Consider the following 230,686-nt stretch of genomic DNA (forward strand, 5'->3'; position numbering starts at 1 on the left):
GTGAATACCCACCTGCCGACCGGCTTCGATCTGTTCGGGAGTTTGGGGAGTCGGATGATCGGTATGCTGCCCGGCGAGCACGGAATCGGCCGGAACGTCGGCGGAGCTGGCGGCAAAGTCGTATACCCAGATGTGAGCGGGTCGAGCGAGTTTTTCGGTCACGAGTATCTCGCGGTTCGATGTCTCGGTCGAGGCGCATCCGACTGAAACCACGAGGGACAACATACATACTACGGACCGCATGAAGAACTTCATGGCGGATCTCCTTTGGTTAGAGGGCATGTGCATCGCCTTCGGTTTCATCCCAGACATCGGGCGGACATTCCGACGGGCAAGGATTAGGACCTCGCCGCACATGAGATGTTGATGATGGTAAATCGATAAATCGACTAATCATTTTCTGCTGGTCGATTATGACCGGTTTGATTGCTCAGGCGATTTCTGTTTTGGGGTTTATGTCCCCGGATTGTACCAGATTGGTGAGGTGTACGCGCGTTCCTGGAGCACCATTCTGGTGTCCGGTGGGGGTATCACACCAAAACGTTTCGCATCGTAGGCGGTCCAACGAGGTGTCGGAATCTCAAGGACACGTGCATAGTAAAAGGCACGAACCGATGGGTCAAAATCCGGATCCGTCCAGACCGTGATTAATTCCGGATCGCCGATGGTGTTGGTCCAGGTGGCGTTTTCGAGATCCACGGTGCTACCCACAGGTGGCAGCTTGCCGTCAGACCCGGGCTGGCGTTTATCGGCATCTCCCCAAATAACATCGTAGACCTTTTCCTGAGGAGCCCCGTCCTTGCTCAACCATCCTTTGATAATTTGGATACGGTCAAGGTTCGCGCCGATAGGATCTTTCAGTGCGGCCACAAGAAACGTGGGCGATTTACCTTGGGGGGCATCGCGCAAATCACCGCCCATCGGGACACCTTTTGTGTAGCCTATATTGGCCGGCATCCGGTTGTGTGCGTCAGCCGGTTTGAAATCGAAGCCGCCGAAGAAGCGAACAAGCATGCGCGGTCCGGTCGTGGCATACGTCTCCTTTCGTTCCATCGCGTCCCAGAGTGCCTCGCGGGTATTCTCTGTTGCCCAGACCCCGGCGTATCCCGCCGCAGCGACCTCCCAGTCCATCACCTTCACCCCGGTTTTGGGATTATCAAAAAAGGCTTTGGTCATCCGTTCCGGAGTGGGTTCCTGGGGCGTGGTTTTGCCAAAAAAGTTCTCCTCTTCCAGCGCGGCTAGACCGGTGTGGGCATCGCTGCTGCCGATCAGGCCGAACTTGAATGGATTCGTGCCGAACTTCTCTTCAAGCATGAGGCCATTTTTCAGGCCTGAGCGGGCATATTCGAATTCGAGCATCTTTTTTGTTTTGGCCACGCTGCCGTCAAGATTGCCTTTATCCCATGTCTCGAAATCGGCAAACTCATCATTGGGTGAGAGGAAGGGGTGAGCCTCCCCGTCGCCTTTAGTCTGAGTCGCCTCGTAAAGGCGTTCCCACTTCGCCCGGGTCTCGACATACTCGCGATCGATCGTTTTGCCAAACGTCTCGATCGTCGGAAACATGAGGCCGTTGCTCAAATTGCCATTGTGGGCAATCGCCAGCACGCTGCCGCCGGTTTTTTGCTCATAGGCGGCCATCCATGTCCAGAGGTCCTCTGGATTATCACTACCCATCGGAGGATAAACGGTAAATGGCTCAACCTGGCTGGCCTTATCACCACTGTCGCGGAAGATGATGTTGCGGTGCAGGTTATTGCCACCGGTGTTGGATGTCCACTCATACCCGATAAAGGCGGTAAAGCGGCCAGGTTCGTTGAAATCCTCGGCGGCCTTGATCGTTTCCTGCCAGGCGTTTCGATAGGGTCGCGTACCGGGGAAATACATCAACGGCTTCGGAAAGGTTCCGTGCGAAAATGACATGATAATCTCGATGGCTGCCTCCGCTCCCTTGCCGGATTGAAGCATGTCGTACCACTTCCGTCCGGTCGGGTCGGCCAGGATCTCGGGTTTTCCGGCGAAGAGATCGGGGAAAAACCCCATGTTGTCGGAATGATCCGCAACCACAAGAAAGTCAAGCGGACGTGAGAGCTTGACCGGTTGGCCGCTCGACGCTATGACTTCCTCGCCTCTGGCGAACTGATACGCATCACGCGGTGTGAGTCGTGCGCCAAACGCTCCAGCATCCATTGAGAACGACGTGTGCAGATGGGTGTCGCCGAAGAAGGGTCTCGTAGGAAAACTGCGGCCGGCATAGGGCGAGTAGGGGGGCTTAGATGGAAACGCCTTTTCCACCGTGTCCTTCTCAGGGGCACTGAGTCCCGGCGAGGCGCCTGTGGCGGTATCGGCCAGAGGAAAACTCAGGGTAAAAACCATCATTCCGCTGAGGATCGTTTGACCAATAACTCGTGTTTTCATCGGGCAGTCTCCTTTTTAAAATGCTGAAAGGCGTTGAAAGACCCAGAACATCGCCACACTGCCGATGGTGTATGGGGGGATATATTGGGTCCATTGTGGCATTTGAATGTGAATCTGTCGAAAAGCTGCCATGACACCAATGGCGGCAGCGATGAATAGCAATTGACCGGCTTCGACTCCGATATTGAAGAAGAGCAAGGCCACTGGAATATGTCCCTCCGGTAAACCGACTTCGCTCAATGCGCCCGCAAACCCGAATCCGTGCAGCAGCCCGAACGAAAACGCCACAATCCACGGCGCACGTGCCGTGATTCCTTCAATGCCACGCCGGGTGTGAATGATTTCAGCGGCGACCATCACAATGCTCAACGCGATGAGCGCTTCGACAGGTTGCGATGGCACATGGATAAATCCCAGCGTCGCCAGTCCGAGTGTGATGCTGTGCGCCACGGTGAAGGCGGTGATAGTTTTGACCAGACGCATCGTCCCCCTGGTAATCATCAGCAACGCGAGCACGAAGAGCAGGTGGTCAATGCCGAGAAGAATGTGCTCCACGCCAAGCTTCGAATATTGGCCGGCTACTTCCCATGCGCTTTGCTCCACGGGTACCGTGGCCACGGGATTCGAGGGGGTAAGCCGTTGGACCCACGAACTGCCATCGGCAAATTCAATTCGCACCAGGACATCCGTCATCGTCCGTTCAAGCCCGCGAATCCGGACGGTTTGACCGCGTAAGGATTCGATGGTCCGGATCTTCCATGTTTGCACGACGGCGGTCTCTGTCTGGCGGTTTACGGGAGGTGTGATGTCTTTGGGTTGGCCGGAGAATTCCGGCGACAATGCCAGACGCATCTCTCCGCGCGCGGGTGTTTTCCACAGCACGCTGAATTCTCCGGTTGTGATTTCCCGAAGTTCCAAATAGGCCGGACGAACCTCGTGTGCAAAGGCTGGTGTCGGCAAGAGGAAGTGCCCGAATAGGACCGTGCCGCAAGCAAGAAGCCCCGGCCATTTTGGGCTGCGAGGGCGGGGCAAATAGGAAATCATTTTGGAGAGGGGAAGTCTCCAGGAGATAGCGGCCGTGATGCCCCGTTGGACTGATGCCAAGGGGGACGTGACCGTCCATGTCGGACGGATCGCGATCATCTTCGAGCCATCTCCATGGTTCCGAGTGGCCCCATCAGCGGTTTGATGCTCTCGTCCACGATGATGTCATATTTCTTCAGCAGTTCCGAAAAAAACTGTGCCTGGATTTTTGCCTGTTGTGCACGATGCCACTCGTTGACGACTTGGTTGCGTACCTCCTCAAAGGCACGCGGCTCTGCCGGCACTCGTTCGCTGATCCGCACCAGATGAAAGCCATACCCGGACTCAATCGGTCCCTGCCACGGACCTGATTCGAGAGTAAATACGCGTTCAGCAAATTTTGGTCCGAACAGACTGGTCACTGTCTGCAAGTCGGTCCGGATATATTCGCGTTCCAACAGGATGGGGTCACCAGCGTCACCAGTGCCGGACATCTGGAGCTCCTTCAATCCTTGACGGGCTCCTGCTTCATGTTTGAAATAGATTTGGTGAAACGAGATGTGGACGGGGGTTGTGTAGTTGTCGCGGTGGGCAGCATATACCTGACGCAGTTCGTCCTCACCCGGTTCAGCGAGGCGGGCGGTGTCCTGAACCAGGAATTCCATCTTTTGCGCCAACCGACGGCGGACAACGGTATCGTTTTCGTCCAAGCCTAATTCGCGTGCTTCCTGTGCGAGCAGTCTTTCCTTTAGATAGTCAGTCACGAGGCCACTGAGTTCCTGGTCGTCTGGTGGACGTTGCCATTGGCGGACCCAGGTTTCCTTAAGCCAATTTACTTCGGCCGAAGTGACGCGCACCATACGCGGTTCGTGAGCGGGCGCGCGATCGAGCCAAGTGTAACCAGCAAATATTAGCCCACCAACTATGAGGAAATGTACCAGGGGATCTTTAAGCCAATGTCTCATGATGCACAATCTTACACCTCCGGGAAAAAAGGGTTGGGAAATACATTGTTCATGGACTGACTGCAGTCATCTTCACTCACAATTCCGAAATACCCAGTTTCCTGAATTTATCCTTTGCTAAGTTTGTTGGCGATAGATAGGACACCTCGGAGGACGTGTTTGTATGGTTGACTGTTATACAAGAATTGTCATCGTAACTTCTGGCCATTGTGTCCCTTGTTTGGTTTGAAGCTCCCAGAACATGTTCTTGAAATACGGTGCGGTGATCGATCGTGATATAGGATGTGTGTGACTTTTTTCAGTTCGGGGGCCTCTCGATATGGCTTTTCCAGATCATCAGGTTTGGTGTTCACCGGGAAGGCCATGCCGGGGCAGATACAGATCTGATCCTTCTCCGGGCGACCAATTTACAATCTCTCTCTGCCGGTTGTCTTCCAGGGCGGTATCCGAGAGGTGCAACTCTTGAAGAATTTCATTAACTGTCGGTAGGGCTCCGGCCTTAGGGATAGGTACATTGAAAAGTAAGGTAATCCAGAGGCATACCAGAACATTGGGGTTGTGGAATGGATTCCTCTTTAACCGCATGCGGTTTCTCCCCTCTGCCAAGTTGAGCGAATAATTTCAAGACTCCCTGAACAATTCAATCGGGTCACGATTAGGCTTAAGGTATGCTCAGTACGCGTATTGTCTGATTCGTGCGGAGGTTGGCTTCAATCTGCTCCCGGGATGTCCAAATTTGAATTCGGTGATGGCAGCGGAAACCGATGAATGCAATAGAGATCCTCCCATCTATTGCCTGAAATAAGGATTGCTGGCCTTGGTGCTTTCGTGGGAGTTCTCCCATTTCTCCCCGGATGTGAGGTTCGAAAATCGTTTAGGGTGTGATTCGCCTTGATGGCGAAATTCCTTTTCCCCCGCCTCGGCGACAGGCGTGATATCTCCTCCCTAGGATGCCGCCGTGACCACGCCCCGTGAGCGATATTTTTTCAATCGGCTTCTCTTGGTACGCTTTGGACCATTCGAATCTGAATTACCGGATCCACCCCTGTTCCTTGAATTTTTGCTCAAGGTGTTCGGCGATCGCATCTGCTGTTTGTTTGCTCGCGCCCTCGATCGTATCTTTTCCGGACATTTCCCCATACACCTTTGCCCCTCCGCCGACAATCAATCCGATTGGATTGGCGGTCGCGGCCAGGACGACAATAGGTAAGGCCATTCCGGGCATTTTATTTCCCGCGGAATCCATTTTCCCGGATCCGAGTTGCCGGGGCCCATTGGCTGTCCACTGGTACCCTTCCGCAGCCGTCGTGATTTCAGCTGCCCCGGATCCGAACCCCAGGGCCATCCGTTTGAGGGTACTACCTTCTTCGAACGTGCCAAAATACCCCACAATCAACAGGTCATTGACCCGGGGAACGGTCTGTGCGTTTGCCACCAGGGATGTCAGTCCCATTTGTTGAATTTTCGAGACTAATTCTTCTGCGACCGCAGCACCCAGTTTTCGCCCTGTCTCAAGATGCTCGGGCGATGGCGGTGCGCCGGGTGGGTCATGTTGTTTGGCTGCCGAGGACCAGGGCGGGAGATCCGAATGGGTGGCAGCAAAGGGATACACATAAATGCGTTCCGGCTGGGGAAGTTTCTCTTTGCCATACATCGGGTGTGTTTCGGTGATCTTGGTGGAGGAGCATCCTGCCGCCACCGTAATGACAAAGACTCCTAGGACGATACCTGTGAGGGACCTCATGACAGACCTCCATTTGGTTGTCGGATGTTGGATGGGTTCAATTTTCCGCCCTGCGGATTTTCCCATAGGCGTCAGGAAGAAAAAATCCTCAATGAGTGATTGACTGTCAGAACGTATCGATCAATCCTGCCCTGATTATGGATTACGCATTGTAGGGTAAAACGGCATAAAAAATCGAGGAGATATCCCATGCGTTTGGTACGAGCATTTTTTGACTTCAGCGCGCCTCTTGATTGTGTCGACGGGAAACAGGAAAATTTGTAATTGCAGATGAAACGCAGCTTTTCCTCGTGTGAAAATGTTTGGTATATTGGCGCGCATCCGTTACATTTTTATTTAAACCAAGGAGGAAGAATCCATGAAGCAATTGGTGAGCGGAATCCTGACAATAACAGTTCTCATTGCGTTCACGTTGATGCCGGGCGGATATGGTCATGCGGAAGAAGGCAGTGTCAAAGCGATGTCTCCGTGGAAAGGGGTGGGCTTTGCATTTCCCGTCGGGCCTGATCAAGTATATATGGTCGCCGTCTACAGCGGCGTAATGTTAGTGGATGACGGCAATGGACCGATGCATGCGGCCTCGATCGTTTGTCCCGGCACCGTTGATGCTGATCTGAAAAAGGGAACGAAAACAGGTCATGCCAAGTGTGTCATCACGGGTGAGCAGGGCAATCGTGTCTTTGGGGAATTTAATTGCACCGGTGATGTGGAAGGGTGCCGGGGAACATTTACGATCACCGGCGGGACCGGCAGGTTTGCCGGCATTACGGGGGAAGGCGAGATGATTTCTAAAATCCAGGCGAGGGAAATTACAATGGTCAGCGGTGTGGAGTCGGCCCAACAGCTTGGAGAGGGAGTCGCGGTGTGGCCTAATTTGACCTATCATATTCCCGACAAGAAATAAGCGCGAAACAATTCATTTTCTAGTTGTGGAGGCAACGATGCGTACGTATTTGAACTTGGGACTGATGTTTGGACTGGGGTTGCTTCTCCTTGCCCCTTCCTTGCAAGCACAGACGTTTGTGTTTCCCGAAAAGGGACAGAGTCCGGAACAGCAGGAGTTAGACGACTTTACCTGTTACAAATGGGCCAAACAGCAAACGGGCTATGATCCGGAACATCCGAACCTGGCTGCCGCGCCGCCGCCGCCATCCGGTGGTGGTGGGATGCGTGGAGCAATGGGGGGTGCCGCACTCGGAGCCATTGGGGGAGCCATTGCGGGCAATGCCGGTGAAGGTGCGGCGATCGGTGCTGCTGCCGGCGGTGGGCTGGGCATGATGCGACAACGTCGGGCTGAGCGGGGGTATCAGGAAGAAGTCCAGCAAGCCTCGGCCAAAAACCAGCAGACCCGCGCCACCTTTGATCGTGCGCACAACGTTTGTATGGAAGCTAAAGGGTACAAGATCGGGTAGGGCGGCAGGTCCTTGACCGAATAGATAAAGGAGAAGATAGATGAGGGTACAACAGTCGTGTGTTATCCTGTCATGCGCGGTTATGCTGGCAGGTTGCGTGGGCGCTCAGCAGGACGGGCCAGCCTCGTCTTATCCTGTTGACTCTGCGCCTCCTCCGCAAGCGAAGACCTTTGTGTTTCCGGAAAAAGGTCAGAGTCCGGAGCAGCAGGAGCAGGACGACTTTACGTGTTACAAATGGGCCAAGCAGCAGACCGGTTACGATCCTGAACATCCGGACCTGGCCGCCGCGCCCCCTCCGCCATCGGGCGGCGGTGCGTTGTTCGGCGCGATGGGGGGCGCGGCGCTCGGAGCTATCGGTGGGGCCATTGCGGGCGATCCAGGCATGGGAGCAGCCATAGGTGCCGCTGCCGGCGGCGGGCTGGGATTGATGGGCCAGCGCGCGGCTGAGCAGGAGTATCAGAAGGACGTTCAACAGGCCGGCGCCCGGAACCAGCGCACACGGGACACGTTTGATCGTGCCCATCGTACCTGCATGGAGGCCAAAGGGTATAAAATCGGTTAAAGGAGAAGGTCTCTAGGACGAACGCCCGGGATTGTCCCGCGATAATATTCATGTCCGGTGCTTCATCAGTATTTTAAATAAGTCGGTCAGTTCAAAATTAGGGGGAAGCCAGGAATCGTGGGGCGTAGGAAACTCGCGGAGATTATCCGTTCGATCCGAACCCGATCTCCCCCGAAACGCTCGTACATTTCTACCTGTTGATGTGCCCTTGTCTTGGTTCCAGGGCCCGGAACTGAGGGCTGAATTCTTTGAGGGCTTTACTCGTCACTGACACGTTTCCCTGCTTTCCATCTGTTTGCCTTGCCCGTTGTTCTTCTCCCGAGACTCTCCGTCGAATTTTATTCTCGTCAACTGGGACCCAACTAATGGACGCGTCAAAGGCTTTGGTCGGGATAAATTTGAGGCAGAAACCGCGTATCTTATTGCCCCATGCTTGCAAATGGGGCGCAACGGTTCTCTGATGTTAGAGTGGGCATGAACGCGCTGAAAGTTTCATGATGGTGGTTGGATGTATTCAACAAAAAGACAGATGGAGTGTTGAATAATTAAGATTAACAAGGACAAATTTGCCCAGGATTAGATTACTCATCAAAGGCTCCGGGTCGGTTCAAAAAAGTCCGTCCAGCAAGGCCACAGCCGTTTTTACGCGCGGAGCGTACGCTGAGTACGTGAGCACGGAAAAATGGCGAGAACGCCGCTGGCGGCTTTTTTCAACAGACCCACAGATGGAAGAGGACTTCAGGGATGGGCCCACGAAATCTCCCGGAGAGGAAATTCTGTTCGCCGGCCCACCCCTGATGGACCATTTAGTCTGGTGATTGGCAGTCGGTGCCTTTTCGCTGTATGCACAAGCGCCAGCGAATCTTGGCTGCCCAATAGTCCATGATGTTTTCGACGTCAGTCCAGAAGCCGAACCCCTTCATGAGCGTTTTGCCGCCAGCCCGGCGGTCAATTCCGGCTCCCAGCAGTTTTCCTGTTTGCGAATCCACAAGCCTGACTTCGACGCTGGCTCCTCCCACAAAGCTTTGGGTCCCGGTTGCCAGCTTTTTGCCTTCCGACGCGATCCGCGTAATGGGGTGAATGGTGGAAATCGTATCCAACACGGGCATTCCATGTTCAACATCCGTGAGTGCCGCCGAAAGCCGCATCACGTCCGGCCCAGACTCCTGCACGAGAGTATAATCCTTGGCCAACTGTTCGGAAATTTTTTGATAAAACGTGTTGGCGAGGTCACGCACATCGTCCGGGGGCACCACTCCGGTGTCTTTAGCCTCAGCACCTTTTCCCAGCCAGACGGTCACCGGCTCCAGCATGATTTTATCGTAGGTTTTGAACCTGGCATCCGGATTCAAGTAGACAAGATTGGCTTCCCCTTCTTTGCCCGGTTTTAATAAGGGATAGGCATCCAGGAGAAATCCCGTTTTACCTACATCCCCTTTGACCTGATAAGTATCAGCACAGCCACCAACCCACATAATCATCCCAAGCACGCCTACAAATAATTTCCAGCACATTACGAATCCTCCTTCCCGCTCATTCTCTGATTTACGTCGAGCGAGGGCAAATTGTGAGTACTGAATTTCATAAACCATCATACTTCATTCGGTTACACCTGTTTCGAGTCATACTCAAGGTGGTGGAATCTTTCTGCGCCAATCCTTAACCTACAATCAGACAGCCAATTTCTTTTCTTCTGATGGAACAATATTATCATACGGCATCGGTGAAATCACAAAAATCGTGCTGTTTTCAAGTGATGGGGAGAGCCTCCCTCCAATCGCTAAACTTTGAAAAAATTGACGATGGGCATGTTCTCCTTACGGCATAGTCCGACAGCCCAAAAGGCGGATCCTTTCTGTCAAAGCCTCCGGAATCCTTATGGGAAACAGGGCAATTCAAAATTGCGCATGGCTAGGTTTGACCATGATGAAAAACTGTTCCGGCCAAATACGATATCAATATTGGGGCTGTTGAAAAAAGCCGCCAGCGGCGTTCTCGCCATTTTTCCGTGCTCACGTACTGGAAGTACGCTCTGCGCGCAAAAATGACTGCGGCCTTGCTGGACGAACCCTTCGGGAAGACTCAGGGCATGCTTTTTTGAACAGCCCCAAGGCCTCTAATATGCAACGTGCCGGTGGGTCAATATGCCCTTGGAAATTATTATTATTCAACACTCCCATATTCATCTTCGGAAAAATCATAGGGCTTTCTAACGATGTTTTCAGATTATTTTGTCATTTTAAGGCGGTAATTCTTCACAGGGACCCTTCTGAGACTGTGGTGGATCCCGATTTATTCGGAGAATATGAATGGTTCACCTCAATGCGTCAAAATGATATTTGCGTTCCGATTTAGTTTTGATTCCTCCGCTTTCCCGATCAAAAATTGAATCCCTGAAGGCATTGGGCTATAAGATCCGGGCAGGTGTGTTGATTGGAGATCCAGTTCACCGGGAGCAGGACGCTCAGGGTAATACGGTGGATAGAATCGGGTCGGCCGACAATGCGATGCTATTCATTAGAATTGATCCCTGAAAGTTAACAATGCCGTAACAAGCCATTGACCCGGCTGCAATAAGTTCGAGCTAGGCTTGGACTCTCATATGAGAAAAAATTCCCATGCAACCGGAATCAATCGCATTCTGTTTACGTCTGCAATGTCAAGACTGTTTGTTTAACACAAAGGAGGATCTTCATGAGAAAAGGGATTATCGTACTTGGCATAGTGGGACTGGTAGGCTTGCAGATAGGATGCACGGCATTACCAGGCTCCGATTTATTGTCATCCAAATCGAATGGGACAAAGACGGTGACCACCAGCTCGCAGTTCGACGAAATAGCAGACAATCCCTCAGGTTACCTGGGAGAGGAAAAGAAGCTCGCAGGAGCCGTCGTCAGTATTGATCAAACCGACGAGGGGTATTTAATCTTAGCGGAATGGCTACCCTATCCCAAAACGCAGATCGAGGAAGGACCCCAAATAGGGCAAACCGATAGGAGTAGGCATTTTCTCATTCGGTTTATCGGGAAACGCGAAAAGGAATTTTACACCACCCGGGGCAATATCTTTCTTTTAGAGGGAACAGTGGAAGGAACCAAAAAGGCACTGGTGAATGTCTTCGGGCCTCGAAAGGATCTGCTCTATGTTAATGCGAAATGTGTCCGTATCTGGGAAACCGGACAAGACGATCCCCGCTCCAGCCAGGTGGATAACCAATATCCTCCAACGAGAAAACGAACACTCTGTGCTGATTAAAACGGGAAGCTTCGTGGTTTGTAAAACGTCCCATTGCGCCATGCCAGGAACGGACGGCAATGGTTTCCCGCCCTGTAGGGGAATAATTCATTCCCTTGTCATCTTTGCATCCGGGGCCCTGTATGCAGGGCCCCACCCTGACGAGTCGGGGTAACCGAATCTTGCAATCCCCGCATGAAGATGGGGTGGCAATGAAGCAGGAAATAAACTTGAACAAGCCTGAAACCCTTGTCACTTTGTGATTGAAACCAGTTCGTTCACTCGACCCATTCCAGCGCCCAACCGTGGCCCTGCAGGCATTTCTCCCTCATCATGTCCCCTCCACCTCTGCGATAGTTTCTTGGTTGGATGGTTTCATCTTCCGGGCCAAAATGCGAGATGCCTTCCTGATTAAAATGACGGTTCTCCCGATCACATTGAGTAATCGCTGAACGTAAGTCGGCCTCTGTCGCGCCGGGCTTGACCCATTGCTGTGTAGGACCGCAGGCTGACAGCAGAGCAAAAACCACCCACCATAACCGTACGTTCATCTTTTTCCCTCCACTCCTGATTGTTAACCGTGATGTCTAATTTGCCCGCAGCATTTTTTATTTGTTCTCCAAGGTGATTCTGTATCCGGTAGATCGTTGGGTCTTTCATCATCAGGAAAGAGGCAATCAAGTACCAAATACTAGAACGTCATGTGAAGGTCCCCATCAGATAATTTGAGGATGTGCTCTAACACGGAAATTTGCCAGTTGTCCATTGCCCGGGTGTTTTGAACATTTTCTGAATTAAGCCGCATGAGTTGCGTGCGTTCCTATATTCCTTGGTGGGGGGAGAGAGTATGATACTCTACGATGAATTCGTGTGATCTGGGTCGGGGGGCATTTCGCAGCAATCTTACGGTGTGCGTCTACTATCTCCGGGTCATCCAACTATAAACCAGATTAACAACAGTAAAAACGCGCCGGGGAATGTTCCCCGAGCCAATAGGTCGATTTTTCGCGCCTGGAGATTGTGCCCATGAGCGGCAAGAAAGCCTGTCGTGATCACCGCGATCAATGCCAGCAGCACCAGGAGTGTACTCCCGACGGTGAAATAGTCGAGGTGGGTCATATAAGGAAGACGGGGAAGGAGGCTGGCCAGGACAAAGCGATGCGCGATGAGAGTCAGAATGGAACTCGTCGCCACCGCGATCCGGACGCCGATGTGTTCTCGTCCGATCCAGAAGGCCGCCCACGACATAATGACGACGACCGCCAGTGGTAACACCACCTGCCAGAGGTAATACGCGACATAGCGTTGAGCCTGGAATTGAAAAGCAAATCCTGCGGTGCGTATCTCTTGAATGGGGCTGTAGGGGGCCACGACTGCTTCGAACGACAGAATCTTCCAATCCGCCAATGACAAGGTGTTGGCCATGGATCCGCCACGAATGTTTCTGATGGACTCAGGCTCAAACGTCAATTCGTCTGCCTGATAACCGGCCGCCACAAATTGGACCGTAAACGTATGACTATCCCTGGGAAAATCGGCCAACATCAACCGTTGAGATAACTTCCCCGTGTAGCGTTGATGATAGATGACCGTTCCATCAGGGTGAACCTGCACAATTTCAGGTAATGAGTGCGGAATAACCCCTTGTTGGTTGGCAAGCAACAGTCTGGGGTTCCACACTTCCATCAGGGGAATTTGGCGTATCGCCCCTTCGGGATTGGCTAAGCGCGCATCTTTCCAGCGAAGACGCAGATACACATTGGCGGTGAAATTTTGGGCCGCATCATCAATGTCATCAATATCTACGACGAACACCATAAAATGTACGGTGGTCGGCCCTTTGAATTCTTCCGGGCGTTTGGCCGTGAGCTCGGCCTGGGCCGTTTCTTCCTGGGCGGCCTTTGCGGCTGCTTTCTGCAATGTTGTTTCAGTGGCCTTCTGAACCGCTTTTTCCATCGCTTTTTGGGCGGCCTTCTCCACGACTTTTTCGACGCTTTTTTCTGTGGCTTTTTCGACTGCTTTTTCCGCGGCTTTTTCGGCAACCTTCTCCATGGCTTTTTCAGTGACCTTTTCGACGGCTTTTTCCGCGGCTTGTGTCTTTGCCTGTTCGATCACCGTTTCGGCACTGCCTTGAGCGAACACTACGGACATCTTAAGCAGACAAGGCCAAGCCATGAGTAAAACGACCAGCACCCCGGTTCGAAAACAGACGGAATGCGCAGCCATAAATTCAGACATTCATCTTCTCCCTACTGATCTGTGTGCAACACGTCCCTCTGCCGGACGATGCAGTATATTGAATGCTCTCAATAATTTCCATTCCTCCCAGGTGGAACGGAACAGGCCCTGCCACAGATTTTAAACAAGCTCTAAAGGAGCGGATTGTTGAGAGAGGGAGTTGGAAATTGGGCGGTCGTCGTTTAGGCAGGTTTATCAGGAAACAGGATTTGAAACTGAAGTTGTAATGTCCAGTCTGGCGCTCGATCCGGTTTTTCGAGAAAATAAAATCCCTGGAGTTTGATGTTGATCGGACGTTTTTCTCCCCGAAACATGACCTTGCCGAACCCGCCTCCAATGGGTATTAACCAACGATTCCGCTTTTCTTCCGCCTCCCAGTTTGCGGTGATTGCGGGGGTGGAAGTCAGATACCAACCGTTGGCAAAGTTGTAATTCACAAATGGCTGAATGGCAAACAGGTTGACCTTCGGGCGTTGTTTCTCTCCCGCAAATGACCAGAGATTTCTAATGATGGCGCCCACCACCCATGGGTCCGGTATGCTGACAAGCGCAAGGGTGGGGCCGACGCTCCATTTCCCCAGGCCCAGATGATCATCAGTTGCGGTATTCAAAATAAAGGTCGGGCCTATACCACCAATCAGTTTAAACCGTCGTTTGGATTCGTCGCGGGCAAAGAATGCCGTGTACTCAATATCTCCTAACCCGGTCATACTTCCCGTTTTATCCTCTATGGCATTGGCCGGAATATATGGGATAGGAATGGTGAGGCGGTTGAGAAGGGCCCAGTCCCCAAATCTTCTTGTGGTAGAGGCCTCAAGATTGAGGACATTAAAGAGATGGTTATTGGCCCCGGCTCCGAAAAGCGTACCATTCACAAACCCCACCCGCACCAGATCGGATACCGGGTTCTGCACTTCTTCGGCAAGTTGTTTGATCTCCTCCGCATGGGCTGATTGACTCACGAGGAATCCCAGGATCACTCCGGCCATGACACACCGTATGCATGTTTTTATAAAAGGCAACCACATTTCTTTTGCGCAACCAAGCCCCGGTTGAGGTTTAGTACCATAACAGCAGAGGCAATCGTTTGAAGAGGAGTTTAGCAGGACTGGTGGGAAATTATCTCTCATAAAAGGGCTGACCACGATTGGAAGAGCCTCTCGCGTTCCGCTTGTGCTTTTTGCCTTGCGTGAAAACACAGAATAGCGGTCTCGCCGGTTAGCGAAAATCCCATTCGACCAACACCGAAATGCAATCATGGAAAAAGTGATGGGATGCAGAAGATAGAGAACGTTGCTGTTGCCACGGGAATCGTGAATGGCAGGCATCCTGCTAGCATGTAACTGTTGGAGATTTCTCAGGCCCTTTTTAAATCTATCGTCGACGTTACCTCAAGCATGACCGGCTCGAGTTGGTGTTTCGATTGCTATCGACTCAATAACGTATTGGATTTCATCTATCGAAAATATTCATAATGGCATTTTGGAAATTCCACATGATAGGCTCGCCGTCTATGACCATGATGATGGTAATGCGACAAAAGTCCAGGTGTCTCTCTTATCTTGTGGTGTTGACAGCTGTCCTGTTTCTCATCCCTGGTGCTGAATCAGGGGTTTCTCAAAATTTGGAGGATGACCAATTCGGCGCGAAGTTCCGTCAGGCTCTGAAGCCGTGGACGGGTGATTGGGATGGGATGGTCAATCGCAATCAAATTCGGGTGCTTGTTCCCTTTAGCAAAACCTTTTACTTTCTGGACGGCGGCAGACAGCGTGGGCTCACCTATGATCTTATGAAAGTATTCGCAAAGCAGATCAATGCAGATTTAAAGCGAAAGATCGTACAGGTTCAGTTGGTCTTCATTCCTGTAAACCGTGATGAACTCATTCCGGATTTGCTCAATGGGGTTGGTGATATTGCGGCCGGTGGCCTCACGATCACACCCGAACGAAAGGCACTCATTGATTTTTCAGAACCGCTTCTCACCAATGTTCGTGAGATTATTGTCACGGGGCCCAGTAGCCCCCCTCTCTCCAGTCTGGATGACCTTTCCGGACAGACCATCCATGTGCGGAAGTCCAGTAGTTTTTACGAACATTTAGTTCGCTTGAATGCCTCGTTTCGCATTTCGGGGAAACCGGAGATTACGCTCATTTCTGAGGAGGAGAACCTTGAAGACGAAGATCTTCTTGAAATGGTGAACGCGGGCTTATTGCCGATGCTCGTCATGGATAGACCCAAGGCGGAATTTTGGGCAAAAATTTTTGAGAATATCCGTCTGCATCCGGACATTGCCATCAATGCAGGCGGGGAGATCGCTTGGGCCTTTCGGAAAAACAGTCCGAAACTCCAAAAGGTGATCAACCGGTTTGTCAGGAACAATAAGAAGGGCACCTTAGTCGGAAATATGCTCTTCACCCGGTATTTGAAAAATACCAACTATGTCAAACATGCCCTGGCAACGCAGGAGCGCAAGAAATTTCAAAGTCTCATGCACATGTTTGAAAAGACCGCCAAGCCATATGGATTTGATTGGGTGCTCGCCATGGCCCTTGGTTACCAGGAGTCCATGTTGGACCAACGGAAAAGAAGTTCTGCGGGTGCCATCGGTGTGATGCAGCTCTTGCCGAGTACCGCTCGGGATCCAAACGTCAACATTCCCAATATTACTCAGGTTGAGCCCAATATTCATGCCGGAGTCAAATACTTGCATTTCCTGCATGACCGGTATTTTAGAGACCAGAATATGAGCCTGTTAAACCAGTGGCTCTTTGCGATCGCTTCCTATAATGCGGGCCCTGCCAAGATCGCGAAGCTCCGGACTAAGGCGCCGTCCATGGGTTTGAATCCGAATAAGTGGTTTAAAAATGTGGAGATCGTGGCCGCGAAGCATATTGGTCGCGAGACCGTGCAATACGTGAGTAATATCTACAAATATTTTATTGCCTATCGTCTGATTCTGGAAAAAGAGGCAATGAAATCAATGGTGCAAGGGTAGGCTCTGGGAGGGGCACTGATCAAAATCGGGCTTCCTAGAGTGACCCCGGGCCAGCGATGCACTCTTTCGAGTCCATGTTACGAGTATCTCAATACGCAGAGGCCCTCACAGGAATGTCGACTGGCTATGCACGGATTGGGAGAGTATTCCAGTATGCAAAATTAGTCTCATGAGCCAGGCCATGAGACGGGCTATCCTGCGCCTTCAGAGATTGCACTCCCTGAGTTTGTATTGGTCGGTGCCGGCCCATCCTCGGTGTAATGATGCCCCTTGTCCTGCGGGAAGCGTCACTTCATATCCGGCAGAATTTCCCCGATACCTTCTTGGTTTTTTCCTAAAGGGTCATAGCCCGCGGGTTGCCGATGCCTATTCCGTGGGGTGCACACAACTGTGTTCGCCGCGCCATTGGCACAGGCGATAGCGGAGAGTTTGGGCCCAGTACTGAAATGATTCTTCGACGTCATTCCATTCTGAAGTCACTCCCGACAACGACTTTGCACCCCCCCGGCGATCTACGGCAGCGGCCAACAGAGTCCCAAGTTCTGCATCGGTTATTTTGGCTTCTACGCTGGCGCTGCCCACAAACGTTCCGGTTCCCGTAGCGAGAGATTTTGTGCCGGAAATGAGATAACCCGTCGGAAGGACACTGGAAAGGGTATCTAACACGGTATGGGAGGCTTCGGCTTCTGTGAGTGCCACACTCAGACGCATGACATGAGGCCCGGCCTCACGAACAATCCGGTAATCTGCCAATAAGGCATTCTGTAATGTTCCCAAGAGAAGTGAGGCCAGTCGAGTGCGGTCTCCTTGTGGGATGTCCCGAAGAGAAGATCCTTCTCCCATCCAGAGTTGAACGGGGTCAATCATCACCTTGGTATAGTGTTTCCAATCGGCTATGGGATTGACGTATCGCAGAAGGGCTTCACGGTCTCCCGCGCCTTGTTGAAGGATTGAATAGTCATCAAGAAATCCGGATCTTCCAACAGTCTTTGCCTGTTGAGTGGTCGCACAAGCCGTCATGGCCACGAAAATAAGAGCCAGAATCCATCCCTCTACCATAGGCATGACTGGTCTCCTTTGCTTCGGCGCATGGTTTGATAAATTTGAACCCCTGTTTTGGAAGCCCTTCTCCTTACTGGCCATGTAAACCCGGAATAGCAGTTGGTGCATACGGTCAGGTGAAATTGAGTATGTTGTCTATACCGAAAAGACACTCGTCGTCAACCTCGACGCTTGGTCCGGGGGATTTGTCCGCCAATCGATCAGATTCTTTTAGCTTGTCGAGTGCAGATTGTGGGCGCTGGCCAAGCCGGTAAATTCTTTTTCTTGGCTTTTTTTCGGAAGATCATCACGGTATAGCCGGAAGGGCTGTCTCGTTATTTCCTTCTAATAGGTCGCTCTCGTATGGGCTTCTGACTCTTGAGCTTGTCTCACCGGTGTGGACATGAGCCAACCCCATGCTTCCGGAAACGGAACTCATGAATTGGGTATGGGGCCTGCTTTACCCTGCGAGTAACGAAACCTATACTGCCTTGCATGCCTATGACCCTTTCCCACCCTTTCATCCCTCTCCGGTGTTACTGGTGCCTGAGGCAGCGAGTGAAGACCGGCGCGAGGCGAGCCTCGGCCTGGCCGGTTCTTCTTTTGGCTGTCGTGACAGGTTTATTGCTGGGAGGACCCCTGGGGGTGCACGCCGCGGATGTTATTCTGCTCAAGAACGGGGACCGCGTTAGTGGAAGGGTTCTTCTCATGGAAGATACGGTCCTGACCGTCGATACGGATTACGCTGACGTCATTAAAATTGATTGGGATGATGTCGACGGACTGATTTCCGAAAAACCCTTATGGGTGGCCTTTCATGACGGGGTCATAATTCCTGATGGCGTGGGGGTTCGGGACGGGGATCGCTTGATTCTTTTTCGGCTCGACCGGGGTGGTCCGGTTCAACTGGACAAAATCAAGACGATCAATCTGTTTGAAATGTCATACTGGGGGAACATTGGACTTGGGGGGAGTGCAACGTCAGGAAACACGTCAACCGAAACCATTAATGCGTCGGGAACCTTGACCGTGAACAAAGGCTGGCATCGATTTATTCTGGATGGGCGGGCAAATCGCGGCAAAGCCGATGGAGAAATCACCGCACAAAATGCGGCATTGAATACCCGCTGGGACTACTTCCTGTCCAAACGGGCCTATATTCCGTTTATTAATTTTCTGGAGTATGACAAATTTCAAGACCTGTCCCTTCGAAGCACGAGCATCATCGGGGTTGGTTACGATCTCCTGGATCACCGGACAAATTTTTTCACGGTCGGGGTGGGTCCGACGGTGGTGTATCAAAATTTCAGGTTTGAGCCGAGCGTGGTCATCCCGGGTATTTCATGGCAACCCCGCTGGAATTTGGAATTTCTAGGTGGCGATCTGAAGCTCTGGCATGTTCATACCGGTACGCGGGATTTCGGGCGGGATAATGCGGTGCGGCTGAATGCCAATCAAGGTATGAGTATCTCCATCTATAAAGACCTCTCGATTCGGTTCGAATATAATGTCCGCTATAATTCCAAGCCAGCCGACGGCCGGAAAACCACCGATACGACCATTATCTTTGGGTTGAGTCTTGACCTATTGGGATAGGCGGGGAAAACGTCGTGAAGCGGTGTGTTTGGAGGGTTTGAAGGTCTTTGCCCGGAAACCGGTGAATGTCCGTTGTTGGAGTAATCCCATAATTCCTCTCTTCGGTTCATAATTCGATCCAATACGGATGAAGGATCGAATGGGAATGAAGCGATGCGAGGGGAATGTACCGCTGAATTAGGTCATCGAACGTTGGATGCCATATCACTTGGCGGGCGGAGAAGGGATGGGCGAAAGCGGATAAAAAGGTACATCAAGGAAGTGACCGCATACGCCGCCCCATAAGCCACGATGGCGATGGGCAGGAGCCCGACCCATAGCCAGATTTCTATCCCCAGAATCTTAAGATCGAAGAAGGCGTCCGGAAGGATGTTTTCCAGGTATGGGTCTGTTGAAAAAAGCCGCCAGCGGCGTTCTCGCCATTTTTCCGTGCTCACGTACTACGCGTACGCTCCGCGCGCAAAAACGGCTGTGGCCTTGCTGGACGAACCCTTCGGGAAGACTCAGGGCATGCTTTTTTGAACCGACCCGGAGCCTTTGATGAGTGATCTAATCCTGGGCAAATTTGCCCTTGAACATCTTTATTATTCAACACGCCCAAGAGGAAAAAAGGGAACAAAAATTTGTTGCCCCTCAAAATTGTTACTCTTCTATTGTGAGACTGTTGAAATACGATGTGAGGCAAAGGTTGGTGTCTATCAGATGACTGGATTTTCCCAGCGAATTCCACGGAAACGTGAAAAGTCATTGTCGCAGGAAACGAGAATCGCCCCGTGACTGATTGCCATAGCCGCCAGGTGGGCATCGCTGCTGAGATTTCCTGCGAGTCCGGATTCTTTGATCAACAATCGGAGAATTTCCCAATGCTCCTCTTTTTCCCGAACCACTCGCGTGTTGTCTAAAGACAGCCATAGGTCAATCTTCCCGATAGCGGTGGCGAGGTCGAGCGGATGAGGGAAAATGTTAGAGTGTGTTGAGAGACGGAGAAAGCCGAGAAGAACGAGCCAGGGTAAACCTACGGAATCATCCCCATTGATGGCGTCCTCCCACCATTGCCGAACACGTGCATGATGAACTGCCGTTTCATTAACGACATACAATAGAACATTCAGATCGACAAGTTTCATTTGCGCAAAAGGATTTTCCTCACGATTTCTTCACCTTCCAGCTTGCCGGCAAGTGCAAGCGCCTTGTCTAACCCAACAAGCGGTTCGCCCATAGGAAAAGACTTCTCCCGATAGGAGCGTTTTGGACGGGAAACTTTTTGAGAGGACTGCATTCCCTCTTTCAAAATTCGGTTAAGCAGTTTGGTGAGCGAAATTTTTTCTTGTGCGGCTTTTTCCTTGAGCCTCAACAGTAATTCGTCATTAATGCTTATTGTGGTTCTCATATTTACATCATAGCATCAAAATTTTGATGCTACTACATCAAAATAGTGTACACCATCTTTAATAACAAGATTTCAGTGTAGATGCTTAAATCATATACATTTTATTTAAAAAATAACACATTTTATTACATAAGGTAAAAAATTGACCATTAGTCAATAGTAATGTTATAAAAATTTCATGGCCACTTCAGAAAGAAAAAAAAGAGAGTATGCACAGCGGGAAACGCTGATTATCGATACCGCCAGACATCTGTTGTTGAAGGTTGGCTATATTGATCTCAACATGGACCGAATCGCGGAACTTACCGAATATTCAAAGGGAACGATTTATCAGCATTTTTCTTGTAAAGAAGAAATTTTAGTTGCGATGCTCATCCAATCCGCGAAAAAATGTGGCACGTTTCTCTTGAGGGGTTCCCAGTTTCAGGGCACTCCCAGGGAACGCGTGGCTGCGATGGCTTTGGGGTATGATTTGTTCATTCGACTGAATCCTGATCATTTTAAATCCAAATTACTACTCCTGAATGCATCCATCAGGGGAAAGGCCTCTCCAGCTTTGCAAAAAAACCTGGAAAGGGCCGAGCAGGATAATATCGGAATTGTCTTCGGGGTGTTACGGGACGCCGTTAAAGAAGGTCACCTTCATCTTCGGCAGGGCGTGACCATCGAGGAGGTCACCTTTGGTTTGTGGACAGGTGCATTTGGGGCCTTTGTGCTCATGTTCTCAGAAGTGAACCTCTTTGCCCTTGGAATTTCAGATCCGAGAAAGGCGGTATGGGAAAACATCCATGCCTTATTGGATGGGTTCGGCTGGCATCCGTTTTTTCACGAGCTGGATTGGGAGGAAATCAGGAACCGCATTCTGAAAGAAATTTTTCCACAAGAGTGTCATCAAGCCGCCATCGTCTAGGGCGGGCTGTTTTTTACAGAAAAAGTAAAAAATTGACTAATGCTTGAAGAACCTATTTCTTAGACACCGAAGGCCAGGATCTCACATTTTTCCCATGGACAACAGAATGATCCCTTGGAAGAAAAGATAGAGAAAGGGTAAAATAAAGAAAGGAGTGAGATAATGAATTGTGAAACCATAAAAGATTTTTCAAATACAATCCTTCTAACCCTTTTATTATTGTTCTTGTCAGGCATAGGAATCCCTTCGAATGGTGAAGCGATGTTGGTCGCCGGAAAGGTTGCAGGCGGAAAGGAATTCGGTCCCATGCCTGATCTCAAAGAAAAGAGCACAGCCAGATTGCGCGATTCCCGCAGATGGGAAAAACGATTGTTCGACGTCCCGCTTATTCAGGAAGCTCCTCCAAAATACGACTTTCAGTGGAAACACGGTCCGAATTTTTCTCTCAAAGATCCAGGGAAGTTACCCGGAATTCAATTAGGGGTCGAAATGCACAGTTTCCAGGCTTTGGAATCGGTTATCCCCGAAGGAACCCTTCCGAAAGAAATACACGTGAACCGTGACCGGTTGCCGCTCGTGCTTCCTCCCTCTATCAAGGGTCCTGACTATAACGGAGGGTTTCTCCGGTTTACCTGGTAACATTCGAAATTTTTTTGCATGTTCTGGCCTCATCGACCACTGGATCGATTTTATGGGTAACAATCGTCTTGCTGGACAATTTGACTCCAATGTCCCGACTAATCTGGCCAACCCACACAGGCATTCCCTGCAAATTTACCGGAGCGCGCCAAAGCCGTAGATGATTGCGTTCATCCACAGTTTCCCGAGCTTTCTGAAAGGACGCATCCTGTGACCGGCCGAACAGATACAGCGGTGACAACGGCGACGTCCGATACCGGCTGCCGAAAATTGAGGATACGGCAGTCCGCCAGGCCGTATCCGCACTAAGGGTTTCGGTCAAATCCCATCCCCGGCGGACAAGGGTCACGACGCCGTGTCGCCCTTCTCCAATAATCACCAGATTGAGGGGATCCCCTTCGGATTTCTGGTCGCCGCCCAACACGCAGCAGGGCAAGTTGGTCAGGTAGTCACGTAGCTCCTCGAGATCGAGCGCTTGAATTTGGTCCGGCGAATACAACTTGGCTATATCCCGCTTCATGAAATCCGCCTGAAAACCGGGGACGGGAAGGACGAAATCGAAATCATAGATTTTCTCATCGCCGAGTAGTTGCACCGCAAACGCCTTGCCCCCCGGATCTAGATTCGTAAACACAAAACCGGTTGTGGTAACGCCGGCCGGAATAAGTAGCGGAATGTGTTGGTCATAGAAATACCGCATCTTGTCCGTCAAGCCTCTTTCACCAAACCCCCGGCTGAGCCAGGCCGCCTCGGAAGGGGCGAAATAGTCGGGGTCGATACTCAACAGCTGAAGGACCAGTTCTTCCTCAGTCTGATTATGGATCTTCAGCCATAGGGGTTGTATATTCGTGTCCGGCAAGGAGCTTCCAAATACCTTCTCGCTTTCCGATGCACTCAGAACGACGGCAGAGACCCGCACCGGTCCTTCCTCCTGAGTTTCCACCCGTTCAAGAAATGCCTGGGAAAACGAATCCGGCGGAACATATTTCATGCAGCCAGCGATCAAAAGCAGCATGGATAGCAACCCTGTCCTTCCAATCCATGAGAACCATTGCATATACTCCTCCAACCCATGATTGAGTTTTGCCGGTCCTAGCTTCATGACCCACCAATGTACCATTGGAGTAATTTTCCATTCCAGTAGGAACCAAATCAGTAGAAGGGAATCGCTGCTAAACACTGACGAAAAACGCCTTCCGGATCTTTATTCCATTTCGGTAGACAACTATTTACAATGAATTCCTTGTGTTGCCCGAGAAAGGGCAATGGGCACTGTCTTATCAAAGAGGTAGCTTTTTCCATTTCCTCCCTTTCTCTCTGAGCAGTCTCCACTTATGATTTTTGGGCACATTCAACCGAAAGATATCGCTGCATGGTCTGTCATCACGGCTCTCGCATGGCTCCTGGCGATTGGAAGCTACTCTTTTGTTTGGGCTGTCGATGTTATTCAATTGAAAAATGGAGACCAGGTGTCCGGAGATATTATTTCGATGGAAGATACGGTTCTAGCTGTCGATACTGATTATGCGGATATCCTCAAGATCGACTGGGATGACGTCAAAGGTCTGATTTCCGACGAACCCATTTGGGTTTCTTTTCATGACGGAGCGGATATTCCTGATGGTGTCGGCGTCCGGGAAGGAGACCGCTTGATCGTGTTTCGTCTTGAGCCGGATGGTCCGGTCCCGCTGGACAGAATCAAAACCATCAATCTGTTCGCCTTGTCTTACAGAGGATCGCTCACCTTTGGAGGAAGTGTGACATCTGGAAATACCGACACCCAGGCCACAAATGGCTCGGGAACGCTCACGATCAACAAAGGCTGGCATCGGATCATTCTGGACGGCCGGACCAACCGCGGAAAGGCCGATGGGAAACTTACCGCGAAAAACGCCGTAGGCAACATTCGGTGGGATTATTTTCTTACCCAACGTAGTTATATTCCCGTCATTACTTTTTCGGAATACGACAAATTCCAAAAGCTGACCTATCGGAATACGACGATCGTCGGGGCCGGATATGATCTTCTGGATAGGCGGAGAAATTTTTTAACGGTGGCTGCAGGTCCTACGGCCATCTATGAAAACTATAGTACCCAGGCGGCCACGGTCATTACCGGTCTTTCGTGGTTGGCCCGTTGGGAGCTGGAATTTCTCAAAGGGGATCTCAAGGTTTGGCATCATCATATCGGAACTCGGGACATCGGTCGGGACAATGCCGTCCGGATCAACGCGGTGCAGGGAATCAGTGTCGACATTTACAAAGACCTCTCCTTCAGTCTCGAATATAACGTCCGGTACAATTCCGAACCGGCCGATGACCGCAAAACCACGGACAATACTATCGTCTTTGGCTTGACCCTGGACATTCAAGGGTAAGAAAGAAAATCTCATCGGCTCCCTCCGGAACCCCAAAGTCGATAAGCTTGACTAAATTGTCATATTATCATCATTATGATATGCTTTGATGCATGAGAACCACTATCAATATTAACGATCAGCTGCTCAACGAGGCGAAAAAGAGGGCTGCCGAAACGCACCGTACGCTTACGGCCCTTATTGAAGATGCACTCCGATTGGCCTTGAGAAGGACGAACACAAATGCTGCCTCGCCTACAGTCCGAATTCCCACTTCAGGAAAAGGGGGCGTCCTTCCCGGTGTCAATTTGGATGATACCTCCGCGCTCTTGGACCGCATGGATGAGATAAAGTGATCCTTTGCGATGTCAATGTTTACATTTATGCCTTTCGCCGGGATGTCGAAAACCATGCGCTGTATAAGGCATGGCTTGAGAAAACCTTTATTGCCGAGCCTGCAGTCGGTGTATCCGAGATGGTACTTTCAGCCGTCGTCCGTATCGCAACTCATCCCCGAATTTTTGCCCATCCAAGTAAATTGGAAGAAGTCCTGAGTTTTGCACAATTTCTTCTGGAACAACCCAATACTGTCCGGGTCGTACCTGGACCCCGCCATTGGCAATTCTTCACACAACTTTGCCGGAATGGAGGGACCAAGGGAAATCTCGTAGCCGATGCTTACTTCGCCGCCCTAGCAATCGAATCCGGCTGCGAATGGATTACCACCGACCGGGATTTTTCACGTTTTCCAGGTTTGCGTTGGCGCCACCCTCTTGCCAATCCTTCTGAACCCTAAGAGATGGCTACGAATCCGAAAAACCCTATAGCACCATCATTTTGGGCTTGAGCCTGGATATTCAGGGATAGGTAAAATTCCCGGTTAATCCACCCAATGTGGAACATTTCGGACAACCGACCAGCAGGGAAACTTTTTTTCGGTCCCCGGCCTAATAGTCAATCTTGATAGACCGCCTCAATCATTCCTTCCGTTTTTTAAATTCATTCAGGCATTCACCAAAACCGCAACGCTCCGGTGACTTTTTGGCATGGGAAGGTCGAGGCCGAACCGGCTTCTGCAACATAGAGAAGCGCATCGATCTGACTTGCATCGCCCTTGAAGAATTCGTGCGGCTTCTTAAGGGGCACAAGGGTGGCTTTTCGCAGCAAATCTTTGTAGATCTTCCCGTCCCTCATGATGACGACAAAATTCTTGTCTATTTCACGATCAAATCAAGGTGAGGTTCTGCAGCGGATTGCCATCCACCGAGAGGACCTCTCTCTCATTTCTGCTTCATTACCTTTGACGCGCCTGTGTCGTCGAGTTCGTGCATATCCGGCACATTGATGCTGTGCTCGCCGAGCCATTTGTTGACGGCCACCGGCTTGAAGTGGCTCGTCGCTTCCACGGGGAATCGAATGGGCTGGCCCGGCTTGACCGGCAGAACCTTGCCTTCCTTCACGACGAGAGTCCCGTTGACGATCACCTAGGGGATGCCCGCTGGCGGCAGACCATTCTCCCCTTGTTTGTAAGTCGCGCGCGGCGCAACCTTGTCGGGATCAAACAACGTCAGATCGGCAATCTTGCTCACCTGCACACGGCCGCGTTGTTTCATGGCTTCGAGCCCGGTATCACCAAGATGTTTGGCAGTCCAGTAACTGAGCTGCGACAACGTAAACATCAGCGGTACGCCATGCTCGCGGGCCAGTTGCAGTGTGGTGGAATATGACGCAGCCGTGCGTGGATGGCCGGCATACTCACTGGGGTCCGCGTCCCAGGGCAGCAACTTGCCGTCCCTCCCGAGGCCCGCCATCGCATCCGAAGCGACCACCATCTGGGGTATGGTCAGCCAATATTTCATCCATTGCTTGCGCGGCGGCAGGTGCACGACAACGGTCTTGCCCGGCGTCTCTTTCACCGTCTTCAAGTACTCGTCCTTGCTCAGGAACTTGTCGAGGGTCGGGTCGTATATCGTTTCTTCGTATTTGTATCCGCTCACACTCTCCCAAAGATCGGGACGAAGTCAGCACTGATGAGCGTCGACCCGGCGGCGAAGGGGTAATACTCACCCGACACGTTGTATCCCTGGCTACGGGCAAGCTGCAACTTTTCCTCGTTCTCCCACCAGCCGTAGTCATTATCATGTGCCAGCAATAGCGGTGCCTTCAGCAACATCGCATTGACCAGCACCTCGTCGAGGGCAATCGGTGCCTCAGTAGGCGTTTGGGTATTGAGGTGGTACCGCGTGTGGACGGAGGTCAATCTGCCATAGCGCGCGGCGGTGCGCTGGGCTTTGAACAACTCGTAACTATTCACGCCCCGCTGCATGTAGGCAATCGGCGCCCCAACCCCAAGTGCACCCTGGCGTAAGTCTTCGTCCAGCATTTTTGAGATCTGATTCATCTGATCAATGTTGCTGCGGCTGAGGGACCAGCCGACGACACCATCGGCTCCGGCCTTACCACCCCAATCAAAGAGCGTGGTGGCATCGACGGGTTCATTGATCACCAGTTCAGGATCATGCACCAGTAATCGTGCCATGGCCATTGAGGTGGTTGTCCCGTAGTTCAGCTGCCAGCCTGATTTTTTCTTGTTTGCATACCATTCACCGACGCGCGACGCACCAGCCTCGAGATCCATGCCGGTGGTAATGCCATCGGCCACCGCCAGCTTGGACGCAAAGGGGTCGACGGCGTGAAAGTGCGTGTCGATAAACCCCGGCGCCACCACCAGCCCCTTGGCGTTAATCGTCTCACGACCGGTAATCTTGTCCTTTGTGATGACCGAGATCCTTCCGTCCTTGATGCCCACATTGGCGATGTCGTCGTGCATCGTTTCCGGGTCCATGACCCGACCGTTGTTGATAACCAGATCGTAATCGGCGGCCAACACTGGTGTGGAAATGCCGAGCGCTAGCGCGATACCAAGCGCGAGTACCTGACGTTTACCCGAAGACTTCATGTTTATTTTCCCTTATCTTGACGCAAATATTAAACATGGCGACTGGGCACCTACCGACAAGATGCTTTGCAGCCGTGCTGCAGATAACCCGGCCTCCGATCGTTCCTTCTATTGAGCCGCTTCACTGGATGGTGTTCTTATAAATCTTGCCGTCCTTCATGATAATCAGGAAGTTTTTCTCTGGATTGGCGACGAGATCGAGGTTCTCGAGTGGGTTGCCGTCCACGAGCAGCATGTCAGCGTAGGCGCCTTCCTCTATAACGCCTAGCTTGCCGGGATAGGGATCACGCGGCCCGCTCAGTTTGAAGAGTTGCGCGTTGTCGTGCGTGGCCATCTTCAGCGCCTCATACGGGGTGTACCACTTCTTCAGCTTGGCGAGGAACTTGCCCTGCTTCGTCGCCAACTTGGGATCGAACAGCAGGTCCGTGCCGAAGGCCGTCTTGACCTTGTACTTCTTGGCCAGCGCAACCACCTTGTCCAGGCCGGCGACAACCTGTACATACTTGGCTGTGCTGATGGGGCTTTCGAACTTGAAGGCATCCTCGCCTTCGACGTCCATGGGCTGCATACTCCACCACACGCCCTTCTTGGCCATCAGCTTGGCGGTGTCCTCGCTGATGAAAAAGCCGTGCTCGACGGACATCGCACCCGCGTCGATCCACAACCGGATCGCGGCGTCGGTGTTGGCATGGATCGCCACGTAGGTGTTCCAGCTCTTCGCTACCTCGACAGCCGCCTTCATCTCATCGAAGGTGTACTGCGTGACGTCCAGCGGGTCATACAGCGAACTGACGCCCCCGCCTGCCATGACCTTGATCTGCGTGGCGCCCATGCGCAGCACTTCGCGGGAACGTTTGATGACTTCGGGCACACCATCGGCGATTAACGTATGCCCAACCCTTTGCGCGTAGTCCAACGGCGTTCCCGGATTCTCCGGCACGTCGTTCGGCCCCCGAAAGTCGCCATGGCCGGATGTCTGGCTAATGTAGCCGCCCGAAGGATAGATGCGCGGACCGACGCTCAGTCCAGAATTTACGGCCCTGTAGATCGGGAAGGAATTGCCCCCGACGTCGCGCACCGTGGTAAAGCCGCGCATGAGGGTTTCCCGCGCCGCCTTGCTCGCGGCAATGCTGAGCAGGCCGAAGTCCGCAGTCATGACCTTGCTGATCGGCCAGAAATTGAACATCGAGTGCCAGTGGGCGTCTGTGAGGCCCGGCATCAGCGTACGTCCGCTGCCATCGATGACACGCCCGCCCGCCCTCGTCGGGATGGAAGCCTGTGGCGGGGCTCATTACTGGGCGCGGGAGCTGACGAAGCTGGGGCACGAGGTGCGGCTGATCGCTCCGCAGTATGTCAAACCGTGGGTGCAGACCAATAAGAGTGATGCCGCCGATGCCCGAGCGATCGGTCGCGCGGTGCAAGAGCCGGGGATGCGGTTCGTCGGCCTGGCGAGCGAAACGCAGCAGGCCGTGCAAGCCCTCCATCGGGTCCGGAGTCTCTCCCTGAGCAATCGCACCGCCCTCGTGAATCAGACCCGTGGCATCTTACTGGAATACGGCGTGGCCATTCCCCAGGGAGTCGCCGCGGTTCGGAAGATGCTGCCCCTCCTGCTAGCCGACGAGCGATGGGCCCCTCTGCTCCAACAGTTTTTGATCGACCAACAGGCGGAGTGGCAATATTGGGATGCCAAGATTGAGGCGGTGACGGCTCAGATCAAACGGGAGAATGCCGCGCAGCCGATCTGTTCCCGACTCGAGCAAGCTCGCGGCATTGGCCCCTTAGGCGCCTCGGCTCTCTGGGGCAAAACGGCGGGCCAGTCCTCTCAGAACGGCCGCCATTTCGCCGCCACGTTGGGGCTGGTCCCCAAGCACACCGGCACGGGAGGGAAGGTCCGGCTCGGGGGGATCAGTAAACGGGGAGAGCGCTATCTCCGGCAGTTGCTGATTCATGGGGCCCGGGCGGTCGTGAGGCAAGTGGGGGAGAAACCCGATCGCCTCAGCTGTTGGATCCGGCGGCTCGTGGCCCGCCGGGGGATGAAGAAGGCGATCGTGGCCTTGGCGAATAAGAATGCGCGGATGGCCTTCGCGCTCATCCACGGGGAGCAGCTGTATGATGTCACAAAAATGTGCGGGGCCGCGTAACGAAGACGGAGAAGCGCTTGCCAAGGATTGCGTAGCAGGAGACACCAACTGATGGGCGAACGGGGTCACCCCCGCAGCAGCAAAACCTGAGTCTTGTCATCGGCTGAACCATCAAGCCGTCAGAATGCCTAGGAGCTGCCGCGCGACAACCATCAAGGCTCGGAACGAAAACGGTTCCCTCACGAAGCCGGATATAGGACCGCAGACCCGCTCTCACAGTTGTGAATCCCGCTTGCAAAACAGGGGGAGTCCATATATGACAAAGACGGCTGGAAGATTTAATCCAACCCCGCCAAGGGGTGTTTCTACGGGCATCCATGGCGAGAGACTGTTGGCCACCGCCCGCATGATTTCCACCAATTTCCCGACTAACACTACGATGACGGCTAAGAGGATGAGAAAACTCTCCCATTGACTGTGGCCTTGATGAAACCAACTATCTCTTGCATAGGATTTTGATCGACTCTCTGTGTTAATTCAGAGGAAGGGGAAAGCTCAACGTCAGGAAAGGCCATGTTGACCATTTTTCCTAAGGCGATCTTTTTTACTCCACCCAGTGCAGAACATCCCGGATGATCGACCACCGTGGAGTTTTCTTTTTCGCTCCCCTTCCCAGGATCCAATGTTCAAAGACGGTATCCAAAGTCCCATCCTGTTGTTTCAATTTCAGCCAGGCATTCACAACATCCGCAAAGTTCCGGTGACTTTGGGGCATAGGGTACACGAAGGGGATTTTGATGGGGTTGGGAAGAGGGACCGCCACCGTATAAGCCGGATAGATCAAGGTCCAGGCCGAACCGGCTTCGGCGACATACAGGAGAGCATCGATGTTTTTGCCGTCATCCTTGAAGAACTCACGAGGGGATTTGATGGGCATAAGGGTCGCCTTAGGCAGCAATTTTTGGGCAGCCGTTTGATAATACTGCGAATAAGCCGAGACTCCGATCTTCACATCAGGTAGCCTTTGGATTTTCTGCCACGAACTGAAGACTTCCCGATTATGATCTTTCACAAGGAAGGCTACCGTAGAATCCATGTATCCTTCAGAAAAAATCACTTGTTCGGCCATTCCCGGTCTGAGCGCCGATCCGGACATAACGATGTCGCAAATATTCGCGTTCAGATATTCCACAATCTTGCCCCGTTCCGGGAGTTGGAGAAATTCCACCTCCACTTGAAGGGTTTTGGCCAGCATGTGAGCCATTTCAATATCAAACCCGACGAGTCCGCCGGTTTCATTCCGGAATGCAAACGGCAGACTATCCCTGAAAAACCCGACTCGAAGCACCCCGCGTCTGCGGATCCCTTCCAGATCAACGCTTTCGGATGAGGTCAGGCTTTTCTCCTCTGGAGTCAATTCGCGAATCGTGTTCTTGGCAGGCTCGTACCTCAACGCCATTTCGACAAAGGCTTGATATTTGTTGTAATTGGGATCGATGGCATATGTGAAAAACAGGTGGGTTCCCCCCATGAGCACGACACCGACCAGGAAACAGACGGTCAGATAGCCCACCAATCTTCCCCAACGAACACGCAATTTTCCGGCCATGGCACAACTTCCCAGGAGTCCAAGCACCCACATGTGCATGGCGGCCGTCATGGTCCCCAACCGACCTGTGAAGACATCCACGGTCACAAACAGTTGAAACATGTCCGCAGGAATCCGGAACAGATCCAACAAAAAGGGTATCCCGATCATGGTGCCGCCGAAGAAACTCGCCAGACCCGACACCAAAAAACCCGGATATTGGACCAAGGACAAAGCCGACCCGGCAAACCATCCCGCAAAAGGGACGAAGGCCAGGCTGAGCAACAAACCGGAAGATGGAAAGGTATAGGAGGTCGGCACAATGACCTCAATGGCGGAAGTGGTTTCTTCATCGGCCAATTCCGCTTCTTCGAGCAGTTTCCGCCCCCCTTCCGTCAGCAGGGGAAGAATGATCATGGAATTCCCCGTCGCAAAGGCGGTCACGAGCGCCCCCCGAACCGACCGCAGAACTTTCATGTAGGGCAACGGAGTGAGGTTGGCCACCAGTGCCGGCAGGACCCAGAACGTGAGGAAGACCGCGGCAACCATCTGGGAAATGAGGAAGATCTGTAAACGTCCCAATTCCTCAAAATTTAAGGTTCCAGCCGCACTCGCGGCAATGGAAAATACCCCCACAGGGGCCAGTTTCATCACAAAGTCCGTCACTCTGGTCATGGCTTTCATAATGACCGACAGCACATCGAGCATGGGCTGTTTCTTTTCGATGCCGATCAACGCCACTCCCATCACGATACTAAACAGCACCACCGCCGGAACGATACTGTTGGCGAGAGAAAAAAACGGATTGGCCGGGATGTACAATTGGAGAAAATCGATCGGTTGAGTCTCTTCGATTAAGGAGGGGCTGAAAAACATCGCTGATGGCCACTGAGGGAATGTTAGGGGGAGGACGGCCACCACGGTCAGCGCTATCAGCCATAAGAGCACCAAAATTCCTCCCGCTTTCTTGCCCATTGAGATAGCCTCTTCATACGTCAGGCTCCCGAGCCCGGTCATCAGTGAGACCATCAAGAACGGCAGAATAGCCATCTGCAATAATTGGATGAAAATCTGACCGAAGACCGAGATCGGTTGAGTGGCTTCTCCGAAAAAAATTCCGGCAATAATTCCCAAGCCCATTCCCAGAAGAATTTTGGCGGAAAGGCTTAGACGTGGAGTGGTTTTAGCAGGGTTTGGCATGAGCCGAAGCGACGACCAACCGGGTGGCTAATTTCGCCTGGAATCTGTTCTTCATTTTTATCCTAGTCATACAACCAAAGTACAGTTTTGATTGGTATTCCGAACCTCCGAAGCCGTGAAGCCCCATCGAGCCACCACCGTCGGTGCGGGTCAACACTGGCGCGCCGGAGGCGAGGCCTCAACCCCGGCCTTGTCACCGGGACACAACAGCATGGATCACGAATCGAGAAGGTGCACACGGTAAACCAGGGGAGTGTTGAATAATTAAGATTAACAAGGACAAAATTGCCCAGGATTAGATTACTCATCAAAGGCTCCGGGTCGGTTCAAAAAAGCATGCCCTGAGTCTTCCCGAAGGGTTCGTCCAGCAAGGCCGCAGCCGTTTTTACGCGCGGAGCGTACGCTGAGTACGTGAGCACGGAAAAATGGCGAGAACGCCGCTGGCGACTTTTTTCAACAGACCCTTTGTCGTGAATCTGTGGCCAGCAGACTCACCTCCATTCCGGCCGGTCGCGAAACCATACCGTCTGCGCCGGACAGACCGTGTCGGTGACACTCGGGTTAGAGATTAACGGCTAAGAAGGATTTCCTCTACTTTGACCATGAGGATAGGGAAGACCATTAGACCCGGAAGCTATCAAAGGATGATTCTTGAGATTGCCGACTTTTTCCAACTCCCACAAGAATTCTATCCTGAAAATCTCTAAGACCTGTAGACGTCTCTACCGCCGATACAACCTCAAACACATGATCGTCTGTCCGATCGGAAATAGAAGCCAGATGCTGAGATCGCTTTTCCTTTTTTAATCGGTGAAGAGGGACTTGGGAAGTAACAGGGCTAATTGAATACGTAACGTCCAGTCGGCCCCCTCATCAGGACGCACCACATTGCTAAAGGCCAGGATATTTCCATTGAAGGGCAATTTGCCGATCCTAAACACTTTGCCGACCCCGCCTCCCACGGGAACTGTCCATTTATTCCCTTTGCCCTCCGCTTCCCAGTTGGCGGTAATGATGGGTGACGAGGTGAGGTACCATCCCTGTGGGAGGTTATAATTGACAAAATATTGAGCCAAAAATTGCCTGACGTGTTTGCGGTCGTCATTGCCCGCATACGACCAGATGTTATTGGCCAGGAGACCCACGACCCAAGGACCTTGCACAAAAAGTCCTACCCCGGTCGGTCCCGCAGCCCATTTCCGGGAACCCAACACTTCGTCCGTGGCGGTGGGGAATTGGAAAATAGGGCCAAGGCCCCAAATCAACCCTTCACTCTTTGCGGGTGAAAAGAATAAGGACATATTAATGTCTCCCACCCCCCACGTGTCGTCATTGGTGGTGCGAAGATCAGGTTGCTTGATGACGGGCATGATCGTCCGGGTAATGAGGTTCCACTCTCTGGTGAGATTCAAGGGAATTACCGGTTGAATATTTAACACGTTCTGAGTTCGATGGTTGGGCTCCAATCCGAAATTCATATTGTTCTGAAAAGGGATACTGATGAGATCTGCCACGGGATTTTGTGTCTGCTTGGCGAGGTTGGATTCATCATCCGCCATTGATAAAACCGGTATCACCAATAGGCTAAGTACGGTGATTCCGATGGTGATGATCGTTCTCCAGGATGGAATATTATAAAACGGCCCCATTATCCATACCCTCCCATTTACCAGAAAAACACTGTTGGTTGCGATCTTACAATCCTGAACCGCATTCCAAGCCTTTCACGGAATCACACCTTTGTTATCACTGAACTTTTGCTAAATCGCCAGGCTTGTACTTGCAGTCGAAGAATGTCTGAGTCGGCCCATAGAAACGGAACAGCGCGAACCAGCCCTTGCCCGAAACGGCCTTAAGAAAGTTCTTCGAATTTTGGTCTTGCCCTTTTCGTGGATAGGTTAAAAAAGAGTGAATTATGAGTTAGCAATAATACCTTGCAAAAAACGCGCTACAAATTGAAGGCATTTTGGAATGTCTGTTATAGATCGCTCGCGAATATTAAACTAACCCATATCTGCTACCAGCCAGAAGGCGACCTTCCTAGTTTTCTTATGTAGGTCTCAGATGCCGCAACTTCGAACTATCGTAACTCCTCGGTTCAGCGGTGGCGCGAAGCACCATCCACTGCAACCAGTTGTTAGGTACCATCCAGGGTTGGGGGAGGATCACCACTTCATCATCATGCGCTTGGCTTCGGTTTCGATGTTCACGTAGGGCTCGCCCTTGACCGATACTGCAACGCCCTGGATCTTACCGCCGGTGAATTTACCCGGAGCCCTGTACATCGCGCTCACCGCGTCTTCGCTGTCGTATCCTACGCAGAGGCCTTCACCGGAGAAGCTGAACTTGCCCGGCTGAGTGCGCATCTTGCCGGACGCCACCACCTTGTCGTCGATATAGAGTTTGGTCTCACCAAGGGACTCGCCATGTTTGCCTTGGCCTGTCTTCTCGAACTCCATACCCAGCGTGTATTTACCCGGTTTCAGTGTCTTGTTGGACTCGAACACCTGCTCCGGCTTGATGCCAAGGAAGTTGTACACGTAGTAGAGTTTCTTGTCCTTGATGAACAGCGCATGGCCGCCGAAGCGTGAGCCCATAGCAAAGATCACGCCTTCGGTTTTGTCGGTGATCTCGACGTTGGCAAGGATCTTGTAGGAACGCCCGCGCACGTTGACAGCCACGCCTTCGGGTACAGGTTCCGTATCCGGATAATATTTGTAGGTGTCGCGGGGAGGTTCCCCGGTGGGGCGCGGGGTTGTTATAATTTCTACAGCAAGGCGATCATCGAGTGGCAGCACGTTGTTCTGTTTTGCCTGTTCCATCCAGAGCTCTTTGAGCTCCTTCAGCTTGTCCGGGTATTTGTCGGCGAGGTTTTTCGACTGCGAGCGGTCCTCCTCCATGTTGTAGAGCTCCCATTTGTCCTTGTCGAAGTGGCCCTTGCCGCCCAGCGGTACGTGCACGGAGGTCGCGTGCCAGCCGTCCTTCCAGATGCCCCGTGTGCCGAACATCTCGTAGATCTGGACATGCTTATGCGTCGGGTCGTCCGGTTTGGCATCAAACGTGTAAGCCATGGAAACACCGTAGACCGGGTACTGCTTCACGCCGTGATTGAACTCCGGCATTTTGAGGCCGGTGATTTCAAGCAAGGTCGGCACGATATCCGTTGAATGGTGGTACTGGTGGCGCAGCTCGCCCCGTGCCTTGATGCCCTTGGGCCAGCTGATCACCAGCGGATCCGCGGTACCCCCCTCGTACCCCGAGTAGCGCTTGAAGAATTTGTAGGGCGCCGAGAATGCCGCGGCCCAGCCAGTGGGAAAGTGTTGGTAGGTATCAGGGCCACCCAGCTTGTCTATGTACTTCATGTTGTCTTCGAGACTGTCCGGAAAGCTATTGAAAAACTTGTTCTCGTTCACCGAACCATTGGGCGAGCCCTCTCCTGAGGTGCCGTTGTCGGCCGCATAGATGATGAGGGTGTTTTCGTACTGGCCTGATTCCTTCAGGTAGTCGATGACACGGCCGATCTGATGGTCCGTGTAGGAGGAATAGGCCGCCCAGACCTCTGCCATGCGGTTGAAGAGCTGCTTTTCCTGGTCGTTCAGGGAATCCCAGGGACGTACGTAATCCAAGGCGTTGGCCACGTCTTTCGGAAGAGGATTGACGGCGGTGTTGACGGTATTTTCGGGGATGATGCCTTTCTCCTTCATGCGCTTGGTTACCCATTCGCGATAGGCGTCGTACCCGTCGTCGAATTTGCCCTTGTATTTCGCTATCCATTCCTCGGGGGCCTGGTGGGGGGCATGGTTGGCGCCAGGATTGAACCACATGAAGAAGGGCCTGGATGGGTTGGAGGCGTTCTTGTTACGGAGCATCTCGATTGCCTGATCAGCGAGGTCCTTGGACAGGTGGTAGCCTTCCTCAGGCGTGTACGGTGGGTCGATGAAATCGTTGTCCTTGGTCAGGAACGGATACCACTGGTTGGTCTCGCCGCCGAGAAAGCCGTAGAAGCGGTCCCACCCCTTCTGCAGCGGCCACTCGCCGCGATACGCGCCCGGCGCCACGTCAACTTCCGGCACATTGTGGTTCTTGCCGAGCCACAAGGTGGCATAGCCATTGGCCTGCAACACTTCTGCAATGGTCGTGACCTCTTTGGGAAATCGGGTACTGTAGCCCGGGAATCCCTCCGCACCTTCGGCGACATTGGCATACCCGTTGATCCAATGGGTGCGGCCGGTCAGTAGCGTGGAGCGTGTCGGCGAGCACAGAGAGGTGGTATGCCAATTGGTGTAGGTCAACCCATCGGCGGCGAGTTTGTCGAGTGTCGGCATGCTGATGGCGCCGCCATAGGGTGACCAGGCCGCTTGCCCCGTGTCGTCGTACAGGATGAAGAGGATGTTCGGCGCGCCTTCAGGAGCTTTTGGGGGAAGGAAGGGCGTCCAATCCGGTTTGGAATTGCGGGTATCCAGTTCAATCTTGCCCTTGAAGCCGCGCATGAAGTCAACTTCGTCACTGGCTTTAGCAGCGGAATAAAAGCAACTCGAGCTAAATGCCGCCACAATTATATATAGAGCGAGCAAAGTGGTGAAACAGTTGTTTTTCGGCATTGATTTCATGTTTGATACTTCCTTTTCATTTTTTAATCGACCACTCGTCACCTTTCCGGGTTGCTCACGGACATATAGGAATCTCCCGGACAGCCGGATTCAGATCAACCACCCGCTGTCTCGGCGGGCGGATGCGCCTCGAGCGGCTTTTTCGAAGCCTTTGCCGGCTCTTTCGGCGCGGTGCCGGGCATCATCTCGAAAGTGGGCGTGAAGGTCGTCATTGCGGCGCGTATGGCATCGAAGCCCTTGCGGTCGCCCTCGAACTTGGCCTTTCCACCCTTGAGCAGATCATCGAATGTGGCCTCACCGATCATCACCTTCTCCAGTTCGATGCGGTCGACGGTGATGGTCAGATTGGGCTCTTTTGCCTGATGGCCCACGATGCTGGTCAGCACCGAGTTGCTCAGTTCGACGACAAACTTTTCATCGTTGTCCGGGGTGACCAGGTTGATGACATAATCCGTCCCGGCGACCTTTTGACTGTCCATGTTGATGGCCAAAGCATTCAGCCAGAGCTCGGTCGACATGCTCCTGATGGTGTCAGGACCGGTCGTCGATGGCGTTGTACCGGCGGGCAAACGGTTTCGCAGCTCATACGCCGCACCAAGAAAGCTATTGCGAACGCTCGGGCTTTCCTTCTGGTACCCGATCTGCTCAAAAACGTCGGCCAGTAAGTCCTTGCCGGCAGTATTGTCGGGTTCCGCATAGACCAGCTTGTTCAGGATCTCCATCGCCGCGAAGTATTGGCCCTTGTCGTAAAGCTCCTTGCCCTTGGCCATAATCTTTTTCGAACCGCCCATCATCTCCACATACAACGGCGCGGAATCCCTTGGCGACAAGGGCATGAGCGTGGCCGGGTTAGCGTCCCAGTATCCGAGATAGCGGTTCATTACGGCACGGCTGTTGTGTTCTTCCGAGCCGTGGTAGCTGTGTGCCGCCCATTGTTGCCTGAGACTGTCGGGGAGCTTGTAGACGTTGTGGATCTCGCTGATAGTCACACCCTGATTGGCCTGATGCAGGACCTCGTTGTTCAAATGGGCGTAAACGTCACGCTGGGTGCGCATGACTTCCTGAATACGGTCATTACCCCAGCGCGGCCAGGAGTGCGCCGAAAACATCACTTCTGCCTCCTGCCCGTAGCGATACAGAGACACATTGATCTGTTTCGACCACTCCAGCGCATCGCGCACCAGAGCGCCGCGCAGGGTATAGATGTTGTGAATGGTGCCTGTGATATTCTCCGCAGCCCAGAATGTCTTCAGATCAGGAAACCAGGTGTTCATCTCGGCGGGCGCTTCGGTGCCCGGCGTGTTCTGGAACTCCATCCGTACGCCATCGACGGTCACTTCTTCAAAGTCCTTCACGATGTACCGTGTCGGCTCGATCAGGCCGAGCGTCCCCGAGGCGGTGTTCTTCCCGATTGCTTGGTCAACATGGCCAAAGGGGCTGCGCGGCAGCAGGACGCCGTACTGGAAGAACATCCGGCGGTTCATGGCATTGCCGGCGTAGACATTCTCGGCAATAGCGTGTTCCATGAAGCCCACCGGGGCAATGACCGGCACCTTGCCGCTTTTCACGTCCGCCTCGTCCACCACGCCGCGGACCCCACCGAAGTGGTCGGCATGCGAATGTGAATAGATCACAGCCACCACCGGACGTTTTTCAACGTTCTCGTTGATAAAGTCCAAGGCCGCTTTAGCGGTTTCCTTGCAGGTTAGCGGATCGATGACGATCCAGCCGGTATCACCCTTAATAAAACTAATGTTGGACAGGTCGTAACCTCGCACCTGGTAGATCTTGTCAGGTACCACCTCGTAGAGACCGTAGGCCATGTTAATGACCGCCTGCCGTTGCAGAGAAGGGTGGATCGAGTCAAATTGCTTGTCCTGCAGCAGCCATCCGTAGCTGGCCATATCCCAGGCAATATGCCCATCCTCGGCCTTGATCTGTTCGTAATCCGGCGCGGCAATGAAGCCCTTCTTGGCCTCCTCGAGATCGCGCTTATCAGCAAAAGGCAGCGTGGCTCGCAATTCCTTCTGCAGCTCGATCGTGTACTCCGAAGGCATCTTGCCCTTCGGGTCGAAGTGTTTCGGTGGGTCCGATGTCACGATGCCGCTCCCACCATAAGAAGCGGTCCCTGTGGTCAACCACAAAATGGCAAAAATACCTGACCAAATGGTATGGGAATTTCCTTTCCGCATTTATCGCCTCCTATTCAAGTTAAAGAAGTTGGTGGTTGTTTCAACTAGCGACCCGATAGCTCCATAGAACCCGGTTGCCTCAAACAAAACCCTCTTTGAGCAAATGTGAAGATTTATCTATGTCATCCCACCTATCAAAATGCATACCCTCAGAGTGAATGCCAACTGACAACTGTGAAAATTTTACTTTTACCAGAGAAATAATAATTCCTTGTTGGTCTTTCGGAATACTTTTGGGTTGGTGGTTGTTGGGATTGCCCTAAAATTCTACAAACCAGGAAATTATTTATGAGGCGAAAAGCCACAGACCCCTTGGTCAACATCAGGTTTTGTTAGCCTGAATCAAAGTGAGTTTTTGGGGCCTTTCCTCTTTCGGAGGAGAAAGGAGAAGTTGCTATAAAACAGACACCATTTTCGGTGGACCATTTGTTAGGCACAGAACCATTTGGAGTTCCTTCGGTTTGAGGGTAAGCATGTCGCTGCCTTCGCTGAAATACTGCGAATGGGCTTTTCACCCGCAATGATCAAAGCCTCTCAAGTGTCTCCCGTTTTTGTGTCCCCGGTTCCTCATTTACTCATCAATTCTAGACCTTTGTAACCCTAGAGTTGTTCCACTTCTACATCTGCCTCAAGTTGGGCAGGACTCCGCTGGTCGATCAAGGAATGCGGCCATTGACGATTGTAAAGGATCTCGATGTATTGGAAAATATCAACGGGCACTTCCAGCCGGCTCCGATAGTGCCGCCGATGCACGCGCTCCAGTTTCAGCGTGGCAAAGAACCTTTCCGCCACGGCCTTATCAAAACCATTCCCTGTTCCACTTATGCTACAGGTGATGCCATGATCTTTGAGGGCCTTCTCAAAATCGAGGCTGGCATATTGACTGCCACGATCTGAATGGGTCTGTTGAAAAAAGCCGCCAGCGGCGTTCTCGCCATTTTCCCGTGCTCACGTACTACGCGTACGCTCCGCGCGTAAAAACGGCTGCGGCCTTGCTGGACGGACTTTTTTGAACCGACCCGGAGCCTTTGATGAGAAATCTAATCCTGGGCAAATTTGTCCTTGAACATCCTTATTATTCAACACTCCCTGAATGATGAATGAGGCCCGATGCTGGAGTCCGTCGGCCTATTGCCATATCTGTGCCTTTAACACCAGCTCCCGTTGGAGTCGCGTACTCGTCGCCCACCCCACCACTTTCCGGGAATAGAGATCGAGAATGACGGCCACATAGAGGCAGACCTCTCCTGTGGGGACATAGGTAATGTCACTTGCTCACCGTTGTTTCGGGGCAGTCCTTTTAAAATCTTGGTTCAGCCGATTTGGCGCACCGGATCCCTGTGCAAACATGCTGTCCAATGCATCAGAATGTCTCTCGAAACCGTTCTCAGTCATTCAGGCATAGATCTACTCTTGATGGCATCCGGTTTGTTGATTGTGGTTCCATAGGTATGTCAATCTTCCTGAATCCTCTGGGTAATTTATCAATGTGGCGCCGATTTTGTTAGAAGTTTCTCTAAGAGCCTGGAGAACAAACCTTTCCCTGCACGCTGACCATATGAATCAGGTAATTTTTTTTCGCCGGATAAGGTACGTTGGTTTTTTCCTGGGAGCGTTCCTGATTGTTGCCACTGGAGCTTGGGGCACCTGCGCCGTATATTTTGACGGGCCGGAAGATGACACGCTCCGGACGCTCCTGGCTTCAGGCTTTGCCGTTGCCGGCCTGGCGGCGCTGGCGGGGTATTGCATACGGCGATTTCGATGGTTGGCCACCGGGTCCTATCTCAGCCTGTTTGTCGTGCTCCTTGTCTGGTGGAGCATGATCGAGCCGTCCAATGATCGCCGGTGGCAACCGGAAGTGGCGGTGCTTCCCTATGCCACCTTCGATGGAAATTTGATCACCGTCCACAATATTCGAAACTTTGACTATCGCACCGAAACCGACTTTACCCCCTCCTATTACGACCGCACCTACGATCTCAATAAACTGGATTTCGCGGATCTGGTGGCTGCCTATTGGATGGGGCCGGAGATCGCGCATATTTTTCTTACGTTCGGGTTTGGTGATGACCACCTGGCCATTTCCATCGAGGCCCGGAAGGAAGCCACGGAAGGCTATTCGTCAATCAAAGGATTTTTTAAACAGTACGAGCTGATCTATATTGTGGGTGACGAACGGGACCTGATCCGGGTCCGGACGAATTATCGAAAAGATCCACCCGAAGACGTGTATCTGTATCCATTGGTCGGATCACCTGAAAACCTCAAGCGGGTGTTTCTAGATTACATGAACACCATCAACCAACTGCGCGAACGGCCGAAGTTCTATAATACGCTCACCGCCAACTGCACGAACGTCATTTGGATGCACACGCGTTTGAACCCCGGCCATGTGCCCTTTTCCTGGAAGATCCTGTTAAGCGGGTACACGCCTGCCTATCTCCATGAGCAGGGAAAGCTGGGCACCGGTTTTTCCTTCGAAGAATTGCAGCGTCGTTCCCACATCAATGAGTTAGCATTACACGCCGATCAGGCTCCTGATTTTTCCAGGCGCATCCGTGCCCATCTTCTCTCTCCCTGATCTCCGTACCCGGGCTTCTGACCGGTTTTCGCGCCGCGGCCATTGTGCGCTGTCGCTTTTACCCGTATGGGTCTGTTGAAAAAAGCCGCCAGCGGCGTTCTCGCCATTTTTCCGTACTCACGTATTCCGCATACGCTCCGCGTGTAAAAATGGCTGCGGCCTTGCTGGACGGACCCTTCGGGAAGACTCAGGGCATGCTTTTTTGAGCCGACCCGCAGCCTTTGATGGGTCACCTCATCCTGGGCAAAATTGTGCGTGAACATCCTCATTATTCAACACTCCCCGTATCGAAGGTCAGGATGAATGGACTTACCTTAAGCATTTACTTTAATTAATGCCTTTGCTACGCTTGTTGCCGCAAATTCAGGCGAAGATATGAGGGTGGACCGTTCTATTGCTTCGCATTCATCATCTACTTACAACCAAGGGGTGTGACTTTATGAAGCCGTTCATCATGTTTGTTGTGGCCACAGCTATCACGTGTGTGACTCCAGCATTTGCGGAGAATGCACAAATCACCAATATGCAAATTCTGATCGATAAGGTCAAAGCCGATAAAAAACTGCTCATCGCCAGCAATATGGATTTGACTGACAAAGAATCAAAGGATTTCTGGCCGCTGTATGATGGGTATCAAAAAGAACTCGAGCATTTAAACCAACATTTGGGCGGACTTATCAATGAATATGCGGATGCCTACAATAAAGGGTCCGTGCCCGATGAAGTGGCCAAAGATCTCATCAATGAATCAATCAAAACCGAAGGAGCGGAAGTTAAAATGCGGAGAGAGTATGCCGAAAAACTCAGCAAAGTGCTGCCCGCTCATAAAGTTGCGCGCTACCTGCAAATGGAGAATAAAATCCGGGCTGCGATCAAGTTTGACCTGGCTGCGAATATTCCGTTAATGGATTAGTCGAGTATTCAGCCATGTTTTTTAATCTTTCCCTCAGCAGGATAGTATAGTATGGATCCCTCGGTGTTGTGCCGACCGGACCGGCTCGCTCCTCATGGATGGATGGGGCGAGTCGATGATCCGGGTGTAGTCATGTGTAAACCAATCCCGGATAGTCCTGGACACAAAATTTGTCGAAAGCAGTCTTTACCCGATTTTCTGAAAAGAATGGCTATGGACGATGACAAGTGTGCAAGCTAACTGCCGATGGTTTTTCGTAATCCTCACCGCCGCCATTCTGGCCGGCTGTCAAACCCCCGTGGGTGTGGCCCGGGTCGATTCTGAGGCCGTTAGCCACCAATTGACCAAAAACGTGATTTCTTCAGGGGAACTCAGTCCCTATACCGAAAACGTCCTCCGTGTCACCGACCTGACCGACGCCTATTTTGATCATCCCCGTCAGGCATTGAACCAATTGCACCAGTTCTTCCTCGGCGAAGACCAACGGAAAGGCTACGTGGCGTTCGCGCTTGCTGAATTGTCTTTTTTGTATGCCCAAAAATCCAATCAACCGTCCTATTATCTGGCGGCGGCGTTGTATGCGTATCTGTATTTGTTTCCCGAAACTGCAACCCAATCTCTCAACCCGTTAGATCCCAGGGGGCGGATTGCGGCTGATGTGTATAATCGGGGCCTGACTTCAGCGTTTATTGCCAAGGATCGTTCCCTCATGAATCTGGAATCCGGGACCTATACCCTCCCGTTCGGAACCCTCCAGGTGGTGCTTCCGGAAAATCGGCTCGAGTGGGAAAACCGGAAGCTCACCAATTTCATTCCCGTCGCCGAGTTGGAAGTCCGTGGGTTACAAAACCGGTATCGGCAAGCCGGAATCGGAGTTCCCTTAGCGGCCGATCAAATTCCCTTAGGTCAAGAGGAAGGCTTGCAGATTGCCAAAGGCAAAATGCCCGTCACGGCCTTCATGCGGTTCTCCAACCTTCTTCAACAATTGAGAACCGATTCCATTCAGGGAGACTGGGAACTCTACAACGCTTATGACCAGAAGACTGTCAATATCCATGGAAGGGATGTGCCGTTGGAAATTGAGTTCACCTCGTCTCTGGCGGCCAGTCTGGCCGAATCCTCAGTCTGGGAACGGGAACTGAAGGGGTTTTTCATGGGTGATTCGGTTGCGTTGCAGTCAGGAGAATTAACGGCTCTTGAGCCCTACCGGCCGGGGCGCATTCCGGTTGTTTTTGTCCATGGGACAGCCTCCGGCCCTGGAAGGTGGGCCGACATGACCAATGATTTGATCATCGATCCCTCCATTCGCAGTCGTTTTCAATTTTGGTATTTTACGTATGACACAGGAAATCCGATTTTGTACTCTGCGGCGTTGTTTCGGGAACTCCTGCAAAAGACCGTGGACCACCTGCGACAGAAATATCAAGACCCCGCCCTCGATGCCATGGTCCTGATCGGGCACAGTCAAGGAGGATTGCTCGCGAAACTGACGGCGGTCAACACCGGAAATTCCTTTTGGGATGCCATCAGTAACTCTCCACTTGAGGACATGAAGGTCTCAAGCCAAACCCGTGATCTCCTGCAAAGAAGTTTGTTTATTGACTCCCTTCCATTTGTCAATCGCCTCGTCTTTATCGCCACGCCACAACATGGGAGTTATGTGGCCGGAAGCTGGGGGGCACATCAATTGGCCAAGTTCGTCAAGCTGCCGGGCCGGTTGATGTCAGGCATTACCGATCTCATGACTCTCAAAATGGATACGCTCAAGTTGAAAATCCAAGGGAAAAATTTGGGAAGTGTGTCTGCCATGGAACCGGGAAGCCCCCTCATGACGATCCTGCCACAGACGCCTCTGGCTCCCGGAGTTTTCGGGCACTCCATTATTGCGGTGGAGGGTGACGGCCCACTTGAGGAATTGAACGATGGGGTTGTGGCCTATCAGAGTGCACACGTGGACGGGATGGAGTCGGAATTCATCGTCCGGTCCGGCCATTCCTGTCAATCGAATACTCATACGATTCAGGAAGTCAGACGGATTTTATTGCTGCATGCCATGGAAACATGCAAGACCCATGGCCTTTGCGCCTGATGTATGGTGCCGGGAGGGATTGGGAAGATTGTCGGTATGATGGGATGTTCCGACATCCCGGCGGCTTCTTGAATCAACACTGTTTGAGTGGGTTGATGCGTGCGGAGTTTTTCAGTTGACGGTACGGGACACCATGCGAAGCCTACCTGTTTTTCCTCGTATTTTTTGAATGCTGAGAGAGCTATAATCCCGATTAAGAATGCTGTCGTTTTCAATCATCTTATCAATCTTAAGAGAGGGGAGATGTGTGATGCTTCGCTTACCATTACATGTAATGCTCATCCTGTTGGTGGGTGTATCGGGTTGTGCCAGCACCCAGCAAACTCGGAGCGTGGACAAATCAGGATTTCTCGAAGACTATTCCATGTTAAAAGAAGGGGAAAAGGACGAAAGCCTTCTGATCTATAAAAATCCTCAAGCCGATTGGAAGAAATATCAGAAAATCATTCTTGATCCCGTGACCCTCTGGGTCGGCAAGGACTCCCAATTGGAAGATGTTTCCGCCGAAGATCGTCAACGGATGGCGGATCTCTTCTGGGTCAAGTTGCATGAAGCGTTAAAAACCGATTATGAAATCGTGAATTCACCCGGTCCGGATGTCATGCGTATTCAGGCCGCCATTACGGAAGCCGAAACCTCCAATCCCGTTTTGGATACGGTTTCAAGCATCGTGCCCCAGTTAAGAGTCTTAACCGGGATAAAAGGTTTCGCAACAGGCGTTTCCGGTTTTACGGGGTCGGCCAGTGTGGAGTTGAAGGTCACAGATTCCTCGGACAAAACTCTCTTGGCCGCTTCGGTGGATCGCCGGGGAGGGACGAAAAGTCTGAGCGGAGTCACCAATTCGTGGCACGATGTCGAGGAAGCCTACCGGTATTGGGCCGAGAAAATACGCTGGCGGGCATGCCTGCTGCGAGGTGGAGAAAATTGTGTGGAGCCGGAGGCGTAAGGGACAGGCATTCCCAACACGATCCGGTCAAATAATCATTGCGTGATTCACTGACAAGGAGATGACGATGAAAGTTGTGCCCTGGTGGTCCGGTTGCGTACTCCTCATCCTGGCGTCCTGTGGCGGAGGGAATCTCCAACATATGGATGCCACACCGTATGCTCAAATGATCGAGCGTCCTAACGGGGAGTGTCCGCATTCCAAGATTGAACAAGGTCTTGTCAACAAGCATCCGGATGCGACCATCATGGTGACCGTTGCCGAGATCACAGGAGACAAGGTGGTCACGACCACTCAAATACCTGTCAAAGCCAATGAAACGGTGTATCTCGGTTGCGCCGTCCTGCCGTCCGGCAAGGAAGCGGCTCGCAAAATTCTCGACGTCCAATTTGAATAAGGGGATTCAGGGTCATGCTCGAACGGTGGCCCTGAACATTCCGGGAAGGCATCCTTCACATAAGGAAGAATTATGAATGCGTGGTTTGCGGTGAAACTCCGATGGCATATGCCGAGTCTCTTCTTGGTGGGGACATTGCTCCTGCCCGCATGGGCGCAAGCCGGAGGACTCTTTTTGACCGAGATCGGGACTCCGGACGTGGGACTTGCCGGAGCGGGATGGGCGGCCCGCGCCCAGGATGCCTCAACCTTATTTAAAAATCCCGCCGGCATGACCTTCCTGGAGGGTGCGCAATTTCAGGGTGGTGCTCAACTATTATATGGCGATATTGGATTCACCTCCGACGGCAAATCCACCCCGTCAGGCGGCGGTGGCGGGAATCCCATCGATGTGTTTCCCGGAGCCAGCGGATTTTACGTGCATCCCCTGGGAGATGACTGGAGAGTGGGCTTTGGCATATTTTCCAATTTCGGGCTTGGCTTGAAATACACGGGGGAATGGGTCGGTCGCTATTATGTGAAGGACGCGCTGCTGGCCGGAGTCAGTTTCATGCCCACTGCAAGCTATCGGGTGAATGAATACCTGTCTGTCGGCGGAGGGGTCAACGTGATGCTGGGCGCCGTCAAACAAACTGTGGGTATCAACAATCTCGGCACTACCAACGACGGGCAAATGCAAATCAAAGATCAGGCGGTCGGGGTTGGCGGCAATATCGGCGTCATGTTCACGCCGATCCGAGGGACCCGGTTCGGCCTGACGTATCAATCGCCCATTGACTTGAATTTTTCCGATAAGCCGAATTTTTCGAATCTTGGTCCCATCGGGACCACCTTGAAGAATAACGGTCTGCTGAATAAGAAGCTCGATGTGGGCATCACCGTCCCCCAATCGCTGATGTTTAGCGCCTACCACGACCTCAGCAGGCAATGGGCGATCATGGGTGACTTTGGATGGCAGGACTGGTCTGAATTCGGGAAGGTGGATATCGGCGTGGATACGGCGAATCCCACAAACCTCGTCGCCAACCTGAACTATCAGGATACCTGGCATGTGGCGTTTGGGACCCAATATCGTCTGAATCCGGCTTGGGTACTCTCAACGGGGTTTGCCTATGATAGTTCCATGGTGAAGGATAAGGATCGCACCCTCAGCGTCCCGGTTGGCGAAACCTATAAGTTCGGGTTTGGGGCGCTTTGGCAAACGACACCGACCCTTAATCTTGGTTTTTCCTATGACCTGACCTGGATAGGAGATATGCCGGTTGATCAGAATCGTGGACCCCTGTCCGGCCGGGTGTCCGGTGACTTTAAAAACACCAGCCTTCACTTTTTTGCATTGACCGTTACCTGGGGAAAAGGGGTGAAGATGGGGCCGGGAGGAGCCTAATGCCACAGTCCTTTCGATGCGCATTTGTAGTCGATGAACGTTCCATCGTTCCAAAGCCACCGTTCCCTCCGATGAAAAACAGACGAGCACTCTTTGGCTGTTGAAAAACTCACAATTCGTCTGAGAGCCTATCGGCATCAATAATTTTACGATCATTCGCGGGCCAAGCAGGATGTTCGAAAAGGCCCGTCCGGTCCTGTCCGGAGGGGTCTCGAAGAAAAGGCCGCAGCCGTTTTTACGCGCGGAGCGTACGCGTCGTACGTGAGCACGGAAAAATGGCGAGAACGCCGCTGGCGGCTTTTTTCAACAGACCCATTCAGAAAGTCCTTCTTAGGCGCCCGCTGTGCCAAACCGGAGCCGGGAAAGCTCACGCCGCGCTCACCATTCTGGGTTTATCAGTAGAAAGAAAATCTGCGTTGGACGCGGCGTGTGTCGAATGTGAGTCAACATGGCAGATTGTTCTCCAACTCACGGTTGAAAAATTTCCAGGTTTCCTGGTGAAGCCGGTTGTTTGAACAGGGGAATGGAGGATGACGAAAGTTAGCCATTTTCGCTATCCCTTGGATATAGTGGGAGAATTGAAAACGACTGTGAGGAAAAAATGGATTGTCCCCATAGAGAGCCAAGCTTAAGGAGATAAGATGTCAGGTCGACCATACGCCCCTATTGTTTTCATCCTGCTTCTCACGATTATCGTTGGGGGTTGCGCCTTCTTTGTGGGAATACAGCTGGATCAACGGTTCGGGCCTTCCTCCCCGCAAAACCGTTTGACGAAAACAACCGAGGTGACAACAGTCAGTTATGAGCAGGATGTGAAACCGATTCTGGAGGCCCGATGTATCGTGTGTCATGGGTGTTATGATGCCCCCTGTCAACTCAATCTCAGTGCCCATGAAGGGATTGAACGCGGTGCCAATAAAGAGCTGGTCTATAACCCTGGTCGATTATTGGCCATGGAACCCACCCGGCTTTTTGTCGATGCGCAAACACCATCCGGATGGCGGGAGAAACAGTTTTTCCCGGTGTTGAATGAACGGGTACAAACACAAGAGGCCAATCTCCAAGGGAGCCTGATGGCGAAAATGTTACTCCTGAAACAACAGCACCCCCTTCCCCCAGTCAGCCCGCTACCAGCCAGTTTTGATTTCGGCATCGAGCGGGCTCAATATTGCCCAACGATGCCGGAGTTTGAAGCTTTTGCGCGCAACAACCCTTTATGGGGGATGCCCTATGGACTGCCCGGTTTAAATGAACAGGAACATGCCACAGTGATGACGTGGTTGGCCGAGGGCGCAGTCGATGAAGCCTCAGCTCCGGTGAGAGCAAGTGCCCGTTCAGCCATTTCGGAATGGGAAACGTTTTTGAATGGCGAGACACCCAAAGAACAATTAATGAGCCGGTACCTTTACGAGCATCTCTTCCTGGCCCATCTTTATTTTGATGACCTTGCACCTCAACAGTTCTTTCGTCTCGTACGATCCACCACCCCTCCTGGTGAAGTCATTCATCTCATTGCGACCCGACGGCCTTACGATGACCCAAAAGTCGATCGTATCTATTATCGCTTTGAGCCGGTTCGAACCACGATTTTGGCCAAAACCCACATGCCGTATTTGCTGAATCAGGAGCGGCTGTCCCGTTATCGCACCCTCTTTTTAGAACCGGCGTACGAGGTGCAGGCCTTACCGTCTTATAATCCGGAGGCATCGGCCAACCCTTTTGAGACGTTCAAATCGATTCCGGTGAAATCCCGGTATCGTTTTTTGCTCGATGAAGCCCGGTTTACCCTGATGAACTTCATCAAGGGGCCTGTCTGTCGAGGACAGGTGGCACTCAATGTGATTAATGAGCGCTTCTGGATTGTTTTTTCAAGCCCCGAGAGCCCGACCCTTACCCATGCCGCCCAATTCCTTGAAAAAGAAGAGCAGAATCTTCGGATGCCTATCGTCGAGCAGAGCAACGCGACACCCCTCAGGACCTGGCTGAAATATTCTCAATTAGAAAAGAATTATATAGCCGGAAAAATCGACTTTATTAAACAACACCTTCCGACGCCGGAAGACATTTCCCTCGACCTGATTTGGGATGGTGACGGGCAGAATGACAATGCGGCGCTCACCGTGTTTCGACATCTGGATAATGCGACCGTCGTAAAAGGTTTTGTTGGCGAGGAGCCCAAGACGCTGGTGTTGCTTGGCTATCCGTTGCTTGAGCGCATTCATTACTTGCTGGTTGCAGGCTATGACATTTATGGCAATATCGGACACCAGTTAAATTCCCGTTTGTATATGGACTTTTTACGAATGGAGGCTGAACTTGATTTTCTCACTCTGCTCCCGGAACGTACCCGAACCCAAGAATGGCAGTACTGGTATCGGGACGCCGGGGAGAAGGTCGAAGATTTTGGGAAGATGTATTTCACCAGCGTCAATCGGCAGACAGGCATTCCGTATCGCACGGCAGACCATAAATTGGAATTGATCGGGATGTTACGCGAACGCCTCGCGCCGGTATTACATGCGCCGTATGCGATAGAGAAGTCCGGCAATAGGCACGTCCGTCAACAACTGGAAAAGTTAGCGCACCTGCAAGGCAAAGCGGTGTCCTGGTTGCCGCAAAACGCCATCTTATCCATCAGTGGGTCCCCTGATCAGGTGGTGACCCTCATCCATGATAACGGCCTGAGCAATGTGTCCCATCTGCTCTTCGAACAAGAACGGCGTTTGCCCGAAGAAGATACGTTAACGGTGGTGCGAGGGTTTTTGGGCGCCTATCCCAACGCCTTTTACCATGTCGATGAATCAAAACTGGAAGAGTTTGTCGGTGCCGTGGAACGCCTCGGGAGTGAGGAGGATTATCAATCGTTGCTCAGTCGTTTTGGTGTCAGACGAAGTGATCCTGATTTCTGGAAGCATAGTGATGTTATTCAGGCGGCCTATCAGCACGAGTCTCCTATTGAAGCAGGCCTCCTGGATTATAATCGTCTGGAAAATAGGTGATATGGGTACGAATGAAAAATAACTTCTGATTATTGAATGGCTTTCTGATACTCTCGTAGTCCGCGTTCCTCGTCTAAACGCTGTCGAAGTTTCTTGCCCCAATAGTCAAATATCTCCAGCACCGGTCCCAAGGAATCTTTATCGCGGGTCAGGAGAATCTCCGGGCTCATCCGTTTTTCCATATACGCCACCAGTCGTTCCTGGGTCTGAGTATCCAATATTTCGACCTCAATGGCCGCTTCTCCCTCCAGGGCATTCATGCCGTAAATCTTTTCGCCAGCCCGGATCAGAAGATCATTGGCCAGCGGAAGGATCTGGTCCGGCGTGGACACTGACGGGCGTTCCAACAACACGTCCGTCAGGGCCGCGCGAAGCCGCAGGACTCCTGGACCCGGATCTTTCACAATCACATAGCCCCCCGCCAGTGCCCGGGTCATGCTTTCCTGGAATCCCAGAGCCAGTTTCCAGGCCGTTAAGGCATCAAGACCGCCATACTCAGAATGTTGACTGGGCCAGATCACCAGAGGATCCAGAATAATGTGGGTGTATTCTTTGAAATTGACACCCGGCTTCCGGTAACTCCAGGCACCGCTGTCATCCGGCGAGGGACGAAGGCTGGTGTAATCGGTTAAAAACCCGGAAAAATTTAACGGCTCGTTTTTGGGAGCACATCCGGAGAGGCTGATGATCACGGACAGGAGCAGACTCAGCGCCGGTATTTGCGGAAAAGGGTGCATCACGGTATCCTCAATTTTTTGAGATCGAAAGTTGACGAGTATATCCCGTCTGCTCCATAAAGGCCATATCACGGCCGCACTTCAACGTACCTCCATTTGAAAAAGAGGGTGTCCCATGATGAGAGCATGGCTTGTGGTTTGTGTTGGAAGTCTTTTCCTGTGTGGATGCACGGAAGTGAAGTATGTCAAGGCCGGTGCCACGGATGCGGATTTTGAGGCTGATAAAGTCGATTGCCGGGGTCAAATCCTTATGTCGCCACCCGGCCCGGTCATCCCCAGCGGTCAAATGGGAAAACCGGGAGTCAGCCAAGGGTTCATCACGAAATCAGCCGATCAGGCGGCACAACAAGAGGTTGACCAGTGTTTGCGAGCAAAAGGATGGGAACCTCAACCGCAGTGAGGTGCTGAGTGGATTGACGCGCAGCCGGGCTGTTGTGGTGAAGAACAATTCTTGATGAACATTTCATTCATGATCAGTAAGGATGGAAAGAGAATATGAATTCAGCATTGCATGATCAGACGATTGCGAAGGAACTGAAGATCTCCGACAAGCAGGTGGCAGCCACGGTGAGCTTGCTGGATGATGGCGCCACGGTACCGTTTCTTTCACGGTATCGAAAAGAAGTCACGGGCGGGTTGGATGAGGTCGTGATTACCGCCATTCGGGATCGTGTCGCACAGCTTCGAGAATTGGATAAGCGGCGGGACGTCATCCTGGCCTCGCTTGAGGAGCAAGGCAAACTCACCGACGTGCTGCAAGGGCAGGTGCACGCGGCCGCGACCATGACCGAATTGGAAGACATCTATTTACCCTTCCGCCCCAAACGCCGCACGAGGGCCATGATCGCCAAAGAGCGGGGATTGGAACCGCTGGCGTTGTCCCTCTGGGCGCAAGAGGTCCAATTGCCTGTCGAAGCCGAGGCCCAAAAATATCTCAATCCGGAATGCAGTGTGGAGACGGTGGAAGACGCGTTAGCCGGCGCGCGCGATATCATGGCCGAATGGATCAGCGAAGATTTGCAGGCTCGCGCCTCCATGCGGGCGCTCTATCTGGAGCAGGGGATCTTCAAAACCACTGCCGTGCGGGGGAAAGATGTTCAAGGCAGCAAGTATCGGGATTATGTCGAATGGGAGGAACCGGTCGCCAAGGCACCCTCCCATCGGGTACTGGCCATGCGGCGTGGAGAAACAGAAGGGTTTCTGACCTTTCGGGTGATGGTGCCGGAAGCGGAAGCGCTGTCGTTACTGCATCGCCTCTTTCTCAAAGGAAAAGGGCCGGCATCGGAACAGGTCACGCTGGCCATCAAAGACAGTTTTACCAGGCTCCTGTCCCTCTCAATGGAAACCGAAGCCCGCCTGGTTACTAAAACCCGTGCCGATCAAACGGCGATAGAAGTGTTTGCGCAAAATGTGCAGCAACTGCTCATGGCCCCACCGCTGGGCCAGAAGACCGTGCTGGCCATCGATCCCGGTTTTCGCACCGGATGTAAAATGGTCTGTCTTGACCGCCAGGGCACCCTGCGTCATACGGAGACTATCTTTCCGCATCTGGGAGCAAGCGGGGCCGCCAAAGCGGGAGAATTAGTTGTGGAATTGTGTCAGCGTTTTCAGGTTGAGGCGATCGCCGTGGGCAATGGGACAGCCGGGAGGGAGACCGAAACGTTTCTCCGCACATTGAAATTGCCATCCGCTATCCCCATTGTGATGGTTAACGAAAGCGGTGCGTCCGTCTATTCCGCGTCCCCGTTGGCCCGGCAGGAATTTCCCGATCAGGATGTGACGGTGCGTGGGGCCGTCTCGATCGGGCGACGGCTCATGGATCCTTTAGCCGAACTGGTGAAGATCGATCCCAAGGCTATCGGCGTCGGGCAATATCAACATGATGTCGATCAGGGCATCCTGAAACAACGGTTGCAGGATGTGGTTATCAGTTGTGTCAATCGGGTCGGGGTGGACGTGAATATGGCGAGCCCGCAACTGCTCACGGCCGTCTCCGGTGTGGGTCCGCAACTGGCCGCGAATATTGTGGCCTATCGACAGGAACATGGTCCGTTTGCCAACCGAACCGCATTAAAGAACGTCCCGCGCCTGGGAGCCAAAGCCTTTGAGCAAGCGGCGGGATTTTTACGCATCACCGATGGCGAGCATCCGCTGGATGCCAGCGCCGTGCATCCCGAACGGTATGCTGTGGTCAACGCGATGGCCAAAGATTTAGGCTGCACCGTGAAGGACCTCATGAAGGATCCGGCCCGCCAACGCACGATCGATCTCAATCGATATATCACAGAGGACGTGGGCAAACCGACCTTAATGGATATTCTCACCGAATTGGCCAAGCCCGGCCGTGATCCGCGTCAACAGTTTGAAGCCGTCAAGTTTGATGAAGGGGTGCAATCCATCGAGCAGGTCACGCCCGGCATGATCCTGTCCGGAGTGGTGACCAATGTCACGGCCTTTGGCGCGTTCGTCGATATCGGCGTGCATCAGGATGGCCTGGTGCATATCAGTCAACTCGCCAACAAATTTGTCAGCGATCCCAACACAGTGGTGCAGGTCAATCAACAGGTCAAAGTCACCGTGCTGGAAGTCGACGTTCCCCGCAAGCGTATTTCGCTGTCCATGAAAGCGGCGGCAAACGGGAAGTCCTGAGTCCCGGTGGTCATTTCGCTCAGCCATGTGGCTGCGAGCTGGGCCCAGATTCTTCGTTGCACTCAGAATGACAACGGGATATTCAAGGTGGACATTCCCCGCAAGCGCATTTCGCGGTCGATGAAAGCGGCCTCAAACGGAAGGATCTAATGGTGCTCGGTGAGTAAGTGAACTGTTCCCTTTTGCGGGGCTTGTGGCAAGATGGCTTCAGGACGGTAAAACAGGGATTTTGGCCAACACACAGGCCTGGCGTAGCTTGGTATCAAGTGTAGCCAGCGGCATCCCACGTCTTTTGGCTAACTCAAGATATGAGGCGTCGTAGGTGGTTAATTCGTACTTCCGGGCCAAGGACATAGTTTCTTCCAATGCTTGTTCAGTAGAGGTGGCATCAATTTCCACAGGCAACGCACGAAGTTCATTGATCAGCTCACTCACATCCCGAGCGGTCAGTCGGCCCCGTTTGACTGAAATGAGTAAGGCCTTTCCAAATTCTAATGGCCAAACGGGTGACAAACGGCATCAGTATCGGTGGCCCAGATGAGCCAAATCGCGAAGCGTTTCGTTCTTTTTGAGAAGGCGTTGGGTGCTGACGCCTCGTTGACGAAGAATTTCCCGGTAAGAACGAATACCCTTGATGGTTTGGCGAACCGCTTCGGGATCCTTGCGGGTCACTGGGACGAGTTCCGCTACAGGCCGTCCATGTTTGGTGATAATAAAACGTTCTCCCTTTTGGATTCGCTCGAGTAATTTAGGTAAATGTGTTTTGGCTTCATACGCCCCAATTTCAGGCATAACGACTATCTCCTTATTTAGACCAGTTATACACTAATTTATGATGGAGGCGGGAGCCCGTCAATAAAGGACGGAATGAAGACGCAATCTTTCCTCTGTTGATTTTCCTGTCCCATATCACTACATGGTATCAATTTGGTTAACGGGCAGAAGTACACGTTTGAGTTTTACCGTTCAGACACTGTTTGCTGAATGGCGTGTCGTGATCTCCAGGGGCGTACCTGGCTTCTAGGGGATTAACAAAGAGTCAGGTTGCATCCTCGACCTTCACGACGGCTCCTTACGCTCGATGGGTCGCATGTTTTTCGGCAGGCAATCGGCAAGCTTGTCCTGGTGGAGTGTTGAATAATAAGGATGTTCAAGGGCAAATTTGCGCAGGATTAGATTACTCATCAAAGGCTCCGGGTCGGTTCAAAAAAGCATGCCCTGAGTCTTCCCGAAGGGTCCGTCCAGCAAGGCCGCAGCCGTTTTTACGCGCGGAGCGTACGCTGAGTACGTGAGCACGGGAAAATGGCGAGAACGCCGCTGGCGGCTTTTTTCAACAGACCCCCTGGTGGACCGGGGGAGAGGTACTCTTTCAGCGGCTTGCCGCGCAGATATCCCGGATGTGGCCGCGCAGCCAGCGATGCGCGGGATCGGCATCCAGCCGCGGGTGCCAGAGCAGGGAAACCGTCACTTCCGGGGTGGCGAACGGAAGGGGAAAACTCTGCATGCCGTCGCGCAGATTGCCGGTGTGTCGTTCGGGAACGCTGGCGATCAGGTCGGAACCCCGGGCGAGCGCCAGCGCCGCCGAAAAGCCGCCGACGATCGTGACGACCTCCCGTGTCAGACCCAACAGCTCCAAGGCCTCATCGATCGGTCCCTTGTCGAGATCCCTGCGCGAGACCACGACGTGCTTTCCGGCCGCATACCGGGATGGCGTGATTTTCCCCTTGCTCAGCACGTGCCCCTTTCGCACGACGCCGATAAACCGGTCCTGGAACAATGCCTGCGCGCGCACCTCCGGAGCCGTCGTGTCACCCACCACGCCGGTTTCCAGATCGACGGTCCCGTCGCGCAGTGGGGTACTGTCTTTGTTGGGCTTCTGGACGAAGCGCAACCGCACGCCCGGCGCTTCCTTGCCGATGCGGGCAATGAGATCCGGTCCGAAGTTCTCCACAAAGCCTTCGCCGGTCCGGAGCGTGAACGTCCGGACGAGTTGTGTGAGGTTGAGCTTCCCGGCCGGGCGTAGCACCGCCTCTCCCTCCTGCACGAGCTGACTGACCCGCTCGCGGAGTGCGAGCGCCCGGGGCGTGGGAACGAGCCCGCGTCCGGCCCTCACCAACAGCGGATCGCCGATTGTCTCTCGCAAGCGCGCCAGCGCGCGGCTCATCGCCGACGGACTCAGCCGCAACCGTCTGGCTGCGCGCGCCACACTCCCTTCCGCGAGCACCGCATCAAGCGTGATCAGCAGGTTGAAATCAGGGGTCGACATGCAGGGATTGTAGCATAGTTTATTTGTGATGTAGCGTCACATGCACGAATACAGTGCAAGTGGTGCGTCTTCCGCCAGGTCCCGGCAGAGAGTATATTTTCGAACATGACAGGTGGAGCGGGGCCAAACAAGCGGAGGGTATGGTGAAGACTATTATTGCAAACCAACACACGGTCGTCCATGAAAGTGCGGAGCGGAAGCCGACGGTACGATGGGCGCTGGTCAGCCTTTCGCTCTCCATGTTGCTCTCTTCGCTCGACACCAGTATCGCCAATGTGGCCTTACCGACGTTGGCCCGGGCGTTCACCGCCTCCTTCCAGGAAGTCCAATGGGTGATCCTCGCGTATCTTCTCGCCGCCACGACCCTCATCGTCAGCGTCGGACGGCTCGGTGACATCATCGGCCGCCGCCGGCTGCTGTTAGCCGGCATTTTCCTCTACACGGTGGCCTCGGTCCTGTGTGCCGTCGCGCCTGCGTTCTGGGTGCTCATTGTCGGGCGGGCGGCGCAGGGCCTCGGTGGGGCTATCATGATGGCGCTCTCCATGGCGTTTGTGGGTGAGACGGTGTCGAAGGACAGGACCGGGAGCGCCATGGGCCTGCTCGGCACGATGTCCGCAATCGGTACGGCGCTCGGTCCATCCCTCGGCGGCGTCCTGATCGCCGGATTCGGGTGGCGGGCCATCTTCCTCATCAACCTGCCCCTGGGGCTGCTGACTTTTCTTCTCGCGCATCACTATCTCCCCGTGGATCGCCGGGAGCCCGAGACGAATCGGGCCGGATTCGACCATGTGGGCACGCTCCTGCTGGCGCTGACGCTCGCGGCCTATGCCCTCGCCGTGACGCTCGGTCGCGGCAGTTTCGGAACCCTCAATCTGGCGCTGCTTCTGGTTGCGGCCATTGGCGTCGGCCTCTTTGTGCACGTGGAGGCGAGAACCGTTTCGCCGCTGATCCGATTGGGGGCGTTCCGCGATTCCATGCTGAGTGCAAGCCTCGCCATGAGCGCACTCGTCACGACCGTGGTGACGGCAACGCTGGTCGTCGGGCCGTTCTATCTCTCCCGTGCACTCGGGCTCGATGCGGCGATGGTGGGACTCGTCTTATCGGCCGGGCCGCTGGTCGCTGCGCTGACGGGGTTGCCTGCGGGCCGCATGGCGGATCATTTTGGCGCACCACGCGTGGTGGTGGTCGGGCTCATCGGCATGGGGACCGGTTGCTTTATCCTGGCCATGGTGCCGTCGACACTTGGCATTTCCGGTTACCTGGTTCCCATCGTCGTCATCACCGCCGGCTATGGGTTGTTCCAGACGGCCAACAACACCGCCGTCATGACCGGTGTCAGTCCGGACCAGCGGGGTGTCATGTCCGGCATGCTCAACCTCTCGCGCAATCTCGGGCGCATCACCGGGGCATCCGTGATGGGTGCGGTGTTCGCCTTCGCCTCGGCCACAATCGACATCACCACGGCGCCTCCAGAGGCCGTGGCCCGCGGTATGCGGATCACATTCGCCGTTGCCGCGACGCTCATCGTGATCGCGCTCGCCCTCGCCGTCGGCATGGCCCGCCGCACAGCGGGTAATCGGGGAGTGGCTCCGGAAACAGTGGGGCAGGCGAATGAGAATGTTTCGCGATGAACCCCGGGCGTTGCACCAGGAAACACATCGATACACGACTGCCGACTTCTGGCCCCTTGCAGGCTTCACGCCCGCATCGATCGGTCCGGCACGAGGTATGCCTGCCGTCCCATTCCCGATTGCGTTCCCACCCGATACCATTGACAGGACTTCCGCAACATCCCCAATATGGGGCGGTTGAAAAAAGCCGCCAGCGGCATTCTCGCCATTTTTCCGTACTCACGTACTGGAAGTACGCTCTGTGCGCAAAATGACTGCGGCCTTGCTGGACGAACCCTTCGGGAAGACTCAGGGCATGCTTTTTTGAACCACCCCGAAGCCTCTGAAATGCAAGGTGCCTGTGGATCAATAAGCCCTTGGAAATTGTTAATATTCAATACTCCTAATATTCAGGCTGTAAGAACCTTCACATGAACAATCTTAAACGTATCTTCATTTTTACGGTCAGTGTGTTTCTTCTCTCTTTTGGATACTTTCTCTCTCTCTATCCGAATCGGCCCGATGATCCCGAGCACGACACGTTGCTGCGCGAAATCGGGGAGGGCTTCGGGACGCTCGGCCTCTGGGCCCTGGGCATAATTTATGGCAGAACGTTGTTGAAGTTGGCGTGTGGCCAGGGTGGCCTCCTTCAGCGACTTGTCCCGGATGAATACGATGTGTCGGCCATTCCGCCATTCAGCACCCTTCTCAATGTGTTGAATCGCACGCACGTCTACGTGGGGATTGCCGCCATCGCGGTCATCCTGTTGCACATTGCGATGCTCGGCCTGCACGCCGACATCTTATTTTTTCCGGCCGTCCTGGCGCTGGTGCTGTGGCAGGGCATGTTTGGGTTTTTCCTGACGTGGCGATATTCTCCGCAGGATTTGAAAAGGTTTTCCTACTTTGTGCATGCGCAATTTGTAACCGGCATCATGATCGGCATCTTCTCGGTCTTCGGGCATCTGCTGCTCGATGATTAGTCATTGGGGAGATCAACAGGAATTGTTCAGGTGAGTTCCCGGTGGTCTCAAATGGGTAGCGGGGAGTTTCACTCACAGCCGGATCGGGCGGCATGGACCATGAGGAAAGGGCCTTGTATGGGGTGGACAGTCTATATGTTGGAATGCGCCGATACCAGTTTGTACACCGGGATAACCCTGGACCTGGAACGTCGTCTTGCCGAGCACGCAAAAGGGAAAGGGGCTAAATACACGAAGCACCGTGGTCCCTTTACCGTGGTGTTCACCGAACGGCAGGAGACGAGAGGCCAGGCACTAAAGAGAGAAGCGGCGATTAAATCCATGATGCGAAAAGCAAAACTGGGCTTAATCGGCACAGGATAAAACGGTCGCGGCCCCGTCATGCCTCTGTTCCTCATCCGCCATCAGCATCTTTTTCCTGCCTGTCATGCCCGACGCGAGCCATCGGAACAAAATTGTTATTCTGAGTTTCCCGCCTCTTTGTCATATATGGACTCCCCCTGTTTTGCAAGCGAGATTTACAACGATGAGGAGCGGGTCTGCGGTCCTATATCCGGCTTCGTGAGGGAACCGTTTTCGTTCCGAGCCTTGATGGTTGTCGCGCGGCAGCTCCTAGGCATTCTGACGGCTTGATGGTTCAGCCGATGACAAGACTCAGGTTTTGCTGCTGCGGGGGTGACCCCGTTCGCCCATCAGTTGGTGTCTCCTGCTACGCAATCCTTGGCAAGCGCTTCTCCGTCTTCGTTACGCGGCCCCGCACATTTTTGTGACATCATACAGCTGCTCCCCGTGGATGAGCGCGAAGGCCATCCGCGCATTCTTATTCGCCAAGGCCACGATCGCCTTCTTCATCCCCCGGCGGGCCACGAGCCGCCGGATCCAACAGCTGAGGCGATCGGGTTTCTCCCCCACTTGCCTCACGACCGCCCGGGCCCCATGAATCAGCAACTGCCGGAGATAGCGCTCTCCCCGTTTACTGATCCCCCCGAGCCGGACCTTCCCTCCCGTGCCGGTGTGCTTGGGGACCAGCCCCAACGTGGCGGCGAAATGGCGGCCGTTCTGAGAGGACTGGCCCGCCGTTTTGCCCCAGAGAGCCGAGGCGCCTAAGGGGCCAATGCCGCGAGCTTGCTCGAGTCGGGAACAGATCGGCTGCGCGGCATTCTCCCGTTTGATCTGAGCCGTCACCGCCTCAATCTTGGCATCCCAATATTGCCACTCCGCCTGTTGGTCGATCAAAAACTGTTGGAGCAGAGGGGCCCATCGCTCGTCGGCTAGCAGGAGGGGCAGCATCTTCCGAACCGCGGCGACTCCCTGGGGAATGGCCACGCCGTATTCCAGTAAGATGCCACGGGTCTGATTCACGAGGGCGGTGCGATTGCTCAGGGAGCGACTCCGGACCCGATGGAGGGCTTGCACGGCCTGCTGCGCTTCGCTCGCCAGGCCGACGAACCGCATCCCCGGCTCTTGCACCGCGCGACAGATCGCTCGGGCATCGGCGGCATCACTCTTATTGGTCTGCACCCACGGTTTGACATACTGCGGAGCGATCAGCCGCACCTCGTGCCCCAGCTTCGTCAGCTCCCGCGCCCAGTAATGAGCCCCGCCACAGGCTTCCATCCCGACGAGGGCGGGCGCCCGATTCGCCAACCACGGCAACACCTTCTTTCGAGACAGCCGGCAACGGGTGATGCCCTGTCCCCCTTCCTCTTCCACGTACACTTCAAACATATTCTTCGCAAGATCGATCCCAATGATGGTACGCTTCATGGTGACTCCTCCTTTAAGTTGAAAGCTGGTTGGTCAGTCGTCCAGCTTGGCACACTCGATGCCGTCCTTAAAGGGGGAGTCCATACCATTATCCTGAGCCGGAGGCGAAGGATCTGTGCCCAACGACCCGACACCAAACCCACTCCTCCGTCATCCCTGCAAGTTGTCAGCGGGATTCCATCTGCACCCCACTCGCCAGTCTCGGTGTAGCCCCGACCCCGACCACTCTATTCCCTCCAGATGGACTGACAAAACCTGCTGTGGTTGTCCCTTTCCAGGGGGTTGGAAGATTCTTGCTAAGTATTCGAGAAACTTATAGGATTACTGGAAGTTTTAAGCTGAGTACGTTGTGATAGGCTGATCAAGCCACAGAGTAATTATAGGTAATAGGAATCCAATGAATAGAGAAGCGGAAGGTTGCAGAGAAAGTTTATCAGTATATAGCTATGTAATAGCGGTGAGCGAAACCCCAGCAGTCTGCACTGCATATTATTCGATACCTCATCGCAGACGTTCGAGGGGGACACAGTGCCCACAGTATTACGAATAGGTCCCTACCGCTTTCATTTTTATTCGGATGAGCGAAATGAACCTCCTCACATTCATGTGCGGACTGGAGAGAGTGAATGTAAATTTTGGCTTGACCCCATCATTCTCGCAAAAAATCGCGGTGTCCCCGCACATCGTTTGAATGAGATTGCCAGCCTCGTTTTTCAAAATCAAAAATTCTTAATGGAGAAATACCATGAATACCACAACCGCTAACGTTGAGTTAGAACAAGACCCCGTAGCCTGCCGAGCGTGGACTGAACAACGCACCATTTTCATCGAACTCTACGATGGGAGGATTATCGGTTTCCCGGCGTCACGATTTCGAAAACTTCGGAAGGCAACAAATGAAGAATTAGGAGAAGTCAAAGTTGAAGTCAATGGGTATGCCTTACGCTGGGAAAACTTAGATGAGGATATTACCGTCCTTGGTATCGTGAACGGCCGTTTCGAACTGCCTCTCGAGGAAAAGACGGTTCTCAAACATGAAAATTGAAAAGGATCTGTGCCCCAAGCAAAACACGCAAGGTCAGCAAAAACCCCTTCCCCCCACCGTTATTCTCGCAGGGCGTTAGCGGGAATCTATCTTATTTAATCTCGTCATCCCCGCAAGTTGTCAGCGGGCATCCAACTTATTCCCCCCATGGTCATCCTAAGCTTAGGCGAAGAATCTGTGCCCGGCCCAACCCCGCACACTGAAATACGACGCCCCTCTGTTATTTCCGACGTTGATCATTTAGCATTTTCCCCGGAAAGCCCCCCAAGAACCCGCAGGCAAAAGTGCATTAGTCTCAACAAGCAGGAAAGTGGAAAATGGGCTGTGAGTCTGTGTGAGTAGAAAGTTCCGATCCCGAGTACTGGTAGGCGAAATTGAACGAAGGTTGAGCTAACCTCCACCTTCAGGTCGACCAACCGGGCTGACGTTCAAATCAAGAGTCGGGCCTTGTTTGAGCCATGCGAGTTGGTCCGCCCCTCCGTTGGCCTGCGTCGGCACGTATTCGTTTTGACCCGACGCCTGCCGGCTGGCCCCCAGGGAGGGACGCTCTTAGCAGCTCGCGGCCCGTGTTTGAGCAGAGCGAGTTGGGCCGCTCTTCTCCGGGTTCGCGACCCTCCCTTCCAATGAAACCAGACGGGGCGTCAATGGTTTTGGGTCCTTTTGCCGAAACAAAAGGACCTCGTCCTTCGGGGGCGAAACCCCGCAGAAAAAAGTAGGACATTCTCAATAAGCAAAAAGGTAAGTAGGGAACTGCGAGGAAATGTGAATGTAAAACCTGCCCTTAAACCGATTCAAGACCAAACGAACGGCACCGACTCAACCCGGCTTATGATAGCCATACACCCGGTTTAACACTTCTGACAAAATCTCTTCATGTAGCGCTTCCGCTTCCTCCCAGGTGGAGCAGCGGCGGCAGGTTTGATCAAGATCGCCACCAAACACCATCGTTTCAAACAGGAGGGGAGGGCCGGCGAAGAATTGATGGTCAATCCCGAGGAACACGGTCGACACCTCAATGTCTGCGACCTTTGTATGACTCACAACCCGATCAGCCGTTTCCACCCATTCGCCAAATTCCTTGGCACTCGAAACGGGAACGACGACCTGGTTGCGTAAAATATAGAATCGCATGCTCAGACCTCCCGGTTAGATTCGACGCCACCGTGGTCTCTTCCTTCATAGCATACGACATGATGCCAATCTCTGGCCTTCCACATCAACACCGGCGACGAAATTTCCTCATCTGCAAGTAACCCCCCTCTTCATGAAGAAGAAATTGGAAGCCGGGTTGCGTCTCATGAGGAATCGATGACAATATGGGCCTTCCTTTTTCAGAATGTAGGAAGATAAATTGGTCAGGCCCGGTTGTGGCTTGATGACCATCTCTATTCACGCACAAGAGGATGACACATGACTGAAGAACAGAAGCCCGTGTTTACCATAGAGAAAATCTACGTCAGGGATTTGTCCTTGGAAGTCCCTCATGCACCCGGCATTTTCCGGGAGGGTGGAGCCCCACAGGTTCATGTCGAATTAAAGACCCAACATGCCCGCGTGGAAGAGGGCATGTATGATGCGTCCGTGACGGTGACCGTGACGGCCAAGGTCAATGAAAAAATCATGTTTATCGTGGAGGTGGAACAGGCTGGCATTTTTCGGATTCGCCATGTCCCGGAAACGGAAATGGGTGCGGTGTTAGGGATCGGATGTGCGAATATTCTCTTTCCCTATGTTCGTGAGACGGTATCTGATGCGGTGACACGGGGAGGGTTCCCGACCGTCATGCTCAACCCGGTGAATTTTGAAGCCCTGTATCATCAGCAGCAACAACAACAAACGACACCCGATTCCGCGGCCACCATCCACTGAGGCAGCTTCTCGGGCGAAGTGCTTTCTTGATAGGTTTTTAGAGATTGCCGTGAGGGGATGGTTGAGATACGGTAAATTCATGCGAACCACAAATGATACCGTGCAAAAGACGATTCCGGCGAACGAAATCAAGCGGAGGGGACTTTCGGTCATTGACAAAGCTTTGAAGAAGGGGCCAGTGCATGTGCTCAAGAACAACGAACCCGTCTATGTCATCATGGCAGAAGATCAATATCGGGAACTGGCGAAGCGGTATCGTAAGTCGTACCTGAATCGAATTCGCCGCTCATTGAAGGATCTTAAGCAAGGGCGTGTCCGTCCCCATACAGCCCAAACTCTCATCGACGAACTTCACCTCGAAGCCTAATGTGTACGCTGGCCAAGACCAGCTATTTTGATCGGCGCGTGGCCAAGTTCACGCGAACTCACCCCGAACAGAAAAAACAACTCGCCAAAGGTCTCAGAGGATGAGAAGCCGATCCGTTTCAACCCTCTCTCCGCCTGCACGCTCTCAAAGGGGAATTGGAAGGACTGCATGTCGTCAGCCTGACTCATGCCTACCGTATTACTTTGACATGACGAATTACCAGAAAAGAAATTGTGTTACTCGATATCGGAACCCATGATGAGGTCTATCGATAAAATCTTCACAAGATAATGGCCACGAAGGAAAAACCCTCGCAGTTATTGTCCGCCCGTGGGTTTGCCTCGGTACGGTTGCATTTTGATCCGACGCCTGCCGGCTGGCCCCAAGGAGGGACGCTCTGAGCATCTCGCGGACCTTGTTTGAGCCCTGCGAGTTGGGCCGCTCTTCAAAGTTGGCGTCCCTCCTCTTCGATCAGGCCAGACGGGGCGTCAATGGTTTTGGGTCCTTTTGCCGAAACAAAAGGACCTCGGCTGCCGGGCCGACCCCCGGCATCTAATCTAAAAGACAAGTTATATCCATCTTCCCCTCCGTCTCCTGCCAGTAGTCATCGGGAATCCATTTTCCCATTTTCATTCAGACCTGCAGTACATATCGGGCATCCATCTTATCCCCTGCATTGTCATCATGAGCAGCAGGTGAGGATCTGTACCCGGCCCAACCAAGCGGTGCAGGCATGGGCAAGGCGTGCAAAGAGTGAATCATTAAAACAGCAATAACGTAAAGATTCACAAGGGTGTCGTACTCACGGCAGAGGAATTTGGATGAGGTCGCCGGGTTGAATCGCCCTGAGGATGTCCTGGATAACCGGGAGTAACGTCACCACCAAGGAAACCTGATTGGTGGGAAGAACGATAATGGAAAGCCGGTGATCTTTCAGGTTCTGTTGATAACGAAGGTTCTTGTCTGCGGTAATCAAAACGGTGAATTGTTGGCTGGCAGCCGCGAGCAAATCACCATTTTTCATCCCCATCCATCCCATCTCCTGGACTGTGGAAATGGAAAACTCGTGAAGACGAATTTTAACAACCCGTGGAACGGATTCGTCTAGAAGAATGGTCAAGTTCGGTGAGCAAGTTTCAGAAGGGTTGATTTGGAAAACTCAAGCACTTGGACGGCTTGATCACGGGTGACGGTAGGAAAATTCTCAAGAAATCCGTCCAAGGTCAGTCCGGCTTCCAAATTTGTGATGAGCGCGTCTACCGGAACACGGGTACCCTTAAACACGGGTGCCCCGCTCAGGATGCCTGGATCAATCGTAATAGGTAATCGTTGAAGTTCTTGTTCTTCTATGACAAGCGACGACATCGTAATCCCTTTCTTTAAGGTCTTCTAGAAAGAACTATATCCGGGAATAAGGGTGAAGTCTAATATTCAAAGGGTACCCGGTTTAAGACAAACACGAGATTGAAAATGAGTCGGGTTGAATAACGCCATCATGGACGGCTAACAAGTGCGGAAGGGAACGATGAGGCACAGAGTTATCCGACAACGCGGCCTCGCAGATAATTTCCAAATTGCGGACCACGGCATCGAAAACCAGTTCATCACGTTGGAAGGCTTCCAGTGTCAGGCCGTTGGTCTAGCGAAGCACTGTATTGGCGGCTTCCAGAATATCCTCCAGGAAAAACGTCCAATCACGCGACACGAATCAAATCCTTTTCGATCAAAGGACGCATGCGAGGCTTCACGGTATCCTCAAGGACCAAATCGACATTCGTCTGGAAAAGATCCTCCAAATAAAACTTGAGATCCATATAAGCATCGAAAGTGGGGGAGGCTTGAAACTCCACAAGAACATCGATATCGCTTCCCTCGTGCATCTCATCACGGGCTGCCGACCCAAAAATACCCAATGTCTTAATGGCAAATCGGCGAACGATTTCCTCGCGCCTGCTGCGCAATAACGAGACAAGATTCTTGTGATTCATGACATCGCCTCCACATGAACGTCTGCTTCCTGCCATCCCTAAAGATGTCAGAGCCATCCAGACAACGCAACGATGGGTGCCTTATGTCAGTTCATCGTCATTCTGCTGGCGGAACCTTACCAAAAACGATTCAGCTTAGCATTATGTCGGCTCGAAGCGAAGACTCATCCCGGTATTCCAAAGAATCATCCTTAACCGTGCTGGTTTTCCCTTTGCCAAGGCACCATGTGATATGCCCGGACAACTGTTATCGGGTATTCATCTACATGCAGACTTGAACAATGAGGAGTAAAGGTCACAGGTCAAAAGGCGGGACTTCCCTTTCATTATCGGGAGGCGCGAGGAGGTTTCTTTCGGATGGTTCCCGGACCAGAACAGCCTGGCAAAAGAAAAATGGGTTGTCATCCTGAGCAGCAGCGAAGGATCTGAGCCCACCCTAATCCGGCCTATCGAAATATTACGCCGTCCGTCCTTCCAGGTGGTCGTAAGTGGGTGGGGCAGCTGGCTAAGGAGGGACGCTCTTCAAAGGTTGGCGTCCTCCCTCTCCCACTATGGCCAGACAGGGCGTCAATGGTTTTAGCCACTTTGCCGAAACAAAAAGTGGCTCGGCTTCTGAGCCGACCCCGGCATCTAATATCTAAAATCGAGAACCCGTCTTCAATCCTCCACCCAACCGGATTAGAGAAATCAGAAAGGAGAAATTCCCTCTCACGCCAACACAGATTTTTAACAGAAACAGGGGAGAAAAGAAAGGGCGCCCTGGAGCTACAGGGGAACGAAGACGCTACAGATGTCGTATTGCAGACTTGACCCCCCAGTCAAACGCCTGCCGGCTGGCCACAGGAGGGACGCTCTTGGCAGCTAGCGGACCTTGTTTGAGCCTGCGAGTTGGGGCGCTCTTCCAAGTTGGCGTCCCTCCTCTTCCCGATCAGGCCAGGCGGGGCGTCAATGGTTTTGCCTGAGTCCTTTTTGCCGAAACAAAAGTACCTCGGCACCACCAGGCTGAAACCCAGCATGATTGTTCCCAATCAATGGTCGAAAGATTTTACCTTAGAGGCATCGCGGAGGGGGCGCTCCCAATAACGCATTGCACTCTCGTCCCCAGAATCCACAATAACGTTCGTGTTCTGAAATGGTACGGCACCCTCCTCGGCGGATACCGATTTGCCGCCACCCGTGTTGTTGAAGATAAGGAATCGACGTCGAAGTACACGGTGGCCATGCCGGCCAGTGGGAGAGGCAATTAGAGTCAACTGAGTTTCCCCACGACTGAAGGTGGCTATTGACGTTGATCGTTCCATCTCAGGACGATGCTGCAGTTGAAGGCCTTTCAAGAAGTTGCGCAAAATTTGGTCTTGGCATTTGCGATAGTGTTTATGATCAGGTCTGCGAAAAAATGCACTCAGCTCATGCTTGCTCATACGAAAATCAGCCAAAGCCAATATCGACAAGATGTCATCAGCTTGTAAATTGAAGGCGATTTTCAGTTTGACGAAAATAATATTATTGTTGAGCCGTTGTTCCGGTTCAGGCTGCGCGCCATCTTTCTTGCCACGCCTATCGTTAATCAAACCATTGAGAAACGTGGCGAACATGGTGTCAGGACATTCCGCAAAATCCGGATCATCATCTTTTTTTAACCACGCACTCACCTCTGCTCGTGTCACGGTCTGGTTGGCCTGCGCAAAGACATCAATCATTTTGGAATCACCAAAATCCAGGATGTAGCGAATTCGACGCAGGCAATAATTATTGTTCATGTCGGTGTTCCCGTGCCTTCCTGGTGCTCTGTACCACGAGTTGGTAAGAGTTGGATTTGAATGTTTTCATTAGCGAGAGCGCGACCGTATAACCGGCCATTATGGCCTTGTTGAATAAATCTCAAAAATCACCGGAATATGCACGAGAAAAATTCAGGCATCAGCAGCTGACGGGAATGTTCAAAAACGTCATCCAGCAAGGCCACAGCCATTTTGGCGTCCGGAGCGTACCCTCAGTACGTGAGTACGACAAAACGGCGAGAACGCCGCTGGTGGCTTTTTTCAACATTCCCATTATGGCCTTTCGCGTTTGCGTGTGGACTTTCCCATTGAGCAGGACCTGCCCCAGCCAGAAACAGTTTAACGTACATGCAGTCACGACCCGACCACCGGCAATAAAAGGTCAAAAGAAACTCTCCCTCGCCCTTGTAGGTTAGGAGCAAAGGTGGGAGTGATGTGAATGGAAGCTCTGCCGCTGCAGCACGAACAGTGTTTCTTCTGTAGTCCGACGCCTGCCGGCTGGCCCACAGGAGGGACGCTCTGGTATGTGGAGGCCCTTGTGTGTGAGCTCGGCAGGTTGGGCCGCTCTTCGCAGGAGTTAGCGTCCCTCCTCTGCAATGAGGCCAGACCCAGCAGAACGTCAATGGTTTTGGGCCCTTTGCCGAAACAAAAGGGCCTCGTCGTTTGAGGCGGAAACCCCGAAGGTTCTCCCTCGGCTGCCCGCACCCCGCATTTAAAGACAAAGGGCCATCCATCCTCATTCGCACCAGAGCGAGAGGTAAACCAAAAGGCTCTTCTCATTCAACTTTCCGCCTCAGTCCATAGAATCGGAGAAAAGTAGAGCGCCCTCGAAGTATCGTAAGCTTTTCTGCGACGCCATTCCCCCAATCGACAGCGACAGGGTACAGCTCTACCGACCGCACTTACCGATCACCGCGTGAAGGCTGGTTAAAGGGGGTGCGAAGGGGTGGCAGGATTGTAGACATTCGCGGGATTCAGGGGATTATCGGATTGTATTGGTTAGCGGGATTGAAGGATTATTGGGAACATATAGCGATTGGCCGGGTTGACGGGATTTCGGGATCGAACTGATTGGCAGGATTGAACGGATTGTCAGGAGCATAGAGTTTGAGCAGGTTCAGGGGTTGTCCGGAACATAGCGGTGTGATTAAAGATGTTGTAGCCGCGCTCGTACTTCTCGTCAAAGCCATCTCGGCTAGCAAGCAAAACGGAGCGGAAGAAGCACTGCAGCCAGGATGAAAACACACGCATACCGCACCTTTTGAACGACGTGAAGAGACACAGCTGTTGTTATTCACCGATATACGTTCCCCGTCATTTCCTCGGGCCATAAGAGAACTCTCCCGGTTGTTAGCCTGAGCTTCCTTCCGCATTGTCATCTTGATCCGCATTCGACTTCGCTCAGGTCAAAGGCGCAGCGAAGGATCTGAGCCTAACGAATCCACCTATCTTCGAAACGCGACTGACCTCCATCATTTCTAATCGGGCATCCATCAGCCTCGCGCACGCCAGCATGGTCATCCTGAGCAGCAGTGGGATCCGAGCCCAACCGCACCCACATATCGAAACCCGATGCTTCTCCGTCATCCCTGCAGGTCGTTCGTGGGCATCCACCTTCGTTCACCATACTCGAATGAGATTGGAGAAAATGGAAAGGAAAAATTCCCACTCGTTTCGAAACACGGTCTTGGGCATTACAAACAGGGGAAGGAAGAAGAGCCCTAGAGCTAAAAAGGAAAGCAATAAAGCCGTTGTATTGAAAGACCTGACACCAAGAACTTAATCTGGATTCTGGTCGTCGAGCCAGATCAATGCCCTCCAGACATTTTGTGAACATGAAGGGAGTTCTGTGTAATGTCCTGCCCACCAACAGGATTATCATGCGAATATACGACCTTGTGCGAGTTTGGAAGCTTGACTCCCAAGATTCCTACTATGTATAGGGCTTTCAGGAGTTCTAGCTTTACTTGTTTAAGAGTAATCGCTCCTTCTAGATACATATTCTGTAGATTTCTTAACCAGGCGCTCTTATCGCACCGACTATCTGAGAGAATCTGATCTGCATCTTCATCAGAGAAATTTTCTAGATAGAACTTGTATTTAACTTTCCTAAGGACCGGGTAGAGGGCAGCGTCCAAAGTACGTATCCTTCCATTCGTCCAATAACTGATTGCAGGCATTGTCTGAATATCAATTTCCGCCCTCCATAAGTTTGTCCATGTCGGAACTGCGGCCCATTCAGACTGCTCAAGATACCAAATTGTAAAATTGGATCAAATCTCTTGGGCGCATTAGAGTTCTTTCCATTACATACCAATCGCATCTAATTTGTTTTTCTTTGAGGTTGTTGGAAGAATCTCTTAGTGTCGGAGCAGTTTGGGTATATTCTTGCCTGAAAGCAGTTCTAATCTTTTATCGAGAGATTGAATCAAATCATCCCTTCCCCATCTTAACCGTACCGTTACATCATCCCATTTCTCTCGCTGTGGCTCATGAAGTTCCGCATGTGTTGAAAAACACTTACGGTAATAATATCTTCTCTCAGAGAACCCAATGATAACCTTTACTCCTTTTAGCCTTCGATTCAGTTCAAGAATAACCGTTAAGTAAGAGGATTTTATTAAATTCAAATAAAGGTCATCGTCAGGCATCCAATTCGTATCAAATCATCGATCAATAAGCAGTACCGCTTCTTATGATCATTAAAACCTGATACTCCAGAGTCTGAACAACCTTGTTTAAGATCTGCGATTGAATAATCAGAAACGATACGCTGTGTTTCTCACAACGTCTGCCTCAACGTGGCGTTCAAATCCCTTCCTGTTGTTGGCTGCCCTGTGGCTTTAATCCCCATGCAGTCTAGTCCGAGATGCGGCTACTCCTCATCTTCTTTAAGCTTAGTTGTTAAGTCTCATGAATCTTTATGTAAGGTATCACTCTTTGTCAATAATCCCCTCCGTAATCCTGCAAGTATTGCCGCGCAATGACTTCCCTTTCACTGTAGGATTATTGGAGCTTACTTATATCGAATATTTGCGAAGAGCGCCAGAGATGTCGTCTTCTTCATTGCCATATCGCATACGGATTAGCTCAAGTATGCACACGTGACGCCAAGATGCGCTAGAAAACATCCAGATTTGTTCCCATCCACTAATAGTTTTGAGTGGGGCTGCTATGCGGGTACTGCATTGCAGTTCTTCAGGATTTAATGCTGAAACACGCTCAACGCTTTTTAATATGCTCAATGAGGCCGTTTTCCGCTGCCCGTTCTTACTTTGCTTAAGCTAGCTTGGGCCCTATTTCCATCAATATGAGGTCGTAGCGCCATATCCAAGATCAATAAACGCTGCCGATAAAGAGTTCATCATGCTCGGCAGACAAAGCATAAACACGAATACCTTTTTAATTTAATTTTCGCCACTTTTACCTTCCCTCATGAAGTTCAGTTTATGCAAAAAAGTTTTATTTGTTAAATTAATTGGAGAAGTCAGATACCATCTGTGCTGTACCCAGCTAATTTGCTTCATTGTTGAAAGGCAATTCAGAGTTAAAACATTGGCTTTGGAGGATGACTCTCATGAGTTCTGGGTTTTCGGATTGAATTGGTAATGAGTTGGGTTTTTCAATTTGTCCACACAGGGCCATGAGTTCGCCACTTTGGCGACGATGCGGTGTTGTTCAGCGGAGGGTGGGGAGACCGATGACTAGGATGAGCAGTATAGACTGATTGATTTTGCATGGTTGCTCCGACCGCTGAGCCCCAGATATTCGCGAACAAAGGGGGCGATTAGGGTCACGAAAGTTAGGGAAGAGAAATTTTGGAAGTCGGAGGTGGAGCTCCCAGTGCCACAAAGCCAACCATGTTCCTGTTTAGTTACGAATGCGCATCGGCCCATTTCCTCGTCGTGCCATTACGATATCGCCTTACGAAGTTTGAATGTGGAAGTCTCTCTCTAATGTTTTTTGGCCCTACGGCCATTTTTCTCGACAGGAACCAATCCTTCGTTTTGATAGACGCAGGTTGATCACAGAAATTCCACCTTTCTGATATTCAGCTCTGATGCTTAGCGAACTTTAAAGGGCCTGTTTTGCAGCTCAATGAGAATCTGACTGATACGCGGCCTGCATCCCGGCTTTAGTTTAAAAGGCTTATTCGTCCGTACGAGCGGACAGCTGTTAGCTTTTCCGGTCCTAATCTTCCCCCCTTTGACAGCGTTCGCTTCTCGGCCTGAATGCGTTTGAGGAGTTCAGAGGCGGATTCGTCCGTGGGGTCTTGCTCCACCTGAACACGCGGACGGCGAGGTTGAGATGGTTTTGGCGAGTTGTTTGATGTGGTCGGGGCGGGTGGTGAGGCGCAGGAGAATTGGTTAATGCGAAGCGGGGCGGCGTGTTCTCCAGGCGCGTCGGGCTCGCGCCATTGTTCAGAAGTGATGTAAAGCCGAGGCCACCATCCGATCCTTCGGCTTTCCGCTCCTTTTTGCGCTGCGTCAACCGATCACACAGCGCCATCAGATTCATCCGCCAGCAGCGATGCGATGTTGTTGTTCGGCGAGGGAGGGAGGGGAAAAGGAAAGAAAACTCAAGATTGCCCTCTTGAAATTCGACTCGCGTTGTTCCCGCTGCCTTCGATTCGACATTCCGGGCAAAATGAGAGAGTTGATCGCACATGGACAACATAGGGAGGCTTCAAAGTCAGGACTGCCGAGACGAAGCACCACCCAACGTCAACAACAGTAACGGAAGATTTTCAGGTCGCCTGGAAATAGGCACGCTCTTCCCAGTGGATCGGGCATGCGTGCAATCAAGGATGTCGCCAGGAATTAGAATTGTGCAAAGTGCAAGTCGAAGCAGTTGCTTTATTCATGAACCGTGAAGAACGATTTCTAAACTCTCCCGAAACCTATGTCAGCGAGTTCAGATAGGCCGCACATCGCCACTTAGATTACTGGTGCTTTTGATTTAACCAGTCGCCATCCAATAAATAAGCCTGCCGGAGTAGCGAAATTCCGAGTGGGACGAAGGCCCAGCAGAAGAATCAGCCGAACTGCTTTCTTGCTCTACTTGAAATAGAAACGCACCATACTTGCAATCTTTCCCTCAACTTCATCGCCTCGCCCTCTGGTTTGAATCCGCTTGAGCAGTTCGGATGCAGGTTCGTCCCTTGGATCTTGCTCAACCAGTTTTCCCCGCACGGCTAGATCGAGGGATGAAGCGACGCAGGCAAATGGCATCAGGTGCTTCAGCGATGCGGTCGAAATGGGCGAGGAGTTGGGCCATTCATCGCAGCAGGGGCCTTTTTCCAGAATGGCTTTGAGCTGGTCGCGTAGGTTGGCGGTTTCTTTCTCTCCGCCGCCTCGAGTTTTGGGAGTTCTTCCGGGTCGCCATGGTCATCTGACCACGGTGTGGGAGTTTTTACAATCAGATTGTAGCCACGGTTTGACTTCGTCAGCAGTGACTTTTCCAGGCGACTTCGGTTTCTTGCAGCCCTTGCGTTTGGCTCACCCACCAGTCGATGCAGGGCTTTAGATGTTCAAAGCGGATCGGTCTGGTCATCGAAATCAGGCTTTTGTCCTTCAGAGGATTTGGTGCTCGCGTAAAACCCAGATGTCATGGTGGGTTCGCCTTCTCGAAAGAACAGGAGGTTGTGCCAATGGGCGTAGGGTTTTGAAGACTGTTGGGCAGGAGCGAACGATGGTGTGGAGGTTGCGCACTCTTCAAAGTGGTGTTGGTGACTGCTTTGAGGCGGGTTTGACGCCTTCGCCGAATCAGCGAGCCGTCCGGGGCAGGACGACGGCAGCACGTCCTCGGTTTCAGCAGACGCACGATGAGGCCAGGAAGAGATCAGCTGTTTCGCGCGTTTTGAAAGTGTTTTGGGGAAGTTGCTTTCGATGCCGTCTTCTTCCTTGCCGCCGAAGGGTGGATTGGTGAGAGGACAATGTCCGCGGTCTGACTGAAAGGTGTAACTGATATAGGGCGAAACCAAGGGTGTTGTCGGCGTGGCGGACGAAGAAGGGATCGTCAATACCGTGGAGCATGTTGGTGACGCAGAGCATGTGCCGGAAGCTGTTTTTCGCAGGCGCGGAGCTGCTGCATGTCTTCTCGTCCTTCGGCGTTTTGACATGTAGCGGTCCCGCATGTGACGGAGGAACAGGTAGAGAGGAACCCTCCGGTGCCGCAGGATGGGTCAGGAGAATTTCGCCAGGGTGCGGAGTCCGATTCGGTCAGCCATAAAGGCGGTAACGGCGCGTGGGGTGTAGTATTCGCCTGCGTTCCCGGCGCTTTGGAGATCGTTCAAGATCATTCGTAGATATCTCGAAGTGCTGCGTTCGGTGAGGAGTTATTGAAGTCGATACCATTGATTCTTGTTGATGACCTGGCGCAGGCTGGCCGGACTTCATATAGTTGTAGAGCGTCTTCTGAAGACATCCCGCACGACGCGACGGCGTCCGTCTTTAGCCGTGGTTAAGCTCCTTGAGTGAGGGGAAGAGTTCATCGTTGACGAGCCATGAGTTCATCGCCGTGTTATTACCGCTAAGGGTCAGCCGCCCAGGTGCGCCACTGGAATTTTTCGGAATGGGCGACCAGTAACCCTCCTGCATCATTTCCAATTCCTGATCCTGGTCGTGATAATGATTTTGAGGAAGAACATCAGCGAAGTTGCGAGATGCGCTGGGCGTCCCCCATCCACGCCGCTGTCCTGGCGCATGATGTCTTGAATGGATTTGACGGTGTACGAACGGACATGAGTTAGGTAGCCCTTCGCCTTAGGTGCATGTTGCAGTTCATGGACGGCCTTTTCAAAGCCAGGCCGTCCATAAGGTTTTGAGGAGTTCGATGGGCGTCCCCATGGTATCGAACGGCGATACCCTTCCAAAATATGCGGATCGTCGAGGCTTGTGACACCTTCGTCTGATATTTTTACGCTAAGGCTTCCCAGCACAGCGCAGGCTTGTTGCCGTACTTTGTGAAGACATCGCGTTTGCGGATATTCTCCACACGCTCGCGTCTGGTGAGCGGAGGGTTAGTCAAAGAGCCACGTGGCAGATGAGGTCGAAGGGGTCCAACTCTTTACGCACTTCCTCGGCCAATGGTTCCAGGGGTGGCCTTTCTCTTTCCAGTTCTTCGATGATGGCCTCTTTGCGGTCGGTGCTGCTGTTCCATCGCTTGAAAGGCGTCGAGGCTGGCGTAATGATTTCTTGGCAGCGTTTTCTTGGAATAGTCGCGCAGGGGTTTCGGTGACGACTTGCCGTATTCATCCAGGTATTGGATGCGTTCAACGTAATACTCACCTCTTCACCGTAGATGTAGTACTTGTGCAGTTGCTTTTCCGCCGGGCGGGATCGTGATGTCCGGCTTTTCGGGATCCACGATGATGGTTTCTTCCTCGCCGGGTTGTGGCGGGATGGGGTCTTCTTCATCAACTGGTGGGCGACATTCTCCGGCGGGGAGCCATCGGCTCATTCTCGCCCGGTTCGCCAAATTTGGACCGGTTCACCGTCGAAGGTGGGATCAGCGAAATGATTGGTGGCCTGGCGAGAATCGATGAGTGTGAAATAGAACTTTTTGGTGTCCGTATGTACGCGGGTGCCTCGCCCGACGATTTGTTTGAACTCCGTCATGGAGCCGACCTCCAGTCCAGGACAATGAGGCGGCTTGGTCACAGGCATCACTCCTGTGGTAGCCGCGTGAGGTGGTGACAATGACGGGATATTTGGCCTCCGGGTCAATGAAGTTGCCAACTGGTCACCCCCTTCGGGATCATCGCCGGTGATGCGCAATATACCGGATGTTTTGCTGGAAACGGGTCGGCGTTTTTCGTGAAGTCAGGGCTTGCTTGGCGCATGCGGCGGCATGCTCCGTCCCACCTGAAGACGATTGTCTTTTGAAGCGATCGCCGCTTTCCTTCAAGAATTCGGTGATCTTTTTGTAACGCCGCTTGGTACGCTCGTCGATGACCAGTTGCCGGTCGTAATCCTTTGATTATAGATCCGGTCCTCGATTTCATTGCCGTATTTGTCGGTCTCTCCCTTGGTGGGGCAGTAGCCTTCCGTCCACATCAGATGGACTTTGACTACCTTATAAGTGCAGGGAAAGCCCGTCACGGATGCCTTCCCTCAATGAATAGGTGTGGTGGGTTGGCCGAAGTAATGGATATTGGAGACGTATTCGGTTTCGCGCTTCGGCGGCAGTCATTCCACGATCTGTGTGGCGCTGGAAGTAGTCGAGATTTCTCGCCAGGCGGAATCCTCGCCGCGCTGCCGCGATGACATTCGTCGATGACGATGAGATCTAACGAAGAAGTCTGGCGAAAGAGTTCCGGAAGAGTTTTGGGATTCCTCAGGGGCCATTGATGGCCTGATAGAGACCGAGTAGACTACGTGGGACGTGTCGATCCGTCGTGCTTTTGTCTACAGCGGTCGTCAGATCGACAATCCTTCCATCCTCGCGCTCGGCAATGGTCTTGGACCCGAAGTGCTGAGTTTATTATGGTTTTGCCAAAGGGCGGAAGTCGTTAACCATGGTTTGGTCGATCAGAACGTGCGGTCTGCCAGATGAAGGGATGCGTTTCTTGCGCTTGGCTTTCACAAGCGCCAAATGATTTCAAAGAAGAAGGCCGTGTGGGTTTGCCTGTGCCCGTGGCCGCGAGGAGGAGCCGATCCTGGCCTTTGGCGATGGCTTCGATATGGTTTTGTTGATGGCGATACGTTGGTAGTAGCGCGGTTCTTGCCGCTCGCGTCGTCGTAATAGTTCTGGACGATTTTTTTCTGCGCAGGTGCCAGGCCTTTCCACGAAGCGGTATTTCTCCCAGAGTACTTCCGGGTGGGGAGTGTTGAGCGCGATTTCGGATTCTGGTTTTTCGTTTTGTCCCGTTCGGTCATGGAAGAGGAAGGCATCACCGTTTGATGAAAAGACGAATGGGATATCCAGGGTCTCGGCATACTCCAGGGCTTGCTGTATGCCGCCACCGACGGGGTAGGTGTTGTCCTTCGCTCGATCAGTGCAATGGGGATGTTGGGCTTGTAGTAGAGAATGTAGTCGGCGCGTTTGGCTTTCCCACGTGTGACGAGTTTGCCGCGCACGATGATGCGGCCATCCGTGAAGGAGACTTCTTCACGTAGTTGAGAATCGACATCCCACCCGCTTGCTGAAGAGCGGGTGTGATGAACTTGGTGCAGATGTCACGCTCGGAGAGGGTCTTCTTGTCGGGGGAGTTCATTGGTGTTTTGAACGTACTGAAAACCTAGGAAGTACGATTGTTTTACGGCGAAACTTGAGACCGCACCGGTTTCACCAATCTCTTGGCCATGCTACCCAACTCATTGAAAATTGTACAGAAAAATTGTTTAAAAAATTTTGTCGGTGAGTGTTGATGTGTGGGGTTGAGCTGGGCACAGATCCTTCGTCGGAACTCAGGATGACAATGCAGGGGAGAAGGAATGATGAAGAGGAAGATTGGTGCCCGAATACTGGCAACGGTATGGAAGGAACGGAGAGGAATTCCTTCTGATGAAATTCAGAGTGAGATTTTTGCACAGGTTTCTTTTGTGAAATAAAGACCTGCTTTGATTCTACTTTTTTTTCGCGAAATTTCGAGGGGGGATTGTTCTACATACCGACGACTAGAATTGGGGAAATTTCTTTTGAAGTTCTGATGATTTTATGATGGCGCTAGTTTGGACTCGCGAGGTGGCCTTGAGATTTCAAGAGGGAAAGCGGGGTTTCGTCCCCGTACGGCGAGGTCCTTTTGTTTCGGCAAAGAACCAAACTCTATAAGACGCCCGTCTGGCCTTATATGGGAGGAAGGACGCCAACGCACGAAAACGGACCAACTCGCTCTTGCTCAAACTTACGGTCACGCGACATGCGGCGTCCTCCTGGAGCCAGCCGGCGTCGGAACCCTCAGGAGGAGAACTGTTGCGAGACTTTTATACAAGAGGGATGAGCAGGTGGGCTGCGGAGCGAGGTATGGGGACGGGGTTTCGTCCCCGCACGACGAGCCACTTTTGTTTCGGCAAAAGTGGCCAAAACCATGGACGCCCCGTCTGGCTTTATTGGAGGGGAGGGACGCCAACTTTTGAAGAGCGGACCAACTCGCTCTGCTCAAACAAGGTCCGCAACGTATAAGAGCGTCCCTCCCTGGGGCCAGCCGGCAGGCGTCGGAACTAAGGTCCGGCTGGTTTTCTTGCATGGAGTAGAGGTTAAAAGGGGAGGCCGAAGCCTGCTGTGAAATTCATCCCGTCTTCCGAGAATCCGAAATCGGCGCGAAAGATGGCTGCACGCTCCAATGTGAATCGGCCGCCGATCCCGTAGCTCTGGCGCACGCGTTCCTGGAAGAATTTGAATCCGTTCTCTGCGACACTGCCGACTTCGTAGAAGAGCGCCAGCCCAAGGCGCTCGATCCGGAGATATCGCCAGATCGGGAAACCGCGTGGGAGGACCCAGACGCGATATTCTGTGGCCGCAGCCCAGGCCGCATTATCCCGCCAGCGACCGGCGATGTACCCGCGGAGCACCCGGCTGCCGCCGAGGGTGGGCCGCGCGAAAAACGGCAGGTCGCCGGAGCTTAGTTGGCTCTCGAGGTGGAGCGCGATGGTGTCAGTCGGCGGGTGCTCTTCGTCCTCGCCTCCTCCATCGTGAAAGAGTCCTGGAGTGGGAATCAGCTGGTCGCCGAAGAGTTGGTAGATCACACCCCGGTTCCAATCAGTCTGGAGGAGCGCGGCATCGACTCTCCCGCCCAGGACCGTTCCGCGGTAAGGATTGCGCTGGCTGTCACGCGTGTCCCAGCGAATGCCGCCGCCCACCCACCCGAGACCATAGGGATCCGCCTCGGCGAAGAGCCCCGGAAACTCGCTGCTGGTTTGCCCGGCGCCCCCAACGCGGCCCCGGCTGAGCCAGTGGTGTTCCCCTCGCACATCCAGTTCGAGGACGACGTCTTCCAGCGAACCTTTAAGCGACTCCGAGAGACCCAGTTCGAGAAAGGCGACCTGGTCGGTATAGCTGGTCTCCTGACTTTCCTTGGTCGATGGCCCGATCCCGAAGAAACGGCTGGTCAGCGTTTTGCGATATCCCCCGCCCGCGCTGACGAAACTGCGTTCTTCCTGGAGCACGCCACCCGTGGGCACTTCGAGATGCTTGAGCCACCGTCGCCACCGCAACACATAACTCTGTTGGCCCTCGGTCGTGTGGGAGAGAAAGGCCCCAAGGAATTCACGACGACGTTGCGCACGAAAATCGATGTCGGTGATGGCCACGCCCAATCCGGCGCCGACCGCGGAGTTGGCGAAGAAGAAGGGAAGCAAGAAGCTCGAGACCAGGAAGCGTTCGAAGAACCCGCCGGGCTTGAGTCGGCCCTCGGGGATATAGCGCCAGCGTTCGGGTTTGGTGACAAGAGCGGCTTTGTCGATACCGGGAATCCGGCCATTCTGGTCCAGTCCTCGATAGGGGTCGTAGACCACCTCCTTCTCGGCCGCGGCAGAAGCGGGGACGCTGGTTTCGGCTTCCACCGGAAGCGCGACCAGGAGGAGCATCGGCAGGACCCAGGATATGCAGGACGAGACGCAGCGGATTCGACAACCATTCATCATGTTATTTGTCGAAACGTTCGATGGATATTTTTCCCCTATTTCCTTTGCCTGTTGTGTCTTGATCAGGCGTGAATCTGATTCATCCACGACCCCGCGACCATGCTACCCAACCCCTTAAAAAAAAGTACAGAATTATTCTGCATGTATAATTGTCGGTGAGGGGAGCCGGGTTTCGGCCCGGCAGCCGAGCCACTTTTGTTTCGGCAAAAGTGGCCAAAACCATTGACGCCCCGTCTGGCCTCGTGGGAGGGGAGGGACGCCAACATTGTGAAGAGCGGACCAACTCGCCGGGCTCACACAGGGTCCGCTAAATGCTCAGAGCGTCCCTCCCTGGGGCCAGCCGGCAGGCGTCGGAGCAAGGGGCCGTCTGGTGATTTGAGGGGCAGTCCGGTTGACCGACTGGAAGGCGATGGGGAGGATGTGAGGGGAGATGGATTTCGTATGATCCTTGATGGAGGTGCTGTGTGGATTCGATTGGAACCGGGTCTCGGCCCGGCAGCCGAGCCACTTTTGTTTCGGCAAAAGTGGCCAAAACCATGGACGCCCCGTCTGGCCTTATGGGAGGGGGGGAAGCCAATTTTTTGAAGAGCGGACCAACTCGCCGGGCTCGGACCCGGTCCGCGAACTGCGAAGAGAGTCCCTCCCTGGAGCCAGCCGGCAGGCGTCGGAAGATATTTTTTAGGGACTTCCAGGACCGAGGGAGGACTGCAGGAAGGACGGTGAGGGGACGATAGATGTCGGGGTTCGTGACGGCGGCCGAGGTTTTGCCTGATGCGTCTCAAAGAGCGCGACCCTTGTTTGGCTAAAAGACCACAATCCTGGTGAGTGTTCTACTTTTAAGCTGTGTCAGGGGTTGCGGGGGGCCAGATGCCGTCTTTAACTCAACTAGCGATGGGTTTGTTATCGCTCCAAGAGCTGGTGCCAGCCGAAATAGCCACTATGGTTATTCTAACCGTTCATCCGGATTTAACTTGGCGATCAGCAACCGGGCTTCCGGTATTTCGCGGTGGACATCGTCGAGTTGCAGTCCTTCCGCTCCGACGCTTGGGTAGCGTTCCCCGATGTAGAACCCTGACACGCGTTCGCAGACTGGCCGCAAGGGGACTACATCCGGCGCAAATACAGACGCTTCATCGAGTAAACTTTGCAGCGTGTGGACTTTCTTCAGTTTCCACCCATTCCGAAGCAAAAAGGCTTTGAGATACTTCTCCAATGCTTGTTGGAGAAAGAATCCCGCTCCATCCGCATCCCCATCAGCAAGCATAACGTGAATCCGATGCCAGTCCCGACGGGCCACCACCAACCAATCGTCTGCGTAAGAGGAGTCCGATCGATTCACAAATCCACTCCACTTCGAACCATCTCCTCCACGAATTGATCCCCACGGTCCAGGCGGGTGGCCAATTCCTCGGGAGTCAGCACGATCGGCGCAAGGGGCATGCCGTGTCCGAGGTCCCTGACTAAGGCCTGCACCGAACCCATCCGTTCGAAAAACCGTTCTTTGGTTGGCGCGATGACGAGCAGATCAATATCGCTATCTTCTGTCTGCTCGCCGCGTGCTACCGAACCATAGACCAGGACCCGCTCCGCGCCATAACTCCCGCGCAATCGGTCTGCAATGGCCTTGAGTGTTGTGGGGCTCGTGAGCCCCGTCGTGATTCCCATCGTGGGTCTCCTTTCGTCTACTCCTCCATCACTCTGTCTTCGCAGTTTCATACTCTGGGGCCGCACGTATTTGGCATTTCTGACATACGACATGTGTCAAGCCAAATTCCGTGCGCTGGCTACCCTTGTTCATTCGCCAGCATGCCATTAAAGCGAACACCTGGCAAGCGCCTCCTGGTGCTTCATTCTCTTCCCCGACCAATAAGCAAAGTGTTGGCCCAAATCGTGACCGCCTTGTTCCTCTTTTGTTGAATGTTGTGTGGTCTAAGGCGAAATTCCTTACTCCGTTGAAATGACATGGAGCGGTGGTCGAAGACGGATGGCCGATTACCAATGACGGACATGGTGGAACGGAAGCAGATGGAAATCGGATGAGCAATGTCAGGTGGTAATAATCAAAGTTTGATGGAAGCCGGGTCTCGGCCCGGTAGCCGAGCCACTGTTGTTTCGGCAAAAGTGGCCAAAACCATGGACGCCCCGTCTGGCTTTATGGGAGGGGAGGGACGCCAATCTTTTGAAGAGCGGACCAACTCGCTCTGCTCAAACACGGTCCGCGACATGCGAAGAGTGTCCCTCCCTGGGGCCAGCCGGCAGGCGTCGATTGAACTGAAAGGGGCTGAGTAAGTGGGACCTTGGCCTATGTTCTATTGGCCACTGCTGTCGGTTGATAAGAAAACGCGGTGCAAGGGGGAAAGCGGATTGCTTACGCAAGAGGTGAAGGGTGACTGGGGCGCTACTGCTGGGGAATGAGATAGATGTCGAAGCGGTGTTTTTTGGTTTTGATTGAGGCCTGGGGTTTGATTCCGGCGAGATACTCGGCAGAGGCGGGGCGTTTGACGACGACACGGTTTGTGGCAATCGTGAGCGCCACCTTCAGTAATTCATCGGCATCGGGGTCCCGGCCGACGATATCCTGGACTATTCGCATGGCTTTTTTGACTAAGGCTGATTTGTCTTTTACGGGAAACATGGGATCGACATAGATGACCTCGGGTGCAAACGGGATCTGGAGCAGCGCCTGACGGCTATCGCCACAGGTGAGCGTCAGCTTGTCTTTGATGAGCGCGCCGATTTTCTCATCTGCTGCGGCGCGGCGTAAGCCGTCTTCCAGGAGTGTGGCGATCATGGCCGACCGCTCGATCATATGCACGCGGCATCCCATAGTGGCCAGCACAAAGGCATCACGTCCCAATCCGGCGGTGGCATCCACAATCGTGGGGCGTTTGCCTTTTTTGATGCCGACGGCTTTGCTGATGGCCTCACCACCGGCATGGCCATACTTTCTCCGGTACGCGGTTTTCCCGGACACAAAGTCGATGACCACCGGCGTCATGTCCGGTGCATCCTGATCGATCAATTGCCATTGGTGATTGTGGAATTGCAGGCAATACTTCATGTGTTTCTCGACGGGTTGCTTTACCCATGATCTCAGTAGGGAGGATGCGGGGGAAGGGGAGATTCCTGGAGCGTGGGGAAGCGATCCAGCCCGGTTACATGTGGATGTCCGGATTCATACTCTGGTGAATGACTCTGGCGATCACAATCCGCTTCTTTCCCATTTTGTAAAAAATTGAGTGGGGGCCACATTCAAACCGGAAATACTCGGGCAGAATTTCACTGCAATCTCTTCCTAATGTTGGACTGTCGGCTACCTGCAGCAGGCAATCCCTGAGAGAGAGGAAATATTCATCCGCCACGTGTTGCCCGAATTGCTGGATGGAAAACTCATAGGTTCGCTGGAGGTCCTGGTCTGCCTTTTTTGAGAGTTGATACTCACTCATGGTCCACACTTTGTTTTTTCACATCGTTCATAATATCCTCAACCTTCCGGCGGCTCATACCGCTGCGGTCTCCTTCGAGGAGTGCCCGTCGCAACACTTCGATCTTTTCCTGATCCCGCCGGATCAGATGACGAACGTACTCGCTGGCGTTTGCATATTTTCCCGTTGCAATCTGGCCCTGTACCCACTCTTTCATGGGATCGGGCACCGACACATTCATCGTTGCCATAGACTCGCCTCCGTTTTTCATTTTGGCACAGATGGGCAATCCGTTCCAACCAGAGATTGGGCATAGACAGGACACGTGAGGATGCATGCGTGAGGTTCCGTAGGAATGGTGGAGAAAGGGATGGGTGTCCGGACAGGGAGCGGAGAAGCTCCCTGTCCGGTGGCTGTGTTGATGATGGTGACTTATCGTGTACGTGTTTCCGGCGTCCATGCACGAAGCCGGAGGCTGTTGGTGACCACACTGACGGAGCTGAAGGCCATGGCGGCACTGGCCAGAATGGGGCTGAGCATGATGCCCCAGATGGGATAGAGGATGCCGGCCGCAACCGGAATGCCCACGACATTATAGATAAAGGCCCAGAACAAATTTTGCTTCATGATTTTCATCGTCTGCCGGGCCAACTCGATGGCGGACCCGACCGCGCGCAGATCATGGCGCATGAGGGTGATATCGCCCGCTTCGATGGCAATGTCGGACCCCGCTCCCATGGCGATGCCGATATCCGCTTGGGCAAGGGCCGGTGCGTCGTTCATCCCGTCACCCACCATGGCGACGACTTTGCCTTTTTTCTGAAGCCGTCTGATTTCCGCCACCTTTCCTTCGGGCAGGACACCCGCCACCATCCGTGTGATTCCGGCCATTTGTGCCACGGCTTCTGCGGTTTGTTGATGATCTCCCGTGAGCATCGTCACCTGATACCCCCGCCGGTGCAGGCGGTCGACCACCTCGCGGGAAGAGGCTTTCAGCGGATCGGCGATGGCCACTAAGGCTGCCACGGTTCCGTCGATGGCCACATATACCGGGGTCTTCCCTTCCCTGGCGAACCGCTCGACATCCTCCTGGATTGTGCCGGTCTGAATTTTTAATTCAGACATCAGGGCCTGGTTTCCCACGGCGATCTTGTAGCCTTCAACCATGCCCACGGCACCTCGTCCCGTCATCGCTTGAAACGCGTGCACCGGAGACAGCGGGTATTTCCGGGTTGTGGCATGCCGCACGATGGCCTGGCCGAGCGGATGTTCCGAAGAACTTTCCAATGAGGCGACGAGGCGAAGAATCTCTTGTGCGGTGTGTGTGGTGCCGGGGACAGGCAGGATTTCGGTGACGGCCGGTTGTCCTTCGGTGAGCGTGCCGGTTTTGTCCATCACAATAGTCGTGACCTGGCTTGCCCGTTGAAGCGCTTCTCCACCTTTGATGAGTAGGCCCAGTTCGGCTCCTTTGCCGGTGGCCACCATGACGGCCGTGGGCACGGCTAATCCCATTGCACAGGGGCAGGCGATGATGAGCACCGACACGGCGGCGATCAGGGCGCGTATGGCAGGCGCGGTATCCGCCAGGAGAAACCACACCATAAAGGTGGCAATCGCCAGCGAGAGGACCACGGGAACGAAGATCCCGCTGACACGGTCGGCCAGTTTTTGAATGGGTGCGCGGGAGCCCTGGGCCTCGCGCATGAGTTGCACAATGCGCGAGAGCACACTGTCTGTGCCCAAGGTGGTGGCCTGATACTGAAACGCGCCGGTGGTATTCATTGTTCCCCCGATCAGGCGATCACCGGGCTGTTTGTCGACGGGCATGGATTCTCCCGTCAGCATTGATTCGTCGACCGGGCTGGTTCCGGCCAGCACGGTGCCATCCACAGGGATGCGTTCCCCTGGACGGACCAGCACCGTGTCTCCGGTGCGCATGTCTTCGACCGGAATCTCCCGTTCCAGGCCATCCCGGATGATCCGGGCGGTACGGGGTTGGAGCGTCATGAGTTTGCGCAAGGCCGCCGATGTTTGGCGCTTGGCTCTGGATTCAAGCGCATTGCCTGTCAGGATCAACGCGATGATCATGATGACGGCCTCGTAATAGAGTTCCGGCGCCATGCCCCGGCTGAGAAAGATCTCCGGCGCGAGGGTGGCCACGAGGGAGAAGAGAAAGGCTGCGCCGGTGCCGACCGCCACCAGGGTATTCATGTCGGCGGAATGGTGGCGGAAGGCGGCCCAGGCCCGCGTATAAAAATGTCTTCCTGCCCAGGTCATCACGAAGACGGTCATGGCGAGCAGGGTGAAGGCCAGGGTGGTTGGATTTATGGCATAGAGGCCGGGGACGAATGCTGTGAGGACGGGTGTCATCCATCCCATGATCCAGTGCATGAACGGATCGGTCATCCCACCGTGAGGGTGGGTGGGGGCGGCACTCATGAGCGGCATGGAGAGCACCATGGCGACCATCCCGAGTATGCCGCTGACCGTCGCCTTGTTGCGAAATGAGCGAAATTCCTCCGCCTGCGTGTGTTCCTGTTGCGCCTGCTCATCCTGGTCCGCGCGATCCGACGATTTGATCTCCGCTTCATATCCGGTTTGTGTAATGGCCAGTCTGACCGCATCCGATGTCGTAGTGACCGGATCATAGGCCACCTCCGCGGATTTCAACATCAGATTGACTGAGGCCTGAATGACGCCGGGTGCCTTGTCCAGCGCGCGTTGCACGCGGATTTGGCAGGCGGCGCAGGTCATCCCGCCGACCGAAAGACTCACCCGTCGGGTAGGGACCGTGTCTGGGGATTTGTCCCGTTTCCTCACGGTGGGATGTGATCGTATGCTCTCTGGTTTGGCGATGACGGTGTTCATGTCTGTTTTCCTATTCTGTAAGCTCGATGCTGATGGGTAAGATTTTTAGTATTAATTTTCAGGCATGTAAAAAGTCTGCACGTCCTTGCGTGGCCTCTCGCCCCGGTGTCATCCTGAGTGAAGCGAAGGATCTAGCTCAGCCTAGATATCTGCACCGGGCCCCAGATCCTTCGCCAGGGCTCAGGATGACAAGGAAGCTAGGACGTTACGGTTTCATTGATCGTTCATCGTGGGGCTGATGTCCTGAGTTCCGCCTTCCTCTGTACCCGCTTGACTGCAACAGCCTGAGCCATGAAGAAGTACCAATTGACCCAGGCAATTGCCGTCAGCCCACCGATGATGACGATCCATTCGATGGTATTCATAAGGCCTCCATGCTGGGCCGGGCTTTGTAGCCTTCCTCCTCGATCGCCTGAATAATTTGGTCGGGTGTGATGGTCTGCGGATAAAAGCCAAGGGTGGCTTCCCCAATTTTCACCTGATCCACCTTCACGCCCTTCAACTTGGAAAGGATGTTGGTGATACCTTGCACACAATGCCCGCAGCTCATGCCTTCAATGGTGAGTGTGAGATCTTCCATGGGAACCTCCGTCTGTTGAAATTGGTTTGTGTGTGGTGCATGTCCTGTTCGGTGTCCGACATGCCCGTTTGCTTATATAGACGGAGCCCGATCCCGATTCTTACAGGGGGTGGAGTGTTGAAAAAGCCTGCCCTGAGTCTGGCCGAAGGGGCCGCCAGCGGCGTTCTCGCCCCTTGGCCGTGCTCACGTACTCTTTCGTACGCTCCGCCCGTCCAAGTGGCTGCGGCCTTTCCTTCGAGAAGCCTCAGGACAGGACCGGACGGACCTTTTTGAACACTCCTTATGTGTTTGGTACGGGTCTTCGTTACACAACGGCAGGGCAATGTTCTCGAGCGAAGGGATGAATGTGGGGAGTGGGAGATGTGGGGAGAAGGGGGTGTTGGGGCTTATTCGCAGGTGCAATTCAAGCACCCATGCTTACTGCAAATCCCGCAGGAATCTTCCAGGGACTTGCGCAAGGCCTGGCGCGCTCGATGCAAACGGACCGTGAGGTTATTGGTGGTGATGTGTAAATCCCCGGCGACGGATTGCAGCGATTCTCCGGACAAATCGATCCGGCGAATGATGTCGGCATATTCGGGTTTGAGGGTCAACACGAGGCGATCCAGGCAGGCACAAATCGTGGGTTGTAGTTCATCAAGCGAAGGGACCTGATGGGTGCCCAGTGTCTCGGTCTCAACAAGAAAGGCTTGAAACCGCTTGTTGTCCGTTTCTTTGCTTCGATAATAATCAATCAACGCATGGCGAAGGATTTGATAGAACCAGGGGACGATCCGGTCCATTTTTTTGATGGAATGGAAATGGGCCAGGGCTTTCATGAAGCATTGTTGCAGGAGGTCTTCGGCAAAGGCGGGATTACCCAGACGGCGGGTCAGGAAGGCGTGGAAAGCCTGGCGATGATCGGTTAACTGCTTCATCACCTCATCTAAGAGGGGAGGGTGTTGGGCCTTCTTCGCCATTTCAGATGTGCTTTCGGTTTTCATGTGCTGCTCAAGGTTGTCGTCAACACGTTCAGGAGGGCGAGACGATAGCATGCCCGGCCGGCATTCGGGAAGATCGAATACGTGTCACGAAAGAGTCGACCTGGAACAATAGGTTCCCGGCTACACCCGGCGTGCATGATGACTCGAAAGGGAAACTGAATGGAAAAGGATGGCCGGTCATCCAACAGGGTGTGCGGGGATGATCGTGCAATGATGAGGGGTTTTATCCGGGCCACATATGCATGATGGATACGGATGACGAACTCCCCAGGCGGGACGCTCCGGCATTGACCAATGCCACGGCAGTGATCAGGTCGCGGATGCCCCCCGCCGCCTTGATGCCCACCCGTGTCCCGACAATACTTCGCAGAAACCCCACCTCTTCAATGGTGACGTGGTGACCGGCAAATCCTGTCGACGTTTTCACGTAGTCGGCTCCGGCCTTCTCCACGAGTTGGCAGCCTATTTGTTGTTCTTCTTTATTTAAGAGCGATATTTCGAGAATGACCTTGACCAGAATTTTTGATCGGGAGGCACGACGCGCGACGTTCATGACGCTCTGGATATCGTCCAGGACAGCTCCATGGTTGCCCGCTCGAAGCAAGCCAATCTGGATGACCATATCCAATTCATGCGCTCCGGCTTCAATGGCCAGTTTGGCCTCGTAGGCTTTCACGTCCGGAAGGGTGTTGCCGTGGGGAAAGCCGATAACCGTGGAAATCCGGACGGGAGATCCCTCCAGACAACGCGTGGCAAATGGAACCCAGAGCGGGGCGACGCAGACTGCCCCGAAGCCGAACGTCACCGCCTCTTCGCAGAGCTGTCGGATCCGGTCTTTGGTGGTGTCCGGTGTTAACGCGGTATGGTCAATAATTTTTGTGAATTCGTCGCGGGTCATCCTGCAGGCTCCGATGAGAGTTGCGAGAGGTTGCGGTGTCCCCTCCGAGAATTCGTACGACCTGACCGCGTCGTGGGTACCCGGATCAGAGAAGAAAGATGCATTGACAGGGCACGGATTACAATGTCTTGCGAATGTTGTCGTAGCCTTTCTTCAGTTCGTCCAGCACCAGTCCAAGCCCGGATGAAACGGATTCGCTTGTGTGACTGGCTTCCTTTCGGACCGCTTCCATCTTGGTCTTGACGTCTTCCCACCGTGTTTCCAGTTTCGCCCATTCATCACGCGCATCCGCTTTGGCCAGGTGTAGTTTGACCTGAAGCTCTTCACGCTGGCGTTTCAGATCATCGGCAATTTTTTGAAGCTGTTCTAATGAATGGCCCATGAATGCCTCCTTTCCTTAAGACCCTGCAGCAGTGGTTGATCAATCTTGTCCTAGATTAACAGGAAACCGGACCGGGAGTGTACTCCGCCACAAAGGTGAATCCATTTACCGGTCAATCGGCGATTCCTGTGGTGCGCAGGGAGGCAGGAATCGTGTCGATTCCCGGGAGTAGGCAGGGGAGCGTGGCACCTGGTCCTGTGCAGTGAGCGGTTACCACACTCAAAAATTTTCTGTGCGCTTATCGGGATCGAATATTTTTCAATTTTCCCTGAGCGAAACAGAATGTGCCAAAAGGCGCGTCCAGGGGTGTCCTAAGGCACCTTGAAGGAAAAGCCGCAGCCGCTGAGACGGGCGGGGCGTAGAGAGAGCGTAGAGAGAGCGTAGAGAAAGGTCTGTGAGCACTGCCGGCGGCACCTTTAGCTCAGGGCATACTTTTTCAACGCCCCGCCGGTTAAAAAGGATCTTTTTGTGCCTTTGCGTCCTCCGTCTTTACTTCGTAGGGGACGATATCGCAGGTGCAGCCTTTGACCTTCCGGTCGATATACATGGTCCAATGTCCGTCCCGGTTCACATCATGCCAGTAGAATAACGGCCATTCTTTGGTTTCGACCACCGAATTCCAATGTTCATTATATTCCGAGATGAGGATTTGACGGGCGGTTTTGTAATCGACGATGCCGTCCTTGCGGAGGGAATATTCTCGAATGTAGAGGCCGGTGACAATATTGATATCTTCGTCGACCAGGTACCCCTCATCCGGTTCGGGTGGCGGGATTTCCGCTGTGACGATTTCTCCTCCCATGAGAATAAGGGCTAAAACAATGGCGAGTGCGAAAATGGGGATGGTCGTTCGCATGACATCCTCCTTGGCTTGAGGCCCCGAGCCCGACTCCACCTGGTTGTGAGTGGACGTCCTCTCTCTGCCTTAGAGCAACTGATATGCCAGAGCTGATATGGACGGTTGGCGGGGATTCAGGCGAGGACAACCTGTTGAGTCGTAAGGAATTCGAATGGTGGTGAGACCGGTGTGGGGAAAACGCACGCGTCAAAATTTTGTCGATGATTTATCTCTTTAGGCACCAGGTGCAAATATTTGACACCCGGCGCGGGCTCTCACCAGGCATAGGCTTCGGGTGCGGGGCCTCCTGGTCCGGGGAAGATGGTATCTAATTTTTTTAACACCTCTTTGGACAGTGTGATGTCGAAGCTGCGCATGCCGCCCTGTAACTGGTCCAGCGTTCGGGGACCAATGATCGGTGCCGTGACGGCCGGCTGATGAAGCAGCCATGCCATGGCGATATGTGCAGGCGCCTCGCCGACTTCCCGACATAACTTTTCGTAGGCTTCCAGCCGTGGCCGGAATTTTTCCACGTTCTTGCGCAACTCTTCATCGGCCCGTCGTCCGCCGGTTGCGGGCTCCAGCGCCCCGGCCAGCAGGCCGCGCGCGACCGGACTCCAGGGAATTAGGCCAATGCCATAGGCTTCACAGGCCGGAATGACCTCCAGCTCAATCATGCGGTCATTCAGGTTGTATAAACTCTGCTCGGCCACCAGTCCCAGGAAATTCCGGTGCCTGGCCATTTCCTGCGCTTGCGCCAGATGCCATCCCGCAAAGTTACTGCTCCCGACGTATAAGATTTTCCCCTCGCGCATGAGTTGTTCCATGGCCTGCCAGATTTCCTCCCATGGCGAATGCCGGTCGACATGGTGCATCTGATACAGGTCGATATAATCGGTTTGAAGCCGGCGCAAACTGGCTTCACAGGCCCGCTTGATATGGAGAGCGGACAAACGGGATTGGTTGGGCCAGTCTCCCATCCGGCCGAACACTTTGGTGGCCAGGACCACTTTTTCCCTGCGTTGGCCTCCTTGCGCAAACCAACGACCGATGATCTGTTCGGTAATGCCTTCCCCCACTTCCCATCCATACACGTTGGCGGTATCAAAGAAATTAATGCCGAGTTCCAGTGCGGTATCCATGATCGTTCCACTGTCGGCTTCGGTGGTTTCCGGTCCAAAATTCATCGTGCCCAGACACACCCGGCTGACTTTCAACCCGGATCGCCCAAGATGGACATAGTGCATTCAGCCACTCCTCATCAAAGATGACGCATACAGCGGACAAGCATTGTCGTACTCTAGCAGGGTGTTGAAAAAGTCCGCCAGCGGCGTTCTCGCCCCTTGGCCGTGCTCATGTACTTCTCTGTACGCTCCGCCCGTCCAAGCGGCTGCGGCCTTCCCTTCGAGAAGCCTCAGGACAGGACTGGATGGGCCTTTTTGAACACCCTGCTTCGCTCATGGAAGATCGAAAAATTTTGGATCCCGAAAAGCTCTCAGACGAATGTTGAGTTTTTCAACAGCCTGCCAGCAAGAATGAAAAAATCTCTTCCGGAAGAAGGGAACTCAAATGGCGGCATGGGTCGCCGTGTGGAGCGTCCTGAATCGCCCGGACTGATCTTGGATGATTATTTTGAACTGCTTTCCCATTTGGCGTATGATGACCCCTTCTTCACGATTGTAGTGGGAGGTCCCATCCAACCCGGAGGTCCACCATGCCCACGTCGATTCAATATAGCATCGATAAGGCCGACCGCATTCGGTTTATCAATGAGGGATGGTTACAGTTTGCCTGCCAAAATGCCGGGGGACATCTGAATCGCGCGTATGTTATTGGAAAGTCCATCTGGGATTTCATCGAAGGGGAGGACCTCCGTCAGATCTACCGCCATATTTTTAAAGCCGTAAGAATGAATCAGCAGGCAGCGGTGTTCAAGTTTCGTTGCGATTCCCCGGTCTGTCGCCGCTATTTTCAACTCATGGTGTCTCCTCTTCCGGAGGAGGAACTGATGTTCTCGACTCACCCCATTCGTGTGGTTCCACGGGACCCTGTTTTGTTCCTTGATCCCGATGTCGAGAGAGGGGAGCCTTTCCTGACGATCTGTAGTTGGTGTATGAAAGTCCGTCTCCCGAACCGGGGATGGATCGAGTTGGAGGAGGTGGTGAATGCTCTTGATCTCCTTGGCAGCCCGGTTGTGCCGTCCTTGACGCATGGAATTTGTCTGGAATGTCAGAGCCATGTCGAGAAGAAGTTGAAAATCCTGAAGTGACCAGGTAGAACATCCTATGGCCCTGTTCCCGGCAAGGGAGTTTCGTGTGCTCGAAAAAATCCGACATGGTGGTGTATAGTCGTTCAGCGTATTCGTGGACAAAAGGACGCAAATCTCTGTGACCGGTTGTTCGTTGTGAGATTTATTATTGGTCAATTGGGAGGGTAGTATGGCCGTAACAAAGAAGTCGATCCGTCAAGCAGCTAGCAAACGCACTCCTTCTTCCTCAAAAAAGCAGACGCCTTCTCGCAAAAAAGGACCAGCCTCCTCCAAGAAAGGGCCCGCCTCCAAGAAAAGGACTGCCTCTCGAAAAAAGGGGATTGCCCCCAGGAAGTCCACGCGGCCTCAACGCGTGAGTGCTTCGCGTGCACCGGGAGGCATGGCCAAAACGATTGAGTCACTCAATGAACGCCTCGATATCATGCTCCCTGAAGTGATGTTCCGGATTGCCGCGATTGAGCATCTCTTAGTGAAAAATCAACTGTGCCTGTATGACGAATTGATTAATGCGCGGCAATTTATTCAGGAACAGGAACTTACGTAATCGGCATGTCCGGGCCGGAGACCGGGATCGAATGGGAACGGAATAGGCGATATTCACTCCTTGATGAAGAAGGGAAGGTTATGAGCGTCGACTTCAAGGAAACCATCGGGCACTATATGCAGCGTGATCTTGAAGGGGTGAGCGAAGACACCTCCGTGGTGAATGCGGCCAGTCTCATGGCGGCACGACGGATTGGCAGTCTCGTGGTCTATCCGGCAGAGCAGGAATCTCACCCGTCAAAAATTATCGGGCTTATTTCAGAAACCGATCTCCTTCGCCGGGTCATCGCCAAAGACCTGACTGCGGCAGGAACGACCGTGGGGCAGATTATGGCAAGCCCGTTACTCTCCATTCCCTCCGATCGCATGATGCTGGATGCCAGCCATTTCATGGAAAAGCATGGCATTCGCCATCTTTGTGTGACGGAAGGGGACGCCATTGTTGGCCTGATTTCCGTTCGTGATCTGGTGAAACATTTTGTGTATGCGGAGAAGGGCCCGATCCGGGATCTTGATGATGTGTACCGGCCTCTCAGTGTGCTGATGCGTCGGGATATTGAATCGATCGACCGGGAAGCGACCCTCATGACCGCGGCCAAGCGTATGGCCGACAAGCGGATCGGCGCTCTCATGGTGACGCAGGCCGGTGAGGTGGTGGGAATTGTCACGGAACGTGATCTGGTCCATAAGGGTATGGCTCGGAACCAGGACCTTGCCCAGACCAGGGTGGGTTCGGTGATGACGCAAACGCTGATCGATATTGATATCAACCGGACGGTGCATGATGCCAGCGATCTCATGGCCGAAAAAAACATCCGGCATCTGCCCATTACGGAAAATCATGCGATTGTGGGAATTTTGTCTGTGAGGGATCTGATGCGAATGATTTCCGTCAGGGATCGCCCCAGATTTCTCAACCAGCAATCATAGGGTTTCTCACCCATGGCCGGATTCATTCTTCAATGTAAGGAGCGCACCGATGGGGGCAACCCAAGCCTATGCCGCGTTGCAAGCCGGGGCTGTACTCGAACCGTTCAGCTTTGACCGGCGACCGGTCGGGTCGAATGACGTTCTGATCAAAATTCTGTTTTGCGGAGTCTGCCACTCCGACATTCATCAGGCGCGAGACGAATGGGGTGGATCCATCTTTCCCATGGTCCCAGGGCATGAGGTGGTCGGGACGGTGATCAGGGTGGGGGCAGATGTAAAGAAGGTTCGTGAAGGAGAGACGGTCGGCGTCGGATGTTTTGTCGATTCATGTCGTACCTGTTCCTCCTGTACCCGAGGCGTAGAGCAATATTGCGAAACCGGTATGATTCTGACTTACAACGGTCTCGACAAAGATGGCCGGCCGACGTATGGCGGCTACTCCAGCGAAATCGTGGTGCATGAGTCCTATGTGCTCAAGATTCCTCATTCTCTTTCGCCGGCAGGTGCCGCCCCGTTGTTGTGTGCGGGAATTACCACGTACTCTCCCTTGCGACAATGGGGTGTGGGAAAAGGCCATAGGCTGGCTGTGGTGGGGCTCGGGGGGCTTGGTCACATGGCCGTCAAATTTGGTAAGGCCTTTGGGGCGGAGGTCACCGTCTTGAGCCGCACGGACATGAAGCGGGGGGATGCGGAGCGTCTTGGGGCGACAGGGTTTGCAGCGACTTCGCAGGAAGGGACCTTTACGCGTCTGGCCCGCCAGTTTGATTTTGTGATTGATACGGTCTCCGGTACCCATGATTTCAATGCCTTTCTGGGGTTGCTGAAAACGGATGGAACCTACATTGTGGTCGGCGCGCCGAGCGAACCGCTCTCCGTTGAGGCATTTTCGCTTATTATGCGGCGGCGGCGGCTGGTGGGTTCTCTGATTGGCGGAATTCGTGAGACGCAGGAAATGCTGAATTTTTGCGGGGAGCATGGAATCACTTCCGATGTGGAGGTCATTCCCATGAAACAGATTAACGAAGCCTATGAACGGGTCCTGCGGGGGGACGTCCGTTTTCGTTTTGTCATCGATATGGCCTCGTTAACGAACGCGGCCACATAACGAGAGTTTCTTAAATGGTCCGGATATGTGTATCACCGGCAACGTCGCGAAGAGTATTTTTGGCGGGCCAGCCCGGTGGCAGTAAGAGGAGGAGACGGCAGTTCCCATTGCCTTTGCGAATAATGAGTGTTTGATAAATTTCCTCTTTCCCTAAAAAAGAGGGTTGCGATTCCATTAATCTCTGGTACTCTTGCTCAAAAGGGAGATTGCCATGATGGGAATAGTGGTGCATCTCGTTATCCTTCTGGTGCTGATTTTTCCGACCGACAGTCCGGCCCGCCGCGCCTCTTTCACTCCCGAACAAAAAGCACAGCTCGCCCGCATTCAAACGATCCGGGTTTCCGCCCTGGCGCTGACCGAAAAAGGTTTTATCTCGGCCGAGCCGATCTTCCAGGTGGTTCAGCGGCGATTCGAAGAGCTGGGATTTCAGGTGGTCACGGAGGCCGCTCAACCCCATGATGTGGAATTCCACATCATCTGCGAAGAGCGTAAACACCAACAAACCGTCGCACGCTTCGGCGGCGATAATGAGTTGACTGATACGCCGGACCGGCTCTGGCATGGCCCGGCCTGCCAGTTATCGTATCTCCTTGAGGGGAAGGACCTGAGCTGGCACAAAGAAGTACACCCCTCCATGGAGCCGGATGCTCATATTCTGCGAGAGGCGCAGGAGGTAGACTCCGGCGTTGCTGTTTTTGCGCAACTCACCCGTGAACTTGAACGGTTTGATTTTCCGGTTATGCTCCTCAGTGAATGGGGGCAGACCCATCGCCTGGTGTCCGTGCTGACCAATCCCGAGACGCCCCAAACCCGTCAATTGATTATTCTTGATTTGCTCCGACAGTTCCCGGATCCCGAAGCCCTTCCGTATCTCCTGAAAGAAGTTGAACGGGGGCAGGCTCCGGAGCAGGCAATTGCGGCTATTTCCGGTCTTGGACTCGAGGTCGTTCCGTACCTGCAAGGCCTGTTTGAAGGTCAGGACAGAGCGGTCTCGATTCGAGCCGCGGCAGCCAAGGGATTGGGACGGATTTTGCGAGCCGAAGGGGATCTGGAGGTGATGACGATTCTGCTGACGTATCTGTCCAACGCGACGTCGAAAATCCGGTCTTCTTCTGATATTGAATTTCCTGTCCTCACTGAAGTTGTGTGGGGTGTTGGGTCCATCCACCATAAACCAACGGTCGCACTCATCAACAATCTCCAAGACCGACTGTGGCTGATTTACGATAACTCCCCGGAGATGAAGAAACTACGGGATGTGGTCAGTGTCGTCCACAAATTCCAGGATTTCAATCAGCTTTGAAACGTGGATGCGAGTGGAGCGACGTGACAGTCGGGATTGGTTGAAGAAAGAAGGCATGCGGAGAGACTGTTGCATCATGCTCACGTTTCCCCCGGTTTCATCCCTCACTATTTTATTGCGGAGCAATCGAGAGCAACCCGGAACGCGCGTAAAAGCCTTTTCTCCCGCTTAGGTTGGGGGAAGAAGGGGCCCAGCCCATTGCCCTTGTATGCGCTGAACATCCACCAGATTATTCGGCGGACCAAGATCGGCCATGAGTTTGGTATCAATCCGGCCATGCGTCACATGCAATAGCTGTGGTTCACTCACGCCCGGCGATTTAAACCAATACCACCCGGGACAGCCAGGGGCTGTGTGATGCCAGGTTGGCACCACATGGCGCAGGTCCTGTGCCAGTTTCGCTTGAACCTGGCTCGCGTCATGCTGTCCCAATAATGATCGAATGCCCGCATACAATGCTTCCGCATGGGCTTGCAAGGTCATTGGACTGAGAATCCTTTCGTTTGAATATTCCTGAAAGATCGCCACATACCATACGCCATTTTCTTCCGGCGATTCAACGTTCGCCCTGTATCGCAACGGATCGGAAGGGCAGCCGGAGAAGAGTATTCCATATCAATTATCTGGAGAGGCTTTTGTCCGACAAACTAACGGAGCGGTATACTGCACGATTCCAAATTGGACCAGAGTGGTTCAGTAAAAAACCCGCATGGGCTAATGAGAAACAGTATAGAGGAGGCAACATGGATTGGGTGACGGTTATGGGATATGTCGCGGGGGCATGCACGACCTCGTCGTTTCTTCCGCAGGCAATTCAAATTGTAAAAACGAAACATACTAAAGATCTTTCCCTGAGTATGTATTCGATCTTAACTTCGGGTTTGATGCTCTGGAGCATCTATGGTTTGATCAATCATGATTGGCCGCTCCTCATCGCCAATCTGGTGACGTTGTTGCTGGCCGGTTGGATTTTCGTTTTGAAGCTCCGGTACGGGTAAAGGACACATAGGGGGAAATTTCGCCTTGTTTCAGACAACCGGTTTTGTATGATGGTATGGCAGAATGAGAGGGGATGAGAGCGGGTGGTAAGAAAGTGGGCAGGAAACATCGCATTAGTCTTCATGGGATGTGGAGTTGCCTTTGTTCTCGCTGAAATCGGTCTTTGGCTTTTCGGAATTTCCTACCCCTCGTTTTTTATCGCTGACAATCTGACCGGCTATGCTCACAAACCGGGGACTGAAGGTCTGTATTCTGATGAAGGTGAAGCCTACATCCGGATCAATCGTTCCGGTCTGCGCGACCATGAGCACACTCTCGAGAAGCCCGTTGGGACCTTCCGCATTGCGCTTCTGGGCGATTCCTACACTGAAGCGCTACAGGTCCCGACCGAACAGATCTATGGGGCCAGGCTTGAACACGAGCTATCAGACTGCCCCTCCCTCGCCGGGCGTCAGATAGAAGCCATGAATTTCGGTGTGTCCGGCTTCAGTACAGCCCAGGAATTGCTGGTGCTGCGTCATAAGGCTTCTCCCTATGATCCGGATCTTGTCCTGCTGGCATTGTATACAGAGAACGATATTCGTGGGAACCTGAGAGAATTGTACGGGAAAAACAACATTCCTTATTTCATCATGAACGCCGGGCATCTCGTCCTCGATAATTCCTTCCATCACACGACGGAATTTTGGTTTCAACACTTGCCGCTGAGTGCCGAGGTCTTTGAAGTCTCCCGCGTGCTACAGGTGTTTCGCCATGCCAAATACAAACTTAAATCCTTTCTGGAACAAGGGGCTCAGCAACGGCAGATGAAGGACTGGGAAGATCCCGCTCTTCGTCTCGATCAACTGGTCTATCTCGACCAGCCGGACCCATCCTGGAAACAGGCCTGGGAGATTACCGAACGATTGATCGTGCAAATGAAACGAGAGGTAGACGATGCCGGCCGCCGGTTTCTCCTTGTGAGCCTTTCGAATCCCGACCAGGTTCATCCCGACGTGCAACATCGACAGGCATTGGCCCGTCAACTTGGCGTACCGGATCTTTTGTATCCGGATCGGCGCATTCAGTCTTTGGCGAAACGGGAAGACATCGAATTATTGAGCCTGGCAGAACCGCTTGCCACCTATGCTGAACAGCATGGTGTGTTCTTACATGGATTTCAGAACACGGCATTGGGGAAGGGCCACTGGAACGCCGCCGGTCACCGGCTTGCGGGGAAGCTCATGTCTGAGAGGATCTGCCTGATGATGGAATCGATCGTTCCGGCGAAAGACTTACAGGTGGAATGACTGCGATTATTTCCACCCTCGGGGGGGTCGGATGTGACACAGATTTTTATGCATAACCTCGCTGCACTCGCCAAGACTCTTCCCGTGGAGATGCGTGCTCCCTATTCTCGTGCCTACGGCCAGGAGGCGCTCGAGATGGCCAGGTCTTACTATTTGGGGTATGACCAGTCGTCAGATTGACCTGTCCCCTCTATGCGATTTCTGCACAAGTGGGGGTGTTGGGCCGTTTGGGAAATATCATTGAACTTGAGCCAGGGCCCGTATTGGCGAATCCCTCGAAAATGCTCTCTTCCGCCTCTTCGTCGATTTCAATCTGTGAACGGATTTCACTCCGCTATCAGGTCGGTCTGAATGCACATGCCCTTTCCCGGAAGGGTATGTGATGGCCCAAGCGTTGAAGAACATCCCTGGCAGGTCAGTAAAGGTTCCGGGTGGTAAACCTGCGGCGACTGCTGCGGCGAATCTCAAACTCGTGGTGTATTGAAAGGCTTACTAACTTAGTATTGCCGTTGCCCGGGGCCAAATTATTGAGTCGTCTGACGGCAAAGCCAGGAATGTGACTAGGCTACGATCGGCAATTTGTTGCAAGGGTCTGTTGAAAAAAGCCGCCAGCGGCGTTCTCGCCATTTTTCCGTGCTCACGTACTCAGCGTACGCTCCGCGCGTAAAAACGGCTGCGGCCTTGCTGAACGGACCCTTCGGGAAGACTCAGGGCATGCTTTTTTGAACCGACCCGGAGCCTTTGATGAGTAATCTCATCCTGGGCAAATTTGTCCTTGTTAATCTTAATTATTCAACACTCCCAGCAACGTTGCTGAGACCGGCCGGGTGATTATTCGATCCGCCGAAGGAAGGGGCGGATCCGGTATCTTCCTTGTCGAGGATAATATCGAAAGCCAGGGACAGGCATTGGAGCGTATCTCTCGAAGTCCCTTATCATCGGTCTAGCGCGTGCAAGGCATGTCTCAGGTCGGCTTCTCCTTTAATATTTCTGTCGATGTCCGGCCTGCTGGGGGGCGGTAAGCGTGGTCCGAATATCCGATCAGTGCTTGAATTTTTATCTTGCAAGAATTCAGACTGGGTCTTTTTCATAATTTCTCAATGAGTTTGACGCAGGGCTGTGTAATCCTCGCACTGGCCGGGGATGATTCCCTCTGGATTCTGCCAACAACAAATGTGCTGGAGTATGGTATTCTTGAGACCCTCAAGGCATGACGTGAAAGCCATGCCTGAGGAGTGTGTGATGCAATTATCAGGGCGATGATCTCAGCTGCGCCCCTGTCCGGATAATCAATCAAGATCTTCCCTTCTTGTGTGCAAGAGGACACTCTAAGCCCTGCTATGGTTGATCCTGTACCTTCTCTCACATCCTCTCATTCCGATCGACCCCGAATCCCGACAAGTATTTGGGCGTTGGGATTGGTGAGTTTGTGTATGGATATGTCGTCCGAGCTGATTCACAGCTTGCTCCCGGTCTATATGGTGTCGGTGCTTGGTGCCGGTCTGTTGTGGGTCGGCCTCATTGAAGGATTTGCTGAAGCCACGGCCTTATTGACCAAGATGTTTTCCGGCGTGTTGAGTGATTATTGGGGGAAACGCAAGCTGCTGACGGTGATTGGCTACGGCATGGCGGCGGCGACCAAACCGTTATTTCCCTTAGCTTCCAGCCTGACTACCGTGTTTCTCGCGCGGTTTCTGGACCGCGTCGGGAAGGGTATACGTGGAGCCCCGCGTGATGCGCTGATTGGAGAGTTGGCGCCGCCGGATTTGCGCGGGACGTGCTACGGGCTTCGCCAATCGCTCGATACCGTCGGTGCGTTCCTTGGGCCGTTGATGGCTATGGGGTTGATGGTTGTGCTGGCCGATGACATCCGAGCCGTGTTATGGGTTGCCGTCCTCCCCGCGGTACTGGCCGTGTTTCTGTTGATCGTTGGCGTTCAGGAGCCTCCCTCTATTCGTCCTGAGGGAAGGTTGCAAACGGGTATTCGGCTGAATGATCTGCGGAGGCTTGTTCCGGCCTACTGGTGGATTGTTGTGTGTGGAGCCCTGTTAACCCTGGCGAGATTTAGCGAAGCGTTCCTTGTTTTGCGGGCCGAACATCTCGGGTTATCGGTGACATTTATTCCACTGGTGATGGTCGTGATGAGTGTGACCTATGCCGCGTCGGCTTATCCGGCAGGCAGGCTTGCGGATAAGATGAGTCGTCGTCCGTTGTTGGTCGCAGGATGCCTTTTCTTATTGGTGGCTGATGTGATTCTTGCTGTTGCCGGCGATGTGGTTGTGGTGATGATTGGAGTGGCGTTCTGGGGCATTCATATGGGCCTTACGCAAGGCCTCCTGGCCACCCTCATTGCGGATGCCTCACAGCCTGAGCTTCGCGGAAGCGCCTTCGGTGTTTTCAGTTTCGTCTGCGGTGTGGCACTTCTCGGTGCGAGTGTGCTGGCTGGATTCCTCTGGGACCAGTTCGGTCCCTCCGCGACCTTTCTGAGTGGAGCGGTGTTGACGGCTGTCGCTTTGTTCGGGTTTGTTCTCCATAACCCGGATACCCTTCATCCGAACCGAGGATAATGGTGCCTTGTGGTGTCACGAAATAAGGAGAAGATATGACTACCCTGTATTGGTACGCCGGCGCTGCGCTGGCGGAAATTAGCGGGTGTTTTGCTTTTTGGGCCTGGTTCCGGCTGGGGCGATCGGCGTGGTGGACGGTGCCCGGCATGGTGAGTCTGCTTGTGTTCGCTCTGTTATTGGCACGAACCGAGACTGCATTTGCGGGTCGAGCCTATGCCGCTTACGGCGGCGTATATATTGCGGCCTCTCTCTTATGGCTCCGGGGTGTTGAACAGATCCACCCTGATCGTTGGGATTGGCTCGGGGCCGGGTTATGTCTTGTCGGAGCGGCGGTGATCCTTTGGGGCCCTCGTCCCGCGTAATACATTAGAGGGCAACGGGTTGCGCGGTGGGTGGTGTTGGTCAGGTTGGCAAATGGTGAAGGGGATCTTCTGAGCGTTGACGAGGGGGTGTTTCCTTCCGCCTCGTCAACTTGCGGGTCTTCGCCGAGTGGGCACGAATGCCCTTAGCTATTTTTTGCCTTTTTTCTCGGCCCGCTTTTCCTTCATGGTTTTCGCTGGCTTCTTTTTGGTTTCTTTGCGTGCGTCCTGGCTCTTGCCCATGGTGTGCTCCTTGTGTTGTGAATGATGCGGCTTTGTAAGGTGCCGTTCGGAGGCGGATGGTAGCGAACCCGGAAGAAAAAGTATAGATGGCGTGAGGGGAACAGTCGGAAATTACAGGTGAATGAATGTGGTGGGAGAGGTTCTTGACGAAGACTCCCAGTGGATGGGGCAATGCCCGGGGTGGCGATGGAAACGTGGGCGGGCGTCATGATAGAAAATAAGGATAGTTGAGAGGGTGTCAGATATGGCTTTCGAAAGGAGGGCACGATGGCTGATCAATGGATGCTGCGTGGGGTCGAGTTTTCCAATTGCAACTGCACCTATGGGTGTGGGTGCCAGTTTCATGCCCCCTCGACCCACGGATTTTGCGAGGCAATGGGCTCGGGGCATATTGAAGAGGGGTATTTCAATGACACGCGTTTGGATGGATTGAACTATGTCATGCTTTTGCAATGGCCCGGGGAAATTGCTCAGGGAAATGGAACCCAGCAGATTTTAATCGATGCGCAAGCGGATGCCTTGCAACGCGAAGCCCTCAGAAAAATCCTCCATGGCGAGGCGACCGTTCCGGGGGCTACCCACTTTTTTGTGTTCAATAGTACGATGACCAACGTGTTGGAACCGCAGTTTGTTCCGATTGATCTCTCCATAGATGTGGAGGCAAGACAGGCCACGGTCAAGGTCCCGGGCTTGGTGGAATCGAAGGGGACACCCATTTCCAATCCTCATACCGGAAGAGACCATCGTGCGAGAATTCATTTGCCGGAAGGATTTGAATATACCGTAGCCGAAGTGGGCAATGGGTCGACCAAAGCTCAAGCCGGGATTACGTTGAACCTGTCTGATAGCTATGGGCAATTTAATATTCTTCATATGAATCAGGATGGAGTCATTAGAGCCTGATTGTTGAGCGATGCATCTATCCTTGTGAATGACTTCTTTTTCGGCCACCATCATTTTCCGCCATCTTGAATGTGCAGAGTGTTGACGACGCTGTGTTGGGTCTCCCGGTTTGGCTCAGGATAGCCCCCATGTCGTAATCTTGACCGTCGCGCCCACCCGGACTTTGCCCTTCTGGTCAGGAAGGGAACCTTCTCTCAGACTCATCAGGCCAAGGTGTCCGCCTCCCGGTTATTCAACCTCCCTGTCAGTTGCTGATTGTTTCAGGGGTTCTTATAGTCCGTTTCCATGAGTCCCTCTCCCCTTCCGTCATTGCCTAGGTTACCCACGCGTGATCGAATCACGATTCTCTCAGCCCTGGTTGGCGTGATTGTTCTGGCTTGGGCCTATGTCCTGTATCTCCGGGCGAAAATGCCCATGATGCATGCTGATGCGCCCGTGGCGATTATACCGTTGCATCCATGGAGGCCCGTGGACTTTGTGTTTGTGTATCTGATGTGGGCAGTCATGATGGTCGGGATGATGCTGCCAAGTGCCGTCCCGATGACCTTGTTGTATGCAGGCATGGTTCGCAAGGCCGAGCGGCAGGGTTCACCCATGGCTCCGACGGGGGCGTTTGTGGCCGGGTATTTATTTTTATGGTGTGTCTTTAGTCTAGGCGCGACTGTCGTGCAGTGGGGATTGCATGAAACGGCCATGCTCTCGCCCATGATGGTGGCCAAAAGTCATGTTGTCGGTGCAGGGCTCTTGATGGTCGCGGGTCTGTATCAACTGACCCCGTGGAAGGCTGGGTGCTTAGATCATTGCCGTGCACCTGCTCATTTTTTTGCCAAGCATTGGCGACCGGGTGTTCGCGGCGCCTTTCGATTGGGACTTCATCATGGGGCGTTTTGTCTGGGTTGCTGTTGGGCCTTGATGGGGCTGTTGTTTGTGGGTGGGGTGATGAATGTCCTCTGGATTGCGGCAATAACGGCCTTTGTGTTGTTCGAAAAGGTGTTGCCGGTCGGCGCCTTGAGTGCTCGCTTGAGATGGGCGGCCGGGATCGGCCTGGTTGTGAGTGGGGTGGGGGTGTGGGTTCTGGCCTAACGGGTTGTCCGTTTTGAGGATGTGCCCCTTCCACGACGGCTCGATTACTTTGTGGGTGAATCGGGTGTCACAACGACTACGCCGTCTTCGGTGACGGGAAAGCGTTGGCGATCGTGATGGAGGTCATGGCCGATGATGGTATCGGGAGGAATGACGACACCCTTATCGATGATGGCCCGGCGGATACGGGATCGCTCCCCGATTTTGACATTTTCCATGATGACGGAATCGTGGACTTCTGCATGATGCTCTATGTGGACGTTTGGTGAGAGCACGCAATTTTGCACCAGGCTTCCGGAGATAATGCAGCCGCCTGAGACGATGGAATCCAGTGCCAGGCCTCTGCGCCCTCCCTTAAACTCATCGGCAAAGACAAATTTGGCGGGCGGGTATTGGCCCTGGTAGGTACGGATGGGCCAGGCTTCATCGTAGAGGTTGAGGTGGGGGTCAACCCCGACGAGATCCATGTTGGCTTCGTAGTAGGCGTCCAGGGTACCGATGTCCCGCCAGTACTTGACCTCTTTTTTGTTTTCATCTTCAAAATTATAGGCAAAAACTTTTTTGTTGTTTTGTATCATGTTGGGAATAATATTTTTCCCGAAGTCATGGGCCGTCGCCATTCCGGAGTCTTTGCGCAGTTCCTCATAGAGATGGTCTGTCCGGAAAAGGTAGATGCCCATGGAAATAAATGCATGGGTTGGATCGTCAGGTACGTGAAACGGGTTGGCCGGCTTTTCCTCAAACCGTGTCACCCGGTTTGAGGGATCCACCCCAAGGACCCCGAACTGCCGAGCTTCTTCAACCGGCCATTCAAGGGCGCCCACGACGGCATCCGCCTCCGTTTTTTGCATGAACCTGAGCATGTCGGCATAGTTCATTTTGTAAAGGTGATCTCCGGCCAGCACCAATAAAAACTTCGGGTGTTCCTGTTCCAGCAAAAACAGGTTTTGATGGACGGCGTCGGCTGTGCCCCGGTACCACTCGGCGTTGATGCGTTGTTGCGGTGGGATGGAGAAGATGAATTCACCCAGCTCCGGGTTGAAAATCGACCATCCTCTCCGGATGTGGCGGTCCAGCGAGTGGGATTTATATTGAATGAGCACGGCAATTTTGCGTAGCCCCGAGTTGAGGCAATTGCTCAGGGTCACGTCGATGATGCGGTATTTGCCCCCAAAGGGCACCGCAGGTTTGGCGCGGTGTTGGGTGAGCGGGAGGAGCCGTTCGCCACGCCCGCCGGCAAGGATCATGGTATAAATATCAATCATAAGGGGGAAAGTATGATATCAAATGGCCGGGATGGAAGGAATGGGTTGCGTCCCGGCCGTGGCTTGGCGCGCAAGCCCTGGGCTTGCAATGGAGTTTGGGTGAGCTGGCCCGGGTTTGCCTGATTTATGCTGGCTTCGCCTTGGCCTTGAGGAGTGCGGTGATGGCTGCCTCAAGGTCTGATGGGTCTGTTGAGGGGGCATAGCGTTCTTTGACCGCACCGGTCTGGTCCACCAGAAATTTCGTGAAGTTCCACTTGATGGCCTCCGATCCGAGTACGCCGGGTGCCTCGGCTTTGAGATGTTTGAAGAGGGGATGAGCATCGGGCCCATTCACGTCCACCTTGGCAAACATCGGAAAAGTCACACCATAGTTGGTTTGACAGAACGCGAGGATTTCTTCGTTCTCCCCCGGGTCCTGGCTCCCAAACTGATTGCAGGGAAATCCGAGGATCTCCAGTCCTTGTGCATGATATTTTTTATAGAGATCTTCCAACCCCTGAAACTGAGGGGTGAATCCGCATTTTGAGGCCGTATTGACGATGAGTAACACCTTACCCTTTTTGGTGGCGAGGGACTCTTCTTTACCCTGAATGTTCCGGCAGGTCATGTCGTAAATCGTGCTCATGGGCTTTATCCCCTTACAGTGGTTGAGTGGATCAATGGTTGTGGTGTGACATGTGAATGGACATTCAGCTGCCAATTGTAACATTCGAATACCGGGTGGGGCACGCGAGGGGAGACGGAAAATTTGACAGGATAGGGATTGTCCTGTAACCTACCCTCTGTTCATGTCGATTCGGTCCGACGACGGGAACATTCAATAAATCTTCGGGCCCCGCGATCGTATCGCGACCAGATCCTGCTCGGAGCGGACTTCCCACCTGATTCTGCTTCACTCGGTTTTCTGAACCCGCTTACATACGATCCTTGTAACAAAAGGAATAGTTTTATGTCTTCAACTGCGTTGTCACAGTTTGGTGCGCTTGGTGTGTCTGCTACTTTGGTTGGGGTGTTGAATAAGCTCGGTTTAACGGAACCGACCCCGATTCAAGTTCAGGCCATCCCTCCGGCTCTGGAAGGCCGGGATGTGCTGGGCTGTGCCCAGACCGGCACCGGAAAAACCGCCGCCTTTGTCATTCCTATCATTGAACGATTGGTAGATGGTCCTAAGGGCCACCCTCGCGCGATGATTTTAGCGCCAACCCGGGAGTTGGCATTTCAAATTCAAGAGACGGTTGATAAGTTCGGGCGTGTGCGCGGGATTTTTGCGACCACGCTGGTGGGTGGTGCTGATATGCATGCGCAAGTCCGCGGCTTACGGCAACGTCCCGATATCATCGTCGCGACGCCGGGTCGTCTCCTTGACCATATGTGGCAGGGGACGGTTTCGTTTGCCAAACTTCGGATGGTGGTCCTCGACGAAGCCGATCGGATGCTTGATATGGGGTTTGCGCCTCAGCTCAATCAAATCATTGAGGCGTTGCCGGAAACCCGGCAAACCTTACTTTTCTCGGCAACGATGCCGAATAATTTGGCTGATTTGGCTCGGATGTCTCTCAACGATCCGTTTAAGGCCCTGGTCGCGAAATCTGCCACACCGGCTGAAGGCGTCACCCATACGGTGCATCACACTGCCAATTCCGATAAAACCTCTCTGCTGCTGTCTATTTTAAAGGAGACAGAGGGGTCGGTCCTGGTCTTTACCCGGACCAAACATCGTGCCGATCGGATCGGGGAAACCCTGGAAAAGGTCGGTTGTCGCGTGGCGGTATTACATGCCGGACGACGGCTGCCTCAACGCCGTGCGGCCCTGGAAGGCTTTCGCCGGGGGCGGTTTGAAATTTTAGTTGCGACCGATATTGCCGCTCGCGGGTTGGACGTGGACAATATTCAACACGTGATTAATTATGATTTGCCTCATGTGCCGGAAGATTATATCCATCGTATTGGTCGGACGGCGCGCAAGAATACCAAAGGGTGGGCTACGAGTTTTGTGACCGGTGAGGATAATCGTTCGTTACGCATGATAGAAAAATTGCTGGGAAAAGCGGTTCCCTGCGCTCCTGGAAGCCGTCCGCCAATGCCGGCCATTGCACCCGAGAGACGCGGGCCACGGCCTAATTCCACGGGTAGAGGATTTGGTGCGCCTCGATCCGGGAGCCCTGCGAGACATGACCGACCGGCTATTCGTCGGCCGCGTCCGTCGACCCTCGCTTCCTAACGCTTCTCGCACAGACTCTTTTAATATTTGTAAAAGAGTCTTAGGAGTTTTCCTGAAGCCCGGATCATTCTGGTCCGGGCTTCATGGTTTTTGAAATGTCTCCGTCTCTCCACTTCTCGTTTTCTACCAAGTCGTGCTTCCATATCCTTCCTGGGCATTTGCCTGAACCGTAAGTGCCTGGGTCGCGCTTTCCGTTTGAAACAATACCGTGCTTGGGCCTCGCACCGCGCCGGTAGTGGTTAGGGGCCCAAATGGGAAAACTGTTGTGGCCACTGTCTGTTCCAGCTTTGGTTCTGGAAAGACTTATGGATGAGAGTAGATGGTTCCTTCCGCCCTCATCGAGAAAGGGAAGATTTTACTATGAGTTTTCCACTAGAATTTGGTGATCGGACGTCTTTTTTTACTTTTTCAAGGAGGTGCTGACGATGCGTGTCCTAACCTGGATCACTCGACTGAGTGTTAGCCTGTTGTGCCTCGGACTTGTCGCGGCTTGCGCTTCTCATTCATCCGGAAAGACCAATCCACATGTGGCGGAAGCCGTTACGCATGCACAGGAAGCCGTCGATCATGGCGGCATGGGGCATGCCGATGCGGTCGTGACCCATGCAAAAGCTTCCCTTCAACATGCGCAGGCTGCGAAAAAGGACATGACGAATCCTCACCTTGATGCGGCCATCTCCGAATTAGGGGAGGCTATTACACATGGTCAAGCCGGACATGCTGATGTGGCAACCGGTCATGCCAAGTCTGCGGTGACGCATTTAAAAGAAATTAGTGGAATGACACCCACCGCCGGAGGGTATTATTGAAGGGATTGTCAGTTTTATGTTTCTGCGAGTAGCGCAGTAATGATACCGGGGATACAAGAACCCCGCCGATTCCGGCGGGGTTCCTGTTGACAAATATGCCCAACCTCAGGGAGCAGTGGCATTTTTGATATCCAAAATTTTCACATCAAAGTAAAGCGTTTTCCCTGCTAAGGGGTGATTGAAGTCTAAGACGACCACTTGTTCTTTGACTTCCGTTACTGTCGGGTGGACGACACGGCCTTGTCCGTCCTTTCCTTGTAATTGCACCCCGACCTTCCGTGCATCAGGTGGAATTTGGTCAATGGGCACTTCCTGAATGGCCTGAGGGTCGACCTTGCCATACCCCTGTTCCGGGGCGACGGTGACTTGTTTGCGTTCTCCCGCCTTCATTCCATCCAGGGCCGTTTCCAGGCCAGGAATAATTTGGTGAGATCCCTGAGTAAATGTCAGAGGTTCTCCTCCTACGTTGGAGTCGAGCACCTCTTTGTTTTCCAAGGTCAACGTGTACTCCATTGAGATGGACTTTCCTTCAGAAACGGTCATGGGCGAGCCTCCCTCTTGAGAATCTGCCTGCGCAGACGTGGTCATCGCTGAGGCCACCAGCAAGGAGCAACATACAACCCGGGCTAATACATGCAGTGCCATAAGACTGATCCTCCGCAAAAATTATTGCTGATATAACAGTTGGCTGGAAAAGAGGGCGGTTGAAAATGAGGGGGTTAATAACCGGACGCTTCCAGGCTGTTGGTGAACGAATGATGTAATTTATCAGAAAAATAAATAGCTTGGCTATGAGATCGGAAAATATCCTGTTGCCCTATTCCATATCAGGGCTTGACTCCTCCCCGGTATCCATTGAGCATAGGAAATCATGAAAAAAAGAGGCCAGGAGGGTGAAGATTGGAGTATGGTTTGCTTTCTTTGACTGTTGCTGGGCTGCCAACCCCGATACAATCCGTCGATTGGCGCACAGCTCTGAGTGTTTGATCATGAAGAATATGTTTAGCGTTCTTAAGACATTTCTCCGTGAATGGAGGAGGAAAGGCTCAGAATGGAACCCAACGAACGGATGGTGAAAGCGAAGCAGCAGGTTGCCCAACATCGGCGAGAATTCTCCTGTCGGGAAGTGGATGAACCTCAGGATGAACGGGTTCCCCCCGGCCAGCATGTGGTGAATAATTTTCCGGTCCTGGATTTGGGCTGTAAGCCGGATATCGTCCTGGCTGAATGGGCTTTAAGTATTGATGGGTGCGTGGCCAATCCGCTGACATGGGATTGGGAGACATTTGAACGGCAGCCTCAGGTGCAGATCACGGCTGACTTTCACTGTGTCACCTCCTGGACCATGTTGGATAATGAATGGAGAGGTGTGAAATTTCAACATCTATTAAATTTGGTTCGCCCCTTGCCCGAGGCCAAGTTTGTACTCTTCGAAGCGTTTGATGAGTATACGACCAATGTCACCCTTCAGGTTTGCGACGATGATGATGTGCTGCTGGCCACTCATTGGAATGAAAGGCCATTGACCAAAGACCACGGTGGACCGGTACGTGTCATTATTCCCAAACTCTACGGTTGGAAAGGGGCAAAGTGGGTCAAAAAAATTACGTTTTCGGATCGCGATCAAAAGGGGTTTTGGGAAGTGCGTGGATATTCCAATACCGCGCGACCATGGGACAATGACCGTTATGGGTGACCCTGTAATTCAGTCTTTCCCCCTCTCTTCTGTGCATTTTCGATTTAGCTATGTCCGTTCGTGATCCTTTTTGTATTTCCAAAGTTGAAGCGTGGTCAATCGCCCTGCCGCTTCTGGCACCCTTTGTCGTGGCATCAGGAGCCATGACGGTGGCTCATAATGTATTTGTCCGTGTGACGCTTCGAAACGGCGCGTATGGTTTTGGGGAAATGGCACCGTTTCCCGAAATTTCAGGCGAAGATCAGGCGGGGAGTCTTCAAAGCTTTCCTCTTGCCGCAAAAGCCTGTCTTGGGCAACCTGTCACTCAGTACAGAAAATTGGCGCACCGGCTTCGTGAAGTCGCCTGGCAGAATCCATCTGTGCGATGTGGTATGGAAACGGCCTTTCTTGATGCGTTGTGTCGGGGCATGGGTATTCCTCTCTGGGGACTGTGGGGAGGGGCCGATGTGCGACCACGGGAAACCGATGTCACGCTGCCAATTGGACCCCTCGATCAGGTTGTTGCCACCGCCCGGTCATGGTATGCAAGGGCATTCCGGATTTTTAAAATGAAAATTGGCCTTGAGGTCGATGAGGATATCAAGCGGATTGCCGCCGTGTGTGCGGCATGTCCCCAGTCGAGGTTTATCCTTGATGCTAATGAGGGATTTTCTTTGGAGCAGGCAAGTGAATGCTTGAAGACCATGGAGCGGTTGCGTCTTCCTGTGATGTTATTCGAACAACCGGTCGCACGAGAGGATGTTGAGGGGTTCGTGACTTTGCGACGCAGAGGAAGGATTCCGCTTGCCGCTGATGAATCAGTTCGCTCCGTACAGGATGCCCGAGGATTAATTGAACGCAACGCGGTTGATGTGCTGAATCTGAAAATTACGAAATGTGGGGTAGTGGAATCCATGGATATTGCCGGGTTGGCCAGGGCCTCAGGCCTCAAACTTATGATTGGTGGCATGGTAGAAAGTCGAGTGGCCATGGGGTGTTCTTTCAGTTTGGCCTTAGGCTTCGGAGGGGTGGAATTTTTGGATCTTGACACGCCGATTCTATTGTCACAAGACCCGGTACAGGGCGGGTATGCGTATAAGGGACCGGTTTTGCAGCCATGGGAAGAGTCGGGGCTTGGGATGGAGATGCGCCAGGAGCCCTCATCGGTGGTCGTCGTTGAATAGGGGGTGTTGAGGAATGATCAGGAGTTTCACCTTTTGGTTGTCCGCAGATATCTCCATCGCACAACCGGCCGTCCGATGATCAAGGAGTTTTCTTTTATGTGTAACTTCGGGAATGGTTTCCCTACGACAAGTCTCAGGACAAGTTTTGTATCCCCGCCTAACAAGAACCGGGGTGTGAAGAATGCGGTTTCCGGATTCAATCGTCTCTTGCTTGCCAGAATTCTCATTTACTGGGTAGGATCATTTAACGGCTGGAATGAGGTTATTGGCTTAACCAGGATGGTGATGAATGGGAATAGGTAATCGAATGATGAGATGGAGCAAAAGCCTCGGACTTGTGGGGCTGGTGTGGTGCGTTTGCGCAGGGCCGGTGTTTGGTCAGGATCTGGCCTCCTTTGAGCAACGTGTGACACGGCATACGTTGAAGAACGGCTGGACCTTCATTATTGTGGAACGTCCGGTTGCCCCTGTTTTTGCCTTTATGACGCGAGTCAATGTGGGATCGGCTCAGGAAGTCATGGGGCAAACGGGACTGGCTCATATGTTTGAGCATATGGCCTTTAAAGGTACCCCTCACATCGGGACGATTGATTACGACGCAGAAAAGATTGCGTTAGCGGCATTGGAAGAAGCTTACCAGGCTTATCAAACGGAGAAATTTGCTGCCGATTCTGACCCGGAGAAGGTGGATCGTCTTTATGCGGTTTTTAAGGAGCGACAGCAAGAGGCTTCTTCGTTTGTGGTGAAAAATGAGTTCGGCGATATCATAGAACGAGAGGGTGGGGTTGCGTTAAATGCCTTTACCGGTGCTGATGTCACGGGGTATTTTTATGCTCTTCCGGCCAATAAAGTCGAACTGTTTGCGTACTTGGAATCCGAGCGTTTTTTGCACCCGGTGTTTCGGGAGTTTTACGAAGAACGGGACGTGGTCATGGAAGAGCGTCGAATGCGCACGGAAAGCCAACCCTTCGGCCGGTTACTCGAACAGTTTGTGGCGACGGCCTATATGGCTCATCCATACCATCATCCGGTGATTGGCTTTGCCAGCGACATCCAATCCTACACGATGACCGACGCGAAGAAGTTTTATGAAGCGCAGTATGTGCCTACGAATTTGGTGACAGCGATCGTTGGAGATGTGAAAGCGGAGGCGGTCATCCCGATTCTTGAAAAATATTTCAATCGAATCCCCTCTGCTCCCGCTCCTCCTCCGCTTCGAATCGTGGAGCCTCCGTCCATCGCGGAAAAAATTGTGAAGCTGCAGGATCCTTCCCAACCCTTATACGTGGAGGGTTATCATAAGCCACCTGTGACCCATGCTGATCAACCGGTGTACGATGCGATCGATGATATTTTAACCAATGGGCGGACCTCTCGATTGTATCGATCGATGATCCGGGACAAACGCATCGCCGTGTCGGTGGGAGCTTACGGGGAATATCCGGGGGACAAGTATCCCCACGTGTGGATGGCCTATGCCGTTCCCGGCCGGGGCGTGACGAATGACACCGTGCAGCAGGCATTACGGGAAGAGTTTGACCGCCTGAAAACCCAGGATGTCTCCGATGAGGAACTGGCACGATTTCGTACCCGTGCCAAAGCGGGGTTGGTTCGGGCTTTGAATAATAACCTTGGTCTGGCCATGCATCTCACCGATTATCAAATGTTGTTTGGAGATTGGCGCGAGTTATTCCGGTCCATTGATCGGTTGGATCAGGTGACCAAGGCCGATATTCGTCGGGTGGCTAACACGATGTTTCAACCAACGAACCGGATCGTGGGCATGATTGAGACGGTTTCTCCTGCCGGGGGACCCCAAGCAGTCACATCCGGGGAGGGTCAATCATGAATCACAGCATATCTTCTGAGCATACGTGGTGTGGTGGAAGTCGATGGTCAATCCTGAGCGCGGGATTGGTGGTCCTTCTCATGTTCTGTATTCCCGTTGTGGGGCAAGCGCAAGTCACAAAAGTGGAGGAGTTGGAGTTCCCGCCATTGCCGGAACTGGTTATTCCTGAACCGGACCGAGTGGTTTTGGATAATGGACTGGTGGTTTTGTTAATGGAAGACCATGAATTACCGCTGGTGGGTGTGTCAGCCATGATCAAGACGGGTTCCCGATTGGACGCTCAAGAAACCATTGGGTTGGCTTCCTTAACGGGAACCGTGCTTCGCACGGGGGGAACGAAAAGTCTAAGCGGAGATGCCCTGGATGAGTTTTTAGAGGGGAAGGCCGCCGCGATTGAAACGCACATTGGGGACTCGGCAGGGACCGCATCCATGGGTTCTCTAACTGAGGATTTTCCTGAGGTGTTGAAGGTTTTTGGAGAGGTATTGCGGTTTCCGGTGTTTGATCCTGAGAAGTTGAAAATTGCAAAAAATCAGGTGATGGCGGGGATTTCCCGTCAGAACGATGACCCGGATGAGATTACGTCACGGGAATATAAGAAATTAATTTATGGGAAGGAATCTCCCTATACATGGGAGCCGACGTATGCCTCCGTGGGGTCTATCACCCGGGAGGATGTGATTCGATGGCATGCGACGTACTTTCATCCCAATCGCATTATTTTAGGGGTAAGTGGCGATTTTGAACGTGAACAAACGCTTGCGCTCATTCAATCCATTTTTGGTGACTGGCCGAAGGGTCCGGAGGTACAGGATGCTCCTGTGTTCATTCAGTCAACGGTTCCGGCTGGGGTGTTTTATGTTGAAAAAAACGATATGACCCAAGCAAAAATTGCCATGGGGCACTTGGGAATTCGTCGGGACGATCCGGATTATTATCCCTTGGTGATCGTCAATCAAATTCTTTCGGGGTCATTTGGCGCCAGATTATTTAATAACATCCGTTCCAAACAAGGGCTGGCTTATGATGTGCATGGGGGCGTTGGATTACAATGGGATTATCCAGGCATGGCCCTCCTTTCGATGTCAACCAAAACGGAAACAACAGGGAAGGGGATTGATGCCTTAATCGCAGAGGCGCGGAACATGGTCGCTCTGCCTCCTACGGATGAAGAAGTGGCGAGTGCGAAAGCCAGTATTTTAAATTCCTTTGTCTTTTCTGTGGATTCACCCGCGAAATTGCTTGGTAAATATATGACATATGAATATTATGGGTATCCTTCGACCTGGCTAAGAGAATTTCGCCAGGGTATTGAAAAGGTCACCACGGCTGAAGTCCGAAGGGCTGCACACAAACATTTGCGTCCGGAGGAGTTTGCGATTCTTGTGGTGGGACCTCGTGCGGGCACCAAACCAGCATTGGCTCGCTACGAACAAATTCAGGAACTGGACATTCGTATTCCAGAGCCCTCTGCCGGAATGTAATGGTCGGCTGAATGTCGGTAGGACGGTCATGGGGTCCTCCTCTTGCTGCGCGACACTGACTTCTTAAGGATTTGAAATGCCAATGCGTCGGTGGCTTACCACAGATCCTCGGGCCTTTTTCTGTGTCCTGCTCCTGAACATCCTGATCGTGGGATGCCAAACCAATCCCTATACGCAACGTTCCCAGCTTTTATTGATGCCCTCCGGGCAAATGAACCAGATGGGGGCTGCCCAGTATAGTGCAGTTTTACAGGACCCCAAGGTTGTGATTTCCAAAGATCCCAAAGAGATTGAGCCGGTTAAACGTGTAGCAGCTCGTATTATTGAGGCGGCCAAGCGTTCTAAATATGGGGATGTGGCGAAAGCGTTTGATTGGGAGGTGACGGTCATTAAGGATGATAATACCAAGAATGCCTGGGCCTTGCCGGGCGGGAAAATTGCGGTCTATACCGGGATTTTCCCGATGGCAAAAAATGAGGCCGGATTGGCGGCTATCATGGGACATGAAGTTGTTCATGCGCTGGCGGAACATGGAGGAGAGCGGATGAGCCAGGGTCTGGTGGCTCAATTTGGAATGACCGCAGCGGCAATCGTGCTTTCGACGCAGAGCCTCAACCCGGCATTAAATGACTTAGCGATGCAGGCAATGGGGCTTGGTGTGCAGACGGGTGTTCTGTTACCGTTCAGCCGAAAACACGAGTCGGAAGCTGACTATATCGGTGTCTTGCTTGCCGGCGATGCAGGGTACGATCCTCGGGAAGCGATTCATATTTGGGAACGGATGGCCGCGGCTTCTGATGGCGCTCCACCGGAATTTTTATCTACCCATCCAGCGCATGAGACCCGGATTTCCGATCTTACAAAATGGATGCCTGAGGCCATGGAGCTCTATGAAAAGGCTCCAAAGGCGCCTGTGGCCAATCTGCCCCCTATTGCACCAACTCCGGTGCAACGTCCTTCGCAACCACCCAATGCGGCTCGTTTCCGTCATTAGCCATGGGGCAAAGAATCCGTATGGTTTTCAAAGCTTTCCGGCCCATGCTGCGACAGGGATTGATCGTCATTCAAGGCCAGCTATGATCGTCAGATTTCGTCTTTTTTGGCCAGCAGTGGTTGCCTGTCTGCTGTTGGCTGGTTGTGGGAAGAGTGAGGCGGTGGTGGAAATTGCCCTTCATCCCACAAACACCAAAATTCTTTACCTCGCCACCAACGATTATATTTATAAATCCCGGGACGAAGGCCTCACCTGGCAGAACATGTCGGCCGGTATGACTCATTCCCGCGTCATTGCTCTGGCCATTGATCCCCTGTTTCCGGCCAATATTCTCGCCGGAACAAAAGGGGACGCGGTGTATAAAAGTTATGATGGCGGGCAGCGATGGGTGTCACGACGGACGGGATTGGATGATGTGACGATTTCCTCGGTGGTCCACCAATTGGTGTTTGCTCCGGGATCCAGTGCCCATCTTTTTGCTGCCACGTCATTAGGGGTGTTTGAGTCAAACGATGGGGGAGAAACCTGGAGTAAGCGGATGGAGGGCATGAAAGAAGTGCTCATGGTGGTGACGCTTGACTGCGATCCCCGTCAGCCTCAAACGCTTTATGCCGGAACCAGCGGGGGCGTCTATAAATCCATTGACGGGGCTCGCACCTGGAAAATGGTCAATAATGGGTTGGTGGCCGCTGAGGTGCTGAAATCCTCGCGGGCATTGAGCGTGACTCGAATTAAGGTTGACCCTCATGAATCCGATACGGTGTATACTGCGACTCTGAGTGGACTGTACGTCACCAAGGATGGAGGGCAAGTCTGGACCCGCATTGGAAAGACACTGTCCGATCAGATGTTGAGTGACCTCATTCTCGATCACACCCACCCCCATGTCGTGTATGTGACCAATCGTGACGGCGTTTTTAGAAGTGAAGATGGAGGAATAACCTGGGAAGCTCGAAGTGCGGGCTTGACGAATGTTAATATTCGGGCTCTAGCCATGAGCGCGGTTGATTCGGATGTGCTGTATGTGGGGACGAACGGAAAAGGGCTTTTTCGGACGCATGATCGTGGAATGTCATGGGAGGCGGTGCCCCTGGTTGTGGCTGAATCCCTTTGAGGTTTATCCTGAATGGGAGATGATTTGATATCCTTCTTCTTGAAGATTAAGATCTTCTTGAAGGGGTAGGCGATAGAGTCGTTTCGACTGATTTCTGGTGACGAGTAAGAAAGGTAACTGCTGTGGCTTTTTGGGATTCGAAGCAAGGACGAAATCGTGTGGATGCGGTCTGCTCCTTTTGTGGTCGGGCAAAACCCGGAGCAACCAATTTGATCCAGGCCCCGACGAAACAGGCCTGCTCGCAATGTCAGGCTCCGGGGTCGGTCTTGATTTGTGCGGATTGCATCCAACAATGTTCAAAATTTTTGTCAGGCCATACGGAAGGCCAATCCGCCATTGAGCCGCCAGCGGGTCCCTTGCCGACCCCTCCTGAAATCAAAGAGGTCTTGGACCAGTATGTGATAGGACAAGACCGCGCCAAAAAGGTTCTGTCGGTCGCCGTCCACAATCATTATAAACGGGTCTTTAGCGGGAAAGATCTGCCTGATGTGGAATTAGAAAAAGGGAATGTGATGTTAATCGGGCCGACTGGAACCGGCAAGACCTTACTAGCTAAAACCTTAGCGAAGATTTTGCATGTGCCCTTTGCCATCGCGGATGCTACCACGGTGACGGAAGCGGGGTATGTGGGCGAAGATGTGGAAAATGTGGTCTTGAAGTTATTGCAGTCATGTGATTTTAATATGGCCAGAGCGCAGGTGGGCATCATTTATATTGATGAAATTGATAAGATCAGCCGGAAGTCTGAAAGTGCCTCTATTACGCGGGATGTGTCCGGGGAGGGTGTCCAGCAGGCGTTGTTGAAACTGGTGGAAGGGACGTTATGCAATGTGCCTCCCAAGGGGGGAAGAAAACATCCTGAGCAGGAATTTCTCAGGGTGGACACGACGAATATCCTCTTTATTTGTGGTGGTGCGTTTGTGGGGGTGGAGGATATTATTGCGCAGCGGACCAATCAGAAACGAATGGGTTTTGGCGCGGTTGCCTCCAATGGGGAGGCATTGAGCTCTGATCAATTAATGGAAAAACTTAAGCCGGAAGATCTTTTAAAGTATGGACTCATTCCTGAATTTGTCGGCCGGTTTCCTATTCTGGCCTCTTTGAATGATTTGCGCGTGGAGGATATGGTTCGGGTTCTACAGGAACCGAAAAATGCTCTTCTGAAACAATATCAAGCCTTATTCCAATTAGATGGCGTGCAGTTGGATTTCACGCCGGAGGCGGTTCAAGCCATTGCCGCCAGGGCTTCGTCTATGAAAACCGGAGCCAGGGGATTGCGTTCTATTCTGGAGGAAGTCATGCTGGATTTAATGTACGATGTGCCCGCCTTGAAAAACATTAAGCGAGTGATTATCTCCGAGGAAACGATTGACGGCAGGGGGGCTCCCCAATTAATTTCCTAAAAATAATGCTCGGAGGAGTCGTTTCCTTGCCGGGGATTGTTGCATTCTTTTCCATTCTGACTTATGCTAATCAAAAGAAATTCATCACGACATTCGGGCCACGTGGTGAATGTTTAAGTGACGGGCCCATCACTGATGTTGTTTTGCCAAGGAATCCGCAAGGAGTCTGATTGGAAGTTAGTCCTAAGTCGCCACCTGGTTTGCGTTCTCGGGCCGTTCCTTCCCTTCTCTTCTCTTCGACCCATGCAAAACAATATCGCATTTAGAAGGAGGGACCCCGATGGGTTCAAAGATCTATGTGGGTGGCCTGCCGTATTCTACGGCAGAACAAGAATTGGCTGACCTTTTTGGCCAGCACGGCGCCGTGACGTCGGCTAAAATTATTACGGACAAGTACACGGGGCAATCTCGAGGATTTGGTTTTGTCGAAATGGCCTCGGATGCTGAAGCCAAGGCGGCGATTGAGGCGCTGAATGGAACCGAAATGGGAGGGCGCACCCTGACGGTCAATGAAGCGAAGCCACAAGCACCGCGAACCGGATTTGGTGGCGGTGGCGGAAACCGCGGCGGTGGCGGAAACCGCGGCGGCGGGGGAGACCGTTGGTAATTCGCTAAGTCACAAACAGGCTACCCTTCAATAGAAGCAGGGGGTCCGATAACGGATCCCCTGCTTTTTTTATACCTTGGGTAATGGTCCGGAAACATTGTAGAATGAGGTAGTGATGGTCGGCCAGGATGCCTCGCCGGGAATGTTGGCGGGCATCGGAGCTTTCATAACCCCATTGAAATAGAATGGAAGACAATACACAATGAGCGATTCTTCAGAGTTTTCTTCCTCCAAGGATTCTTCTCGGTCTGGTGGATCTTCTTTCCAAAAATCATCTCGTCAGTCTGGAAATTCCCCGTTGGTGGTCATTGACCAATGTTTGGCGTCCTTGCCTGAAGGGGATCACCGGATTCCTCTTCTCTATCAGCTTCGGCACGGGTTTGTTGAGCAAATGACGGCTTCTCAACAACAAGAGGCCGATATGCGGAAACTTCAAGGAGTACTTGAGAAACTGACGGCCCCGGCGAATCGAATCGGAACGTTACTTGATCAGCCTGATAAGGGTGTGGCGAGAATTATGGTTGGTGGGGCGGAATATTATGCCAATATCGATCCCAGGCTTGAGGGAGATGGTTTAAAGGTTGGACATCAGATTTTAGTGAATGAGGCATATGTGGTCATTCGGTCTCTCGGGTATGATCGGAGTGGCCCGATTGTGAAAGTTCGTGAAATATTAGCTGATGGGCGTCTTCGTATTGACCAAGAGGCAGGCAGGCAAGGCATTCTTATTCAACGGGCTGATGATCTTGCCGGTACGGAATTGAAGGTCGGCGATGAGGTACGATTGGACCCGACTCACCGGATTGCCATCGAACGATTAGAAAACCCTCAGGGGCAATCGCATCTTTTAGCGGAATTGCCAACTGTCCGTTGGGAGCATATCGGTGGGCAGCAGGAGGCTATTCAAGCCATCCGCCGGTCAATAGAATATCCCCTTCTTCATGGAGGATTGTTCTCACGGTATCAATTTCAGCAACCCAAGGGATTTCTTCTCTATGGCCCGCCGGGGTGCGGAAAGACCCTGATTGGCCAAGCCACCGCGGCCAGTCTTGGGCAACTCTTCGCGAAAGAACGTGAAACGCTCACCCCTCATGTTGGAATGCAAGAGCAAGGCTCTGCCTCTCAACCACCGCCAATTGTGGGTGGCGTGTTTCTGCATGTCAAAGGTCCGGAAGTCCTGAATATGTGGGTGGGGGAATCGGAGCGAATCATCCGGGATTTATTTCTTCAAGCCCGGCAACACAGGCAGGCCGGGAGGCTGCCATTTATCTTCATCGATGAAGCCGAATCCATTTTAGGCACGAGACGGGCGGTGCGTTCCTACAATGTCTCCAACACACTGGTGCCCATGTTTTGTGCCGAACTCGACGGCATCGAAAGCCTTTCTCAGGTGGTGGTCATTCTGGCCTCAAATCGTCCGGATATGATTGATCCGGCAGTGCTACGGCCTGGAAGAATTGATCGGAAAATTAAGGTGGGCCGGCCTGGGCGAAACGATGTGGCGGAAATATTGCGTGTCTATTTGACCGCTGATCTGCCTTACGACACGAAAACGGCTGCCGGCAGTGGGCAAAAGGATAAGGATCCGATGTCGCAGATTATCGACGGACTGTTAGAGAACCTCTTTCAGCGAAGTCAGGAGAATCGAGTGTTGGCCATTCGGTTGCGTAGCGGACGGCGTGAAATTCTCTACCGTCGGGATTTATTGAGTGGTGCGGTGCTGGCAGGAATCGTCCGTCGTGCAAAAGAACGGGCTATTGAGCGGGCGATTCAATCGGGCGATCAGGAAACCTCGGGTTTGAGCCTCGATGATTTATGCATTGCCAGCAATGAGGAGTTCAAGGAGAGTGAAATTTTCCCGCCAGATGATTCAGCTGAGGAATGGTTGAAACTCCTGGATTATCATCCCGACCAGGTTGTCGGAGTGTCCTCTTTGCAGCCTGGAAAGGATGGAGAAGAGCATCGGACTTCTCAGATTGTGTAAATCTCCCTTTCCGGCACGCTTGACCCAATGAGACGTTCTCACTTCAAAGATTGGAATAAATGAATCCTATTCGCCTTTTTGGTATCGAGACCGAGTACGGGATTGCGAGGGAGGATATCGAGACCGCCGATCCTGTGGTGGAATCCATGGAATTGGTGCGGGCCTATCTTGACGGGCATTTTACCCGCCGCTGGGATTATCGCGGCGAGCATCCGCATGAAGATCAACGTGGTTTTCGGGTGACCGAATTAGCTCAGGATAAAGAGGAGAACTTGTTTGCGGAGCAGGACGCCCATCGACCTTTTTCCTTCCATGAAATGAAAAGTGACCTTGTCCTCCCCAATGGGGCACGATTTTATAATGACCACACGCATCCTGAATATTCCACGCCGGAATGCCGGTCTCTCAAGGATATGGTCGCGCATGACCGGGCCGGCGAACGAATCCTTTGGAAGGCGGCGCAACGCCGAAATCAGGCCCTTGGGGGCCCGATGGTTCAGCTGTATAAAAATAACACGGATTTTCATGGGCATAGTTATGGCTGCCATGATAATTATCTGGTCTCGCGCGAACTCAATTTTGAGAATTTGGCTCGTGGACTCATGCCTTTTCTGGTCAGCAGACAATTGGTCGCCGGCGCAGGTAAGGTCGGTCGGGAAGGGCAAGAGCGGGGGTTTCAGCCCGGGGGTTTTCAATTGTCCCAACGCGCAGATTTTATGGAGGCCGAGCTGGGTGTAGATACCATGCACAACCGCCCGATCCTCAATACGCGGGACGAACCGCATGCGAATCGTGAGCGTTATCGGCGCCTTCACCTTATTGTGGGTGATGCCAATATGTGTGAATATGCCACGGCCTTGAAGATCGGCACGACGCGGGTGGTGTTGGATATGATTGCCGGAGGGCTCTTGCCGCCCTGTGAGCTGGACTCCCCGGTGCAGGCCATTCAGGCACTCTCTCGTGATCCTGAATTGAGCACCCTTGTGAAACGGCAGTCTGGTGGCCTGATTTCCGGGGTGGATATTCAGCGGGAGTATCTGAATTCGGCCAGGAAATATTTCATTGAAATGGATGAAGAGACATCCTGGATTCTTCGCGAATGGGAGCAGGTATTGGACCTTCTCGAACGGGATCGATGGCAGCTTGTGGGTAAAATCGATTGGGTGACCAAATGGTGGTTGCTTGAAACTTTTAGTCAGGCCGAGCGTATCGGCTGGGATGATCCTTGGCTTGCCAGCCTGGATCTGGAATATCATAATCTGGATCCTGATCGCGGCCTGTTTTTCGGGTTGGAAGGCGAAGGGCGAACAACACGGATATCACAGGAGCAAGATATTCACGAAGCGATGAAGCATGGACCGCGTGATACGCGTGGAGGTCTGAGAGGGTTGTGTGTGCAACGATTTGGTCGGGACATTACGTCGATACAATGGGAAGGAGTGCATTTTCAGGCTCAAAATGGGGGATTGTATCTAGACCTGCTGGATCATCTTGAGCCCGTGGCAGTCGCTCAATGTCGGTCGGTGATTGAGCATGCCGAGACCCCCTTTGATATGATGGAATCTATGGAATCAAAGAAATAGTTCATGTGGAGGATGAGATTTATGAAAAAGGATGTTGAATATGCCAAAGCCGGTGGCGGTCTTGAAAGAAAAGAGCGGCCAATCGATCCACTTTCTAAACCATCGGGGCCTGGCGATCAGGAGTCAGGTCCTAAACGCCCGGAACCGGATTCGCCATCCCGTGATAATCTCATGAAGCGCATGCGCAAGGTGGACCCCAAGCAGGCGGAAAAATATCGCCAACGGACCGGGGAATAAGGATAATGGGACAACAGGGGGACTTCCTTCAGGTTTTGCGGGAACGGGGCTATGCGGTTGATGACCTTTGGCAACGGTTCAATGGCGGTATACCATCAGGGCATGCTGAGATTGCGTCCGGGACGACGGTCTTTGCCATCAAGTATGCTGATGGCGTCCTCGTGGCAGGTGACCGGCGTGCTACGGCCGGAAATGTCGTGATGTATGATCGCACCGATAAGGTCTTGGAATTGGATCGGTTTTCTGTTTTAGCCATTGCAGGGGTTCCGGCCACCGCCTTTGAGATGGCCCGAATATTAGAGCACTCTTTTAAGTATTACCGGAGAAGTCAATTGCAGGATTTGAGTTTTGAGGGAAAGTTGCGTGCCTTATCAACGTTGTTGAAAAATAATGCCCCTGCGGCGTTGGCGGGGACCGGAACGGTGGCGCCAATTTTTGCGGGGTATGACCAACTTGAAGGGTGCGGAAAAATATTTTTCTATGACATCTTAGGGGCTGAATTCGAGGCGGTGGAATATGCTGTCTCTGGATCCGGGTCATCCACGATTCGGGGGATTTTGTTTTACATGAATCGGTGGGGGAATGGTCCTGTTGCCGGCATGAATGAGGAGGAAGCCTTGACGTTTGTGCTTCGGCTGATGACCAGTGCCGCAGAGTTTGATTCGGCAACCGGCGGAGTGGATGCGCAGGCGCAACTTTATCCTATCGTGAAACGCATTTCCGCGGAAGGGGTGAGAGCGATTCCTGCGGAACGGTTGAAATCACTGTTTTCTGAAAAGGTGCTGAATCATGTATGAAGAGCCCTATCGATGGACTGAAGCCGTCGCCAATCGGCGGGAATATTTGGACGATCAATTCACCCAAGGCAATCCGTTGATTGCCGTTTCCTTTCCACAAGGGATTTTGTTGCTGACCTTTAATCGGGGTACGGACAAAATTTATGAAATTTACGATCGCATTGCGCTTGGAGGCATGGGCCATCCGGCCGATTTGGAAAAATTACGGTATACCCTATTGGATATGGCCCACGTTGAAGGGTTCCAGCGGTCTCCGGCGGATGTGACTGCTTCCCGACTGATGAAAAATGGTCTGGCTCCTGTTATCAAGCAAGCGTTTGAAGAAATATTCAAGGCACCGTACATTGCCAAAATTCTACTGGCAGAAGTCGGGGCTTCTCAGGAACGGGACCGCCTGTTCAGCATTAATTATGATGGCATGTTTGAAGAACAACGCGAATTCGGGTTGCTGGCGGCCTCCACCTCCATCCGTGGTCCGCTTACTCAGGAATGGAAAAGACAGAGCCTGCTGTCCTCTCTCCAGTCGGCTGTGGAGCGGAGTCTCCGTTTATGGGGGATCGCAAGCCTTCTCCAGACAGTTTCTCCCTCTTCGGATAGTGAAGAGGAAGGAACCACCTCTTCAGCAGGCAGTTCCCTCTCCACTATTCCAGATGATGAGGCCATTACTTTACGAATTCGTGAAAGGCTGTCCAAAGAAACACTGGAGTGTGTGTTTCTGGATCGGGAGAGCGGGAAGATGGAAACCTATCGTGCTCTGAGTCAGTCGGAACTGCAGTCCTTCATTCCCTCTGTGTTCCAATCTGCCATCTAAATCCTGGCAGAGCGAGGTCCCTATGCATAATCGAATCTTCGGTATTGAGACCGAATATGGCCTGCTTATCAAGGCCGATCAACCGGACGTGTCTTCTCCTTGGATTGCCCACCGGATCATTGAGCATTTGTTTGGCCGGAAAAAACACGGCGTTATTGACTGGCATTATCGTGGGCATGATGAACCGCCAGGCAATGGGGGCTTCCTGCTGAATGCAGGTCGGATGTATGTCGATATGGGACATCTTGAATATGCCTCGCCGGAATGCCATTCGCTGTGGGATTTAGTGGCTGCAGACCGGGCCGGAGATTGGCTGTTGCAGGACTGTCTGGACGAGCTTGGTCTTTCAGAATTGGTGTCGATCATTAAAAACAATATTGATCATGAGACAGACGCGACATTTGGTTGCCATGAAAACTATCTGGTCACGCGGGACTTTCCGTTTACCTATCAAGGGTTAGGGATGCTCATGCCGTTTCTGGTGACACGCCAGGTCTTTACGGGTGCCGGCCGAATCGGTAAGGCGCGTTCCGCGGACGGCTGGATTGCCCTGGACGATATTGAGGGGCCCGGAGGGTCCCGGTCACAGAAATCAACCAAAGAAGGGATAATCTACCAAATTTCGCAGCGTCCGGATTATATCGTCAACGACTTTTTTGAATGGGTTCAACATAACCGGGCTATTGTGAATACCCGGGATGAACCCCTGGCCGATCCAGAGCGATTCCGGCGGTTGCACTTGCTCATGGGCGATTCGAATATGGCAGAGGAAGCGACTCTTTTAAAAATGGGGACGACCGGCCTGGTCCTGCAATTGATTGAAGAAGGGTATGCCCCGCAAGGGTTGGATTTTGATGATCCTGTCCAGACCCTGCGAGCCATCTCCCACGATCCTGAGCAAAAATGGATGGTCACACTCTCAACCGGTCGGCATCTTTCTGCCTTGGATATTCAAGAGCAGTTTTGGGAGGCCGCCGCCAAACAGTATGCCGGGCAGGATGAGGAAACCGACTGGGTTCTGGCCCATTGGGAATCGGTCGTGCAGGATTTACGAAATGGTTATCAAGCGGTGGTCGGCCGGGTTGATTGGGCCTCCAAGCTCTGGTTGCTGGAGAACTTTCGAAAAGCGGAGAAGTTGGAATGGGATGATCCCTGGTTGAAAAGTCTGGATTTGGAATATCACAATGTTGATCCACAGGCAGGGCTCTATCATGGCATGACGGAGGAAGGCGAGGCGCCGCGCTTCACGACAAATGACCTGGTCGAATTGGCGAAAGGTCAACCCCCACGCAACACTCGTGCGTTTGGGCGGGCCGAAATCATTCGTCATGTCGTCAAGGAAGGTTGGGCGGATTTTTTAGAAAAGGCGACAGGCCATCACGATCCGCGTCGTCCGCCCTATGTCATCAATTGGTCGGTTTTGCAACTTCAGGGGAGTCCGGCTTTTGTCATGGCCGACCCCTTTCGCAGCTATGTGCAGGAAAGTCGGGATTATTGTTCAGAATGGTCTTTTCGTCCTTCCCTCGAATCCTTCTCGAATAAGGGAGATTCCTAATATTCGGTCGAGGGCAACTACCCTGTGCCTGAGCCGTTTCAATCTTTTTGCTCCTTTACTGCCCTTTTTACAGGTGGTAGTTTAAAATTCGTAGGGTAGGCTATCGAGGTGTTTGTCCAGAGCAAATATTTTTCCAACAACCCAGCGCTCGACTCATTGAACTTCCTGGATGGGAACACCAGTAGAAAAATGACCTGCCGGGAGTCTCAGATTTTCGTGGGTTCGTGGTGGTTGGCTGTGGCGAGTCGTGGGGCTCTGGCGCATTGGAATTTTTCTTTAAAGGGCGCCATGGAATTACAGGGAATTTGCTAGAGGTTTTTAAGTGGTCAAGCTGATGGGGGGTTGGCTTATCATTTGCTAAGAGGGATGGATGCATTTCTTATTTTCAATGCTGTCGCGATAAATCTGGAAATCCATGATGTCAGATGTCAACGGAGTCTTCAAAACTAGTTTAATCTTGCATAGGGCTGAATCAAATGAGTATCTATAAGGAGGTGCACCCTCTCATGCAGTTGAGAGTGACCAGCTGATACCCTAGGGTTTTGTTTTTATGTGTGGAAATTTAACGTGTAGTATTCTTTTGTCGATAAGAAAGAGTGGGCAATAATTTCCGAGTTAGGTAGCTATTCATTTGAATAAAACCTGTTTCGACCACCTTTTGGATAGCAAACGAGGTGTCATTGAATTTGGAGATACTCCGTTGTCTGTGATGGCCGAAGCGTCTTGAATCAACGTTGGGAAAAGTCATTCTCGGTGCGGAAAGAAATCCTAACGTGCGCCTTGTGGCGCCCTGAGAAAACTCGTCGTTAGGAATGTCCCTCCCTGTACTCAAATCGGTGCGGCCTTGATTTGAGGAAACTCATTGGGGGCTTGCCGGGCTTTCCGTATCAGGCTGTGTACCTAAAACATACAACGCTTGAGTGCCTTACGTTATGGGATAACGGTGCCCATTTGGCTCATACCACCTACCTGGCTTGGGTTCGGTTTCTTTCTTTGATAGGTGTTTGTCCGGGAGTAGGTTTAAAGCTTGTTACACTCAAGGCTTCATCTGATTGGGAAATCTCCATCGGATTTTGTGAAGCATGGGAACACAATTCGTTCCATTGTTCAAAATTTCACTTCGAAAAAAGTACTCAACATGAAAATTAGCTCACTCCTGTGTTTTGCTATCTGCTTACTCACGGTATCCTGCACCTATAAAAAAGAGGCAGAAAGCGTTGATACCCATAAGGTGATTTATCCCATCTTAGAAGACGTCACCTATAGTAATAAATATGTCGCCCAAATACAGTCGGTAAATTATGTAGAGATCCGAAGTAAAATTAAAGGGTATATAGGAAAAATCTATGTGGATGAAGGGCAACCGGTCAAGAAAGGGCAGTTATTGTTTGCCCTCACCCATAACGTATTTGAAAAAGAATTACAAAAAGCAAACGCGGTATTGCGAAGTGCCGTGGCAGATCTCAAGGTCGCGGAAGTTGAATTAGCAAACGTGAGAGTGCTGGTAGAAAAAAACATTGTGTCTAAATCGGAACTGTATGTTATTCAAGCCAAGGTCGACGCGTTGAAAGCGGACGTGGAAGAAGCTCTGGCAAACAAAGAACAGCAAGCCTTGAATCTTTCGTTTGCGAGAATAAAAGCTCCCTTTGACGGCTTTATTAACCGTATTCCAAATAAGGTGGGAAGTTTGATAGCCGAAGGAGATATCTTGACCTCACTGTCTGATAATCATGAGGTATTCGCCTATTTCAACCTTTCAGAAGTGGATTATCTTAACTACATTGCTTCTGGCGAACGAGGGGCCAAAGCTGTGAGCTTTGAACTCGCCAATCAAGTCCTATATGAGTATGAAGGAACTATAGAAATGATTGAAAGTGAATTCGATCGATCAACAGGGAATATTGCGTTACGAGCAAGGTTTCCAAATCCTGACGGACTGTTAAAACAAGGGGCGAATGGTAAGGTCATTGTCCATGAAACCCTTCAAGATGCATTGGTAATTCCCCAAAAATCAACCTTTGAAATTCAAGATCAATTGTATGTGTACGTCGTCAATAAGGATAATGTCCTGGAACAAAGGAATATTGTTTCAAAAATGCGGTTGCCAAAATTTTATGTTGTGGAGTCAGGTTTGTCCAAAGACGAACAGATACTTTTCGAGGGTGTGGAGAATGTCATGAATGGAGATCAAGTGCATCCTGTTCACGTAGAAATTGCCAGGGCGATGATGTGAATCCCTAACGACTGGAAAAGAATTCAATAAAAATGACAGCTATATTTATTCATCGTCCGGTCCTTTCCATTGTCATTTCTCTGTTAATTACCTTGCTGGGCCTGCTGTCTTTTACCCAGCTCCCCGTCACGCAGTTTCCAGAGATTACTCCCCCCGAAGTGAATGTGACGTCAAAATTTATCGGGGCAAACGCCGAAGCCGTGGTCAAGGCGGTTGTGACCCCGCTAGAACGAGCCATTAATGGTGTCGCCGGAATGGCCTACATGTCGTCCGTATCCGGCAATGATGGCACGAGTGTCATCCAGATTATTTTTAACGCCGGGACCGATCCGGAAATTGCCGCTGTGAATGTTCAAAACCGGGTGGCTTCAGCCTTGGACGAGTTACCCCCAGAGGCTATTAAATCGGGCGTGATTGTCGAGAAAGTGCAAAACAGTATGTTGTTGTATATCAACATACTCAGTCTGGATCCAACCATCGATGAAAAATTTCTGTACAATTTTACCGATATCAATATTTTGAAAGAGCTGAAAAGAATCGATGGCGTTGGCTTTGCTGAAATTATGGGGTCAAGGGAATATGCCATGCGTGTGTGGCTAAGGCCCAATAGATTAGTGATGTATAACATTTCAGCTCTCGAGGTTATCGAAAAATTACAAGCTCAGAATATAGAAGCTGCCCCGGGTAAAGTTGGTGAAAGCTCAGGAAGGGATAAGAACGTACAGGCGCTGCAGTACGTGTTGAAATATACCGGGAAGCACAATACCAAGGAAGCCTATGAACAACTTGTCTTAAGCAGTAACGATGATGGGGAAATTTTGCGACTCAAAGATGTCGCAGACGTTGAATTCGATTCACAAGATTATGATGTTCTTTCCAAAGAAAACGGCCAAGCCTCTGCTGCTATCCTGTTAAAACAGCGCCCTGGCAGCAATGCCAAGGAAGTGATTAAGTCGATCAAGGAAAAAATGCAGGAAATTAAATCAACGGCATTTCCCCCGGGAATGGATTACAGTCTCAGTTATGATGTTTCTGAGTTTTTGGATGCCTCCATTTACCAAGTTCTGACAACGTTAATTGAAGCGTTCCTTCTGGTATCCCTGGTGGTGTTTGTTTTTTTGCAGAATGTTCGGCTCACGATCATTCCTATTGTGGCCGTACCGGTATCCCTGGTCGGAACATTTTTCTTTATGCACATCATGGGTTTTTCCCTGAACCTCATCACACTATTTGCGTTGGTTCTTGCCATAGGTATTGTTGTCGATAACGCGATCGTAGTGATTGAAGCCGTTCATGCCAAAATGGAGAATTCAGGATTTGGAGCCCAGCTGGCTACGGAGCAAGCTATGCATGAAATTAGCGGGGCCATTATTGCCATTACCCTCGTCATGTCGGCTGTGTTTTTGCCTGTCGCGTTTATGGATGGCCCGACGGGAATTTTTTATAGGCAGTTTTCCTTGACTATGGCCTGTTCCATTATTCTTTCAGGGGTCACCGCCCTCACGCTGACCCCAGCCCTTTGTACCGTTTTTCTTAAAAATACGCACAACAGCCAAATGCCTCAAGATGCGCGGCTGCAGAAATTATTTCATGGATTTAATCATTGGTATGACAATCTGTCCGATAATTACAAAAAACTTATCAGCGCGATAGCGAACAGAAGAGTGGTGACTTTTGGGATCCTGTTAGGCTTTTCCTTGGGCACTGGTTTGGTCGGGGCGTTTGTTCCCTCAGGCTTTATTCCTAATGAGGATCAGGGGACAATTTATGCCAATGTTACTGCTCCAACAGGCGCGACTCTCGAACGAACAGAAAAAGTTGTGGATGAAGTGCAACAGATTGCATCCGGCTTAGAGGATGTGACATCCGTCTCAAGCCTTGCGGGATTCAGCATCCTGTCTGAAGGTACGGGTTCGGTCTATGGAATGAATCTCATTAGTTTGAAAAATTGGAATGAACGAACGGCCTCTGACAGGGAAATTATTGGCGTTCTTGAAGAGAAAACCAAACATATTAAAGATGCCAGTATTGAATTTTTTACCCCTCCCCCCGTACCGGGTTATGGGAATTCCAGCGGTTTTGAAATGCGGTTGTTAGACAAAACCGGGTCGGATTCCCTTGCCGAATTGCAAAAAACGGCCGACGACTTTGTCGATGACCTCAACCGACGGCCGGAAATCGCTAATGCCTTTACCACCTTCAATGCGCGTTTTCCACAATTTTTGTTACATATTGATGGCGAGAAGGCGGCTCAAAAGGGTGTCACGGCCGAGAACGCGATGAATACCCTGCAAGCATTGATTGGCAGTGTATACGCGACCAACTTCATTCGTTTCGGTCAGATGTATAAAGTGATGGTACAGGCGCTACCCGAATTTCGTGCAGAACCTGAAGACCTGATGAAGTTATATATTAAAAATGACGCGGGTGAAATGGTCCACTTTTCTTCTTTTCTTCGCGTTGAAAAAATTTATGGTCCTGAACAGGTGACCCGTTACAATATGTACCCATCAGCCATGATCAATGGGCAGCCAGCAACCGGTTATAGCAGCGGTCAGGCTATTGCTGCAATTAAAGAGGTGGCTGCCAGTAAATTACCGAAAGGGTTTGGATACGATTGGGCAGGGTCTTCGCGAGATGAAGCCCAGATGGGCAATCAGGCCATTTACATTTTTCTCATTTGTTTAATCTTTGTGTATCTACTCCTCGCCGCACAATATGAAAGTTTTCTGCTGCCCATGCCGGTGATTCTTTCGCTACCCATTGGGGTGTTTGGCGCCTTATTTTTCCTCTTGCTGATGGGTTTGGAAAATAATATCTATGCTCAAATCGCCATGATCATGTTAATTGGCATCCTTGGTAAAAATGCCATTCTGATAATCGAATTCGCCAATTTACAACAAAAGCGAGGGAAAACCCCGCTTGAAGCAGCGATTGAAGGGGCCGCCATTCGTTTGCGCCCCATATTGATGACATCATTTGCATTTATTGCCGGGCTTCTACCTCTAATGTTTGCCTCGGGCGCAGGGGAGATTGGGAACAATACCATTGGTTCGGCGGCGGCTGGAGGTATGTTTTTTGGGACCATTTTCGGCGTGATTCTTATTCCGGGTTTATTTGTGGTATTTGCAACGATGGGAACGACACAGAATCATGAGGAAGAATCAAAGACAGAAAAGGCTCCCCGATTAAGTTTCAAATCCCGATTTAAATTTGCCCGCAGGTTGGCCAAACTTCAATAGTTCCTGATTCCTCAATGGGTTCCGTCGAATTTCAACAAATATTAGAATTTCTTCGTTCATAGACCCTGAAAGGTCATATGTATTTCAATCTTATCATTCTGTTCCTGATTCTATTGTTGAATGGGTGCACAGGACTGAAAACCGATTTGGCTATTCCGGAAAACGAAATACCAACAAGCTTCAAGGATAAAACAGATCCCACCAATATTGCCGACATCCAATGGAAAGATTACTTTGCCGATCCGCTCCTTCATAATTTAATAGATACGGCCATAAAGAATAACATTGATTTACAAATGGCCTTGCAGCGAATTGAAATTGCGCGTTCAAGTGTCAGAGCTGCAACCGGAGCACTGATGCCGACGCTGGGTTTGGGGGTGGGTACGGCTATTCGCCGATACGGACGGTACACCATGGACGGGGCAGGAAACTCGACGACCGACATTACTCCCGGTCAAACCGTGCCCACCAATTTGCCTGATCTCTTTGTGGGTTTACAGTCATCGTGGGAGGTTGATATTTGGGGAAAGCTGCAAAATCAGCGCAGTTCCGCCATGGCAAAATTTTTGGGAAGTATCGAAGGCACGAGCTTTGTCGTGTCTAATCTGGTAGCCGATGTCGCAACTTTTTATAACGAGTTGCGGGCATTGGACAATGAATTGGAAATCATCAGGCAAACTCTCCATACTCAGTATGAGTCATTGGAGGTGATTGAATTGCAGAAGGAAACCGGTCGGGCAACCGAATTAGCCGTGGAACTATTTAAGGCTCAAGTGCTCAATACCAGTATTTTGGAAAAAGAGGTGCTGCAACAAATTACGGTCACCGAAAATCACATAAACTTCTTGTTGGGGCGCTTTCCACAAACCATTGAACGGACCAAAGGCGAATATTTCACAGATATTCCACAGGAGATTTCATCGGGTGTTCCCTCGCAACTATTAGCAAACCGCCCGGACGTTCGTGAGGCCGAATTTCAGATCAAAGCCAGTAAGTTTGATTTGAAAGTGGCTAAAGCCGCTTTTTTCCCAACCTTTAATATTACGGCAAGTTTTGGGTTTCAAGCCTTCAATCCCGATTTTTTATTTGTAGCGCCCGCCTCAATCGCGTATACCGCGGTGGGCACGTTGGTCGCCCCACTGATTAATAGAAATGCCTTACAGGCACAGTTCCACTACGCAGAAGCCCAACAGTTAAACGCCATGTATAATTATCAGAAAACAATTTTGAATGCCTATGTTGAAGTGGCCAATGAGCTCTCTAATATTCATAACTTGCGAAAAATCAATGCTCTGAAAAAACAACAAAACAAAGTGTTGCGACAATCTGTCGAAACGTCACACTTACTCTATAGATATGGCAGGGCAAGCTACCTGGAGGTCCTCATTGCACAGCGGAATGCTTTGCAATCCGACCTCGAATTAATTAATTTTGCCAAGCAATTACGAATAGCGGTGGTAAAAATTTACAAGGCATTAGGAGGAGGATGGAAATAAGAATTGTCACTTCCGGAATTCACATTGGATGGTATGAAGCGGTAACCAGGATTGCGATCGATGCGGCAGGATTTCTCGTAGATTGGGGTTGATTCCGTTTGATAAGGATGGAGCGTATTATTTCCTTGTGGCCGTTTAAGCTTCGATAGCCCCATTGATACCGTATGGTTGAAGGCTTCAACCGATATGCTGGGCAGGCTATTACGTTTTCCTTGCTGCACGTTTCGTACGCTTTAAACTTTGATTCGATGTGCCCTAGGTTTCTCTTGTATCATGATGCTCGTGCTTCGGTTCATGTTGAAAATTCAATTATGGGACCGCCATTTTTTAATACCTTCAATCCGGAAAATAATGCATGAGAGTTCAAGCGGGCCTATTGGGAGCTTTATATGGGGTTGTGGTTTTTACCGGATCGGCCTTGGGCGATCTTTTCGAGGTGAAGGAAGTCGTGGAAGAGGCCATGTGCAAAAAAATCGCCACGGATTATGCGAACGATCCCAATTCCCTTTCTGTACAAGCCATCGCCCATTTACAAATCTGTCTAGCTCAAACATTGAAAAAGACTGCCTCGCCTGCCACACACAGGAATTTTGATATTCAATCCCCTCGCCCTTCGACAAATCTTGGTGACACCATCCTTCCGATCCCCCCAACCCCTCCAACACCACCCAAGGCCCTGAAGATTCGGTGAGAATGGGTTTCTTGTCTTTTTCTTCACCCACCCTCCAATTACAAGATACATAAAAGAAGGTGAATGGAAATGGTAGGGGATGTTTTTTATCGTTTTGCTGTAGATGATTCCATCGGGTAGATGTTTCTTGGCTCGTTCCTTACGCAGGAATGAGTCCTCAACTGAATGGTGGCGTGACAGACGCATTGGGACGAGGGTCAGGCCGAAACCCTGAATACTTCGTAGATCTCTCTACCGGTTTTTGGATCTGTTTCAGGTTATTTTTGAATGACGGTCTCTGTGGCAGTATCTTCGGCAATTTTCTTGAATGAGCTCAGCTACCGGTTAGGGCTTTCTCTCCTTGACTTCCATATCCGATCAACAGCGATTTGATCATTTCATAAAAGCCACTCACCGCAATCAGAATCGTATCGTCGCAGAACTCATAATCCGGCTGATGGAGGCCGGGTGCATGTTCTCCAATACCAAGTCCAAAATGGAGGATGGGGCAAATATTGCCAAAATGCCCAAAGTCCTCCGACCAGCGGAACGGTTTGAGAATTTCCATGGCCTCAATTCCCGTATCCAGGCACACGCGCTCCAGGGTATCAACCAAGGCGTCATCGTTGACTGTCGCCGGAAAATCCTGCACCCATTCGACTTCCACAAAAAGCCGTTCCGCCTCGGCACAAAGGTGAACACACTGTTCCGCCTCCCGACGTAAGTTTTGAAGGCCCCCCGCAGAAGCTGCACGAAGCGTGGCACAGACAGTTGCTTCTCCGGGTGTGAGCCCGAACGACATGAGCCCCAACTGCGCATGGGTCAGGGTGAGCATACAATACGGATTGTCCGTGATCCTGCTCAGTTGGGGCAGCTCAGCCAGTAGCCGTCCTACGGCATTCGCAGGAGAGCGAGCCTGTTCCGGCTCCGCCGCATGAGAGGCTTGACCAAGGAGACGAACTCTCATCCCGACAGAGGCACTGGCAAAGGTCCCCCGTCGATACACGATATGCCCCTTGGGAAATCCTGGTAGATTATGCAGGGTGATCGCGCAGTCCGGACGGAACTGCTCGAAATTCGGATCATCGATTATTGCCCGTGCGCCTGCCCCTGTTTCCTCTGCAGGCTGAAACAAGAGCACGACTCGTCCACAGATTGGTGGCGTGCGGTGAAGCAGGGGGGCCAAGCCCGCCACGATGGCCATATGTCCGTCATGCCCGCATCGGTGAGCGATGTTCGCTCCTGGCACGAGCCATTGGCTCTTGTCTGCTTCTTCCACAGGCAACCCATCCAGTTCACAGCGGATCATCACCGTTGGCCCGGGATGTTGGCCATGGTAGACCGCCGCGATCCCATAACCACCGAGATGGGTCAACAGTTTGTCCGGTGGATAGGAATGTAAAAAATTTGTGATGAGTGTTGACGTCATGACCTCAGACCCGGCTACTTCCGGGCAAGCGGCAAGGGAGCCACGAAGGGTAATTAATATTCCTTCAAGTATGTGATCCTGTCGGATGTTCTGCATGTTTTTACTCTGTGGTTGTGAGGTGTCTCTGTCTACTCGCACAGATCTGTTGCGTTCGGAGCGTTGGCTGAAACCGGGTTTGTCGCGTCAGAGGTGTTGTATGCGAATACGATCAGGTCATGGTTTGTCATAGGTCACAGAGTGTTCGGAATCGATGAACCTCATGATCCGTGATTCATTTTGCAAGATCCAAATGAGAACGGAAATAGTCGATGGCTTTTTCAAGACCTTGTTCCAACGTAATCCGAGGTTCCCACTTGAGTAGAGTCGTGGCCTTTTCGATATTGGGCCGGCGTACTTTAGGGTCATCGATTGGGAGCGGATGTTGCGTAATCGTGCTCGATGAGTTGGTGAGTTTGATCACCGTTTTGGCAATGTCCATCACGGTGAGTTCTTGTGGATTGCCGATGTTGATAGGGTCATGTATAGAGCCGAGGTTGGCCTGAGTTTTTCCGAAGCGAACCGAATCTTGAACATCTTGATTTTTTCGAAATTCGTCTGGCGGGGCCTGGAGAAGCGAAAGGATTCCCGCGACCAGATCATCGACGTAACAGAAGCTGCGGGTCTGTGACCCATCGCCATATACCGTTAACGGATGCCCTTGTAAGGCTTGCACAATAAAGTTGGACACCACCCGGCCATCCTTTGGGCGCATCCGTGGTCCATAGGTGTTGAAGATTCTGACGATTCTTGTATCAAGGCCATGAAACCGATGGTAGGCAGTGGTCAACGCTTCGGCAAATCGTTTGGCTTCGTCGTAGACGCCTCTGGGGCTAATGGGGTTGACGTTCCCCCAATAGGATTCCGGCTGAGGGTTGACCAATGGATCCCCGTAGACTTCGGATGTGCTGGCCAGGAGAAATCGCGCCTGTTTCGCCTTGGCTAGGCCCAGCGCTTTGTGTGTGCCTAACGCACCGACTTTCATGGTGGCAATGGGAAATTCCAGATAGTCCTGCGGACTCGCCGGTGATGCAAAATGCATGACGGCATCGACTGGGCCGTCGACATGAAGATAATCGCAGACATTGTAGTGAATAAACGAGAACTTCGGATGCCCCATGAGTGCTCCGATATTCTCCGTACGTCCGGTAAGGAGATTGTCCAGGCAAATGACTGTATGTCCTTGCTGGATAAGCGTTTCACATAAATGACTGCCTAAAAAACCGGCTCCTCCCGTCAGGAATATCCGCATGCCGTTTCTCCTTCTCCTGGCATAAATTTCGTGGTAATTTCAAATATCGCGTGGATCTTGTCCAAAGTCGTAAAGGTATTAGATAATAGAGAGGATGTCCATGTCATTTTTCAATAATTCTCCTTTTTCTTTTCCACTGAGTCGCCGGGCTCTTTTCAAACTTGGGGGACTGGCTACCATCGGCATGGGATTTCCTGGATGCGATCTGGGGTCGATGTTTGCAGTTCCTCCACGGGAAACCACCTATTTTACGGCAAACGATAAATTTTACACCGTCAATTTCATGGATGCCTCTTACAATTTTACCCGTGACTTGGATGTGGAGCAATGGAAAATGGTGGTGAAGGGCGCTGTGGAACGTCCCCTGGTGATGAAATGGCGTGATCTGCTCAACCGGGAATCTTTTGATCAGGCTGTGACGCTGATGTGTATTGATACGCTTCCAGGCGGGAGTAGTTTGGGGACCGCTATGTGGAGAGGGATTTCCCTTAAAAAACTTTTGCAAGACATCGGAGCCGATGAAGACACCGCCCGGGATGTGATCTTTCGGGCAGCTGACGGGTATTCTGACAGTATTCCTTTTGCCAGGGCCATGGAAGATGATGTCATGTTGGCCTATCTGATGAATGGAGAAAAGCTTCCCAAGGATCACGGCTTTCCGGTTCGCCTGATTGTTCCAGGTCTCTACGGGATTAAAAATGTGAAATGGGTTACGGAAATCGAAGTCTATAACGGTGACTACCTGGGCTACTGGCAACAGAAAGGTTGGACGGATGACGGGACCATTCATATTTTTTCCCGCATCGATAGCCCGGGTCATTACCAGTCGTTAGAAGGGCCTCAACAGCGATTACGCGGGATTGCCTATGGTGGACCGGAGAGCATCAGTGAGGTTCAACTGAGTTTTGATCAGGAGAAAACCTGGGTGGCAGCCGAAATCGAACCACCATTATCTCCTTTAACTTGGGTGATTTGGAATTATGATTGGAGGCCACCAAAATCCGGCAAGTACATGGTGTCTGTCAGAGCTATCGATACGAAGGGGAAGATCCAAACCTCCGAAATCACGAGGCCACAGCCGGCTGGGGCAACGGGATTGCATTCCATTGTTTTGGATGTGCTAAACGCTTAAGCCGGGTTGTCAGGCTTTTTAGCCGTGGTGCGAATAGAGAGCTCCTGAAGTTGTTCTGGTGTGACGGGAGAGGGGGCTTCGGTCATCAGGCATTGAGCCTTCTGTGTTTTAGGAAACGGGATCACTTCTCGAATCGAATCCGTCTTGCCGAGTAACATCACCAACCGATCAAGCCCCAGCGCGATTCCTCCATGGGGCGGTGCCCCTGATTCCAAGGCGTCTAAGAGAAATCCAAATTTTTCACGAGCCTCCGTTTTTGAGATGTTCAGTAGGTCAAAGACTTTTGACTGAACTTGTGGCGCATGAATTCGAATACTTCCTCCTCCTAACTCAAAGCCATTCAAAACCAGGTCATAGGCTTGCGTTCGAATCTGGAGAGGATCGGTTTCCAGAAGCGGCATATCGTTCGAGTGAGGGGCCGTAAAGGGATGGTGCAGAGCGATATATCGTTTGGCGGTATCGTCAAATTCAAACATGGGAAAGTCTATGACCCATAGCGGTTCCCACCGGTTTCGATCAATCAATCCTAGCTCCTCCCCAAGCAGCAGGCGAAGGCGGCCTAAGACTTGATGGACGATCGGTGCTTGATCTGCGACAAATATGAGGAGGTCTCCGGATTTGGACGAGGGGAGCGCTTCACGGAGAGCTTGGGGATTAAAGAATTTGGCGATAGAGGAATCCAGATTGCCTTCTTCGTTAATTTTGACCCAAGCGAGCCCCTTGGCACCAAATTCTTTTGCAGTATCTATAAGATTGTCAATCCGGTTGCGAGTGAAGGCGTTGCCACCTGGGATGACAAGGGCTTTTACGATCCCGCCGCTTTCCACTGCGCTCTTAAAGACTTTAAACCCACAGGTTGCGGCGAATTGACTCAGGTCCTGTAACTGAAGATCAAAGCGAAGATCCGGTTTGTCGGTCCCATAGCGTCCCATGGCATCCTCAAAGGACAGTCGGGGCAATGGGGAGGGGAGGTCAATATTCTTCGTCTCTTTAAAGACCAGTCCGACCATATGTTCAATCAACTGCATAATATCTTCCTGATCGACGAAAGACATTTCCAGATCGATTTGCGTGAATTCTGGCTGGCGATCCAACCGGAGGTCTTCATCACGAAAGCATCGGGCAATTTGATAATAACGATCGGTTCCCCCAATCATAAGAATCTGTTTAAAGAGTTGGGGCGATTGGGGAAGAGCAAAAAATTCACCAGGGTTGACTCGACTCGGGACGAGATAATCTCGTGCGCCCTCCGGAGTACTTTTTGTTAAAATCGGCGTTTCCACTTCTATAAACTGATTGTCATGAAGGTATTGCCGTACAAGATGGGACACCTGGCTGCGGAGTTGAAGGAGTTCTTGCATCCTTGGCCGGCGAAGGTCCAGATACCGGTGTTTTAACCGAAGGGTCTCTGTGGTGGTGATAGTGTCGTCGAGTGCAAAGGGGAGGGGTTTGGCTTCATTGAGAATCACGAGGGATGTGCTTCGAATTTCTATGGCGCCAGTCGGAATAGAAGGGTTTGCTGAGCCTTCGGGACGTAACGTCACTTTACCGGTGATTGCCACGACGTATTCATTGCGCAGACGATCGGCTAATTGATGCACCGTGGGTTGCTGCTCTGAATCAAACACGATTTGTGTGAGGCCGTAGCGATCACGAAGATCAATGAACCTCACTCCGCCATGGTCTCGGCGACTGGCAACCCAGCCGGCTAAGGTCACGATTTGGCCTACATGGTCTATGGAGAGTTCACCGCAATGATGTGATCGTTTCAACGAAAAAATCCTTTCCAACGCCTAGAAGCTTTTGATGGTAGAACATAAAACCGAGTAGACGGAATGCTTAAGTTTTAAACTTGAACCGGCTTTTTGATGTGACGCCGGGTCGGCGGGGCCGGGCGTTGCCGGTTGTGCCAGGAGTTGAGATCGTCTTCTTACTCCTGATGGGTTTCGGGTTTCCCTGGCGTGGCCAAAACTGACCAGCGGGTCCCGATTTAGGAAAATTTTCCATTCTTTTGATCGGTTGATTTTTAGATGGATGCAGGCCTGCTCGATCGATCGTTCCCGCAGACGTTAAGGTGCTCTTTCTTTTGATGGAATTCGGGTTTGGGGAGCGTGGCCGCGAGGGAGCTGCAGGTCTGGATGGAGAGCCTTTTTCTGTTTTCTTGATCAGTGGACGAGCTGGTGTCCATGGCCGTGTTTGGCCGGTCTTTTCAGCAGGCGACGCGGTACTCTTGCTTCTGATGGGATTGGGGGTTCCGGTACGTGGTCGTAATTGCCCGGCAGGTCTCGATAGGGGGAGGTTTGTAGTGTTCGGCTGGCGGACAGTCGGACCTGGCGATTCAGATGCGATGAGTAAATGACGTAAGTCGTTCGCTTCCGTATCTGTTAAATATCGCGTCTGGCCTGGGGGAAGGGTTCCAAGGTTCAGAGGCCCAAACTGAACGCGTTTTAACCGGATCACGGGATGGCCGATTTGCTCAAACATTCGTTTGACCTGGTGTTTACGTCCTTCATGGATGGTGATTTCCACCCAGGAATTAGCCGCCGCTTTTCCAGCCTTTTTTATTTTGGCTGGTGCTGTGGGCCCATCTTCCAACATCAGCCCATGTCGGAGTTTTTGGATTTCGGGTTCTTCTAGGATACCCTTAATTTTCACCAAATATGTTTTATGGACATGATGGGCGGGGTGAAGACAGGCTTGCGCAATATCACCGTTATTAGTGAGCAGGAGTAAACCTTCACTGTCATAATCTAATCGTCCGACAGGAAATAGCCGTATTGAAGGTTTCGGGACCAAGGCTTTAATCGTGGGGCGACCCGCAGGATCATGCAAGGTGGAGATGTACCCCAGGGGCTTATTCAGCATGAGAAACATATCAGGAGGTCGGGACTTCAGATGGCGCCCTTCGACCTTGATGTGGTCAACGGCAGGGTCAACTTTGGTTCCTAGCGTCATGACGGTTTCCCCGTTGACGGTGACCAGCCCATGTTGGATCAGTTCCTCAGCCTTGCGCCTGGAAGCGACTCCGGAACGGGCGATGATTTTTTGTAAACGGACTGTTCTCTCTGCCTGAGCCATATCTATTCCCATTCGATCGTTGCTGGCGGTTTTGAGCTAATGTCATACACCACGCGGTTGATTCCTTGTACTTCATTGATAATCCGATTGGACATTTTGCCCAACACCTCTGGCGGAATCACCCCCCAGTCCGCAGTCATCCCGTCCGTACTAGTGACGGCACGAATGGCGATCACTGATTCGTAGGTTCGTTGGTCGCCCATGACTCCCACGGTTTGGATCGGCAGCAAGACTGCAAACGATTGCCAGATGATTCTTGAAAGTCCGGCTCGTTCAATTTCGTCTCGAACAATGGCATCCGCCTCACGAAGAATCGCTAGGCGCTCGGTGGTCACAGATCCAATGATGCGAATCGCTAACCCTGGACCGGGAAAGGGTTGTCTCCAGACAATATCCTCAGGTAGACCTAATTCCAATCCTAATTGCCGTACTTCATCTTTAAATAACTCTCGAAAGGGCTCAATCAGTTTGAATTTCATGCGCTTGGGCAAACCACCGACATTATGATGTGTTTTAATCGTTGCCGATGGTCCCTTCACGCTCAGACTCTCGATCACATCAGGATAGAGTGTCCCCTGAACCAGAAACTCGACTTTACCTAAAGATACCGCTTCCTGTTCAAAAACCTTAATGAATTGACGACCAATGATTTTTCGTTTGCGTTCCGGGTCTGTTGTACGTCCCAGTGCTGCCAGAAATGTGGCTGCATGGTCGGCAATGCGAACCTTCAGATGATAGGCGGAATCGAACGTCGTTTGTAATTGTGCCACTTCATTCTTTCGCATGAGGCCATTGTCAATGAAGAGGCAGGTCAATTGGTCTCCGATAGCCCGGTGGGCCAGAACAGCGGCCACAGTGGAATCCACTCCTCCGCTGAGTGCGCAAATGACCTTGCCGTCTCCAACAGTTTGCCGAATGTCTTGCACGGCCTGTTCAATGAATGACCCCATTGTCCAGGTTGGCTCGCAGTGGCAGATATGACGGGCAAAGTTTTGAAGAATCGTTGACCCATGAAGGGAGTGGATGACTTCAGGGTGAAACTGGATACCAAAGAGCTGTTGGGTCTCATTGGAGGATTTCATCGCGGCGATCGGGGCATGGGCCGTGTGGGCGATCACATGAAATCCAGGTGGAAGCTGTTGAACCGAATCCCCATGGGACATCCAGACAGGAAATGCAATTGTGGGATCAAGGCCAAGAAATAAATTCGTATTGTCGTCAATGGTCAGATCGGCTCGACCAAATTCACGATGCGGTGTGGGGTTGACGGTTCCGCCACATTGATGAGCGAGCAATTGCATCCCATAGCAGATCCCCAGAATGGGTATGGCAAGATCAAAGATTTGACTATCAATTTTCGGAGAATGGGCCTGAGTGACGCTGGCGGGTCCTCCCGAAAAAATAATCCCTTTGGGGTGATAGTGCAGGATATCCTGAACCGTCGCCTGCGAGGGGAGAATCACGGAAAAAATGTGGAATTCGCGTATCCGCCGTGCAATGAGTTGCGTATACTGCGATCCAAAATCCAGAATGACAATGGTATCGTGGTGCGAGTGCATGGCGTGCCGGTCAATTGATCAAAAGGGGACCTGACTAATCTGGGGACGGAATCAGATCTTAGTCAGCCCGATAATTGGGGGCCTCCTTCGTAATCACCACATCATGAACGTGGGCTTCTCGGAGGCCTGCAGAGGTAAGTTGAATGAACTGGGCATTCTGCTGAAGTTCTTCGATTGTTCGACATCCGCAATACCCCATTCCTGCCTTCAGTCCTCCAACCAATTGATAGACCATGACCGCGAGGTTTCCTTTGTAGGGAACGCGGGCTTCAATGCCTTCAGGGACTAATTTTGAAGATTCGCGGCCCTCTTGAAAGTAGCGATCCTTTCCGCCGCGTTCCATGGCTCCCAGTGATCCCATCCCTCGATATTCCTTGTAGGTCCGGCCTTGATACAACACCGTTTCCCCTGGAGATTCTTCGGTTCCCGCAAACAGGGATCCGATCATCACGCAAGAGGCTCCGGCCGCGAGGGCTTTAGTGAGATCTCCAGAATATTTAATGCCTCCATCAGCAATCAAAGGGATTTGGTGTTCTTTGGCGATGGTGGCGCAATCCGCAACGGCGGTCAATTGTGGGACTCCGGCTCCTGATACGATTCTGGTGGTGCAGATTGAGCCTGGCCCGACTCCAACTTTGATAGCATCCGCTCCAGCCTTAATAAGATCAAGGGTGGCAGCAGAGGTTGCAACATTTCCTGCCATTATTTCCAGGTCGGGATAGCGGGATTTAATATCCTTGACCTTGTCTAGGACGCTTTGGGAGTGCCCATGGGCGGTATCGACAACGATTAGATCAATCCCAGCTTTTGTGAGCCGCTCCAGGCGTTCTTCCACATCGGGTCCGACCCCGACTGCCGCGCCAACGCGTAACCGTCCGTGTGCATCTTTGCAGGCAAAGGGATATTTGATTTTTTTCTGAATGTCTTTGATGGTGATCAACCCTTTTAACTCAAATTGATCATTGACAACAGGAAGTTTTTCAATGCGATGCTCATGAAGAATTGCCTGGGCCTGGTCTAATCCCGTACCTTCAGGGGCAGTCACGAGGTTGTTTTTAGTCATAACTTGAGCAACTTTGAGATCCAATCGGTTTTCAAAACGAAGATCGCGGTTCGTTAAGATGCCGACCAATTTGCCATCTTTGGTTACAGGGATTCCAGATATGCGATAGGTCGCCATAAGATGGTGCGCATCGCGAATGGTATGATCAGGGGAGATGGTGATTGGAGAAAGGATCATCCCGCTTTCTGATTTTTTAACCTTATCGACTTCTGATGCCTGCATGTCAGGGGAGAGGGCGCGGTGAATTATTCCAATTCCCCCTTCGCGTGCTATCGCAATGGCCAATCGCCCTTCGGTTACGGTGTCCATGGCCGCGCTCAGAATTGGGATGTTAATCCGAATATTTCGCGTGAGTTGGGTTGAGGGATCAACCTCAGAGGGTATAATATTTGAGTGGCGCGGCACCAGAACCACGTCGTCAAAAGTGAGTCCCATTCGTAATTGTTTTTCCAGCATGAGTTAGGCCTTGTTTTTCGTCCCCTGCCGAATCGTGCATGCGATAAAATTTTTCATCTTAATTTTCTTTTGAAGGGCAGTCAATGTGCCTTTTATTATACGTGATGGTCTTATCAAGAGAATGTACAACACGGCTCAGGTTCAGCAGCAAAGGTATTGCTGTACCGTGGAATCCGATTCGGCCTTATGAAAAATGCCAAAGGGTAATCCCTATACCCTCTGGCATTTGTTGTTAATGTGTGTGGTTGTTTCCTGGGTTCTGCCAGAGCGATGTGGCTATTCTGCTGCCTCAGGAATAAAGGCCATCGTTTCCTCTTCCTGGAAATGATCTTCAGCTTCCTCTGCCGGCATAAATTCTTGAACTCGCATGTTTCCGCTATCAACTGAATAGACGTGTCCTCTTGAGTCAGCACCAATTCCATAGGGAAAATTGAATTGGCCATCCTGAGATCCGAAGCCGCCCCATTGGGTGATAAAGTTACCGTCTCGATCAAACTTTTGGATGCGTTGGTTGCCGGTATCACTCACAAATACGTCTCCTGATTCATCTACTGCCACACCCCAGGGCGATCGAAACTGCCCAGGTTCTTGTGCCTGAGCGCTGCTGGCATGGCCTGGCCCAATGCCTCCGCCCCATTTGGTAAGTAATTGGGGGAGGACGTTTGAGCTGGTATCAAATTTTTGAATCCGATGATTACCCATGTCGACTACATAGACGGTTCCATCTGTTTGATCCACAGCAATGCCTCGCGCAAAATAAAATTGTCCGTCCCCGTTTCCAAAGCTTCCCCACTGCATAATGAATTCTCCGGTTTCATCAAACTTTTGAACCCGGAAGTTGGCACTATCTACGACATACAGATACCCGCGGACTCGGTCGACCGCGACTCCCCATGGAGCATTAAACTGTCCTTCGCCATTCCCGCGTGATCCCAGTTTCATCATATAATGGCCTAATTTCCCATCAAACTTTTGAACCCGATGGTTATTGGTGTCAGCCACATACACATTCCCATTTCCATCGCATGCGATGCCCGTAGGATTATTGAAACCCCCATTAGCGGATCCGAAATTTCCCCATAACAGTATGAAATTTCCATTTCTGTCGAATTTCTGGATGCGGTTGTTCCCGTTATCAACGACAAACAATGACCCTTGGCGATCAATCGTTAGGCCGTATAGAGGGCTAATAAATTCTCCACCATGGAGAAGGGAAGCTCCACGGCCTGGTTTTCCCCACTTGGCGACACAAATATACCCAGAGGTGTTGAGAAGGATGCTGGTGCTGGCGGGAACAGAAACGTTGTTATTGGCGTCTTTGAACCAAACGTAGACGGTTTTTGTGCCATCGGTTGGCGAGGTGGTAAAAGGAATCGTGGCTCCAAATTTTTGTTCCGGTTCCACTTCAACCCACCCAGGCATGGTCCCGCTTGGGGTCATGGGGTTTTCAGAGATGAAATAGGCGGCCACTCCGCTATCCACGTCTTTAGCTGAGATGGTGGCGACCATATCAGGACTATTGGTCATGTAGGCCCCATGATTAATGACGATGTCAGGATTTTGAGGTGCTGAGATGTCGATTAAAACTGGAATAGCTGTCTGCTCTTCAGATAGCCGGCTTTCTGCTCCATCTTCGGTCACCGATGTCATAGCATAAAAATATGCCGTGTTATTCGTGAGGCCACTATGGATATATGGAGTGGTCACACCTTCAATCTTTGTAGAGGTGTCTGTGGAGAGGTTTGGTTCAGTACTAAAATAGAGGTTGTAACTGACAGCATTTGGAACTTCGAGCCAACTAAGGATGTTTTCTGTATCTCCGGGTTTGACGGCAAGGTTGATGGGGGCAGTAAGATCGCTGGCAATTCGTTTTTCTTGTTTGCCTCGATTGAGTTCATCCTCAGTTGGGGCAAACTTGGTTAAACGGTGGTTGCCGCTGTCTATGACGTACACATATCCTTCTTTGTCCACCGCAATCCCTGACGGGAAATTCAGTTGCCCTTCAGTTAATCCCCGATTTCCCCACGAAGTGAGATAGGTCCCGCTAGAATCAAACTTTTGGACACGGTGATTTCCGCTGTCGACGACATACACATATCCCAAAGCGTCGCAGGCGACTCCCCATGGGGCTTTAAATTGACCTGGGGCATTCCCTTCCTTCCCCCACTTCAGGAGGAAGTTACCACGTGCATCAAATTTTTGAATCCGATTGTTCCCCTCATCGGCAATATAAATATTTCCGACAAAGTCAACGGCGAGGCCGCGGGGATAAAAGAAGGCGCCGTCATATCCCCCATCACGCCCCCACTTAAGCACAGGGGAGCCGTCGGAAAGGAATTTTTGAATTCTGGCATTGCTGGTATCTGAGACAAACAGATTGCCTTGAGAATCGGTGGTAACACCCCAGGGGACATCGAATTTCCCCGCTTCCGCCCCTCGCCAGGCAAAACCGAATTTTCCCCAGGCATTAATAATATTTCCTTCGGAATCAAACTTTTGGATGCGGTTGTTCCCACTGTCGGCCACATACACATCTCCTTCTGGGGATGTGGCAATGCCCCGTGGGTAATAAAATTTTCCTTCGGTTGAATCAGGTTCGTCACCCCAACGTGCAAGAAATTTTCCCGATTGGTCAAACTTCTGAATCGAATGATTGTCTGTATCGCCGACATAGATGTTTCCGTCTTTATCTATAGCAATGCCGGTTGGTGATTTAAATTCTCCATCGTCGACGCCTTCACACCCGATTTGCATCACGGGGAGGTAGGGCGAAGGGATGGACATTACCTCTTCAGATAAGGGGCTTTCTCCTTCTTCCGTAACCACGGAAATGGCATAGTGGTAACAAAAGTTATTAGCTAGGTCGTTATGTTCGTAAGGCGAGATCGCTCCTTCAATGCAATTGGATTTTTCTTTGGTTATCCCAACTTTTGGGATAAAATCCTCTTGTCCTGCGACTGGCCTGGTAAGTTCGTTGGGCTTAATTTGAACGCCCTTGGTGGTCAGGAAATAAACGTTGTAATACAGGGCTCCCGGAACAGGATCCCAGGTCAGGGTAATTCGCGTATGATCAGGGTTAGCGCGTAGGTTCGCTGGTGCCGGTGGAATATTGGCATCCTCGTTTTGTCCTGCTCCCCAGTCTTCCGCTCCACTTTCTATGGTCAACGTTTGTTGATAGAGCGGATTTCCAAAAAATAAAACATTGAGAAGTTTTGTCATACTAATCCCCTGAAACTGATGAGTCAGTTGTGTGAAATTTGTAATTTATGCAATAAATACAATGACTTACGGCAAAGTCTACCAGGAGAAAAAGAGGGAAGTCAAGGAAAGTCGTAGCAAGCTATTTACCTCTAAGCCTTCTTTGACAACAAGTCAAAGACGAGGAATTCCAGATTATTCTATTGGAGTAAAGTTGAGATCTAAAGGTCCAAAAAATTTACCCTTCCGTTATCAGCAAATAATAGGCGAGAATGCGAGAGAGATTCACGACTACTTTAAGATGGTTGGGCAATTCCTGATTTTGTGACGTTGGCAGCCTGTGGACCCTTTGCTCCCTCTACCAAGTCAAATTCTACCGATTCCCCCTCTTTTAGAGATTTAAATCCGTCTTCTTGAAGTGCGGAATAATGCACAAAGACATCCTGTCCGCCTTCAACCTGAATGAAGCCAAAACCTTTACGATCATTAAACCATTTTACCGTTCCCTTACTTCTCATGATGGCCCTCCCCATTAGAGTACTTGTGGATATACATTACAAAAAAGTTATGCGCGCTTAAAAAGAAAAGCCGAAAAAGGAGCTAATTCCTCTCTCGGCTTCACGGCGTAATATTCTTCTCACTTCTTTACCCATTACAAAAACGGAGAGGATGTAGCACAGTTTGCAGAATCTGTCAATAAATGACAGGAGGAAATTCCTTCCCTACTATTCGCCTATAGGCTAATTATTTCAGATATTTGCTTGAAAATGAGCAGAGGGGCCATTTTAATCAAACAACATTTTTCATCACCTTCAACTTATTTGAATTGTCCAAGGCCTTGATCAGACTTCTCGATCGGTACATTTTTTTTGAGTTGCTTCCCCCGTTTTTGACCAGCCTGACCGGATTGTGTTTCATCATTTTTACCAAGGAAATGCTACGGCTGGTGGATTTAGTGGTCTCCCGAGGAATTAGCTTGGCGGCCTTGGGGTCTATTGTGCTGCATTTGCTTCCATCATTTTTAGTCCTAACCTTACCAATTGCTTGCTTGATTGCCTCAATTTCGGCCTTTAATCGCCTGTCGTTTGACAATGAGGTCATTGCCATTCGAGCTGCGGGGGTCAGTTTTTGGCGAATCAACCTTCCTGTGGTGGTTTTTTCCGGCATCGTATTTCTCTTAACGGTATATCTTTCTCAATGGGGGCAGCCGTGGGCCAATGTGTCATTGAAGACTTTGGCCCTCAGCGTCATTGAAGATGAGTTGACTCTTGCAGTTGATTCGGGGGTGTTTAATGAACCGATCCCCGGACTCATGGTGTATGTGCCACATTCGGAGAATGCTTCTGGGGATAAGGGAATCTTCATTTCGGACCAACGCAATCCGGAGCAACCATTGATAATTGTGGCGGAGAATTTTCACATGTTGAAACAGAGCGAACGTCAGCAGTTTGGCATTCGATTGTTTAAGGGTGCCATTCATCAAATCCCCAAAGATGCCAATAGTTTTCACCGGGTCATTTTTGATACCTATGATTTTTGGCTCTCTTCGCCTTTTACCTCAGTGAAAGATAAGACAAAACGGAAATCCTATCAAACCCTCACTCAGCAATTGGAGGAATCAGGTGGAACGGACGCTGGAGCTCTTCGACGATTAGTAGAGTTTCATAAAGATACCGCCTTTCCGGTTGCCACCTTTGTGCTGGGGTTATTGGGCGTCCCGGTGGGGATTGTGTCGAAGCGGTCCGGGAAAGCTGGGGGGTTTGCGATTGGGGTTGGCGTGGTGATCGGATTTTATTTATTAAATGTATTGGGAGAGTTTCTCGTGACGACTTTGGTGATCTCTCCATTTTTAGGTGCGTGGATGCCTAACCTTATCCTCGCCTGCTTCACAGGGTTCCTGCTATTTCAAGCTGGAAAACAATGATCCAGAATTTTTGCCAGTCTTTTAGATCATGAAAAAAATTTCTTGGTATGTGTTTGGGAAATTCGGTCGCGTCTTCGTAATGTGCCTTGTAACCGTGTTGACGATTTATCTTGTCGTGGATTTTTTCGAAAAATTAAGGAAGTTTTTGAAATATGACGCAGATCTAACCGTTATTTTCAGTTTTTTTGTCTATCGAATTCCCGAAATTGCTTTTTTATTAGCCCCGCTGGCGGCGTTAATGGCGTCAATCTTGACGATTTGTGGGCTTAATCGGACTCGTGAAATCACGGCGATGCGCAGTTGTGGGTTAAGCTTTTATCAAATTGCCATTCCCTTTTTTGTCTTTGGCGGGCTTGTGACTGTCGTGGGTCTGGGTCTAACGGCGGTGTTGATTCCTCTGGCCAATATTAAAGCTGAATTTGTTCAATCGGTCTTGATCCAAAACAAACCAGAACCCCTCTTACTTACTCCGGAACGTTTGTGGCTTCGGGTGGGACGAAATCACCTTATGCGGATCGATTCCGTGACAGATGATGGGTTTCGTTTGAATGGTATTCACCAGTACACACTTGATGATCGCTTCAGTATCAAAGGCATTCTGGAAGGAAGATGGGCAACATTTGTCGATGGGGAATGGATAATGAAGCATGCGATTGAGCGAACATTTCAGGATGAAGAACGCATGCAAGTAATAAATATACCAGGACAGACGTTGCCTCTCTCTCTCACGCCTGATGATTTTCAGAATTGGCTCGCTCAGTCTCCAGAGCATATGTCCTTGTATCAATTGCATGATTATATTCAACGGTTAATAGAAGACGGTCATAGTCCTCATCGTTTTTTAACTGATTATTGGTCTCGAATTGCATACTCTCTCGTTCCTCTGGTGATGATACTTTTAGGGATCTCGGTGAGTCTCCGCGGAAGTGGTGTGCGTGAGGTTGGAATAGCTAAAGGGCTTGGGCAAACCCTGGGAATCGGGTTTTTTTTCTGGGCTGCGCATTCGGTAGGCATTGTCTTAGGACGAAATGGCGCCGTATTACCAATCATTGGCAGTTGGATTGCCACGGTCATGTTTTTCATTGTCGGGATTAATCTTTTTTTAAGGTTAAAGTGAGGAATCCATGGTTTCCATGAATAAAGGAGGGAATGCGTGGTTGAGATTTTAATCATCTACTCCTGTTCACCATTCGTATTGGTTTTTAATGCTGTGCGATATATGAACTTGTCAAGTTTTCTCATAAACATATAAGGGCCTTTCTTAATTCCCCCTGACTCGGATCCGATAACATTTTCATAAGGATAGAGGTTGAAGAGTAAGTAGGGAGGATCCGAGAATCAAAGGTAGGTAGTTAATTGGAAATCTCAAAAACCCACCACTTAAAAGAGGTTGTGATTATCGAATAACGAATTCAACAGGTGACAAGGGCAAACTATCCGTGAGGGTAGGGCGCAAAGCCAAGAAACCCTGAGAAGATAATTGTTTCAGGGTTCGTCTGGTTACCGAACTGTGTTGGTAGACTCCATGCGTTCGTTCATGCGCCCATTCCCTGGAATTGGACGCTTTTTGGTCACCCTGGGAAGGCCAAAATATGGACGAAGACGCACACAATTTCCCAAAGACAGCAGTTAGTTTCAAAGAACTCGACTCGTCTCCTCTCAGTTCGGTGAGTCCTGAAAAAACAGAACAGACGGAAGCACGGGGCCAGCTCGATCAGGAGTATGTTACTCGGATTTTATTAGAGTTTCTCCCGACCATTCGTCGGATGGCTGGAATTATGGCCTTCAGGAAACCCTTTTCTCTGGATGTTGAGGATTTAACGAGCGCTGGGGCTATGGGACTGTTGTCGGCGTTGAAGCGCTATGATCCAACACGGGATATAAAATTTCGAACTTTTGCCGAATATCGTATTCGGGGCATGATGTTGGATGAGATTCGATCGATGGATTGGGTTCCTCGGTCTGTTCGATCTCGCCGAGATCAGGTACGACAAATAGTAGAAGAGCATCTTCAGAAAAATGGGGTGCCACCGACTGCACAGGAATTGGCCACCCTGTTGGGTGTCCCCATTGAGGAAATAGAAGGAGTGGGCGGGTGTGATCCTCGGTTAATTAGTCTGGATGAGCCGGTTGGACAGGGAGAAGATGAATGCACCCTCCGCGATGTATTGCCGGATGTTAGCCATCTGGACCCTTTTGTGGCCTGTGCGGATGCAGAAATGAAAGCGGCATTGTCGGCCGCGCTCCAGACATTATCGGCACGCCAGCAAGAGGTGCTTCAATCGTATTATCATGCCGGATTGACGATGAAAGAAATTGGCCGGCAAATGGGCCTGACCGAGTCTGGCGTCTGCCGGATACATTCCGGTGCCATTCGACATCTACGCATAGAGTTGAAGCGTATTGAGGAAGGGGGACCCAGTGCGCCTCGACCCAGGAATTTACGAAAAGCTCCCGTTGTCCAGGACTAATTAAATGGTGTGCTTATTAAAAAATTCGTGTCCGCCAATTTTTGCCACTTTACGGTTGAACTGAGCCCAGCGGGGAGTTTTGACCAGTTGGGGATTATAAAACAGTACGGCCCCATCCACCACTGTTCGCCCGTCTTGTACCACCCTCCAGGCTAACAGACTATCCTGCATGATTCGATTTGTTTGATCAAAATCTACTTCCTCTGGATTACGTCCCATCCATGGTTCAAATTGTTTGGCACGAAGAACGGTGCCCTTCACCGTGCCATCGCTGTGGTATTTGAGAGCCATTCGGTTCCGAATGACGGCCGCGACAGCTAGCTTCCCCGCAAAACTTTCACCACCGGCTTCCAGATAGATGGTTAAGGCGGCTAAAATGTCGTCGCTGTGGCTGGAATCCTGCCGATGGGTTATTTCTAAAGGCAATGGTGATACAGTTGAAGAAGAAAGAAGAGATGCGATATCGGCCGAATTTATTGGAGTTGGTGAAACCGGGAGTAAGCAAATGGAGAAGATTTCTAAGCCGATGATGAAGATACAAGGCAACACTCTTTGGTTTTGTTTCATTTTATCCCTTTAAGTCTTGTTGTGTGTGGAGTTTTTACCCTTTATTTTCGTTTTGATTTAGATATTAAGGAATCAGGTTCAATGAAATGCCTCTTCGACACGGTCTTCCGCAAAGTACATGCCATTGACGTTTTAGACTGTTCAATGGAAGGTATTTATGGGAGTCTTGTGTTGTAGGGAAGAGTTTGGTGTTAGAAATTTTGTGTTTTCATAAATAACAAGTGGCCTTGACCCCGCATTGTGTCGTGGTTTCGGGACATCAACGATTAGGCCACACGTTTTATTATTTAATAGTGATTGGAAACAGGGCGATTTCGAGATTCTTATACTGATCAAAAATCTGACAATTTCAACAATGGGTTTATTGAATCATCGGAAAATATGGGGAACGAACAGAGAATTTATCGAGAATGATGTCTGTTGCCCGATTTTAGTGATGGAGGAGAATATGAGCGTTTCGTCGGCGAGCGAACGAGTAAGGGAAATCATGGTATGTCTCGGAATGGGTATAATTCTTCTGGGTACGTTACTGCTTTCCAATGGTTGGGCTCAGTCAGATCAGATACCTGTCTTGCTCAATCAACCTCTTGCGCACGCTAAAGTGTATTTGATGGCCGGAGATTACCGTCGTGCAGTAGTGGCTTGTCAGGAAAATATTGACCGCAATCCTTCGGTCGAAGCATACGTGTATCTGGCCTATGTCTATGAGGCCATTGATGGCTATTTAGCATCATTAGCAAAGCAGGAGGATTATGTGAGAGTGGAGCAATTAGCGCTGAATTTGACCGCAAGGGATATTCTCGATCTCATTGATCCGCCCAATATCATGCCTCGTATGGCGCAAGAGCTCATTCATGAAGGCATTCGGCAACAATTTGATGTGACAGCAGCAATGGCCAATCGGTTGAGTCGGACGCGGACGGATGAATTGTGGGCACAACAAACCCGCTGGCGTGAATTAAAGCCTGATTCATGGTGGACGGGTGCCCCGGATGAATGGCAGTGGTGAATTCTATCCCGGCCTTGCCTGTGAGTGAGGAGGTCAAACGGATCACACAGGGTGCAATGCTACTGAGTCAGTTAATCGTATATGAGTGAGTTGACAGTCCGACAAGAGCGGTTTTAGGATGCGAGGACAGTCTGGACCTTTTGTCGTATTTATCCAAGGAGGCAGTCAGTGTCTGATTTAGTGGCCAAAGCCGATGCAACGAATTGGGATGGGGAAGTACTGAAAGCTTCAGAGGTGGTAATGGTGGATTTCTGGGCAGTTTGGTGTGGACCCTGTCAAATGGTGGCCCCAATCGTCGATGAGCTTGCACAGGAATATCAAGGCAAACTCAAAGTCATGAAGCTCAACACCGATGATGCTCCAGAAGTTGCGGGGAAATATCAAATCATGAGTATTCCAAGTATTCTCTTCTTTAAGGGTGGCCAAGTTGTCGAAAAAATTGTTGGTGCAAGACCGAAGCAACAATTCAAACAAGTCATTGACTCACTACTGGCTCAATCCACTTCCCCTGCCTGATCAGTGGGACCGATGACTCGGTGTTATGCTGACCGAGCTGCGTATCTCCAACTTTGCCCTTATCGATCAACTTCATTTGGAATTTCCCCCCGGATTTCTTGTCTTGACCGGGGAGACCGGGGCAGGAAAATCTCTTCTCATTGATGCTCTGGTGTTAATCACCGGAGGACGGGCCTCTGCCGAACATATACGGTTTGGTGCCGAGGAAGCTCTGCTGGAAGCTTGTTTTCTCATCCCACCGACCCATCCTCTTTTAAGCCGGTTGCAAGGGGAGGGATACCTCCTTCCCGACCAACAGGACATTATCGTTCGTCGGATGTTATCGCGGTCGGGAAGGAATCGCAATTTCCTCAATGGGCAACTCGCCCCTCTTCAAACGATTCAAGACATCGGACCTCAGTTGGTAGACATCCATGGCCAACATGACCAGCAATCATTGCTCTCCCCTAAGACCCAGCTCAAATTGTTGGATGCATTTGGGAATCTTGAGGATGTCGTCGGATCCTATCAGGAGATGCACCGAGAATGGATTGAGAAAAAGACGGCTTTGGAAGAATATGTGGTCAGATTACGGGATCAAACCAATAGGCAGGATATCCTTCAATTTCAATATGACGAGCTGGTCAAAATGCAGTTGCAGTCGGGTGAAGAAGAAGCCCTCAGCCAGGAATATCATCGGTTGAAACATAGCGGTCGTTTAGGAGAATTATCGAATCAAGCCTTTAGGACGTTATATGAAGGCGAACGATCCGTTCTAGATCATCTGGGTGAGGTAACTGAGTGGGTACAAGAGCTTGCCAAAATTGATGCGCAAGGTGAATCGTGGGTCCCGTTGTTGGAAACAGCAAACATGTCGTTGCGGGAAGTGACCGATAACCTTCGGGATTACCGGACTCGAATCGAATATGATCCGGAGAGAATGGATCTGATTGATAGTCGGTTGGCCGGTCTTCAGCGGCTGAAAAAGAAATATGGAAAGCCGATCGAAGATTTATTGGAACTTACCAAGATCCTGGAGCAAGATTTAGCGCAACTCCAAAATGGAGAAGAGCAGGTGCGGCATTTGCAGGCAGAGGTGACCTGTCGATATGAAAGAATGAAGGCCTTGGCGGAAGACTTGTCGGCCCGGAGGAAAACAGTTGCGAAGCATTTGGTCAAAGAGATCAAACAGGAATTAGCCGCCCTTAAAATGTCGACAATGGAGGTACAGGTTAATATTGAAATAGCCAACGGAGACAATCGATTTGGATTGACAGGAATGGATCGGGTTGAAATGCTTCTGGCTCCCAATCCGGGAGAGCCGCTGATGCCATTGGGCCGGATTGCATCGGGTGGAGAATTGTCCCGAATTATGTTGGCCTTAAAAACCGTGTTTGCCGAAAATGATCAGACGCCCGTCGTCATTTTCGATGAAATTGACAGTGGGATTGGTGGGGAAGCCGGCATAGTCATGGGCAGTCGTTTACGTCAGTTGGCTCAATTCCATCAAGTCTGTTGCATTACCCATCTTCCGCAGATTGCCTCGCAGGCTCATGCACAGTTTGTAGTTGAGAAAACAACGTTGGAGGACCGGACGCTAACGAAAGTCCACGAAGTCACAGGAGTTCATCGGGAATCCGAAATTGCTCGCATGTTGGGAGGAGGCACGCTAACTCCAACGATTAGAAAAACCGCCGGTGAAATGCTGGATCGGGGAAGCAGTTCTCATATCGGCCCCAATCACAATAAGCCAAAAAAGAAGCCTGCCAAAACCTAATCTGAATTCGAATGAGTTTGGTTCATTCAGGATAGCCATTGATGAATCAGTGGATAGCTCGATCTCTGGATTCGAGAGTTGTTAAGATCCGGCTTTCCAAAAAAACACGACAGCCATCCGTTTTGAAGCTAATGCATGGTCCCAGCCAAAATACCCTGTGGCAGAATGGATGAGATCCGATTTATAGGCAACGAGGCGGTTGAAGACATACGGGGCCTCTAGGATCTCTTTGAACATGGTAGGATCCATTTCCTGCGATACCCCAGGCACTTCGCTAAGACTTTCATAATCTTTTGGACAATAGTTGCCGTCCGGTGGTTCTCCGGGAAGATGCAATCGGTAAAAGGATGTCCCGCAATGTGATGTGGGTGGGCTTGGATGGAGGTAGAGGACGGCCGCGTAATCGCAAATTCTGGCAGAGTCGACATGCGGACGAGCAACCCCCTCAGCTCCTCCGCATATTTGAATATGATTGTGTCCGGAAAGTCCTGCTTCGTTATCGGATTGGGGAGTGAGATTGGGAATACCTAAATGGGTGGTCACGTAGCTTTCCACGATGCGCAGTTCGTCGGAAGTCAAAGCTCCAGGAGCTCGCATGCCGGGCCAGGGCTCCGACCGCCAGGGGGATCCCAGGGTCCAGGTTGGAATGGTAATACATCGTTGGGCAATCTCTAATGCGTTGGGAAGGGCCTGATCTTGAATCCAATAATCCCGGCCATGAATTAATTCGCGATAGGGGAGTCGGTTCATAAATAGAAACCAGACAGTGACGTTGATCAGAGGAGAAAATTGAGTGACGACATGTGAATTTGTGGATGAAAGTGGGCACCATAATTCTTCAGTCAGGGTGAGGTCAAGCGAATGTATTCTTTGATAGCCTGGTGAGAATGTGGTGGTTGTCATGATAAGCTAAGAATCATGAGGGCATTGAAAAAAGGATAAATTGAAAGTTTGAAGTCTGAAGGGATGAAGGAGAGTGACTATGCTTAAGCCAGCGGGGTCCGACATTGATCAACTGTTGACTGAGACCCTTCAGCTCATCAAGGTTGAGGAGATCACTCGTCTCTATTGGGAGCAGGGGGAGTTCTTGGCTTTAGAGCATTTGTTTCCCGCTCAGGTTGTTCAGGAATTTATGGGGGAAGTAGAAGGCGTGCGGCCCCAAATCAATCGAAACTTTATACCAGGGCATAAAAAGGGAGGAAGTGTCAGTTTTTATCTTCTGCAGCAATCGGCTCCGGCCATTCTTTCGTTCTATCACCACCAGGGCTGGATTGACCTCTTGAGCCGGATTGCCGGAGTTCCGTTGATGCTGTGCCCCGAAGAGGATCCTCATTCCTGTGCACTGTATTTTTACACCGAGGCTGGAGATCATATCGGGTATCATTATGATACCTCGTATTACAGGGGCGACCGATTTACGGTTTTATTAGGCTTACAGGATCAATCAAGCAGCCGATTGGTTTGCCGTTTACATACCAAAGAGCAGGGCCGAGAGGTTAAAGAGTTATCCCTCCTGACTGCCCCAGGAACATTTATTTTTTTTAACGGCGATAAATTGCATCATGCCGTTACGCCTCTGGGTGCTGGAGAAGAGCGGATTGTGCTCACGCTTCAATACGTCACCAATCCGTCCATGGGGCTGGCCCAACGTTGGTTTTCGAATATGAAAGATGCCGTAGGATATTTTGGATGGTCGGCCATATTTCGAAAACCCCACCGTTAAAAATTTCTCCACATCCCTCTTCAGTGCAACCCGATTAACACGACAGTTGTATTGTCTTCTCCACCTAATCGGTTGGCAGTATCCACAAGTGTTCGGCATATCGCCTCGGCCTGTGGAGCTTCTTGGCCGATAATTGTTTGGATCTCCTGATCAGTCAGCATTTTTGTGAGCCCGTCTGAACACATCAGAATGAGATCTGATGGCTCAAGCGGGTAGGTCCGAATGGTAGGTCGTGGCTCAGGCTCAATTCCAAGGGCTTTGGTTAAGATATGCCGGAGGGGGTGGGTGCGAACCTGTTGCTCTGTAATGAGATTCAGGGCCAACCGTTCTTCCATAAGGGTATGATCTTTTGTCCAGAGCGTAAGCGTGCCCTGCCTAAAAAGATAGGCGCGGCTGTCGCCAGCATGTGCTACGCTTGCCTGGTATCCTATAGAAGAACGCGTGATGGCGACCACGATAATAGTTGTTCCCATTCCTTTCAGGGAATCGTCCTCTGCTGCTGCTTTTCGAATGCGTTGATTGGCGGATTCAAGAGCTTGACCCAGAAGCGATTCTAATTTGTCAGGTTGGGCGTAGAGCGCAGTTTCCGTCGAGAGTTGAGTTCGAACGACATCGGGAATGGATTTGACTGCAATCTGGCTGGCTACCTCACCCCCGGCATGTCCGCCCATGCCATCTGCCAACACCCACAATTGCAGGGTATTATCGAGTGAAAAGGCATCCTGGTTCAGTTTTCTCACCAGACCCAGATCCGTCAGTCCGACGCCAGTCCATTTGTTAGAGCGTTGCGCGAAAGTCATAGGGAAGCAATGTATTCAGGGAGTCCATGACGTTGAACCAGACGGTTGTAAATAAGGTCGGCTAAAGGCTCCAGGTTTTTGCAATCTGCTTCATTATATCGTATGAGCACCTCTTTAGAGCCCGCTTGTCCGAGTTGTGATTCTTCCCACAGCCGGACTGCATCCCACCCCGTCAGTCCTTCCAGAGAAGTCGGTCGATAACACCCTACTTCCATCTCAATCGCCTTCAGTCCGCCCCTCAATCCGAGACGTCTTGCCGCAAAACAGAGGTCGATATGGGGATGGTCAAGCATCAGGTTCGGATATTTGGCTTTCAGAAATGGCAAGTCAAAGCCTGAGCCAAAGAAGGTTACGAGAAGATCGTATGATGCCAATTCCGCCTGCAAGCGTTCACCGGATAAGTTTTCTCCCTGAATCAACGTGGTCATGCGACCTTTTCCATAAATACCCACCACCGTAATCTCGCCATCGGGTAAAGGAATTCCGTTTGTCTCAATATCCAGAAACGCCGCCTGAGATCGAAAATTGGGATAAAGACGCCAGTGGTCGCGCGCTTTCAGGATGCGGGTAAAGAAACGGGAATTCTGTGCCTTCCACTGTTTTTGTGCTTCCAGAATGTCTCCATCATATTGGGCTTTTCGAAACGAGGAAATGCGGGGAGCGACAGGTTTCTCGAGGAAAGCCTCCCACGTGTCAATGCCATCCTCCCACCAGAGGCGCTCAGTGGATTCTCCAACGCCGGGTAAAAAAAGAAATGTGGATTGTAACATGAGTCTTTACGCGAAGAGAGCCTAATTCTAACCTTGATTTCACCAAGAGGACAAGCTACATTCGAAGCAATCTTGAGATCTTCTTTCATTGGTAGCATAAGCGAGAAATTATGGAATTCCGTCCACAGAAAATTAAAATGACCATCGGTGGGATCCAGGTCATTGCACAACTCAAACCGAATCGAACCGCACAGGCTGTGGTTGAAGCTCTTCCTATTGAGGTCCCCGTGAATCAGTGGGGAGAAGAATTTTATTGCAACATGCCGGGGGTCAAAGACTATCGAGAAGTTGCCACCACTCAGGTAAAAGTTGGCGATGTCGCTTTTTGGGGCATGGGGGGAATGTTGGCCGTCTTTTTTGGACGCACGCCCATGAGCCTCGGAGATGATCCGGTTCCTGCCGATCGGGTGAACGTCATTGGAAAAGTGATAGGTGATCCGAAGGTCTTGAGGGAGGCCACAGGGGCCTCCCTTATGAGAGTGGAACAGCTTCCTGAAGGAACCTGATGCGACTCAATAAAGTTCGCATACATCATATGGCCGTTTCAGTCATTGAACGATTACAGGCGAGTGGCTTGTTGCAAATTCAAGGAAAACCGGAAGTGGTGATTCAGAAATTGGAAGCAGCCATTCTGACCGAGTTACAGGTGGAAGATCGTTTGAACGCGGATGTCCGGGAGATGTTGAAACAGGTTGAACGAGAGTTTGCAGAAGGTCGAGCGGATTACCAGAAAATGTTTACCATGGTGAAACAAAAACTCATCAAAGAACGGGGAGTCATTTTATAGGGCTTATAGCAGAATAGACGTTGAAGTCCCCAGGACTGAATGGCTAATGAATACTCCCATCCTCAGCGACGAAAAACAGACTCATCTTGCGCATGTAATTCTGACCAGTGTTACAGAAATGTCCGAGGCAAAGATGATTGGCGATTCTGCTCATGCCCTTCGTGAAGTCAAGCGCGTGCTGGCCGAGCACATGAAAGCAGAAGAGGAGCTGGTGCAAAAAGTGCGGAGTCGATTGCAATCATATGCACGGCCCATTCCAGAAGGTTCCCAAGAGTGGGATGTCCTTTATCAAAAAACCTACCAGGAAGAATTACGTAAGCGGAATTTAAGCTGAAGAACTCTTCTTGGCCCCTCAGGTTTCTTCCTTTTCTGCGAGTGTGACGTCAACCATATTAATCGTGCAGCTGCTTATCCCTGGAACTCTCTTGAGGGCCAATGGTATGGTTTGTCAAGGGTACTCTCGTGAATGATCGTGAAAAGACCATGCATGCTCTTGGAGCGGCCACCCTCTCCATTTTACCGGGGATCGGTCATCTCTACTTGGGTGTCAAACGCGGGAATATTTTCCTGGTATGCGGGATTCTTTTATTGATTATTTCCAAGTTTTTCTGGCCGACAGGGTGGCTAATTTATATGCAATTTGCCATTCTGGCAGGCTTCGATGCGTTTGCATTTGGCAAGCGCGGACGAGGGTTGTTTTAACCATCTGCCAGTCATCTGGAGACCATAGCATGAAGCAAGATGATCGTCTTCTGACAAGGTTAGTGAGGCTGGATTGGGGTTTGAGAATTTTGGTGGCCGTGATTGGGCTACATGCTTCACTGGCTCAGGCGGCTAATTTGTCGGTGACTGACTTGCTAACATCTCCCGGGAAGCCAATTCAATTACAGGCACGCTTAACCAATCCCGAGGCAGAAGGGGAGATTGGTTTGCCGGACCAGCCCTTGGAATTTATTGTGCATGGCCGGACGGTGGGCCAGGCGAATACCGACGCGCAGGGATGGGCTCGGCTCGACTTTGCTCCCAGTATGCGAGGGAATTTGTCAATCATTGTGAAGTTGGTGACGCCCTCTAAAACCAAGGCCATCGAAGGGAAAGGGGTCCTTCTCTCCTGGGAGCGTCGTCGTCCCATACTGCTGATTGACCTGGCGGTGTTAGTGGAAGGGGAGCTGGCTATGGATCCGCCTCCGCCTGAGCTCTATAAGGATCCGGGACTCATTTTAGGAGATGCCCATCCAGCAGCAGCGTCAGAATTGGGCAAGCTCGCCCAATTTTATTACAACCTTGTGTATCTGGACTTGACCGGGCGAGGACATCTTGAACATATTCAGGCTTGGCTGCGTGAGCACCAATTCCCCCCAGGAATGATTAGAATCCTTCAGAAGACGCCAACGGCATTGAACGAACTCATACACACTTTGAAAGAAGAGGGTTGGGAAAAAGTGAGTGGTGGTATCGGGCGCACGGCAGATTTTGCGGAAGTACTCGTTCAAAACCGCCTGCAAACCGTGATTTTACCGCTACCACAGACAAAGGGTCGGTTTCCACGCCGGGCCATTGTCCTCGATGATTGGTCACGTATTCGACGGCATCTTTGATGGAGCCTATGAGCCAATAGCCGGTCGACGTTCGGTTCAACATCGGATGTGGATATTGCTAAATTCTATATGATTTTCTATTCAAAAAACCGATCGTAGGAAAGAAATTTTGGTGAAGGCAGCACGACCAAAAAGCCGTTTTGTGTGTCAGGAATGTGGATATCAAGGCGTTCGCTGGAGCGGCCGGTGTCCGGAGTGTGCGCAATGGAACTCCTTGCGGGAGGAGGTTGATCAAGATCTTTCATCCCTTCAACCGCGAAGTGTCGCCGGAGGAATACCGGAGGCTGTCCCAATCAGCTCTATCGTGCAGACGCAGGAGTTTCGTCTTCAGGCTGCTATTGAAGAATTGAATCGAGTGCTTGGTGGGGGAGTGGTTCCAGGATCGGTTATCTTGATTGGAGGCGATCCTGGAATTGGTAAAACGACTCTGTTGCTCCAAACCCTGGCCTCTCTGGGAACGGCCAAACAGGTCGGGTTGTATGTATCGGGAGAAGAATCACCACAGCAAATTAAGATGCGGGCGGATCGTATAGGCATTCAATCCCCCAACCTGTATGTGGCTGCTGCCACCTCCCTGGAAGATATTTTCAAAGTAGCTGAGCAGATGAATCCCGGTGTCATTGTCGTGGATTCCATTCAAACGGTTTTTACGCAGGAACTCACATCAGCGCCAGGGAGTGTCAGCCAGGTTCAGGAGGTTGGCTGCCGTTTAATGTGGTATGCCAAGCGGACGCAAGTCCCTATTTTTATTATCGGGCATGTGACGAAGGAAGGCGTGATTGCCGGGCCAAGGCTTCTGGAACATATTGTCGATACGGTGTTGTATTTTGAAGGAGACAAAGGCCAGAGCTATCGAATTCTTCGAGCCGTGAAAAACCGCTTCGGCCCAACCAATGAAATCGGGGTTTTTGAAATGAAGGATGAAGGGCTGACCGAAGTTGGGAATCCTTCCGAACTGTTTTTAACGGGACGAATCGGCCATGGTGCCGGATCTATTGTCGTGTCGAGCGTGGAAGGGTCACGGCCCTTATTGGTTGAGTTGCAGGCTTTGGTTGCGGAGACCACCTACCCCATGCCGAAACGGATGGCCAAAGGTGTGGAAGTGAACCGGGTGTCCTTACTGTTGGCCGTCCTAGAAAAACGATTGGGGTTGCACTTTGCCGGGTACGATGTATATGTGAATGTGGTGGGAGGGCTTCGAATTGATGAGCCGACGGTTGACGTGGGAATCGTATGTGCGGTGCTTTCCAGCTTTCGGGAGTTAACACTGGATCCAAGATTGGTCGTGATGGGCGAGGTCGGGTTGGGCGGAGAGGTCCGGCCGGTGCAACATGCGGACTTACGCATTCGTGAGGCGATGAAATTGGGGTTTCAACGCTGCGTGGTTCCTGAGCCGAATCTTCAACAATGGAAACCTGTGGCTGGCATGGAAGTCGTTGGGATTCGAGACATCGGTGATATTTGGGAAACGGTTGTGAGTCCTGCCTCATAAACGGCGCGGTCAATTGGATTTAATACAATGAATGCTGTTAGTCGCTGGTTCTTGTTGCCGCTGGCGTTCCTTGTGGGATGCGCCGGAATCTTTCAAGGATCATTCCAACTGCTTGAAGACGAGCAGGACCGACAGAAGGTATTCAAAGCCCTACGTGAAAAAGAGTCGACCATTCGCACCCTTCGAGGCTTATTCCAGGCGTCCGTCTCTGGTTCTGGAGTGCCGCTTTCTCACAATGTTCTTGGCACGGTTTCGTATGTGCATCCCGATGTCTTGGATCTGAAAACCTTTATCCGTTTGGGTGTATCCGTGATGAATTTTCATCGCAGGAACAACGAATATGAACTGTACTTACCCGGTGAAGACAAGGTGATCACCGGAAGAGTTGATGACCCTCAGGAGCGTTCACCCTGGGATCACACCGTGATGCTGAGTCTTCGTGCGTTGGATGCCATGTTGGGTAAAGTTTCGGGGGTAGTCGGTGAGGAGGCTCGCGTGTGGAAAAATAACGAACATTTTCGCATTGATATGGCTCCCAACCCATCCTCATCTACCTCATCTCAGGATGATTTCACCGTACGGACCTGGGTGGATGCCCGGACCATGGATTTGACGTCAATTGAATATCGACGCTCATTCGATGACATTGTCGTATTGGTAGAGTGTGAAGATTATCGAGAGGTGAAAGGCACCACGGGGGAAGAAAGCGCTCCGGTTCGATTGCCGTTTCTGGTTCGGGCGACAGACTATCGACCCAGCGGAGGATCCATTACCCTTCACTTCAAGGAGTTTATCGTCAATTCGGCCTCGTAGTTGCCCTTATGCATCAAGCACCCACTCGTTGGTAAGTCAGGATTCATTATTATGGTGTTTTTAGCTCTAGAATCTGCCACCTCCCACCAGAGTGTGGCCGTGTTTCGGGACCAACAGCCGTTAGCCGTTCTGGCCTGTGAGTCGGGGCAGCCTTTGACCCCGCAACTCATCCCCACCATCGATCGGCTGCTATCCTCGGTTGCTTTGCAGTTATCAAGCCTTGAAGGTTTGGTGGTGTCCATAGGACCGGGGACGTTCACCGGATTACGGGTGGGATTGGCGACCATGACGGCCTTCCGGCTGGCTTTACAGATACCTTTGGTGGGGGTTTCCACACTCGAAGGGCTTGCCTGGAATCATGCTGTTACCGAGCTCCCTCTGCTCAGCACTATCGGTATACGGCAGGGGATGGTGTATTGGGCTCTGTTTCGTTGGGAGAATCAGCAGATCGTGTGCGTGAAAGAGTCACAAATTGGGGACATCTTTGAGGTTTGTGGGGGTCTGACCGAGCCGACCATTGTGCTCGGAGATGGTTGGATGCAGAATCGGGTGACTCTCCTTTCAAAAGGGTTTCCCCTTGTCGAAGCTCCTCCCGAGGAGCAATGGCCATCAGCCAGAGGGATTGGAATGGCAGGACGGGCCCTACTGGAGCGAGGGGCTCTCCTTCCTTTAGGCTGCTCTCCACGTTATATTCAACCATCGTATGCAGAGTTATCGAAACCGATAGGCCTGAATCCCATCGGGTGAGACTTTGGGGTACCTGTTTGTGTGACATCAATAGAGGAGTAGAGGCATGGACACAAATGATCCTGTAGTGAGAAGTAAACTATTACATAATAAGGGCATTCGATTGGCCACCCTGGCTGATTTGGATGCATTAGTGATTCTGGAAGAAACCTGCTTTTCTGTCCCATGGTCGAAAAAAAGTTTTGAGGCCGAATTACACGGGAATGTCTTTAGCCAAATTCTCGTCATTCCAGGTCCAGAAGAACAACCGGAAATTCCCTTGCTGGCCTATAGCTGTGTGTGGGTGATCTTTGAAGAGATTCGCTTTCTTAATCTGGCGGTTCACCCTCATTTCCGTGGACAGGGATTGGCTAAGCAATTAATTCTCCAAGCTTTATGCATCGGGAATGCTCGGGGATGTTGTCGGGGGATGCTGGAGGTTCGGAACTCCAATCAAGGGGCAACACGTCTCTATAAAAGCTTTGGATTTGAGGAATATGGCAGAAGATCTTCCTACTATACGAATCCAAGTGAGGATGCTATCCTTATGACTCTGGAGCCTTTGTCCAAGCCCAAATCTGACAAAAATGATCTCCTGGGAATCCCGGCTGAATGCAAATAAGAAACGCTTACCAGCTCAACGTTCACTACTAACATAGGAGGGTACCGATGGTGACCGACGAACAAATCGCCGAAAATTTGCGGGCATCCAATGTGGAGTATCAGGAGTTGGAGGAATCCCATCACCGGTTGGATCTGGAGCTTCAACAGTTATTGAAACACCATGTGTTGACTCCTCAGGAAGAAATACTTAAAAAACATTTACAGAAGGAAAAACTTGGCAAGAAAGATCGAATGGCCGCTCTGATTCGTGAACATCGTGCCTCATGTGATAATGCCAAAACACCTGGATAATCCCAACGGCTGCTTCGCACTCTAAATCCCACTTTCTAATGGCTGCTTTTTCCCCTACCATGGCCATGAATGCGGTGGTGCATCCCCTTCAGCGCCACATTCGTGATATTAAACGCCGGTTAATGATCGTGGGGGCCACGATCATGGTGTTTTTTGTTATAGCGTTTTCTTACTCTTCCATTCTCATCGACTGGTTCAAACGGCCCTTTGAAGATGATCTGATTTTTTACGCTCCGGCAGAGGCATTATTTGCCTCCATAAAAATCTCTTTTATGGCAGCGGTGATTGCCAGTGTCCCTATCATTCTGTACCAATTTTGGAAGTTTATTGAGCCGGCGTTGCTTCAGAAGGAGCAGCGTTGGGCCGTGCCGCTTTTTTTCCTCGGGTTGGGATTCTTCCTTTTGGGTTTGGGTTTTTGCAATGTGGTGATCCTGCCGTTGGTGATCAACTTTTTTGTCACGTTTGGCATGGATCGAGCCATTACTCCAGAATTAGCTGTCGGCACCTATGTCGATTTTAACGTCAAATTTCTTCTGGCGTTTGGCTTTGCGTTTGAAATACCACTGGTGCTTTCTCTTTTAGCCCGTGTAGGGGTCATTCAAGCATCCGTGCTTATTCGGTTCCGTAAGCATGCCGCTCTGGTGGCGTTGATTCTTTCTGCGGTGATTACCCCTGATGCGACAATGTTCACTATGTTATTAATGGCTGTCCCGTTAATCATACTGTATGAAATAGGTATTTGGGGGGCAAAGGTCTTTGGCCGTGCTCCTCTGTCGGCGGGGGAGAAGTATGCAGTGGCTGAGGAGGGAAAGGCACCCGACGATGCAGCGCAAGGTTGAGCGGATTAGACCCGTTCACCAGTCGACACGAATGCCAGGACCTTTATGGAATTGTCTTGTGGGCATAGTGGCCTCCTTCTGGCTTATGGGATTTTCCGGCCTGGGAGAAAGTTATTCTCCATTATCCTCGCTGTATTCCGTCTCGAATATTCCCTCTCTACATCCAGATGACTCCCAAAATACCCAAAAAGGATTTTCCCCCAGTATTCAAACTCTTGTGGTGACCCCGGACGGAGTGGTCTATGCGGGGTCATTTGGAATGGGACTTTTTCGAAGCCAGGATAAAGGGAAATCCTGGGAGCCCTTGAATCGAGGCTTGACGGACCCTTTCTTGCTGTGTCTGGCTGTGCTTCCCGGGAAGCATATCTATGCCGGGACCATGCGTGGTGGAATATATCGTCTTGAGCTCAAGGGAACGACGTGGGAATCTATTGGAAACGGATTGCACGAGTCGGAAGTCAAATCATTTTTGGTTCACCAGGATGTCGTGTATGCGGGAACAGGAACCGGGGTGTATCAGTGGGTTGAAGCTGAGAAACAGTGGGTCACCGTTGGAGCCGGATTGGATCGGATTCTGGTTCCGGGCCTTGCGATCATGGATGACGGCAAGCTATTAGCCGCCACGTCAGGCAAAGGTCTCTTTCATCTGGAGACTCACCACTCTTCACCTTCTACATGGGTGGATTCCCAATCCATATTTGTTGATCCACGTGAGCGGTTGCCGCATCGCTATCTTCGAGTCATTGCCGTGAATGAGGCGCAACACATTTTTTTAGGGACACAGGATGGGGGGATTTTCACCAGCACGGATCGTGGCCAATCCTGGTCCTCCCTCAGTCGGAATCTTCCCAATGATTCAATCAGAAGCATTGTTCCTGATCATAAAGATGTCATTGTGGCGACCGGAAACGGAATTTTCCGATGGAAACCTGACCAGAAAAAATGGATGGGCATGAATACCGGGTTGACCAACCTGGCTATTCAAAGTTTGACGATATCGAATGCGGGGGACTTATATGCCGGAACCAGTAGCGGAGCATTTCGGAGTCAAGACGGAGGTGCGCATTGGACGAATATTAGCCAGGGGTTGGGTGTCCAGTTGGTTCCCAAGGGCCCTTATGAATAAACCGGTGTAATGGAAAGGACGGGATGATGAGCGACGCAACTCATGAATGTCAGACAATTACGATTCACATCCAGGTGAACGGCGATGCCTGGGGGGATATCCACTTAAACCTTTTTCCGGATGTCGCGCCTAATCATGTCCAGAATATGGTGAAATTGGCCAAAGAGAAGTTCTATGACGGTACGACATTTCATCGGGTGATTCCCAATTTTATGATTCAGGGAGGAGATCCCAATAGTAAGGAACACGACCGGTCACGCCATGGAATGGGTGGTCCAGGCCATCGGATCAATGCGGAATTTAGCTCCAAGCCTCATAAACGCGGGACGCTTTCGATGGCGAGATCGCAAGATCCCAATAGCGCGGGTTCCCAGTTTTTTATTTGTGTGGCGGATTCGAGTTTTTTAGATGGTCAATATACGGTGTTTGGTGAAGTGGTGAGTGGCATGGAGACCGTGGATCGAATCGTCAGCGCCAAGCGGGATGCCAATGATAATCCTCTTGACCGAATTGAAATGACCATGAGTGTCTCTGAAGCGAATGCCTAAGAGGTGCCGACGCGTCTGGCCTTGTTGCCTTCTTATTGGATGGCTCTTTGCGGGCTGTGTCGCTCCCCCATTCTATTCCTACCTGGTCTATGAAAATCCCACATCGTTTGTTCGACTTGAGGTCTCCCCCTGGGTGGACCCTGATGTTCCTCAGACATTGAACGAGCATCCGGCTACCATGTCTCGTCACCAAATGATCGAGGCTCTGAGCGGATTACGGGTGCGTGAGTATCGTTCCGGTCCCATTCGCTGGATTCGTGGCCTTGCGGATCCTGAGCCGGCATTCAATAAAGAAGAAATCGATTTGTTAGTGCCACGATTGCTGGAGGGGTTAGGGTTAGCTGTTCCACAGGAACTGGTCACGTTTTACATCAGTCAGCCGGTGAATGCGACGAAGCGGGAAGTGACCTCTGGGGGTCTGTATGTCAAAGACGGGTATCTCCACGTCATCATCAGTAATCACCGTACGAGCTATGAGATTCCCCCTGCCGGGCTGATCTATGATCGACGGTATCCACTGTTTTCTCTTGCCCCACTTGACGTCGATTTACTCTATGAAACAGAAGCGACGGTGCTGCCGAAAAAGAAAAACTTTTGGGACGCTATTTTTGGAGATGAGCATAGCGGTGAGATCGTTCTCGATCTTTCCCGATTGTCGATGATGAAAATGTAAGGATGGGTTCCCAAATTGAGCGGTCTGGGTGCCAAGGGGCAGAATGACATCTACGAAACCTTTAGCAAGGTGGTTGTTATTGAGAGAGGTAAGGATGATGAATATGTTTTCAGCAGGTTATGGAGACCAGCGGCCATCCTCCCTGATATTCCTTTAGAACGATTCGATCATGAAAAAAATGGTTTCTAAAATTCGAAAAACGTCAGGGGAGGCGAAGGTCTCGCCTCAAGAATCCGTGTGTAATCGCTTACGAGATAGACGGAAAAAACAGGGAATCTCACAGGCGGAATTAGCGGTCCTTGTTGGCCTGACGCGACAAGCCGTATATGCCATAGAAGCCAATCAATATTTGCCCAGCACTCACATTGCCTTACGGTTCGCTCGTGCGTTGAAGTGCCGGGTTGAGGATCTTTTTATCCTGGCAGATCATGAAGAAATTGTTGACGCTGAGTTTATTAGTGGGACAACGCCACTGGATCAACCGACAAGGGTGAAGCTGTCATATGTTGGATCCCGGATACTAGCCAGGCCGATGGTCGAGCTGGGCGATGTGTTGAATTTTGTCATGCCGGCTGATGGAGTCATTCAGGAACAGGCGAAGAAATCTTCCAGAGGAAAAGGACCGTATGTGCGGGTTCAATTACTCAATTCTTCGGAGGTGATCAAAAAAGGGATTCTTATTGCAGGGTGTGACCCGGCGTTATTTCTCGCCGGGGAGCATGTCCGAAAAATAAATTCCCTGGCGGGAATTACGAATTGGACCATGGGAAGCGCGAATGCGCTCCGTGCTCTTCAACGGGATGAAGTGCACATGGCGGGATTGCATCTTGTGGATGTGAAATCCGGGCAAAGTAATGTTCCTTATCTGAAACGGCATATTCCCGGTCAGGAATTTGTCGGAGTGCGCTTTGCGTCTTGGGTTCAAGGCCTGTTGGTTCAGCCGGGAAACCCCAAACACATTGTCGGGGTGGATGACTTTGGCCAGTCGGGACTTCGTCTCGTCAACCGGGAATTGGGGGCCGGAGCGAGATTTCTTTTGGATTCCCTGCTTCAGAAATCAGGATTAACGGGAGACCAGTTACTAGGGTATCAGCACGAAGTGCCGTCTCATCTCGAGGTCGCTCGCTTGATTCGTGATGGTATGGCTGACGTGGGCATTGGCGTGGAAGCCGCAGCTCGTCATTATGGTCTTGGCTTCATTCCGCTTCGTGAAGAACAGTATGACTTAATTATGCGCAGAGAATTTCTTAAGACCCACCCCGTCATGTCTCAATTTCTTGATGCGATGGTGAGTCAACCTTTCAGGCGGGAAATCGAATCACTGGGGGGATACACGGTGACGGAAATCGGAAAAATTCTTCATTGGTAAATTGTTCTTTTTCCCTGTATTTCCATGACTTTAGGCGGCATGGTCAGGAACCATCTGTGTTACTTATCTATAACTGCCAGGAACATGTCGGCTAATTTCTGGTCCGTTGAGGAGGAAACATCAGTTGAAATCGGGGAAAAATGGCGGGTAAATAATGCCGTTGAGGAAGTCTTAGGGACTGCAGGTCTTGCCATTGAATACTTTACAGGAAGAACCACTTCTGGCTAATTTCCATGATTTAACCAATGGCGGATTATTATCCGGTTGCATTTCGACGATCACGTCGATGATATCTCCAACATCCAGTGTTTTTAGTTGAATTTTTGCCGCTTCATCAACTTGAACCCATTGAATGCCAGAATCGGTTGTAATTAAAAAGACCCCTTTGTCCGATTCGATTTTCATAATGGGGCTGTTGAATTCCTGGAGCGAGGTCGAAGCTTCGGCAAACACCTGTGATCCAGGCTGAAAAAATACGATCAACCCTAGCAGAAAACCTAACAGGTGATGGGGGATCAGCATAAATTTCTCCTCATGTAGCTTTGAGAAACCCTTCTCATTATCTCAAGATTCTTGGTTGGAAGTCTATGGCCTTTCAAATAAAAATTCCAGGCATGATTGGGAGGCCTCTATTTAGGGCAAGGTATGGATGGGAACTTCTGTGGCTTTGGATTCCTGGATTTTATAGGCCCGGACTACGGGCTTATCCGTATGCTCTAAGGAAATAATCAGGTGAAACGGTTCCGGGAAGTGGAGTTTGGCCCGATAGCTTTCAAATTCCATGGCGATGGTGATATCCGTTTGGGATGGCCGAGCCGGACTAAAGGTGTGGGAATGATAAAAACCTAAAAGATCAAGATTTTTTGAACGAATGTCACGCTGAGCCATGGCCATTTCTCGAGCATCCATCTGAAAGGCGATATCTGCTCGCTCCTCCGGCGATAAGCGTTGCAGGTCAGTCAATTTGGCTCCGTCAAAGCGTGTGAGATCTTGTTCTGATAACGCAGCCAGAATATTGGTAATGCGATAGTCTTCGGTGATGGTATTTTCGGTTCCTGACAGAATGCCGCAGCATTCATGAGGGGCTAACTCCCTGGCATGGGCAATCATATTTTTGATGATGCTGGAGGGAATGGCAAGCATGGACCTAGATGCTACAGGAGACTTCCTGTTCAACAAGTTTGGTGATAGTGGGATGAGGTCCACAAAGAGGACAGTCTGGAGATTTTGGGCGACCAACCTTTCTGAATGTCATATCCAGGGCATCGTAAAGAAGGAGATGTTTGGCTAAACTTTCTCCAAGACCAAGGACTTCTTTAATGGCTTCATTGGCCTGTAAAACACCAATGGTCCCGGCTAACACGCCTAATACGCCGGCTTCTTGACAATTTGGCACAAGGCCGGCGGGTGGAGGCTCTGGATATAAACAGCGATAACAGGGAAATCCTTCATGGGGCTTGATTGTGGCTAATTGCCCTTCAAATCGAAATATGCTCCCTGAAATCAGAGTCTTTTTGGCAAAAAAACAGGCATCATTGACCAGAAACCGTGTGGAGAAATTGTCAGATCCGTCCAATACGATGTCATAGGCTTCAATTAAGGAGAGGATATTGGTGACGCTTACGTGTTCAGGGTAGAGCTTAAGTGTGGTTTCAGGATTGAGGGCTGACAATAATGTCCCGCCGGAATCAACCTTTGAAACACCAATCCGGTCGGTTGTATGCAGAATTTGCCTTTGTAGGTTGGATAAGTCCACGACATCGCCATCAGTCAGACCTAAGGTTCCGATTCCGGCCGCAGCCAGATACAGTGCGGCCGGAGAACCAAGTCCTCCTGCTCCAATCACCAGGATTTTGGCATCCTGTAACTTTTTCTGTCCTTTGCCACCCACTTCCGACAGAATGATCTGACGGCTGTACCGCTGGATTTGAGATTCAGTAAATTCCATGAGAAGCAAAATCCTTATTCAACGACGTTCAATTCAATCGGATCAACCATGCAGCCTTTTTGACGAAGACCCTGAATAGCCCGGTCAATTTCATCAGTTTCCCCCGAAAATTCCACATCCATCCACCCGGTCGTCTCACGGACATCGGCCCTTCGAATACTCGGCACGACCTGATATTCCTGCCCGATTTCATACAGGATGGGAGAAGGAATTTTATCTTCGGGATAGCGAATGTGAAAGCGTAGTTTGGCCATCATGTACCTCCTGCGATTGCGGGGATGATGGAGACTTCATCTCCGTCCTTCAGTGGGGTGTCTTTGCCCGTCAAAAACCGAATATCTTCCTCGTTGACATAGATATTGATGAATCGCCGAACCTCTCCCTGTTCATCATAGACTCGTTCCTTAATGCCGGGATGGGCAGACCCCAGATTGTCAATAATTTCCGACACCGTGTTCCCTGCTATTTCCACCTCGCTTTTTCCTCCGGTCATGGGGCGCAAGGGCGTGGGAATTCTGACCTTAATCATGCTGACTCCTCTATGGCAAAAGTCTTAATAAAGTGACTGAGACTGGGCGGGATGCGAAATGGGCGTCCAACGGAATCGACGACCGCTTCCTGAGTTTTCAGTCCGTTACCGGTGATATAGGCCACAGTCACATCATTTTTTTGAATGCGCCCTTGTTTTACCAATTTGCGAAGGACGCCGATGGTAACCCCTCCGGCGGTCTCAGCAAAAATCCCTTCCGTTTGAGCCAGAAGTTTAATGCTTTCCACAATTTCATCATCGGTCACGGCCTCCATCGCCCCCTGGCTTTCCGCGGCGGTTTTTAAGGCATAGTATCCGTCCGCCGGATTGCCTATGGCCAGGGATTTGGCAATGGTGTGTGGCTTCACCGGTTTAAAGAAATCACGATTCTCTCGAAATGCCGTGGCAATGGGGGAGCAGCCTTCTGCCTGCGCCCCGTTTACCTTGGTCTTTACAGAATCCACCAGGCCTAACTTCTCAAATTCTTTGAGGCCTTTCCAAATTTTCGTTAGTAAGGATCCCGAAGCCATGGGCACCACGACCTGGTCCGGAGCTCGCCACCCTAATTGCTCGACCGTTTCAAAGGCCAAGGTTTTCGAGCCTTCGGCGTAATAGGGGCGAATGTTGATGTTGACGAATGCCCAGTGACGTTCTCCTGCGATTTCGCTGCAGAGCCGATTGACATCATCATAGTTTCCTTCAATTTCCACGACATTGGGACGATAAATCAGATTCCCCAGGACTTTCGCGGCTTCCAAATCGCCGGGAATGAACACATAGCATTTCATCCCTGCGGAGGCTGCATGGGCCGACACCGAATTTGCCAGATTACCCGTTGAGGCACAGGCGACGGTTTCAAATCCCAGCTCTCTGGCTCGAGTTAAGGCGATGGCCACCACGCGATCTTTAAACGACAGCGTCGGATGATTGACGCAATCATTTTTAATGTACAGGTTATCCAGTCCAAGGAATGCTCCAAGGTTTTTGGCATGAACCAGCGGGGTAAATCCGGCATGAAGACCGATGAAATTCGTGCCTTCCACGGGGAGGAGATCCACATATCGCCAAAGGCTGTGAGGGCCGGATGCAATCTTTTCACGCGTCATGACCTGTTTGATGGCGGCATAATCGTATTTGACTTCCAGCGGCCCAAAGCACAATTCGCATACATGAATATCCTGAGTAGGATATTCTTTCCCGCACTCCCGACACACCAGAGCTTGCATTTTTTTCATAGCATCATCCTCCCCTCTTAACCGGTGGGGTTTATCCGTTGGTTAGCATTGTAGCCGATGGCTGAAGTTGGCACGCCTCTTGTTCATAGTCGATGAGTTCCATCAACGAGGGATTTGGGCCGCAGAGTGCACACGAAGGATTCCGTTTGACGCGAATTTCTCGAAACGCCGTGGTGCGTGCGTCAAAATCCAGGATGCGGTTCGTCAATGGTGTTCCAATCTTGAGGATGATTTTCATGGCCTCTGTGGCCTGAATGGTACCAATAATTCCCGCAACGACACCAATGATCCCGGCCTCCTGGCAGGTAGGCACCACCCCGGCCGGCGGCGGATTTTTGAAAATACAACGATAGCAGGCGGATTGATTGGGAATAATCGTGAAGGCCCGTCCTTCAAACCGCAGGATTCCCCCATGGACGAGGGGCTTATTCTCCATATAGCAGGCGTCATTGATCAGAAATTTTGCCGGGAAGTTGTCGACCCCATCAATAACGATATCGTATTGGCTGATCAGGTCTCGAGCATTGCGAGACGTCAATCGTTCTTCATGCATGTTGACCTGGACATCAGGGTTTAAGGCCAGAATTTTTTCCTTGGCCGAAAGCACCTTGGACCGTCCTACATCCGGGGTATGGTGAAGGATTTGTCGTTGAAGGTTGGAAAGATCCACCACATCGCTATCAATCAATCCAAGGGTGCCAATGCCGGCTGCGGCCAGATAATAGGCGACAGGGCATCCAAGGCCACCGGCTCCAACGATAAAGACTTTCGCTTGTGATAATTTTTTCTGTCCCTTGCCGCCCACTTCGGGTAGTAAAATGTGACGGCTATAACGGGTAATCTGATCTTCTGTGAAACTCATATGATCTCTGACCTTTTACGGTGTATGGGGTCATCCCCATATTAGAGGAGAATGAGGCGTGTTGATATTCAAAAATGATTCGTGGCCATGAGGTTTTTTCTCAGAAAGCCGATAGGCCCTAGCATATCGTAAATTTCCTTATCTGATTTTGAGGAAGGAACGTTATGTGCTCCTCCTCATCCTGACTCTTCCTTCATGGGAAAAGTTCAGTGGTAATCCCCTAAATATTGAAATATTTCTCAATGCTTAGATATCGTTCACCCGTATCGCAGAGAATCGTCACCACATTCTTATTCGGCCCTAAGGATTCCGCGACCTTTTGAGCCGCAAACACATTGGCTCCTGCAGAAATTCCAACCAGGAGCCCTTCTTTCCTGGCAAGTTGCTTTGTGGTTTGGTACGCCTCTTCATCAGTCACGGTCATAATTTCATCAATGAGTGAGCGATTCAGCACCTTGGGGACGAAGCCTGCGCCGATCCCTTGGATTCTGTGTGGCCCGGGTTCTCCTCCGGACAGGACGGGAGAGCCGGCTGGTTCCAGCGCAATCACCTTGACCGACGGGTTTTTTTCTTTAAACAGTTCTCCACAGCCGGTAATCGTTCCGCCGGTGCCCACTGCAGCCACGAATGCATCCACCCGGCCATCCAAGGCTTCCCAGATTTCCAAAGCCGTGGTCTTGCGATGCATGGCTGGATTGGCCGGATTAGAAAACTGGTTCGGCATGAAGTATTCGGGATTTTGGTCCAAAATACTCTCTGCTTCTTTAATTGATCCACGCATCCCTTCCCGAGCAGGGGTCAACACCAATTGCGCGCCATACGAGGAGAGTAAACTGGCCCGTTCCAGGCTCATCCCTTCCGGCATGACGAGAATCAGTTTATAACCCCGAACGGCAGACACCAAGGCTAATCCAATGCCGGTATTGCCACTGGTCGGTTCCACTATGGTGCCGCCCGGCTTGAGCAGTCCCTTCTGCTCTGCCTCATCAATCATATTCAGGCAGATGCGATCTTTCACGCTGCCGCCGGGATTGTAAAACTCCGCCTTTCCATAAATGGTGGCCCCGCCCGGAGGGGAAAGCCGGTTTAATCGTACTAACGGCGTATGCCCAATGCCATCGGTAATATTCCGAAGAAATCCGCCACTCACGCGCCACCGCCCATGAAAAACAAAAACTCTAGTTTATCACCATCTTTAATGGAGGTGGTTCCTAGTTGTTCCTGGTCAACCATCTGCGTATTCAGTTCTACCGCGACAAGTTGTGGGTCAATATCTTTGGTTTTCAAGACGTCCAGCACCGTCGAAACCTCCAGGGTTTCAGGTTTACCATTGATCGTCAATTGCATACCGTGCTCCAAACGTAAGTACTGAGAATCCCTAAACAAAAAAACGTAACAAACCCCATCGAAGGGAGTCAAGAAATGCCGCGATTAGGTGTCTTTGCGCAACAGCGGCACCAGGTCTTTGGCGCGGCCTTGAAAGGCCACGTCTACCACAGAGGAGTTTGGCGTCGGGTCCAAATTCAGTTCGACTACCAATGCCCCACCGTCTTTAGCAATCGAAGCAAAGGATGCAGCCGGATAGACCACGCCTGACGTTCCAATAATGAGAAGAATATCACAAGTCCGCAATGCCTGATAACTGCGGTTTAAATCTTGCTGATCCAATGATTCTCCAAACCATACAATATGAGGGCGTAATAACCCGGAACAGTCCGTGCAGATGGGTGGATAGACCAAAGGCAGGTCGCGGTTCGGCGAAATCCTGTCACATTGCGTACAACGCACTTTCCAGATGTTGCCATGGATTTCGGAAAGACGTTGCGAGCCGGCCAGGGCATGAAGTCCATCCACATTCTGCGTGATAAGCCAAAAGTGTTCAATCCGTTGTTCGAGTTCAACGAGGGTTTCATGTGCCGCATTCGGGTGTTTGGTTGCGACCAATTCACGTCGCCAGTTATACCACTCCCAAACAAGTTTCGGGTCCCGCGCAAAGGCCTCGGGCGATGCCAGTTCTTCAGGCCGGTAATTTTTCCACAAGCCTTCTGGTCCGCGAAACGTCGGCACGCCGCTATCCGCCGAAATTCCTGCGCCGGTAAGGACCGTGACCGACCGGGCTTTCGTAATACGGTCACGCACATCACGAATCGTCAGACCACTAGGCATAACATAAATTCAAATTCAGGGTAAGATAGGCAGATTCCGAATTCTATTTTTCAATCAAGTCATGATGGTTTGCCCAAGCACACGATTCAGAGTATTCCCTTACTGCCGGTGTCAGGAACCCTCTTATTCCTTATAGAGGCGGATGGTAACTTTTTGCCCTTTAATTCTTGTCCGGCCTAGAGCCTTGATAATGCCATGGACATGCTCTTCCGGCACTTTGACCAGAGAGAATTGATCGGAGACTTTAATGGGGCCAATACGATTCGAATTAATACCGGCTTCGTTGGCGATGGCACCGACAAGATCTCCTGTGCGGACCCCTGCCATTCGACCGGCGTTCACATGCAAAGTCGCCATGTTTGCGGATTGACTGTGACGTTCCCGCCTGCCGACCGGCCTATTCCCACTTCCCCTGGGAGCCCGTCCAGAGTCGGGGAAATCCGTTGGCCCTCGCCTTGGCCGTCTGGACGTCTGTAATGTGTCCGGTGTCCGGTCGCGTATTGTAGGAATATCCTCTTCAACCCGATTACCTGTCTTTGAGCCATAGGCCAATTGAAGGGCGGCTGCGGCGACATCCGCCGGATCAAACTTTTCGGCGAGAGTGTGCACCACGACTCGGAATGGCTCAAAGTCATTGGCCTTCAGAATTTCTTGAATGGAAACGCCAATCTGTTCTAGGCGCTTCGCCTGAAGGTCGGCCCCCGTCGGGAGCGTGCCCATCTCGACTTTGGATTTGGTCACGCGCTCGATGTTTTGCAGCAGCCAGCGTTCCCGTGATTCCACAAGGGTAATAGCCTCGCCCGCGCGTCCGGCGCGTCCGGTTCGACCGATACGATGGACGTAGGCTTCCGGAGAGGAGGGGACATCGTAATTCACCACGTGTGAGACGTGGGGAATATCCAGACCCCGGGCCGCCACGTCCGTTGCGACAAGCAGCTCGGTTTTCCCGGCACGGAACGATTGCATCACCCGATCGCGTTGAGCCTGGTTCATCCCGCCATGCAGGCCTTCTCCCCGGTATCCCCGGCCGTTGAGCATGGAGGTCAACTCATCGACTTCCAATCGTGTCCGGCAAAACACCAGAGCGGACTTTGGACTGGACATATCCAGGATTCTGGCCAGGGCCGCCACTTTATGTGGCCTGGCCACGAGGTAGGCAGTCTGGTGCACCCGTGGGGCCACCCCCGCCTTTACGGGCTCCTTGATGATCTGAATCTCGATGGGGTTGCGCAGATGGTGGCGTGCGATTGATGCAATGCGCGGAGGCATAGTTGCTGAAAATAGTGCCGTCTGCCTGGTCGTCGGCGTTTGCTTCAGAATGGCATCCAGATCTTCCGCAAATCCCATATTAAGCATCTCATCAGCTTCATCCAACACCACAATCTGAAGATCTTTGAGCTGAAGCGTTTTGCGTCGGATATGGTCCAGTGCCCGTCCCGGCGTCGCCACGACGATATCGACCCCGCGTTTCAATGCGATGAGCTGTGGTCGGATGGCCTGTCCTCCATAAACCGCGAGGATGGCGATGGCCTGCTGTTTCCCATAACGCTGGACAGCCTCGCAAACTTGTATGGCCAATTCGCGGGTGGGCACGAGAATTAGGGCTGAAGGGTGTGGTTGCTTGGGCGAATGGGCAAGACGCTGAAGTAAGGGAAGCGTGAAAGCAGCGGTTTTCCCAGTTCCGGTTGCGGCACGCCCCAGCAGGTCGTTTCCGGCCAAAAGCGGTGGGATGGCCTCGCGTTGGATGGGAGTTGGCTCTTCATATCCTAATGCCTCGAGCGTGGTCAGCAGCGCCGCTTCCAGGCCGAGAGCCGCAAAGCCGGGTGAAAAGCCTTTCATCGTTGGAGCCGTAGGTGAATTGGAGGCATCGTGTTTCATGACGGTTTTGCAACCTTTCTGGATGTGGTCCTGATATTGTGTGTCGGCCGGCTTGGGCCGGTCCCTGCATATGGGATGTTCGTTAAAGACGCGAAGAAGGGACGGGCTATACCGTCTTTCCCGGGCTGGTTGGCTCCATCTCTGAGAGATTGGGCCATCTTAGCGTTGTCCTACCCCGCGACCCGTTGGTCGTGTCGCGCCGGGCAGCCTATGGTCCCTGACCATAATGACGAAACCGTGTAAGGTCACGACAACTCGTGACCTCCTTTAGGGGATGCCTGCCTGTCGGTTATATGGGGTGGTCGTCTAACGAGCCTTACCTGTCTATACTCCTTTTACCAGGAAGAGGAAACCAATTCCTAGATCCCTACAGGAAAAATGGTTCCTGGCGGGATCATAATGGCGGGGGAGAGGAGAGTTTGTTTTGGCTTTTCCGCATTAAAATGACTTGTGAATCAGGCTGAATTTTGAGAAATTGACGGATCTCGGTGTTTACCACACGTCAAACTAGCAGGTTGGGCATTTATCACCCGACAGGAGGTTAATATGAGGAAGATTCTGGGGGTTGTGGGCGGGTTGGTGCTGGGTATTCAGACGACGGTCTGCGCAGGCGTGGTTTTTCATGTCGAGACTATCTTTCCCAATCGGACAGAGGTGCCTTCCAGAAATGACGCGATGACGGTTGACGGAAAGAAACTGAAAATGACGATGAATGAGGGAAGGGGCACTCAATCTACGGTTATTTATCGAGGCGACCGTGAGGAAATTCTGCTGATCAATCATGGAGATCACACCTGGCGGGCTATGGACAAGGCCACGATGGTCAGTCTTGGTCAACAGATCAACCCGGCCATGGAAAAGATGCAGGAAATGTTAAAGAATATGCCTCCGGAACGACGAGCCATGATGGAAAAAATGTTTGCCGGGCAGGGGATCAATCCTGCCATGATGGGCGGAAAGGTCGAAATGCAGGTCAAAAAAACCGGCGAAAGGCAGACCATCAATGGCTATCCCTGTGTGAAATATGAAACCTGGCGGGAAAACGAAAAAGTTGCTGAACATTGTGTGAGTGATTGGAAGCAGGTTCCTGGCAGTCAGGAAGCTCGAGGCGTGTTTCAAGATATGGCCGCCTTTTCACAGGAGGTATGGCAAGGGGCATTCAAAGGCGGGGGAGGTCCAGCGTCCTTTTTTGAATCCCTAGGGAAGATTGAAGGCTACCCGGTGTTCACGAGAATTTTCTCCAATGGAACCATTGTCACAGAAAGCCGTTTGACCGGAGTGGAGGAGAAATCGGTCGCCGCGAAGGAATTTGACCCTCCCAACGATTATGTCAAAAAAGATTTTCTGCCGAAAAATTTTCCCTCTCCCATGGGGCAGTAACAAAGAAGAACCTGGAGGTGAATAGAGACACCTTGAGAGACACAAAGAGTCTTGGTGAGCCTCAGGTTTCTCGACCTGGACTTTGATCTTTCGTATCCGGCTCAGGAAGCCAGCCGGATAAAGGTGGATGAGGTTTGCCAGAAACATCAGGGCTTCGTTCCCTGCCTGCGTGGTTCAATCGAAATATCTACACAAGAGAATCCCATCATTTTCCTCGTTGATCCTTCATGACTCTCCTCTTTATTAGATCGCCAACCGTGCGGTGGTAGGTATGATGGCGCCTGTCGGAAGGATACGCAAGATGATGCATTAGTCCCGGTGAGATAGCGGATTCCATACCATAAGAAATCGGTCTGGCATCCGGTTTCGTATCCCCGCTCTTCATGGTAGTTTCAAAGCATGAAGAAAACCCCAGTCGATACCTGGCTGACCGATCCCCTTAACAACTTTCTTGGCAGGCAGTCCACCAGTGGCATGGTGCTATTCGTTGCCGCCCTGATGGCATTGATCGTGGCCAATTCTCCTTTTGCGGATGTCTACTACCATTTATGGCACAACGAAATTTCCATCGGGTTCAACGATTTTATGATCCGGAAGACCCTGCACCATTGGATCAATGATGGGCTGATGGCCGTCTTCTTCTTCGTGATCGGGTTGGAACTGAAGCGGGAGATCATGGCGGGTGAACTGAGCAATCCCCGTGATGCGCTGCTCCCTATCGCGGCGGGAGTAGGCGGCATGGTTGTGCCGGCGTTGATCTACCTGGCGTTCAATTCGTCGGGCGACGCCAGAGACGGATGGGGCATACCCATGGCGACCGATATTGCCTTCGCGCTCGGCATAATTTCCTTGTTGGGCAACAGGGTCCCTTTATCGCTTAAAGTATTTCTGACCGCTCTTGCCATCGCGGATGACCTTGGCGCGGTGCTGGTCATTGCGGTTTTTTATACATCACACATCGACCTCATTAATCTGGTAGCCGGTGCGGGATTCATGATCCTGCTGGTGACATCCAACCTGCTGGGTGTACGCAGCATTCTGTGGTATGGACTGCTGGGAATCGGCGGCCTGTGGCTGGCCTTCCTCTTATCAGGAGTGCATGCCACCATTGCTGCGGTGCTGGCCGCCTTCACGATTCCTGCCAATGTGAAGATCTCGGACAAGGGATTCGTTTCACGCATCAAAACATTGGGAGAAAGGTTTGAGATGGCCAAAAGCAATGACCTGACCCTGGTAACTGACGAGCAACTCCATGTGCTTGAAGACATACGCACGGTGGCCAGGGAGGCACTGACTCCCCTCCAACGGCTGGAACATGGCTTGCACCCCTTCGTGGCGTTTGTGGTGATGCCGGTTTTTGCGTTGGCAAATGCCGGGATCAGCTTTCCGGTGGATTTCCTGAATCAGTTAGCCAGTCCGGTTACATTAGGAGTGGCCTCAGGGCTGCTGGGAGGAAAGGTGTTGGGCATCATGGGCATGTGCTACGTCATGATCCAATTACAGTGGGCGTCTTTTCCGGAGCAGACAGGCTGGCCCCACCTTTTTGGTGCGGCCATGCTTGCTTCGGTGGGGTTCACGATGTCGCTGTTTATTACCGGACTGGCGTTTGACGATGACGAATTGATCCTCCAAGCCAAGTTGGGCATCCTGCTGGCCTCGCTGGTCGGTGGGTGTTTGGGATACTTTCTGCTGCAGAGGGCAGGGTGATTTCTTGATAGAAGAATGAATGTGGAACATGCAGTGCGGGAAGTTGCAAAAAGAATCAAACCAGAGGCTGGAAATACTTTAGAAAGATTATTTGCGAGGGCTATAGGACTACTGGATACAGTCGAAGTTCTTGCTCAATTGCATTACCGGGATTCAATAAGTTGGATCGCATGCTCCGCAGCCGATCGGACTTCCGGATCGGTTTCTTTTTCCAATAATGTTGTAAGTGGAGAGAGAAACGTGGTGTCGCCAATCTCGCCAAGTTGAGTCATGGCCGCCCCCCGTTCGTTGGGTTGTGCTTTTTTGGCGACTGTCCATAAGACAGCCTCCGCTTCAGGGGTATGAAACACCCCCTGTCCTAGTTCCTGAATGATTTTCAACCTGGCGCGTTGTTGGACAATAGCCTGAGTGGCGCCTCGAGCTCCGGCCGCATTAACCAACTCATTCTGGGTAAAGGGCCTGACCAACACCTCCATTAACATGTCCTGGGCATTCTGGTCTCCATCAATGTATCCCCGAATGAGATCTCCTACAAAACAGTAATAGGGGTCTTCCTCCAGATTACCGATCGCATCCCAATACAGACTCCCGAGGGGAATCGCATTGGGTTCTGCTTCAAAGTGATGTGAAAAGACTTGACCCAATCGGTCATGCACCAGCTTCATGTCGTAGCGGATAGCTGTCGCTTGTTCCAACACTTGAAACTGTCCACTGGGTATTTCCTCATATTGAATGTAGAGAATGGCATCATGTGGTTGCTTGGGATCAAAGACCACCTGGAACCCCGCATCTTCCAGTTTGAGTTTCAAGGTTATCCCCACATTGTAGGGTGGACTCGGCACATTCAACCAGGTTTGGACGGTGCCGGCGACGAGGATGGTGTGAATGTTTTGTAGAATCTTTTGATCCTCCTGAGACCATGAAGGCTTGGTTAGTGGCGCTTCATTTGCCCACAGTCTATCCGTGAGAGAAATCGTCAGGGTCAGACTGATGAGGAGGACAGACGCGCTCCACGCAGTCCTCAGGTATCGGATGGCTAATCGCTGTCGTGGCCACCCGGCATTTCGTTCATGTTCGTTTCGTGGGGAAAAAAAGAAAAGAAGTCTGATCGGATTCCATCGGCTGAGACGGTGAAGCATAGGACGCTCCATTGGGTTGGACGAATCTGGTCTCTCCGGCCATCAATGACGTATTACTTGCAGCCTATCAAGAGTTGATGCGGAATTCCAAATCTTCCTGATGCCATGCTGACCTTTCTGTTCTTCTTTTGCCTCTCCACACCTTGACTAATTTCCTGAATTGACCAAAAATCTCCTCTCAGCCGATGCCCGCATCTGCGGTGGGAAATAAACCATAACAGAAGAAGGCTTGCTCACACTGACATTCGTGCAATCGTAATTCGGAGGTACCTTCATGACGACATCCGCGCAGCATCCCTACCACCCGATTATTTACGTCCGCGGCTTCGCCGCGACACAGAGCGAGATTGAGGAAACGGTGGCCGACCCGTATATGGGGTTTAACATCGGTTCGACCAAGTCGCGCACGGCATGGACCGGCGACGTGAAGCGTTTTTATTTCGAGTCGCCGCTCGTGCGGTTAATGAGCGATCACGAATATGAGGATGTCTTTGTGGATGGAGACGACCTCGTGGCGGCCGAGCGTACCGACTATCCTATCCCATACCGCTCGATTATCATCTACCGCTATTACGATGAAGCTTCGAAGGACTTTGGGGACGGCAAGACCCCGCCCATTGAGCACTTCGCCAAAGGCCTGGGCACGCTCATTCTGCGCCTGCGCGAAAAGGTCTGCGCGAATAAGGACAATAAGGTCACGTCCAAAGACTTTCGGGTATATCTCGTGGCTCACTCTATGGGAGGGTTGATCTGCCGGGCCTTTCTACAGAACACGAAACTCGGCTCAGCGGAGGCGCGCGGTGCGGTTGATAAAGTCTTTACCTATGCCACGCCTCACAATGGCATTGACATGCGGATTGTGCGCAATGTGCCGGGCTGGCTCTCGTTCGGCGATATCAATAACTTCAATCGCGAGAAGATGGCCTCCTACCTTGCGGTACCCAAGGGTGATGACGTCTCGGTTGTAAAAAACTTTCCGCCCGAGCGCATCTTTAATCTGGTCGGCACCGATTCACGCGATTACACAGTGGCCGGGGGCATCTCCGCGTGGGCGGCGGGCGATGCCAGCGACGGGCTGGTGCGTCTCGAGAATGCCACCACACATGGGGCGGGTCCCGACGGCAAGGATGTGAGTTCCCCTCGCGCCTTCGTGCACAGGAGCCATTCGGGCCATTACGGTATTGTGAACTCCGAGGAAGGCTACCAGAACCTCACGCGGTTTCTGTTCGGTAAATTGCGCGTGGATGGCATTCTGGACATCGACGACATCACCTTGCCGGTGGAGGTACAAAAGGCACTTGACGACGGTAAGACGGTGCGGGCGTCGTATCAGTTTGAAATTGCCGCCAGCGTGCGCGGCTGTCAGTGGCAGATGACGCGGCGCGAGGTGCGCGAGAATTCCGCCATCTTCCGCACCTACGATGATTTGTTCCCAGGGAAGGATCGCTCCAAGCGCAAGCCGGATCGCACGAAGAGTCCACACCTCTTCTCCATTTTTCTTGATCCGAACAAGAGCGTCAAAACATCCAAATCGGTCAGCTTCGCCTTCGACATCAAAGTCCTGGTGCCGGATTACGTCGTGGATGGCCTGCTGTTCATGAAGCGCCACTATGAGGGTGGGTTTATCTATCGTGAGTTGATTCTCGTCGAGGCCTTTCCTGATGAAACGGCCACGGCTGGTTGGCGCATCAAGTATGGTTACCAGGACATGAATCCCGGCAAACCCGGCAAAGACGTAGACACGCGCCCTCTCATCAAGGGGAAACCAAGTGCAGGCATCGCCTTTGATATCCCGATTGAGCAGAACGCTCGCCCTGGCTTGGTTGGAACTTTACGCATCGAAGCCCGGCCATGGAGCTGAGTAAGCAGGGAAGGGGTTCTGCGCTTCAGTCAGATTGTCCCTATCGCACGGTGTTGGTTCGCAAGGCTCGTTTTTCCTCAGCCTACCCTATGTAGGGTTTAAGAAGATTTGGCCTAGCCCACAACTTGACTAAATTCGGCCATTGACCAAGAATCTACTTGGTCTATTCGAGGGCCTGCAAGGGGAGCTAAACCCGAACAGCTGATTGACGAACATGCAGAATATGTGTGAGGGGAATTAAGGAGTATGTGCAACAAAAAGACATAGCAAACTCTTTTACAGAAAGAGACCGTTTGTATTTGCCCTCTTATGCAGACTATTTAATTATTGTTTGTTTTCGAAAGGAATGGCCCGGTGTCTGAACAATTAGAAGTTGCTGATCTCCGGTCGTCAGTTGAAGGTCTCGGGGTAGATGCGGATCAGTACTTCGAAAAAATGGAAATTGCCCTTTCGGAGATTTCCAGAGACCTCCGATGGGAGAAACCGCATCGCGATTATTTCTGGTCCAAGGTGCCTGGGCAGGTCCAAGATGAAGCTTCTGCGTTGGTGCGCCGCCTCCTAACGGTAGCGGGTCAGATGACAACTGCGGTAGAGAAGGCCTCATTGGTGTCCGAAGCAGACCAGAGAGATCTCATGACTGGGATCAAGGCCATGCGAGCTGCCTTGCTCCTGCGTCGTTTTCGATCCTGGACCACCGAAGTACTTTATGATGAGGACACGGTCCTAGGTATCCATCCGGCAGGGCAATCAGACGACGATGCCTGTTCCCCTGAGGATGCGCGGCGGATCTTTGCCGACTGGATAACTAAAATTGTGGGTATTCTAGAATTGGTGACAGCGTCCCATGGACTAACGAACCCAGAAGGAATGACGAGTAACTCAACTGCACCAGCACGCTACCGTCCAAACACCGCCTTTATCATGATGTGGATGGAGAGATCCCAGCGAGAACTTGAGGATGTGAGTGATACTGTGAAAGCGATATTCGCTGAGTTCGAAATTCAAGCTGTTAGGGCAGATGACATTGAACACGAGGATCTCATCACGCAACGAATTCTTAACGAGATTGCGACTGCAGAGTTCCTCTTTGCCGACCTTACTGGTGAGCGACCTAGCGTGTACTATGAAATTGGGTTTGCACATGCTCTTAGAAAACGGGTGATACTTTTTCGAAAGACAGGCACAAATCTTCACTTCGATCTTGCAGGATACAATTGTCCTGAGTACGAGAATCTCCGTGACTTAAAGGAAAAGTTAACGCGACGTCTTGAGCATCTCACAAATAAGCAACTGCGTGGAGCAACACTTAGACTACCCAAGAAAACCGAGACTGAATAATGCACAGGAAGTAGGGCCACAAGAAAATTAGAGCCTTTCCTTTTTCCTTATTTTCGGGGAATTTTCGATGTGGTGCCTGGATGAGGAGGGGACAGCAATGGCAAGTTAACGCGCAAAGTTTGAGGCGGATTTTTTATTTCTTCGCGAATACGTCTGCGCTTTTTTGATTGAGGGATAGCTAAGCGTGTGTTCGATCTCATTGATAATATGGAAATAACTGGTTGGGAAAAGTGGGTGCCAAGTTGAGTTTGTTGTGCGGCTTGCCAGGCACAACAAGGTCGGAGGTTTGGTTATGGATGAGGTCTTCCCTACTTTCCTCAATACTCTTCCCCGGCATGGGTTGAAGGTGTCATGAAGCGAGTAATGAAAATTGTCCTGTGTGTGTTGCTAGGGATTTGTTTTGTTGTGGCAGGGGGAGCCAAGCTCATGGGCAGTGAGTCTCAGTTTGAACATTTTACGCAATGGGGGTATCCGATTTGGTTTTTGTATTTGACTGGGATCATTGAAGTCGGCGGCGGACTCTGTTTGTTTATTCCGAAGACGCAATGGTATGGCATTGTGGTCTTGAGTTTGACCATGGTGGGTGCGGCGCTGACACACCTGAGGGCTGGGGAAATGGGTGGTGTGCCGGTTCCACTTGTGTTGCTTGGTCTTCTGCTTCTGTTGGCTTGGATGATCCGGGAACCGTCCCGGAAGAGTGGAGCCAATTATTGGCCTTCTGAAAAATAAATCGGTTTAAGCTTTATCCATGTTCTGGTCCGCTCAAAATCCTTCAAAAAAATCTCTTGGGTTGTTCATTCACATTTCAGTGGGGTTTCGTTTGTAAGGGGCTCTGCTGTAACGGATCTGCCTGCATCACACGTTGGGCTAGCCTAGCCTTGATGCGCTTGAAGGACAGGGCGGTGACCCATCAATAGAGGGTCTTTTTGTTTTGCCTCATTCCCAGATGCCTCTCTCTGCTTTGGGACTCGTCTGCACCTGTTCATTTCTTGACCAGACAAGTGTTCATTCCCTACCCTCAGAAAAGACATCATTTATTTTTTATTCCATGTGCAGAGGAAAGAGAATAAGGAGGTCTGATCATGATCCCCATCTTTGGACCCGCGCGATTGATCTTTTTCAGGAAATTACCGGTCGCTGTCACGGCAATCACCATGTTTATTCTGGCGTCCATGGCTGTGGGATTACCTGTCCATGCTGGACAATATCCATATTCTCAAACGCTACGTGGCACTGTAGAGGGCAATGGCCATGCGCAACGCGGATATACGATCTTGCTTTATGCGGCTGAGGCAGGCGGGCATGGGAACGGTCACGTACTTGGAACGGCCAGAACCGATGTCGACGGGAAATTCAAGATCCGCTACCGGTTGCCACATGGTCAGCAGTCCATCCTCTTCGTCATCGCCGAACACGGACCGGTTATGCTGGCCGGCGCGATCGGCACCAGCGCAAACGTTCGCCACGAGGTCGTCATTAACGAGCGCACGACGGTTGCCACGGGAACCGCCTTCGCCCAATTCGTTGACGGACGGAATATTCACGGCAATACCTACGGCATGATCAGCGCCGTGAAGATGGCGGAGAATATGGCCAATCCGGAGAACGGGAACATTGGCGAAGTGCTTTTCAATAAACCAAACGGCACCGAGACGTCGACATACCCGACATTCAATTCCCTCACCAACGTGGTTGCGGGCTGTGTGGCAGATGACGCCAACTGTCAGGCACTGTTTGTGGCGACGACGCCGGAGGGGGGACCGCCACCGACCACGGTGCTGCAAGCCGTCGCCAACATCGCCAAATACCCTTCGTATCCAGGTTATCCGACAGATACGGACGATCCGCTCTTTCAGTTGTCGCTATTGGACCCGGTCAATCAGCCGGCCTTGACGAAACGTCCGACCAGCTGGTTGTTGTTCATCAAATTCAACGGGGGGCAGCACAACATCTATGATCCATTCAATCTTATGAGCGGCCCTGGCCAAATCGCTTTTGACGAAGGCGGATTCGCCTGGATCAACGATAATTATCGTCCGACATTCTCAAATGAAATTGCCTGTGCCGGCCAGCGCCTGATTAAATTGTATCCCTGGGGTGAGACCTTCCCCGGATCGCCCTACTTCGGCGGAGGCCTCAGCGGCGCGGGGTTTGGCATCGGGCTGGACCCGCACGGCAAGGTCTGGGTGGGTAATTTCGGGTTCGAAGCGCCGGCCTGTGCGGATACGACCGTAGACCCTATGCCTGACCCGGCATTAAAGATCCCGGCCGCGCATGACAGCGTCTCCGTGTTTCATCCCGATGGCAGCCCGATCTCTGGATTTGATGGTTTTAGTCAAGGCCATATCTGGTGGCCACAGGCCACCGTTTCCGACAAAAAAGGCAACATCTGGATTGCCAATTGCGGAAATGACACGGTCACATTCATTCCAAAAGGTAAACCCCGGCACGCGAGGAATATCGCATTTCCTGGCGGACGAGGAGAAGCGGGCATCTACGCCCCCACTATCCCGGATACGGAGCCGAATTCGGACGCACCACTTCTCAAACCGTTTGCCATCGCGATTGATCCGAAGGGCCGCGCGTGGGTCACTGCCAACCAGGTCGGATATGTGGCCAATTCCGGCATGGCCGATCCAACCGAGGCGATTGGCGGGGTCTACCGCGTGTCCTCCGATGGCACCGTGGAAACGTTATCAAACCTCGACGCCAACAACGTCCCGGTGTTGTCCTGGCCCATGGGGATTTCAGGCGACAGCAAGGGGAACATGTGGGTTTCCAACTCCAATTCGGTGAAAGTTCCCTGCGTCGATCCACTCGACCCCCAAGACGGGATGGACGGGCCTTCAATCACTTTGTATCCCGCCGATGACAGGGCTCCCTCTAATCATATTGGCGGCGGTCTCACGATCCCCTGGGGCAACGCAGTGGACGGGAACGACACGCTGTGGGTATTCAATTTTGGTCAGAAGCCCACCCGCAATGTCGACGAGAATACGGTGTGGCCCGATACGCCGCTCTCGCATTTTTGTGGTGCGGATCCCAGCAAATGCCCCTCTGGTAAGAGCACGGGTGATCCCATCTCACGGGACATCGGTTACGTCAGTGACGCATTGGATCGGGTTACGGGAGGCGGCATCGACCCGTCTGGAAACGTCTGGCTCCTGAACAATTGGAAAAAGACCGGTCCTTTTGGGCCGGTCTATAACACCAACCCGGGCGGCAACTCGTTCGTGATCGTCCCGGGCGCTGCCGGACCCGTCAAGACACCGCTGATCGGGCCGCCGCAATCGTTTGAACAGCCAGGCCACCGGAGAGACCACAGGAAAGGTCACTGGGGTCACTCACCCCACCGGGGATATGACCGGGATTGATTATTTCGTAGTATGAAAGGGCTTTAAGGTAACACGAAAACCTCAGCGGTTACTTCCTGTGTCGGTGCCCTGGCCCATTTCAGGATGGGGTAGGGCCCCGCAGCGCAGTTCCGGTCCGCCAGGCTATTTTTTCTCATGCACCACAGTTGATGTCATTTCCTGGGCCCCTTGATCCCTCAGTCTTCTTTGCTCACGTACATTCTTTCTGCCCTCGCTTTTCAAGAAGCCTCCTGAATATGGCTGGTTTGAGATTTTCGTGAGATCTCCCCACTCAACGAAGAGATAGGCCCAGGTGTGTGACAACGAGCTTGTGAGTGCTCGCAGGCTGGTGAACGGGCTTTGGTCGTCGAAAGTGGTTTGTATGTATGAAGATGCCGTGAGTCCTGCTCGCATGTTTCGGAGATGCTTGATCTACAAAACTTTTTGACAAAATCTGGGGAAAATGTTAACCCAAGACGCATTTCCGGTTCTTAAGGTTGCCAGAGCCGACAATTCGAAAAGAACATTCCTCTCACTTTATCTCTCCAGGGAGGTTTTCATGCACAGGCATTTTCTTTTTGGACTCATGATCTTTGGGAGTATGTTTGGTGGGATCAGCGCACTATCACCCCAGTCGGCAAGCGCGCAAGCCACCGACACGTCACCGGCTGGCATGGTCGCGTTCTTTCCGCAAAGCCAATGTCCGACTGGATGGGAGCCGGCACCCTACGCACAGGGTCGGCTCCTGCTCGGCGCAACTGATCTTACGAACTATGATCTGGAGAAAACGGTTGGCACTCCCCTGACGAACCTTCAAGCCCCTGTGCATCAGCATGCCTTCACGGTTCCGCTCAACCTCCCCGAAAAGGAGCTCAAGAATGGGGACTGCGGGGGGAGCACGGGCAATTGCCAGCATAAGAGCGACAGTTCCCACAATTACACTGTGAAGGGAACGACACTGAACGGCGGTTCCTCCGACCTTCCGCTGTTCCAAATGCTGGCCTGTGAGAAGACGGACAGCGGACAATCCCCCCCTCCGACAGACGGGTATGGAACCTCGGCCCTGGCCTTTTTTAACCTCCAGTCCTGTCCGGCCAACTGGCAGCCGGCCGTCGGGTATCCCCAAGGGTATCAGGTCACCTGGAACGGACCCCAGAATTACAAGGTCGTGATCACCTTTGACGGGACGGATAATGACAAGGATGGTGTTCTGAGGGGACGTGGCTCCGACCCGTCGAAGATCGCAGGAGGCAAAACGAACGAACTGACTTTTTGGACCATGGTCGTTTTCCAGAATAATCAGAAAAAGGTCGCGTTCACGTGGAATACACAGAAAGCCCGCCCCGATTTCAACTTCAACTATGCCCTTGCCGGCAAAGAAGTGTACGCCTCCGTGCAGTACTCTGAAGAAAACGGTTTGAACGCGGGCGTCTCGGGTTCGGGAGCCACCAATTATAACTTTTTTTCCAATCAAGCGGCCAGCGGAATCTGGTTAGTCCCAGCCGGAAATTCAAATCAGGCCGCCAAGGGCCCGTTGGGGAACACTCAATTCACAGCGGGCACCCCCTCGTCGCCAGTGGACGGATATTTTATCATGCCCTTTGAAGCACCCCCAGATGGAACCGTTGGAACCCTGGTTGGCAATCCCTACGGGAATGGCGAGCAGCGTTCGCATAGCCATACCCTCACCTCAAACATCAGCCTGGACGCGTACCAATTTGAGAATTTCTTAGGGAGCTGCAAGGATTTGACTGCTTCCGGTACGCAGGATTTCAGCGGGTCGACCGATGCGGCTTTCAACAACATTCCCTATACACAACTCCTGCTTTGCGAGCGGGAGCCTAACTTCTCCACACCCAACCCACCCCCGGTCCCGTCCGACATCGTAACCTTTTATGCAAGCCAGAATTGTCCCTATCCCTGGAAATCGAGTGCCACGGGAACCGGTCGCTTTCTGGTCGGCCTCCCGGAGGGAGGCACCCCGAACGAGGCCTTCGGCAGCGGCACTCCGCTCACCTCTCCCGGCAATAGGATTCCGCATACACATGGTCTGAAAGGATCGGTCACGCTGAGCGACGTTCAGCATGTTGCTCTCGCCAAAGGGAGCAACTCACCCCATTTCGGCACGACAGGGGCATACGATTATAGCGGGTCGACTGATCCCGCAAATTTCGATTTGCCCTACCTGACGACGGCAAACTGTCAACCCTGTATAGGGCCCAACGATGCCAATCCGGTTTGCAACGAACAGCTGCAAAGAAAGGAATAGGGATTCCTGTCACTCAAACCCGGCTTCATCACGGAGGAGGAACGGTTATGACGGCAGCGATCACGAACATCACCATCGGCGTGAATCTCATCGACGATTACTTGTTGACGCAGGAAGCCCCGGTGTCCAATGCGCTTACGCGGAATCTGTTCACGGTCGTGCAGAATCCGGCCAGTCACGATCCCACCAGCGAACTGTTGACGCTCGACGGGGACGGGGAGCCGGTGCATTTCTATCCGGACCCCACGTCCCAATCGGGCTGGACAACGGTGAAACTCGGCGTGACACCGCCCGCCAACACCGGAATCTGTAATCGCATTTTGGGGTTCTATCACCAAGGCGTGCTCAACGCCCTCTGCTACTACCCCCTCACAACGGGGGCCGGGAGCAGCGCGGTGTGGATGCAATCGTCCGAGCCGGGCACGTGGACCCCCGCCACCCTGTCTGCCACGGCGAAGAACTGGATTGGCTTCACCTTTCAAACGGATCAGTACGTGGACGCCGACGGCCATGCTTATTTGTACGGGGTCACGGGCAACGTCAGCCCCCACGCCTTCTTCGTCCTGACCTACTCCACCAACCCGCAAACCGGCACTCCACAATGGATGCCGATCGCCGAGCGGTACCCGACACAATTCACCCCGGAAATTTCCGATCCCGACACGGCAGCTTTTCGCCTCACCGAAGGGACTGGCGGCAGCGGGGCGGTCACAGTCCTCTGGGTCGACGGCAGCAACATTTCGCATGAGGACGCGACCGTGACCTGGTCACAACAGAGCAATCAGCAGACGGCCACGTTTACCTGGAGCGAGCAATCCTCCACGTTCAATCCCAATAAGGGCGCTCTCACGGCTGAGAACCTCTATGCCATTCCCGGCCCGCTCGGCAGCGGCCATGTGCTGCTCCTTGATGCGACCAGCACACTGTGGCTCGTGTCAAATTTCTATGCCGCGGAACCGTCGATCACGCAGTTGACCGGGCTTGCGAGTCAACCGAAGAGCGCGACGGCGGTAGGGGTGGGGGTGGACAGCAGCCAGACTGTGACCATCTTTGCCATCGAACCGGGGAGCAATTATCTCTGGTATCTCCAGCAGACGGGAACTGGCTCACTCACCTTCGGCAGTTGGGTGCAGTTGGGCGGCACGCTGCTCACCCTCACCTGCCCGGCCTACATGCGGGCGGGGCCGGAGCTATTCTCGGCCGGACTCGCGACGGATCCGCAGTCAGGGGCGAGCGCTCCCGCGGTCTTTCACATGGATCAGAACCTGCCCGGCGGAAGCCAGGGCAATGGCGATTCCCCAGGCACGCAGGTCTGGTCGACCCGCAAGGTCTCCGCGCCGCCGGCGCCCTCTAATACGACGCCGACTCAAACGGCCACGTATTCCATGGAGCTGGCAGGAGTGGATGCCGGCAACAATCCCGTCGCCAACGGCACGGTCACGGTCACCGCCGATCAGGCGGTCACTGTGGTCTGGAACAGTTACGCTTATCATGTCGGCCCCACCACGCCGCTCACGGTGGAGCTGGACGGGGCCGGGCAAGCCACGGTCCTCTATGAAGCGGTGGGCCTGACGCCGCCGGTCATCACGTTCACCGCCGTGGATACCGGCAACAATCTCACGGGCTCGCGATGGTGCCGGGGCGATGTGGTCCAGTACATCGAAGCTCTGGACGGGACGCCCCTGGCGCCGCTGCCGGACTCGGTGACTCCGCAACTGCAAACGGTGACAGGCACTGACTTGATCAATCAGGGCTTGACCGGGGGCGACTATTCCCAAACTGCCTCTGCCAACACGGCGGCGCAGGCGATCAATGCCTCCGGGAACTGGATGAACCAAAACCCGACGGACTCCACGGGGCAGGGGACCATTGATCTGAGTCAGATCACGACGCCGCATTGGGAGATCGACTTTGCCCATCCGGAGGGCCCCCGGTTTCGCGTGCTCAGCGCGGAGGAAGCGCGCGATCTGTTGACCAACCGGCGGACCACCGGCCAGTTAGGCTCTTCCGGGAGCATCTTCGGGGATGTGGCGCATTTCTTTAAGCACGAGTTTGATCAGTTGACCTATTTTGCCGCCACGGTCACCGACGATGTGTTGAATATCGTCTTCAATGATTTGGAGCCATTCGTCATCTCGACCATCAAGCAAGCGGGCGCGGCGCTTGAAACCATCTTCTCGAAAATCCGGCAACTGGCCGACGAAATCTACAAGGTGCTGCAGGAGGTTATCGCCTGGTTGAAGATGCTCTTCGATTGGGACGATATTCTCAACACCCACACGGCATTCAAGTACGCTGTCAATCAAACCTTATTCACCAATCTCAAGTCGGTGGTCAGCGACGCGGAGACGGACCTGTCGAAGTGGTTCTCTTCCCTCAAGTCGGATATCACCAATGTCTTCAACAATATCGAGAGCCACTTCGACAACTCGACCAGCTTCAATACCTTTGCGAATTCCGCGCAGGCGGGATCACCGACAGCTACGAGCAACAATGTGCTTGCCGGGACGACGACTCTCAACACCCAGCAGCAGCATGCTTCTAAATGCCAGTACGTCTACAGCCGGTCGAAACCCTCCTTCGGTAGTATTGGCGCCATAGAGTTAGCGGGAGCGTCACCCAGCTTGGCCGGAAGCGATCCGACGACGGCCATTATTCAGGCCATTCAAACCAGCATCATGGATCCCACCAATGCCAATGGGCAGTCGCTCTATACGGTCTATACGGAAAGCCTCCTCAGCTTCATTACAGACACTCTGAGCGATCCCAGTGACTTCTTGGATCTCATTATTCTCCAATTCCTGGAAGCCGCGAAAGATCTTGTCCTCTTTGTTGTGGATGCGGTTGAGGCGGTTTTGGAGGCGATTTTCAACCTGCTTGAGGATGCGCTCGAGGCTTTCCAAAGCATGATCACAGATTCAATCGACATCCCGATCATTACGTGGCTGTGGAAGAATGTGATCACGAACGGCGACGAGTTCACCTTGCTCGATCTGTTCTGCCTGATTCTTGCGGTGCCCGGTACCATCCTCTATAAAATTTTGTATGGGGGCTCGAACGCGTCGCCTCCCTTCAACAGCACAACCCTCGATGAATTGCGACAAAGCCAGTTGGCCTGGCCGTCGTTGCCGTCGTTTTCGGAGAGCGGTGTCGAGTGGTCCGCCCCGGTTGGATATACGCCCCCCTCCAAGGAGGTTTTGAAGCCCCTGGGTATCCTAGCCGGACTCTCGTATATCGTCTCTGGCTGGTGCGCCATGAATATGGATCTCAAGGCGTCCCTGGGCGAGGACGATGCTTCTGCCAGAAACTACTCGATTCTTTCGGTCATTCTCACCGGCTTTCAGATCGGCTCGACCGCCCCTTATTCGGTTTTTGCCAAGGCGTCGGCCGATTGGACTCAAGCCGACAACTGGACATTAAACGCGTGGTTTACGGGGATCTTTCAAGCGTCCTGCGACACCTGCTTCGTGGCGTTTTCTACGACCCATACCGCAACCGAGTTTGTCGATGGGGCCGGGCCGGTGGGCGATACAGCCATCGGTGTGTGCCAGGAAGCTGTCGGCGTTGTGACCTGTATCTACCAGAGCCAAGCAGGATCCGGTTACACGGGATGGGATGCATCCGGTAACGTCATTGGACCGATCAACGAAAGCCTGAAGTTCATGCTCGAGTGCAGTCCCGTTATCGTGACCGTTCTCATTTGTCTTGATTTGGTTCTCCCGATCGGAGTGTGTGTGACCACCTGCATGTCCGCCGAAGACGGTTAACTCGGTCCTGATCGGAGTGCCGTAAGCTCGAGGCTTGCTTAGCATGGTTTTAAAATTGTTGGCTAATCCAGACTAGGACTATCCGAAAAGCACGACACGGGGACATTCAGCATAGGGCCAACCCCAGAGCATCCCCGTCACTCAAACCCGGCTTCATCACGGAGGAGGAACGGTTATGACGGCAGCGATCACGAACATCACCATCGGCGTGAATCTCATCGACGATTACTTGTTGACGCAGGAAGCCCCGGTGTCCAATGCGCTTACGCGGAATCTGTTCACGGTCGTGCAGAATCCGGCCAGTCACGATCCCACCAGCGAACTGTTGACGCTCGACGGGGACGGGGAGCCGGTGCATTTCTATCCGGACCCCACGTCCCAATCGGGCTGGACAACGGTGAAACTCGGCGTGACACCGCCCGCCAACACCGGAATCTGTAATCGCATTTTGGGGTTCTATCACCAAGGCGTGCTCAACGCCCTCTGCTACTACCCCCTCACAACGGGGGCCGGGAGCAGCGCGGTGTGGATGCAATCGTCCGAGCCGGGCACGTGGACCCCCGCCACCCTGTCTGCCACGGCGAAGAACTGGATTGGCTTCACCTTTCAAACGGATCAGTACGTGGACGCCGACGGCCATGCTTATTTGTACGGGGTCACGGGCAACGTCAGCCCCCACGCCTTCTTCGTCCTGACCTACTCCACCAACCCGCAAACCGGCACTCCACAATGGATGCCGATCGCCGAGCGGTACCCGACACAATTCACCCCGGAAATTTCCGATCCCGACACGGCAGCTTTTCGCCTCACCGAAGGGACTGGCGGCAGCGGGGCGGTCACAGTCCTCTGGGTCGACGGCAGCAACATTTCGCATGAGGACGCGACCGTGACCTGGTCACAACAGAGCAATCAGCAGACGGCCACGTTTACCTGGAGCGAGCAATCCTCCACGTTCAATCCCAATAAGGGCGCTCTCACGGCTGAGAACCTCTATGCCATTCCCGGCCCGCTCGGCAGCGGCCATGTGCTGCTCCTTGATGCGACCAGCACACTGTGGCTCGTGTCAAATTTCTATGCCGCGGAACCGTCGATCACGCAGTTGACCGGGCTTGCGAGTCAACCGAAGAGCGCGACGGCGGTAGGGGTGGGGGTGGACAGCAGCCAGACTGTGACCATCTTTGCCATCGAACCGGGGAGCAATTATCTCTGGTATCTCCAGCAGACGGGAACTGGCTCACTCACCTTCGGCAGTTGGGTGCAGTTGGGCGGCACGCTGCTCACCCTCACCTGCCCGGCCTACATGCGGGCGGGGCCGGAGCTATTCTCGGCCGGACTCGCGACGGATCCGCAGTCAGGGGCGAGCGCTCCCGCGGTCTTTCACATGGATCAGAACCTGCCCGGCGGAAGCCAGGGCAATGGCGATTCCCCAGGCACGCAGGTCTGGTCGACCCGCAAGGTCTCCGCGCCGCCGGCGCCCTCTAATACGACGCCGACTCAAACGGCCACGTATTCCATGGAGCTGGCAGGAGTGGATGCCGGCAACAATCCCGTCGCCAACGGCACGGTCACGGTCACCGCCGATCAGGCGGTCACTGTGGTCTGGAACAGTTACGCTTATCATGTCGGCCCCACCACGCCGCTCACGGTGGAGCTGGACGGGGCCGGGCAAGCCACGGTCCTCTATGAAGCGGTGGGCCTGACGCCGCCGGTCATCACGTTCACCGCCGTGGATACCGGCAACAATCTCACGGGCTCGCGATGGTGCCGGGGCGATGTGGTCCAGTACATCGAAGCTCTGGACGGGACGCCCCTGGCGCCGCTGCCGGACTCGGTGACTCCGCAACTGCAAACGGTGACAGGCACTGACTTGATCAATCAGGGCTTGACCGGGGGCGACTATTCCCAAACTGCCTCTGCCAACACGGCGGCGCAGGCGATCAATGCCTCCGGGAACTGGATGAACCAAAACCCGACGGACTCCACGGGGCAGGGGACCATTGATCTGAGTCAGATCACGACGCCGCATTGGGAGATCGACTTTGCCCATCCGGAGGGCCCCCGGTTTCGCGTGCTCAGCGCGGAGGAAGCGCGCGATCTGTTGACCAACCGGCGGACCACCGGCCAGTTAGGCTCTTCCGGGAGCATCTTCGGGGATGTGGCGCATTTCTTTAAGCACGAGTTTGATCAGTTGACCTATTTTGCCGCCACGGTCACCGACGATGTGTTGAATATCGTCTTCAATGATTTGGAGCCATTCGTCATCTCGACCATCAAGCAAGCGGGCGCGGCGCTTGAAACCATCTTCTCGAAAATCCGGCAACTGGCCGACGAAATCTACAAGGTGCTGCAGGAGGTTATCGCCTGGTTGAAGATGCTCTTCGATTGGGACGATATTCTCAACACGCATAACGTGATCAAAGAATGCGTCACCCAGACGTTGACCAATATGAATAACTCCATCGAGTACGCCCAAACACTCGTCGACAATGAATTCGCGACGTTGCAAGCGGAAGTGAAGACTGTCTTCCAAAATCTCGAATCAAACTTTGAATCGGTCCAGGGGCAGTCGTACAACGATTATGTCAACAGCGCGTCGGGCAGTCAGAACACCCTGGCTGGAACGAACACCCAAAACACGCAACAGCAGCATGCTTCTAAATGCCAGTACGTTTACAGCCGGTCGAAACCCTCCTTCAGTGGCGCATCCGCGTTGTCACTGCAAGGTTTTGCGGGAATGCCGGGAGGTACCGATCCGACCACAGTCATCTCGGATGCGGTCAAGCAGTACATCTATAGCGGAAATACCTCCGATCAGAATACCCAGACGTTCAATGCCACCAGTGGCAAATTGCAGGATTTCGTCACCGGAAAGATTACCGATCCCAGTAGCTTCTTCGATCTGATTATTCTTGATTTGCTGACGGCGGCGGAAGATCTCGTCCTGTTTATTATGGACGGGATTGAATACGTCATCAATGCGATCCTCTCCCTGGCTTCCTCGGCGATCGAGGCGTTTATCGCGATGCTGACCGCAAATATTGACATTCCGATCATCACCTGGCTCTGGAAGAACGTGATCACCAAGGGCGACGATTTTACCTTGCTGGACTTGATCTGTCTCATCTTTGCCGTGCCGGCCACCATTCTTTACAAGCTTATCGGCAGCAAATTGCTGCAGCCCAACGAACCTGCTCAGGCTCCGTTCTCCAGCAGCGACGCTACCACGATCAAGAATACCGGTCTCCCGTGGCCCACGATACCTTCTCAGGGCGTTCCAACGGAAGGAGCGCGGGTGACAGATGGTTCCCAGCTACCCCCTTTGTTATTGGCAAATCTCAATGTCTGCTCCGGGTATTTCTTGACTGTGAGTGGGGCGTTTACGGTTCTTGGGGACACTCTGGCTTGGCGAACCCAACAAAGTGGTACCAACGAACCCAACCCTCTCAACAAATTGGTGTCCATGATGAGTCTTATTCCGCGTTGGGAAACCTTCGGCGTCAGTGTCCCGGTTGGCATTCTGCAAAAACCGCAGAATCAGTGGAGCAAGGCTGATCAATGGACCATGTGGCTGTGGTGCACGCGGGGATCGGTCATCCTGGTGGATACCATTTTCACCGCGGTATCCGCGTTTGAGGCGAATGCCAAATACCTCAAAACCTTTGGACCGGCCTTGAAAACCACGATGGCGCTGGGTCTCGAGGCAGTAGGCACTGTCGCCGCGGTATATCAGCTAAAAGACCAGAACTATAGTGCCTGGGTGCCGGCGAATGAATGGATTCGGCCGATACCCAGTGTGTTCAAGTTTCTGATGTACTTTGATGCGGAATCGCCCGCTTGGGATCCCATACCCTGGTTGCTCGGCATCGACGTCCTCTTCGGGATCGGATCAAGCGTTACCCAAATTGGCGGCACGGTGTATAAATACCAGCATTCGAGCTAGGAGATGGGAAATCAATCAGGACTAATTCCCGTGGAGGTCCTGGCTTACCTGAGGTTGGAAATAATTTTTCTCCCTACTTTCTGGCCTTGAAATCGAAGGCCGGCTTACCGACGGGACTGGAAATGTGTTACCAATCGACGTGACACAGTGACCAGTATGCGGGGCTGTGAGTGACGGATGACTCGACATAAGGTGTAAGGGAGCTCCGCCATCTTCTTCAGTTATGAATGGCTGTTTCCAGGGAAGGCCCACATCACACGCAAGCCATGCGTTCTGTAAATGGGTAAGCGAAGGGTCTCGAATGGAGCCAGGTTTTCTTTGTCCTTCCAACGAACAACGGCTTTCTCCTAAGATGGCAGTAATTATAGGTGAAGCCTGATGGACTGACGGTCTGTCTTTTTTGAAAATATTCATGGAAGTCTCATATCCGGTTCCTTAATTCCTACGATGTTGGATGTTGTCCTCTACGAACCTGAGATTCCGCCGAACACCGGGAATATTATTCGGTTATGTGCCAACACCGGATTCGGTTTGCATCTGATTCATCCGTTGGGATTTGAATTGGATGATAAGCGGGCCCGCCGTGCCGGATTGGATTATCATGAATTGGCCCGGATGAAGGACTATCCTACGCTTCAAGATTATTTAGATGCTCAAAAGCCCTCACGTATTTTTGCGATCACCACAAAAGGACAACGACCCTATCACGACGTGGCTTTTCAGCCTGGCGATGCCTTGTACTTTGGCCCCGAAACGCGGGGCTTGCCGGCTCATATTTTAGAAGCGCTTCCTCCCACGCATCGTTTGCGCATCCCCATGCGGCCTGATTCACGAAGCCTCAATTTGAGTAATGCGGTGGCTGTGGTGGTCTATGAAGCCTGGCGGCAACTGCAATTCCTTGGTGCCAAGTAAGGCAAAGGTACGTAGGCGAGCGGGGGTAATTCTGATAGAGTGAGGGATTCTGTTTTGGCATAATTACATTGGGTCCCGAGTCTTTTGCTTGGGGCACAGCAATATTCAGGTTTCATCATGATTTGGCTTGTTGATATGTAAACCATCACGCGAAATTTTAGTAAAAATGGAAAGGTATGCAAAGATAATACGATGAAGGAGATTCTGTTTGTGGGGGCGGGGTCAGTTGGGGGATATTTGGGGGCGCACCTGGCTCGTCGCAATCCGAACGTGGGGTTGCTAATATAAGACCGGTCACCATGTTTGTCAGGGTGATTCATCAGGCTTTGAAGCCAAATATTCCTGCTGGGCCTTATGGATTTGACTCAGCCCGTCTTGAATCAATCCTAATATGACCACCCAGGCGATGAATCCTAAGGCAATTTCTTTGAGGTATAAAGGCAATTCAAACGGCATATTCCAGATCATGTGCAGTCCCATGGCAATTCCAAGCACTCGAAGGAAGCGGGGATCTTTGACCATCTGGAAAGAAAAATTGTGATCCCCACGTATTCGCCACAATCCTGCCCCGACCATGGACGTCCACAGAACATGCCCGCCGACCATACTTAAAAACCCTCGATGGGTGATGTTATCCAGCATGGCTCCTCCGCCGTAGGCCAACAACCTTTCCAGGGCATACCCTGCCGATTCGAAGGCAGCAAATCCGGCTCCGACGGCCGCACCAAAAAGCATGCCGTTCAATGTCCAACGATATTGCAACCGATTGATCACCAGTAATAATGCCCCGGCTTTCCCGATCTCCTCAATAATCCCGGCACTTGCGGCACCCAGCCAACTATCCAATCCGGTGGTACGGAATAAGAACAGAGACAGAATCAAAGACAAGATCCCCCCGAAAAAGACCAACTTGATGACTTGGTAGAGTGAGATATTTCGTGCAACGTTGACCTCAAAGAAAAAAATCAGCAACGCAAAGGGAATCATGAACGATCCCGTAATAATGAGCCCAGGAACCAGTTTGATGTTGCCAAAAATATTTAACGCAAATACAAAGCCCAGATAGACTATTAAGGAAACCATAAATACTTTAAAAAATGCCCAAGGTTTCGGCCAGGCGGTATTGATTTCCAAAAGTGTCGGGGTTGTGGCCAGAGTACCGACATGAAAATAATCTTCAACTTCCTCATCTTTTCGTTTTCGGATGACTTCTGAAAACATTTCCCAAAAGTTGAATCCCTGCACACGCTCCAACCCGGCTACTGAACTGATCTGTCCGCCGATGTGATCGAGCCAATCCGGGATTCCACCGTGAGATAGTTCTCCACCCAATTGCCACATACTTCGGCCAATACGAAGTTGTTGATTGGAGCTGATTATTCCTTCAGTCATTCGGTGACCATCCACAAAGAGGGCTGAACCATCGAGGGTGTGAAAATGGGGCTGGTTTTGTTGCAAGGTAAACGAAACGTGCCGTTCTACTACTTCACGATCGTCACTGAGCAAATGACAGTGAGACGATCGTCCAAGCACGATCTCCTCATGGCGTATGGAAAGACGCTTTCCCCTGTCCGGACCGGCAATACAGATTAGGAATATGTCTTGGTCACTCATCAGGGGAGCTCAGCTTCAGAGGAGTTTCCACAAAAAGAAAAAATCAGGACGCGGAATTTTAGCGGGAGTCTGGGGGTTTTTCAACGAAACTTGAACGGTTCGGCGGCTTCTTCTGACCCTGCGGATGAAGCCATAGTTAATCTCGTGGGTGAGATTCCTGGCGGCGCTTCCCCAATTCACCTCATTTTTGCACCTACCCTGTGAATTTCCCCACATCGATTCCGCATACCTATTACCGGCGAATGCCGGCAGCTTTGACTTGTGCTCTGTCTTGGCTGTGGTGGTCTCTAAGGCATAGCGCCATTTATAGAATTTTGGGATATCATGAGGCAACGATCCGTAGGCGATCGAAGCCAATTTTGCTAGAGTAGGGCCAATCCATTTTGTGTGTTATGCGGCATTCTGAGATGAACTATCTTAGGGCTTGTCCGCCCTGGACACAGATCCTTCGCGTGGCTCAGGATGACAGCTATCTAAAACGTCACACGAAGTTTTACCAATAAAGAAAGGTAATCGGATGAAGGAGATTTTGTTTGTGGGGGCGGGATCAGTTGGGGGATATTTTGGGGCGCACCTGGCTCGCCGCAATCCGAATGTGTCGTTCCTCCTGCGGCCGCGTACCAGGGAGGCTGTGGCTAAAAACGGGCTGACCATCCGGAGCGCGATTGGTGAGAGCTTTACCGTGCATCCCACTGTGGCTTCCAATCCCGAGGAACTGCCCCAACCGGATCTGGTTGTGCTGGGGATCAAAGCCTATGACCTGAATGAGGCCATGAACCAGATTGAGCCGGTGCTGAAGCCGGATACCATTATTCTGACCTTGCAAAACGGGGTGACGATTGAGGATACCCTGATGGTTCGATTTGGCCGGGAGCGGATTGTGGGCGGGGTGGCATTTATCTATTCCAGGATCGCCGAGCCGGGGGTGATCGACCATTATAAGAAAGGCATGCTAACTATTGGGGAACCGTTGGGAATGGACACTCCCAGACTCCACGCCATCCTGGCGTTATTGAAAGGGGCGGGGATTCCCTGTTTCATTAATCCTGATATCCGGCGGGCCAAGTGGGAGAAAATGTGTTGGAATTGTGTGTTTAACCCGCTGACAGTGTTGCTGAATGATCGGGTGGCAAAAGCCTTGGATCATCAGGAGTTTCAACCGGTCATCGCGACCATCGTGCGGGAAGTCTCGGCCGTGGCCATGGCGGTCCACCGTGTGCCGTTGGATGAGGATATGCCGGAGAAGGTCGTCAAGTGGGCTCAAGAGCTTCGAGATATTCATACATCGATGTATGATGATTGGCTGGCCGGGCGACCTACTGAAATTGATGAGCTGAATGGTTTTATCACCGAACAAGGCAAGGCCTTTGGGGTGCCCACTCCTATGAACGACATGTTGACGGCGTTCATTAAAGTTTTGACCCCATCCAGGCCTTCCTCAGAGGCCACAATTCAGGTAGGCGGGGATATTTTGCAGAGTCTTCAATTTACGCGAACGACCCTGGCACAACTTCCTTCCATGCATCAGGTGTCGGAATTGCCTACCGTGATGCCTGGGATGAATGTCCGTGGCGTCAAATTTCAAGCAATACTTGATGTTGCGACACTTAATGTGGGGACCGACCATGTGACCTTCGAGTCGCAGGATGGAAAATTCTCAGCCTGTCTGACGATCAAGCAAGCTGCCGAATTCGGCATTCTGGTATATGAACAGGATGGCACGCCCTTTCCTTCCGAACGAGGCGGGCCGTTTCGATTGGTCACGCCCGGATTGGGTGACTTGTGCGCCAATGTGAAGCAGGTTGGCAAAATCATCTTTTCAAAAGGTCTGATTTCGGATAGCCGTCCACCTCAAGCCTGCCCGGAGCCAGAGAAAGTATAGGTTTATCTTTATGCAGCCATCCCACCAGGTTCCTCTTATCTATAATCTGTTTCCTCGCCTGGCCGGCCCTTATGATCGCTGGATCTCGCACGCGGAACGGGCTGCAGGCATGGGGTTTAATTGGCTCTTTGTGAATCCCATTCATCTTCCGGGATTTTCGGGAAGTTTATATGCCATCAAAGAATATGATCTCCTGAATCCGGCATTTCTGCCGGAAGGGACTCAGGACCAGAGTCTTGATGTGTTACGCCCCACGCTTCAACGCATCGCCCAATGTGGCCTGGCCCCAATGGTGGATCTGGTCTTGAACCACACGGCCATCGATTCTTCCCTGGTGTCACAGCACCCCGACTGGTATATGCGGGATGGTCAGGGAAACGTTGAACATCCGTATGCGGTTGATCCTGATGACCCAGGCAAGAAAACGGTGTGGGGCGATTTAGCCGAAATTGATAATCGGCATTCTCCTGATCGGGAGCATCTCTGGGAGTTTTGGGGACAATTGGTTGACCGGTATCTTGAATTGGGGTTTCAGGGTTTTCGGTGTGACGCGGCCTATAAGGTTCCCGCTGAGTTGTGGCGTTTTCTTATTCACCGGGCCCAACGCCTGAATCCTGAGGCTGTCTTTTGGGCGGAAAATCTTGGTTGTACCCTGGAGCAGACGCGCGCGTTAGGAGACGCGGGATTTCACCTTTTTTGTAACAGCTCCAAATGGTGGAATTTCAAGGATGCCTGGTGCTTGAACCAACATCGCGAATTTCAAGCTATGCCGTCCATTGGGTTTCCTGAATCGCATGATACGCCGCGGCTGGCTGCGGAGTCAGGAGGAAATGAGGCGGTTCAACGCCAACGCTATGCCTTTGCCGCGCTGTTTTCCACCGGCCTTATGATCCCGATGGGGTATGAGTTTGGATTTCAGCGGTCCTTGCATGTGGTGGAGACCACTCTCGATGATTGGGAATCCCCCCGATGGGATTTACAAATTTTTATCCGTGCGGTGAATCACTGGAAGTTGAAGGTGCCGCTCTGGCAAGGGGAGGGGGATCTGGTTCAACGGTCGATGTCCAACCCCAACCTGTGCGTATTGGAGCGGCGGTCGTTGGAAAATCCCCACAGTTGGGCACTCCTCTGCCTCAATACTCATGCTCATGAGCCGGTTGATGTGGCCATCGGTGAGTTGGGCACTCTACCGTCTTCCCCCAGAATGTGGCGTGTCAGCTCGCTTGATCAGCATCCTGGTTCCCATTCCATCCCTGATCGGGTTGTGTTTCAGGCAGCCGAAGTCATTGTGATTACAGCCTTTTAAGTGTGGCCTTGAGATTGCAACTGAATAGAAGGGGCCGTAAAATGCTCTTTGCTTATTCACAGGGTTTTATTATGGGATTTTTGGGAAAGGACGAGAAGTATGTCAGAGCGGACGTTAGCGATTATTAAGCCTGATGCGGTGGCCAAACATGCGATTGGTGATATTATCCGCCGTTATGAAGAGGCCGGCTTGTTTCCGGTTGCGATGAAAATGATGCGGTTATCCAAAGGGGTAGCGGAGGGGTTTTATGCTGTGCATCGAGAGCGCCCCTTCTTTAATGACTTGACGACCTATATGAGTTCGGGGCCGGTGGTGGTTGTGGTTCTGGAAGGGAAAGACGCGGTCAAAGCGCACCGTGATCTGATGGGAGCGACCGATCCCAAAAAAGCCGATCCAGGTACCATTCGGGCTGTGCATGGGGCTTCTATTGAGGCTAATGCGGTGCATGGATCCGATTCCACGGAGAATGCTGAAATTGAGATTCGGTACTTTTTCGCAGAATCCAATCTGGGCTAGTGGAAGACCATCCTGACTGAGCCTGTATTTCTATCGTCCACTGACTCCGGTATGGTGCCCGCCGAAAACGGCGGGCATGTTTCTTTTTATAAATCTAGTGTATGGGTTTATGTTTTATGTCCTCCTAGTACCTATGGCCGTATGACAACATGGTTGAAAATGTGCAGTTTGCTGGTGTGTCTGGGGCTCATGGCCGGATGCGGTCGGACACGTCCTCCCCAGGGACCACCGGTGAGTGGGGCCATTCCTCCTCCTCCTGCGGTCGAATCTATGCCGGAGGATCGAGAGGAAGAATCCGTGTTATCCCCACCCGAAGTTCCTCCCGATATTCAACGGATTCATGCGCAACTCTTTCAGCAGTCCAAGGATCGTTTTGAGGAAAAAGCCTATCCTCAGGCCATCAGCGGACTGACGCGCTTGCTGGCGCTTCTGCCTGAAGAGCCCATTGAATTCCAAAGCCGATGGTTGCTGGCTCAAGCCTATCGTCAGGTCGGGGAATGGGAAGCTGCCAGGGATCAGTACCGCATACTCACGGTTGCTGGTAGCGCTAATCCTTACCAAGCCGGTGCTCAACTGCAGTTCAATGAACTTCAACGTTTACTTGAACAATTTACGATGCCTCCTCTCGACACTCAGGCCATCAGGCTAACCCTTGAACAATTGCCCGCCAGTGGAGGGTTTGACGAGGGAATTAAAAAGATGAAGGCCGATGGCATCACCACCCTGTTGATTGATTTGGGGTGTGAGGGAGCCGGATTCCACAGCGATCAACCGCGGACGACGAGGGCGCCTCGCCATCTGCTTGATCTCCAGACGCTCCTGCGCTCATATGTGGAACGCAGTCATCAGTTGCATCTGTTGGTGTATGTGGGAGTAAACCTCCGTTGTATTGGCAATTGGCATGATTCCCCTTTACCGGAATGGCGGGATGGCACATATAATACAACCACCCGCCAGGTTCAGAATTCCAGGTTTTTTGATATTTTTCATCCGGAGTATCAACGGTTTCTCGATCAATTTCTCACGCATCTTTCCGAGGAAAGCGTGGACGGTCTGGTGTTTCTCGACGATTATCCCATGGGGGTGTATGACGGGATGTCGCGGGAGGGATTGACCCGTTTTCAAAACGCCTTCGGAGTGAGTTTTGATCCCGTACGTACTTTTCAGCCTGGGTTTGATCCTCTCAGAGCATTGAAATTGTTGAGTCGATCAACCCAGCCTTCAGGCGCGCCTGTGGAAGATTCCGTGTTTTGGCGCTGGGCGGGGTGGAAAGCTCGTGAGCGATTGACTGTTGTTGAGCAGCTGATTGGCCAGCTTCGCAAACGCCATCTGACAGTTCAATGTGGCCTGGAGCTCCATCCCCATGGATTGACCGATCCGGTTCGGGCCCTGGTGGACTATGCCCAGGATGCGATGGAGGCCACCCGGCGCCCGTTTTCATTTTTCTTTGTGCGCCCGGAAATCGACAGGCACTCCTCGTCCGATCAACTGTCGGCGATTGAAAAGCTCCGGCGTATTTCGACGAAGGCCGTGTTAACCCGCTTGCTTCCCGTACTTGACGATCCGCGACGGGTTTGGGTGAGTATGCCGGCAGAGAGAGGAAAGCGCATTCTGCCGGGGACAGCCGGAGGCAGTGCCTCACTGCTCAATGAATTTCCTTCGGGAATCGGTGTCGTGCACGATCTTCGAGCATTTTCTTAAATGCTCCGGTAGGGTTTCCGTTGCATTGTGCTGGGAACACTTACTTCATGAGGGGCATGGGAGACATCAAAATATGAACGCTATCATCGTTTTGAACAAAAGGGGGTAGGAATGGAGCCACAGGATTTACGATTTCACAAGGAACACGAATGGATTCGAGTTGAAGGGAAAAAGGCGACCTTAGGCATTAGTCAATTTGCTCAGGATGCCCTGGGAGATGTGGTCTTTGTGGACGTTCCTAAAGTAGGAACCTCGCTGCAAGCTGAGGATCAATTGGGAGAAGTGGAGTCGACCAAAGCCACTTCGACCATTTACACGCCGGTCACCGGAAAAATTCTTCAAGTGAATACAGAACTTCAGGATCATCCCGAACTACTCAATCAGGATCCCTATGGGAAGGGGTGGATCGCGGTGCTGGAATTAGCCGATCCTGGTGAGGTGGATGGTTTGATGACGCCGGAGCAATACACGGCATTTTTAGCCTCACAGGAATCATGACCACCTCGCCCCACATTGTCATTATCGGATCAGGTCCTGGTGGGTATGTGGCGGCTATTCGCGCCGCGCAATTAGGGGCCAAGGTGACGATCCTTGAGGAACAGGTGCTTGGGGGGGTGTGCCTGAATTGGGGCTGTATTCCCAGTAAAACCCTGTTGGGCTTTATTGATCTTGGCGAACGGGTTCGGCATGCCCAGCCGTTTGGCCTCAACATTGAGGGGCCTGTGAGCTATGACCTTGCCCGCATGGTTGCACGTAAGGAGGAGGTGGTGCGTGGGCTTGTAAAGGGGATCGGCACCTTGTTGAAGCAGTGGAAAATTACCCACGTGCCGGGACGAGGAGAATTGGTGAATGACCGGCAGGTGCGGGTTACCCATCTTGATGGGTCCTCATCCACCATTGATGCCGATGCCATTATTCTTGCCACAGGTTCTTCCTGGCCTCAACTGCCTCAGTTTCCCATTGATGGCCAATGCGTGTTGACCAGTAAGGAGGCTCTGGATCTGACGGCGATTCCCAGGAGCATTGTGATTGTCGGTGGTGGGGTGGAAGGATGTGAGTTTGCCTGCTTGTTGAGCGGGCTGGGATCGGAAGTGAGTCTTGTCGAAATGATGCCTTCCGTGCTTCCTCTTGAGGATGAAGATACCATCTCCACCATGACGCGTGAGTTGAAAAAACGCAAGATTCAACTCTATCTCAAGACGCAGATTACGGATTGGGCGGCTGTTGATGGGGGAGTGCGAGCGACGCTGGCTTCGGGAGAAGAACTGGTGACAGACCACCTGCTGGTTTCGGTCGGGCGCCGTTTGAACTCCGGCCGGTTAGGGCTGGAGCAGGTTGGCGTGCAGGTGGGAACCAGGGGTGAGATTCTGGTCAATGAAAAAATGGAAACCTCCGTCCCCGGTATTTACGCGATTGGCGATGTGACGGGAAAATTCATGTTGGCGCATGTCGCCTCGGCTCAAGGAAAAGTGGCGGTCTCAAACGCGATGGGCCGGCCGCAGGCCATTAACTATGATGTCATTCCTGCAGGGATTTTTACCTTACCGGAAATCGGGCGTGTGGGACTGACTGAGGCCCAGGCCCGGGAACGCGGGTTGGCGGTTGCGGTTGGGCGATTCAAATATGCCGGTCTCGGAAAAGCACAGGCCGTTGGTGAGCCGTTTGGACATTTTAAAGTGATTTCGGATGAACAGACCAAGAAAATTCTTGGCGTCCATATTATTGGTGCGCATGCGGCGGACCTCATTCATGAAGCCGCCATGGCCATGCAGGGTGGGTTGACCGTCGAGGATCTCGCCAACATGATTCATGCGCATCCCACTTTTTCGGAAGGGTTGATGGAGGCAGCCGAGGATGTGGAGGGCATGGCCATTCACCAGGCGCGAAAGCGTTGATAATGCTCTGAAGCGTATTCATTGATTCAACATGAATGACATCGAACCGCAGAGGTCGCCCGCCAGCGTCCGGCAATTATCTGACAGGCATCCAGTCCAAATGTCCTGGGGAAGCTCTCTTTTATTGAAATTGGGCATGTTGGGGGTGGGGGTGTTTTTCGTTTACTGGGTGGGTTGGCCGCAAGCGCCTCTTTCTCCAGTTGTTCCCCTCCCAAAAACAGGTGTTCCGCCCTCACGCACCCTTCCTTCCGCTTCCGCGGGTGAACCTGAGGAGGTTGTGAGTGTGGCACCGCGTTCGGGGAGTCATGTCGTTTATCTTTCTCAGAAGGGGGAGGACGCAGAAGGTAGGCCATCCGGGGAAGTCGCGGGGGTTACCGTCGACTTGAATGACGGCACCTTAGCTGAATTAGAGCACCTTCCTGGTATTGGACCCATCCTGGCTGGACGAATCGTGGCACATCGAACGTCTCATGGAGCATTTCGACGCATTGAAGATTTGGCTCTGGTGCCGGGTATTGGGAAAAAACGGTTGGAGCAACTACGCCCCCTTGTTGGTGTCCGAGCCTCAACCATGGCGATAGGGATCGGGAGTTAATTTTTCACTTTCACATAGTGTGGCTTACAAGATGACAACTTCAGAAATCAACCGGCAGCTGGACCTTATTCTTCGAGGAACCGTGGAGGTCATTCAGCTCGACGAATTAAAAGCCAAATTAGCGGATTCGCTAAAAGAACAGCATCCTCTCAAGATTAAAGCCGGGTTTGATCCCACGGCGCCGGACCTGCATCTGGGTCATACCGTGTTAATCCAAAAACTCAAGCACTTTCAGGAGTTGGGCCATCAAGTTATTTTTCTCATCGGGGATTTTACCGGCATGATCGGTGATCCGACCGGGGTGTCGGAAACCCGGGTGGCGCTGACGAAAGAACAAGTACTGGCCAATGCGAAAACCTATGAACAACAGATTTTCAAAACCCTGGACCCCCAGAAAACCCGTATTGAATTTAATAGTCATTGGATGAGTGGCATGCGGGTGGAAAAGATGGTGGAGTTGTGTTCACATTATAGCGTGGCGCGCATGTTGGAGCGGGACGATTTCTCAAAACGATACCGGGAGCAAAAACATATTAGCGTCCATGAATTTCTGTATCCTTTGGTGCAGGGGTACGACTCGGTGGTGTTGGAAGCCGATGTGGAATTGGGTGGAACCGATCAGAAATTTAACCTTCTCGTGGGGCGTGACTTGCAGCGGGATTACGGCCAAAAACCGCAGGTGGTGCTCACCATGCCGTTGTTAGAAGGCACGGATGGGGTCCGGAAGATGAGTAAGAGCTTTGGCAATTATATCGCTCTGGAAGATCGTCCGGCAGACATGTTCGGTAAGCTGATGTCTATTAGCGATGTCCTGATGCTGCGCTATTACGAACTGTTGACGGTCCGCAATTTGGATGAGGTTAAGCGTCAACATCCGATGGAGGCCAAAATGGCCCTGGCCGAGCAGATTGTTGGACAATATCACGGAAGGGATGCCGTTGAAGAGGCCAAGGCTGATTTTCAACAGCGATTTCAAAAACGGGATTTTCCCGATGAGCCGGATGCCCATGTAAAACTTTCACCAACGGATTTCAACAATTCCCAGGATTATTCTATGCCTGTTGTTGACCTCCTGATGCGGACGGGTTTAGTGCCCAGTAAATCTGAGGCCAGGCGGCTCGTTTCCCAGGGTGGGATCCAGGTGGACGGAGAAAAGCTTGCGGACCCAAACGGAATGATGACCTTCGAGCCTGGCCGATCCTATCCGATAAAAATCGGTAAGCGAAAATTTGCGATCATTGAATTCAGGGAATAGATTCGTCCGGATATATTCAGGAGTGACTGGCTTTGGCGGCTGGGCCCCTACAGCCACTCTCAAAGTTTTTGTACCTTGACTAAGACTCAGCCCGCACCTAGAATGCGAGTCCTGATCTCGTGAGCGGGCGTAGCTCAGTGGTAGAGTCCTTGCTTCCCAAGCAAGTTGTCGGGGGTTCAAATCCCCTCGCCCGCTCCAATTCAATCCACTACTTTCCTCTTCTTCTTCGGGCTTAGGGTTCCGAACCTTCCCGGTTTGTGCCACGGTGGGGAATTCAGGAAAATGTTTGACGGATACTGGGTCCAGGAACAACCACAGGCTGTCATGGCCAATTATCTACGGTGCTCGAAATAATCCATCCTGCTTTCCCCTCTCATTGTGATAGCTGAGGCTTCCAAGGCCATCTGTCTCAGCTTTTTGTCAATCATCCTAAGATAGACTTTATATTATTGATGACCCCGACCATTGCTGCACGCTCAACCATTTGTCACCCTCAAGACAGCACTGCCTGATCAGGGGAATACCAGCGGTCCTTGCAATTGGGCCGTGGATAAGGCTGGAACCAAAAGGGCGACGCTAGTTCAAATAGGGAATTGTAGGGGTATGGCTTAAGGGGTTCACTCAATCCTGTATGGATAAGTGGCGCAACGAGAGTAGGTGCGTCAACAAGGATCATTCAGGCTTGAGGAGGATTTCCTAATGCAATGTGGACTTCAGATTTTACCGGATGCCGTTGTTATTCGCATATTGGGCTTGCCGGATCATTCTCTCGGGGAGATGTTTGAAAAGGCAGCAGCGCGAGCGATAAGTCTGGACTATCGAAAAGTCCTTGTTGATTTTTCTGATGTGGAATCCATGGGCCCCATGGGGCTGACTTTTTGTGGGTATGGGCTCTATCACCTTCAGCAATTACGTATTCCTGTCGCACTGATTCAACCTCCGGCCTCGCTCCTTCCTGTTCTTTGCCGGCATGGGATGAAAGAGTTTCCGGCAGTCCTTTCCCATGAATATGATGTCAGAACGCTGAATTAATTCGCATGCTCTCCTGCGGTGGAAACCAATCGCTCATTGCAGCCCCAAGGGTTTTGAAACAATTCGGTTTGACAGAAAGACCAGAAAAAAAAGGGACTTGGCTATGCCAAGTCCCTTTCTCAAATTACACAAAATTTACGCGTTAGAGTTGCCGTAGTGCAGTCACTCTGGCTTCAATCGGCGGGTGGGTCGCAAATATCTGCATGAAACTATGCGATTTCCCCGATATTTTCATCGTAGCCAACGCGTCTTGTGAGCTATATTCAAATTGGGTTCGTTGCACCCACCGATCAATGCCCTCAAGAGCAGAGATCATATGTTCCTTGCCTACGGTGTTGGCCGCGAAGCGGTCGGCTGCAAATTCCCGACGGCGGGACCACCAGCTAATGGGAATCATTGCCAGTACGGAGAGAACAATTTGCAAAACGATATACACTCCAAATCCTAGAGCCTCATTACGTTCCGCTACCTGCCGATAGATAAACCGGCTAATAAAGTAGACAAAGGTATTCATCAGACCTGCTAATACGGTTGTGGTAAACATATCCCCGTTATAGACATGGCCCATTTCATGAGCAAGGACGGCTCGCACTTCACCTTCATTCAGGTTGTTGAGCAGGCCCGTCGATACGGCCACCATCGAGTTGTTTCTTGTGGGCCCGGTGGCAAATGCATTGGGGTCTGGCGATTCATAAATCCAGACTTCCGGCATGGAAATGTTTAGCTTTTCAGATATTTTTTGGACTGTGTCAAACACGAGTCTTTCCGCCTGGGTTCGCGGTTCTGTGATTTGGGTACAGTCTATAAAAGCCCTGGCCATTTGCTTGGAAAAGGCCAAACTGATGAAGGCACCACCAAATCCAATGACAAATGCCCATAACAGATCCTGTTGAGCAATTGATCCTCGAAGATCGATTCCGAAGGCCGGGAGAATCATCTCCGACAACACGGTAAACGAGATTGAGAGGGTGATAAAGATGAGGATATTGGCAATCAGTAATAGACCAATTCCCTTAAGTTTTTTCATAGACAATCTCCCTTAATTGTTCCACGTCTGCTTGTGGAAGCACGCTAATGTGTTCGACTTCATGAATAATGCAATGATTCCTTTATGAGGGTCCTCAAAACGACTCTTGGGATTCAACATGTTGGAAGATAACACCTTTTCCTTGAGAGTCAAGAGAGAGAAAGACGTGACCCTCATCTGGAAAAACGTTATGATAACCCTCCTGATGAGGAGATCATTTATTCTAGACATTTTTTCTGTAAATTATTATACACGATTACTATTGGGTTTTGTGGTGGTGATGGGCTATGGGATTTTTTCCGACCCTCTATACGCTCAATCGTCGCCGTCTTCCCTGCCTCCCGTTGAGGAACCTTTCGGCCAACAGGTGATGATCAGAATGGAAAGTTATACCTTTACGCCATCGGAAGTGGTGGTGAAAGCTGGTAAACCGCTGACACTGACTCTGAGTAATCAATCCTTTTTGGTTCCTCATAATTTTTTGCTGGATGACCCCAGCGGCATCCGTCTGGTGGACATGGATATTTCCAGCGGCGATACGAAAGCTGTCACCCTCACGTTGACCGAATCCGGCATTTATCCTTTTTATTGCGATAAACAGCTTCTGTTCTTTCCCACGCATCGTGAGCAAGGGATGGAAGGCCGTCTCATCGCTCGCTAGCTTATGCACTTTTCTCCACCGGATCAACATCTTCTTGGTGAGGTGCTCAAGCGGGTTTCCCGCTCCTTTTATTTAACCCTGGCTATCCTGCCGCGCGCGGTTCGTTCGCAAATTGGTCTGGCCTATTTGTTGGCGAGAGCTGCGGACACGATCGCCGATACGGGAAAACTGGAGAATGTGATCCGGCTGGAATGTTTACGTCTGTTAAAAGGGCAGCTGTGGGGAAGTACCGCCGATTTGGCACAAATCAAAAAAATTCAGGCGCAAGTCCTCATGAACCAGAGTAATCCTGATGAGCGTCGTTTATTGGAAGAATTGGAGGGGTGTTTCCGAATTTACCAAAAATTTAGTCCAACCGACCGGTCTCAGATTGCGCAGGTTCTGGCGGTGCTGATTGGAGGAATGGAATTTGACCTCCACCACTTTCCCCAAAAATCGGAAGGGCAGGCGGTACGCGCCTTACAGGCGATCCATGATTTTGAATATTACACCTATGCGGTTGCAGGATGTGTGGGAGAGTTTTGGACGAAGATGGTGTGCAGCCACCTTCCGGGATTTCGAGTGTGGGATCAGACCTGCATGATTCCTCTTGCTATTCGCTACGGGAAGGGGTTGCAAATGGTCAATATTCTGAGGGATTTGCCACAGGATTTGAGGAATGGGCGGTGTTATATCCCGACAGTGTTGCTGAATCAGGTATCTCTTTCTCCCCAGCAACTGCTCGACGAATCCTCTGCACAGGCGTTTCGCCCCCTCTTCAGAAAATTGATTCAAGAAGCGCGAGATCATTTAGATCAGGGATGGCGCTATACAATGGCCATTCCCCGCCTGGAGATTCGCCTGCGGTTAGCCTGCATGTGGCCGATTTTGATCGGGATCCGTACCTTACAACAGTTGTCGGTGTCTCCGCTTGTGCTAAGTCCGAACTCACCCATCAAAATTGCACGGAGTGATGTCTATCAAATCGTGGCGTCAACCGGACTCACCGGTGGCTGTGGTACTGTGGGTACGGCCTATTGGGGATATTGGAGGAAACGTATTATTTAAATTACTCTTGCTTCGGTAGGAGAAGTTTTTCGCCCTTGCGGAAGACACCGTAAATGGCCTGAGACGGACAGGCATCCAGGCAGAGACGGCATGATTCCATGCACCGTGACGAATCGAATTTGTAGGGCGGAGTCGAGAGCCAGGCTCCTGTCGGACAGATTGGAATGCAGATCGCATTGTGAGTGCAACGGTCCGGATGTCGGACCAAGTGGTCTCTTCTCACCATCATAGGGCTCACTCCTTCAAAAAGGGCTCCGGAAAACATTTCAAGCATATTCATTGTGATTGCTGATTCTCCCTGTCCCATTGTTTAACCAGATCCTGAATGCGCGATTTGAGTTCAGGAATTCGATCAAGGTTGTTATCAATGGCATTCAAAATATTCTCTAACCTGGCCATGCGGCCCAATTCCTGATCCATCTGTGTCAAATGATCGTATTCCCTAAATGCGCCTGCATGAACGGATTCAAGATGTGGGCGAGCGGCTGCGAGTCCCGCGGTCACCATTCGCGGTTCGTCATGAAGGGGGGGCGTGACAACAAATCGACCTTCGGATAAGAGGAGGACGGTATGCGGAGCATGTCCGGGAATTGGAAGGACCTGTTCAATGGTGGCTCCGATTCCCTGGTCCCAGGAGGAGAGCCAGCCGGGAAAGGACTTTAAAAATGCCACTTTTCGTAAGTTGGCTTTCCATTTGTCTTCATTGCCCATAAGATGAAGGCCACGCGCCAGGTTGTGGCGACAGGTTTAGGGGACCAGTAGTTTGTGTGTGAAAGGATAAGGCATTAGGATTTGACAATGGGTAACGAACCATTTTTCCCTGGCATCAGGAGCCGTTCCACAATTTCCCCCTTACCGATATGTCGCTCCATGATTTCAGTGACATCAGCTTCCTGGCCAACCCAATACCAGACGCCTTCGGGATAGATGACGACGCTCGGTCCATACTCACATTGGTCTAAACATCCGGCTTTGTTTGCCCGGACAATACCTTTTAATCCTAAGCGCTCGACTTCTTTTTTAAAGAAAGCATGTAATCCGACGGATCCCAAGGCTGCGCAACATCCTCGTGGATCTCCCTTGGGCCGTTCATTGATGCATACGAAAATATGATGCGTGAATTTACTCATATCCGTTAAATTCTCATGAAAATAACCGAAAAAGCAAAGGGAAAATAAAAAGCCGATCTTACCTGAGGATTCAGGAACCTGTCCAGGTCACGGGACCAGGTCGGCTGGAACGTCCTCGTATTTATTGGATGAAACGCAGATACTGAGTCAATAGGATGTGGGCCGAATCAGGGCCACAAAGAGGTGAAAGGGGTTAAGAATATGGTGATTGGGGTCCCAAAAGAAATTAAGGATCATGAATTTCGTGTGGCATTGACTCCTCATGGCGTAAGGGAATTATGTGATCGGGGACATCGGGTCGTCATTCAACAGGGAGCCGGGGAGGGGAGTGGGTTCAGTGATGACCTCTATCAGCAAGCCGGTGCAGTCCTGGCCCAAACGATGGAAGCCACGTATGGAGAGGCCCAGCTTATTGTGAAGGTCAAGGAACCGCAGTCCGAAGAGTGGAGTTTTCTGAGGCAAGATCATGTGGTCTTTACTTACTTGCATCTGGCGGCTTCCAAAGCCTTGACAGAGGCTTTGCTGACGATCGGGTGCGCAGCCATTGCCTACGAAACGACCGAAGATGCAACGGGACAATTTCCGCTCTTGCGTCCCATGAGTGAAATTGCCGGACGAATGTCGGTGCAAATTGGGGCACATTATTTGGAAAAGCAACGCGGAGGTTCCGGAGTCTTGTTAGGTGGAGTGCCCGGAGTTCCGCCAGGAGAGGTCGTGGTCGTGGGTTCGGGTGTCGTGGGAACCTCTGCCGTCAAGATTGCGGTGGGGATGGGAGCTAGCGTCACGGTGTTAAGTCTGGATCTATGGCAGTTACGCATGTTGGAAGACCATTATCCCGGTCGTCTCGCCACAGTGGCTTCCACCCAGTCCATGATTCACCACTTTCTCGCCCGTGCAGATCTTGTGATTGGAGCCGTGTATCTTCCTGCGGCACGAACGCCCCGGGTGATCACGAGAGACATGATTTCTGACATGAAATCGGGATCAGTGATAGTCGATGTATCGGTTGATCAGGGTGGGTGTGCGGAGACGACACGTCCGACCACACATAGTGATCCGGTCTATGTCATTGATGAAGTCCTGCATTATGCCGTCGCAAATATTCCTGGAATTGTGCCCTATACATCGACTTTAGCCTTGACCAACGCCACGCTACCTTTTATAGTCCAGCTGGTCGAAGAAGGGTTGGAAGGTTCCCTGCGCAACCATCCTGGCTTACGAAATGGATTGAACGTGTTCCATGGTCGTGTGACATGCCAAGCCGTTGCTGATGCCCATGGATTACCGTATGAGCCTTTTCCTTCTTGATCAGTAGACTCGTAAAGATCGGGGCGTAGCGCAGACCGGTAGCGCACCGCGTTCGGGACGCGGGGGTCGGAGGTTCAAATCCTCTCGCCCCGACCAGTAACCAATATTCCACTGATTGTTTTTCTCCTACAGTGGTTTTCTGTTTTTTACATATCTATCAACAGCGAGAGTGTCTCACGCCAATTTTTTGGGGAGACATTCGTCCTGTAGGACACGAATTTTCTTCGAAGCAGCGAGACCACACAATGACCAATGAGGGTTGAATCGTGGATGGAGAGGGGGCGTTTCTAAGAAAAAGAAACGAATTAGTCAGATGGATAGCCTAGGATTCATTGGCGGGGGGATCGGTCTATGTCTCGCGAGTGTGGCGCTCTGGTCCGTTCGGCGACTCCATCAGGAGCTTATACGCCTGAAAAGTGAGCAATATAACCTGGAGCGGAAGGTTGGCACGCTTTCTGGAAAAATTGAAGCGGTCGTAGAGCCTTTACGCATCCAGACGGCACTCTTGGCTCGAGGTCAGCGCGTCTCCGATACGCTGATTAGAAATGGCCTCTTGTATCACGAGATTTCCGGCGCGGATGCAGCTCAACTGCTGGCGTCATCTTCGGGTTCATCGAAAGTCTTCGTGTTGGATGTCCGCACCAAAGCCGAATTTGCCAAACAGCGAATTCCGGGAGCGACATTAATTCCCGTTGAGGATTTAGAGACGCGGTACCAGGCGGAACTTCCGCTTGAATCTGATAAAATCCTGGTGTATTGCGCAGGTGGTGATCGGAGCCGTCTTGCCTCCGATTTTCTGAGTCGACATAATTATCCCAATATTTATCTTCTGAAAAATGGATTACAAGGGTGGACGGGCCCCCTCGAAGGGGATTCAAGTGGAGCCCTCATTCAAATATTGTCTAAATCACGGGTGTCTTCACCTTCTGTTGAATAGATCCACGTATTCATCGTGTAAGGAATGGAATTATGCAGTCTGATTTAATTGTCTTGAATGTGATGGGTCCTTATCGGGAACCACGCGAGCCGGCCTTTTCCTACGATTACTCCGTTCAGCGACCTGATTGGGCAACCGCACAGGGAGTCAGAGTGAAGGTCTCGATTGAAATGGAACTGGACTATTTGAAAAATTCGATTCTGGGCATCGTGGGCGGATCAGTCGGGCAACAGCTTCGGATTAATCAAATCCTTTCTCGAGCCATTGCAGATAAAAAGCTTGAGATTGCCGACGCGGATGGATTGCTGGCTGATCGCCTGGATGTGATGATCGGGCCTTTTACAGGTGACTCCATTTCTCTGTTTGCCGAGCTGGATCAGTGGATGAAGGCTGAACAGACTGTCCTGCGGAAAGCTATCCACGATCAGACGGGACTCTAAGAACCGGAGAAATTGTGAGACGGGAATCAGTCTCCGCCGGAGGGAGAGACCCGTCGTCCCTTCGCATATCTCAAATGTATTAGAAGACGCGCTGATAGCGCTTTGAATACACCCCTGTCTCGTCTTCACCAAACCCCAGGGACGCACGCTCTGGTGAGTTTTTATTGTACAGGTCAATCGCATAGTGGCCGCGGACATTTTCCATAGCCACTTCATAGGGAATGGAGCTGGGATAAAATTCCCCGGGGGCATGAGCCCCCCGGCCTAAGGCCTTGGCTGATTCGGGCACGCCGTATTGGGCTTCCGAAAAAATATAGATATCCGCAATGGCGAATTCACCGAGTTTGTCTCCCGGTGTGGTGGGTGGCAAAAGGGTGTCCAGCGCATTTTCCAGACGGGCTTTTTGAAAATGTTGCAACAGCGCGACCACCTGACTGTCGGTGGTGGCCGGAGGAACCAGAATGGTAATGGCTTTCATGTCGGTGACGGTTCCGGTCGCCTCATAGGAGGGAATGAGATCAGTCGATACGATGTTGTGGAGACCCACAGGGGTCTTGGGCGTGGTTCCCGGTCCCTGATTGGGTAAATTTTTGGATTTAGGAATGATGAGCGTAATAAACAGCCATAACCCAAAAATGACGCCAAACACGACGATAAGGGGGTGAATGCCTACCCGTCGACCCTCTGTCGGTTCTTCTTCCTGGCTCACGTTGTGGCTCCTTCGATGCTTTCGGTAATCTGCGGGGCTTGACGCTCCAGATGTTTAGCCGCGTCCCACCATTTGTCGAGTTGCGGAAGCGTATAGTCGCGAAGCTCCTTCCCTTCCAACGCAGCTTGTGATTCAACGAAATGAAACCTGGAGATAAATTTATTGGTGGCACGGCGTAAGGCCTCTTCAGGATTGACTCGAAGGAACCGGGAGACATTGACTAACGCAAAGAACACGTCCCCCAACTCTTCTTCAATGGTGCTTTGAACCGTCGGGTTTTCTGGTTGAAGCGTCCCTTCCGAAGACGATGAAATACTTTCCGCCGCGGCAGCATATAATTCATTCAATTCTTCTTTGAATTTCTCCAAGGCCGGCTCAATGGCCTCCCAATCAAATCCTGCGCGAGAGGCGCGTTTTTGGACCTGAAAGGCACGCTGAAGGGCTGGAGCGATTTTGGGAATCCCTTGCAAAAGCGATTGAGGTCCCGGTTGCGTGGCTTGTTCTTGTTGTTTGAGTTGATCCCATTGCCGGCTCACATCTTGGGCTGTTGTGACAGGTGAAGCATCGGAGGTTTGTTGAAAAACATGGGGGTGACGTCGAATCAATTTATCGGCTAACCCGTTGGCCACGTCATGAAATGAAAATTGATTCTGTTCTGAGGCAATTTGTGTGTGAAACATGATCTGAAGCAAAAGATCTCCCAATTCCTCCTTGAGAGCGGAAGGCTTCCCGGCATCTATGGCTTCCAGTACCTCATACGTTTCCTCAAGAAGATGAGGTTTGAGGGACTGGCTCGTTTGTTCACGGTCCCAAGGGCAGCCGTCGGGTCCACGCAATCTGGACATGATCGCCAATAAATCCGACACACATGTTGCCGGAGAAGCAGAGGGAAAAGTATCCGGAGATGATTCATTCATGAGACTGCCAAGAGTATCGAGAAGGTGCGATGGCATTATACCCGTTTTCTCTCTCAGTGTAAGGCCTTGATTCTTGATCGAGGCCATTGGTTAGTGCTAGTGTTTTCCCACTACAGGAGGTGTCCGATGAGCGAAGAAGAACCAGGGTTTGTGATTCGGGATAAACGCGGGCGATCGGAGCCACAGGCTTCTCCTCCTCCACCACCGCCAGAGTCTTCAATGGCGCAACCCCGTTCTTCGGCAGAATCATCCCATGCGCCTCATCCTCCCTTGTCATTTTCCTCGTTTGTGTTTTCCCTCGGAACCTCTTCTCTCATGCTAATGGGAGAGTCTTTGGATCCTCAACAGCCCGCACCGCCCATGAATCTCCCCCAAGCCAAGGAAATTGTAGATATTTTATCTTTGCTGGAAGAGAAGACCAAAGGAAACCTTACGTCTGAAGAAGCGTCCGTCTTAGGAGACATGCTCTATACCCTGCGGATGAAATATGTCAGCGTCACGTCAGGGAAGGGCAGTACGGTTTCTCCCTAACTCCTGGCGAACCCTCTTTCTTCCCGCAAGCTTCCAGGCGAGTGCTGCTCAATTCGCCCATAGGCAGGCAGACTAATCGATAGTGGGGATGTGGTCGCGCCTTGCGCTGTTCCTGTTCTTGATCAATAATGATCATAGTTGACTGGCCTTTGGATGATATTCTCCCGCTGACACGCCGTGAACCTTCTCTCAGAACCGCTCACTGAAGCCCGGAAATTTCCTCGAACGGGACTACCGTCCGCATCGAACGAGCCGGGTGCTCCTTCCCACAGTTCTGCATCGAAGCAGAAACGGCATCATTATAGGCCTGTCTGGATTGTATTGGTTTTGTTGCTGCCCTGCCTGGCCCTCACCCTCTATTACGCCCGGTACGGCTTATCAGGACCTCTGCAACCGGATTCGATACTTCCAAGTCCCAGCTATGCCCTGGTGCTTTTTCTGGTGTACCTGGATAGCGTGGGGTTGGTGGCGCTCACCCTTCTGTTGTCTCGAAATCTCATTCGGGCCTTTTTCGAAAAGCGTCACAAGCTGTTGGGGAAGGGGTTCCGGTCAAAGTTGGTCGCGGCCTTTATCGGCTTTGCCCTGATTCCCACGGTGCTGCTGGCCCTGGTGGCCAGCGGGGTCATCAGTGAAGTCATCGACGTGTGGTTTAATGATCAGATTATGCAGGTCTTGCGGGACTCGGAAGAAGTCGCCCACCTTTATCAAGAGGAACGAGAGTCCTTAACAGCGGATACGGCGCGCGCCATTAGCAAGGAAATTTTTCGGGAAGATATATTGAAACCGGAACACCGGGAATTATTGAGAGCCATCATGGCGCGCATGCAACAGGAATATCATTTGGCGGGCGTGGAGGTCTTTTCGCCGAAAATGGAAACCTTAGCCCGCATGATGGATCCTAAGTTGTCTGATGCGGTACTGAGCCTCCCCGTGGGGCAATTGGTGCTCCATGTCCTGGATACGGGGCAGCCCATGTCTTCGGCCCAGGAAGCTCCCGTGGGGAAACTTATTCGGGCAGCGGCGCCGATCCGTGGAAATGGACAAACTGACCGAGTGTTTGGCGTGGTCGTGGTGTCGTCCTATGTGCCGGAAGTACTGGTAATGAAAATGGATGGGATTGCCAAACAATTTGAGGAATACCGGCAGATCATCTCCATGAAAAATCCGATCAAGGGTGGAGCCTATTTGTTTGTGGCCGTCGTAACCGTGCTGATTTTATTTGGCGCCACCTGGTTTGGGTTTTATGTGGCTAGAGGAATTACGGTTCCCATTCAACGATTGGCCGAAGGAACCGAAGCGGTGGCCAAGGGTAATTTAGATGTGAATATCGACGTGAAGGCCACGGATGAAATCGGAACCTTGGTCCAGTCGTTTAATCGCATGACGGCCGATCTGCGCACCAGTAAATCCAGCTTGGAAGAAGTGAATATGTCGCTCGTACGATCCAATGTGGAAATCGATCAACGTCGGGCCTACACCGAAGCGGTGGTGGAAACCATTGCCGCCGGAGTGTTATCGATCGATATGGCCGGTCTGATTTCCACGTTTAACCCTTCGGCTGAACGGATTATTGGAGTGAAGGGGGACGACTTGCGTGGACGACCCGTTCATGACGCGTTCAAGTCCTTCAATCTGCAATTATTTCAGAAAGCCTATGACCAGATGCTCCAGGAACAGACGGAGAGTGTGTCTATGGATGGCCAGATGGAAACACCCAATGGCCGGCTCTTGACCGTAGGCCTCAATATTTCCAGAATGCAGAACGAGGCCGGTTTGGACCTGGGTTTTGTGTTTGTGTTTGAAGATCGGACGGAATTCATTAAGGCGCAAAAAACGGCCGCCTGGCAGGAGGTGGCGCAACGCATTGCTCATGAAATTAAGAATCCCCTAACCCCGATTCAATTGTCGGCCCAGCGGTTGCGAAAAAAATATGCCGAAAAGTCGACAGGATTTGATGAAATATTCGATCAAGCCACCGGCGTTATTATTAGCGAAGTCACCCGGTTGAAAGGGATGGTCGATGAGTTTTCAAAATATGCCAGAATGCCCCTTCCCCAGATGCGGAAAGCTTCCCTGCATGACATTATCGAGAAAGTGATTTCCCTCTACACGGGGGCGCATCGTGACATTGAATTCATTGTGGAATTTGATGAAGACCTTCCGGCATTGAATTGTGATCCGGAGCAGATGCACCGGGTGTTGGTTAATTTGTTTGATAACGCGATCCAGGCCATGAATGATCACGGCCGCCTCTGGGTGACGACGGTCTGCGATTGGCGGCGGCATCGGGCCGTGGTCAGGGTGGCGGATGAAGGGATGGGTATTCAGCCCGATGATCACAAAATGTTGTTCGTGCCGTATTTTTCCAAAAAGCGGACGGGAACAGGGTTGGGATTAGCCATTGTGCATCGTATAATCTCCGATCACAATGGGACAATTCATGCAGAGAATCATCATCCAAAGGGTGCGTTATTTACATTCGAATTGCCGTTGTAGGGGAGGGGAGCGTCAGTGGCTGGACGGCTTTTCTCCGGAAGGGTTGTCTCGCGTGACACACGTGAGTGACCATTCATACCATACCTGATGGAGGGAGTATTGTGGCCGAGACCATTTGCCTGATTGATGACGAACCAGCCATTCTTAATACCTTAAGTAGCATTCTTGAAGATGAAGGCTACCAGGTGTTGGTGGCCAAGAGCGGCCTTGAGGCGCTTAAGCTGGTCCGAAGTGAAGTGCCGGATTTAGTCATTTTGGATATCTGGATGCCGGAGATGGATGGGCTGGAGACATTGAAACGATTGCGCACTCAGTTTCCCAACATCCTGGTCGTGATGATGTCGGGGCATGGGTCCATTGAAACCGCCGTCAAATCCACAAAATTAGGTGCCTATGATTATTTGGAAAAGCCCCTCGATTTGGAAAAAGTCACCATCTTAGTGCGCAATGCGTTGCACCAACGCAAGCTGGAAGAGGAAAACCTGAATCTTAGAATTCAGGTGGAGCGACGATTTGAACTGGTGGGCTCTTCTCCTTCTATGGAGCGGCTTCGCGAACTGATCGCGATGGCGGCTCCAGCTAATAGTCGTGTCTTGATTTCCGGGGCAAACGGGACAGGGAAAGAACTGGTGGCGCGCGCGATCCATTTGCAAAGCCCCCGGCATAATCGCTCCTTTGTGGAAATCAATTGTGCGGCGATTCCGGAAACGTTAATCGAGAGTGAATTATTCGGTCATGAAAAAGGGGCCTTCAGTGGCGCCAGCTCTATGAAACGTGGCAAGTTCGAGCTGGCGGACGGAGGAACCCTGTTTCTAGATGAAATTGGGGACATGAGTCTGGCCACGCAGGCCAAAGTGTTGCGTGCCCTTCAGGAGCAACAATTTACACGGGTGGGTGGAACAAAACTCATCAATGTCCAGGTCCGGGTCATTGCGGCATCCAATAAAGATCTGGCGGAAGAGATTGGAAAAGGGACCTTTCGTGAAGATCTGTATTACCGGTTAAATGTATTGCCGATTGTGGTTCCGACACTCAAGGAGCGTCGGGACGATATCCCTGAACTGGCGCAGCATTTTTTGCGACTGCATTCCGAAGAGCAGGGCATGAAACCAAAAGAGTTTAGTCCACAAGGCATGGAGGCGTTGCAGCGGCATGATTGGCCGGGCAATATTCGCGAACTCCGGAATTTGATTGAACGCTTACTAATAATGGTGCCGAAGCCAATCATTGATGCGGCGGATGTAGAGATGTTCCTTCAGGGCCGGGCGCCAAGCGGAGTACCTTCCCTGGCCGTGGGCACCAACTACGATTCGCTCCGGGAAGCCCGCAATGCGTTTGAGCGGGAAGTCATTTCTCTAAAACTCAGGGAAAATAATTGGAATGTTTCCAAGACCGCCGATGAATTGAAAATCGAGCGGAGTCATTTACACAGAAAGATCAAGTTACTTCATGTTGAACTCCGGCCCGAACATTAAGCCTCGCAGGACTCCTTCTCCCACTTCTACTGAAACGTTGTCTCCCGGATCTTCCCATCCCCTCCACATTGAAAAATTGGTGGCCGGCGGATTCGGTCTCGGACGAGTGGATGGTCAGGTGGTGTTGTGTGGCGGCGGCATTCCCGGTGAAGCCCTTCAGGTGGAGATTCTCAGTCGGCGAAAAGGCGTGAGCCAGGGGAAAATTCTCCAGGTCCAAGATCCGGCTGAGAGCCGTGTTGTTCCCCTCTGCCCGGTCGTCGGGCGATGTGGAGGATGCCAGCTTCAACATATCCAGTATGAAGAACAACTTTCTCAAAAACGATTGATTCTGGAAGATACCCTTCGTCGGATTGGAAAAATTTCCGATGTGCTGATTTCTCCGGTGATCCCGTCCCCAAAGCCCTATGGCTATCGGCAAGTTCTTCGAATGGGAATTGGAGAGGGGCCCGACGGATTATTTCTGGGTTTTTTTGAATCTGGAACTCAACAACTGCTCCCGGTTGATACGTGTTTTTTGGTGGACGACAGGTTGCGATCGGTGATGGACTCTGTCCGGTCCAGCCTTCGCTCTTTGGTCATTGAGGGAATGAATTTAGAGAGTGTGGAAATCCGATGGTCCCGGCTGGAGGGGGGCGGTCTGTTGGTATTCCGCGGCCGCGCCGTGACCAAAGAACACGTCGAACGTCTGATGCATGCCTGCTCTGAGATCGACAACATCAAGGGGTTGATTTATGAGCGTGCGGATGCGCCGGAACATGATTCGAGGCGTCGCGTGCGGCATGAGCCGATTGTGAGGGGAGCGGATCATGTATGGGAAGCCTTTAGAGGGTTGCGCTTGAAAATGGGGTTTCGATCATTCATGCAGGCCAACTGGGACGTCTTTCAATTATTGGGGAAGATGGTTGAGGAATGGCTGGGAAACCTGAAAGGGCAACGGATTTTGGAGTTGTATGCTGGAACCGGCCCCCTGGGTCTCAGCCTTTCGAGTCAGGGCGCTCAGGTCACCTGTGTGGAAGGGAATCCGTTTGCCATCCATGATGCCCGTGAGTCGTTGCGCATGAATGCGATTACAGGGTGCCGTGTGCGAATCAGTTCAGTCGAATCCTATCTCATGACTGTCAAATCCGGCGCCTACGATGTTATTGTTCTGGACCCTCCACGTGCGGGGCTCAATCCAACAATTATAGACCGCTTGGGAATCTTGCAAGTCCCGAAACTGTTCTATCTTTCTTGCGATGCCCCGTCATTGGCCCGGGATATCAAATCGTTATGTGAAAAAGGCTATACCGTTCAGCGCATGCAACCATTTGATATGTTTCCCCAGACGGCACACCTTGAAACATTGGTCGAGTTGACGCTTTCAGCAACTGAACCGAACCACGGAGAGTAAGGATACGCCATGGCCACCTATCGAGAAGCGGGAGTTGATATTCAACGAGGCGATGATTTTGTCAAACGAATCGGCCCCATGGTGCGCTCCACCTTCCGTCCTGAAGTCATGGGAGACATTGGCGGGTTCGGCGGTCTCTTTCGGTTTCCTTCCGACCGCTATCGTGAGCCGATTCTGGTGTCCGGGACGGATGGCGTCGGGACCAAGGTCAAGATGGCCACCTTAATGAATCGACATGATTCGATCGGGATTGATTTGGTCGCGATGTGCGTCAACGATATTATTGTGAGCGGTGCGGAGCCGCTCTTTTTTCTGGATTATCTCGCGACGGGTCATCTTGAAGTGGAAGTCGGAGAAGCGATTATTCAGGGAATTGCCGAGGGATGCCGGCAAGCCGGGTGTGCTTTGATCGGTGGAGAAACCGCAGAAATGCCCTCATGTTACCCGCAGGGCGAATACGATCTGGCCGGTTTTGCGGTAGGGGTGGTGGAACGGTCGGAGATGTTGGGCCCGGAAAAAATTAAACACGGGGATGTGTTGATTGGGGTCGGGTCGAGCGGGCTTCATAGTAATGGATACTCCCTGGCGCGGAAAGTCGCTCTTGAGCTGAAAGAGTGGTCTCCGGAGACCAGGGTACCCGGGTTGCCGGGCACCGTCGGGGAGGCGTTACTCAAGCCGACGCTTATTTATGTGAAACTGGTCAAGACCTTGCTGTCCAGGAGCCGATTACACGGCCTGGCACACATCACCGGTGGTGGAATTACCGGGAATGTGCCACGGGTCATTCCCGAGTCCTGCCAAGCGGTCATCGATCGACGCACGTGGGTGCCACTCCCGTTGTTTACGGTTCTTCAGGAAGCAGGAGCCATTGATCAAGAGGAAATGTTTCGTGTGTTTAACATGGGAATCGGTCTGGTTGTGGTGGGGCCCCCTGAGGAAGCCAATCGGATATTGAACATTATTCAGGAAGAAGGGATGACGGGCTGTGTCATTGGAGAGGTTCGAGATCGCCCGTCTTCTGAGCCAAAGCTTTCCTATTCGCATTAGAAGGTGAAATCGTGTCGATTGCCCTTGGTGTCTTAATCTCAGGCCGCGGATCAAATCTGGTGGCCATACTGGATGCCATTGATCGTGGCTCGTTGGATGCGACACTCAAGGTCGTAGCCAGTAACAAGCCCGATGCCGCGGGCTTAGCGCGCGCGAAGGAACGTGGGTTTCCCACGGTCTATCTGGATCCAAAGCCTTTTGCCCGGGAAGCCAACCCGCGTGAAGCCTATGATCTGGCGATGGGTGCCCTTCTTCAGCAACATGGAGTGGAATATGTGGCCCTGGCCGGATATATGCGGATTGTGACCCCCGCCTTAATTCGGATGTACCCATCAAAGATCTTGAATATTCATCCCTCGCTTCTACCGGCGTTTCCAGGACTCGAGGCCCAACGTCAAGCCCTGGAGTGGGGCACGAAAGTCAGCGGTTGCACGGTGCATCTGGTGACGGAAGGAGTTGATGAAGGACCTATTATTCTTCAAGCCGCTGTGCCCATTCTTGAAGGGGATACGGTCGAATCCCTATCCGCGCGCATTTTGGAAAAAGAGCACGAATGCTATCCTCAGGCTCTTCAGTTAATGGCAGAAAAACGATTGCATGTGGAAGGGCGCACGGTTCACATTCTTTCATAGAAGAAATTATCAGACCTAAACGATTAATGGGCGCGTGAAGGAGGGCTGCGGACAGGCAAAAAAACAGATCAGCGATGGCAACTCGATTAACAGTCAGTTATAATCCTGTGATATTTTTCAATTCATAAGACTTTCTTTTTCCAAGGCTTCACATAGCACGAATCTCAAGTGTGGGGGGCTAGCTCAGTTGGGAGAGCACTACGTTCGCAACGTAGGGGTCGCGGGTTCAACTCCCGTGCCCTCCACCAATTTTTGATCCAATACATTGCAACCACCTCAAATAAGCCAGCAGAAATGCTGGCTTTTTTATTGTCGATGTGTCCAGGAATGGGAAACACAGCCTGAGTTAAACGAATGGCCTCAATTCTCCCTAAACACTGACTTGGAAGAGAGGGCAGAAACAAAGGCACAAATCATCGCAGGTACTGCTACGGACGTGCAAGGATGTGAAGGCGTTCAGGAGCGTTCAAAGATTTCAATCCGAACCGAACCATTTTAAAAGGAAAGTGACGTAATCTTGTTGTGCCCTTGTCCCCCTGCTAGAATGTGGGGAAAAGGTGAAGGATGTCCATAACCACGGCCACTACCATCCGCCGGTTCTCCCGTGACGAGTATCATGAAATGGCTCGAACGGGTGTTCTTCGTTCCGAAGAGCGTGTAGAATTAATTCACGGTGAAATTCTAGCGAAGACCCCTCAGGGTACTCCACATGCTGCCTTTATTGATTTTCTCGATACCCAGCTACAACAGGCCTTTGGTGACCGAGTAGCTGTCCGCACCCAACTCCCCCTAGCCCTTGGTGAAGCGTCAGAACCCGAGCCTGATCTGGCAGTGGTCCCCGGTGCACCCTTGGATTATGTCCATGCCCATCCCACTACCGCGCTCCTCATCGTGGAAGTGGCGGAGACCAGCTTGTCTTTCGATCGCACCATTAAAGCGATGTTGTACGCAGAACACCGAATTCCCGAGTATTGGATTGTCAATATTAGCGATCATCAGCTTGAGGTATTTCAGAATCCCTCTTCATCTGGTTATGAAACGCACAAAATCCTTCGCGCAGATGAATGTGTGACGCCGCTGCATGCGCCAAGCTTTTCACTCCCGCTCGCCAGTCTATTCTCCGCACTCCAGTAGTCGGTTCAAAGGAATCGTTTTTACAATAAGGGGTTGGTTCCAGTGTCAAGACAAAGAACAGGTCTTGTAATAGAAGAGGATCGCTACAAACGTCTGACAAACAGATTCCATTTTGCCATGCTGTCTGCCCAAGGAGGATAAGCCGATGCCGAGTATTTCAATCTGTCCGAGAAGGACACACGGGTCGCCAAAGCCCGCAGAGAGAGGGCGGTGCCGACGGTAGAGGAAATCCAACACGTTGTTGGAGGAATGCAGCCCAACTCTGATATTAAACGACGGAATCGTGCGCTGATTGCCTTCACCCTCCTGACCGGGGCACGAGATAGTGCCATCGCCTCGATGAAACTGAAGCATGTGGATGTGGTTGAGGAAAGCGTTTTCCAGTTTGCGCGAGAGGCCCGAGCCAAGTTCAGTAAGACGCTTATCACGTATTTCTTCCCGGTTAATGACGAGATTCCCCAAATTGTGGACGACTGGGTGAAGTATCTAAGGGAAGAAAAACTTTGGAGTCACGACGATCCGCTCTTTCCAGCTTCGAATGTCGTCTTAGACAAGAATACGTACCATTTTACAGTCGAAGGATTGAACCGGGAAGATTGGAGTACGGCTACTCCCATTTGAAAAATCTTTGCTGAGGCGTTTACCAACGCAGGGTTGCCCTACTTCAACCCACACAGCTTCAGAAATACCCTGGTTCGCCTCGGAGAGACAGTTTGCCAGACAACAAAAGCCTTCAAAGCCTGGAGCCAAAATCTCGGCCATGAGAAAGTCTTAACCACATTCTGTAGCTATTATGAAATCTCAACCCGAAGGCAACAGGAAATTCTTGAGGGGCTGAGGCCACCAACGCGATCAGCGGAGACAGATTTCGAGAAAATCGCCAAAGCAGTCGCACAGGAATTACGCAAATCAATAGCAGAAGTGTAAACTCAAATCAGCAGAGGAGAGTTGGCGACGGATGCCCTTACCCACATTTTGTGACGGAGATATGGTCAAGGACTATTGGAACAGGGAGAATCGTGCCACGAGGTTTTCAGTGGCTTAGCCTCGATATTGTGGACACACCTGAAATGTGCAAGAAAGAGTGTCATGCTACTGTTAAATCTTCACGAACCTGGCCACAAAATTAGGGGAAGACCAGAGGCGCACCAGCCGAAAGCAGTTCTACTAGGAGTTCAGACCCTTTCCGCCCCACAAATGTGTAAAGCGAGCACTCTTTTTGAAACCGTTTTAGCGGTTCCCCTTCATAAGGGAGTGCAACAGCAATGCCCACAATAGTTAGAATCTTCAAAGGAGAATACACCCACCAAATTAAAAGAGGCGTAAGGATTTTGCTTCTTTTTTTGTGTTGTATTTGGCCTATTGCTCAATAGCAAAAAGAGTTTTAACGAACTTTTCCGGCATTGTGAGATTTCAATACTCACCCGAAACGTCGGTGAAAATTATTCGACCAATCCCGGCATTCTTTCCAATATGAAGGGAATAGGCTCAAAGGACGTGAGAGGGAATGTTGTGGGCGGAAAGGCGACAGTTCAAAAAAAGTGGAGATCAATGATTTAACCAGAAAGGGATAGTTTTAAAAAATTATTAAGTGGGATGACAAGTAGGGGGGTAACCACTGAAAACGGAAAAATAAATCACGCTTTAAATCATATGGTTATTGATGTTTTTCGGTAGCCGTGCCCCCACCACTTCATCATCCCAAGACATACGACAACGTTTTATGAGGAAACGAAAGGCCGCTGTATAAGCGGCTATTTTGTTGTCTGTTGTTTGATGAAGATTTAGCAACTCCCTATCCCCGTATTGAATATGACGAACTATCTGCATTCGTCCTGGCCAGCCACCTTTCAAAAAGCCAAGATTCGTTCATAAGGCTCCCGGGGCATTCAATTGCCCACCCATGGGTGATAGAGCAGCGTAGGTGAGCTTCAACCAGCCCCTTGAACCGATCGACTGTCTAATTCGACAAACCGGGACATGGCGTCGTGTTGGTTCAGAGAATTGGTTCACGCTTTGAGCAAAAATCACCGGGGCTACACTTTTCCTATGCAAACAAGGAGATTACGCGGACAAGATTCGGGAAAATTTCCAATAAACCTGTACATCAGAAAACCTAATGCCTACAATCCTGTCCAGTATGATTTCGTAATGACAACCAGACGTTCAATAAGTCTCTGAGGTAAAGGGATCGACATGAAATACGGGATGCGAGCCATTGGTCTTTGTTGGTGTCTGTTTGGACTGATTGCCTGTGGAGGAACGGTCAAAAAGTCTTTTACCAATCCGGCCTATCCGCTTTCGAAGGTATCGTCAATCGCGATTCTTCCCTTTGATGGGGTGAGTGAGGCCGGTGCAGCCTCAGATCTACTGGCCATGGTCATTGCCAACAAAGAAGTGTTTGATTATGTCGTCGATCGTACACAAATTCAAGCCGTTCTTGCCGAACATAATTTAGACGCGACGCTCCTTGATGAAAAAACCCTTTTGCAAAAAGGGAATTTCATCAATGCCGATGCGCTGCTCAAGGGTCGTGTGACACGATTTGTCGAAGGCGCCCCTCATTATCCCTTAGCGACGGCGACAGAAATTTCTATGTCGTTGAAACTTGTCAGTACGGAAACCGGGCAAATAATCTGGACGCAGTTGTATTCGGAAAAGTCCGGGACACGGGGACTGCTTGCTCCCTCCGTTGATGAGTTGTTCCTTGAAATGGCTGAAGAAATAGCCAACGATTTAGTCAAAGAACGGCAGAGTTCCGGTGGAGGTTCGATGCCATAGCCTCGAACCGGAGTGGCGAGATGTCTGGAATTTTTGAATCACGGCCAACTGTGATCACTTGGACAGTAAAAAAAATCTTCTGTCTCATTGGCTCCATTATGGTACTGCTTGCCGGGGGATATGAGACGTCCGTTTGTGCCGCGTCCCGTGGAATTCTGGTATCACCGGATACGGGTGAGCGGATTGGAACCGTTTGGGGAGTTTTTATTGGGGTATCTGAATATAAAAATACGACCCTGAATCTTGCCTATGCGGACAAGGATGCCAAAGCCCTCCATCAGTTCTTTACGGAGCATTTTCAGGACAGTATTCATCCTGATCACTTTCATGTGCTGATCAATCAAGAGGCTCAACGCGGGAAGATATTGCGGGCACTTGGTGAGGTGCTTCGTCTTGCTCAGCCTGAAGATTTAGTCATCCTCTCTCTCGCCATGCACGGGTTACTCGATCCCAGCGGAGAAGACCTATTTTTTCTCACCCATGAAGCTGATCCCAATTTCCCGGAAGACAACGGGATTAGTCGGCACGACCTGCTGCGACAAATCAGCAAAAGTAAGGCCCGTAAAATAGTGCTGTTTTTAGATGCCTGTCATACGGGCGCGTTTGGCTCCTCCAGTTCACTAGTTGCCATGCGCGCCGCGAATGCGGCAGATGTGAACCGCCTCCTGACCGCCATGGGTAAGGCACAGACAGGCGTGGCCGTTTTCTCCTCTTCCAGTGCAGCTGAGCGGTCGCAAGAAGGCGAAAAATTCTGTGGAGGACATGGAGCATTTACCTGCGGATTGCTTACGGGATTACGTGGAGGGGCCGATTTCAATCGCAATGGCCTCATCGAAATTCGTGAACTCTTCGACTTTACCTATCGTACGGTGAAAACGAGTACTGAGGGTTTTCAAAATCCTTCTATCGAAGGCCGCTATGATAACGGGCTTCCTCTCGCCTTTGCTCCTGAATGGCCAGCGACGTCATTGACCCAGGAAACGTCTGATCCCAAGGATATTCCCGCTTCGGACCGGGAACTGGTTCGATTACGGGCAGAACTTCAAGCGTTGCAAGAACACATGGCGCGTGAAAAGTCGGATTGGGTTGAGGACGCTGCTGGATCAAGGCTGATTGCTAAAGCGCCCGCTTTCAGTTCACCGCAGGCCTTTGCCCCCAAAATTCTTGGGGGGGATGGGGCACCGATGGTCATTATTCCAGAAGGTCATTTCACCATGGGGAGTAAAGACTTTAGGAATGAGCGCCCGGCGCATCGGGTTTTTCTCGATAACTTTTATATCGACCAACATGAAGTTACCGTCTCCCAATATGCGGATTTCATAAAAAAATCGGGAGCCGAACCACCAGGATATTGGATGGATCTCAATTTAACTCAGGTCTCCCAACATCCTGCTGTAAGAGTGAATTGGGATGAAGCCACCGCCTATTGT

206 protein-coding genes, 3 tRNA genes, 2 pseudogenes and 1 riboswitch (2 of these 212 running past the window's edge) are annotated in these 230,686 nt (G+C 51.9%); of the genes and pseudogenes, 124 read left to right on the forward strand and 87 right to left on the reverse strand.

The window, feature by feature from the left end:
• The 6 genes from H6750_06320 to H6750_06345 all read right to left on the reverse strand — a co-directional run.
• A protein-coding gene (locus tag H6750_06320) for a DUF4410 domain-containing protein (protein ID MCB9773927.1) crosses the window boundary here: on the reverse strand, positions 1–225 show its beginning. 456 nt of this gene lie to the left of the window's left edge; only the first 225 of its 681 coding nucleotides appear in the window; its start codon is at positions 223–225; the stop codon falls past the left edge of the window.
• Between the two features lie 228 nt (positions 226–453).
• On the reverse strand, positions 454–2,415 hold the full coding sequence (locus H6750_06325) for a DUF3604 domain-containing protein (protein ID MCB9773928.1): 1,962 nt from the start codon (positions 2,413–2,415) through the stop codon (positions 454–456).
• Between the two features lie 15 nt (positions 2,416–2,430).
• Positions 2,431–3,459 carry a HupE/UreJ family protein gene (locus tag H6750_06330; protein MCB9773929.1) on the reverse strand — a complete coding sequence of 343 codons (1,029 nt, stop codon included), beginning with the start codon at positions 3,457–3,459 and terminating at the stop codon, positions 2,431–2,433.
• 95 nt (positions 3,460–3,554) lie between these two features.
• A complete protein-coding gene (locus H6750_06335) occupies positions 3,555–4,298 on the reverse strand; it encodes a peptidyl-prolyl cis-trans isomerase (GenBank protein ID MCB9773930.1) in 744 nt (247 codons plus the stop codon).
• Between the two features lie 441 nt (positions 4,299–4,739).
• Positions 4,740–4,988: a hypothetical protein gene (locus H6750_06340; GenBank protein MCB9773931.1), complete on the reverse strand. Its 249-nt coding sequence runs from the start codon at positions 4,986–4,988 to the stop codon at positions 4,740–4,742.
• Between the two features lie 445 nt (positions 4,989–5,433).
• A complete protein-coding gene (locus H6750_06345) occupies positions 5,434–6,147 on the reverse strand; it encodes a DUF4410 domain-containing protein (GenBank protein ID MCB9773932.1) in 714 nt (237 codons plus the stop codon).
• A 358-nt stretch (positions 6,148–6,505) separates the two neighbouring features.
• On the opposite strand from H6750_06345, the gene H6750_06350 reads away from it, so the two are divergent.
• From H6750_06350 to H6750_06360, 3 genes are all read left to right on the forward strand, one after another.
• Entirely contained in the window at positions 6,506–7,051 is a 546-nt protein-coding gene (locus H6750_06350; GenBank protein MCB9773933.1) for a hypothetical protein, read from the forward strand.
• Positions 7,052–7,115: 64 nt separating this feature from the next.
• Positions 7,116–7,559 carry a hypothetical protein gene (locus tag H6750_06355; GenBank protein ID MCB9773934.1) on the forward strand — a complete coding sequence of 148 codons (444 nt, stop codon included), beginning with the start codon at positions 7,116–7,118 and terminating at the stop codon, positions 7,557–7,559.
• A 97-nt stretch (positions 7,560–7,656) separates the two neighbouring features.
• The gene (locus H6750_06360; protein ID MCB9773935.1) at positions 7,657–8,121 is read left to right on the forward strand and encodes a hypothetical protein; all 465 of its coding nucleotides are present in this window, start codon (positions 7,657–7,659) and stop codon (positions 8,119–8,121) included.
• Positions 8,122–8,927: 806 nt separating this feature from the next.
• On the opposite strand, the gene H6750_06365 is transcribed toward H6750_06360, so the two are convergent.
• Positions 8,928–9,635, reverse strand: a complete 708-nt coding sequence (locus H6750_06365; GenBank protein ID MCB9773936.1) for a DUF3313 domain-containing protein — start codon at positions 9,633–9,635, stop codon at positions 8,928–8,930.
• A gap of 825 nt (positions 9,636–10,460) precedes the next feature.
• Between H6750_06365 and H6750_06370 the strand changes: the two genes are divergently transcribed.
• Positions 10,461–10,655, forward strand: coding sequence for a hypothetical protein (locus tag H6750_06370; protein ID MCB9773937.1), 195 nt, complete (start codon positions 10,461–10,463; stop codon positions 10,653–10,655).
• 160 nt (positions 10,656–10,815) lie between these two features.
• Positions 10,816–11,376, forward strand: a complete 561-nt coding sequence (locus tag H6750_06375) for a hypothetical protein (GenBank protein MCB9773938.1) — start codon at positions 10,816–10,818, stop codon at positions 11,374–11,376.
• Positions 11,377–11,633: 257 nt separating this feature from the next.
• Here the strand turns inward: H6750_06375 and H6750_06380 are convergent, their stop codons facing one another.
• The 3 genes from H6750_06380 to H6750_06390 form a co-directional block, all read right to left on the reverse strand.
• On the reverse strand, positions 11,634–11,906 hold the full coding sequence (locus H6750_06380) for a hypothetical protein (GenBank protein ID MCB9773939.1): 273 nt from the start codon (positions 11,904–11,906) through the stop codon (positions 11,634–11,636).
• Between the two features lie 379 nt (positions 11,907–12,285).
• Positions 12,286–13,593, reverse strand: coding sequence for a hypothetical protein (locus tag H6750_06385; GenBank protein MCB9773940.1), 1,308 nt, complete (start codon positions 13,591–13,593; stop codon positions 12,286–12,288).
• Positions 13,594–13,775: 182 nt separating this feature from the next.
• Positions 13,776–14,582, reverse strand: coding sequence for a neuromedin U (locus H6750_06390; GenBank protein ID MCB9773941.1), 807 nt, complete (start codon positions 14,580–14,582; stop codon positions 13,776–13,778).
• A gap of 506 nt (positions 14,583–15,088) precedes the next feature.
• On the opposite strand from H6750_06390, the gene H6750_06395 reads away from it, so the two are divergent.
• The gene (locus H6750_06395) at positions 15,089–16,588 is read left to right on the forward strand and encodes a lytic transglycosylase F (GenBank protein MCB9773942.1); all 1,500 of its coding nucleotides are present in this window, start codon (positions 15,089–15,091) and stop codon (positions 16,586–16,588) included.
• Between the two features lie 366 nt (positions 16,589–16,954).
• Here H6750_06395 and H6750_06400 read toward each other — a convergent pair whose 3' ends face one another.
• Complete coding sequence (locus H6750_06400) at positions 16,955–17,653, reverse strand: DUF3313 domain-containing protein (protein ID MCB9773943.1); 699 nt, start codon at positions 17,651–17,653, stop codon at positions 16,955–16,957.
• Between the two features lie 534 nt (positions 17,654–18,187).
• Between H6750_06400 and H6750_06405 the strand changes: the two genes are divergently transcribed.
• On the forward strand, positions 18,188–19,225 hold the full coding sequence (locus H6750_06405) for a DUF481 domain-containing protein (protein MCB9773944.1): 1,038 nt from the start codon (positions 18,188–18,190) through the stop codon (positions 19,223–19,225).
• Positions 19,226–19,407: 182 nt separating this feature from the next.
• Here the strand turns inward: H6750_06405 and H6750_06410 are convergent, their stop codons facing one another.
• The 3 genes from H6750_06410 to H6750_06420 all read right to left on the reverse strand — a co-directional run bounded on the left by H6750_06410 (position 19,408) and on the right by H6750_06420 (position 20,579).
• Positions 19,408–19,662: a hypothetical protein gene (locus H6750_06410; protein MCB9773945.1), complete on the reverse strand. Its 255-nt coding sequence runs from the start codon at positions 19,660–19,662 to the stop codon at positions 19,408–19,410.
• A 261-nt stretch (positions 19,663–19,923) separates the two neighbouring features.
• Entirely contained in the window at positions 19,924–20,352 is a 429-nt protein-coding gene (locus H6750_06415; GenBank protein MCB9773946.1) for a type II toxin-antitoxin system VapC family toxin, read from the reverse strand.
• Positions 20,349–20,579: a hypothetical protein gene (locus tag H6750_06420; protein ID MCB9773947.1), complete on the reverse strand. Its 231-nt coding sequence runs from the start codon at positions 20,577–20,579 to the stop codon at positions 20,349–20,351. The genes H6750_06415 and H6750_06420 overlap by 4 nt, the downstream gene beginning before the upstream one ends.
• A gap of 214 nt (positions 20,580–20,793) precedes the next feature.
• Here H6750_06420 and H6750_06425 point away from each other — a divergent pair, with 214 nt between their 5' ends.
• Positions 20,794–21,525: a TetR/AcrR family transcriptional regulator gene (locus H6750_06425; GenBank protein MCB9773948.1), complete on the forward strand. Its 732-nt coding sequence runs from the start codon at positions 20,794–20,796 to the stop codon at positions 21,523–21,525.
• Between the two features lie 162 nt (positions 21,526–21,687).
• On the forward strand, positions 21,688–22,164 hold the full coding sequence (locus tag H6750_06430) for a hypothetical protein (protein ID MCB9773949.1): 477 nt from the start codon (positions 21,688–21,690) through the stop codon (positions 22,162–22,164).
• Here the strand turns inward: H6750_06430 and H6750_06435 are convergent.
• Positions 22,154–23,284 carry an LssY C-terminal domain-containing protein gene (locus H6750_06435; GenBank protein ID MCB9773950.1) on the reverse strand — a complete coding sequence of 377 codons (1,131 nt, stop codon included), beginning with the start codon at positions 23,282–23,284 and terminating at the stop codon, positions 22,154–22,156. The two genes, H6750_06430 and H6750_06435, sit on opposite strands and share 11 nt — an antisense overlap.
• A 214-nt stretch (positions 23,285–23,498) precedes the next feature.
• Here H6750_06435 and H6750_06440 point away from each other — a divergent pair, with 214 nt between their 5' ends.
• The 3 genes from H6750_06440 (at position 23,499) to H6750_06450 (ending at position 25,317) form a co-directional block, all read left to right on the forward strand.
• On the forward strand, positions 23,499–24,542 hold the full coding sequence (locus H6750_06440; protein MCB9773951.1) for a DUF481 domain-containing protein: 1,044 nt from the start codon (positions 23,499–23,501) through the stop codon (positions 24,540–24,542).
• 92 nt (positions 24,543–24,634) lie between these two features.
• Positions 24,635–24,877 carry a type II toxin-antitoxin system VapB family antitoxin gene (locus H6750_06445; GenBank protein MCB9773952.1) on the forward strand — a complete coding sequence of 81 codons (243 nt, stop codon included), beginning with the start codon at positions 24,635–24,637 and terminating at the stop codon, positions 24,875–24,877.
• Positions 24,874–25,317 (forward strand): type II toxin-antitoxin system VapC family toxin, encoded by a 444-nt coding sequence (locus H6750_06450; protein ID MCB9773953.1) that lies wholly within the window; start codon positions 24,874–24,876, stop codon positions 25,315–25,317. The genes H6750_06445 and H6750_06450 overlap by 4 nt, the downstream gene beginning before the upstream one ends.
• A 215-nt stretch (positions 25,318–25,532) precedes the next feature.
• On the opposite strand, the gene H6750_06455 is transcribed toward H6750_06450, so the two are convergent.
• The 3 genes and pseudogenes from H6750_06455 to H6750_06465 form a co-directional block, all read right to left on the reverse strand.
• Positions 25,533–25,715 carry a hypothetical protein gene (locus H6750_06455; GenBank protein MCB9773954.1) on the reverse strand — a complete coding sequence of 61 codons (183 nt, stop codon included), beginning with the start codon at positions 25,713–25,715 and terminating at the stop codon, positions 25,533–25,535.
• Positions 25,716–25,801: 86 nt separating this feature from the next.
• Positions 25,802–27,480: pseudogene (locus H6750_06460) on the reverse strand (aminoacylase).
• Positions 27,481–27,601: 121 nt separating this feature from the next.
• Positions 27,602–28,699: an amidohydrolase family protein gene (locus tag H6750_06465; GenBank protein ID MCB9773955.1), complete on the reverse strand. Its 1,098-nt coding sequence runs from the start codon at positions 28,697–28,699 to the stop codon at positions 27,602–27,604.
• Positions 28,700–28,721: 22 nt separating this feature from the next.
• On the opposite strand from H6750_06465, the gene H6750_06470 reads away from it, so the two are divergent.
• Positions 28,722–29,621 carry an IS110 family transposase gene (locus tag H6750_06470; protein MCB9773956.1) on the forward strand — a complete coding sequence of 300 codons (900 nt, stop codon included), beginning with the start codon at positions 28,722–28,724 and terminating at the stop codon, positions 29,619–29,621.
• Positions 29,622–30,165: 544 nt separating this feature from the next.
• Here the strand turns inward: H6750_06470 and H6750_06475 are convergent.
• The 5 genes and pseudogenes from H6750_06475 to H6750_06495 form a co-directional block, all read right to left on the reverse strand.
• Complete coding sequence (locus H6750_06475; protein ID MCB9773957.1) at positions 30,166–32,349, reverse strand: cation:dicarboxylase symporter family transporter; 2,184 nt, start codon at positions 32,347–32,349, stop codon at positions 30,166–30,168.
• 803 nt (positions 32,350–33,152) lie between these two features.
• On the reverse strand, positions 33,153–33,998 hold the full coding sequence (locus tag H6750_06480; GenBank protein MCB9773958.1) for a neuromedin U: 846 nt from the start codon (positions 33,996–33,998) through the stop codon (positions 33,153–33,155).
• 516 nt (positions 33,999–34,514) lie between these two features.
• Positions 34,515–36,839: an arylsulfatase gene (locus H6750_06485; GenBank protein MCB9773959.1), complete on the reverse strand. Its 2,325-nt coding sequence runs from the start codon at positions 36,837–36,839 to the stop codon at positions 34,515–34,517.
• Positions 36,840–37,054: 215 nt separating this feature from the next.
• Positions 37,055–39,016: an MBL fold metallo-hydrolase gene (locus tag H6750_06490; GenBank protein ID MCB9773960.1), complete on the reverse strand. Its 1,962-nt coding sequence runs from the start codon at positions 39,014–39,016 to the stop codon at positions 37,055–37,057.
• Positions 39,017–39,751: 735 nt separating this feature from the next.
• Positions 39,752–40,060 (reverse strand): annotated as a pseudogene (locus H6750_06495) (DDE-type integrase/transposase/recombinase).
• 649 nt (positions 40,061–40,709) lie between these two features.
• On the opposite strand from H6750_06495, the gene H6750_06500 reads away from it, so the two are divergent.
• The 8 genes from H6750_06500 (at position 40,710) to H6750_06535 (ending at position 50,462) form a co-directional block, all read left to right on the forward strand.
• A complete protein-coding gene (locus H6750_06500) occupies positions 40,710–41,732 on the forward strand; it encodes a DUF4105 domain-containing protein (GenBank protein ID MCB9773961.1) in 1,023 nt (340 codons plus the stop codon).
• Between the two features lie 439 nt (positions 41,733–42,171).
• Positions 42,172–42,645 (forward strand): hypothetical protein, encoded by a 474-nt coding sequence (locus H6750_06505; GenBank protein MCB9773962.1) that lies wholly within the window; start codon positions 42,172–42,174, stop codon positions 42,643–42,645.
• Between the two features lie 220 nt (positions 42,646–42,865).
• The gene (locus tag H6750_06510) at positions 42,866–44,734 is read left to right on the forward strand and encodes an alpha/beta hydrolase (GenBank protein MCB9773963.1); all 1,869 of its coding nucleotides are present in this window, start codon (positions 42,866–42,868) and stop codon (positions 44,732–44,734) included.
• Positions 44,735–44,984: 250 nt separating this feature from the next.
• Positions 44,985–45,680: a DUF3313 domain-containing protein gene (locus H6750_06515; GenBank protein ID MCB9773964.1), complete on the forward strand. Its 696-nt coding sequence runs from the start codon at positions 44,985–44,987 to the stop codon at positions 45,678–45,680.
• A gap of 67 nt (positions 45,681–45,747) precedes the next feature.
• Positions 45,748–46,077: a hypothetical protein gene (locus H6750_06520; protein MCB9773965.1), complete on the forward strand. Its 330-nt coding sequence runs from the start codon at positions 45,748–45,750 to the stop codon at positions 46,075–46,077.
• 72 nt (positions 46,078–46,149) lie between these two features.
• Positions 46,150–47,463, forward strand: coding sequence for an outer membrane protein transport protein (locus H6750_06525; GenBank protein MCB9773966.1), 1,314 nt, complete (start codon positions 46,150–46,152; stop codon positions 47,461–47,463).
• 275 nt (positions 47,464–47,738) lie between these two features.
• On the forward strand, positions 47,739–47,978 hold the full coding sequence (locus H6750_06530) for a hypothetical protein (protein ID MCB9773967.1): 240 nt from the start codon (positions 47,739–47,741) through the stop codon (positions 47,976–47,978).
• A 126-nt stretch (positions 47,979–48,104) separates the two neighbouring features.
• Positions 48,105–50,462 (forward strand): fatty acid cis/trans isomerase, encoded by a 2,358-nt coding sequence (locus tag H6750_06535; protein ID MCB9773968.1) that lies wholly within the window; start codon positions 48,105–48,107, stop codon positions 50,460–50,462.
• A gap of 29 nt (positions 50,463–50,491) precedes the next feature.
• Here H6750_06535 and H6750_06540 read toward each other — a convergent pair whose 3' ends face one another.
• Positions 50,492–51,199, reverse strand: coding sequence for a DUF3313 domain-containing protein (locus H6750_06540; GenBank protein ID MCB9773969.1), 708 nt, complete (start codon positions 51,197–51,199; stop codon positions 50,492–50,494).
• A 115-nt stretch (positions 51,200–51,314) separates the two neighbouring features.
• Between H6750_06540 and H6750_06545 the strand changes: the two genes are divergently transcribed.
• Together H6750_06545 and H6750_06550 are read left to right on the forward strand one after the other, a co-directional pair.
• Positions 51,315–51,599 carry a hypothetical protein gene (locus H6750_06545; GenBank protein ID MCB9773970.1) on the forward strand — a complete coding sequence of 95 codons (285 nt, stop codon included), beginning with the start codon at positions 51,315–51,317 and terminating at the stop codon, positions 51,597–51,599.
• A 95-nt stretch (positions 51,600–51,694) separates the two neighbouring features.
• Positions 51,695–53,848 (forward strand): RNA-binding transcriptional accessory protein, encoded by a 2,154-nt coding sequence (locus H6750_06550; GenBank protein ID MCB9773971.1) that lies wholly within the window; start codon positions 51,695–51,697, stop codon positions 53,846–53,848.
• Between the two features lie 207 nt (positions 53,849–54,055).
• Here the strand turns inward: H6750_06550 and H6750_06555 are convergent, their stop codons facing one another.
• The 3 genes from H6750_06555 to H6750_06565 all read right to left on the reverse strand — a co-directional run bounded on the left by H6750_06555 (position 54,056) and on the right by H6750_06565 (position 56,114).
• On the reverse strand, positions 54,056–54,361 hold the full coding sequence (locus tag H6750_06555) for a type II toxin-antitoxin system VapC family toxin (GenBank protein MCB9773972.1): 306 nt from the start codon (positions 54,359–54,361) through the stop codon (positions 54,056–54,058).
• Positions 54,362–54,367: 6 nt separating this feature from the next.
• Positions 54,368–54,640, reverse strand: coding sequence for a type II toxin-antitoxin system prevent-host-death family antitoxin (locus H6750_06560; GenBank protein MCB9773973.1), 273 nt, complete (start codon positions 54,638–54,640; stop codon positions 54,368–54,370).
• A 577-nt stretch (positions 54,641–55,217) separates the two neighbouring features.
• The gene (locus tag H6750_06565; GenBank protein ID MCB9773974.1) at positions 55,218–56,114 is read right to left on the reverse strand and encodes a LysR family transcriptional regulator; all 897 of its coding nucleotides are present in this window, start codon (positions 56,112–56,114) and stop codon (positions 55,218–55,220) included.
• A 140-nt stretch (positions 56,115–56,254) separates the two neighbouring features.
• On the opposite strand from H6750_06565, the gene H6750_06570 reads away from it, so the two are divergent.
• Entirely contained in the window at positions 56,255–57,745 is a 1,491-nt protein-coding gene (locus tag H6750_06570) for an MFS transporter (GenBank protein MCB9773975.1), read from the forward strand.
• A gap of 65 nt (positions 57,746–57,810) precedes the next feature.
• Here H6750_06570 and H6750_06575 read toward each other — a convergent pair whose 3' ends face one another.
• Positions 57,811–57,954 carry a hypothetical protein gene (locus H6750_06575; GenBank protein ID MCB9773976.1) on the reverse strand — a complete coding sequence of 48 codons (144 nt, stop codon included), beginning with the start codon at positions 57,952–57,954 and terminating at the stop codon, positions 57,811–57,813.
• A 201-nt stretch (positions 57,955–58,155) separates the two neighbouring features.
• Between H6750_06575 and H6750_06580 the strand changes: the two genes are divergently transcribed.
• Both H6750_06580 and H6750_06585 read left to right on the forward strand, forming a co-directional pair.
• On the forward strand, positions 58,156–58,707 hold the full coding sequence (locus tag H6750_06580; GenBank protein MCB9773977.1) for a hypothetical protein: 552 nt from the start codon (positions 58,156–58,158) through the stop codon (positions 58,705–58,707).
• 117 nt (positions 58,708–58,824) lie between these two features.
• Entirely contained in the window at positions 58,825–59,070 is a 246-nt protein-coding gene (locus tag H6750_06585) for a GIY-YIG nuclease family protein (protein ID MCB9773978.1), read from the forward strand.
• 381 nt (positions 59,071–59,451) lie between these two features.
• Here H6750_06585 and H6750_06590 read toward each other — a convergent pair whose 3' ends face one another.
• A complete protein-coding gene (locus tag H6750_06590) occupies positions 59,452–60,474 on the reverse strand; it encodes an IS110 family transposase (GenBank protein MCB9773979.1) in 1,023 nt (340 codons plus the stop codon).
• A gap of 528 nt (positions 60,475–61,002) precedes the next feature.
• Between H6750_06590 and H6750_06595 the strand changes: the two genes are divergently transcribed.
• Positions 61,003–61,239 carry a DUF4160 domain-containing protein gene (locus H6750_06595; GenBank protein ID MCB9773980.1) on the forward strand — a complete coding sequence of 79 codons (237 nt, stop codon included), beginning with the start codon at positions 61,003–61,005 and terminating at the stop codon, positions 61,237–61,239.
• Entirely contained in the window at positions 61,220–61,519 is a 300-nt protein-coding gene (locus H6750_06600; protein MCB9773981.1) for a DUF2442 domain-containing protein, read from the forward strand. Before H6750_06595 ends, H6750_06600 begins: the two co-directional genes overlap by 20 nt.
• Positions 61,520–62,335: 816 nt before the next feature.
• Here the strand turns inward: H6750_06600 and H6750_06605 are convergent.
• Positions 62,336–62,650 carry a hypothetical protein gene (locus H6750_06605; GenBank protein ID MCB9773982.1) on the reverse strand — a complete coding sequence of 105 codons (315 nt, stop codon included), beginning with the start codon at positions 62,648–62,650 and terminating at the stop codon, positions 62,336–62,338.
• 279 nt (positions 62,651–62,929) lie between these two features.
• Here H6750_06605 and secB point away from each other — a divergent pair, with 279 nt between their 5' ends.
• Positions 62,930–63,388 (forward strand): protein-export chaperone SecB, encoded by a 459-nt coding sequence (gene secB / locus H6750_06610; protein ID MCB9773983.1) that lies wholly within the window; start codon positions 62,930–62,932, stop codon positions 63,386–63,388.
• 79 nt (positions 63,389–63,467) lie between these two features.
• Positions 63,468–63,755, forward strand: a complete 288-nt coding sequence (locus H6750_06615) for a type II toxin-antitoxin system Phd/YefM family antitoxin (GenBank protein ID MCB9773984.1) — start codon at positions 63,468–63,470, stop codon at positions 63,753–63,755.
• Between the two features lie 802 nt (positions 63,756–64,557).
• On the opposite strand, the gene H6750_06620 is transcribed toward H6750_06615, so the two are convergent.
• The 11 genes from H6750_06620 to H6750_06670 all read right to left on the reverse strand — a co-directional run bounded on the left by H6750_06620 (position 64,558) and on the right by H6750_06670 (position 80,774).
• Complete coding sequence (locus H6750_06620) at positions 64,558–64,875, reverse strand: DUF5615 family PIN-like protein (protein MCB9773985.1); 318 nt, start codon at positions 64,873–64,875, stop codon at positions 64,558–64,560.
• Entirely contained in the window at positions 64,872–65,120 is a 249-nt protein-coding gene (locus tag H6750_06625) for a DUF433 domain-containing protein (protein MCB9773986.1), read from the reverse strand. The genes H6750_06620 and H6750_06625 overlap by 4 nt, the downstream gene beginning before the upstream one ends.
• A 329-nt stretch (positions 65,121–65,449) precedes the next feature.
• Positions 65,450–65,743 carry a nucleotidyltransferase family protein gene (locus H6750_06630; protein MCB9773987.1) on the reverse strand — a complete coding sequence of 98 codons (294 nt, stop codon included), beginning with the start codon at positions 65,741–65,743 and terminating at the stop codon, positions 65,450–65,452.
• A 1,028-nt stretch (positions 65,744–66,771) separates the two neighbouring features.
• On the reverse strand, positions 66,772–67,503 hold the full coding sequence (locus tag H6750_06635) for a DUF1456 family protein (GenBank protein MCB9773988.1): 732 nt from the start codon (positions 67,501–67,503) through the stop codon (positions 66,772–66,774).
• Between the two features lie 5,551 nt (positions 67,504–73,054).
• Positions 73,055–73,645 (reverse strand): hypothetical protein, encoded by a 591-nt coding sequence (locus tag H6750_06640; protein ID MCB9773989.1) that lies wholly within the window; start codon positions 73,643–73,645, stop codon positions 73,055–73,057.
• Positions 73,646–74,549: 904 nt separating this feature from the next.
• Positions 74,550–74,942, reverse strand: a complete 393-nt coding sequence (locus tag H6750_06645) for a hypothetical protein (GenBank protein MCB9773990.1) — start codon at positions 74,940–74,942, stop codon at positions 74,550–74,552.
• 39 nt (positions 74,943–74,981) lie between these two features.
• Entirely contained in the window at positions 74,982–75,143 is a 162-nt protein-coding gene (locus H6750_06650; protein ID MCB9773991.1) for a hypothetical protein, read from the reverse strand.
• Between the two features lie 963 nt (positions 75,144–76,106).
• Positions 76,107–76,604 carry a hypothetical protein gene (locus H6750_06655; GenBank protein MCB9773992.1) on the reverse strand — a complete coding sequence of 166 codons (498 nt, stop codon included), beginning with the start codon at positions 76,602–76,604 and terminating at the stop codon, positions 76,107–76,109.
• Between the two features lie 1,119 nt (positions 76,605–77,723).
• Positions 77,724–79,196: a BamA/TamA family outer membrane protein gene (locus tag H6750_06660; GenBank protein MCB9773993.1), complete on the reverse strand. Its 1,473-nt coding sequence runs from the start codon at positions 79,194–79,196 to the stop codon at positions 77,724–77,726.
• Positions 79,197–80,052: 856 nt separating this feature from the next.
• Positions 80,053–80,448, reverse strand: a complete 396-nt coding sequence (locus H6750_06665) for a HEPN domain-containing protein (protein ID MCB9773994.1) — start codon at positions 80,446–80,448, stop codon at positions 80,053–80,055.
• Positions 80,445–80,774 carry a nucleotidyltransferase domain-containing protein gene (locus H6750_06670; GenBank protein ID MCB9773995.1) on the reverse strand — a complete coding sequence of 110 codons (330 nt, stop codon included), beginning with the start codon at positions 80,772–80,774 and terminating at the stop codon, positions 80,445–80,447. The genes H6750_06665 and H6750_06670 overlap by 4 nt, the downstream gene beginning before the upstream one ends.
• Positions 80,775–81,152: 378 nt before the next feature.
• Between H6750_06670 and H6750_06675 the strand changes: the two genes are divergently transcribed.
• On the forward strand, positions 81,153–81,398 hold the full coding sequence (locus H6750_06675) for a hypothetical protein (GenBank protein MCB9773996.1): 246 nt from the start codon (positions 81,153–81,155) through the stop codon (positions 81,396–81,398).
• A gap of 109 nt (positions 81,399–81,507) precedes the next feature.
• Here the strand turns inward: H6750_06675 and H6750_06680 are convergent, their stop codons facing one another.
• From H6750_06680 to H6750_06730, 11 genes are all read right to left on the reverse strand, one after another.
• A complete protein-coding gene (locus H6750_06680) occupies positions 81,508–82,170 on the reverse strand; it encodes a class I SAM-dependent methyltransferase (GenBank protein ID MCB9773997.1) in 663 nt (220 codons plus the stop codon).
• A gap of 94 nt (positions 82,171–82,264) precedes the next feature.
• On the reverse strand, positions 82,265–82,555 hold the full coding sequence (locus H6750_06685) for a type II toxin-antitoxin system RelE/ParE family toxin (protein ID MCB9773998.1): 291 nt from the start codon (positions 82,553–82,555) through the stop codon (positions 82,265–82,267).
• Positions 82,548–82,784 (reverse strand): type II toxin-antitoxin system ParD family antitoxin, encoded by a 237-nt coding sequence (locus H6750_06690; protein ID MCB9773999.1) that lies wholly within the window; start codon positions 82,782–82,784, stop codon positions 82,548–82,550. The genes H6750_06685 and H6750_06690 overlap by 8 nt, the downstream gene beginning before the upstream one ends.
• 182 nt (positions 82,785–82,966) lie before the next feature.
• The gene (locus tag H6750_06695; GenBank protein MCB9774000.1) at positions 82,967–85,288 is read right to left on the reverse strand and encodes a copper-translocating P-type ATPase; all 2,322 of its coding nucleotides are present in this window, start codon (positions 85,286–85,288) and stop codon (positions 82,967–82,969) included.
• A gap of 338 nt (positions 85,289–85,626) precedes the next feature.
• On the reverse strand, positions 85,627–85,767 hold the full coding sequence (locus tag H6750_06700; GenBank protein MCB9774001.1) for a hypothetical protein: 141 nt from the start codon (positions 85,765–85,767) through the stop codon (positions 85,627–85,629).
• A complete protein-coding gene (locus tag H6750_06705; GenBank protein MCB9774002.1) occupies positions 85,764–85,982 on the reverse strand; it encodes a heavy-metal-associated domain-containing protein in 219 nt (72 codons plus the stop codon). Before H6750_06705 ends, H6750_06700 begins: the two co-directional genes overlap by 4 nt.
• A gap of 386 nt (positions 85,983–86,368) precedes the next feature.
• Complete coding sequence (locus H6750_06710) at positions 86,369–86,965, reverse strand: sigma-70 family RNA polymerase sigma factor (protein ID MCB9774003.1); 597 nt, start codon at positions 86,963–86,965, stop codon at positions 86,369–86,371.
• A 223-nt stretch (positions 86,966–87,188) separates the two neighbouring features.
• Positions 87,189–87,863, reverse strand: a complete 675-nt coding sequence (gene deoC, locus H6750_06715) for a deoxyribose-phosphate aldolase (protein MCB9774004.1) — start codon at positions 87,861–87,863, stop codon at positions 87,189–87,191.
• A gap of 118 nt (positions 87,864–87,981) precedes the next feature.
• Entirely contained in the window at positions 87,982–88,245 is a 264-nt protein-coding gene (locus tag H6750_06720; protein ID MCB9774005.1) for a hypothetical protein, read from the reverse strand.
• A gap of 451 nt (positions 88,246–88,696) precedes the next feature.
• The gene (locus tag H6750_06725) at positions 88,697–89,101 is read right to left on the reverse strand and encodes a hypothetical protein (GenBank protein ID MCB9774006.1); all 405 of its coding nucleotides are present in this window, start codon (positions 89,099–89,101) and stop codon (positions 88,697–88,699) included.
• A 257-nt stretch (positions 89,102–89,358) separates the two neighbouring features.
• Positions 89,359–90,330: an aldo/keto reductase gene (locus H6750_06730; GenBank protein MCB9774007.1), complete on the reverse strand. Its 972-nt coding sequence runs from the start codon at positions 90,328–90,330 to the stop codon at positions 89,359–89,361.
• A gap of 467 nt (positions 90,331–90,797) precedes the next feature.
• Here H6750_06730 and H6750_06735 point away from each other — a divergent pair, with 467 nt between their 5' ends.
• The 4 genes from H6750_06735 (at position 90,798) to H6750_06750 (ending at position 93,930) form a co-directional block, all read left to right on the forward strand.
• Positions 90,798–91,352, forward strand: coding sequence for a hypothetical protein (locus H6750_06735; GenBank protein MCB9774008.1), 555 nt, complete (start codon positions 90,798–90,800; stop codon positions 91,350–91,352).
• Between the two features lie 379 nt (positions 91,353–91,731).
• Positions 91,732–91,896 carry a hypothetical protein gene (locus H6750_06740; protein ID MCB9774009.1) on the forward strand — a complete coding sequence of 55 codons (165 nt, stop codon included), beginning with the start codon at positions 91,732–91,734 and terminating at the stop codon, positions 91,894–91,896.
• A gap of 80 nt (positions 91,897–91,976) precedes the next feature.
• On the forward strand, positions 91,977–92,825 hold the full coding sequence (locus H6750_06745; GenBank protein ID MCB9774010.1) for a CBS domain-containing protein: 849 nt from the start codon (positions 91,977–91,979) through the stop codon (positions 92,823–92,825).
• A 49-nt stretch (positions 92,826–92,874) separates the two neighbouring features.
• Positions 92,875–93,930 carry an NAD(P)-dependent alcohol dehydrogenase gene (locus H6750_06750; protein ID MCB9774011.1) on the forward strand — a complete coding sequence of 352 codons (1,056 nt, stop codon included), beginning with the start codon at positions 92,875–92,877 and terminating at the stop codon, positions 93,928–93,930.
• A 10-nt stretch (positions 93,931–93,940) separates the two neighbouring features.
• Here H6750_06750 and H6750_06755 read toward each other — a convergent pair whose 3' ends face one another.
• Positions 93,941–94,105, reverse strand: coding sequence for a hypothetical protein (locus tag H6750_06755; GenBank protein MCB9774012.1), 165 nt, complete (start codon positions 94,103–94,105; stop codon positions 93,941–93,943).
• A 36-nt stretch (positions 94,106–94,141) separates the two neighbouring features.
• On the opposite strand from H6750_06755, the gene H6750_06760 reads away from it, so the two are divergent.
• Positions 94,142–95,233, forward strand: a complete 1,092-nt coding sequence (locus H6750_06760; GenBank protein ID MCB9774013.1) for a HEAT repeat domain-containing protein — start codon at positions 94,142–94,144, stop codon at positions 95,231–95,233.
• A 168-nt stretch (positions 95,234–95,401) separates the two neighbouring features.
• On the opposite strand, the gene H6750_06765 is transcribed toward H6750_06760, so the two are convergent.
• On the reverse strand, positions 95,402–95,716 hold the full coding sequence (locus tag H6750_06765) for a hypothetical protein (protein MCB9774014.1): 315 nt from the start codon (positions 95,714–95,716) through the stop codon (positions 95,402–95,404).
• A gap of 260 nt (positions 95,717–95,976) precedes the next feature.
• Here H6750_06765 and H6750_06770 point away from each other — a divergent pair, with 260 nt between their 5' ends.
• The 7 genes from H6750_06770 (at position 95,977) to H6750_06800 (ending at position 102,676) form a co-directional block, all read left to right on the forward strand.
• Positions 95,977–96,231: a SemiSWEET transporter gene (locus H6750_06770; protein ID MCB9774015.1), complete on the forward strand. Its 255-nt coding sequence runs from the start codon at positions 95,977–95,979 to the stop codon at positions 96,229–96,231.
• A gap of 84 nt (positions 96,232–96,315) precedes the next feature.
• On the forward strand, positions 96,316–97,521 hold the full coding sequence (locus H6750_06775; GenBank protein ID MCB9774016.1) for an SGNH/GDSL hydrolase family protein: 1,206 nt from the start codon (positions 96,316–96,318) through the stop codon (positions 97,519–97,521).
• A 33-nt stretch (positions 97,522–97,554) separates the two neighbouring features.
• The gene (locus H6750_06780) at positions 97,555–97,701 is read left to right on the forward strand and encodes a hypothetical protein (protein MCB9774017.1); all 147 of its coding nucleotides are present in this window, start codon (positions 97,555–97,557) and stop codon (positions 97,699–97,701) included.
• A 1,160-nt stretch (positions 97,702–98,861) separates the two neighbouring features.
• The gene (locus tag H6750_06785) at positions 98,862–100,088 is read left to right on the forward strand and encodes an MFS transporter (protein ID MCB9774018.1); all 1,227 of its coding nucleotides are present in this window, start codon (positions 98,862–98,864) and stop codon (positions 100,086–100,088) included.
• 35 nt (positions 100,089–100,123) lie between these two features.
• On the forward strand, positions 100,124–100,450 hold the full coding sequence (locus H6750_06790; GenBank protein MCB9774019.1) for a YnfA family protein: 327 nt from the start codon (positions 100,124–100,126) through the stop codon (positions 100,448–100,450).
• 507 nt (positions 100,451–100,957) lie between these two features.
• A complete protein-coding gene (locus H6750_06795; GenBank protein MCB9774020.1) occupies positions 100,958–101,593 on the forward strand; it encodes a DUF1326 domain-containing protein in 636 nt (211 codons plus the stop codon).
• Between the two features lie 285 nt (positions 101,594–101,878).
• On the forward strand, positions 101,879–102,676 hold the full coding sequence (locus H6750_06800) for a DUF2182 domain-containing protein (protein MCB9774021.1): 798 nt from the start codon (positions 101,879–101,881) through the stop codon (positions 102,674–102,676).
• A gap of 44 nt (positions 102,677–102,720) precedes the next feature.
• Here H6750_06800 and glgC read toward each other — a convergent pair whose 3' ends face one another.
• Positions 102,721–103,941, reverse strand: a complete 1,221-nt coding sequence (gene glgC / locus H6750_06805; protein MCB9774022.1) for a glucose-1-phosphate adenylyltransferase — start codon at positions 103,939–103,941, stop codon at positions 102,721–102,723.
• 124 nt (positions 103,942–104,065) lie between these two features.
• Complete coding sequence (locus H6750_06810; protein ID MCB9774023.1) at positions 104,066–104,566, reverse strand: glutathione peroxidase; 501 nt, start codon at positions 104,564–104,566, stop codon at positions 104,066–104,068.
• 324 nt (positions 104,567–104,890) lie between these two features.
• Here H6750_06810 and H6750_06815 point away from each other — a divergent pair, with 324 nt between their 5' ends.
• Positions 104,891–106,162 (forward strand): DEAD/DEAH box helicase, encoded by a 1,272-nt coding sequence (locus H6750_06815; protein MCB9774024.1) that lies wholly within the window; start codon positions 104,891–104,893, stop codon positions 106,160–106,162.
• Between the two features lie 425 nt (positions 106,163–106,587).
• Positions 106,588–106,971, forward strand: coding sequence for a metal-binding protein (locus H6750_06820; protein ID MCB9774025.1), 384 nt, complete (start codon positions 106,588–106,590; stop codon positions 106,969–106,971).
• Between the two features lie 105 nt (positions 106,972–107,076).
• On the opposite strand, the gene H6750_06825 is transcribed toward H6750_06820, so the two are convergent.
• Positions 107,077–107,616, reverse strand: a complete 540-nt coding sequence (locus H6750_06825; GenBank protein MCB9774026.1) for a peptidylprolyl isomerase — start codon at positions 107,614–107,616, stop codon at positions 107,077–107,079.
• A gap of 406 nt (positions 107,617–108,022) precedes the next feature.
• Between H6750_06825 and H6750_06830 the strand changes: the two genes are divergently transcribed.
• The 18 genes from H6750_06830 to H6750_06915 all read left to right on the forward strand — a co-directional run bounded on the left by H6750_06830 (position 108,023) and on the right by H6750_06915 (position 131,910).
• Positions 108,023–108,667, forward strand: coding sequence for a sulfite oxidase-like oxidoreductase (locus H6750_06830; GenBank protein ID MCB9774027.1), 645 nt, complete (start codon positions 108,023–108,025; stop codon positions 108,665–108,667).
• 50 nt (positions 108,668–108,717) lie between these two features.
• The gene (locus H6750_06835; GenBank protein MCB9774028.1) at positions 108,718–109,830 is read left to right on the forward strand and encodes a dipeptide epimerase; all 1,113 of its coding nucleotides are present in this window, start codon (positions 108,718–108,720) and stop codon (positions 109,828–109,830) included.
• A gap of 289 nt (positions 109,831–110,119) precedes the next feature.
• Positions 110,120–111,679, forward strand: coding sequence for an insulinase family protein (locus H6750_06840; protein MCB9774029.1), 1,560 nt, complete (start codon positions 110,120–110,122; stop codon positions 111,677–111,679).
• On the forward strand, positions 111,676–113,163 hold the full coding sequence (locus H6750_06845) for an insulinase family protein (GenBank protein MCB9774030.1): 1,488 nt from the start codon (positions 111,676–111,678) through the stop codon (positions 113,161–113,163). The genes H6750_06840 and H6750_06845 overlap by 4 nt, the downstream gene beginning before the upstream one ends.
• A gap of 76 nt (positions 113,164–113,239) precedes the next feature.
• Positions 113,240–114,157 carry a M48 family metallopeptidase gene (locus H6750_06850; GenBank protein ID MCB9774031.1) on the forward strand — a complete coding sequence of 306 codons (918 nt, stop codon included), beginning with the start codon at positions 113,240–113,242 and terminating at the stop codon, positions 114,155–114,157.
• 82 nt (positions 114,158–114,239) lie between these two features.
• Positions 114,240–115,271, forward strand: a complete 1,032-nt coding sequence (locus tag H6750_06855) for a hypothetical protein (protein ID MCB9774032.1) — start codon at positions 114,240–114,242, stop codon at positions 115,269–115,271.
• Positions 115,272–115,393: 122 nt separating this feature from the next.
• Entirely contained in the window at positions 115,394–116,674 is a 1,281-nt protein-coding gene (gene clpX, locus H6750_06860) for an ATP-dependent Clp protease ATP-binding subunit ClpX (protein ID MCB9774033.1), read from the forward strand.
• Positions 116,675–116,954: 280 nt separating this feature from the next.
• Positions 116,955–117,281, forward strand: coding sequence for an RNA-binding protein (locus tag H6750_06865; protein ID MCB9774034.1), 327 nt, complete (start codon positions 116,955–116,957; stop codon positions 117,279–117,281).
• A gap of 202 nt (positions 117,282–117,483) precedes the next feature.
• The gene (locus tag H6750_06870; protein ID MCB9774035.1) at positions 117,484–119,265 is read left to right on the forward strand and encodes an AAA family ATPase; all 1,782 of its coding nucleotides are present in this window, start codon (positions 117,484–117,486) and stop codon (positions 119,263–119,265) included.
• A 68-nt stretch (positions 119,266–119,333) separates the two neighbouring features.
• Positions 119,334–120,848, forward strand: a complete 1,515-nt coding sequence (locus H6750_06875) for a proteasome accessory factor PafA2 family protein (GenBank protein ID MCB9774036.1) — start codon at positions 119,334–119,336, stop codon at positions 120,846–120,848.
• 21 nt (positions 120,849–120,869) lie between these two features.
• On the forward strand, positions 120,870–121,085 hold the full coding sequence (locus tag H6750_06880; GenBank protein MCB9774037.1) for a ubiquitin-like protein UBact: 216 nt from the start codon (positions 120,870–120,872) through the stop codon (positions 121,083–121,085).
• 5 nt (positions 121,086–121,090) lie between these two features.
• Positions 121,091–121,882: a proteasome subunit alpha gene (locus H6750_06885; protein MCB9774038.1), complete on the forward strand. Its 792-nt coding sequence runs from the start codon at positions 121,091–121,093 to the stop codon at positions 121,880–121,882.
• Positions 121,875–122,693, forward strand: a complete 819-nt coding sequence (locus tag H6750_06890; GenBank protein ID MCB9774039.1) for a hypothetical protein — start codon at positions 121,875–121,877, stop codon at positions 122,691–122,693. The genes H6750_06885 and H6750_06890 overlap by 8 nt, the downstream gene beginning before the upstream one ends.
• 22 nt (positions 122,694–122,715) lie before the next feature.
• Entirely contained in the window at positions 122,716–124,248 is a 1,533-nt protein-coding gene (locus H6750_06895; protein MCB9774040.1) for a proteasome accessory factor PafA2 family protein, read from the forward strand.
• A gap of 1,138 nt (positions 124,249–125,386) precedes the next feature.
• On the forward strand, positions 125,387–126,481 hold the full coding sequence (locus tag H6750_06900) for an efflux RND transporter periplasmic adaptor subunit (GenBank protein ID MCB9774041.1): 1,095 nt from the start codon (positions 125,387–125,389) through the stop codon (positions 126,479–126,481).
• A 32-nt stretch (positions 126,482–126,513) separates the two neighbouring features.
• Positions 126,514–129,723 (forward strand): efflux RND transporter permease subunit, encoded by a 3,210-nt coding sequence (locus tag H6750_06905; protein ID MCB9774042.1) that lies wholly within the window; start codon positions 126,514–126,516, stop codon positions 129,721–129,723.
• Positions 129,724–129,800: 77 nt separating this feature from the next.
• Positions 129,801–131,219: a TolC family protein gene (locus tag H6750_06910; protein ID MCB9774043.1), complete on the forward strand. Its 1,419-nt coding sequence runs from the start codon at positions 129,801–129,803 to the stop codon at positions 131,217–131,219.
• A 355-nt stretch (positions 131,220–131,574) separates the two neighbouring features.
• Positions 131,575–131,910, forward strand: a complete 336-nt coding sequence (locus H6750_06915; protein ID MCB9774044.1) for a hypothetical protein — start codon at positions 131,575–131,577, stop codon at positions 131,908–131,910.
• Between the two features lie 313 nt (positions 131,911–132,223).
• On the opposite strand, the gene H6750_06920 is transcribed toward H6750_06915, so the two are convergent.
• Together H6750_06920 and H6750_06925 are read right to left on the reverse strand one after the other, a co-directional pair.
• Entirely contained in the window at positions 132,224–133,414 is a 1,191-nt protein-coding gene (locus H6750_06920; GenBank protein MCB9774045.1) for an amidohydrolase, read from the reverse strand.
• Positions 133,415–133,589: 175 nt separating this feature from the next.
• A complete protein-coding gene (locus H6750_06925; GenBank protein ID MCB9774046.1) occupies positions 133,590–134,606 on the reverse strand; it encodes an SDR family oxidoreductase in 1,017 nt (338 codons plus the stop codon).
• Between the two features lie 100 nt (positions 134,607–134,706).
• On the opposite strand from H6750_06925, the gene H6750_06930 reads away from it, so the two are divergent.
• Positions 134,707–135,738: a molybdopterin-dependent oxidoreductase gene (locus H6750_06930; GenBank protein MCB9774047.1), complete on the forward strand. Its 1,032-nt coding sequence runs from the start codon at positions 134,707–134,709 to the stop codon at positions 135,736–135,738.
• Here the strand turns inward: H6750_06930 and aspS are convergent.
• The 6 genes from aspS to H6750_06960 all read right to left on the reverse strand — a co-directional run bounded on the left by aspS (position 135,735) and on the right by H6750_06960 (position 145,610).
• Entirely contained in the window at positions 135,735–137,510 is a 1,776-nt protein-coding gene (gene aspS, locus H6750_06935; protein MCB9774048.1) for an aspartate--tRNA ligase, read from the reverse strand. The two genes, H6750_06930 and aspS, sit on opposite strands and share 4 nt — an antisense overlap.
• Positions 137,511–137,577: 67 nt before the next feature.
• On the reverse strand, positions 137,578–138,816 hold the full coding sequence (locus H6750_06940; protein MCB9774049.1) for a pseudouridine synthase: 1,239 nt from the start codon (positions 138,814–138,816) through the stop codon (positions 137,578–137,580).
• A gap of 2 nt (positions 138,817–138,818) precedes the next feature.
• On the reverse strand, positions 138,819–140,375 hold the full coding sequence (gene guaA / locus H6750_06945) for a glutamine-hydrolyzing GMP synthase (protein MCB9774050.1): 1,557 nt from the start codon (positions 140,373–140,375) through the stop codon (positions 138,819–138,821).
• 58 nt (positions 140,376–140,433) lie between these two features.
• Positions 140,434–141,894, reverse strand: coding sequence for an IMP dehydrogenase (guaB, locus tag H6750_06950; GenBank protein ID MCB9774051.1), 1,461 nt, complete (start codon positions 141,892–141,894; stop codon positions 140,434–140,436).
• A gap of 276 nt (positions 141,895–142,170) precedes the next feature.
• Positions 142,171–145,113 (reverse strand): 6-bladed beta-propeller, encoded by a 2,943-nt coding sequence (locus H6750_06955; protein MCB9774052.1) that lies wholly within the window; start codon positions 145,111–145,113, stop codon positions 142,171–142,173.
• 275 nt (positions 145,114–145,388) lie between these two features.
• A complete protein-coding gene (locus tag H6750_06960; GenBank protein ID MCB9774053.1) occupies positions 145,389–145,610 on the reverse strand; it encodes a cold shock domain-containing protein in 222 nt (73 codons plus the stop codon).
• Between the two features lie 320 nt (positions 145,611–145,930).
• Between H6750_06960 and H6750_06965 the strand changes: the two genes are divergently transcribed.
• The 3 genes from H6750_06965 to H6750_06975 all read left to right on the forward strand — a co-directional run bounded on the left by H6750_06965 (position 145,931) and on the right by H6750_06975 (position 149,487).
• Positions 145,931–147,016 (forward strand): LptF/LptG family permease, encoded by a 1,086-nt coding sequence (locus tag H6750_06965; protein MCB9774054.1) that lies wholly within the window; start codon positions 145,931–145,933, stop codon positions 147,014–147,016.
• A 28-nt stretch (positions 147,017–147,044) separates the two neighbouring features.
• A complete protein-coding gene (gene lptG / locus H6750_06970; GenBank protein MCB9774055.1) occupies positions 147,045–148,133 on the forward strand; it encodes an LPS export ABC transporter permease LptG in 1,089 nt (362 codons plus the stop codon).
• Positions 148,134–148,433: 300 nt separating this feature from the next.
• Positions 148,434–148,524: riboswitch (cyclic di-GMP riboswitch) on the forward strand.
• 84 nt (positions 148,525–148,608) lie between these two features.
• Positions 148,609–149,487: a FliA/WhiG family RNA polymerase sigma factor gene (locus H6750_06975; GenBank protein ID MCB9774056.1), complete on the forward strand. Its 879-nt coding sequence runs from the start codon at positions 148,609–148,611 to the stop codon at positions 149,485–149,487.
• Here H6750_06975 and H6750_06980 read toward each other — a convergent pair whose 3' ends face one another.
• Complete coding sequence (locus H6750_06980; protein ID MCB9774057.1) at positions 149,488–150,054, reverse strand: cell wall hydrolase; 567 nt, start codon at positions 150,052–150,054, stop codon at positions 149,488–149,490.
• Between the two features lie 448 nt (positions 150,055–150,502).
• Here H6750_06980 and H6750_06985 point away from each other — a divergent pair, with 448 nt between their 5' ends.
• From H6750_06985 to recN, 3 genes are all read left to right on the forward strand, one after another.
• Positions 150,503–151,063 carry a hypothetical protein gene (locus H6750_06985; protein MCB9774058.1) on the forward strand — a complete coding sequence of 187 codons (561 nt, stop codon included), beginning with the start codon at positions 150,503–150,505 and terminating at the stop codon, positions 151,061–151,063.
• Positions 151,064–151,231: 168 nt separating this feature from the next.
• On the forward strand, positions 151,232–151,579 hold the full coding sequence (gene trxA, locus H6750_06990) for a thioredoxin (protein MCB9774059.1): 348 nt from the start codon (positions 151,232–151,234) through the stop codon (positions 151,577–151,579).
• Positions 151,580–151,604: 25 nt separating this feature from the next.
• Positions 151,605–153,335: a DNA repair protein RecN gene (gene recN, locus H6750_06995; protein MCB9774060.1), complete on the forward strand. Its 1,731-nt coding sequence runs from the start codon at positions 151,605–151,607 to the stop codon at positions 153,333–153,335.
• A gap of 81 nt (positions 153,336–153,416) precedes the next feature.
• Here the strand turns inward: recN and H6750_07000 are convergent, their stop codons facing one another.
• Positions 153,417–154,085, reverse strand: coding sequence for a hypothetical protein (locus H6750_07000; protein MCB9774061.1), 669 nt, complete (start codon positions 154,083–154,085; stop codon positions 153,417–153,419).
• A gap of 232 nt (positions 154,086–154,317) precedes the next feature.
• Here H6750_07000 and H6750_07005 point away from each other — a divergent pair, with 232 nt between their 5' ends.
• Positions 154,318–155,058 carry a 2OG-Fe(II) oxygenase gene (locus H6750_07005; GenBank protein MCB9774062.1) on the forward strand — a complete coding sequence of 247 codons (741 nt, stop codon included), beginning with the start codon at positions 154,318–154,320 and terminating at the stop codon, positions 155,056–155,058.
• 20 nt (positions 155,059–155,078) lie between these two features.
• Here the strand turns inward: H6750_07005 and H6750_07010 are convergent, their stop codons facing one another.
• Together H6750_07010 and H6750_07015 are read right to left on the reverse strand one after the other, a co-directional pair.
• Positions 155,079–155,798 (reverse strand): serine/threonine-protein phosphatase, encoded by a 720-nt coding sequence (locus H6750_07010; GenBank protein MCB9774063.1) that lies wholly within the window; start codon positions 155,796–155,798, stop codon positions 155,079–155,081.
• A 56-nt stretch (positions 155,799–155,854) separates the two neighbouring features.
• Entirely contained in the window at positions 155,855–156,628 is a 774-nt protein-coding gene (locus H6750_07015) for a ribonuclease H-like domain-containing protein (protein ID MCB9774064.1), read from the reverse strand.
• 110 nt (positions 156,629–156,738) lie between these two features.
• Between H6750_07015 and H6750_07020 the strand changes: the two genes are divergently transcribed.
• The 15 genes from H6750_07020 (at position 156,739) to H6750_07090 (ending at position 167,514) form a co-directional block, all read left to right on the forward strand.
• Complete coding sequence (locus H6750_07020; protein ID MCB9774065.1) at positions 156,739–157,134, forward strand: hypothetical protein; 396 nt, start codon at positions 156,739–156,741, stop codon at positions 157,132–157,134.
• The gene (locus H6750_07025) at positions 157,134–157,415 is read left to right on the forward strand and encodes a DUF507 family protein (GenBank protein MCB9774066.1); all 282 of its coding nucleotides are present in this window, start codon (positions 157,134–157,136) and stop codon (positions 157,413–157,415) included. Before H6750_07020 ends, H6750_07025 begins: the two co-directional genes overlap by 1 nt.
• Positions 157,416–157,461: 46 nt before the next feature.
• A complete protein-coding gene (locus H6750_07030) occupies positions 157,462–157,749 on the forward strand; it encodes a DUF507 family protein (GenBank protein ID MCB9774067.1) in 288 nt (95 codons plus the stop codon).
• A 101-nt stretch (positions 157,750–157,850) separates the two neighbouring features.
• Positions 157,851–158,117, forward strand: a complete 267-nt coding sequence (locus H6750_07035; GenBank protein ID MCB9774068.1) for a hypothetical protein — start codon at positions 157,851–157,853, stop codon at positions 158,115–158,117.
• 29 nt (positions 158,118–158,146) lie between these two features.
• On the forward strand, positions 158,147–159,013 hold the full coding sequence (locus H6750_07040; GenBank protein ID MCB9774069.1) for a hypothetical protein: 867 nt from the start codon (positions 158,147–158,149) through the stop codon (positions 159,011–159,013).
• Positions 159,014–159,092: 79 nt separating this feature from the next.
• On the forward strand, positions 159,093–160,505 hold the full coding sequence (gene radA / locus H6750_07045) for a DNA repair protein RadA (protein ID MCB9774070.1): 1,413 nt from the start codon (positions 159,093–159,095) through the stop codon (positions 160,503–160,505).
• Between the two features lie 27 nt (positions 160,506–160,532).
• Positions 160,533–161,318, forward strand: a complete 786-nt coding sequence (locus H6750_07050; GenBank protein MCB9774071.1) for a hypothetical protein — start codon at positions 160,533–160,535, stop codon at positions 161,316–161,318.
• Positions 161,319–161,369: 51 nt separating this feature from the next.
• Positions 161,370–162,065 (forward strand): tRNA (adenosine(37)-N6)-threonylcarbamoyltransferase complex dimerization subunit type 1 TsaB, encoded by a 696-nt coding sequence (tsaB, locus tag H6750_07055; GenBank protein MCB9774072.1) that lies wholly within the window; start codon positions 161,370–161,372, stop codon positions 162,063–162,065.
• Between the two features lie 46 nt (positions 162,066–162,111).
• Complete coding sequence (rimI, locus tag H6750_07060) at positions 162,112–162,666, forward strand: ribosomal protein S18-alanine N-acetyltransferase (GenBank protein MCB9774073.1); 555 nt, start codon at positions 162,112–162,114, stop codon at positions 162,664–162,666.
• Positions 162,667–162,713: 47 nt separating this feature from the next.
• Positions 162,714–162,959 carry a YdcH family protein gene (locus H6750_07065; GenBank protein ID MCB9774074.1) on the forward strand — a complete coding sequence of 82 codons (246 nt, stop codon included), beginning with the start codon at positions 162,714–162,716 and terminating at the stop codon, positions 162,957–162,959.
• 38 nt (positions 162,960–162,997) lie between these two features.
• Positions 162,998–163,798, forward strand: coding sequence for a twin-arginine translocase subunit TatC (tatC, locus tag H6750_07070; GenBank protein MCB9774075.1), 801 nt, complete (start codon positions 162,998–163,000; stop codon positions 163,796–163,798).
• Between the two features lie 58 nt (positions 163,799–163,856).
• Positions 163,857–164,924, forward strand: a complete 1,068-nt coding sequence (locus tag H6750_07075) for a hypothetical protein (protein MCB9774076.1) — start codon at positions 163,857–163,859, stop codon at positions 164,922–164,924.
• A gap of 26 nt (positions 164,925–164,950) precedes the next feature.
• Complete coding sequence (locus tag H6750_07080) at positions 164,951–165,472, forward strand: peptidylprolyl isomerase (GenBank protein MCB9774077.1); 522 nt, start codon at positions 164,951–164,953, stop codon at positions 165,470–165,472.
• Positions 165,465–166,145 (forward strand): hypothetical protein, encoded by a 681-nt coding sequence (locus H6750_07085; GenBank protein ID MCB9774078.1) that lies wholly within the window; start codon positions 165,465–165,467, stop codon positions 166,143–166,145. The genes H6750_07080 and H6750_07085 overlap by 8 nt, the downstream gene beginning before the upstream one ends.
• A 169-nt stretch (positions 166,146–166,314) precedes the next feature.
• Positions 166,315–167,514, forward strand: coding sequence for a helix-turn-helix domain-containing protein (locus H6750_07090; GenBank protein ID MCB9774079.1), 1,200 nt, complete (start codon positions 166,315–166,317; stop codon positions 167,512–167,514).
• A gap of 171 nt (positions 167,515–167,685) precedes the next feature.
• Here the strand turns inward: H6750_07090 and H6750_07095 are convergent, their stop codons facing one another.
• The 11 genes from H6750_07095 to H6750_07145 form a co-directional block, all read right to left on the reverse strand.
• Positions 167,686–168,036 (reverse strand): hypothetical protein, encoded by a 351-nt coding sequence (locus H6750_07095; protein ID MCB9774080.1) that lies wholly within the window; start codon positions 168,034–168,036, stop codon positions 167,686–167,688.
• A gap of 111 nt (positions 168,037–168,147) precedes the next feature.
• Complete coding sequence (locus H6750_07100) at positions 168,148–168,657, reverse strand: M67 family metallopeptidase (GenBank protein MCB9774081.1); 510 nt, start codon at positions 168,655–168,657, stop codon at positions 168,148–168,150.
• 4 nt (positions 168,658–168,661) lie between these two features.
• A complete protein-coding gene (gene moeB, locus H6750_07105) occupies positions 168,662–169,462 on the reverse strand; it encodes a molybdopterin-synthase adenylyltransferase MoeB (GenBank protein MCB9774082.1) in 801 nt (266 codons plus the stop codon).
• 14 nt (positions 169,463–169,476) lie between these two features.
• Complete coding sequence (locus H6750_07110; protein ID MCB9774083.1) at positions 169,477–169,716, reverse strand: NIL domain-containing protein; 240 nt, start codon at positions 169,714–169,716, stop codon at positions 169,477–169,479.
• Positions 169,716–169,991: a MoaD/ThiS family protein gene (locus H6750_07115; GenBank protein MCB9774084.1), complete on the reverse strand. Its 276-nt coding sequence runs from the start codon at positions 169,989–169,991 to the stop codon at positions 169,716–169,718. Before H6750_07115 ends, H6750_07110 begins: the two co-directional genes overlap by 1 nt.
• On the reverse strand, positions 169,988–171,226 hold the full coding sequence (locus tag H6750_07120; GenBank protein ID MCB9774085.1) for a threonine synthase: 1,239 nt from the start codon (positions 171,224–171,226) through the stop codon (positions 169,988–169,990). The genes H6750_07115 and H6750_07120 overlap by 4 nt, the downstream gene beginning before the upstream one ends.
• Positions 171,227–171,257: 31 nt before the next feature.
• A complete protein-coding gene (gene moeB, locus H6750_07125; protein MCB9774086.1) occupies positions 171,258–172,088 on the reverse strand; it encodes a molybdopterin-synthase adenylyltransferase MoeB in 831 nt (276 codons plus the stop codon).
• A 220-nt stretch (positions 172,089–172,308) separates the two neighbouring features.
• Positions 172,309–173,238 carry a cysteine synthase A gene (gene cysK / locus H6750_07130; GenBank protein MCB9774087.1) on the reverse strand — a complete coding sequence of 310 codons (930 nt, stop codon included), beginning with the start codon at positions 173,236–173,238 and terminating at the stop codon, positions 172,309–172,311.
• On the reverse strand, positions 173,235–173,435 hold the full coding sequence (gene thiS / locus H6750_07135) for a sulfur carrier protein ThiS (protein MCB9774088.1): 201 nt from the start codon (positions 173,433–173,435) through the stop codon (positions 173,235–173,237). Before thiS ends, cysK begins: the two co-directional genes overlap by 4 nt.
• Positions 173,436–173,519: 84 nt before the next feature.
• Complete coding sequence (locus tag H6750_07140; protein ID MCB9774089.1) at positions 173,520–174,254, reverse strand: NAD-dependent deacylase; 735 nt, start codon at positions 174,252–174,254, stop codon at positions 173,520–173,522.
• A 123-nt stretch (positions 174,255–174,377) separates the two neighbouring features.
• Positions 174,378–176,132 (reverse strand): DEAD/DEAH box helicase, encoded by a 1,755-nt coding sequence (locus H6750_07145; protein MCB9774090.1) that lies wholly within the window; start codon positions 176,130–176,132, stop codon positions 174,378–174,380.
• On the opposite strand from H6750_07145, the gene H6750_07150 reads away from it, so the two are divergent.
• From H6750_07150 to nhaA, 3 genes are all read left to right on the forward strand, one after another.
• The gene (locus tag H6750_07150; protein ID MCB9774091.1) at positions 176,124–176,375 is read left to right on the forward strand and encodes a hypothetical protein; all 252 of its coding nucleotides are present in this window, start codon (positions 176,124–176,126) and stop codon (positions 176,373–176,375) included. The genes H6750_07145 and H6750_07150 overlap by 9 nt on opposite strands.
• Before the next feature lie 303 nt (positions 176,376–176,678).
• The gene (locus H6750_07155; protein MCB9774092.1) at positions 176,679–177,512 is read left to right on the forward strand and encodes a DUF4412 domain-containing protein; all 834 of its coding nucleotides are present in this window, start codon (positions 176,679–176,681) and stop codon (positions 177,510–177,512) included.
• 399 nt (positions 177,513–177,911) lie between these two features.
• Complete coding sequence (gene nhaA, locus H6750_07160; GenBank protein ID MCB9774093.1) at positions 177,912–179,219, forward strand: Na+/H+ antiporter NhaA; 1,308 nt, start codon at positions 177,912–177,914, stop codon at positions 179,217–179,219.
• Positions 179,220–179,362: 143 nt separating this feature from the next.
• On the opposite strand, the gene H6750_07165 is transcribed toward nhaA, so the two are convergent.
• Positions 179,363–180,358 (reverse strand): HEAT repeat domain-containing protein, encoded by a 996-nt coding sequence (locus H6750_07165; GenBank protein ID MCB9774094.1) that lies wholly within the window; start codon positions 180,356–180,358, stop codon positions 179,363–179,365.
• Positions 180,359–180,632: 274 nt separating this feature from the next.
• Between H6750_07165 and H6750_07170 the strand changes: the two genes are divergently transcribed.
• From H6750_07170 to trmL, 8 genes are all read left to right on the forward strand, one after another.
• Complete coding sequence (locus tag H6750_07170; GenBank protein ID MCB9774095.1) at positions 180,633–182,219, forward strand: hypothetical protein; 1,587 nt, start codon at positions 180,633–180,635, stop codon at positions 182,217–182,219.
• Positions 182,220–182,573: 354 nt separating this feature from the next.
• Complete coding sequence (locus tag H6750_07175; protein ID MCB9774096.1) at positions 182,574–183,557, forward strand: hypothetical protein; 984 nt, start codon at positions 182,574–182,576, stop codon at positions 183,555–183,557.
• Between the two features lie 351 nt (positions 183,558–183,908).
• Positions 183,909–184,286 carry a DoxX family protein gene (locus H6750_07180; GenBank protein ID MCB9774097.1) on the forward strand — a complete coding sequence of 126 codons (378 nt, stop codon included), beginning with the start codon at positions 183,909–183,911 and terminating at the stop codon, positions 184,284–184,286.
• Between the two features lie 353 nt (positions 184,287–184,639).
• Entirely contained in the window at positions 184,640–186,931 is a 2,292-nt protein-coding gene (locus tag H6750_07185) for a hypothetical protein (GenBank protein MCB9774098.1), read from the forward strand.
• A gap of 538 nt (positions 186,932–187,469) precedes the next feature.
• On the forward strand, positions 187,470–189,179 hold the full coding sequence (locus H6750_07190; GenBank protein MCB9774099.1) for a hypothetical protein: 1,710 nt from the start codon (positions 187,470–187,472) through the stop codon (positions 189,177–189,179).
• Positions 189,180–189,226: 47 nt separating this feature from the next.
• Entirely contained in the window at positions 189,227–192,946 is a 3,720-nt protein-coding gene (locus H6750_07195; GenBank protein ID MCB9774100.1) for a hypothetical protein, read from the forward strand.
• A gap of 175 nt (positions 192,947–193,121) precedes the next feature.
• On the forward strand, positions 193,122–196,886 hold the full coding sequence (locus H6750_07200; protein ID MCB9774101.1) for a hypothetical protein: 3,765 nt from the start codon (positions 193,122–193,124) through the stop codon (positions 196,884–196,886).
• A 447-nt stretch (positions 196,887–197,333) separates the two neighbouring features.
• Positions 197,334–197,798 (forward strand): tRNA (uridine(34)/cytosine(34)/5-carboxymethylaminomethyluridine(34)-2'-O)-methyltransferase TrmL, encoded by a 465-nt coding sequence (gene trmL / locus H6750_07205; GenBank protein ID MCB9774102.1) that lies wholly within the window; start codon positions 197,334–197,336, stop codon positions 197,796–197,798.
• Between the two features lie 306 nt (positions 197,799–198,104).
• Here trmL and H6750_07210 read toward each other — a convergent pair whose 3' ends face one another.
• Positions 198,105–199,412 carry a PrsW family intramembrane metalloprotease gene (locus tag H6750_07210; GenBank protein MCB9774103.1) on the reverse strand — a complete coding sequence of 436 codons (1,308 nt, stop codon included), beginning with the start codon at positions 199,410–199,412 and terminating at the stop codon, positions 198,105–198,107.
• Between the two features lie 517 nt (positions 199,413–199,929).
• Between H6750_07210 and H6750_07215 the strand changes: the two genes are divergently transcribed.
• The 10 genes from H6750_07215 (at position 199,930) to H6750_07260 (ending at position 209,594) form a co-directional block, all read left to right on the forward strand.
• Positions 199,930–201,294: a 2-dehydropantoate 2-reductase gene (locus H6750_07215; protein ID MCB9774104.1), complete on the forward strand. Its 1,365-nt coding sequence runs from the start codon at positions 199,930–199,932 to the stop codon at positions 201,292–201,294.
• 10 nt (positions 201,295–201,304) lie between these two features.
• Entirely contained in the window at positions 201,305–202,600 is a 1,296-nt protein-coding gene (locus H6750_07220) for an alpha-amylase (GenBank protein MCB9774105.1), read from the forward strand.
• Between the two features lie 99 nt (positions 202,601–202,699).
• On the forward strand, positions 202,700–203,116 hold the full coding sequence (gene ndk, locus H6750_07225; GenBank protein ID MCB9774106.1) for a nucleoside-diphosphate kinase: 417 nt from the start codon (positions 202,700–202,702) through the stop codon (positions 203,114–203,116).
• Positions 203,117–203,257: 141 nt separating this feature from the next.
• Positions 203,258–204,817 (forward strand): hypothetical protein, encoded by a 1,560-nt coding sequence (locus H6750_07230; GenBank protein MCB9774107.1) that lies wholly within the window; start codon positions 203,258–203,260, stop codon positions 204,815–204,817.
• Between the two features lie 111 nt (positions 204,818–204,928).
• Positions 204,929–205,315: a glycine cleavage system protein GcvH gene (gene gcvH / locus H6750_07235; GenBank protein MCB9774108.1), complete on the forward strand. Its 387-nt coding sequence runs from the start codon at positions 204,929–204,931 to the stop codon at positions 205,313–205,315.
• Positions 205,312–206,712, forward strand: a complete 1,401-nt coding sequence (gene lpdA / locus H6750_07240) for a dihydrolipoyl dehydrogenase (protein ID MCB9774109.1) — start codon at positions 205,312–205,314, stop codon at positions 206,710–206,712. The genes gcvH and lpdA overlap by 4 nt, the downstream gene beginning before the upstream one ends.
• A 283-nt stretch (positions 206,713–206,995) precedes the next feature.
• Positions 206,996–207,307, forward strand: a complete 312-nt coding sequence (locus H6750_07245; protein ID MCB9774110.1) for a helix-hairpin-helix domain-containing protein — start codon at positions 206,996–206,998, stop codon at positions 207,305–207,307.
• A 31-nt stretch (positions 207,308–207,338) separates the two neighbouring features.
• The gene (locus H6750_07250; GenBank protein MCB9774111.1) at positions 207,339–208,562 is read left to right on the forward strand and encodes a tyrosine--tRNA ligase; all 1,224 of its coding nucleotides are present in this window, start codon (positions 207,339–207,341) and stop codon (positions 208,560–208,562) included.
• A gap of 123 nt (positions 208,563–208,685) precedes the next feature.
• Positions 208,686–208,760, forward strand: a tRNA-Gly gene (locus H6750_07255).
• 501 nt (positions 208,761–209,261) lie between these two features.
• Positions 209,262–209,594 (forward strand): hypothetical protein, encoded by a 333-nt coding sequence (locus H6750_07260; protein MCB9774112.1) that lies wholly within the window; start codon positions 209,262–209,264, stop codon positions 209,592–209,594.
• 142 nt (positions 209,595–209,736) lie between these two features.
• Here the strand turns inward: H6750_07260 and htpX are convergent, their stop codons facing one another.
• The gene (htpX, locus tag H6750_07265) at positions 209,737–210,621 is read right to left on the reverse strand and encodes a protease HtpX (protein MCB9774113.1); all 885 of its coding nucleotides are present in this window, start codon (positions 210,619–210,621) and stop codon (positions 209,737–209,739) included.
• 205 nt (positions 210,622–210,826) lie between these two features.
• On the opposite strand from htpX, the gene H6750_07270 reads away from it, so the two are divergent.
• On the forward strand, positions 210,827–211,282 hold the full coding sequence (locus H6750_07270) for a cupredoxin domain-containing protein (protein MCB9774114.1): 456 nt from the start codon (positions 210,827–210,829) through the stop codon (positions 211,280–211,282).
• A 3-nt stretch (positions 211,283–211,285) separates the two neighbouring features.
• A complete protein-coding gene (locus H6750_07275) occupies positions 211,286–212,329 on the forward strand; it encodes a squalene/phytoene synthase family protein (protein MCB9774115.1) in 1,044 nt (347 codons plus the stop codon).
• Positions 212,330–212,605: 276 nt separating this feature from the next.
• Here the strand turns inward: H6750_07275 and H6750_07280 are convergent, their stop codons facing one another.
• A complete protein-coding gene (locus H6750_07280; protein ID MCB9774116.1) occupies positions 212,606–213,040 on the reverse strand; it encodes a hypothetical protein in 435 nt (144 codons plus the stop codon).
• A 74-nt stretch (positions 213,041–213,114) separates the two neighbouring features.
• Entirely contained in the window at positions 213,115–213,459 is a 345-nt protein-coding gene (locus tag H6750_07285; protein MCB9774117.1) for a (2Fe-2S) ferredoxin domain-containing protein, read from the reverse strand.
• Between the two features lie 201 nt (positions 213,460–213,660).
• Between H6750_07285 and ald the strand changes: the two genes are divergently transcribed.
• The 4 genes from ald to H6750_07305 all read left to right on the forward strand — a co-directional run bounded on the left by ald (position 213,661) and on the right by H6750_07305 (position 216,144).
• On the forward strand, positions 213,661–214,767 hold the full coding sequence (gene ald / locus H6750_07290; protein ID MCB9774118.1) for an alanine dehydrogenase: 1,107 nt from the start codon (positions 213,661–213,663) through the stop codon (positions 214,765–214,767).
• Positions 214,768–214,786: 19 nt separating this feature from the next.
• Positions 214,787–214,863, forward strand: a tRNA-Pro gene (locus tag H6750_07295).
• 217 nt (positions 214,864–215,080) lie between these two features.
• Entirely contained in the window at positions 215,081–215,704 is a 624-nt protein-coding gene (locus H6750_07300) for a rhodanese-like domain-containing protein (GenBank protein MCB9774119.1), read from the forward strand.
• 32 nt (positions 215,705–215,736) lie between these two features.
• The gene (locus H6750_07305) at positions 215,737–216,144 is read left to right on the forward strand and encodes a hypothetical protein (protein ID MCB9774120.1); all 408 of its coding nucleotides are present in this window, start codon (positions 215,737–215,739) and stop codon (positions 216,142–216,144) included.
• A gap of 79 nt (positions 216,145–216,223) precedes the next feature.
• Here the strand turns inward: H6750_07305 and H6750_07310 are convergent, their stop codons facing one another.
• Positions 216,224–216,853: a hypothetical protein gene (locus H6750_07310; protein MCB9774121.1), complete on the reverse strand. Its 630-nt coding sequence runs from the start codon at positions 216,851–216,853 to the stop codon at positions 216,224–216,226.
• Entirely contained in the window at positions 216,850–217,770 is a 921-nt protein-coding gene (gene mazG, locus H6750_07315) for a nucleoside triphosphate pyrophosphohydrolase (GenBank protein MCB9774122.1), read from the reverse strand. The genes H6750_07310 and mazG overlap by 4 nt, the downstream gene beginning before the upstream one ends.
• A gap of 126 nt (positions 217,771–217,896) precedes the next feature.
• Between mazG and H6750_07320 the strand changes: the two genes are divergently transcribed.
• The 11 genes from H6750_07320 to H6750_07370 form a co-directional block, all read left to right on the forward strand.
• Positions 217,897–218,301 carry a DUF1844 domain-containing protein gene (locus tag H6750_07320; GenBank protein ID MCB9774123.1) on the forward strand — a complete coding sequence of 135 codons (405 nt, stop codon included), beginning with the start codon at positions 217,897–217,899 and terminating at the stop codon, positions 218,299–218,301.
• Positions 218,302–218,628: 327 nt separating this feature from the next.
• A complete protein-coding gene (locus H6750_07325) occupies positions 218,629–220,797 on the forward strand; it encodes a HAMP domain-containing protein (GenBank protein MCB9774124.1) in 2,169 nt (722 codons plus the stop codon).
• 101 nt (positions 220,798–220,898) lie between these two features.
• A complete protein-coding gene (locus H6750_07330; protein MCB9774125.1) occupies positions 220,899–222,272 on the forward strand; it encodes a sigma-54-dependent Fis family transcriptional regulator in 1,374 nt (457 codons plus the stop codon).
• The gene (gene rlmD / locus H6750_07335; protein ID MCB9774126.1) at positions 222,247–223,662 is read left to right on the forward strand and encodes a 23S rRNA (uracil(1939)-C(5))-methyltransferase RlmD; all 1,416 of its coding nucleotides are present in this window, start codon (positions 222,247–222,249) and stop codon (positions 223,660–223,662) included. The genes H6750_07330 and rlmD overlap by 26 nt, the downstream gene beginning before the upstream one ends.
• Positions 223,663–223,671: 9 nt before the next feature.
• The gene (locus H6750_07340; GenBank protein MCB9774127.1) at positions 223,672–224,709 is read left to right on the forward strand and encodes a phosphoribosylformylglycinamidine cyclo-ligase; all 1,038 of its coding nucleotides are present in this window, start codon (positions 223,672–223,674) and stop codon (positions 224,707–224,709) included.
• Positions 224,710–224,726: 17 nt separating this feature from the next.
• The gene (locus tag H6750_07345; GenBank protein ID MCB9774128.1) at positions 224,727–225,341 is read left to right on the forward strand and encodes a phosphoribosylglycinamide formyltransferase; all 615 of its coding nucleotides are present in this window, start codon (positions 224,727–224,729) and stop codon (positions 225,339–225,341) included.
• A gap of 172 nt (positions 225,342–225,513) precedes the next feature.
• Positions 225,514–225,589: transfer RNA gene (locus tag H6750_07350), tRNA-Ala, on the forward strand.
• Positions 225,590–225,905: 316 nt separating this feature from the next.
• A complete protein-coding gene (locus H6750_07355) occupies positions 225,906–226,475 on the forward strand; it encodes a Uma2 family endonuclease (protein ID MCB9774129.1) in 570 nt (189 codons plus the stop codon).
• Positions 226,476–226,724: 249 nt separating this feature from the next.
• Positions 226,725–227,096, forward strand: coding sequence for a site-specific integrase (locus H6750_07360; GenBank protein MCB9774130.1), 372 nt, complete (start codon positions 226,725–226,727; stop codon positions 227,094–227,096).
• A 1,575-nt stretch (positions 227,097–228,671) separates the two neighbouring features.
• On the forward strand, positions 228,672–229,256 hold the full coding sequence (locus tag H6750_07365; protein ID MCB9774131.1) for a hypothetical protein: 585 nt from the start codon (positions 228,672–228,674) through the stop codon (positions 229,254–229,256).
• A gap of 20 nt (positions 229,257–229,276) precedes the next feature.
• Positions 229,277–230,686: the 5' portion of an SUMF1/EgtB/PvdO family nonheme iron enzyme gene (locus tag H6750_07370; GenBank protein MCB9774132.1), read on the forward strand. 432 nt of this gene lie beyond the right edge of the window; 1,410 of the gene's 1,842 nt are visible here — the first part of the coding sequence; it begins with the start codon at positions 229,277–229,279; the stop codon falls past the right edge of the window.

The sequence above is a fragment of the Nitrospiraceae bacterium genome, from assembly GCA_020632595.1.
In the GTDB taxonomy this organism is placed as follows: Bacteria; Nitrospirota; Nitrospiria; order Nitrospirales; family UBA8639; genus Nitrospira_E.

Excerpts from the sequence above, each read along its gene's own strand:
- H6750_06635 (MCB9773988.1), bottom strand. The coding sequence starts at position 67,503 with ATGAACAATAATTATTGCCTGCGTCGAATTCGCTACATCCTGGATTTT.
- H6750_06455 (MCB9773954.1), bottom strand. The coding sequence starts at position 25,715 with ATGAGGGACGGGAAGATCTACAAAGATTTGCTGCGAAAAGCCACCCTT.
- H6750_06980 (MCB9774057.1), bottom strand. The coding sequence starts at position 150,054 with ATGAAACAAAACCAAAGAGTGTTGCCTTGTATCTTCATCATCGGCTTA.
- secB (MCB9773983.1), top strand. The coding sequence starts at position 62,930 with ATGACTGAAGAACAGAAGCCCGTGTTTACCATAGAGAAAATCTACGTC.
- H6750_06535 (MCB9773968.1), top strand. The coding sequence starts at position 48,105 with ATGTCAGGTCGACCATACGCCCCTATTGTTTTCATCCTGCTTCTCACG.
- H6750_07140 (MCB9774089.1), bottom strand. The coding sequence starts at position 174,254 with ATGCCTAGTGGTCTGACGATTCGTGATGTGCGTGACCGTATTACGAAA.
- H6750_06825 (MCB9774026.1), bottom strand. The coding sequence starts at position 107,616 with ATGGCACTGCATGTATTAGCCCGGGTTGTATGTTGCTCCTTGCTGGTG.
- H6750_06480 (MCB9773958.1), bottom strand. The coding sequence starts at position 33,998 with ATGGGGCCGTTTTATAATATTCCATCCTGGAGAACGATCATCACCATC.
- H6750_07365 (MCB9774131.1), top strand. The coding sequence starts at position 228,672 with ATGAAATACGGGATGCGAGCCATTGGTCTTTGTTGGTGTCTGTTTGGA.
- H6750_06375 (MCB9773938.1), top strand. The coding sequence starts at position 10,816 with ATGAGAAAAGGGATTATCGTACTTGGCATAGTGGGACTGGTAGGCTTG.
- H6750_06335 (MCB9773930.1), bottom strand. The coding sequence starts at position 4,298 with ATGGTGCGCGTCACTTCGGCCGAAGTAAATTGGCTTAAGGAAACCTGG.
- H6750_06585 (MCB9773978.1), top strand. The coding sequence starts at position 58,825 with ATGGGGTGGACAGTCTATATGTTGGAATGCGCCGATACCAGTTTGTAC.
- H6750_07165 (MCB9774094.1), bottom strand. The coding sequence starts at position 180,358 with ATGCTTCACCGTCTCAGCCGATGGAATCCGATCAGACTTCTTTTCTTT.
- H6750_06530 (MCB9773967.1), top strand. The coding sequence starts at position 47,739 with ATGGCGAGAACGCCGCTGGCGGCTTTTTTCAACAGACCCATTCAGAAA.
- nhaA (MCB9774093.1), top strand. The coding sequence starts at position 177,912 with ATGAAGAAAACCCCAGTCGATACCTGGCTGACCGATCCCCTTAACAAC.
- H6750_06985 (MCB9774058.1), top strand. The coding sequence starts at position 150,503 with ATGAGCGTTTCGTCGGCGAGCGAACGAGTAAGGGAAATCATGGTATGT.
- guaA (MCB9774050.1), bottom strand. The coding sequence starts at position 140,375 with ATGCACTCGCACCACGATACCATTGTCATTCTGGATTTTGGATCGCAG.
- rlmD (MCB9774126.1), top strand. The coding sequence starts at position 222,247 with ATGTTGAACTCCGGCCCGAACATTAAGCCTCGCAGGACTCCTTCTCCC.
- H6750_06505 (MCB9773962.1), top strand. The coding sequence starts at position 42,172 with ATGAAGCCGTTCATCATGTTTGTTGTGGCCACAGCTATCACGTGTGTG.
- H6750_06810 (MCB9774023.1), bottom strand. The coding sequence starts at position 104,566 with ATGAGCACGATTTACGACATGACCTGCCGGAACATTCAGGGTAAAGAA.
- H6750_06915 (MCB9774044.1), top strand. The coding sequence starts at position 131,575 with ATGAGAGTTCAAGCGGGCCTATTGGGAGCTTTATATGGGGTTGTGGTT.
- H6750_06795 (MCB9774020.1), top strand. The coding sequence starts at position 100,958 with ATGGCTGATCAATGGATGCTGCGTGGGGTCGAGTTTTCCAATTGCAAC.
- H6750_07360 (MCB9774130.1), top strand. The coding sequence starts at position 226,725 with ATGCAGCCCAACTCTGATATTAAACGACGGAATCGTGCGCTGATTGCC.
- H6750_07280 (MCB9774116.1), bottom strand. The coding sequence starts at position 213,040 with ATGGGCAATGAAGACAAATGGAAAGCCAACTTACGAAAAGTGGCATTT.
- H6750_07190 (MCB9774099.1), top strand. The coding sequence starts at position 187,470 with ATGCACAGGCATTTTCTTTTTGGACTCATGATCTTTGGGAGTATGTTT.
- H6750_06740 (MCB9774009.1), top strand. The coding sequence starts at position 91,732 with ATGGCCAAAACGATTGAGTCACTCAATGAACGCCTCGATATCATGCTC.
- H6750_07025 (MCB9774066.1), top strand. The coding sequence starts at position 157,134 with ATGCGACTCAATAAAGTTCGCATACATCATATGGCCGTTTCAGTCATT.
- H6750_06575 (MCB9773976.1), bottom strand. The coding sequence starts at position 57,954 with ATGGCGAGAATGCCGCTGGCGGCTTTTTTCAACCGCCCCATATTGGGG.
- H6750_06400 (MCB9773943.1), bottom strand. The coding sequence starts at position 17,653 with ATGCCTATGGTAGAGGGATGGATTCTGGCTCTTATTTTCGTGGCCATG.
- H6750_07195 (MCB9774100.1), top strand. The coding sequence starts at position 189,227 with ATGACGGCAGCGATCACGAACATCACCATCGGCGTGAATCTCATCGAC.
- lpdA (MCB9774109.1), top strand. The coding sequence starts at position 205,312 with ATGACCACCTCGCCCCACATTGTCATTATCGGATCAGGTCCTGGTGGG.
- H6750_06670 (MCB9773995.1), bottom strand. The coding sequence starts at position 80,774 with ATGGGAATCACGACGGGGCTCACGAGCCCCACAACACTCAAGGCCATT.
- H6750_07220 (MCB9774105.1), top strand. The coding sequence starts at position 201,305 with ATGCAGCCATCCCACCAGGTTCCTCTTATCTATAATCTGTTTCCTCGC.
- H6750_06470 (MCB9773956.1), top strand. The coding sequence starts at position 28,722 with ATGACACGCCCGCCCGCCCTCGTCGGGATGGAAGCCTGTGGCGGGGCT.
- moeB (MCB9774086.1), bottom strand. The coding sequence starts at position 172,088 with ATGAGTTTCACAGAAGATCAGATTACCCGTTATAGCCGTCACATTTTA.
- H6750_06350 (MCB9773933.1), top strand. The coding sequence starts at position 6,506 with ATGAAGCAATTGGTGAGCGGAATCCTGACAATAACAGTTCTCATTGCG.
- H6750_06955 (MCB9774052.1), bottom strand. The coding sequence starts at position 145,113 with ATGACAAAACTTCTCAATGTTTTATTTTTTGGAAATCCGCTCTATCAA.
- H6750_06760 (MCB9774013.1), top strand. The coding sequence starts at position 94,142 with ATGATGGGAATAGTGGTGCATCTCGTTATCCTTCTGGTGCTGATTTTT.
- H6750_06615 (MCB9773984.1), top strand. The coding sequence starts at position 63,468 with ATGCGAACCACAAATGATACCGTGCAAAAGACGATTCCGGCGAACGAA.
- H6750_06560 (MCB9773973.1), bottom strand. The coding sequence starts at position 54,640 with ATGCCTGAAATTGGGGCGTATGAAGCCAAAACACATTTACCTAAATTA.
- trmL (MCB9774102.1), top strand. The coding sequence starts at position 197,334 with ATGTTGGATGTTGTCCTCTACGAACCTGAGATTCCGCCGAACACCGGG.
- H6750_06710 (MCB9774003.1), bottom strand. The coding sequence starts at position 86,965 with ATGAAAACCGAAAGCACATCTGAAATGGCGAAGAAGGCCCAACACCCT.
- H6750_06900 (MCB9774041.1), top strand. The coding sequence starts at position 125,387 with ATGAAAATTAGCTCACTCCTGTGTTTTGCTATCTGCTTACTCACGGTA.
- H6750_06705 (MCB9774002.1), bottom strand. The coding sequence starts at position 85,982 with ATGGAAGATCTCACACTCACCATTGAAGGCATGAGCTGCGGGCATTGT.
- H6750_06580 (MCB9773977.1), top strand. The coding sequence starts at position 58,156 with ATGAACAATCTTAAACGTATCTTCATTTTTACGGTCAGTGTGTTTCTT.
- H6750_06975 (MCB9774056.1), top strand. The coding sequence starts at position 148,609 with ATGGACGAAGACGCACACAATTTCCCAAAGACAGCAGTTAGTTTCAAA.
- H6750_07230 (MCB9774107.1), top strand. The coding sequence starts at position 203,258 with ATGACAACATGGTTGAAAATGTGCAGTTTGCTGGTGTGTCTGGGGCTC.
- H6750_06650 (MCB9773991.1), bottom strand. The coding sequence starts at position 75,143 with ATGACGGAGTTCAAACAAATCGTCGGGCGAGGCACCCGCGTACATACG.
- htpX (MCB9774113.1), bottom strand. The coding sequence starts at position 210,621 with ATGAAAAAACTTAAGGGAATTGGTCTATTACTGATTGCCAATATCCTC.
- H6750_07200 (MCB9774101.1), top strand. The coding sequence starts at position 193,122 with ATGACGGCAGCGATCACGAACATCACCATCGGCGTGAATCTCATCGAC.
- glgC (MCB9774022.1), bottom strand. The coding sequence starts at position 103,941 with ATGATTGATATTTATACCATGATCCTTGCCGGCGGGCGTGGCGAACGG.
- H6750_07080 (MCB9774077.1), top strand. The coding sequence starts at position 164,951 with ATGAGCGACGCAACTCATGAATGTCAGACAATTACGATTCACATCCAG.
- H6750_07180 (MCB9774097.1), top strand. The coding sequence starts at position 183,909 with ATGAAGCGAGTAATGAAAATTGTCCTGTGTGTGTTGCTAGGGATTTGT.
- H6750_06600 (MCB9773981.1), top strand. The coding sequence starts at position 61,220 with ATGAATACCACAACCGCTAACGTTGAGTTAGAACAAGACCCCGTAGCC.
- H6750_07015 (MCB9774064.1), bottom strand. The coding sequence starts at position 156,628 with ATGTTACAATCCACATTTCTTTTTTTACCCGGCGTTGGAGAATCCACT.
- H6750_06845 (MCB9774030.1), top strand. The coding sequence starts at position 111,676 with ATGAATCACAGCATATCTTCTGAGCATACGTGGTGTGGTGGAAGTCGA.
- H6750_06330 (MCB9773929.1), bottom strand. The coding sequence starts at position 3,459 with ATGATTTCCTATTTGCCCCGCCCTCGCAGCCCAAAATGGCCGGGGCTT.
- H6750_06675 (MCB9773996.1), top strand. The coding sequence starts at position 81,153 with ATGTCAGGTGGTAATAATCAAAGTTTGATGGAAGCCGGGTCTCGGCCC.
- H6750_06680 (MCB9773997.1), bottom strand. The coding sequence starts at position 82,170 with ATGAAGTATTGCCTGCAATTCCACAATCACCAATGGCAATTGATCGAT.
- H6750_07095 (MCB9774080.1), bottom strand. The coding sequence starts at position 168,036 with ATGCTGATCCCCCATCACCTGTTAGGTTTTCTGCTAGGGTTGATCGTA.
- H6750_07215 (MCB9774104.1), top strand. The coding sequence starts at position 199,930 with ATGAAGGAGATTTTGTTTGTGGGGGCGGGATCAGTTGGGGGATATTTT.
- H6750_06920 (MCB9774045.1), bottom strand. The coding sequence starts at position 133,414 with ATGCAGAACATCCGACAGGATCACATACTTGAAGGAATATTAATTACC.
- H6750_07110 (MCB9774083.1), bottom strand. The coding sequence starts at position 169,716 with ATGGCCAAACTACGCTTTCACATTCGCTATCCCGAAGATAAAATTCCT.
- H6750_06525 (MCB9773966.1), top strand. The coding sequence starts at position 46,150 with ATGAATGCGTGGTTTGCGGTGAAACTCCGATGGCATATGCCGAGTCTC.
- H6750_06735 (MCB9774008.1), top strand. The coding sequence starts at position 90,798 with ATGCCCACGTCGATTCAATATAGCATCGATAAGGCCGACCGCATTCGG.
- H6750_06770 (MCB9774015.1), top strand. The coding sequence starts at position 95,977 with ATGGATTGGGTGACGGTTATGGGATATGTCGCGGGGGCATGCACGACC.
- H6750_06895 (MCB9774040.1), top strand. The coding sequence starts at position 122,716 with ATGCATAATCGAATCTTCGGTATTGAGACCGAATATGGCCTGCTTATC.
- ald (MCB9774118.1), top strand. The coding sequence starts at position 213,661 with ATGGTGATTGGGGTCCCAAAAGAAATTAAGGATCATGAATTTCGTGTG.
- H6750_06625 (MCB9773986.1), bottom strand. The coding sequence starts at position 65,120 with ATGTCGTCGCTTGTCATAGAAGAACAAGAACTTCAACGATTACCTATT.
- H6750_06440 (MCB9773951.1), top strand. The coding sequence starts at position 23,499 with ATGATTTTTGGGCACATTCAACCGAAAGATATCGCTGCATGGTCTGTC.
- H6750_07040 (MCB9774069.1), top strand. The coding sequence starts at position 158,147 with ATGAAGCAAGATGATCGTCTTCTGACAAGGTTAGTGAGGCTGGATTGG.
- H6750_06885 (MCB9774038.1), top strand. The coding sequence starts at position 121,091 with ATGGGACAACAGGGGGACTTCCTTCAGGTTTTGCGGGAACGGGGCTAT.
- guaB (MCB9774051.1), bottom strand. The coding sequence starts at position 141,894 with ATGCTGGAAAAACAATTACGAATGGGACTCACTTTTGACGACGTGGTT.
- H6750_06490 (MCB9773960.1), bottom strand. The coding sequence starts at position 39,016 with ATGCCTTCGGAGTACACGATCGAGCTGCAGAAGGAATTGCGAGCCACG.
- H6750_06395 (MCB9773942.1), top strand. The coding sequence starts at position 15,089 with ATGATAGGCTCGCCGTCTATGACCATGATGATGGTAATGCGACAAAAG.
- H6750_07155 (MCB9774092.1), top strand. The coding sequence starts at position 176,679 with ATGAGGAAGATTCTGGGGGTTGTGGGCGGGTTGGTGCTGGGTATTCAG.
- H6750_06500 (MCB9773961.1), top strand. The coding sequence starts at position 40,710 with ATGAATCAGGTAATTTTTTTTCGCCGGATAAGGTACGTTGGTTTTTTC.
- H6750_06325 (MCB9773928.1), bottom strand. The coding sequence starts at position 2,415 with ATGAAAACACGAGTTATTGGTCAAACGATCCTCAGCGGAATGATGGTT.
- H6750_06565 (MCB9773974.1), bottom strand. The coding sequence starts at position 56,114 with ATGTCGACCCCTGATTTCAACCTGCTGATCACGCTTGATGCGGTGCTC.
- H6750_06380 (MCB9773939.1), bottom strand. The coding sequence starts at position 11,906 with ATGAACGTACGGTTATGGTGGGTGGTTTTTGCTCTGCTGTCAGCCTGC.
- H6750_06430 (MCB9773949.1), top strand. The coding sequence starts at position 21,688 with ATGAATTGTGAAACCATAAAAGATTTTTCAAATACAATCCTTCTAACC.
- H6750_06905 (MCB9774042.1), top strand. The coding sequence starts at position 126,514 with ATGACAGCTATATTTATTCATCGTCCGGTCCTTTCCATTGTCATTTCT.
- H6750_07120 (MCB9774085.1), bottom strand. The coding sequence starts at position 171,226 with ATGAAAAAAATGCAAGCTCTGGTGTGTCGGGAGTGCGGGAAAGAATAT.
- H6750_06730 (MCB9774007.1), bottom strand. The coding sequence starts at position 90,330 with ATGCACTATGTCCATCTTGGGCGATCCGGGTTGAAAGTCAGCCGGGTG.
- tatC (MCB9774075.1), top strand. The coding sequence starts at position 162,998 with ATGGCTGCTTTTTCCCCTACCATGGCCATGAATGCGGTGGTGCATCCC.
- H6750_06510 (MCB9773963.1), top strand. The coding sequence starts at position 42,866 with ATGACAAGTGTGCAAGCTAACTGCCGATGGTTTTTCGTAATCCTCACC.
- H6750_06640 (MCB9773989.1), bottom strand. The coding sequence starts at position 73,645 with ATGTCAAAACGCCGAAGGACGAGAAGACATGCAGCAGCTCCGCGCCTG.
- rimI (MCB9774073.1), top strand. The coding sequence starts at position 162,112 with ATGGACACAAATGATCCTGTAGTGAGAAGTAAACTATTACATAATAAG.
- H6750_06475 (MCB9773957.1), bottom strand. The coding sequence starts at position 32,349 with ATGCCAAACCCTGCTAAAACCACTCCACGTCTAAGCCTTTCCGCCAAA.
- H6750_06855 (MCB9774032.1), top strand. The coding sequence starts at position 114,240 with ATGATCGTCAGATTTCGTCTTTTTTGGCCAGCAGTGGTTGCCTGTCTG.
- H6750_06515 (MCB9773964.1), top strand. The coding sequence starts at position 44,985 with ATGCTTCGCTTACCATTACATGTAATGCTCATCCTGTTGGTGGGTGTA.
- H6750_06590 (MCB9773979.1), bottom strand. The coding sequence starts at position 60,474 with ATGAAGCGTACCATCATTGGGATCGATCTTGCGAAGAATATGTTTGAA.
- H6750_07050 (MCB9774071.1), top strand. The coding sequence starts at position 160,533 with ATGAATGCTGTTAGTCGCTGGTTCTTGTTGCCGCTGGCGTTCCTTGTG.
- H6750_07030 (MCB9774067.1), top strand. The coding sequence starts at position 157,462 with ATGAATACTCCCATCCTCAGCGACGAAAAACAGACTCATCTTGCGCAT.
- H6750_06385 (MCB9773940.1), bottom strand. The coding sequence starts at position 13,593 with ATGTCTGAATTTATGGCTGCGCATTCCGTCTGTTTTCGAACCGGGGTG.
- H6750_06880 (MCB9774037.1), top strand. The coding sequence starts at position 120,870 with ATGAAAAAGGATGTTGAATATGCCAAAGCCGGTGGCGGTCTTGAAAGA.
- deoC (MCB9774004.1), bottom strand. The coding sequence starts at position 87,863 with ATGACCCGCGACGAATTCACAAAAATTATTGACCATACCGCGTTAACA.
- H6750_06465 (MCB9773955.1), bottom strand. The coding sequence starts at position 28,699 with ATGCCGGGCCTCACAGACGCCCACTGGCACTCGATGTTCAATTTCTGG.
- H6750_07275 (MCB9774115.1), top strand. The coding sequence starts at position 211,286 with ATGCACTTTTCTCCACCGGATCAACATCTTCTTGGTGAGGTGCTCAAG.
- H6750_07170 (MCB9774095.1), top strand. The coding sequence starts at position 180,633 with ATGACGACATCCGCGCAGCATCCCTACCACCCGATTATTTACGTCCGC.
- H6750_06435 (MCB9773950.1), bottom strand. The coding sequence starts at position 23,284 with ATGGTACATTGGTGGGTCATGAAGCTAGGACCGGCAAAACTCAATCAT.
- H6750_06840 (MCB9774029.1), top strand. The coding sequence starts at position 110,120 with ATGGGAATAGGTAATCGAATGATGAGATGGAGCAAAAGCCTCGGACTT.
- recN (MCB9774060.1), top strand. The coding sequence starts at position 151,605 with ATGCTGACCGAGCTGCGTATCTCCAACTTTGCCCTTATCGATCAACTT.
- H6750_06765 (MCB9774014.1), bottom strand. The coding sequence starts at position 95,716 with ATGACCTTGCAAGCCCATGCGGAAGCATTGTATGCGGGCATTCGATCA.
- H6750_06870 (MCB9774035.1), top strand. The coding sequence starts at position 117,484 with ATGAGCGATTCTTCAGAGTTTTCTTCCTCCAAGGATTCTTCTCGGTCT.
- H6750_06750 (MCB9774011.1), top strand. The coding sequence starts at position 92,875 with ATGGGGGCAACCCAAGCCTATGCCGCGTTGCAAGCCGGGGCTGTACTC.
- H6750_06910 (MCB9774043.1), top strand. The coding sequence starts at position 129,801 with ATGTATTTCAATCTTATCATTCTGTTCCTGATTCTATTGTTGAATGGG.
- H6750_07300 (MCB9774119.1), top strand. The coding sequence starts at position 215,081 with ATGGATAGCCTAGGATTCATTGGCGGGGGGATCGGTCTATGTCTCGCG.
- H6750_07210 (MCB9774103.1), bottom strand. The coding sequence starts at position 199,412 with ATGAGTGACCAAGACATATTCCTAATCTGTATTGCCGGTCCGGACAGG.
- H6750_06925 (MCB9774046.1), bottom strand. The coding sequence starts at position 134,606 with ATGCGGATATTCCTGACGGGAGGAGCCGGTTTTTTAGGCAGTCATTTA.
- H6750_06700 (MCB9774001.1), bottom strand. The coding sequence starts at position 85,767 with ATGAATACCATCGAATGGATCGTCATCATCGGTGGGCTGACGGCAATT.
- H6750_06685 (MCB9773998.1), bottom strand. The coding sequence starts at position 82,555 with ATGAGTGAGTATCAACTCTCAAAAAAGGCAGACCAGGACCTCCAGCGA.
- H6750_07340 (MCB9774127.1), top strand. The coding sequence starts at position 223,672 with ATGGCCACCTATCGAGAAGCGGGAGTTGATATTCAACGAGGCGATGAT.
- H6750_07100 (MCB9774081.1), bottom strand. The coding sequence starts at position 168,657 with ATGCTTGCCATTCCCTCCAGCATCATCAAAAATATGATTGCCCATGCC.
- H6750_06865 (MCB9774034.1), top strand. The coding sequence starts at position 116,955 with ATGGGTTCAAAGATCTATGTGGGTGGCCTGCCGTATTCTACGGCAGAA.
- H6750_06550 (MCB9773971.1), top strand. The coding sequence starts at position 51,695 with ATGAATTCAGCATTGCATGATCAGACGATTGCGAAGGAACTGAAGATC.
- H6750_07000 (MCB9774061.1), bottom strand. The coding sequence starts at position 154,085 with ATGAACCGACTCCCCTATCGCGAATTAATTCATGGCCGGGATTATTGG.
- H6750_06850 (MCB9774031.1), top strand. The coding sequence starts at position 113,240 with ATGCCAATGCGTCGGTGGCTTACCACAGATCCTCGGGCCTTTTTCTGT.
- H6750_06890 (MCB9774039.1), top strand. The coding sequence starts at position 121,875 with ATGTATGAAGAGCCCTATCGATGGACTGAAGCCGTCGCCAATCGGCGG.
- H6750_06835 (MCB9774028.1), top strand. The coding sequence starts at position 108,718 with ATGTCCGTTCGTGATCCTTTTTGTATTTCCAAAGTTGAAGCGTGGTCA.
- H6750_06415 (MCB9773946.1), bottom strand. The coding sequence starts at position 20,352 with ATGAAACTTGTCGATCTGAATGTTCTATTGTATGTCGTTAATGAAACG.
- H6750_06570 (MCB9773975.1), top strand. The coding sequence starts at position 56,255 with ATGGTGAAGACTATTATTGCAAACCAACACACGGTCGTCCATGAAAGT.
- H6750_06720 (MCB9774005.1), bottom strand. The coding sequence starts at position 88,245 with ATGGGCCATTCATTAGAACAGCTTCAAAAAATTGCCGATGATCTGAAA.
- H6750_07320 (MCB9774123.1), top strand. The coding sequence starts at position 217,897 with ATGAGCGAAGAAGAACCAGGGTTTGTGATTCGGGATAAACGCGGGCGA.
- H6750_06800 (MCB9774021.1), top strand. The coding sequence starts at position 101,879 with ATGAGTCCCTCTCCCCTTCCGTCATTGCCTAGGTTACCCACGCGTGAT.
- ndk (MCB9774106.1), top strand. The coding sequence starts at position 202,700 with ATGTCAGAGCGGACGTTAGCGATTATTAAGCCTGATGCGGTGGCCAAA.
- H6750_07285 (MCB9774117.1), bottom strand. The coding sequence starts at position 213,459 with ATGAGTAAATTCACGCATCATATTTTCGTATGCATCAATGAACGGCCC.
- H6750_07250 (MCB9774111.1), top strand. The coding sequence starts at position 207,339 with ATGACAACTTCAGAAATCAACCGGCAGCTGGACCTTATTCTTCGAGGA.
- H6750_07065 (MCB9774074.1), top strand. The coding sequence starts at position 162,714 with ATGGTGACCGACGAACAAATCGCCGAAAATTTGCGGGCATCCAATGTG.
- H6750_06365 (MCB9773936.1), bottom strand. The coding sequence starts at position 9,635 with ATGTGCTGGAAATTATTTGTAGGCGTGCTTGGGATGATTATGTGGGTT.
- H6750_06605 (MCB9773982.1), bottom strand. The coding sequence starts at position 62,650 with ATGCGATTCTATATTTTACGCAACCAGGTCGTCGTTCCCGTTTCGAGT.
- H6750_07085 (MCB9774078.1), top strand. The coding sequence starts at position 165,465 with ATGCCTAAGAGGTGCCGACGCGTCTGGCCTTGTTGCCTTCTTATTGGA.
- H6750_06485 (MCB9773959.1), bottom strand. The coding sequence starts at position 36,839 with ATGCGCGGCTTCAAGGGCAAGATTGAACTGGATACCCGCAATTCCAAA.
- H6750_06755 (MCB9774012.1), bottom strand. The coding sequence starts at position 94,105 with ATGGAATCGCAACCCTCTTTTTTAGGGAAAGAGGAAATTTATCAAACA.
- H6750_06645 (MCB9773990.1), bottom strand. The coding sequence starts at position 74,942 with ATGAAGAAGACCCCATCCCGCCACAACCCGGCGAGGAAGAAACCATCA.
- H6750_06390 (MCB9773941.1), bottom strand. The coding sequence starts at position 14,582 with ATGGCCGGAGTGATCCTGGGATTCCTCGTGAGTCAATCAGCCCATGCG.
- H6750_06540 (MCB9773969.1), bottom strand. The coding sequence starts at position 51,199 with ATGCACCCTTTTCCGCAAATACCGGCGCTGAGTCTGCTCCTGTCCGTG.
- H6750_06830 (MCB9774027.1), top strand. The coding sequence starts at position 108,023 with ATGGAACCCAACGAACGGATGGTGAAAGCGAAGCAGCAGGTTGCCCAA.
- H6750_06630 (MCB9773987.1), bottom strand. The coding sequence starts at position 65,743 with ATGAATCACAAGAATCTTGTCTCGTTATTGCGCAGCAGGCGCGAGGAA.
- H6750_07115 (MCB9774084.1), bottom strand. The coding sequence starts at position 169,991 with ATGATTAAGGTCAGAATTCCCACGCCCTTGCGCCCCATGACCGGAGGA.
- thiS (MCB9774088.1), bottom strand. The coding sequence starts at position 173,435 with ATGCAATTGACGATCAATGGTAAACCTGAAACCCTGGAGGTTTCGACG.
- H6750_06520 (MCB9773965.1), top strand. The coding sequence starts at position 45,748 with ATGAAAGTTGTGCCCTGGTGGTCCGGTTGCGTACTCCTCATCCTGGCG.
- H6750_06695 (MCB9774000.1), bottom strand. The coding sequence starts at position 85,288 with ATGACCTGCGCCGCCTGCCAAATCCGCGTGCAACGCGCGCTGGACAAG.
- H6750_06425 (MCB9773948.1), top strand. The coding sequence starts at position 20,794 with ATGGCCACTTCAGAAAGAAAAAAAAGAGAGTATGCACAGCGGGAAACG.
- H6750_07035 (MCB9774068.1), top strand. The coding sequence starts at position 157,851 with ATGGTATGGTTTGTCAAGGGTACTCTCGTGAATGATCGTGAAAAGACC.
- H6750_07020 (MCB9774065.1), top strand. The coding sequence starts at position 156,739 with ATGGAATTCCGTCCACAGAAAATTAAAATGACCATCGGTGGGATCCAG.
- H6750_07185 (MCB9774098.1), top strand. The coding sequence starts at position 184,640 with ATGATCCCCATCTTTGGACCCGCGCGATTGATCTTTTTCAGGAAATTA.
- H6750_07145 (MCB9774090.1), bottom strand. The coding sequence starts at position 176,132 with ATGAAACACGATGCCTCCAATTCACCTACGGCTCCAACGATGAAAGGC.
- H6750_07270 (MCB9774114.1), top strand. The coding sequence starts at position 210,827 with ATGAGGAGATCATTTATTCTAGACATTTTTTCTGTAAATTATTATACA.
- H6750_06940 (MCB9774049.1), bottom strand. The coding sequence starts at position 138,816 with ATGGCTCAGGCAGAGAGAACAGTCCGTTTACAAAAAATCATCGCCCGT.
- H6750_06345 (MCB9773932.1), bottom strand. The coding sequence starts at position 6,147 with ATGAGGTCCCTCACAGGTATCGTCCTAGGAGTCTTTGTCATTACGGTG.
- H6750_06355 (MCB9773934.1), top strand. The coding sequence starts at position 7,116 with ATGTTTGGACTGGGGTTGCTTCTCCTTGCCCCTTCCTTGCAAGCACAG.
- H6750_06690 (MCB9773999.1), bottom strand. The coding sequence starts at position 82,784 with ATGGCAACGATGAATGTGTCGGTGCCCGATCCCATGAAAGAGTGGGTA.
- H6750_07355 (MCB9774129.1), top strand. The coding sequence starts at position 225,906 with ATGTCCATAACCACGGCCACTACCATCCGCCGGTTCTCCCGTGACGAG.
- H6750_06820 (MCB9774025.1), top strand. The coding sequence starts at position 106,588 with ATGCGTGTCCTAACCTGGATCACTCGACTGAGTGTTAGCCTGTTGTGC.
- gcvH (MCB9774108.1), top strand. The coding sequence starts at position 204,929 with ATGGAGCCACAGGATTTACGATTTCACAAGGAACACGAATGGATTCGA.
- H6750_06445 (MCB9773952.1), top strand. The coding sequence starts at position 24,635 with ATGAGAACCACTATCAATATTAACGATCAGCTGCTCAACGAGGCGAAA.
- tsaB (MCB9774072.1), top strand. The coding sequence starts at position 161,370 with ATGGTGTTTTTAGCTCTAGAATCTGCCACCTCCCACCAGAGTGTGGCC.
- moeB (MCB9774082.1), bottom strand. The coding sequence starts at position 169,462 with ATGGAATTTACTGAATCTCAAATCCAGCGGTACAGCCGTCAGATCATT.
- H6750_06545 (MCB9773970.1), top strand. The coding sequence starts at position 51,315 with ATGATGAGAGCATGGCTTGTGGTTTGTGTTGGAAGTCTTTTCCTGTGT.
- H6750_06790 (MCB9774019.1), top strand. The coding sequence starts at position 100,124 with ATGACTACCCTGTATTGGTACGCCGGCGCTGCGCTGGCGGAAATTAGC.
- H6750_06815 (MCB9774024.1), top strand. The coding sequence starts at position 104,891 with ATGTCTTCAACTGCGTTGTCACAGTTTGGTGCGCTTGGTGTGTCTGCT.
- H6750_06930 (MCB9774047.1), top strand. The coding sequence starts at position 134,707 with ATGTCATTTTTCAATAATTCTCCTTTTTCTTTTCCACTGAGTCGCCGG.
- H6750_07260 (MCB9774112.1), top strand. The coding sequence starts at position 209,262 with ATGCAATGTGGACTTCAGATTTTACCGGATGCCGTTGTTATTCGCATA.
- H6750_07305 (MCB9774120.1), top strand. The coding sequence starts at position 215,737 with ATGCAGTCTGATTTAATTGTCTTGAATGTGATGGGTCCTTATCGGGAA.
- lptG (MCB9774055.1), top strand. The coding sequence starts at position 147,045 with ATGAAAAAAATTTCTTGGTATGTGTTTGGGAAATTCGGTCGCGTCTTC.
- H6750_06960 (MCB9774053.1), bottom strand. The coding sequence starts at position 145,610 with ATGAGAAGTAAGGGAACGGTAAAATGGTTTAATGATCGTAAAGGTTTT.
- H6750_06745 (MCB9774010.1), top strand. The coding sequence starts at position 91,977 with ATGAGCGTCGACTTCAAGGAAACCATCGGGCACTATATGCAGCGTGAT.
- H6750_06340 (MCB9773931.1), bottom strand. The coding sequence starts at position 4,988 with ATGCGGTTAAAGAGGAATCCATTCCACAACCCCAATGTTCTGGTATGC.
- H6750_06725 (MCB9774006.1), bottom strand. The coding sequence starts at position 89,101 with ATGCGAACGACCATCCCCATTTTCGCACTCGCCATTGTTTTAGCCCTT.
- mazG (MCB9774122.1), bottom strand. The coding sequence starts at position 217,770 with ATGAATGAATCATCTCCGGATACTTTTCCCTCTGCTTCTCCGGCAACA.
- H6750_07090 (MCB9774079.1), top strand. The coding sequence starts at position 166,315 with ATGAAAAAAATGGTTTCTAAAATTCGAAAAACGTCAGGGGAGGCGAAG.
- H6750_06785 (MCB9774018.1), top strand. The coding sequence starts at position 98,862 with ATGGTTGATCCTGTACCTTCTCTCACATCCTCTCATTCCGATCGACCC.
- H6750_07005 (MCB9774062.1), top strand. The coding sequence starts at position 154,318 with ATGCTTAAGCCAGCGGGGTCCGACATTGATCAACTGTTGACTGAGACC.